General features: G+C 64.6%; 207 protein-coding genes, 3 pseudogenes and 1 riboswitch (1 of these 211 cut by a window edge). Of the genes and pseudogenes, 107 read left to right on the top strand and 103 right to left on the bottom strand.

Annotation, left to right across the window (positions count from 1 at the left end):
• Window positions 1–56: 56 nt before the first annotated feature.
• A complete protein-coding gene (locus G9E11_RS05480; protein ID WP_190603677.1) occupies window positions 57–590 on the bottom strand; it encodes a hypothetical protein in 534 nt (177 codons plus the stop codon).
• 166 nt (window positions 591–756) lie between these two features.
• Between G9E11_RS05480 and G9E11_RS05485 the strand changes: the two genes are divergently transcribed.
• The 3 genes from G9E11_RS05485 to G9E11_RS20985 are packed head-to-tail and all read left to right on the top strand — an operon-like array spanning window position 757 to window position 3,357.
• A complete protein-coding gene (locus G9E11_RS05485) occupies window positions 757–1,047 on the top strand; it encodes a hypothetical protein (protein ID WP_190603679.1) in 291 nt (96 codons plus the stop codon).
• A 52-nt stretch (window positions 1,048–1,099) separates the two neighbouring features.
• Complete coding sequence (locus tag G9E11_RS05490) at window positions 1,100–1,927, top strand: DUF1206 domain-containing protein (protein ID WP_190604202.1); 828 nt, start codon at window positions 1,100–1,102, stop codon at window positions 1,925–1,927.
• A 35-nt stretch (window positions 1,928–1,962) separates the two neighbouring features.
• Window positions 1,963–3,357, top strand: a complete 1,395-nt coding sequence (locus tag G9E11_RS20985; protein WP_246468755.1) for an SRPBCC family protein — start codon at window positions 1,963–1,965, stop codon at window positions 3,355–3,357.
• 102 nt (window positions 3,358–3,459) lie between these two features.
• On the opposite strand, the gene G9E11_RS05500 is transcribed toward G9E11_RS20985, so the two are convergent.
• Window positions 3,460–4,926: an FAD-dependent oxidoreductase gene (locus G9E11_RS05500; RefSeq protein WP_190603680.1), complete on the bottom strand. Its 1,467-nt coding sequence runs from the start codon at window positions 4,924–4,926 to the stop codon at window positions 3,460–3,462.
• 87 nt (window positions 4,927–5,013) lie between these two features.
• Window positions 5,014–6,285: a uroporphyrinogen-III C-methyltransferase gene (gene cobA / locus G9E11_RS05505; protein WP_190603682.1), complete on the bottom strand. Its 1,272-nt coding sequence runs from the start codon at window positions 6,283–6,285 to the stop codon at window positions 5,014–5,016.
• Window positions 6,286–6,485: 200 nt separating this feature from the next.
• Between cobA and G9E11_RS05510 the strand changes: the two genes are divergently transcribed.
• Complete coding sequence (locus G9E11_RS05510; RefSeq protein ID WP_246468757.1) at window positions 6,486–8,687, top strand: Rv1352/Rv1906c domain-containing protein; 2,202 nt, start codon at window positions 6,486–6,488, stop codon at window positions 8,685–8,687.
• Window positions 8,688–8,938: 251 nt separating this feature from the next.
• On the opposite strand, the gene G9E11_RS05515 is transcribed toward G9E11_RS05510, so the two are convergent.
• The 9 genes from G9E11_RS05515 to G9E11_RS05555 form a co-directional block, all read right to left on the bottom strand.
• Window positions 8,939–9,925: an ABC transporter permease gene (locus G9E11_RS05515; RefSeq protein WP_190603684.1), complete on the bottom strand. Its 987-nt coding sequence runs from the start codon at window positions 9,923–9,925 to the stop codon at window positions 8,939–8,941.
• Window positions 9,915–10,640 carry an ABC transporter ATP-binding protein gene (locus G9E11_RS05520; protein ID WP_190603686.1) on the bottom strand — a complete coding sequence of 242 codons (726 nt, stop codon included), beginning with the start codon at window positions 10,638–10,640 and terminating at the stop codon, window positions 9,915–9,917. Before G9E11_RS05520 ends, G9E11_RS05515 begins: the two co-directional genes overlap by 11 nt.
• 56 nt (window positions 10,641–10,696) lie before the next feature.
• The gene (locus G9E11_RS05525; protein ID WP_246468759.1) at window positions 10,697–11,851 is read right to left on the bottom strand and encodes an ABC transporter substrate-binding protein; all 1,155 of its coding nucleotides are present in this window, start codon (window positions 11,849–11,851) and stop codon (window positions 10,697–10,699) included.
• Between the two features lie 126 nt (window positions 11,852–11,977).
• On the bottom strand, window positions 11,978–13,144 hold the full coding sequence (locus tag G9E11_RS05530; protein WP_190603688.1) for an RtcB family protein: 1,167 nt from the start codon (window positions 13,142–13,144) through the stop codon (window positions 11,978–11,980).
• 280 nt (window positions 13,145–13,424) lie between these two features.
• Complete coding sequence (locus G9E11_RS05535) at window positions 13,425–14,846, bottom strand: sulfate adenylyltransferase subunit 1 (RefSeq protein ID WP_246468761.1); 1,422 nt, start codon at window positions 14,844–14,846, stop codon at window positions 13,425–13,427.
• Window positions 14,846–15,793 carry a sulfate adenylyltransferase subunit CysD gene (gene cysD, locus G9E11_RS05540; protein ID WP_102971351.1) on the bottom strand — a complete coding sequence of 316 codons (948 nt, stop codon included), beginning with the start codon at window positions 15,791–15,793 and terminating at the stop codon, window positions 14,846–14,848. Before cysD ends, G9E11_RS05535 begins: the two co-directional genes overlap by 1 nt.
• Entirely contained in the window at window positions 15,790–16,509 is a 720-nt protein-coding gene (locus G9E11_RS05545; protein ID WP_190603689.1) for a phosphoadenylyl-sulfate reductase, read from the bottom strand. The genes cysD and G9E11_RS05545 overlap by 4 nt, the downstream gene beginning before the upstream one ends.
• Complete coding sequence (locus G9E11_RS05550) at window positions 16,506–18,245, bottom strand: nitrite/sulfite reductase (protein ID WP_190603691.1); 1,740 nt, start codon at window positions 18,243–18,245, stop codon at window positions 16,506–16,508. The genes G9E11_RS05545 and G9E11_RS05550 overlap by 4 nt, the downstream gene beginning before the upstream one ends.
• A gap of 144 nt (window positions 18,246–18,389) precedes the next feature.
• Window positions 18,390–19,193: a sirohydrochlorin chelatase gene (locus G9E11_RS05555; protein ID WP_190603693.1), complete on the bottom strand. Its 804-nt coding sequence runs from the start codon at window positions 19,191–19,193 to the stop codon at window positions 18,390–18,392.
• A 60-nt stretch (window positions 19,194–19,253) separates the two neighbouring features.
• Between G9E11_RS05555 and G9E11_RS05560 the strand changes: the two genes are divergently transcribed.
• Together G9E11_RS05560 and G9E11_RS05565 are read left to right on the top strand one after the other, a co-directional pair.
• Entirely contained in the window at window positions 19,254–19,925 is a 672-nt protein-coding gene (locus tag G9E11_RS05560; protein ID WP_190603695.1) for a trimeric intracellular cation channel family protein, read from the top strand.
• A 14-nt stretch (window positions 19,926–19,939) separates the two neighbouring features.
• Window positions 19,940–20,362: a hypothetical protein gene (locus G9E11_RS05565; RefSeq protein WP_190603697.1), complete on the top strand. Its 423-nt coding sequence runs from the start codon at window positions 19,940–19,942 to the stop codon at window positions 20,360–20,362.
• 92 nt (window positions 20,363–20,454) lie between these two features.
• On the opposite strand, the gene G9E11_RS21585 is transcribed toward G9E11_RS05565, so the two are convergent.
• The 4 genes from G9E11_RS21585 to G9E11_RS05580 all read right to left on the bottom strand — a co-directional run bounded on the left by G9E11_RS21585 (window position 20,455) and on the right by G9E11_RS05580 (window position 24,952).
• The gene (locus tag G9E11_RS21585) at window positions 20,455–21,306 is read right to left on the bottom strand and encodes a type IV toxin-antitoxin system AbiEi family antitoxin domain-containing protein (protein WP_349769241.1); all 852 of its coding nucleotides are present in this window, start codon (window positions 21,304–21,306) and stop codon (window positions 20,455–20,457) included.
• Window positions 21,307–21,723: 417 nt separating this feature from the next.
• The gene (locus tag G9E11_RS05570) at window positions 21,724–22,824 is read right to left on the bottom strand and encodes a polyprenyl synthetase family protein (protein WP_190603699.1); all 1,101 of its coding nucleotides are present in this window, start codon (window positions 22,822–22,824) and stop codon (window positions 21,724–21,726) included.
• Window positions 22,825–22,833: 9 nt separating this feature from the next.
• On the bottom strand, window positions 22,834–24,168 hold the full coding sequence (locus G9E11_RS05575; RefSeq protein WP_190603701.1) for a geranylgeranyl reductase family protein: 1,335 nt from the start codon (window positions 24,166–24,168) through the stop codon (window positions 22,834–22,836).
• A gap of 4 nt (window positions 24,169–24,172) precedes the next feature.
• Window positions 24,173–24,952 (bottom strand): demethylmenaquinone methyltransferase, encoded by a 780-nt coding sequence (locus tag G9E11_RS05580; RefSeq protein WP_190603703.1) that lies wholly within the window; start codon window positions 24,950–24,952, stop codon window positions 24,173–24,175.
• A gap of 119 nt (window positions 24,953–25,071) precedes the next feature.
• Here G9E11_RS05580 and G9E11_RS05585 point away from each other — a divergent pair, with 119 nt between their 5' ends.
• From G9E11_RS05585 to G9E11_RS05600, 4 genes are all read left to right on the top strand, one after another.
• Window positions 25,072–26,394, top strand: coding sequence for an isochorismate synthase (locus G9E11_RS05585; protein ID WP_190603705.1), 1,323 nt, complete (start codon window positions 25,072–25,074; stop codon window positions 26,392–26,394).
• 204 nt (window positions 26,395–26,598) lie between these two features.
• A complete protein-coding gene (locus G9E11_RS05590) occupies window positions 26,599–27,405 on the top strand; it encodes an ABC transporter substrate-binding protein (RefSeq protein ID WP_190603706.1) in 807 nt (268 codons plus the stop codon).
• Window positions 27,406–27,502: 97 nt separating this feature from the next.
• Window positions 27,503–28,294, top strand: a complete 792-nt coding sequence (locus tag G9E11_RS05595) for an amino acid ABC transporter permease (protein WP_190603709.1) — start codon at window positions 27,503–27,505, stop codon at window positions 28,292–28,294.
• An 11-nt stretch (window positions 28,295–28,305) separates the two neighbouring features.
• Window positions 28,306–29,109 (top strand): amino acid ABC transporter ATP-binding protein, encoded by an 804-nt coding sequence (locus tag G9E11_RS05600; RefSeq protein WP_111905072.1) that lies wholly within the window; start codon window positions 28,306–28,308, stop codon window positions 29,107–29,109.
• Between the two features lie 121 nt (window positions 29,110–29,230).
• On the opposite strand, the gene G9E11_RS05605 is transcribed toward G9E11_RS05600, so the two are convergent.
• The 6 genes from G9E11_RS05605 to G9E11_RS05630 all read right to left on the bottom strand — a co-directional run bounded on the left by G9E11_RS05605 (window position 29,231) and on the right by G9E11_RS05630 (window position 38,727).
• Entirely contained in the window at window positions 29,231–30,184 is a 954-nt protein-coding gene (locus G9E11_RS05605; protein ID WP_190603711.1) for a hypothetical protein, read from the bottom strand.
• Window positions 30,185–30,389: 205 nt separating this feature from the next.
• A complete protein-coding gene (gene menD, locus G9E11_RS05610) occupies window positions 30,390–32,099 on the bottom strand; it encodes a 2-succinyl-5-enolpyruvyl-6-hydroxy-3-cyclohexene-1-carboxylic-acid synthase (protein WP_194717952.1) in 1,710 nt (569 codons plus the stop codon).
• 318 nt (window positions 32,100–32,417) lie between these two features.
• Window positions 32,418–34,502, bottom strand: coding sequence for a PhoX family protein (locus G9E11_RS05615; protein ID WP_190603716.1), 2,085 nt, complete (start codon window positions 34,500–34,502; stop codon window positions 32,418–32,420).
• A gap of 228 nt (window positions 34,503–34,730) precedes the next feature.
• Window positions 34,731–35,729: an o-succinylbenzoate synthase gene (locus tag G9E11_RS05620; RefSeq protein WP_190603717.1), complete on the bottom strand. Its 999-nt coding sequence runs from the start codon at window positions 35,727–35,729 to the stop codon at window positions 34,731–34,733.
• A 39-nt stretch (window positions 35,730–35,768) separates the two neighbouring features.
• Entirely contained in the window at window positions 35,769–37,160 is a 1,392-nt protein-coding gene (locus G9E11_RS05625) for a sensor histidine kinase (protein ID WP_190603719.1), read from the bottom strand.
• Window positions 37,153–38,727, bottom strand: a complete 1,575-nt coding sequence (locus tag G9E11_RS05630) for a BTAD domain-containing putative transcriptional regulator (protein ID WP_190603721.1) — start codon at window positions 38,725–38,727, stop codon at window positions 37,153–37,155. Before G9E11_RS05630 ends, G9E11_RS05625 begins: the two co-directional genes overlap by 8 nt.
• 483 nt (window positions 38,728–39,210) lie before the next feature.
• Between G9E11_RS05630 and G9E11_RS05635 the strand changes: the two genes are divergently transcribed.
• From G9E11_RS05635 to G9E11_RS05650, 4 genes are all read left to right on the top strand, one after another.
• Window positions 39,211–40,884: a sensor histidine kinase gene (locus G9E11_RS05635; protein ID WP_190603723.1), complete on the top strand. Its 1,674-nt coding sequence runs from the start codon at window positions 39,211–39,213 to the stop codon at window positions 40,882–40,884.
• Window positions 40,881–41,591 (top strand): response regulator transcription factor, encoded by a 711-nt coding sequence (locus G9E11_RS05640; RefSeq protein WP_190603725.1) that lies wholly within the window; start codon window positions 40,881–40,883, stop codon window positions 41,589–41,591. Before G9E11_RS05635 ends, G9E11_RS05640 begins: the two co-directional genes overlap by 4 nt.
• 107 nt (window positions 41,592–41,698) lie before the next feature.
• Window positions 41,699–42,100, top strand: a complete 402-nt coding sequence (locus tag G9E11_RS05645) for a hypothetical protein (protein ID WP_190603727.1) — start codon at window positions 41,699–41,701, stop codon at window positions 42,098–42,100.
• Window positions 42,101–42,155: 55 nt separating this feature from the next.
• Entirely contained in the window at window positions 42,156–42,473 is a 318-nt protein-coding gene (locus G9E11_RS05650; protein ID WP_190603729.1) for a hypothetical protein, read from the top strand.
• Window positions 42,474–42,576: 103 nt separating this feature from the next.
• On the opposite strand, the gene G9E11_RS05655 is transcribed toward G9E11_RS05650, so the two are convergent.
• Window positions 42,577–42,972 carry a hypothetical protein gene (locus tag G9E11_RS05655; protein ID WP_190603731.1) on the bottom strand — a complete coding sequence of 132 codons (396 nt, stop codon included), beginning with the start codon at window positions 42,970–42,972 and terminating at the stop codon, window positions 42,577–42,579.
• Window positions 42,973–43,035: 63 nt separating this feature from the next.
• On the bottom strand, window positions 43,036–43,209 hold the full coding sequence (locus G9E11_RS05660) for a hypothetical protein (protein WP_190603733.1): 174 nt from the start codon (window positions 43,207–43,209) through the stop codon (window positions 43,036–43,038).
• A 116-nt stretch (window positions 43,210–43,325) separates the two neighbouring features.
• Between G9E11_RS05660 and G9E11_RS05665 the strand changes: the two genes are divergently transcribed.
• From G9E11_RS05665 to G9E11_RS05675, 3 genes are all read left to right on the top strand, one after another.
• Entirely contained in the window at window positions 43,326–44,276 is a 951-nt protein-coding gene (locus G9E11_RS05665) for a phosphatase PAP2 family protein (protein ID WP_190603735.1), read from the top strand.
• A gap of 143 nt (window positions 44,277–44,419) precedes the next feature.
• Window positions 44,420–45,277, top strand: coding sequence for a class I SAM-dependent methyltransferase (locus G9E11_RS05670; protein ID WP_190603737.1), 858 nt, complete (start codon window positions 44,420–44,422; stop codon window positions 45,275–45,277).
• Complete coding sequence (locus G9E11_RS05675) at window positions 45,274–46,545, top strand: aminotransferase class I/II-fold pyridoxal phosphate-dependent enzyme (protein WP_190603739.1); 1,272 nt, start codon at window positions 45,274–45,276, stop codon at window positions 46,543–46,545. The genes G9E11_RS05670 and G9E11_RS05675 overlap by 4 nt, the downstream gene beginning before the upstream one ends.
• 391 nt (window positions 46,546–46,936) lie before the next feature.
• Here G9E11_RS05675 and G9E11_RS05680 read toward each other — a convergent pair whose 3' ends face one another.
• A complete protein-coding gene (locus G9E11_RS05680; RefSeq protein ID WP_190603741.1) occupies window positions 46,937–47,116 on the bottom strand; it encodes a hypothetical protein in 180 nt (59 codons plus the stop codon).
• A gap of 34 nt (window positions 47,117–47,150) precedes the next feature.
• Between G9E11_RS05680 and G9E11_RS21460 the strand changes: the two genes are divergently transcribed.
• The 4 genes from G9E11_RS21460 to G9E11_RS05700 all read left to right on the top strand — a co-directional run bounded on the left by G9E11_RS21460 (window position 47,151) and on the right by G9E11_RS05700 (window position 50,398).
• Complete coding sequence (locus G9E11_RS21460) at window positions 47,151–47,924, top strand: serine hydrolase (RefSeq protein WP_190603743.1); 774 nt, start codon at window positions 47,151–47,153, stop codon at window positions 47,922–47,924.
• Between the two features lie 449 nt (window positions 47,925–48,373).
• The gene (locus G9E11_RS05690) at window positions 48,374–48,688 is read left to right on the top strand and encodes a hypothetical protein (protein ID WP_190603745.1); all 315 of its coding nucleotides are present in this window, start codon (window positions 48,374–48,376) and stop codon (window positions 48,686–48,688) included.
• A gap of 59 nt (window positions 48,689–48,747) precedes the next feature.
• Window positions 48,748–49,338: a hypothetical protein gene (locus G9E11_RS05695; protein ID WP_190603747.1), complete on the top strand. Its 591-nt coding sequence runs from the start codon at window positions 48,748–48,750 to the stop codon at window positions 49,336–49,338.
• A gap of 373 nt (window positions 49,339–49,711) precedes the next feature.
• Complete coding sequence (locus tag G9E11_RS05700) at window positions 49,712–50,398, top strand: hypothetical protein (RefSeq protein WP_246468763.1); 687 nt, start codon at window positions 49,712–49,714, stop codon at window positions 50,396–50,398.
• Window positions 50,399–50,477: 79 nt separating this feature from the next.
• Here G9E11_RS05700 and G9E11_RS05705 read toward each other — a convergent pair whose 3' ends face one another.
• The 5 genes from G9E11_RS05705 to G9E11_RS05725 all read right to left on the bottom strand — a co-directional run bounded on the left by G9E11_RS05705 (window position 50,478) and on the right by G9E11_RS05725 (window position 56,950).
• Entirely contained in the window at window positions 50,478–52,223 is a 1,746-nt protein-coding gene (locus G9E11_RS05705; protein WP_190603749.1) for an ATP-binding cassette domain-containing protein, read from the bottom strand.
• Complete coding sequence (locus G9E11_RS05710; protein WP_190603751.1) at window positions 52,216–53,061, bottom strand: ABC transporter permease; 846 nt, start codon at window positions 53,059–53,061, stop codon at window positions 52,216–52,218. The genes G9E11_RS05705 and G9E11_RS05710 overlap by 8 nt, the downstream gene beginning before the upstream one ends.
• A complete protein-coding gene (locus G9E11_RS05715; protein ID WP_190603753.1) occupies window positions 53,054–53,995 on the bottom strand; it encodes an ABC transporter permease in 942 nt (313 codons plus the stop codon). The genes G9E11_RS05710 and G9E11_RS05715 overlap by 8 nt, the downstream gene beginning before the upstream one ends.
• 37 nt (window positions 53,996–54,032) lie before the next feature.
• Window positions 54,033–55,580: an ABC transporter substrate-binding protein gene (locus tag G9E11_RS05720; protein WP_190603755.1), complete on the bottom strand. Its 1,548-nt coding sequence runs from the start codon at window positions 55,578–55,580 to the stop codon at window positions 54,033–54,035.
• Window positions 55,581–55,735: 155 nt separating this feature from the next.
• Window positions 55,736–56,950 carry an MFS transporter gene (locus G9E11_RS05725; protein ID WP_190603757.1) on the bottom strand — a complete coding sequence of 405 codons (1,215 nt, stop codon included), beginning with the start codon at window positions 56,948–56,950 and terminating at the stop codon, window positions 55,736–55,738.
• Between the two features lie 214 nt (window positions 56,951–57,164).
• Between G9E11_RS05725 and glgX the strand changes: the two genes are divergently transcribed.
• From glgX to G9E11_RS05740, 3 genes are all read left to right on the top strand, one after another.
• Window positions 57,165–59,330, top strand: coding sequence for a glycogen debranching protein GlgX (gene glgX / locus G9E11_RS05730; protein WP_190603760.1), 2,166 nt, complete (start codon window positions 57,165–57,167; stop codon window positions 59,328–59,330).
• 332 nt (window positions 59,331–59,662) lie between these two features.
• Window positions 59,663–60,571: a hypothetical protein gene (locus tag G9E11_RS05735; protein ID WP_190603762.1), complete on the top strand. Its 909-nt coding sequence runs from the start codon at window positions 59,663–59,665 to the stop codon at window positions 60,569–60,571.
• 4 nt (window positions 60,572–60,575) lie between these two features.
• Window positions 60,576–61,253 carry a class F sortase gene (locus tag G9E11_RS05740; RefSeq protein ID WP_190603764.1) on the top strand — a complete coding sequence of 226 codons (678 nt, stop codon included), beginning with the start codon at window positions 60,576–60,578 and terminating at the stop codon, window positions 61,251–61,253.
• Window positions 61,254–61,575: 322 nt separating this feature from the next.
• Here G9E11_RS05740 and G9E11_RS05745 read toward each other — a convergent pair whose 3' ends face one another.
• Window positions 61,576–63,558, bottom strand: coding sequence for an APC family permease (locus tag G9E11_RS05745; protein WP_190603766.1), 1,983 nt, complete (start codon window positions 63,556–63,558; stop codon window positions 61,576–61,578).
• A 410-nt stretch (window positions 63,559–63,968) separates the two neighbouring features.
• Here G9E11_RS05745 and G9E11_RS05750 point away from each other — a divergent pair, with 410 nt between their 5' ends.
• Entirely contained in the window at window positions 63,969–65,402 is a 1,434-nt protein-coding gene (locus G9E11_RS05750) for a TrkH family potassium uptake protein (RefSeq protein ID WP_194717942.1), read from the top strand.
• Entirely contained in the window at window positions 65,395–66,087 is a 693-nt protein-coding gene (locus tag G9E11_RS05755) for a potassium channel family protein (RefSeq protein ID WP_111905044.1), read from the top strand. Before G9E11_RS05750 ends, G9E11_RS05755 begins: the two co-directional genes overlap by 8 nt.
• Window positions 66,088–66,090: 3 nt before the next feature.
• On the opposite strand, the gene G9E11_RS05760 is transcribed toward G9E11_RS05755, so the two are convergent.
• Window positions 66,091–66,465, bottom strand: a complete 375-nt coding sequence (locus tag G9E11_RS05760) for a hypothetical protein (protein WP_190603768.1) — start codon at window positions 66,463–66,465, stop codon at window positions 66,091–66,093.
• Window positions 66,466–66,709: 244 nt separating this feature from the next.
• Between G9E11_RS05760 and G9E11_RS05765 the strand changes: the two genes are divergently transcribed.
• The gene (locus G9E11_RS05765) at window positions 66,710–66,886 is read left to right on the top strand and encodes a CsbD family protein (RefSeq protein WP_190603770.1); all 177 of its coding nucleotides are present in this window, start codon (window positions 66,710–66,712) and stop codon (window positions 66,884–66,886) included.
• Between the two features lie 152 nt (window positions 66,887–67,038).
• Here G9E11_RS05765 and G9E11_RS05770 read toward each other — a convergent pair whose 3' ends face one another.
• Window positions 67,039–67,359, bottom strand: a complete 321-nt coding sequence (locus G9E11_RS05770; protein WP_190603772.1) for a carboxymuconolactone decarboxylase family protein — start codon at window positions 67,357–67,359, stop codon at window positions 67,039–67,041.
• Window positions 67,360–67,379: 20 nt separating this feature from the next.
• Window positions 67,380–67,793 carry a (R)-mandelonitrile lyase gene (locus G9E11_RS05775; RefSeq protein ID WP_190603773.1) on the bottom strand — a complete coding sequence of 138 codons (414 nt, stop codon included), beginning with the start codon at window positions 67,791–67,793 and terminating at the stop codon, window positions 67,380–67,382.
• Between the two features lie 129 nt (window positions 67,794–67,922).
• Here G9E11_RS05775 and G9E11_RS05780 point away from each other — a divergent pair, with 129 nt between their 5' ends.
• From G9E11_RS05780 to G9E11_RS05790, 3 genes are all read left to right on the top strand, one after another.
• Window positions 67,923–68,831 carry a helix-turn-helix transcriptional regulator gene (locus G9E11_RS05780; RefSeq protein ID WP_190603775.1) on the top strand — a complete coding sequence of 303 codons (909 nt, stop codon included), beginning with the start codon at window positions 67,923–67,925 and terminating at the stop codon, window positions 68,829–68,831.
• 111 nt (window positions 68,832–68,942) lie between these two features.
• The gene (locus G9E11_RS05785) at window positions 68,943–69,662 is read left to right on the top strand and encodes a VOC family protein (protein ID WP_311764311.1); all 720 of its coding nucleotides are present in this window, start codon (window positions 68,943–68,945) and stop codon (window positions 69,660–69,662) included.
• Window positions 69,663–70,024: 362 nt separating this feature from the next.
• Window positions 70,025–71,230 (top strand): glycoside hydrolase family 3 N-terminal domain-containing protein, encoded by a 1,206-nt coding sequence (locus G9E11_RS05790; RefSeq protein ID WP_246468765.1) that lies wholly within the window; start codon window positions 70,025–70,027, stop codon window positions 71,228–71,230.
• Between the two features lie 216 nt (window positions 71,231–71,446).
• Here the strand turns inward: G9E11_RS05790 and G9E11_RS05795 are convergent, their stop codons facing one another.
• Both G9E11_RS05795 and G9E11_RS05800 read right to left on the bottom strand, forming a co-directional pair.
• The gene (locus G9E11_RS05795; RefSeq protein WP_190603781.1) at window positions 71,447–72,412 is read right to left on the bottom strand and encodes a polysaccharide deacetylase family protein; all 966 of its coding nucleotides are present in this window, start codon (window positions 72,410–72,412) and stop codon (window positions 71,447–71,449) included.
• Between the two features lie 49 nt (window positions 72,413–72,461).
• Window positions 72,462–73,988: a purine-cytosine permease family protein gene (locus G9E11_RS05800; protein ID WP_190603782.1), complete on the bottom strand. Its 1,527-nt coding sequence runs from the start codon at window positions 73,986–73,988 to the stop codon at window positions 72,462–72,464.
• Window positions 73,989–74,115: 127 nt separating this feature from the next.
• Between G9E11_RS05800 and G9E11_RS05805 the strand changes: the two genes are divergently transcribed.
• The 4 genes from G9E11_RS05805 to G9E11_RS05820 all read left to right on the top strand — a co-directional run bounded on the left by G9E11_RS05805 (window position 74,116) and on the right by G9E11_RS05820 (window position 77,377).
• Window positions 74,116–75,669, top strand: a complete 1,554-nt coding sequence (locus tag G9E11_RS05805; RefSeq protein WP_190603788.1) for a PucR family transcriptional regulator — start codon at window positions 74,116–74,118, stop codon at window positions 75,667–75,669.
• A gap of 190 nt (window positions 75,670–75,859) precedes the next feature.
• Complete coding sequence (locus tag G9E11_RS05810) at window positions 75,860–76,198, top strand: PadR family transcriptional regulator (RefSeq protein WP_190603790.1); 339 nt, start codon at window positions 75,860–75,862, stop codon at window positions 76,196–76,198.
• Window positions 76,195–76,590 carry a DUF1129 domain-containing protein gene (locus G9E11_RS05815; protein ID WP_190603792.1) on the top strand — a complete coding sequence of 132 codons (396 nt, stop codon included), beginning with the start codon at window positions 76,195–76,197 and terminating at the stop codon, window positions 76,588–76,590. Before G9E11_RS05810 ends, G9E11_RS05815 begins: the two co-directional genes overlap by 4 nt.
• A 91-nt stretch (window positions 76,591–76,681) precedes the next feature.
• The gene (locus G9E11_RS05820) at window positions 76,682–77,377 is read left to right on the top strand and encodes a maleylpyruvate isomerase family mycothiol-dependent enzyme (protein WP_190603794.1); all 696 of its coding nucleotides are present in this window, start codon (window positions 76,682–76,684) and stop codon (window positions 77,375–77,377) included.
• A 241-nt stretch (window positions 77,378–77,618) separates the two neighbouring features.
• Here the strand turns inward: G9E11_RS05820 and G9E11_RS05825 are convergent, their stop codons facing one another.
• Window positions 77,619–78,428, bottom strand: a complete 810-nt coding sequence (locus G9E11_RS05825) for a response regulator transcription factor (RefSeq protein ID WP_190603796.1) — start codon at window positions 78,426–78,428, stop codon at window positions 77,619–77,621.
• A 24-nt stretch (window positions 78,429–78,452) separates the two neighbouring features.
• On the opposite strand from G9E11_RS05825, the gene G9E11_RS05830 reads away from it, so the two are divergent.
• The 3 genes from G9E11_RS05830 (at window position 78,453) to G9E11_RS05840 (ending at window position 80,472) form a co-directional block, all read left to right on the top strand.
• Window positions 78,453–78,959, top strand: a complete 507-nt coding sequence (locus G9E11_RS05830) for an Hpt domain-containing protein (protein ID WP_194717943.1) — start codon at window positions 78,453–78,455, stop codon at window positions 78,957–78,959.
• 285 nt (window positions 78,960–79,244) lie between these two features.
• Complete coding sequence (locus G9E11_RS05835) at window positions 79,245–80,291, top strand: glycosyltransferase family 2 protein (protein ID WP_311764301.1); 1,047 nt, start codon at window positions 79,245–79,247, stop codon at window positions 80,289–80,291.
• Between the two features lie 7 nt (window positions 80,292–80,298).
• Window positions 80,299–80,472 carry a hypothetical protein gene (locus tag G9E11_RS05840; RefSeq protein WP_190603801.1) on the top strand — a complete coding sequence of 58 codons (174 nt, stop codon included), beginning with the start codon at window positions 80,299–80,301 and terminating at the stop codon, window positions 80,470–80,472.
• 21 nt (window positions 80,473–80,493) lie between these two features.
• Here the strand turns inward: G9E11_RS05840 and G9E11_RS05845 are convergent, their stop codons facing one another.
• Complete coding sequence (locus G9E11_RS05845; RefSeq protein WP_190603803.1) at window positions 80,494–82,152, bottom strand: glycoside hydrolase family 16 protein; 1,659 nt, start codon at window positions 82,150–82,152, stop codon at window positions 80,494–80,496.
• A 16-nt stretch (window positions 82,153–82,168) separates the two neighbouring features.
• A riboswitch (cyclic di-GMP riboswitch) is annotated at window positions 82,169–82,243 on the bottom strand.
• Between the two features lie 294 nt (window positions 82,244–82,537).
• Here G9E11_RS05845 and G9E11_RS21000 point away from each other — a divergent pair.
• Window positions 82,538–82,680, top strand: a pseudogene (locus G9E11_RS21000) (transposase); the annotation flags it as partial.
• 159 nt (window positions 82,681–82,839) lie between these two features.
• On the opposite strand, the gene G9E11_RS05855 reads toward G9E11_RS21000, so the two are convergent.
• Window positions 82,840–83,730 carry a helix-turn-helix domain-containing protein gene (locus G9E11_RS05855; protein WP_190603805.1) on the bottom strand — a complete coding sequence of 297 codons (891 nt, stop codon included), beginning with the start codon at window positions 83,728–83,730 and terminating at the stop codon, window positions 82,840–82,842.
• Window positions 83,731–83,886: 156 nt separating this feature from the next.
• Between G9E11_RS05855 and G9E11_RS05860 the strand changes: the two genes are divergently transcribed.
• The 4 genes from G9E11_RS05860 to G9E11_RS05875 all read left to right on the top strand — a co-directional run bounded on the left by G9E11_RS05860 (window position 83,887) and on the right by G9E11_RS05875 (window position 86,504).
• Entirely contained in the window at window positions 83,887–84,729 is an 843-nt protein-coding gene (locus tag G9E11_RS05860; RefSeq protein WP_190603806.1) for an SDR family oxidoreductase, read from the top strand.
• Between the two features lie 10 nt (window positions 84,730–84,739).
• Entirely contained in the window at window positions 84,740–85,162 is a 423-nt protein-coding gene (locus G9E11_RS05865; RefSeq protein WP_190603807.1) for an oxidoreductase, read from the top strand.
• A 79-nt stretch (window positions 85,163–85,241) separates the two neighbouring features.
• A complete protein-coding gene (locus G9E11_RS05870) occupies window positions 85,242–85,487 on the top strand; it encodes a hypothetical protein (RefSeq protein WP_190603809.1) in 246 nt (81 codons plus the stop codon).
• Between the two features lie 36 nt (window positions 85,488–85,523).
• Complete coding sequence (locus G9E11_RS05875) at window positions 85,524–86,504, top strand: aldo/keto reductase (protein ID WP_190603812.1); 981 nt, start codon at window positions 85,524–85,526, stop codon at window positions 86,502–86,504.
• A 130-nt stretch (window positions 86,505–86,634) separates the two neighbouring features.
• Here the strand turns inward: G9E11_RS05875 and G9E11_RS05880 are convergent, their stop codons facing one another.
• Entirely contained in the window at window positions 86,635–86,961 is a 327-nt protein-coding gene (locus G9E11_RS05880) for a YciI family protein (protein WP_190604217.1), read from the bottom strand.
• A 409-nt stretch (window positions 86,962–87,370) separates the two neighbouring features.
• Entirely contained in the window at window positions 87,371–87,826 is a 456-nt protein-coding gene (locus tag G9E11_RS05885; protein ID WP_246468767.1) for a hypothetical protein, read from the bottom strand.
• A 331-nt stretch (window positions 87,827–88,157) separates the two neighbouring features.
• Here G9E11_RS05885 and G9E11_RS05890 point away from each other — a divergent pair, with 331 nt between their 5' ends.
• Together G9E11_RS05890 and G9E11_RS05895 are read left to right on the top strand one after the other, a co-directional pair.
• Window positions 88,158–90,137, top strand: a complete 1,980-nt coding sequence (locus G9E11_RS05890) for a multicopper oxidase family protein (RefSeq protein ID WP_246468769.1) — start codon at window positions 88,158–88,160, stop codon at window positions 90,135–90,137.
• Between the two features lie 108 nt (window positions 90,138–90,245).
• The gene (locus G9E11_RS05895) at window positions 90,246–90,797 is read left to right on the top strand and encodes a dihydrofolate reductase family protein (protein WP_190603816.1); all 552 of its coding nucleotides are present in this window, start codon (window positions 90,246–90,248) and stop codon (window positions 90,795–90,797) included.
• Window positions 90,798–90,931: 134 nt separating this feature from the next.
• Here the strand turns inward: G9E11_RS05895 and G9E11_RS05900 are convergent, their stop codons facing one another.
• The 3 genes from G9E11_RS05900 to G9E11_RS05910 are packed head-to-tail and all read right to left on the bottom strand — an operon-like array spanning window position 90,932 to window position 94,064.
• On the bottom strand, window positions 90,932–92,440 hold the full coding sequence (locus tag G9E11_RS05900; protein ID WP_190603826.1) for a tripartite tricarboxylate transporter permease: 1,509 nt from the start codon (window positions 92,438–92,440) through the stop codon (window positions 90,932–90,934).
• Entirely contained in the window at window positions 92,440–93,087 is a 648-nt protein-coding gene (locus G9E11_RS05905; RefSeq protein ID WP_190603827.1) for a tripartite tricarboxylate transporter TctB family protein, read from the bottom strand. The genes G9E11_RS05900 and G9E11_RS05905 overlap by 1 nt, the downstream gene beginning before the upstream one ends.
• Window positions 93,084–94,064, bottom strand: a complete 981-nt coding sequence (locus tag G9E11_RS05910) for a Bug family tripartite tricarboxylate transporter substrate binding protein (protein ID WP_190603829.1) — start codon at window positions 94,062–94,064, stop codon at window positions 93,084–93,086. The genes G9E11_RS05905 and G9E11_RS05910 overlap by 4 nt, the downstream gene beginning before the upstream one ends.
• 261 nt (window positions 94,065–94,325) lie before the next feature.
• Between G9E11_RS05910 and tcuA the strand changes: the two genes are divergently transcribed.
• Window positions 94,326–95,819 (top strand): FAD-dependent tricarballylate dehydrogenase TcuA, encoded by a 1,494-nt coding sequence (tcuA, locus tag G9E11_RS05915; RefSeq protein ID WP_190603831.1) that lies wholly within the window; start codon window positions 94,326–94,328, stop codon window positions 95,817–95,819.
• 60 nt (window positions 95,820–95,879) lie between these two features.
• Window positions 95,880–96,569 carry a GntR family transcriptional regulator gene (locus G9E11_RS05920; RefSeq protein WP_311764302.1) on the top strand — a complete coding sequence of 230 codons (690 nt, stop codon included), beginning with the start codon at window positions 95,880–95,882 and terminating at the stop codon, window positions 96,567–96,569.
• Between the two features lie 168 nt (window positions 96,570–96,737).
• On the opposite strand, the gene G9E11_RS05925 is transcribed toward G9E11_RS05920, so the two are convergent.
• Window positions 96,738–97,520, bottom strand: a complete 783-nt coding sequence (locus tag G9E11_RS05925) for a VanW family protein (protein WP_246468771.1) — start codon at window positions 97,518–97,520, stop codon at window positions 96,738–96,740.
• A 456-nt stretch (window positions 97,521–97,976) separates the two neighbouring features.
• On the opposite strand from G9E11_RS05925, the gene G9E11_RS05930 reads away from it, so the two are divergent.
• The 3 genes from G9E11_RS05930 (at window position 97,977) to G9E11_RS05940 (ending at window position 101,668) form a co-directional block, all read left to right on the top strand.
• The gene (locus tag G9E11_RS05930; protein WP_246468772.1) at window positions 97,977–99,347 is read left to right on the top strand and encodes an MFS transporter; all 1,371 of its coding nucleotides are present in this window, start codon (window positions 97,977–97,979) and stop codon (window positions 99,345–99,347) included.
• Between the two features lie 36 nt (window positions 99,348–99,383).
• On the top strand, window positions 99,384–100,640 hold the full coding sequence (locus tag G9E11_RS05935) for an aminopeptidase P family protein (protein WP_190603835.1): 1,257 nt from the start codon (window positions 99,384–99,386) through the stop codon (window positions 100,638–100,640).
• Between the two features lie 173 nt (window positions 100,641–100,813).
• Window positions 100,814–101,668: an IclR family transcriptional regulator gene (locus tag G9E11_RS05940; RefSeq protein WP_190603837.1), complete on the top strand. Its 855-nt coding sequence runs from the start codon at window positions 100,814–100,816 to the stop codon at window positions 101,666–101,668.
• A 70-nt stretch (window positions 101,669–101,738) separates the two neighbouring features.
• Here the strand turns inward: G9E11_RS05940 and G9E11_RS05945 are convergent, their stop codons facing one another.
• Window positions 101,739–102,041, bottom strand: a complete 303-nt coding sequence (locus G9E11_RS05945) for a helix-turn-helix domain-containing protein (RefSeq protein WP_190603839.1) — start codon at window positions 102,039–102,041, stop codon at window positions 101,739–101,741.
• A gap of 66 nt (window positions 102,042–102,107) precedes the next feature.
• Between G9E11_RS05945 and map the strand changes: the two genes are divergently transcribed.
• Window positions 102,108–102,884, top strand: a complete 777-nt coding sequence (gene map / locus G9E11_RS05950) for a type I methionyl aminopeptidase (protein ID WP_190604223.1) — start codon at window positions 102,108–102,110, stop codon at window positions 102,882–102,884.
• A gap of 47 nt (window positions 102,885–102,931) precedes the next feature.
• Here the strand turns inward: map and G9E11_RS05955 are convergent, their stop codons facing one another.
• Both G9E11_RS05955 and G9E11_RS05960 read right to left on the bottom strand, forming a co-directional pair.
• Window positions 102,932–103,390, bottom strand: coding sequence for a nucleoside deaminase (locus G9E11_RS05955; protein ID WP_190603841.1), 459 nt, complete (start codon window positions 103,388–103,390; stop codon window positions 102,932–102,934).
• Window positions 103,391–103,722: 332 nt separating this feature from the next.
• Window positions 103,723–105,180 (bottom strand): M23 family metallopeptidase, encoded by a 1,458-nt coding sequence (locus G9E11_RS05960; RefSeq protein ID WP_311764303.1) that lies wholly within the window; start codon window positions 105,178–105,180, stop codon window positions 103,723–103,725.
• A gap of 662 nt (window positions 105,181–105,842) precedes the next feature.
• Between G9E11_RS05960 and G9E11_RS05965 the strand changes: the two genes are divergently transcribed.
• Window positions 105,843–109,082, top strand: a complete 3,240-nt coding sequence (locus G9E11_RS05965) for a bifunctional cytochrome P450/NADPH--P450 reductase (RefSeq protein WP_190603851.1) — start codon at window positions 105,843–105,845, stop codon at window positions 109,080–109,082.
• Between the two features lie 173 nt (window positions 109,083–109,255).
• Here the strand turns inward: G9E11_RS05965 and G9E11_RS05970 are convergent, their stop codons facing one another.
• Genes G9E11_RS05970 through G9E11_RS05980 form a run of 3 tightly spaced genes read right to left on the bottom strand, consistent with a single transcriptional unit; the run spans window position 109,256 to window position 112,149 of the window.
• The gene (locus tag G9E11_RS05970) at window positions 109,256–110,251 is read right to left on the bottom strand and encodes a hypothetical protein (protein WP_190603853.1); all 996 of its coding nucleotides are present in this window, start codon (window positions 110,249–110,251) and stop codon (window positions 109,256–109,258) included.
• Window positions 110,244–111,473, bottom strand: a complete 1,230-nt coding sequence (locus tag G9E11_RS05975) for a sensor histidine kinase (protein WP_190603854.1) — start codon at window positions 111,471–111,473, stop codon at window positions 110,244–110,246. The genes G9E11_RS05970 and G9E11_RS05975 overlap by 8 nt, the downstream gene beginning before the upstream one ends.
• Before the next feature lie 13 nt (window positions 111,474–111,486).
• Window positions 111,487–112,149, bottom strand: coding sequence for a helix-turn-helix transcriptional regulator (locus tag G9E11_RS05980; RefSeq protein ID WP_190603856.1), 663 nt, complete (start codon window positions 112,147–112,149; stop codon window positions 111,487–111,489).
• A 233-nt stretch (window positions 112,150–112,382) separates the two neighbouring features.
• Here G9E11_RS05980 and G9E11_RS05985 point away from each other — a divergent pair, with 233 nt between their 5' ends.
• Window positions 112,383–112,625, top strand: a complete 243-nt coding sequence (locus tag G9E11_RS05985; protein WP_190603858.1) for a hypothetical protein — start codon at window positions 112,383–112,385, stop codon at window positions 112,623–112,625.
• A gap of 19 nt (window positions 112,626–112,644) precedes the next feature.
• On the opposite strand, the gene G9E11_RS05990 is transcribed toward G9E11_RS05985, so the two are convergent.
• From G9E11_RS05990 to G9E11_RS06010, 5 genes are read right to left on the bottom strand one after another with little or no spacing between them, the layout of a single operon-like run.
• Complete coding sequence (locus G9E11_RS05990; protein WP_190603859.1) at window positions 112,645–113,223, bottom strand: GNAT family N-acetyltransferase; 579 nt, start codon at window positions 113,221–113,223, stop codon at window positions 112,645–112,647.
• Window positions 113,224–113,258: 35 nt separating this feature from the next.
• On the bottom strand, window positions 113,259–114,506 hold the full coding sequence (locus G9E11_RS05995) for an ABC transporter permease (protein WP_190603861.1): 1,248 nt from the start codon (window positions 114,504–114,506) through the stop codon (window positions 113,259–113,261).
• 4 nt (window positions 114,507–114,510) lie between these two features.
• A complete protein-coding gene (locus G9E11_RS06000) occupies window positions 114,511–115,440 on the bottom strand; it encodes an ABC transporter ATP-binding protein (protein ID WP_190603863.1) in 930 nt (309 codons plus the stop codon).
• Between the two features lie 28 nt (window positions 115,441–115,468).
• Complete coding sequence (locus tag G9E11_RS06005; protein WP_190603865.1) at window positions 115,469–116,071, bottom strand: hypothetical protein; 603 nt, start codon at window positions 116,069–116,071, stop codon at window positions 115,469–115,471.
• Between the two features lie 3 nt (window positions 116,072–116,074).
• Window positions 116,075–116,275, bottom strand: coding sequence for a hypothetical protein (locus G9E11_RS06010; RefSeq protein ID WP_190603867.1), 201 nt, complete (start codon window positions 116,273–116,275; stop codon window positions 116,075–116,077).
• 178 nt (window positions 116,276–116,453) lie between these two features.
• On the opposite strand from G9E11_RS06010, the gene mpaB reads away from it, so the two are divergent.
• The 11 genes from mpaB to G9E11_RS06065 all read left to right on the top strand — a co-directional run bounded on the left by mpaB (window position 116,454) and on the right by G9E11_RS06065 (window position 124,873).
• Complete coding sequence (mpaB, locus tag G9E11_RS06015; protein WP_311764312.1) at window positions 116,454–117,251, top strand: daptide biosynthesis RiPP recognition protein; 798 nt, start codon at window positions 116,454–116,456, stop codon at window positions 117,249–117,251.
• Window positions 117,235–117,456, top strand: a complete 222-nt coding sequence (locus tag G9E11_RS06020; RefSeq protein WP_190603871.1) for a hypothetical protein — start codon at window positions 117,235–117,237, stop codon at window positions 117,454–117,456. Before mpaB ends, G9E11_RS06020 begins: the two co-directional genes overlap by 17 nt.
• The gene (mpaM, locus tag G9E11_RS06025) at window positions 117,456–118,277 is read left to right on the top strand and encodes a daptide-type RiPP biosynthesis methyltransferase (RefSeq protein WP_190603873.1); all 822 of its coding nucleotides are present in this window, start codon (window positions 117,456–117,458) and stop codon (window positions 118,275–118,277) included. The genes G9E11_RS06020 and mpaM overlap by 1 nt, the downstream gene beginning before the upstream one ends.
• Window positions 118,270–119,526 (top strand): daptide-type RiPP biosynthesis aminotransferase, encoded by a 1,257-nt coding sequence (gene mpaD, locus G9E11_RS06030; protein WP_311764304.1) that lies wholly within the window; start codon window positions 118,270–118,272, stop codon window positions 119,524–119,526. Before mpaM ends, mpaD begins: the two co-directional genes overlap by 8 nt.
• Entirely contained in the window at window positions 119,526–120,749 is a 1,224-nt protein-coding gene (gene mpaC, locus G9E11_RS06035; protein WP_190603875.1) for a daptide-type RiPP biosynthesis dehydogenase, read from the top strand. The genes mpaD and mpaC overlap by 1 nt, the downstream gene beginning before the upstream one ends.
• Window positions 120,750–120,787: 38 nt before the next feature.
• Complete coding sequence (locus G9E11_RS06040) at window positions 120,788–120,928, top strand: daptide-type RiPP (RefSeq protein WP_190603877.1); 141 nt, start codon at window positions 120,788–120,790, stop codon at window positions 120,926–120,928.
• A 24-nt stretch (window positions 120,929–120,952) separates the two neighbouring features.
• Window positions 120,953–121,123: a hypothetical protein gene (locus G9E11_RS06045; protein ID WP_190604254.1), complete on the top strand. Its 171-nt coding sequence runs from the start codon at window positions 120,953–120,955 to the stop codon at window positions 121,121–121,123.
• Window positions 121,124–121,232: 109 nt separating this feature from the next.
• Window positions 121,233–121,973, top strand: coding sequence for an ABC transporter ATP-binding protein (locus G9E11_RS06050; protein WP_190603879.1), 741 nt, complete (start codon window positions 121,233–121,235; stop codon window positions 121,971–121,973).
• The gene (locus tag G9E11_RS06055; RefSeq protein WP_190603881.1) at window positions 121,966–122,709 is read left to right on the top strand and encodes an ABC transporter permease; all 744 of its coding nucleotides are present in this window, start codon (window positions 121,966–121,968) and stop codon (window positions 122,707–122,709) included. The genes G9E11_RS06050 and G9E11_RS06055 overlap by 8 nt, the downstream gene beginning before the upstream one ends.
• A 1-nt stretch (window position 122,710) precedes the next feature.
• Window positions 122,711–124,378 (top strand): daptide biosynthesis intramembrane metalloprotease, encoded by a 1,668-nt coding sequence (gene mpaP, locus G9E11_RS06060; protein WP_311764305.1) that lies wholly within the window; start codon window positions 122,711–122,713, stop codon window positions 124,376–124,378.
• Between the two features lie 75 nt (window positions 124,379–124,453).
• Window positions 124,454–124,873, top strand: coding sequence for a hypothetical protein (locus G9E11_RS06065; RefSeq protein ID WP_190603885.1), 420 nt, complete (start codon window positions 124,454–124,456; stop codon window positions 124,871–124,873).
• Window positions 124,874–124,876: 3 nt separating this feature from the next.
• Here the strand turns inward: G9E11_RS06065 and G9E11_RS06070 are convergent, their stop codons facing one another.
• Together G9E11_RS06070 and G9E11_RS06075 are read right to left on the bottom strand one after the other, a co-directional pair.
• A complete protein-coding gene (locus G9E11_RS06070) occupies window positions 124,877–125,113 on the bottom strand; it encodes a helix-turn-helix domain-containing protein (protein ID WP_190603887.1) in 237 nt (78 codons plus the stop codon).
• Window positions 125,113–125,610 carry a DUF2975 domain-containing protein gene (locus G9E11_RS06075; protein WP_190603889.1) on the bottom strand — a complete coding sequence of 166 codons (498 nt, stop codon included), beginning with the start codon at window positions 125,608–125,610 and terminating at the stop codon, window positions 125,113–125,115. Before G9E11_RS06075 ends, G9E11_RS06070 begins: the two co-directional genes overlap by 1 nt.
• A 97-nt stretch (window positions 125,611–125,707) precedes the next feature.
• Between G9E11_RS06075 and G9E11_RS06080 the strand changes: the two genes are divergently transcribed.
• Together G9E11_RS06080 and rox are read left to right on the top strand one after the other, a co-directional pair.
• Window positions 125,708–126,025: a hypothetical protein gene (locus G9E11_RS06080; RefSeq protein ID WP_190603890.1), complete on the top strand. Its 318-nt coding sequence runs from the start codon at window positions 125,708–125,710 to the stop codon at window positions 126,023–126,025.
• 411 nt (window positions 126,026–126,436) lie between these two features.
• Window positions 126,437–127,879 carry a rifampin monooxygenase gene (gene rox, locus G9E11_RS06085; RefSeq protein ID WP_190603892.1) on the top strand — a complete coding sequence of 481 codons (1,443 nt, stop codon included), beginning with the start codon at window positions 126,437–126,439 and terminating at the stop codon, window positions 127,877–127,879.
• A 21-nt stretch (window positions 127,880–127,900) separates the two neighbouring features.
• Here rox and G9E11_RS06090 read toward each other — a convergent pair whose 3' ends face one another.
• A complete protein-coding gene (locus G9E11_RS06090; protein ID WP_190603894.1) occupies window positions 127,901–128,500 on the bottom strand; it encodes a dihydrofolate reductase family protein in 600 nt (199 codons plus the stop codon).
• 318 nt (window positions 128,501–128,818) lie between these two features.
• Between G9E11_RS06090 and G9E11_RS06095 the strand changes: the two genes are divergently transcribed.
• Window positions 128,819–129,292 (top strand): hypothetical protein, encoded by a 474-nt coding sequence (locus G9E11_RS06095; protein ID WP_190603896.1) that lies wholly within the window; start codon window positions 128,819–128,821, stop codon window positions 129,290–129,292.
• Between the two features lie 22 nt (window positions 129,293–129,314).
• Here the strand turns inward: G9E11_RS06095 and G9E11_RS06100 are convergent, their stop codons facing one another.
• The 4 genes from G9E11_RS06100 to G9E11_RS21715 form a co-directional block, all read right to left on the bottom strand.
• Window positions 129,315–129,800, bottom strand: coding sequence for an SRPBCC family protein (locus tag G9E11_RS06100; protein ID WP_190603898.1), 486 nt, complete (start codon window positions 129,798–129,800; stop codon window positions 129,315–129,317).
• Between the two features lie 108 nt (window positions 129,801–129,908).
• Window positions 129,909–131,243: a S1C family serine protease gene (locus tag G9E11_RS06105; RefSeq protein WP_190603900.1), complete on the bottom strand. Its 1,335-nt coding sequence runs from the start codon at window positions 131,241–131,243 to the stop codon at window positions 129,909–129,911.
• A gap of 166 nt (window positions 131,244–131,409) precedes the next feature.
• Window positions 131,410–131,820 (bottom strand): hypothetical protein, encoded by a 411-nt coding sequence (locus G9E11_RS06110; protein WP_190603902.1) that lies wholly within the window; start codon window positions 131,818–131,820, stop codon window positions 131,410–131,412.
• 715 nt (window positions 131,821–132,535) lie between these two features.
• Window positions 132,536–132,634: a sugar transferase gene (locus tag G9E11_RS21715; RefSeq protein ID WP_203219243.1), complete on the bottom strand. Its 99-nt coding sequence runs from the start codon at window positions 132,632–132,634 to the stop codon at window positions 132,536–132,538.
• A 105-nt stretch (window positions 132,635–132,739) separates the two neighbouring features.
• Between G9E11_RS21715 and G9E11_RS06120 the strand changes: the two genes are divergently transcribed.
• Entirely contained in the window at window positions 132,740–132,880 is a 141-nt protein-coding gene (locus G9E11_RS06120) for a hypothetical protein (RefSeq protein ID WP_190603904.1), read from the top strand.
• Between the two features lie 97 nt (window positions 132,881–132,977).
• Here G9E11_RS06120 and G9E11_RS06125 read toward each other — a convergent pair whose 3' ends face one another.
• Complete coding sequence (locus tag G9E11_RS06125) at window positions 132,978–133,208, bottom strand: hypothetical protein (protein WP_190603906.1); 231 nt, start codon at window positions 133,206–133,208, stop codon at window positions 132,978–132,980.
• A 554-nt stretch (window positions 133,209–133,762) separates the two neighbouring features.
• Between G9E11_RS06125 and G9E11_RS06130 the strand changes: the two genes are divergently transcribed.
• Complete coding sequence (locus G9E11_RS06130) at window positions 133,763–134,488, top strand: AfsR/SARP family transcriptional regulator (RefSeq protein ID WP_190603907.1); 726 nt, start codon at window positions 133,763–133,765, stop codon at window positions 134,486–134,488.
• Window positions 134,489–134,514: 26 nt separating this feature from the next.
• On the opposite strand, the gene G9E11_RS06135 is transcribed toward G9E11_RS06130, so the two are convergent.
• The 4 genes from G9E11_RS06135 to G9E11_RS06150 all read right to left on the bottom strand — a co-directional run bounded on the left by G9E11_RS06135 (window position 134,515) and on the right by G9E11_RS06150 (window position 141,189).
• Window positions 134,515–136,746, bottom strand: a complete 2,232-nt coding sequence (locus G9E11_RS06135; RefSeq protein WP_190603909.1) for a S8 family serine peptidase — start codon at window positions 136,744–136,746, stop codon at window positions 134,515–134,517.
• A 154-nt stretch (window positions 136,747–136,900) separates the two neighbouring features.
• Window positions 136,901–137,695: an SGNH/GDSL hydrolase family protein gene (locus G9E11_RS06140; RefSeq protein ID WP_190603911.1), complete on the bottom strand. Its 795-nt coding sequence runs from the start codon at window positions 137,693–137,695 to the stop codon at window positions 136,901–136,903.
• 94 nt (window positions 137,696–137,789) lie between these two features.
• Window positions 137,790–138,893, bottom strand: a complete 1,104-nt coding sequence (locus G9E11_RS06145) for an acyltransferase family protein (RefSeq protein ID WP_190603913.1) — start codon at window positions 138,891–138,893, stop codon at window positions 137,790–137,792.
• A 118-nt stretch (window positions 138,894–139,011) separates the two neighbouring features.
• A complete protein-coding gene (locus G9E11_RS06150; protein WP_190603915.1) occupies window positions 139,012–141,189 on the bottom strand; it encodes a CAP domain-containing protein in 2,178 nt (725 codons plus the stop codon).
• A gap of 240 nt (window positions 141,190–141,429) precedes the next feature.
• Here G9E11_RS06150 and G9E11_RS06155 point away from each other — a divergent pair, with 240 nt between their 5' ends.
• The 6 genes from G9E11_RS06155 (at window position 141,430) to G9E11_RS06180 (ending at window position 147,581) form a co-directional block, all read left to right on the top strand.
• Window positions 141,430–141,900, top strand: coding sequence for a hypothetical protein (locus G9E11_RS06155; protein WP_190603917.1), 471 nt, complete (start codon window positions 141,430–141,432; stop codon window positions 141,898–141,900).
• 94 nt (window positions 141,901–141,994) lie between these two features.
• A complete protein-coding gene (locus tag G9E11_RS06160) occupies window positions 141,995–143,749 on the top strand; it encodes a hypothetical protein (protein ID WP_190603919.1) in 1,755 nt (584 codons plus the stop codon).
• A 191-nt stretch (window positions 143,750–143,940) separates the two neighbouring features.
• Window positions 143,941–144,561 (top strand): carboxymuconolactone decarboxylase family protein, encoded by a 621-nt coding sequence (locus G9E11_RS06165; protein WP_190603921.1) that lies wholly within the window; start codon window positions 143,941–143,943, stop codon window positions 144,559–144,561.
• 506 nt (window positions 144,562–145,067) lie between these two features.
• On the top strand, window positions 145,068–145,370 hold the full coding sequence (locus tag G9E11_RS06170; protein ID WP_190603923.1) for a hypothetical protein: 303 nt from the start codon (window positions 145,068–145,070) through the stop codon (window positions 145,368–145,370).
• Between the two features lie 584 nt (window positions 145,371–145,954).
• A complete protein-coding gene (locus G9E11_RS06175) occupies window positions 145,955–146,104 on the top strand; it encodes a hypothetical protein (protein WP_190603925.1) in 150 nt (49 codons plus the stop codon).
• 67 nt (window positions 146,105–146,171) lie between these two features.
• Window positions 146,172–147,581: an SGNH/GDSL hydrolase family protein gene (locus G9E11_RS06180; protein ID WP_190603927.1), complete on the top strand. Its 1,410-nt coding sequence runs from the start codon at window positions 146,172–146,174 to the stop codon at window positions 147,579–147,581.
• 28 nt (window positions 147,582–147,609) lie between these two features.
• Here G9E11_RS06180 and G9E11_RS06185 read toward each other — a convergent pair whose 3' ends face one another.
• The 8 genes from G9E11_RS06185 to G9E11_RS06220 all read right to left on the bottom strand — a co-directional run bounded on the left by G9E11_RS06185 (window position 147,610) and on the right by G9E11_RS06220 (window position 156,044).
• Window positions 147,610–148,374: an SGNH/GDSL hydrolase family protein gene (locus G9E11_RS06185; protein WP_190603929.1), complete on the bottom strand. Its 765-nt coding sequence runs from the start codon at window positions 148,372–148,374 to the stop codon at window positions 147,610–147,612.
• Window positions 148,375–148,515: 141 nt separating this feature from the next.
• On the bottom strand, window positions 148,516–149,757 hold the full coding sequence (locus tag G9E11_RS06190) for a MinD/ParA family ATP-binding protein (protein WP_246468776.1): 1,242 nt from the start codon (window positions 149,755–149,757) through the stop codon (window positions 148,516–148,518).
• Window positions 149,758–150,021: 264 nt separating this feature from the next.
• The gene (locus G9E11_RS06195) at window positions 150,022–150,225 is read right to left on the bottom strand and encodes a hypothetical protein (protein ID WP_190603931.1); all 204 of its coding nucleotides are present in this window, start codon (window positions 150,223–150,225) and stop codon (window positions 150,022–150,024) included.
• Between the two features lie 376 nt (window positions 150,226–150,601).
• Entirely contained in the window at window positions 150,602–150,865 is a 264-nt protein-coding gene (locus G9E11_RS06200) for a hypothetical protein (RefSeq protein ID WP_190603933.1), read from the bottom strand.
• Between the two features lie 94 nt (window positions 150,866–150,959).
• Window positions 150,960–151,775, bottom strand: a complete 816-nt coding sequence (locus tag G9E11_RS06205) for an MBL fold metallo-hydrolase (RefSeq protein ID WP_190603935.1) — start codon at window positions 151,773–151,775, stop codon at window positions 150,960–150,962.
• Between the two features lie 363 nt (window positions 151,776–152,138).
• A complete protein-coding gene (locus G9E11_RS06210; RefSeq protein WP_190603937.1) occupies window positions 152,139–153,671 on the bottom strand; it encodes a dihydrolipoamide acetyltransferase family protein in 1,533 nt (510 codons plus the stop codon).
• A gap of 4 nt (window positions 153,672–153,675) precedes the next feature.
• Window positions 153,676–154,788 (bottom strand): alpha-ketoacid dehydrogenase subunit beta, encoded by a 1,113-nt coding sequence (locus tag G9E11_RS06215; protein WP_190603939.1) that lies wholly within the window; start codon window positions 154,786–154,788, stop codon window positions 153,676–153,678.
• A complete protein-coding gene (locus G9E11_RS06220) occupies window positions 154,785–156,044 on the bottom strand; it encodes a thiamine pyrophosphate-dependent enzyme (RefSeq protein WP_190603941.1) in 1,260 nt (419 codons plus the stop codon). Before G9E11_RS06220 ends, G9E11_RS06215 begins: the two co-directional genes overlap by 4 nt.
• A gap of 159 nt (window positions 156,045–156,203) precedes the next feature.
• Here G9E11_RS06220 and G9E11_RS06225 point away from each other — a divergent pair.
• Window positions 156,204–156,672, top strand: a pseudogene (locus G9E11_RS06225) (Lrp/AsnC family transcriptional regulator).
• A gap of 496 nt (window positions 156,673–157,168) precedes the next feature.
• The gene (locus G9E11_RS06230) at window positions 157,169–158,023 is read left to right on the top strand and encodes a LicD family protein (RefSeq protein WP_190603943.1); all 855 of its coding nucleotides are present in this window, start codon (window positions 157,169–157,171) and stop codon (window positions 158,021–158,023) included.
• Window positions 158,024–158,386: 363 nt separating this feature from the next.
• Here the strand turns inward: G9E11_RS06230 and G9E11_RS06235 are convergent, their stop codons facing one another.
• The 5 genes from G9E11_RS06235 to G9E11_RS06255 all read right to left on the bottom strand — a co-directional run bounded on the left by G9E11_RS06235 (window position 158,387) and on the right by G9E11_RS06255 (window position 165,681).
• On the bottom strand, window positions 158,387–159,757 hold the full coding sequence (locus tag G9E11_RS06235; RefSeq protein WP_311764313.1) for a Gfo/Idh/MocA family oxidoreductase: 1,371 nt from the start codon (window positions 159,755–159,757) through the stop codon (window positions 158,387–158,389).
• A 147-nt stretch (window positions 159,758–159,904) separates the two neighbouring features.
• The gene (locus G9E11_RS06240) at window positions 159,905–161,119 is read right to left on the bottom strand and encodes an MATE family efflux transporter (RefSeq protein WP_190603944.1); all 1,215 of its coding nucleotides are present in this window, start codon (window positions 161,117–161,119) and stop codon (window positions 159,905–159,907) included.
• 133 nt (window positions 161,120–161,252) lie between these two features.
• On the bottom strand, window positions 161,253–162,047 hold the full coding sequence (locus G9E11_RS06245) for a glycosyltransferase family 4 protein (RefSeq protein ID WP_190603946.1): 795 nt from the start codon (window positions 162,045–162,047) through the stop codon (window positions 161,253–161,255).
• A 499-nt stretch (window positions 162,048–162,546) separates the two neighbouring features.
• Window positions 162,547–163,965 carry an O-antigen polysaccharide polymerase Wzy gene (gene wzy, locus G9E11_RS06250; protein ID WP_190603947.1) on the bottom strand — a complete coding sequence of 473 codons (1,419 nt, stop codon included), beginning with the start codon at window positions 163,963–163,965 and terminating at the stop codon, window positions 162,547–162,549.
• 174 nt (window positions 163,966–164,139) lie between these two features.
• Window positions 164,140–165,681 carry a tyrosine-protein kinase domain-containing protein gene (locus G9E11_RS06255; protein WP_246468777.1) on the bottom strand — a complete coding sequence of 514 codons (1,542 nt, stop codon included), beginning with the start codon at window positions 165,679–165,681 and terminating at the stop codon, window positions 164,140–164,142.
• Window positions 165,682–166,179: 498 nt separating this feature from the next.
• Here G9E11_RS06255 and G9E11_RS21465 point away from each other — a divergent pair, with 498 nt between their 5' ends.
• The 9 genes from G9E11_RS21465 (at window position 166,180) to G9E11_RS06300 (ending at window position 176,794) form a co-directional block, all read left to right on the top strand.
• Window positions 166,180–167,310 carry a glycosyltransferase family 4 protein gene (locus G9E11_RS21465; RefSeq protein ID WP_190603949.1) on the top strand — a complete coding sequence of 377 codons (1,131 nt, stop codon included), beginning with the start codon at window positions 166,180–166,182 and terminating at the stop codon, window positions 167,308–167,310.
• Between the two features lie 108 nt (window positions 167,311–167,418).
• Complete coding sequence (locus G9E11_RS06265; protein WP_190603951.1) at window positions 167,419–167,964, top strand: LbetaH domain-containing protein; 546 nt, start codon at window positions 167,419–167,421, stop codon at window positions 167,962–167,964.
• Entirely contained in the window at window positions 167,961–169,079 is a 1,119-nt protein-coding gene (locus tag G9E11_RS06270; RefSeq protein ID WP_190603953.1) for a glycosyltransferase, read from the top strand. The genes G9E11_RS06265 and G9E11_RS06270 overlap by 4 nt, the downstream gene beginning before the upstream one ends.
• Before the next feature lie 100 nt (window positions 169,080–169,179).
• Window positions 169,180–170,421 (top strand): glycosyltransferase, encoded by a 1,242-nt coding sequence (locus G9E11_RS06275; RefSeq protein WP_190603955.1) that lies wholly within the window; start codon window positions 169,180–169,182, stop codon window positions 170,419–170,421.
• 39 nt (window positions 170,422–170,460) lie between these two features.
• Window positions 170,461–171,489 (top strand): GDP-mannose 4,6-dehydratase, encoded by a 1,029-nt coding sequence (gmd, locus tag G9E11_RS06280; RefSeq protein ID WP_190603957.1) that lies wholly within the window; start codon window positions 170,461–170,463, stop codon window positions 171,487–171,489.
• Entirely contained in the window at window positions 171,489–172,463 is a 975-nt protein-coding gene (locus G9E11_RS06285; protein ID WP_190603959.1) for a GDP-L-fucose synthase family protein, read from the top strand. Before gmd ends, G9E11_RS06285 begins: the two co-directional genes overlap by 1 nt.
• 51 nt (window positions 172,464–172,514) lie before the next feature.
• Window positions 172,515–173,951, top strand: a complete 1,437-nt coding sequence (locus G9E11_RS06290; RefSeq protein ID WP_190603961.1) for a sugar transferase — start codon at window positions 172,515–172,517, stop codon at window positions 173,949–173,951.
• A 180-nt stretch (window positions 173,952–174,131) separates the two neighbouring features.
• Window positions 174,132–175,991 (top strand): DUF4012 domain-containing protein, encoded by a 1,860-nt coding sequence (locus tag G9E11_RS06295; RefSeq protein ID WP_190603963.1) that lies wholly within the window; start codon window positions 174,132–174,134, stop codon window positions 175,989–175,991.
• A gap of 170 nt (window positions 175,992–176,161) precedes the next feature.
• Window positions 176,162–176,794, top strand: coding sequence for an LPXTG cell wall anchor domain-containing protein (locus G9E11_RS06300; RefSeq protein WP_190603965.1), 633 nt, complete (start codon window positions 176,162–176,164; stop codon window positions 176,792–176,794).
• 148 nt (window positions 176,795–176,942) lie between these two features.
• Here G9E11_RS06300 and galU read toward each other — a convergent pair whose 3' ends face one another.
• Window positions 176,943–177,833 (bottom strand): UTP--glucose-1-phosphate uridylyltransferase GalU, encoded by an 891-nt coding sequence (gene galU, locus G9E11_RS06305; protein ID WP_190603966.1) that lies wholly within the window; start codon window positions 177,831–177,833, stop codon window positions 176,943–176,945.
• Window positions 177,834–177,920: 87 nt separating this feature from the next.
• Between galU and G9E11_RS06310 the strand changes: the two genes are divergently transcribed.
• The gene (locus G9E11_RS06310; RefSeq protein WP_190603968.1) at window positions 177,921–178,379 is read left to right on the top strand and encodes a VanZ family protein; all 459 of its coding nucleotides are present in this window, start codon (window positions 177,921–177,923) and stop codon (window positions 178,377–178,379) included.
• Between the two features lie 15 nt (window positions 178,380–178,394).
• On the opposite strand, the gene G9E11_RS06315 is transcribed toward G9E11_RS06310, so the two are convergent.
• Genes G9E11_RS06315 through paaA form a run of 6 tightly spaced genes read right to left on the bottom strand, consistent with a single transcriptional unit; the run spans window position 178,395 to window position 183,312 of the window.
• Complete coding sequence (locus G9E11_RS06315; RefSeq protein ID WP_190603969.1) at window positions 178,395–179,174, bottom strand: enoyl-CoA hydratase/isomerase family protein; 780 nt, start codon at window positions 179,172–179,174, stop codon at window positions 178,395–178,397.
• Between the two features lie 35 nt (window positions 179,175–179,209).
• Window positions 179,210–180,436, bottom strand: a complete 1,227-nt coding sequence (gene paaE / locus G9E11_RS06320) for a 1,2-phenylacetyl-CoA epoxidase subunit PaaE (protein WP_190603971.1) — start codon at window positions 180,434–180,436, stop codon at window positions 179,210–179,212.
• An 11-nt stretch (window positions 180,437–180,447) separates the two neighbouring features.
• Complete coding sequence (paaD, locus tag G9E11_RS06325) at window positions 180,448–180,987, bottom strand: 1,2-phenylacetyl-CoA epoxidase subunit PaaD (RefSeq protein WP_414635177.1); 540 nt, start codon at window positions 180,985–180,987, stop codon at window positions 180,448–180,450.
• A 5-nt stretch (window positions 180,988–180,992) separates the two neighbouring features.
• Window positions 180,993–181,907 (bottom strand): 1,2-phenylacetyl-CoA epoxidase subunit PaaC, encoded by a 915-nt coding sequence (gene paaC / locus G9E11_RS06330; protein ID WP_190603974.1) that lies wholly within the window; start codon window positions 181,905–181,907, stop codon window positions 180,993–180,995.
• The gene (paaB, locus tag G9E11_RS06335) at window positions 181,904–182,290 is read right to left on the bottom strand and encodes a 1,2-phenylacetyl-CoA epoxidase subunit PaaB (RefSeq protein ID WP_190603976.1); all 387 of its coding nucleotides are present in this window, start codon (window positions 182,288–182,290) and stop codon (window positions 181,904–181,906) included. Before paaB ends, paaC begins: the two co-directional genes overlap by 4 nt.
• Window positions 182,287–183,312, bottom strand: a complete 1,026-nt coding sequence (gene paaA, locus G9E11_RS06340) for a 1,2-phenylacetyl-CoA epoxidase subunit PaaA (RefSeq protein ID WP_190603978.1) — start codon at window positions 183,310–183,312, stop codon at window positions 182,287–182,289. The genes paaB and paaA overlap by 4 nt, the downstream gene beginning before the upstream one ends.
• Window positions 183,313–183,612: 300 nt before the next feature.
• Between paaA and G9E11_RS06345 the strand changes: the two genes are divergently transcribed.
• The 3 genes from G9E11_RS06345 (at window position 183,613) to G9E11_RS06355 (ending at window position 188,575) form a co-directional block, all read left to right on the top strand.
• Window positions 183,613–185,499, top strand: a complete 1,887-nt coding sequence (locus tag G9E11_RS06345; RefSeq protein WP_190603980.1) for a protein kinase domain-containing protein — start codon at window positions 183,613–183,615, stop codon at window positions 185,497–185,499.
• Window positions 185,496–187,787, top strand: a complete 2,292-nt coding sequence (locus tag G9E11_RS06350; protein WP_190603982.1) for an ATP-binding cassette domain-containing protein — start codon at window positions 185,496–185,498, stop codon at window positions 187,785–187,787. Before G9E11_RS06345 ends, G9E11_RS06350 begins: the two co-directional genes overlap by 4 nt.
• A gap of 350 nt (window positions 187,788–188,137) precedes the next feature.
• Entirely contained in the window at window positions 188,138–188,575 is a 438-nt protein-coding gene (locus G9E11_RS06355; RefSeq protein ID WP_190603984.1) for a hypothetical protein, read from the top strand.
• Between the two features lie 16 nt (window positions 188,576–188,591).
• Here the strand turns inward: G9E11_RS06355 and G9E11_RS06360 are convergent, their stop codons facing one another.
• The 5 genes from G9E11_RS06360 to G9E11_RS06380 form a co-directional block, all read right to left on the bottom strand.
• Window positions 188,592–189,578, bottom strand: coding sequence for an SGNH/GDSL hydrolase family protein (locus G9E11_RS06360; RefSeq protein WP_190603985.1), 987 nt, complete (start codon window positions 189,576–189,578; stop codon window positions 188,592–188,594).
• Between the two features lie 29 nt (window positions 189,579–189,607).
• On the bottom strand, window positions 189,608–191,362 hold the full coding sequence (locus tag G9E11_RS06365) for a DUF7937 domain-containing protein (RefSeq protein ID WP_190603987.1): 1,755 nt from the start codon (window positions 191,360–191,362) through the stop codon (window positions 189,608–189,610).
• A gap of 54 nt (window positions 191,363–191,416) precedes the next feature.
• Window positions 191,417–193,096, bottom strand: coding sequence for a hypothetical protein (locus G9E11_RS06370; protein WP_190603989.1), 1,680 nt, complete (start codon window positions 193,094–193,096; stop codon window positions 191,417–191,419).
• Window positions 193,097–193,751: 655 nt separating this feature from the next.
• Window positions 193,752–194,483 (bottom strand): hypothetical protein, encoded by a 732-nt coding sequence (locus G9E11_RS06375; protein WP_190603991.1) that lies wholly within the window; start codon window positions 194,481–194,483, stop codon window positions 193,752–193,754.
• Between the two features lie 140 nt (window positions 194,484–194,623).
• On the bottom strand, window positions 194,624–194,980 hold the full coding sequence (locus tag G9E11_RS06380; protein WP_203219242.1) for a CocE/NonD family hydrolase C-terminal non-catalytic domain-containing protein: 357 nt from the start codon (window positions 194,978–194,980) through the stop codon (window positions 194,624–194,626).
• 100 nt (window positions 194,981–195,080) lie between these two features.
• Here G9E11_RS06380 and G9E11_RS06385 point away from each other — a divergent pair, with 100 nt between their 5' ends.
• The 3 genes and pseudogenes from G9E11_RS06385 (at window position 195,081) to G9E11_RS06395 (ending at window position 197,678) form a co-directional block, all read left to right on the top strand.
• On the top strand, window positions 195,081–196,142 hold the full coding sequence (locus G9E11_RS06385; protein WP_190603993.1) for an NADP-dependent oxidoreductase: 1,062 nt from the start codon (window positions 195,081–195,083) through the stop codon (window positions 196,140–196,142).
• 100 nt (window positions 196,143–196,242) lie between these two features.
• A pseudogene (locus G9E11_RS06390) lies at window positions 196,243–196,998 on the top strand (alpha/beta fold hydrolase); the annotation flags it as partial.
• A 77-nt stretch (window positions 196,999–197,075) separates the two neighbouring features.
• On the top strand, window positions 197,076–197,678 hold the full coding sequence (locus tag G9E11_RS06395) for a TetR/AcrR family transcriptional regulator (protein ID WP_190603995.1): 603 nt from the start codon (window positions 197,076–197,078) through the stop codon (window positions 197,676–197,678).
• Window positions 197,679–197,710: 32 nt separating this feature from the next.
• Here the strand turns inward: G9E11_RS06395 and G9E11_RS06400 are convergent, their stop codons facing one another.
• Window positions 197,711–198,346, bottom strand: a complete 636-nt coding sequence (locus tag G9E11_RS06400) for a hypothetical protein (protein ID WP_190603997.1) — start codon at window positions 198,344–198,346, stop codon at window positions 197,711–197,713.
• Window positions 198,347–198,823: 477 nt separating this feature from the next.
• Between G9E11_RS06400 and G9E11_RS06405 the strand changes: the two genes are divergently transcribed.
• Window positions 198,824–199,675 carry a metallophosphoesterase family protein gene (locus G9E11_RS06405; protein WP_246468779.1) on the top strand — a complete coding sequence of 284 codons (852 nt, stop codon included), beginning with the start codon at window positions 198,824–198,826 and terminating at the stop codon, window positions 199,673–199,675.
• Window positions 199,676–199,707: 32 nt separating this feature from the next.
• On the opposite strand, the gene G9E11_RS06410 is transcribed toward G9E11_RS06405, so the two are convergent.
• Window positions 199,708–200,496: a helix-turn-helix domain-containing protein gene (locus G9E11_RS06410; RefSeq protein ID WP_190604001.1), complete on the bottom strand. Its 789-nt coding sequence runs from the start codon at window positions 200,494–200,496 to the stop codon at window positions 199,708–199,710.
• Window positions 200,497–200,560: 64 nt separating this feature from the next.
• On the opposite strand from G9E11_RS06410, the gene G9E11_RS06415 reads away from it, so the two are divergent.
• Window positions 200,561–201,073 (top strand): VOC family protein, encoded by a 513-nt coding sequence (locus tag G9E11_RS06415; RefSeq protein WP_190604003.1) that lies wholly within the window; start codon window positions 200,561–200,563, stop codon window positions 201,071–201,073.
• Between the two features lie 57 nt (window positions 201,074–201,130).
• Here the strand turns inward: G9E11_RS06415 and G9E11_RS06420 are convergent, their stop codons facing one another.
• On the bottom strand, window positions 201,131–203,479 hold the full coding sequence (locus tag G9E11_RS06420) for a multicopper oxidase domain-containing protein (protein WP_190604005.1): 2,349 nt from the start codon (window positions 203,477–203,479) through the stop codon (window positions 201,131–201,133).
• A gap of 218 nt (window positions 203,480–203,697) precedes the next feature.
• Here G9E11_RS06420 and G9E11_RS06425 point away from each other — a divergent pair, with 218 nt between their 5' ends.
• The 3 genes from G9E11_RS06425 to G9E11_RS06435 all read left to right on the top strand — a co-directional run bounded on the left by G9E11_RS06425 (window position 203,698) and on the right by G9E11_RS06435 (window position 205,001).
• A complete protein-coding gene (locus G9E11_RS06425; RefSeq protein ID WP_190604007.1) occupies window positions 203,698–204,099 on the top strand; it encodes a YidH family protein in 402 nt (133 codons plus the stop codon).
• A gap of 3 nt (window positions 204,100–204,102) precedes the next feature.
• Window positions 204,103–204,456, top strand: a complete 354-nt coding sequence (locus G9E11_RS06430) for a DUF202 domain-containing protein (RefSeq protein ID WP_190604009.1) — start codon at window positions 204,103–204,105, stop codon at window positions 204,454–204,456.
• Window positions 204,457–204,605: 149 nt separating this feature from the next.
• Entirely contained in the window at window positions 204,606–205,001 is a 396-nt protein-coding gene (locus tag G9E11_RS06435) for a response regulator transcription factor (RefSeq protein WP_190604011.1), read from the top strand.
• Window positions 205,002–205,045: 44 nt separating this feature from the next.
• On the opposite strand, the gene G9E11_RS06440 is transcribed toward G9E11_RS06435, so the two are convergent.
• Both G9E11_RS06440 and G9E11_RS06445 read right to left on the bottom strand, forming a co-directional pair.
• A complete protein-coding gene (locus G9E11_RS06440; RefSeq protein WP_190604013.1) occupies window positions 205,046–206,143 on the bottom strand; it encodes an EAL domain-containing protein in 1,098 nt (365 codons plus the stop codon).
• Between the two features lie 226 nt (window positions 206,144–206,369).
• Complete coding sequence (locus G9E11_RS06445; protein ID WP_311764306.1) at window positions 206,370–207,566, bottom strand: MFS transporter; 1,197 nt, start codon at window positions 207,564–207,566, stop codon at window positions 206,370–206,372.
• Between the two features lie 117 nt (window positions 207,567–207,683).
• On the opposite strand from G9E11_RS06445, the gene G9E11_RS06450 reads away from it, so the two are divergent.
• From G9E11_RS06450 to G9E11_RS06460, 3 genes are all read left to right on the top strand, one after another.
• Window positions 207,684–208,586 carry a helix-turn-helix transcriptional regulator gene (locus G9E11_RS06450; RefSeq protein WP_190604017.1) on the top strand — a complete coding sequence of 301 codons (903 nt, stop codon included), beginning with the start codon at window positions 207,684–207,686 and terminating at the stop codon, window positions 208,584–208,586.
• Window positions 208,587–208,811: 225 nt separating this feature from the next.
• Window positions 208,812–210,242: an FAD-binding oxidoreductase gene (locus G9E11_RS06455; protein WP_190604018.1), complete on the top strand. Its 1,431-nt coding sequence runs from the start codon at window positions 208,812–208,814 to the stop codon at window positions 210,240–210,242.
• Window positions 210,243–210,426: 184 nt separating this feature from the next.
• Window positions 210,427–213,897, top strand: coding sequence for a chitobiase/beta-hexosaminidase C-terminal domain-containing protein (locus tag G9E11_RS06460; RefSeq protein ID WP_190604020.1), 3,471 nt, complete (start codon window positions 210,427–210,429; stop codon window positions 213,895–213,897).
• Between the two features lie 124 nt (window positions 213,898–214,021).
• Here the strand turns inward: G9E11_RS06460 and G9E11_RS06465 are convergent, their stop codons facing one another.
• Entirely contained in the window at window positions 214,022–214,699 is a 678-nt protein-coding gene (locus G9E11_RS06465; protein WP_190604022.1) for a class I SAM-dependent methyltransferase, read from the bottom strand.
• 409 nt (window positions 214,700–215,108) lie between these two features.
• On the opposite strand from G9E11_RS06465, the gene G9E11_RS06470 reads away from it, so the two are divergent.
• Both G9E11_RS06470 and G9E11_RS06475 read left to right on the top strand, forming a co-directional pair.
• The gene (locus tag G9E11_RS06470) at window positions 215,109–217,220 is read left to right on the top strand and encodes a copper-translocating P-type ATPase (RefSeq protein WP_190604023.1); all 2,112 of its coding nucleotides are present in this window, start codon (window positions 215,109–215,111) and stop codon (window positions 217,218–217,220) included.
• 72 nt (window positions 217,221–217,292) lie between these two features.
• Complete coding sequence (locus tag G9E11_RS06475; protein WP_190604025.1) at window positions 217,293–217,934, top strand: DUF305 domain-containing protein; 642 nt, start codon at window positions 217,293–217,295, stop codon at window positions 217,932–217,934.
• Here the strand turns inward: G9E11_RS06475 and G9E11_RS06480 are convergent.
• On the bottom strand, window positions 217,931–219,208 hold the full coding sequence (locus tag G9E11_RS06480) for a glycosyltransferase (protein ID WP_190604027.1): 1,278 nt from the start codon (window positions 219,206–219,208) through the stop codon (window positions 217,931–217,933). The two genes, G9E11_RS06475 and G9E11_RS06480, sit on opposite strands and share 4 nt — an antisense overlap.
• A 201-nt stretch (window positions 219,209–219,409) precedes the next feature.
• Between G9E11_RS06480 and G9E11_RS06485 the strand changes: the two genes are divergently transcribed.
• A complete protein-coding gene (locus G9E11_RS06485; RefSeq protein ID WP_190604028.1) occupies window positions 219,410–220,315 on the top strand; it encodes a trypsin-like serine protease in 906 nt (301 codons plus the stop codon).
• Window positions 220,316–220,634: 319 nt separating this feature from the next.
• On the opposite strand, the gene G9E11_RS06490 is transcribed toward G9E11_RS06485, so the two are convergent.
• The gene (locus tag G9E11_RS06490; RefSeq protein WP_311764307.1) at window positions 220,635–221,453 is read right to left on the bottom strand and encodes an SGNH/GDSL hydrolase family protein; all 819 of its coding nucleotides are present in this window, start codon (window positions 221,451–221,453) and stop codon (window positions 220,635–220,637) included.
• A gap of 313 nt (window positions 221,454–221,766) precedes the next feature.
• Between G9E11_RS06490 and G9E11_RS06495 the strand changes: the two genes are divergently transcribed.
• The gene (locus G9E11_RS06495) at window positions 221,767–222,237 is read left to right on the top strand and encodes a hypothetical protein (protein ID WP_190604030.1); all 471 of its coding nucleotides are present in this window, start codon (window positions 221,767–221,769) and stop codon (window positions 222,235–222,237) included.
• 433 nt (window positions 222,238–222,670) lie between these two features.
• On the opposite strand, the gene G9E11_RS06500 is transcribed toward G9E11_RS06495, so the two are convergent.
• The gene (locus G9E11_RS06500; protein WP_190604032.1) at window positions 222,671–223,198 is read right to left on the bottom strand and encodes a hypothetical protein; all 528 of its coding nucleotides are present in this window, start codon (window positions 223,196–223,198) and stop codon (window positions 222,671–222,673) included.
• A 28-nt stretch (window positions 223,199–223,226) separates the two neighbouring features.
• Entirely contained in the window at window positions 223,227–224,918 is a 1,692-nt protein-coding gene (locus G9E11_RS06505) for a hypothetical protein (protein WP_190604034.1), read from the bottom strand.
• A gap of 393 nt (window positions 224,919–225,311) precedes the next feature.
• Here G9E11_RS06505 and G9E11_RS06510 point away from each other — a divergent pair, with 393 nt between their 5' ends.
• The 3 genes from G9E11_RS06510 to G9E11_RS06520 form a co-directional block, all read left to right on the top strand.
• The gene (locus G9E11_RS06510) at window positions 225,312–226,565 is read left to right on the top strand and encodes a multicopper oxidase domain-containing protein (protein ID WP_190604036.1); all 1,254 of its coding nucleotides are present in this window, start codon (window positions 225,312–225,314) and stop codon (window positions 226,563–226,565) included.
• Window positions 226,566–226,757: 192 nt separating this feature from the next.
• Window positions 226,758–227,147, top strand: coding sequence for a DUF1622 domain-containing protein (locus G9E11_RS06515; protein WP_190604038.1), 390 nt, complete (start codon window positions 226,758–226,760; stop codon window positions 227,145–227,147).
• Window positions 227,148–227,217: 70 nt separating this feature from the next.
• A protein-coding gene (locus tag G9E11_RS06520; RefSeq protein WP_190604040.1) for a bifunctional lysylphosphatidylglycerol flippase/synthetase MprF crosses the window boundary here: on the top strand, window positions 227,218–227,866 show its 5' portion. 1,901 nt of this gene lie beyond the right edge of the window; only the first 649 of its 2,550 coding nucleotides appear in the window; it begins with the start codon at window positions 227,218–227,220; the stop codon falls past the right edge of the window.

The following is a 227,866-nucleotide window of genomic DNA, read 5'->3' on the forward strand; positions in this document are numbered from 1 at the left end:
CCGGGCACTTGGGTGCCCGGCCGCCGTCGTGCGTTTACTGCCTGAGGCGAACGCCGTCAGCGCAGCCCCTTGAAGACGTTCTTGGGCCTCTGCATCTCACCGTGCTTGGCGCCAAGGACGATGACAGAGGCGGCGAAGGCGGGGATGGTCCACTGCAGCAACTTCAGCTGCTTCTGCGCCGACTGCAGTTTCGCGGACGAGCCGGACCGCGGTTCGGTGGCACCTTCGGCACCCTCATCGGCCAGCTTGTCCACCTTCTTCCCCAGCACACCCGCGTACAGGGTGACCGCGGCCCCCGCCACCGTGACGGCCGTCTTGTAGATGGTGTCCCGGGCCACGCCCTCCTGGCTTGCAATCCTGTCCTTGTTTTCAAGCGCAATGAACAGGTCTGCAAGCAGGTGGGTTGCGAAGGCGGCCGTCTGGACCGGAGCCCATTTCATCCAGCCGCGGCTCGAGAGGCGCGTGCGCTCGGCGGGGTCATTCGCCTCAGCAGCGGCTCCGTTGAGGCCGACCGCCCCCATCAGGGAACCGCCAAACCAGGCCGCTGCCGTGAGGTCATGAACAGACCGTGCAAAAAGGTTTCCAGCCATGATGTCCTTCCTAATACGAGAGTTCAATCCGGAACAGTGGCTGTGACGGGCCCTGGGTCCAGGTGCCCGGCAGCCGAACCAATAACATGGTCCCCACATGGTAAGCACACTTACTAACGTTACGATAGCCCGTAATATCAATGGTTCTGTGCGTAAAATCAAGGCCATGGGATCAACAGGAACACTGTTCGGCTGGGCATTCGGGGACTCCGAACGCGAGGACGACCAGGCGTACGTGGACGGGCTGAAGGGCGAGGCGCTGGCGAACGCGACGCAGGCCGCCAAAAGCAAGGGCTTCGACGTCGAGGCAGGCTCGGAAGTATTCACCGTCCTCAGCGCCGGCGACGCCCTCGTCGACATCGACACCGCGCCCGACGACCTCGTGGTGCGCTGCACGGTGAAACTCGTGGGTGAGGGCGCCGAGCGCATCCACGCGGAAGGGCCGATGAACGGCTAAATGCCGTACGGCACAACGCAGGACGGCTAAGCGGGAACGGCTACCGGAGGGCATTACGGACAACGACTCGACCATCAGCGAGGCGGCCGACGCCGCGGAGGCTGCATCGAACACCAAGGCGCTCGATGTCGTCGCGCGTTCCGGTTTCGCTGTGATGGCTCTGCTGCACGTCGTTCTGGGTGCCATTGCGATTGCCCTGGCCTTCGGCCATCCCGGGGAGGCCGAGCCCACCGGCGCCATCGAACAGCTGGCCGCCAACCCCTGGGGCCCGGCAGTCATGTGGGCGTGCCTGATCGCGTGCTGGGGGCTCGCCCTCTGGCAGCTGAGCGAGGCCACGCTCCGGGCCCGCCATCTGCCGCGCAAGGAACGGATCGGGAAGCTGATCTCCTCCGGCTTCCTCGCGATCGCTTATGGCAGCGTTGGGCTCAGCTTCGGCGGTTTCGCGGTGGGTCTTCGCGGCGACTCAGGCGAATCAACACGGGACGTGAGCGCGGCTCTCCTCAGCAACCCCTTTGGCGGCGTGATCCTTAGCGCCCTCGGCCTGACCGTCATCGGCGTGGGCATCTACTTCGTGGCGAAGGGCTTCCGGCGCGGCTTCAAGGAGGAGCTCTTCCACTTCGACGGCACCCGCCGGGGCAAACTCATCGACACCCTGGGTGTGACCGGTCACGTGGCCAAAGGCATCGCGCTGTTCCTTACCGGGCTGCTCTTCGCCATCGCGGCCGCCAAACACACCCCCCAAGAATCCACCGGCCTCGACGGCAGCCTGAAGGCCTTGCGCGACCATGTGTACGGGCCCTACCTGCTGTTTGCCATCGGTGCCGGCTTCATTTGCTACGGAATCTTCGCCCTGGTCCGGTCAAAGTTCGGCAGGATGTAACCATGGGGAAGGGTCCAATCATGGGAAGGCTACGCATGAAAAGACGATTCAGCGGTGATCCGGGCGGGGCACCACGTCGGACGTCCAGCCGTGCCTCCAACCGGGCGGCAGACCTCGCCGGGCACGGTTTCGCTGCCGTGTTCCGGGCGATCAAGGCAGTGCGCCCCGTTCGCCCCATCCATCCGCGCGGCATTAGCCTGGTGGGGGAACTGAACCTCACGGGCGCCGCGGGCCGAGCAGCGGCAGGTCTTCCGGCGGCCAGCGGAATCGCCTGGCTCGACGACGCCGGGACCCGCCAGGTGCGCGGCCGGTTCTCCCGTTCGGTGGGCCTTCCCGAGTCGCTGCCGGACATACTGGGTTTGGCGCTGCGGACTTCGGCCGCTTCCGGTGACACCGGTGCTGCGGGCGCCGGCGACAGTGCCGACGTCGGGGATGTCCTGTTTGCTTCGACCGGCTGGGGCGTTCCTGGCCGCTTCATGCTGTTGCCCAAGCTGGATGTTGGGAGCGCAAGGTTCACCACGCTGATGCCGTACAGGGGTGCCAACGGCCCGGTCCTTTTGGGGCTACGCACAGTGTCGCTGCCCGGGCGCGCGACCGGCAGGGCGGACACCAGGGGAAACTTCAAGGAGTCGCTGGCCACCGGAGACTGGACCTTGGCCCTGCATTACGCCACCCCGGCAGGCCGGTGGGTGCAGGCCGGTCTGCTGCATCTGAGGGCCGCGGCGCACGACGCCGGGCACACGGACAGTACGGAAACGGACAGTACCAAGACAGAAGGTGCGGACACGGCCATCCGGTTCGATCCGCTGAAACATCCCCTGCCCGGCGCCGGGACATATCCCTGGGCCCGCCGGCTCCGGGAGCGCTCGTACCGGGCCGCCCGGCGCCCCTCTCCCCGCATTATTGGCGCCCCGGATCCCGCCGGGTTCACAGCCGCAGACCGGAACTCCGCCAACCGGCGCCATGGTTCGGCCGACGAAAGGAACACCATGTCAACCGTCACCCAGGTCTTCAATTCACCGGCATCGTCAGTATGGAAAGTTATCGCGGACGGCTGGCTCTACTCCGGCTGGGTGGTGGGCGCCTCGAGAATCCGCTCAGTGGACGCGCACTGGCCGGAGGTCGGCTCGCTGCTCCATCATTCCGTGGGCTCGTGGCCGCTGCTCATCAACGATTCAACCAAGGTGACGGCGGCCGACCCGGGGCGGCAGCTGGAACTGATCGCGCGCGGCTGGCCCATCGGCGAGGCCAAGGTGGTCATTACGCTCGAGGAACTCGGCGAGCAGTGCCGGGTCACGATGAGCGAGGACGCCGTCCGCGGCCCAGGCCTGGCGGTTCCCAAGGCGCTGCGGGATCCGATCATCACAGTGCGCAACCGGGAAACCCTGCAGCGCCTCGAGCTCATGGCCGCCGGCGGCGCGGGTAACTGACGCTGCGGGCTTAACAAACAAACGCGCGAACCGGCAGATAATGACGTCAAACCAGGGGTTTGGGGTCATTAGCTGCCAGTTCGCGCGCTGGAAAAGAGGACGTTAGACGCTGGCGGCAATCCCGTCACGGGAGATGGAGACCATGTCCTCGCGCGGCACCACCTTGATGCGCTCACGCACAACCTCAACACCGTGCGAGCCGCCAGCCGCAGTGGCCTCGGCGCCGAGGGCGAGCTCGTGGGCGTCCAGGGCCAGCCAGCCTTCCCAAGTGGTGAATTCCACGCCGCGGCTTTCAAGCAGGTCGACGACGGCGCTGGCAGCAGGTGCCTCGGCAACCGGCAGGTTTTCGCGGTCTTCCAGCAGGAAGGTCACGGTCTCCAGAGCGTCGCCCTTGGTGTGGCCGATCAGGCCGACCGGTCCGCGCTTGATCCAGCCGGTGGCGTAGATACCTGGGACGTGCTCGCCGGAGGCATCCAGGACGCGGCCGCCGGCGTTCGGGACAACGCCCTTCTTGTGGTCGAACTCGACCTCCGGCAGGGCGGAACCGAAGTAGCCGATGGCGCGGTAAACAGCTTGGACCGGGTAATCGATGAATTCGCCGGTGCCACGGGCATTGCCCGTTCCGTCCAGCTCGGTGCGTTCAAACTTCATGCCGCTGACGCGCCCGGGGTTCTCGGCGTCGTCGTAAATTTCCACCGGGCTGTGCAGGAAGTGCAGGTGCAGGCGGCGGGAGGCCTTAAGCTCGGAGACGTCCTCGGGCTGCTCGGCGATCCAGTTGGTGAGCGTTCCAACCATGGTCTTGATCTGGTTGTTGCTCTGGATCTGGCGGTCCGATTCCTCGTCGAACTCGAAGTCCTCCGGGTACAGGATGATGTCCACATCCTTGGAGTGGGACAGCTCGCGCAGCTCCAGCGGGGTGAACTTCACCTGGGCCGGGCCGCGGCGGCCGAAGACATGGACGTCCGTGACCGGCGACGCCTTCAGGCTGGCGTAGACGTTGTCCGGGATTTCGGAGACCAGCAGGTCGTCGGCGTGCTTGGAGAGGACGCGGGCCACGTCCAGGGCCACGTTGCCGTTGCCGATCACGGCGATTTCCTTGGCATCCAGCGGCCATTCGCGGGACACGTCCGGGTGGCCGTCGTACCAGGATACGAAGTCGGCGCCGCCGAAGGAGCCCTCGAGTTCGATGCCCGGGATGTTCAGGTCGGCGTCCTTGATGGCACCGGTGGCGAAGATGACGGCGTCGTAGTGCGTCTTCAGGTCCTCGATGGAGAGGTCCGTGCCGTAGTCCACGTTGCCGAAGAAGCGGATGTCGCCGCGGTCCAGGACCTTGTGCAGGGCGTTCACGATGCCCTTGATGCGCGGGTGGTCCGGGGCCACACCGTAGCGGATCAGGCCGTAGGGCGCCGGGTAGCGGTCAAAGAGGTCGATGCTCACTGTCAGCTCGCCGCTCTTGACGGCCTCGCTCTTGGTGAGGATGTCCGCTGCGTAGACGCCGGCCGGGCCGGATCCGATGACGGCCACGCGCAACGGGCGGGCGGCGGTTCCTACGGGAGTGCTGGTTGACACGGCTGTGTTCCTTTTCTTCTGCATCGATTGCTCCGTAGGCGCCCTTTTGAACCTTCATAAGGGCAGTTATGGAGCAATCGACGGGTTTCAGGGGGTGAGAACGCGGGTGGTGCTTGTGCGGGGCTTGTTGGGGCTGGTGGTGCTGTAGTCAGCGGTTTTGAAGTGCGACGGCGCGAAGGGGCTGACGCGGACAACGTCACCGATGACGATCACTGCAGGATTGGCGACGCCGGCGGCCTCGGCCTGGTCGGCGATGGTGCCGAGGGTGCCTATGGTGACGCGCTGGTCCGGCAGGTAGCCGTTTTCAACAATACCAACTGGTGTGTCACTGGGCAGGCCGGCTTTGCCGAGGGCGGACGCGGATTCGCGGAGCTGGCCCACGCCCATGAGGAGCACCACGGTGTGGTCGGCGCGGGCCGGGACCTCGGACAGTTCCTCGTGGCCGGTGACAACGCTGAAGCCCTTCGCCAGGCCGCGGTGCGTGACCGGGATGCCGGCGGCGGCGGGGACGGAGATCGCGGAGGTCACACCGGAAACGACTTCAACCTCGACGCCGTGCCGGCGGCAGAATTCTGCTTCCTCGCCGCCGCGGCCCAGGACGTACGGGTCGCCGCCTTTGAGGCGCACCACGCGGTGGCCCTGAAGTGCCTCTTCGACGAGGATCCGATTGATCTCGGCCTGCGGCACGGGGTGGTGGCCGGGGGTTTTGCCCACCTCAATGACGCGGACGTCCGGGGCAAGTTCGTTGAGCAGTTCACGGGGGCCGAGGCGGTCGGCGACGACGACGTCGGCCTGGCCGAGCAGCCGGCGGCCGCGGACGGTGATGAGGCCGGTGTCGCCGGGGCCGCCACCGACAAGGGCGACGGATCCACGGTGGGCGCGGCGGCGGCGCAGCGGCAGGTCACCGGATTCCAGGGCGGTGGCAACGGCATCGCGCAGGGCCATTGCACGGCGCGGGTCTCCCCCGGCGTTGACGGCGATCTTGACGTCGTCCACTTCGGCGACAGCGGGTGTCCAGGCAGCTGAGGATTCGTGGTCGGAAGCGTTGACGCACCAGACGCGCTGCGCCTCCGCGTCGGCCGCTACGCGGGTGTCGACGGCGGGATCGCCGGTGGCGGTCTGGACGAACCAGACGCCGTCGACGTCTTCGGAGCGGTAGGTGCGTGGCTCCCAGGTGAGAAGGCCGGCGTCGGCGAGTTCACGGAGCGCGGTGATGGCCTCGGGGGCAACGACGGTGACGCGGGCACCGGCGTCGAGCAGGCCCTTCGCGCGGCGCGCGGCAACGCGTCCGCCGCCCACCACCAGCACAGGGCGGCCGAGGAGGCGCAGCGCCGTGGGGTAAATGTCCTGAATTGCCATGAATCAACGGTAGGGCCGCGTCACATTCCCCAACAACGCAACGGAAACACCAGTTCACGCAAGGTAACGCAGCGTCACATTAGTTTCTCCCAAGGTTCAGGCCCGGCGCGTGCATGCGGGACGAAGAATGTCTGTGGCCAGCCCTACAATGACTGGGATCGGGATCGCCGATCGGTCTCAACATGGGGGAAGGACACTAGTTGTCTCTGCACGAAAACGTCCGTTCGCGGACGCGCCCTGGTCTTCTGACCAGGAGCATTGCCACAGCCGGCAGCATCGCGTTGCTCGCCGGACTCCTGATGGCTCCGGCAGCACAGGCGCTGCCGATGGACACAGGCACTGTCACGGAGCCCGCACCGGCTCCGGTTGAGCCGGCACCCGCGGATCTTTCTCCCGCAGACCCGGCTCCAGCTGATCCGGCTCCAGCTGACCCGGCACCTGCCGACCCAGTTCCGGCCGGCGAGCCGTCGGCGGACGTCACGCAGACGGAAACGGTGCCCGCCGAGGTGACACCGGCGGAAACAGCGCCTACGGAAACGGCGCCTGCCGAAGTGGCTCCGGCCGCTCCTGAAAACATCAGCCTTCCGGTTATTGAGGGGGACCCCGTCGTCGGCGGCACCCTCACATCCACTGGCGGGAAGTGGACGGGTGCCGCCTGGATCCAGTACAGCTGGATCGTCGACGGCGTTCCCGTCCAGACGGCCGGTCACGTGCTCGACGAAGCCGATGTCCTCAACATCCTCCCGTCCATGGCGGGCAAGAGCGTAGAGCTCACTGTCACGGCATCATCGGACGCACAGACCGCCGGAACCGAAGCGTCAGCCGTGGCCGTTAGTGTGCGACCGGCAGCCTTCACTGTTGCCTGGAGCAACGCGGTGACCGGCAGGCCAGCGGTCGGGCAGGAAGTGCGGTTGAACCCGCTCACCATTCAAGGAACCGTGACCTACCAGTGGTTCCGGGGTGCCGTGGCCATCACGTCGGCGACAGCCGCACGCTATGTAGTCACCCCTAGCGACGTGGGACAGAAGCTGTGGGCCAAACTAACCCTGTCAGCGCCGGGCTTCACCTCGATGCAACTCTCCTCCGCCCAGGTCACGGGCGTGGCTGCGACCTTCGTAACCGCACCGGTGCCCACCGTCAGCGGAACTGCGCGCGTGGGTCAGGTACAGACGGCGAACCCCGGAGTCTGGGCCCCCACCGGTGCGGCGTTGTCCTACCAGTGGTACCGCGGAACTGCGGCCATCGCTGGCGCTACCGGCCGTACATACACCACGTCCGCGGCCGACTACGGCAAGGCCCTCAAGATGCGTGTGCGGGCAACCAAGGCAGGCTTCGTCACCGTTGACCGTTTCTCCGCCACTCGCAGCATTGCGGCCGGATCGATTGTTGCCACCAAGTCCCCCGTGGTGACGGGTGTTCACCGGTTCGGCCAGACCCTGGGCATATCGCAGGGCTGGACACCTGGCGTCAGCTACAAGTACCAGTGGTACCGGAACGGCGTGGCCATCCGCGGCGGAACGGCTTCGTGGCTCTACCTCAGCCCTGGATACATCGGGTCCAAGGTCAACGTGAAGGTAACAGTATCCAAGGCCGGTTACACGGCCCGTTCGGTAACCACCAAGCAGGTCACGGTAGGCAAGGCGGTCATCACCGCGCGCACGGCGCCGAAGATCACCGGAGCTTTGTGGCTGGGGGCGACGCTCACGGCGACCCCCGGCACCTACTCCCCCGCGCCGTCGGCCTACGCGTACCAGTGGTATCGCAATGGCGTGACGATCTCGGGCGCACGTAACAGGACCTACCGGGTAACCGGTGCGGACAACGGGAAGTCTCTGTCCGTGCGGGTCTGGGCCAGCAGAACCTACTACGACACCCGGGTGGCAACCAGCCCGGCTGCGAAACTTCCCACCTGGGCAGTGACGGTTCTTCGCGGCGACGGCACGTACCGGGTGGGAACGCAGATCAAGCCGGGGCTGTACAAGGCCACGGGATCGGGCAGCGGCTGCTACTGGGCACGGCTGAGCGGCTTCGGAGATACTCTGGACGATATCAACGCCAACTACTTCGGACCGGCACGAACCTACGTCCAGATCTTTCCGGGTGACGTCGGGTTCGAGACTAAGGGTTGTGGCAACTGGACAACGGTTCCGTCCACCGGAGCCAAGGCAACAAGCATCACTAAAGATGGGACTTACAGGGTGGGTATCGACATACTGCCCGGAACGTACTATGGCTACGCTGCTGCCGGTGACGTCTGCTACTGGGCAACCTTGAGCGGGTTTACCGGCACCTTTTACGATATTTATGACAACGACCTGCCCTCCGGGTGGATCACTGTCACCATCCCCTCTTGGGCAAAGGGCTTTGAGGTGCACCGCTGCGGGACGCTCACCCGATTCTGAACTTCGGTTCGCGAAAGCCCGACGGTGGTTCTCCGCCGTCGGGCTTTCTTATGCCCTCAGGCTTGGCTGGGCCGATGCCGTAGTGGGGCACTTTGGCGGCCGACACGCCCTGACAGCACCCATTTCTCGGCGTGTCCGGGGCAATGTGCCCCACTTTGGCAGCAGGCGCCGGGGCAGCCGGCACCCAGCAGACAGCAGAAAGCCCGACGGCGGGAGTCGCCGTCGGGCTTTCGGGTTGAGTCTGGAGGTGCTTAGCGGGTGCTGCCTGCCAGGAGGCCTCGGCGCTGGAGCAGGCGCTTCTCGATCGGCGCGAACACCAGCAGCTCGATCAGGATACCCACGGCCAGGATCAGGAGGATCGCTGACATCACGATGGTCATGTCGGCAAGGTCGCGGCCCTGGTTCAGCATGGAGCCAAGGCCGAAGCCGATCGTGCCGCCCACCGCAATGATTTCCGCGGCCATGAGCGAACGCCAGGAGAATGCCCAGCCCTGCTTGAGGCCGCTGAGGTAGCCCGGAAGTGCCGCGGGAAGGATGATCTGCACGGCCATCTGCAGCCGCGACGCGCCCAGGACGGTGCCCACGCTGCGGTACTGCGGCGGGATCTGGTCAACTCCGGAGATCAGGCCGTTGATGATCGACGGGATGGCGCCCATGAACACCACGAAATACACCGTGGCGTCGGTAAGGCCGAACCAGATGATGGCGGCCGGCACCCAGGCCACCGACGGCAGAACCTGCAGGCCGGAAATCAGTGGCCCGAATGCCCTGCGCAGCGGCGCCACCTGGGCCAGGAGCAGCCCGACCGGTGTGGCGATCACAACGCTGATCAGGAACCCCAGAAGCCCGCGCTGCAGCGATGTCCAGACGGCCTCCTGCAGCGACCCCTCAGCCCACAGCGTGGCGAACTGCTCCAGCACGTCCATGGGGCCGGGCACCTGGTCGCGGCGCTTGATGCCCAGCGAGACGTAGAACTGCCAGATGATGATCAACACCGCGACGGCTGCGATCGGCAGCAGGATCCGGCTCCAGTCGATGCGCGCCTTGCGGACCGCGTCCGACTGCAAAGAGTCCAGCCCGGATTCGAGTTCGCGCAGGTCCGCCGAGCCAGTGGAGGACCGGGTCAGCGCGGCGTGCACCTTCTCTGCGGCGCCGGTTGAGATCGAGGTTTCGACGGGCGGGGTCTCAACAGGCTCGACCACTGGGGTCTCGGCCACGGGAGATGAGTTACTTGGCATGGCGGCGGATCTCCTCTCGCAGCCGGGCGGTGATGACCCCGGTCAGCTGTCCGGCAAGACCGGCGTCGGTACGGTGTTCTTCGGTGACTTCCCATTCCTGCACCACGCGGCCGGGCCGGGAGGACAGCAGCAAAACGCGTTGGCCCAGCCGCACCGCCTCGCGGACGTTGTGGGTCACAAAGACGATGGTGCGTCCGGTTTCCTTCCAGATGCGCTCAAGTTCGTCGTGCAGCAGGTCGCGGGTGATGGCGTCCAGCGCCGCGAACGGCTCATCCATGAGGAGCAGCTGGCGGTCCTGCGCGAGCGAGCGGGCCAGAGCCACGCGCTGGCGCATGCCGCCGGACAGCTCGTGCGGACGCCGGTCAGCGGCCTCGGCCAGGTGGACCAGTTCCAGCAGCTCGGCGGCTTTGACACGCCGCTCGGCCTTGCCGACGCCGCGCAGCTTAAGCGCCAGCTCCACGTTCTCGCGGGCGGTGAGCCACGGGAACAGGGCAGAGTCCTGGAACATAAAGGCGGCGCCGTCGCTGGGCACCTCAAGGGCGCCCGACGTCGGGAGCTCCAGCCCCGCCATGATGTTCAGCAGGGTGGACTTGCCACAGCCGGACGCACCCAGGAGTGCGACGAACTCGCCCCTGCCGATGGTGGCGTTGACGTCGTCCAGCACCGGGGCGCCTTCGCCGAAGCGCTTGCCCAGGTTCTCCAGTACGACTGGCATGGTTCCGTCCTTTGTTCGTGGTGCGTTAAATGCAGCGGCGCAGATGCGAGGCCGGGCTAATCCTGGCCCAGCCCTGCAGCTGTGATTTTTTCCGTGGCCACTGAATTCAGCGCCCGGAGATCGAAGAGGCCGTTGAGGTCGGCCTGCTTGGTGGTGCCGGCATCGACGCCGTCCTGCAGCAGCTTCTTGTACGTTCCCGCCAGCGGATCCACCGTGAACACGATGTTCTTCAGCGAGCGGTCAAGGACGTTCTGCGCCAGTGCCTTGCCTGCGTCCTGTTTAAGGGCGGCGTTGACGACGGCGGCCTTCTCGGCGGAGGGGGCGTCGTTAAGCCATTTCACGGCTTGGACGTGGCCCTTAAGCAACGCCTCCACGGTCCGCGGGTGCTCCGCGGCGAACTTCTTGTTCACGATCAGGATGGTGGTGGGGAACTCTCCTGGCTTGCCGCTCAACGACCCGTCCCACAGGTCCTTCTCGTCCACCAGGACCTTGGCCCCGGCCTGAAGCACCAGGCGGGAGGCCCACGGCTCAGGCACCCACGCGCCGTCGAGCTTGCCGTCCTGGAACAGCTTCAGGGTCTGGGCGTTCTCGGTCGGATTGATGGCAACGTCCCCGCCGCCGTCGGGAGTGGTCTTGTAACCCTGCTTGCCCAGCCAGGCGCGCAGCGCGACGTCCTGGGTGCCACCCAGCTGCGGGGAGGCCAGGGTCTTGCCCTTCAGATCAGCTGCGCTCTTGATTTCCGGCTTGACCACCAGTTGCGCGCCGCCGGAAGCCGCCCCGGCGATGACGCTGACGGACTCGCCCTTGCTCTTGACGAAAGAATTGATGGCCGGATTCGGACCGATGTAGGTGGCATCGATCGCGCCGGCGTTCAGGGCCTCGATAGCGGCGGGGCCGGCGTTAAATACCTGGGTGCTGAGCTTGGTGTCGCCCAGCTCCTTCGCGATGAAGCCCTTCTGGACGCCCACCAGTGCCGGGGCATGCGTGATGTTTCCGAAGTAGCCCAGCTTTAGCTCGGCCGCCGGGGTACCCGCCGCGTCAGGAGCCGCCGAGGCATTGGAATCCCGGGCCACTGCCGACGCAACCACCGCTCCAACACTGATCAGCAGGACCAGGCCGACAGCCAGCGCGACTTCCAAGGCGCGGCGGCGCTTGGGCGTCTGGCTTTCGCCGGCCACAATGCGGGTCATGCCCGGCCTGGAAGTACTCATGGATTCACCATAGGGACTGGCGTAAACACGGTTCAACGGAGCGGAAACCGGGGGTCACGCACGTTCATGCAACGTCACATTCGGCCACAAGATTGGCTTGCCCGTGCGCCCTTAATATTTCAGGGGTTAATCCCCCTTGACATTAACGAGCTGGCGCAGCCGGTGCCGAACCTTCACGAGGTCCGCGGCGTCGTGCATGACCTGGTCGATGGGCTTGTAGGCGGCCGGGATCTCGTCGATGAACGCCTCGGTGGCCCGGAACTCGATGCCGTGCATGGCCTCCTTCAGCTGGGCGAGCGAGAACGTCTTGCGCGCTGCGTTACGCGAATACTCCCGGCCTGCACCGTGCGGTGAGGAGTTCAGGGAGGCGGTGTTGCCGAGTCCCACCACGACGTAGGACGCCGTCCCCATGGACCCCGGAATCAGGCCGGGATCGCCGGCTTCGGCCCTGATGGCGCCCTTGCGCGACACCCAGACCGACTTGCCGTAATGCGTTTCCTGCTGGGTGAAGTTGTGGTGGCAGTTGATCCGCTCCGTCTCCTTGACCGTCCCGCCGACCCAATCACCGAACTGCCGGATCACGCGGTCCATCATCTCCTCGCGGTTCAGCAGGGCGAAGTGCTGGGCCCAGCGCAGCTCCTTGATGTACCGCGAGAACTCGGGCGTGCCCTCCTCCAGGTACGCGAGGTCCGGGTCCTCCAGGCTAATGCGCTTGTCGCGGGCCACGCCCTGCGCCACCCTGATGTGGTGCTGGGCAATCTTGTTGCCGATGCCGCGTGAACCGGAGTGCAGGAACAGCCAGACGGCGTCGGTCTCGTCGGTGCACACCTCGATGAAGTGGTTGCCGGACCCGAGCGAGCCGAGCTGCAGGTCCCATTTCGCCACATACTGCGCGGGGTTGAACCCGGCCTTTTCGGCGCGCCTGTGCAGCTCCGCGACGCGCGGCTCCGCGGTGGCCGTCACCTTGCGGTTGTTGTGGCCCGCGGACAGCGGAACGGCGCGCTCGATGTTCTCGCGCAGCGGCTTCCGGTCCCGCGGCAGGTCTTTGAGCGTGTACTGGGTACGGACCGCGATCATGCCGCAGCCGATGTCCACCCCGACGGCGGCGGGAATAATGGCGCCAAGCGTCGGGATGACGGATCCCACCGTTGCGCCCTTGCCCAGGTGCGCGTCGGGCATCAGTGCCAGGTGCGGGTAGATGAAGGGCAGGCGGGAGGTCGTCAGGGCCTGCTCGCGGGTCTTGTCGTCCAGGATGGATGCCCAGTTGATGAGCCGGCTGGTAATGGATTCCATGCTTCGCCTCCCACTGACTTAACGAGGACTAACGTAATTCCTAGGCTAGACCTCGCCCCGCAGCGGTACGACAATATCGACTCTTCACAGCGGCTGACGACCGGACCGATCGACGTCGGATCCAAGGTTGCCAATGATCCGCAGAGCAACGCGCAAGGACCTGCAGAAGCCGAAGTCGGTCCTCGAAGCCGGCGTCTAACGTCCGACACATAACGCGGGCTCGCCGGAACGGAGCGAGGCCGCCGTACGGATACGGCGGCCTCGTGCTCTTCCGGCGAAATCAGATGCTGTAGCGCTCGTCCTCGTGGTCGCCCGGGTGGTCCTTGACCAGGCCGGCGGCGAGGGTGTTGCCATCTAGCGGGTCGATCACCAGGAACGCGCCCGTGCGGCGGTGGTGCAGGTAGTTCTCGAGCGGCAGCGGGGCGGCGAGCCGGAGCTGCGCGTGGCCGATGTCGTTGAGCTCCAGGCTGGAGGCACCCTCGAGGTTGAAGGTGGCCAGGTCCAGCTTGCCGTTGACGCTGCGGACCAGGGCCTGCACGGTGCGGGTGCCGTGCTTGACCAGGACCTTGGCGCCCTCGCGGAGCGGTTTCGGGGACAGCCAGCACAGCTGGGCGTACAGGTCGGCGCTGCTTTCGCGGACAGTGCCGGCGGCGGCGATGGTGTCACCGCGGGCGACGTCGAACTCCTCGGCCAGCCGGATCGCCACCGACTGCGGGGCGGTGGCTTCCTCCAGCGAGGCGCCGGCGAAGTCGATGCCGGTGACTGTGGTGGTCCGCGGGTCCTGGCCGGGGGTCAGCACGCTGACCTTGTCCCCCACCTTCACGGAGCCCTCGGTGATCTGCCCGGCGTAGGCGCGGTAGTCGCGGTATTCCTCGACGTCGAGCCCGCCGGCAACAGCGTCCGGTGCAAGCGCACCCTGCGGCCGGATGACCAGCTGCACGGGGAAGCGGAAGCTCTCCAGGTGGCTTTCGAGTTCATCAGCAGCGGGCAGCGTCTCGAGCACCTCGAGCAGCGCCGGGCCGGTGTACCAGGGGGTGCGCGCCGAGCGCTCCACCACGTTGTCGCCGTCGAGCGCGGAAACGGGAACCACCAGCAGATCGGTGATGCCATCAGACCCGAGGCCCAGCTCACGGCCAACCTTTTGAACGTCGGCCTCGATCTCGCGGAACACGGTCTCGCTGAAGTCCACGAGGTCGATCTTGTTCACGGCCACGATCACGTGGGCCACGCGCAGCAGCTGCAGCACGGACAGGTGCCGGCGGGTCTGCTCCAGGACACCCTTGCGGGCGTCAATGAGTACGACGACGGCATCCGCGGTGGACGCGCCGGTCACCGTGTTCTTGGTGTACTGAACGTGCCCGGGGCAGTCCGCGAGGATGAAGCTGCGGCGGTCCGTGGCGAAGTAGCGGTAGGCGACGTCGATGGTGATGCCCTGCTCGCGCTCGGCACGCAGGCCGTCGGTCAGCAGGGCGAGGTCGATGCCGCCGGCCGCGCCGCCGAAGCCGCGGTCGGCCGAGGTGCGGGCAACGGCGTCGAGCTGGTCTGCCAGGATCGCCTTGGAGTCGTGCAGGAGGCGGCCCACCAAAGTGGACTTCCCGTCGTCGACCGATCCGGCGGTGGCGAAGCGGAACAGCGAGGCGGAAGCGAGCGGGGCCTCGTCAAGGAGCGCCGCGGCGCGGGCGGTGTCAATGTCGGTAGTCATTAGAAGTAGCCGTCCTTCTTGCGGTCTTCCATGGCGGCCTCGGAGATGCGGTCATCCGCACGGGTGGCGCCACGTTCAGTGATGGTGGAGGCGGCAACTTCGATCACGACGTCGCGCACTGTAGCGGCAGCCGACTCAACGGCGCCGGTGCAGGACATGTCACCGACGGTCCGGTAGCGGACGGTCTTGGTGATGACTTCCTCATGCGGCAGCGGCTGGGAAACCTCGCCCACCGCACGCCACATGCCGTCGCGGGCAAAGACCTCGCGGTCGTGGGCGTAGTACAGCCCCGGAAGTTCGATGTTTTCGCGCTCGATGTAGCGCCACACGTCCAGCTCGGTCCAGTTGCTGATGGGGAACGCACGGACGTGCTGGCCCACGGTGTGGCGGCCGTTGTAAAGGTTCCAAAGTTCGGGGCGCTGGTTGCGCGGGTCCCACTGGCCGAACTCGTCTCGCAGGCTCAGGATGCGCTCCTTGGCGCGGGCCTTGTCCTCGTCGCGGCGGCCGCCGCCGAAGACGGCGTCGAACTTGTTGGACTGGATGGCATCCAGGAGGGGGACGGTCTGCAGCGGGTTGCGGGTGCCGTCGGCACGCTCAGCCAGCTCGCCGCGGTCAATGAACTCCTGCACGGAGCCGACGACGAGCTTCAGGCCCAGCCGCTCCACGGTCCGGTCGCGGAAGTCGATGACCTCGGGGAAGTTGTGGCCGGTGTCCACGTGCAGCACGGGGAACGGGACCTTGCCAGGCCAGAACGCCTTGGTGGCCAGGTGCAGCATGACCACGGAGTCCTTGCCGCCGGAGAACAGCAGCGCCGGCTTCTCGAACTCGGCCACAACCTCGCGGATGATGTGGATCGCTTCGGATTCAAGGGTGTCCAGGCTGGAGAGGCGCGTGGATTCAGCGGCGTCGGTCACCAGGGTGGGCTCCTCAGTAATGAAAGTGCTCATACGTGTAGTCCGCATTCTGTCTTGTTGGTTCCTGCCCAGCGGCCGGCGCGGGGGTCCTCGCCGGCAGCCACCTTGCGCGTGCAGGGCTGGCAACCGATGGACGGGTAGCCCTGGGACAGGAGCGGGTTGACGGGCAGGAGGTTGTCGTCGGAGTACTGGACCAGCTGGTCGAATGTCCAGGCGGCCATCGGGTTGACCTTGACCAGGCCGTTGGCCTCGTCCCACGTCACCAGCGGCGTGTTGGTGCGGGTGGGGGCCTCGTCGCGGCGGACGCCGGTGAACCACAGTTCGTAGCCGGAGAGCGTGCGGCGGAGCGGGGCCACCTTGCGCAGGGCGCAGCACTGGGCGGCGTCGCGGGCGAACAGGTCCTTGCCCAGGAGCCGGTCCTGCTGCTCCACGGTGTTCTCCGGGAGCACTTCAACCACATTGACGCGAAGGTTTGCGGCCACCTCGTCGCGCGTGGCGTAGGTTTCCGGGAAGTGGTAGCCGGTCTCCAGGAACAGGACGTCGACGCCGGGAAGCTGGTCAGCGACCAGCGCCGGCAGGACGGCGTCGGCCATGGAGCAGGCGACGGCGACGGCGGGCATGTCGAAGTTGCGCTCGACCCAGGCGATGACGTCGCGGGCCGGGGCGTCCCAGCCGAGCTCGGCGGCGCCGGCCTCGGCGAGGGCCTTCAGCTCTTCGTGGGAGCGGAGTTTTGCTTCAACATCGGTCACTGGAGTGCCTCCTCGTCTGCTGCGTGGGCCCACTCGGCGAAGGTCTGTCCCTCGGCGCGGTCGGCTACGAACTTGCGGACAACCCGTTCAACGTAGTCGGGCAGGTCGGCGACGTAGACCTTCAGGCCGCGGACAGTACGTCCCAGGCCGGCCTCGTCGCGTTCAACGGAAGCCAGCCCGCCGCCCAGGTGAACCTGGAAACCCGGGGTGGGGTCGCCGTCGGGCGTGGGAAGCATCATGCCCTTGAGCCCGATGTCCGCGGTCTGGATTCGGGCGCAGGAGTTGGGGCAACCGTTGATGTGCAGCGACAGTGCCTGCGGGAGCTGGCCGCTGTCCGCGAGGTCGGCGAGGCGGCGTTCCAGCTCCGCGACGGCAGTGGCCGCGGTGACCTTGGTTTCCACGATGGCGAGCTTGCAGTATTCGATGCCGGTGCAGGCGATGGTGCCGCGGCGGAACACGGACGGGCGGGCGGACAGACCCAGGGCGTCGAGTTCGGCCACGAGCGGCTCCACCTCGTCCTTGGGAACGTCCAGCACCACGAGCTTCTGGTGCGGGGTGGTGCGCAGGCGGTACGAGCCGCGGGCCTCGAGGGTGTCGGCGAGCTTCACCAGCTGCGCGCCGGAGAGGCGGCCGGCAATGGGGGTGGCGCCGATGAAGAACTTGCCGTCCTTCTGCTCGTGCACTCCCACGTGGTCGCCCGGGGTGGAGGGCTTGGGTGCGGCGGGGCCGTCAGCCAGCTTGTAGCCGAGGTATTCGTCCTCAAGGATCTGGCGGAACTTCTCCGGACCCCAGTCGGCCATGAGGAACTTCAGTCGGGCCTTGGTGCGCATGCGGCGGTAGCCGTAGTCACGGAAGATGCTGGTGACGCCGAGCCACACGTCCGCGGCCTGCTCCGGCTTCACGAAGGCGCCGAGGCGCTTGCCGAGCATCGGGTTGGTGGAGAGGGCGCCGCCGGCCCATAGGTCGTAGCCGATGCCGAGTTCAGGGTGCCTGACGCCAACGAGGGCGAAGTCGTTGATCTCGTGCACCACGTCCTGGCTCGGGTGGCCGGTGATGGCGGTCTTGTACTTGCGCGGCAGGTTGGACAGCAGCGGGTTGCCGATGAACCGCTCGCCCAGCTCTTCGATGAGCGGGGTGGGGTCGATGATCTCGTCCTTGGCGATGCCGGCCACGGGCGAGCCGAGGATGACGCGCGGAACGTCGCCGCAGGCCTCGGTGGTGGACAGGCCGTTGCTCTCGAGGCGGCGCCAGATCTCCGGGATGTCTTCGACGCGGATCCAGTGCAGCTGGATGTTCTGGCGGTCCGTGAGGTCCGCGGAGTCGCGGGCGAAGTCCACGGAGATCTGGCCGATGACGCGCAGCTGCTCGGTGGTCAGGGCGCCGCCGTCGATCCGGACGCGGAGCATGAAGTACTTGTCCTCAAGCTGGTGCGGCTCCAGCGTGGCGGTCTTGCCGCCGTCGATCCCGGGCTTGCGCTGCGTGTAGAGGCCCCACCAGCGGAAGCGGCCGTGCAGGTCCTGGCCAGGGATAGCGTCGAAGCCTTCCTTGGCATAGATGGACTCGATACGCTCGCGGACGTTGAGGCCGTCGTCTTCCTGCTTCCAGGTTTCGTTGGCGTTCAGCGGGGTGGTTCCGTCCACCTTCCACTGGCCGTGAGGCTTGGCGGCGGGTCGGGAGGCACGGGCCGGGCGCGCGGGCTTGTCCGTGGCCGCTCCGGCTACAGCTGTATCAGTCATGCATCGACTGTAGGGCCGCCCCGAAACACGTCACAAAGGCCCGGAAATGCTAAGTCACCTAAGGAAACATTTCGTCATGACTCGCCGGGAGGCCTTGAACGGCGCCGCCGGCTGTGCATTCCGGGGCTTGCTTCGCGGTGCTTTTCAGGACCTGACCGCGTGCGCCGCCAGTGCGGCGTCGTACCGTTCCAGCGCTATCTCCGCGAGCACCGGCGAGGGCAGCAACGGCTCGGTCACGAGGTCCGCCCCGGCCTTGGCGAGCTGGTCGTGGAAGAAGCCCGGCGCCAGGAGGTACGAGGCCACCACCACGCGCCCGCCAAGGCTCACGCCCCCGGCCGACTCCCCCGCCCCGGCGCCGCCCGCGGCTTCCTCGCGGAGCATGGCCACGGCTTCGGGCACGGACGGCTTGGCCGAGGCACCGTATGCAGGGACGATCCGGTTGGAGCGCAGGGCCCTCAGCTGGTCTGCCAGTTCCTCAACGCTGACCGCGGCGTTCGGGTTGGACGAGCCCGCGGCGGCGAGCACGATCGCGTCGTTGTCCGTAACCCCGGCTTCCCGCAGCCGCTGGTCCAGCAGGGCGGCGAGGCGCGGGTCGGGTCCCAGCGGCGCCGCGGCCGTCGTGCCCGGCCGGCCCTTCACGGCCTTCGCGATGTCCACCTTCACGTGGTAGCCCACACTGAGCAGCAAGGGCACGACGACGGCGGACGTGCCGGCGGCGCCATGCCCACCGGCGGCAGCACCGCCGTCGGCCGTTGCTATGGAGCCGGGATCCGCGGGGAGCCCGGCCACGACGTCCACCAGATCGGGCTCCTGGACGTCCACATATGCTTCGCGGACGTCGAGCCCCGGACGCAGCGCGGCGATGGCGTCGCGGAGGGCGTTGACCTCGGCGGCTCCTTGCGCGTTGGAGGTCCCATGGGCACAGGCGATCAGGATCGGGCTATTCATAGGGGCTAGCGTAACGTTGGAGCTGCACTGTCCGCCCCTTGAAATATGCCGGGACGCTCCATGACATTCTCTTTTGACTTCGCCCTGGCATGGCTGGACCTGGCCGGCATCTTCTTTTTCGCGGTGTCCGGATCGCTGCTGGCCGCACGGAAGCAGTTCGACCTACTCGGGTCTCTCCTGCTCGCCTCCCTGGTCTCGCTCGGCGGGGGCGTAATCCGCGACATCATCCTCAACTCCGGCCCGCCCGCCGCGTTCAGCAACCCGGCCTACCTGGTGCCGCCGTTGCTGGCCGCCGGGCTGGTGTACTTCCTGTTCTCCAGCGTGCAGCGCTACACCTCACTCCTCATCCTGTTCGACGCCGCGGGCCTGGCCCTGTTCTGCATCACGGGGACGCTCAAGGCGCTGTCCCTTGGAATGAACCCCGTCGCCGCCGTGCTGCTCGGGGTCACGACGGCGGTGGGCGGCGGCCTGCTGCGCGACATCACCGCCAACGTGGTGCCCCAGCTGTTCGACGCCCGGGATCTCTACGCGCTGCCGGCCTTCCTGGGCGCCGGACTCACCACAGTCCTGTGGCTGCTGGGTGCGTTCAACGCCCTCTCGGCGTGCGCCGTGGCGGCCCTGGTCTTCGCGTTCCGGGTAGTGGCCTGGCGACGGTCATGGCGCATCCCGCTGGCGGTCCGCGGGTGGCACCGGCTGGGCTTGGAACCCGGCAATTCGAGGGGCCGGGATTAGCTAGGATAAGAGCCATGACTGACATGTTCCTCGAGAAGTTCCGTGCGCTTGTTCCGAAGTATCTCGAAGACGAATGGCAGGAAGAGGACGGGCTGTCCGCCGAGGAACTGGACGCCGAGCTCTCCGACCACAAATTCACCATCCCCCTGGTGCTGCGCGAGTTCTACCTGGCACTCGGCGGGTGCGAGGACCTCATGGAGGCCTACCACTACTTCTGGGACCCCGAGGAACTCGAGGTGGACGACGAAGGCTTCCTCATGTTCCTGGAGGACGAGGAAGAAAACTTCACTTGGGGCTTCCGCACCGGCGACCTGAGCGTCCCCGACCCTATCGTGTACCGCCGTAACAACGCCCGCGGCCAGTGGAAGAGCGAGGAAGGCACCTTCTCGGAGTTCGTCTTCGACATGTTTGACTGGGCCTTCACCGACGAGGACTAGTTTCTGCTGCCGTCCTGACCCTGTTTGGTCGCGTCCGGGCCGCGAGTCGCCGCTTTCCTCGGCGTGTCGCGGGACCCGCAGACCAAAGTAGGTCACGACGGCGTCACTCGGGAGCAAACCTGCCAAGTGTCCGCAGACGGAGCACCGCCAGGACCTCTTCCACCATGGCCTCGGAGTGATAGACCACGTCGTCGTAGTAATAGCGCAGCGTAAGAAACCCCCCCGCGCATGCCGGCGTTGTTTCTCCGCTGATCTTTCTTGACCTGCCGGGGTTCAAAGTGCGTGGACCCGTCCAGCTCCACCACGAGACATTCCTCAACCAGGCAGTCAACCTCGCCCACCCCTGGTAAGGGAACATGCATGCGGACAGTGAGTCCGGCCCGGACAAAGTGGGTATGGGCCAGGACCTCCAGGACGGAATCTGCCCGCGGTATAAGCAGCCCCAGTACCGCGCGGGCGCGGCCGTTCCTGTTCCCGATGAGTTTCTCCCTCAGGAAGTCGGCGGATATCTGGCCCCGACCGGTCGCTGACTGTACCAGCGCGAGCGCTTCAAGCTCCGGCAGGCACTTGAGTGCGTGCAGGAGCACGTCGGCCAAGCCCGCCACCGGATGGCCGGGTTCGGATGCGTGCATACATGGAGCGTGGTCAATCACGCCGACCTTTGGCACGCCGTTGCCGCAACTCAGGTGCACTTCCAGTGGGGGATGAAGGGCCCACAGGCTGTAAAAGCGGGCCGCCGACACGCATGTGAGCCGGCCGTTCGCTCTGAAGGCGGCCAGGACGCCGTCGTCCGCGGCGTGCAGTGCGTAGACCCCCCGCAGCGGCCGGTACAGTCGGCCGGAATCCACCGCAGCCTCAAGGGCGGGACGCCGGAACCCGGCGCGCAGCAGATCGCCCCTTTTGGCCGCTCCCCCGCGGCGAACCAGATATTTCTCAAGGTCCATCGCTCCACTGTCCGCGCACTCAGGCCTGTTGGGGAGCCGCGGGTTTGCTTATGTGCACAAAACAGACGCCGTCCGTCATGACCCGGTTTGACGGCCATCTCCTCAGAACGTGCCATGCCAACGGCGTGTCTTCCGGCTCGGGAGACCAAGCAGGGTCACGACGGCGCCGCCTCGCGAGATTGGACTGTGTGACACGCCGCTTAACAAGAGACTTCGCCGATGTGACAAAACTGTCATAGAGTGTTTCTCGGATCCACTGAATGCCTCCGGTGGATCTGATGCGAACGGAGAGACGGCCCCGGTTCCGCGCAGCGTTTGACTCGTAACGCTGCAGGGAAACGGGGCCGTTCCGTTTAAGCCGGTTAAGCCGGGAGGGCCCGGCACCTCACGGATACCGGGCCCAAAGATATGGCCAAGCTAGCTGGCGCGGTCCACCACGGCGTGCGCGAAGCTGGACAGCGAGGCCTTCACAACGCCCTCGGGCAGCGGGTCCAGCGCGGCGATGGCTTCGGCCGCCCAGGCACGGGCCACCACCCAGGATTCCGCCGTGACTGGGTGCTCGCGCAGCCCGGCGACGGCTTCGGCGAGGGCCTCATCCGAGGAGAGGTCGCCGTCGATAAGCTTGAGAAGTTCGACGGCGGACTGGTCACCGTCCGCCGCGGCCTTGCGGAGCAGCAGCACAGGCAAGGTGGGAACGCCTTCACGCAGGTCGGTGCCCGGGGATTTGCCGGACTTGACCTTGACACCCGTGACGTCAATGACGTCGTCGGCAAGCTGGAAAGCCACGCCCACCTTTTCGCCGTACTGCACCAGCACGTCCTCGTAGGCCTCGTCGGCGCCGGAGAATATGGCACCGAACTGGCCGGAGGCCGCCACCAGCGAGCCGGTCTTGTCCGCGATCACGGACAGGTAGTGCTCCACGGGATCCTCGTCCGGGCGCGGCCCGACGGTTTCGTGCAGCTGGCCGAGGCACAGCCGCTCGAAGGTCCGGGCCTGGATGCCTAGCGCGCGGCCGCCCAGCTCGGACACGAGGATGGAGGCGCGGGCAAAGATCAGGTCACCGGTGAGGACGGCCACTGAGTTGCCCCAGACCTCGTGGGCCGTTGGTGCGCCGCGGCGGAAGGGCGCGGAGTCCATCACGTCGTCGTGGTACAGCGTGGCCAGGTGGGTCAGCTCCACCACGACGGCGGCCTGCACCACGGAGGGCAGCGAGGCGTCACCCAGGTGGGCGCAGAGCAGTGTCAGCAGGGGGCGGATGCGCTTGCCGCCGGCCTCCACGAGGTGACGCGACGTTGCGTCAGCCAGGGGGTCGGAGTTGGCGATGGCTTCGCGGAGTTTCTTCTCCACCCGGGCCAGATTGGTGGTGAGGGCAGGACCCAGGTCCGGGTCTTCCGCAATGGCCGCGAAACCTGCCGGCAGCTGCAGTCCGGTGGCGATGGCAGTGGTGTTGAGGCTGGGTTCGGAGTCCGGCAGGCCATGCCCGGCGTGCGTCCAGCTGTGGTTCGCGGAGTTGGTCACGGGTTAACCCTAACTTTTTGTTGCGGAAACCGCTGATTTGGAGCCGGAGGGGGCAAGGGCGGAGGTGTTGGAGGTGGCCGGGACCAGCAGTTCCAGGAGGCGGATCACGCGGTCCTCGAAGCCCTTGGCCGACGGGTCGGTCAGGTTGGCCAGCAGCCGGACCACGAACCGCATCAGCACGGGAATGGGCATCCCGGTCCGCAGCGCGAGCTTCATGACAGCGGGCTTGCCGATCAGCGCGGCGAAGGCACGCCCCAGCGTGAAGTGGGATCCCCACTGTTCCCGCACATAGTCGGCGTACCCCGCGAGCCGGGTGTCGGCGTCGGACGCGTTCCAGCCCCCGGAGGCGGAACGGGAGCTGGCGTCAATGACGAACTCGGCCGCGAAGCGAGCGGACTCCATGGCGTAGGAGATGCCCTCGCCGTTGAACGGGGACACCATGCCGCCGGCGTCGCCGAGGAGCAGCAGGCCGGGCGAGTAATGCGGGGTGCGGTTGAAGCCCATGGGCAGGGCGGCGCCGCGGATCTCCCCCACCTGGTTTTCGGGTGTGAAGCCCCATTCGGAGGGCATGCCGGCGGTCCATTCGCGGAGCACCTGCTTGTAGTCCAGCTTGCCGAACTCCTTGGAGGAGTTGAGGATGCCCAGGCCCACGTTGGACGTGCCGTCACCGACGCCGAACACCCAGCCGTAGCCGGGCAGGAGTTTGCCGTCGCGGCCCGGAAGCTCGAGCCAGCCTTCCATCCAGTCGTCGTCGTGCCGCGGCGAGGTGAAGTAGGTGCGGACGGCGACGCCCAGGGGCCGGTCGTCGCGCTTCTGGATGCCGAGTGAGACGGCGGTGCGGGTGGAGTTGCCGTCGGCAGCAAGCACGACGTCGGCGCTGAAGTCCAGCGTCTCCCCCGTCTTCCGCCCGGACTCGTCCAGGACCGCTGCGCGCACACCGGTCACGCGGCCGTCACCGTTGCGGAGCGCCTCGGTCACGCTGTGGCGTTCCAGGACGGTGGCGCCGGCGGCCTGCGCGTGCCGGGCGAGTTCCTCATCGAAACCGAGGCGGGTACGGATCAGGCCGTACTGCGGAAAATCGGACACCTCGGGCCACGGCAGTTCGATGCTGCGGCCGCCGGCGAGCAGGCGCAGCCCCTTGTTCCGGCGCCAGCCGTCCTGTTCCGGGTGCGGCAGGCCGAGCTTCTGGATCTCGCGGACAGCCCGCGGAGTGAGGCCGTCGCCGCACACTTTTTCGCGCGGGAAGGTGGTCTTTTCCAGGACCGTGACGTCGATGCCGGCTTTGGCGAGGTAATACGCGGCGGTGGATCCGGCGGGACCCGCGCCAACAATCAGTACTTTCACAGTGTCAGCGTGCGGTCCGCGGGAGGTTGCGGCGCAGTTTGGCCACCGGGCCGGTGTGGGCTGCGATGGCTTCCGCCGAGCCGTTGCCCGTAAGGGGCTTGTGGGCGCGGTGGACGGCCACGATGCCGCCGCTCAGGTTGCGGTAGGTGACATCTTCCCAGCCGGCGTCCTGCAGCCATGCGGCGAGGTTGTCCTGGTCCGGCCAGGCCCGGATGGACTCGGCCAGGTAGACGTAGGCATCCGGGTTCGAGGACACCTTTGTGGCGATGGCCGGCAGGGCGCGCATGAGGTACTCGGTGTACATGGTGCGCCACAAGGGCACGACGGGCTGGGAGAACTCGGCGATGACCAGCTTGCCGCCCGGCTTGGTCACCCGGAGCATCTCGGCCAGGGCCTTCTTGGGCTCGTTGACGTTACGCAGGCCGAAGGAGATGGTGCTGGCGTCGAAGGTGTTGTCGGCGAAGGGCAGGTTGGTGGCGTCACCAGCGATGAAGTCGATGTCGGGGCGGCGGCGCTTGCCGACCTTGAGCATGCCGAGGGAGAAGTCACAGGCCACCACGTCTATGCCTGCATCGGCATATGGCTCGCTGGAGGTTCCCGTTCCGGCGGCCAGGTCCAGCACCCGCTGGCCGGCCCGCACGTCCATGGCTTCGACCACAACCTTGCGCCACCGGCGCGTCTGCCCCATCGAGAGGACATCGTTGACGACGTCGTATTTGGGTGCGACGTCGTCAAACATCGTGGCTACTTCGTCCGGACGCTTATCCAAGGATGCTCGGTTCACCATGTCATTGTCTCAAAAGTTCCGCAGCCTCCGTGACACAGCCGCCGCCGGGCGTGGTGCCCCGGCTGATCGGCGGGGAAACGCCCCCAACTTGCTGCGCGGAGTACTGTTGACCCATCATGACCAGCACGCTCCGCACCCTGACAGTCCCTTTGGATGGAGATTCGGCTCCCGAGGGGCTGCCGTCGTATCTGGTCCGCGATGACGTGCTGTGCTGGACCCGGCGTGAGGCCGGCCTGGTGGGCTTCGGCGAGGTGGCGCGCTTCACCGCGACAGGCCCCGAGCGTTTCCTCGAGGCGGACATTTGGTGGCGCCACTTGGTTATTGCGGCAGACATCACCGACCAGGTGGAGTGCCCCGGCACCGGCCCTGTGGCATTCGGTTCCTTCGCGTTCTCCAAGGCTTCTGACCACGAGTCCCGGCTGATCGTGCCGGAGATCGTGGTGGGCGTCCGGGACGGCCGCGCCTGGCTCACCCAGGTAACGGCCGACGATGGCGAACTCACCGAGGCGGGCGCGTTCGCCGCCCTGAAGGGGTGGCTGGAGTCGGACCCAACTGCCGCCGTCGTACTTCCAGACCCGGCCGAAGTTCCAGAGCCGGCGACGCTGCAGACCGGTTCCCTCAGCGAAGAGGATTGGATGGACGCCGTCACCGCCGGCGTCGCCGAGATCCGCACCGGGAAACTGGAGAAGCTGGTGCTGGCCCGGGACATCGTGGCGACGGTTCCCGAGGGCGTGAACGCGGCCGAGGTGCTGCGGCAGCTGGCAGGACGGTACCGGGAATGCTGGACCTACGGCGTGGACGGCCTCGTGGGCGCAACACCGGAAATGCTCATCCAGGTGGAGGGGCGCACCGCCCAGGCCCGGGTGCTCGCCGGGACGCTGGACCGGCGGGACGCCGTGGGCGAGGCCGGGCTGCCGCTGGACTATGCCGAGCGGGTTCTGGCCGGATCAGAGAAGCAGCGGCACGAGCACGAGATCGCCATCCAGTCGCTGACCACCCAGCTCGCGCCCTTCTCCGAGGCCATGAATGCTCACGACGAGCCGTTCATCCTGGAGCTGCCCAACGTGTGGCACCTCGCGTCCGACGTCAAGGCCGAGCTCGCCGAGGTGGAGGGCCACGTTCCCACCTGCCTTGCGCTGATCAATGCGCTGCACCCCACCGCCGCCGTGTGCGGCACGCCCACGCAGGTGGCGGGGGCACTGATCCGGAAACTCGAACACCTGGACCGGGGCCCATACGCCGGACCCGTCGGCTGGCTCGACGCGGCGGGCAACGGCGAGTGGGGCATCGCGCTGCGCGGTGCCGTCATCGAGTCCCCCACTACCGTCCGGCTGTATGCCGGATGCGGAATTGTGGAGGGCTCGCAGCCCGAGGCGGAGCTCGCGGAGACGTGGGCCAAGTTCCGGCCGATGCTGGAGTCGCTGGGGATCAGCAACTGATCTGACCCAGCCATCTGTGCACCTTACTGTCGAGGCCAGAGCACGTCCGGGATTCCGGACAGGCCTGGGATTAAAGCCCTTGAAAAACGCTGTGGTTTAGTTATCAAATAGTGAAACTTAGTTTTCTGTGATGCACATCTCCTCTTCGGCGATACACTATGAACCGATTTAGTTCCGCATACCCCTGCAACAAAAGGTAAAGAAATGCAGCTCAAGTCCCGTGCCACGGCCACATTCAGCGCCAAGGCAGCCGCAATCCTCGCCGTCGGGGCCATCAGCCTCACCGCTTGCGGCGGCGGCGGCTCCACCCCGGCTGCCACCAGCAGCAGCGGCGTGCAGCTCATCAATGCCGGAAAGCTCACCATCTGCTCCGACGTCCCCTACGAGCCCTTCGAATTCCAGAAGGATGGCAAGATCGTGGGCTTCGACATGGACATCGCCGGCGAACTGGCCAAGGACATGAAGGCCGAAGTCAACGTGGTGGACAGCTCCTTCGAGGCCATCGAGACCGGCACCGCACTCACGGGCTGCGACGTCTCCATCTCCTCCATTTCCATCACGGATACCCGCAAAGCCGTCATGGACTTCTCCGACCCCTACCTGAACGACGACCTGACCCTCGTGGCATCCGAGGCCTCCGGCATCACGAACATCGAAGGTGCCAAGGGCAAGAAGGTAGGCGTCCAGCAGGCCACCACGGGTGCCAAGTACGCGAAGGACAAGGGCATCGACGCACAGCAGTTCGAGGACACCGGCCTCCTGGTCCAGGCACTCAAGGCGGGCACCATCGAAGCCGCCCTGGGCAACCAGTCGGTGCTCGGCTACGCCATCAAGGATGACTCCAAGTTCAAGCGTGTCGAGAACTACGCCACCGGGGAAAAGCTCGGCATCGCGGTCAAGAAGGGCAACACCGCCATGCTCGACGAGGTCAACACGACGCTGAAGCGCCTGACCGACGACGGAAGCCTCAAGAAGTTCGAGACCAGCTGGTTCGGCGAAGCCACCAAGTAACCGGCGCGCCTGACACCTACGCGGCAGGGGCCTCGTCCGGGATCTGTTCAGCAGTCCGTGCGGGGCCTCCACTGCGCAAAACGAATGTGAGTACACCATGGCAATGACCGCACGACAGCGGGCCAGAGTAAGTCTGTACGTCCAGGCAGGGATTTTCGTTGTGGCCATGGCCGCACTGATCCTGGCCACCGACTGGAAGACCCTCACCACCAACGTCTTCAACTTCGGCAAGATCGGCCCGATGTTCCCGGACATCTTCTTCTCGGGCCTGAAAAACACCCTGATCTACACGTTCCTGGGGTTCATCGTGGGCCTGTCCGGGGGCCTGCTGCTGGCCCTCATGAAGCTCTCCAGCTTCCCGTTGTACCGCTGGATCGCCACCGGCTACATTGAATTCTTCCGCGGCATCCCGGCGCTGCTGGTCTTCATCGCCTTCGGCTACGGCGTTCCGCTGGCGTTCGGTGTCCAGTGGAACGTGGCCGTCGTGGTGATGGTTTCACTGGGCATGGTGGCGGCCGCCTACATCGCGGAAACGCTTCGTGCCGGACTGCAGGCCGTGCCCAGGGGCCAGATGGAAGCCGCGCGGTCGCTGGGCATGCCACAGTGGCGGGCCATGGTCACGATCGTCATCCCGCAGGCCTTCAGGATTGTCCTGCCGCCGCTGACCAACGAGGTCATCCTGCTGACCAAGGACTCCTCGCTGATCTACGTGCTGGGCCTGACGGCGGCGCAGTACGAACTCACCAAGTTTGGCCGCGACGGAATCTCCAGCCTCGGTGCCGGACTCACCCCGCTCCTCGTGGCAGGTGCGTTCTACCTCGTGGTCACCATCCCGCTGAGCCTCCTGGCCCGGAAGTTCGAAAGCCGCTCCGCGCGGACCAAGCGTTAGGCAGGGAAGTCATGAACGACGTCGAAATTCACTCCCGCACCCAAAGCGGGCGCGTCCACGCCGCCGGTGTGGCCATCAAGGACCTGCGCAAATCGTACGGCTCCAACGAGGTCCTCAAGGGCATCAGCCTGGACGTCGCACCGGGGGAAGTGGTGTGCCTGATCGGCCCGTCCGGTTCCGGCAAGTCAACCCTGCTGCGGTGCGTCAACCTGCTGGAGCAGCCTAATGAAGGCAGCATCCATGTGGGCGGCTTCGACGCCACGGATGCCGACGTGGACATCGACAAGATGCGCCGCAAGGTAGGCATGGTGTTCCAGCAGTTCAACCTGTTTCCGCACCTGAATGCGCTGCGCAACTGCACGATCGCCCAGACCAAGGTGCTGAAGCGCCCGCAGGCCGAAGCGGACAAGATCGCCCGGGCCAACCTCGAGCGGGTGGGGCTCGGCCACCTTGCCGACCGCTTCCCGGACCAGCTCTCCGGCGGCCAGCAGCAGCGTGTGGCGATCGCCCGCGCGCTGAGCATGGACCCCGAGCTGATGCTCTTTGACGAGCCCACCTCCGCCCTCGACCCCGAGACCGTCGGTGACGTGCTCTCGGTCATGCGGAACCTGGCCAAGGAAGGCATGACCATGCTGGTGGTCACGCACGAGATGGGCTTCGCCCGCGAAGTCGCGGACCGTGTGGTGTTCATGGACGGCGGCGTAGTGGTCGAGGAGGGCGTGGCCGAGCAGGTCATCGGCTCCCCCACCCAGGGCCGCACCAAGGAATTCCTCCGCCGCGTGCTGGACCCGACCCACATCGAGATCGCCGAGTAGGCCCTCTCAGGGACGCGGTTACACCCCGGCGAGGCGCAAATGCCCCGGCGCTACTGGAATTCCGGTAGCGCCGGGGCATTTCCGCATCACCGGGAATTTAGCGTGTCGCCGGAGCAGCGCGTCACCGTGCGGACCGGGCACGACGGCGGGGCACGCCTGCCGTCGCCAGCTTCCGTTCCAGCCGTCCCGGCGTCATCAGGTCGGCCCACACCCATCGCACCACTGTGCAGCCGGTGGCCCGGATCCTGTCCTCCCGGTATTTCTCGTCCACCACTGCCTGCGGCGGGGTCCGGCCCTTCAGGTATTCCGGCTTCATGTACTTTTCCACGCCATCGAATTCTCCGACGACACGGGCACCGTCCCAGTAGTAGTCCGAGTAGCCAATCAGCCCGGCCCCGTCCCGGATCTCGTGCTGGAGGGCAGGCGTCTCGAAGCCTGCCACATGCATGAGTGCCCGGCTGTACGACTCCCCAGCTGAGGCGGACAGCGGGTCGGCAAACTCGACCGCCACGGTAATCCGTTGTGCTGCCGCGGCCGTGTAGTTCCCCTCGATGTCGGCCAGCAGCTGTTCCTTGGACAGCGCCGGCAGGTTCCTGTCCACGTCCGGCCTCAGCACGTGGTCCAACGGAACGATCGCTTCGGCGAAGGGCGTGAACGCCGCAAGGTCCAGGGCAGTTCGCACGCGGCCGGTCACCAAAAGGCCGTCGTGCCGGAACACCCTCACGCCGTCCGGATCCGCATAGTGCCGGCGAACCCCCGCACGGGACCGGCCGCCGTCGTTCTGAAACGTCAGTGCATGCACCGGATGGCGGTGGCCGACAGTGGGGACGCCCCAGACATTGGCCGCCGAATGACAGGCGAACACCGTCGGCGCAGCGAAGGTTTCGGCGGCCGCCTGCACCCTCAGCCGGTACTGCTCCCACGGAGGGAGGGAGCCCCAGGCGTCGCCGTCCACGTACACTCCGTACCGCAGCCGGACGAGCGCGCCGGAACTACAGCGGCGGGCGCGCATGTTGGGCGTCAATCCTTGCTGAATGTGCTCGCGGGCGAGGACGAGCCGTGGCAGTTCCGTCATGGTTCGTACACTCGCAGGTCAAGGTGCAGCCCAACAGACGTGCGGGGTGACATGTGGATATCCCGGCGGGCTCTGGCGCGCGCAGCCGACGACGCGGAGATCGCCCGGCGACGCGCCCATCCACCGGCGCGCACGGAATTCCGCCCGCGTGAGGTATTTTGCGCGTCGCCAGGCGGGCAACGCGTCGCCGGACCGGTTCCAGCTCCTAGCCGGCAAGCACCCCGGCCACTGCCGAACCCACCGCGGCCTTGATCCTGCCGTGCAGGGCGCGGAGTTCATGCCTGTCGGTGTGCACCTCGATGATGGTGCGTCCCGTGAACGGTGCGGCCAGCGCCTCGGCGAGTCCCGCCGTCGTACTCACCGAACAATGCCCGACGCCGTACGCCGCGGCGAGTGCCGCGATGTCCACTGAGTGCGGGGTGCCGAAGAGGCGTTCGACGGCGTCTCCGTAGCCGCCGGACTCGGCGACAGCGCCGTGTTCCAGGAGGCTGAAGATGGCGCCGCCCGAGTCGTTGAGGACGACGATGTGCAGTTGCGGCTGCTCCTCGCCGGCGCCGAGGAAGAGGCCGCCGGCGTCGTGCAGGAACGTGACGTCCCCGAGCAGCAGGGTGGTTTCCTGGTGGCCGCCGAGGGCGATGCCGGTGGCGGTGGAAATGGTGCCGTCGATGCCGGCGAGTCCCCGGCTGGCGAAGACCGTGGCGGCCGGCTCGGGTGCGGGCTGGCCGGCGAGGTCGACGTCGCGGATTCCGTTGGACGAGCCCAGGACCAGCTGGCCGCGGGCGTTCTGCCAGACGAGGGAGCCGACGGCGGGACCGCTCGCAGACTCCGCCGTGGCAAGTATGCCGTCGACGGCATGCTGGGCCGCGGCGCCTGCGAGCAGCCAGGCGTCGAGCCAGGCGGACGAGCCCCGGCCGGCGAACTCCGCGAGTTCAGCCAGGCTGGCGATGGGCGTTTCCCGGCGCCGACCCGGCTCGTACCACGCGACCGGCACCGGTTCATACAGTGCTGCGGGGACGTCCGTCCGGGCCAGCAGCGCCGACACCGGCCGGGACAGCGTGGGGCGCCCGAACACCACAGCCCGCTCGATGGGCAGCGCCGATTCCGGGCCGAAGTGCTCCAGCAGCAGGCGGTACGGTCCCACGGCGTTGGGACCGAACCGGGAGTTGGACGACGGCTCGGCCAGCAGCGGCAGTCCGTGCGCACGGGCGAAGGCCTCGGCAACCGGACCGGCGTCGTGCCCGGCAAGGACCACGGTACGCCGTTCCGGAAGGTCAGCCGGGGCGGGATCGAGGTTCATGGTGAGCGGTTCGGTGCCGATCCGGAAGGTCCCGTGGCCGCGCTTTTCGGGCAGCCGCTCCCCCGGCTCAGGCACCAAAGGATCACGGAAGGCGAGGTTGAGCTGCACCGGTCCCGGCGGTGTGTCCTCGAAAGCACCCGTCGCGGCGGCAAGCGATGTTTCCACCGCACGCTGCGGGCTCTCGCCGGCGGGAACGTCGACGGCGAAGCGGACGTGCTCGCCGAAGAGGTCCAGCTGGACGGTGGTCTGGTTCGCACCCGTGCCGCGCAATTCTTCCGGGCGGTCTGCGGAGACCACCACCAGGGGTACGGCGGCGTGGTTGGCCTCCATCACGGCCGGGAGGAGATTCCCGACGGCGGTTCCCGACGTCGTCAGCACAGCTACCGGCGCGCCGGTGGCCAGGGCCAGGCCGAGTGCTGTGAAACCGGCCGAACGCTCGTCGATGCGCACCAGCAGTTCGACTTTCCCCGCCGCCGAGGCCTCGGCCAGCGCGTAGGCCATGGGGGCGGACCGCGAGCCCGGGGCTACAACGACGTTCCGCACGCCGCCGTCCAGCAGCGTAGCAACGGCAATCCGTGCGGAAGCCATGGACGTAAGGGCGGGCTCGGGCTTGGCCATGGAAGCTGGGGCTTGGGCAGTGCCAGCGGGGTCTGCAGGGGCGCCGATGGAGTAGGCGGACGGCTCAGGGGGTTCGTGCGAAGTCACCGAACCAGTCTGCCACCAACAGACCCTCCATCAGATCCTGCCGCCTAACCACCAACGCGTCCTCACATCCCGTCGCTTAACCACCAACGCGTCCTCACATCCCGTCGCCAAACGCCCAACGCGTCCTCACTTTCCCAGGGAAAGTGAGGACGCGTTGGGCTAAAAGCGGCGGGATCTGCTGGAGCGTCCGGAAAAAACCGACCAGAGGTGAGGAAGCGTTTGGTACGGAGCCTAGGAGCGGAACACCTGGATCACGGCCGGGCGGGGAGCCCGGACCTGGCCAGGGCGGGGAGTCGCGCCGGCGGCAACGTAGTCCGGGAAGTACGAGTTCGGCGCCTCGAAGGTGCCCTCCTCGCCCGGGTGCTGCACGGAGACGAAGACGCTGCGTTCGGTGTCGTGGACGATCGGTCCACAGGTTTCGGCGTCGCGGGGCACGGCCAGGAACTGCTCCACGCGGCCGCGCTCGGGGCCATCCAGGGTGACCTTGAACAGACCGTCGGCCTTGCCGATGCCGGAGGGGGCGCCGTCGGTGGAGATCCAGAGATTGCCCACGGAGTCAAAGGCCAGGTTGTCCGGGCAGGAAATCGGCGAGACCTGGTCGGCCGGGAAGCCGGAGAAGTAGGTAACGTCACCGGTGGAGGGATCGCCGCAGACCATCAGCAGGTTCCACGTGAACTTCCTGGAGGTCTGGTCGCCGGTCTCCGTAATTTCGACGATGTGGCCATCGCGGTTTTCGTTGCGCGGGTTGATCTCGGTGGCGCCTTCCTTGCCGGGTTTGCCGCGGTCCGAGTTGTTGGTGCAGGCCACGTAGACCTTGCCGGTGTGCAGGCTGGGCTGGACGTCCTCGCAGCGGTCCATCTTGGTGGGGCCCACCTTGTCCGCAGCCAGCCGCGTGTATACGAGGACTTCCTCGACGGACATGCCGGTGACCATGGACTTGCCGCCGACCACGAGGGGCAGCCATTCGCCGGTGCCGTCGAAGGAGCCGTCCACCGGAACGGAGCCCTTGCCGTCGATCTCAGAGGCCGGGGCGCTGCCCGTGAACTTGGCAACGTAGAGGTCGCCCTCGGAGAGGAGCGTCATGTTGTGCTTGCGGTCGCCCTCGCGGTACTTAGCCCTGGAAACGAACTTGTAGAGGTAATCGAACCGCTCGTCGTCGCCAGAGTAGGCAACCACGTGGCCGGACTTGGCCACGATCACGTTGGCGCCCTCGTGCTTGAAGCGGCCCAGCGATGAGTGCTTCTTCGGCGTGGACGTGGGGTCGAACGGGTCCACCTCCACGATCCAGCCGAAGCGGTTGGTTTCGTTTTCGTAGCCGGCGTTTTTCGCGTTGAAACGCGGATCGTCCAGCTCCCACTGCCGCGCCGTGGCCTTGTTGGTGAGGCCGTAACGCTTGTCCGAGGCGGACGTGCCCGGAGCGACGAAGTAACCGTTGAAGTTTTCCTCGCCCGAGAGGATGGTGCCCCACGGGGTGGTTCCGCCGGAGCAGTTGCCCAGCGTGCCGTTGATCCAGCGGCCCTCGGGGTCCGCCACGGTCTTGACCAGGTCCGAGCCGGCGACGGGCCCGGTCAGCTCGTAGCGGGTGCTGTTCAGGTAGCGGCGGTTCAGCGCGGCGCCCTGGACGTAGCTCCAGGGCTTGTTCTTGTTCTTGCGCTCCAGCTCGACGACGGTCAGGCCATGGGCGGCCGCACCCACCGCTCGCATCTGCTTCGCCGGCATGCTGGCCGGGAACATGATGTTCTCGTTCGTGTATTCGTGGTTCGCGAACAGCAGCGCGCGGCGGCCCTTGCTGCCGGGGATCTCGAGGATGTCCGAGTAGTCGTTGTTGTAGCCGAACTGCCGCTCCTGTGCTGCTGCGGTCTGGTTGCCCAGCTCGAACGCCGGGGCGTCCTTGAAGATCGGGTCACCCCAACGGATCACCGGCTGCCAGGTGAACCCAGCCGGCACCGTCACGGCGTCAACCTCCGACGCAACGGAAGGGATTGCGGTGAACTGCAGCTTGGACGCACCCGGGCCAAAACCGATGTTCGCGGCGGCGGACAGTCCCGTCCCGCCGTCGGCGACGGCCTTCTCGGTGGACGTCACGGCACCGCCGAGTACGACGGCGAGGGCACCGGCGGCGCCGAAGCCCAGGGCGGCGCGGCGGGACAGGGTGGTGGAGGCGATGTCGCGGAAGTAGCTGTTGGAGCTCGTGTTGCAGACGTCGCCCGCGCAGGCGTTGTCGCACTTGAGCGCGCAGGTGACAGGGCTGCGCCTGCCTTTGGTGTGGCCGAGCATGGGCAGCAGTGCGAACTTGCGTCCGGAGATTTCAGACATGGAGAGAGACCTTCCAAGGGTTTAGATGCGGCACCGCCACCCTGTCAGCGAAAGCCAACCGGAAGCCGACACTCAGATGAAGATACGGTGAACTCGGCACGTGGATGAGGACGCGTCAGGGAAAACCCGCAGGAGATGAGGACGCGTCAGGGAAAAACCCGCAGGAGATGAGGACGCGTCGCGGGAAAACCTGCAGGATCTGAGGACGCGTTTATTGGGGGGACGGTGCTAAGCCGGGGCGGGGAGTGCAGCGTACGCGCGGCGGAGCCGGGCGAGCCACCATTCCCGGCGCTCGAACGGGGCGGCGTACTGCTCAAGCAGCCCCTCGTCGGCGACGGCATCGCGCAAGCTGATGGCGCCGTCGTCGGCCACCAAAGGTTCGGTAATCACATCCGCGGCGAGCAGCGACACCGTTCCCAGCCCGCACGCATACGGCAGTTCCGGCAGCGCGGCCGCGAGCGCGAGCCCGGCCCGGATCCCCACCGACGTATCCAGGGCGGAACTCACGACGGCCGGCATCCCGGCCTGCGCGACCAGCTCCAGCGCCCGCCGGACACCCCCGAGCGGCGCCACCTTCACCACGAGGAGATCGGCGGCACCGGCACGCGCCACCTTGAGGGGATCGTCTTCCTTGCGGACACTTTCGTCGGCCGCGATCAGCACAGGCACGCCCGCCGCCCGGAGCCGGCTCCGCACCTCCGCCAGGCCATCGATCTCCGGCACGGGCTGCTCCGCGTATTCGAGCCCGACGTCGGCCAACCGGTTCAGTGCCTCCACCGCCGCCGGAACGTCCCAGCCGCCGTTGGCGTCCACGCGGATGGCAGCGTCCGGAAGGGCGGCGCGGACAGCAGCTACGCGGGCTGCGTCGTCGTCGAGCGTCTGGCCGCGTTCTGCCACCTTGACCTTGACGGCGTCCACGCGGCCGAACCGGGCCAGAATTTCCGGCACGGCGTCTGCGGAGATGGCGGGCACGGTGGCGTTGACGGGGATGCGGGTCCGCAGGGGCTCAGGGAAACCGTGCCAGCCGGCCTCGATGGCGGAGGCAAGCCACCGGGAGGCCTCGGCGTCGCCGTACTCGGGGAACGCGCAGAACTCGCCCCATCCCAGCGGGCCGCGGAGGAGCAGCGTTTCGCGTTCCAGGATCCCGCGAAACTTCACGCGCATGGGCAGAACCACCACACGGGCGCATTGCAGCAGATCCTCGAGGGGCGGGTACGGGAGAGGCATGAATTCACTGTACCGGCGCGCCCGGCACCATTCAGGGAGTCATGCTGAGGGAACCGGTGCCTGTTCGTGCTCGACGGCGGCCGGAAGCTTGGTGCCCCCGGCTCCGAAGCGGGCGATCACCGTGGTGCCCCGTCCGGGAGCGGACATCAGCTGGAGCGTACCGCCGGCCTCGCCGATGGTGTCCTTCATGATGCGCAGGCCGAAGTGTCCTTCCGGCGACCCCTGGCTCTGGTCGAAGCCGCAGCCGTCGTCCTGGATACGGATCTCCGAACCGTGGCCGTCCTGATGGAGGTGGAGCTCAGCCTTGGTCGCCCTGGAATGCTTGGCGGTGTTGGCCAGGGCCTCACGGGCAACCCGGTAGAACAGTGCCGCGCGGTCCCGGTCCAGCTCACACTGCTCCGGCAGGTCCAGCTCCAGGGTGATCCCGCGTTCCTCGAGCGGATCGCCGAGCCGGGCGAGCGCCCCGGAGAGGCCGAGGCGGTTCAGGTCCGGCGGGTACAACTCGCTGGTCATGGCCCGCAGGCTGCGGACGTTGTCCTGCAGAATCCGCCGGGCGTCGGAGAACAGCGCACGCTGGCCCACCGGGCTGTGCAGTTCCTCAGACTCCATCACGTAGGACAGCCCCGAGAGCTCCTGGATCACCTCGTCGTGCAGGTCCCGGGCAATGCGCTGGCGCTCGAGCTCGGAAGCCTCGATGGCCCGGCGCAGCAGGCGGCTCCGGCCCGCTTCGTAGGCCTGGATCCTGCGGGCGAGCTGGACTGCCGGGAACAGCTGAGCCAGCTGCAGGACGGCAAGTGAGAGCAGGAACGGCGGGGCCATGCCGAACAGAACGGAGGCCTGCTCCTGGCGGACGCCGTCGTCGTCGTAATAGCACTCAAACACCAGTTTCTGCCCGTCAGGAGCCACGACGGGCACGTAGACCTCCACGAGCTCGCCGTTCTCGACGTCGGGCGTGTTGACCTCGTCCTTCTGAGTCTCCAGGTTGGCGGGGACGTCCCCGCCGTCCAGGACCTCCTGTGCCTCGTGCGGCAGGTCGAAGGTCTTGCCGATCAGCTTCGGATCTTCCGAGTAGACAATGCGTCCCTCTTTGTCCCACAGCCTGATCTCGAACACCGAGGTCTCCCCCATCCAGGGGCGGAGGCGCTCGTCGAGCCGCTCAACGGCGGTGGGATCGCCGGACAGGACTTCCTTGTCCAGCAGCGGCCCCACCACGTTGTTGGCCAGGTGGTCGGTGGCCTCCTTGGAGTTCTCCAGCGCGTGGCGTTCCGCCTCGGACCAGATCCAGAAGGCCACCGGGGTGGTGACCACCACCAGGGCAACCAGCCCCATCAGCAGGAACCGCCGGACGGCCTTGAAAACCTCGGAATTGTGGTAGGCCGGCGATTCGAACGGGCGGAACAGAGCAGGTTTACGGAGCGACGGCCTAGCCATTTGACGGCTGCTCGAGCATGCCGCGCCGTGACGCTTCCATGACCGATTCGAGCTGCGAGTGGGTTCCAAGCTTGGCGAAGATGGCCTTCACGTAGCCGCGGCAGGTGTTGAGGGAGATGTCCAGCTTGCTGGCCACTTCCTTCGACCCGTGGCCACCGGCCATCAGCCGGAGCACATCCAGCTCCCGGGGCGTCAAGACGGGTCCGCCGGGCTCCACTTCGCGGACCACGGGGGCCGGAGCGGGGGTGGACATGCCCAGCTGGGCCACCAGCGAGGGATGCACCACCATGTTGCCGGCCCGCGCATAGCGGAGGGTATCCAGCAAGGTGGACAGCGATCCGCCCTTCGGCAGGAAGGCGCAGATGCCCATGGAGGCGGCGGTCCGCAGGGCTTCCGGCGTCGGGTCGCCGGTGAGCATGACGATCCGGGTATTGGGGGCGTCAGCCAGGATGCGGGCAGCGGCGGTGAGGCCGTCGCCGTCGGGCAGGTGGAAGTCCATGATCACGACGTCGGGCTTGAGGGCGATGCTCTGCTCCACGCCGCTCTTGGCGGTGGTGGCCGAAGCGACGCTCCGCAGGTCGGGCTCGCGGTCGAGGGCTGCCGTCAGCAGTTCCGTGAACGTGCTGTGGTCGTCGATGGTCAGGATGCTGATTTCCCGGGTGATCTGGGAAGTTGCCGGGGGCTGGGCACCCGAATCTGTGAGGTCCATGTCATCCTCGCTGGCGGCTGTTGCCTGGAGCAGCCGGGCGTGCGCTTCGCGGAGCGGCCGTCCGGGGAGGCAGCCGATCTCCTGGTCCATGACCCGGCGGCACCGCCCGTAGGCCCGCAGCGCTTCCATGTACTGCCCGGATTCTTCCAGGCCCAGGATCAAGGCGGTCCAGGCGCGCTCGTTGATGGGATCGTCCACGAGCAGTTCGCTGGCCAGGGCCACTGCGCGCTCCGGGTGTCCGACGGCGACGGCTGCTTCCGCGGCCCGTGCCTTGATGCTCGCAACGCGGGCTGAGTGGAGCGAACGCTCTTCCTCTGCCCAGCCGGCCAGCAGCTCATCGCCGAGCAGCGGCACGGAGGCGATGCCGAGGGCCTTCTCGAGCAGCCGGAAGGATTCCTCCGGTGAGGCGTGCCCCGCCTGCTTCAGAAGCTCATCGAACCGATCGAGGTCCAGGTCAACCATGGTGCGGTCGATCATGTAGCCTCCGGTGACTGTGCGGAGGGCTCCGCCCTTGCCGCTTCCGGGCTGAAGGTGGCGGCGCAGGACGCTGACGTAGCTTTCCAAAGTGGACAGTGCCTCAGACGGCGGCTGGCCATTCCACAAAACTTCGATCAGGTGGTTCTTGGAGACCGGGGTCCCCAGCTTGAGCAACAGGATTTCAAGGACCTGGCGGGGCTTGGGCCCGCCAAGCTCGTGGGATCCGATCTCCACGCCGCCGCGGCGGACACGGAGCGGCCCCAGGATGTTGATGGACAACTTCGTCGTTGTTCCACCGGCGTCTTCCGTTGAGTTCGGAAGGTACTCGTCGTCGTTGACTCTCCGGGACCAACGAGTATCTTCTGCAACAGTTTGTACCATTTTGTGCACCTATCCCCATGAACTGCATTCCCCATGAATGGCTTGGATTCATACTTGTCACTCGGGCAAGTGTGGGCACGAGTATCGAGTACTCGACTTTCGGCTGGGCCACTACTTGGTTGCTTTCGCATCAAGCGGGCCACCACCAGGTTTGGGTGGCCCGCGGCTCCCCTGGAACCTCTTGCCGGGAATACAGCCGCGCTTCAGACACCAAGTTTTTCCCAAGAACCCGGGGTTAGATTCGTATTACCGCAGTAACAACGGTGCTATTGCGATCCTCGTCCCCGGAGGACCGCCGAATCAGCGTGAAATGGGTGATCCAATGAGACAGACCATGGCCGGGCCGGGTACAACCAAGTATTCCGAGTACTCGGCGATGAGCGTCTTTGCCGGCGACCCCGGAAGCCCAAAAATTTTTGCGTGGCCGGTCCCGCCTCGCGTCGTGTTACGTGCGTCACACGACAACTTCGCCCGGGTAATCCCATGAACACGGCCGGCGCACTGCGCACGGAAGTACGTTCCGTCCGCTTCCGGCTGCTGGCCACGCTGCTCGTCTTCATGGCCGTGGGCCTCTTTGTCGCCGGCGCAGTCACCCATGCCGCCCAGCTGAACAGCCTCAATGACCGCGTCAATGCCGAGCTCCAGTTGCCACGCAAGAACCTGGACGAGCTGGCCAAGCGCGGCCAGCCCAATTCCGGTGCAGCTTACGCCTCCCTGCACAGCCTGTTTACAACTTATCTGCGCAGCGGGCCTCCCGGCGGCTACGTGTCGGTGATGACCGTGGTCCGCGGCCGCAGCGTCATCCTGCCCTTCGGGGAGCAGCCGACCAAGCTCAACACGGCCGCTGTCACCGACAACATGTGGGATTGGAGTGTGCCCCGTCAGACCGTGATGCGGGACATCGACGTCGACGGCCGGCAGGTCCGCCTGGCCATCACGTCGGTGTCACTGGCGGGCGCGCGGCCAGACCAGGGTCTTCTGATTGCCTCGAGCGAGATCGGAGCCCAGCGCGCGGAGGTTTTCGCTTCGATGTGGACCTTCGCCCTGGCGTCCACCGCGACGCTCGCAATGACCGGCCTGGTGGGTTATCTGGTCACCGGGCGGCTGCTGCGCCCCGTTCGGCGGCTCCGCGAGGCCACAGAGGCCACGACATTTGAGGACCTGACCAAGCGGGTGGAAGTGCCCGACAGCACCGACGACATCGCTCAGCTGGCCATGAACTTCAACCGAATGCTCGAACGGCTGGAATCCGGATCGGAAAACCAGCGCCGCTTCGTCCACGATGCCAGCCACGAACTGCGCACCCCCATGACGATCATTCGCGGCTACCTGGAGCTGCTCCACGCCGGGGACCCCGACGACGTCGACCAGACCCGCGAGCTGCTCCTGGACGAGCTTGACCGGATGCAGGTGCTGGTGGATGACCTGCTGCTGCTTGCCCGCAGCGGACGGCCCGACTTCGTGACGCCCGGCTGGGTGGAGGCGGATGACCTCTTGGAGGACGTCCTGAACCGCGTCCGGGTCCTCGGCGAGCGCCAGTGGCGGCTGGAGGCCAGGCCCGGCGGCCTGATCCGCGCTGACCGCCGCCGGCTGACGCAGGCGCTGGAGCAGCTCGCGGCCAACGCGGTCAACCACACCTCTGAGTCGGACCGGATTTCCGTTGGCGGCGCCTGGGTAGAGGACGACGGCGGCGCTCCCCAGGGCGGGCGGGCAGTAGTTGTGCGGGAGCCGGCAGCGCGGCATTCCCCCTCCAGGGAGCTGGAAATCTGGGTCTCGGACACCGGCACGGGGATTCCGGCGGACGAGCATGAGCGCATATTCGAACGCTTCGGCAAGGGCCGCAACTCGGCGGCCATGGAAGGCTCGGGCCTCGGCCTTTCCATCGTCAAAGCCATCGCCGAGGCACACGGCGGCACTGTGCTTCTGGAGTCGGAGGAGGGCAAAGGCAGCCGCTTCGCCCTGCGGATACCATCCGGCGGCACAGATGAGAGCGATGAAACCGATGGCTCCGTCGCGGCGGACACCGGCGGCGACACCGAGGGCTTCGACGCAAAGGATGGTGCACGGCCCAAAAAACGGCACCGCGGCGGGAAGCCGAAGCTGGCCGGACCGGAGTCGGGCATTGAACTGGCCATGCGGACGGGAGGTACGCCATGACACGGATCCTGATCGCCGACGACGAGCCCCGCATTGCTGCCTTCCTCGCCAAAGGCCTCACGGCGGCCGGCTACACCACCACCCAGGTCTTCGACGGGGTGAAGGCGCTGGATTACGCGACGTCAGGAGAGTTCGACCTCCTCATCCTGGACATCAGCATGCCGAGGATGGACGGGCTTACCGTCCTCAAGAACCTCCGGAACATGCACTCAACGATTCCGGTGATCGTGCTGACGGCGGCGGACAGCCTTGAGAGCACTGTGGCGGCGCTCGACGGCGGTGCGGATGACCACATGACCAAACCCTTCCGGTTCGAGGAACTGCTCTCCCGCATCAAGCTCCGGCTCCGCGGCGCGCAGGTGGTTGCGTCCGCCCCGACGTTCGTCTGCGGCGACCTGTCCCTCGACGTGAATCTCCGGACGGCAGAGATCCGCGGCCGCGTGATCGACCTGTCTGCCAGGGAGTTCGTCATGGCGCGGACATTCATGGAGAACGCCGGCAAGGTGCTCAGCCGCGAGCAGCTTCTGAGCCGGGTGTGGGGCTACCACTTCGAGGGGTCGTCCAACGTGGTGGACGTATACGTGCGGTACCTGCGGCACAAGCTGGGTGCGGACCGCATCCAAACCGTCCGGGGCGTGGGCTACCGGCTCGTATGCCTTGGCGCTGATGGCACGAACGGCCATGGCGGTCCGGTTCAAACCCCATAATTGCACTAAACCCACCCCGCCCGGCGATGAGAAGACTCTCATCCGCGTCTCATCCCTGCCTCACCTTCACGCTTCAAAGTGAAAGCACGAAGGAGGTGTGCCGGCTGATGAAGAAGTGGTCGTTGCTGAGCATTCCGCTGGTGGGTTTCGCCGGAATAACTGTCTGGGCGCAGGCTGTTGCCGGGGCTCCAACAGGTCTGGAACCGGGCGTGATTGTTACCGAGGTGGCCCCCCGCCACTCGGTCCAGGAGGTCGGGGGATCCACTGAAAATCGGCGGCTGTCGCCGGACACCGACCCCGCTGCCGCGCCCAAGACTACTTCTCCGGCGCTTAAATCGGCTCCGCTGAACGATGCCACCACCGAGGAGTCCGGCGTCGAGTTCGTGGAGCCGGCGCAGGTCACTTCCCCGGCACCGGCACCCACCGACAATTCAACGTCCTCGAGCCAGCTCGATGACAAAGGCGGTCTCTCCAGCAACAACGGCAGGAGTGGCAGCAGCAATGGCTAGGCACACCCGGAGGCAGTCCGCAGAAGCAGTTTCTCCAGGCAAGAAGGAGCCAGTGATGCACACGGAATTCCGCGACCTGTATGAACCCATCCCGCCGGAACGGTGGGGGGCGACGGTCGACGCTGCCTTTGGCGAACCGACGACTGTAATGGTGGACGACTCCGAGCTTCATCAACAGGTCCTGGATATTATCCACAACGTGCTCGCCACGGCTGACCCGCGGTCGGATGTACGGCGCCGGCTCCTGCGCCATCTGGCTGAGAACCCGGGGCATCCCGAACAGGCACTGCTCGACCACCTGCGGGACCGGAGCCGGCGCGGCGGACGTCCCGCACGCGGCGGCCGGGCCGCAACAGTGGATCCGCACGTCTAGCAGGCGAACAGCGCAGCATCGGCTGCCCCACAGACCGGGTACCCGCCGCGGCACGGGTACCCGACGTATGTTCGGCCCGGGTTGGTTCATCCGGGCCAGTCCCTCAGAAGAGCAGCAGGACGAAGCCCCCGACGGTGCTCAGGATGCCCACTCCGGTGAGGATCCAGCCGAGGACCAGGATGACGTTGTCGTGCTTGGGCGGTTTCAGGCCCCAGCGTGAAGGGTGGCAGAGATCGTAATGGAGCTCCACCTGGGTGCCGGCCACGAGGCCCCGGGCGACGTCGGATTCCACCAGGGTCTGGCGCGGGACGTTCTCCTGGTCGGTCCAGCGGAAGCCGGTGAAGCCACCGGCGGTGTAAACCTCACCCGTGGTCCTGGTCCAGGCGCAACGGCGCCGTTCGATAATGAGTCCCCATACGAGCAACGGCACGCCGGGGAGGAAGCCCACCCACGTCATCATTTCCAGGATGGGGCCAAGTACATCCGCGAGACCGCCCATGCACCAACTTTAGCCGTCAGCCGGCCTGCGTTTAGCCCCCGGGACAGCCCCCGGTTCAGGGCGTCAGCTGCCGGTCTCCTCCGGGTGCTCCCGGGCGCGCTTGGCCTCGGGGGTCTCGCCCTGCTGCGGGATGAAATCCGGGTCCAGCTTGGTGCTGAGGTCGGTTTCGTCGCGGTCGGATTCTGCGCGACCGGGCTCTTCGGAAACAGTGCGCGTCTCGTCTGGGTTTTCGGTCATGCCCCCAACGTAATCCCCCTGCCCCACGGAGTCGAGCATCCGGGAAGACCGGGCGAACAGGACGCGCTCACCGGCCGGACAGGCGCCTCCCAGCAAACTGTGACACCCTTGCTACGATGACTTTCCAGCTCAGGGACCCCCGCCGTAAGAAACAGGGCCGCCAGCAGCAGGGCCGTCAGAAGCCCCGCGGGCCTGCCGGACGGATGCGCCTCGCGGCGGGCACCGGCTTCCTCTTCGCCGTGGCCACCCTGGCGTGCGCCGCGGGGCTCGCGGCCACTTACTACTACTTCGTCCGCACCACGACGGGGCAGTTCATCGACGAGTCCGCCCTGGTGGAGGCCGTGGACATCCACGGGCCCGCGGGCAAGGTGACCACCCGGTTCCTGGACTGGCTGCCCACCATCTCCCTGGTGATGGCCGCCGTCGTCGTTCTTCTGGTAACGGTGATTCACCGCCGATGGCGGGCCGCGGGTATTGCCGTTGCGGCGTGCGTCGCGGCGAACATCGCAACGCAGGTGCTCAAGGACCTGCTGCCGGTGCGGCCGTACCGGGGCGTAGAGACGCTGGAGCTGAACTCGCTGCCGTCCGGTCACACCACGCTGGCGGCGTCCGCGGCGGCGGCCGTGTTCCTGATGTCGTCCCCGCGGTGGCGGCCGCTGGCCGGCTTTGTCGGCGGCACGTTTGCGATCGCCTCGGGCATGTCCACCCTCGTGAACCAGTGGCACAGGCCGGCGGATGTGGTGGCGGCATTCCTGGTGGTGGGCTGTTTCATGATTCCCGCGGGCTGGCTGATTCTCCGCAACGACGGCCATGAGTGGAACGTCTGGGACGGCTTCGGCGGCCACTGGGGCTCGGCGCGGCTGTGGATCGGGCTGCCTGTGGTGCTGGGGCTGGCCTCGGCAGCGGTGTCCGTGTACTCGCTGATCATGATTGCCCCGGGCATCGGCCACGAGGCCAGTACCACCAACTACTTCTGGGCGGGCATCTCACTGATCGTGATCGCCGGGTACCTCGCCACCGTGGCCACGACGTCGCTGTTCGCGTACGCCGTCCGACGCCGGAACTGACCGGGGGCTGGCCTCACCTTCCCCTGTCCACACCGCCCGCAACCTTTACAACCCCGGCCGGGGAGCACACAATAAGTCGCACCACAGCCTCCACTGACTCAACAGTGCGCTGAAACTGGACCTGCGAAAGCAGAGGTGCGGACATGAACGACCAGGCCGGAGCGGACAAGGCCCTGAAGGAAAAGCACCGGGCCATGTGGGCGCAGGGCGATTACCCGGCCCTCGCCAGCGAGCTCGTCGCGGATCTGGGTGCCATCCTGGTGGAAGCCTGCAACATTAAACCGCGCCAGCGCGTCCTCGATGTCGGCGCGGGCGCCGGCAATGCGGCCATCCCGGCGGCCATGATGGGTGCCCGGGTGGTAGCCATCGACCTCACCCCGGAGATGTTCGACGCCGGCCGGCGGCAGGCTGCCGAACGCGGCGTTGAGCTCGAGTGGGTGGAGGCCGACGCCGAGAATCTCCCCTTTGCGGACGGCGAGTTCGACGTCGTCATGTCCTGCCTCGGCGCCATGTTCGCTCCGCACCACCAGGCAAGCGCCGACGAACTGGTGCGTGTCTGCAGGCCGGGCGGGACCGTCGGGCTGCTGCACTGGACCCCGGAAGGCTTCATCGGCCAGATGTTCACCGCCATGAAGCCCTTCGCGCCGCCCCCTCCGCCCGGCGCGCAGCCGCCGCCGCTGTGGGGCAGTGAGGACCACGTCCGCGAGCTGTTCGGCGGCCGGCTGGGCGACATCCGGGCGCAGAAGCGGACCGTTGCCATCACGAGCTTCCGGCAGCCCGAAGACTTCCTGCACTATTTCAAGTCGCACTACGGCCCCACCATCTCCGCGTACAAGTCGCTGTCCGGCGACGACGGGAAAGCCAAGGCCCTGGACGATGCCCTGACGGAGCTTGCCAGCACGTACATCGAAGCCCACGGCGATACGCCTGCGCAGATGGAATGGGAGTATCTGCTGCTCACGGCGAAGGCCAATGCCAAGCCTCAGGAAACCGGACTGTGACGGACTCCCCCGCCTCGCGCCGCGCCCTTGAGGTGGCCTCCATTCCGTCCTTCCAGAGGATCTCCGAGCACCTCAACCATTCCACCTACGCCCGCCGCAAACATCTTCCCGGCATCTGCGACTTCACCCTGGGCAATCCTCACCAGATGCCGCAGGACTCCTACGTGGACGCCCTCAGGGACGCGCTCCATCCGCATGACGACCAGTGGTTCGCGTACAAAACCAATGAGGCGGATGCCCGGGAGGCGGCCGCGGACTCGCTGAGCCGGCTGCTCGATGTTCCGTTCGAAGCCGAGGACCTGTACCTGACCACCGGCGGCTTCACCGCAATCGCCCTCGCGCTGAAGGCGGTTGCCGATCCTGGCGACGAGGTCATCTACAGCCTGCCGCCCTGGTTCCTCTACGAACCGGTCGCTGTCGAGGCCGGACTGGTCCCGGTCAAGGTCCGAATCGACCTCGAGACCTTCGACCTCGATCTGGCGGCCATTGAAGCGGCCATCACGGAGCGGACCCGCGTGGTGATCATCAATTCGCCGAACAACCCCACCGGCAGGATCTACCCGCCCGAGCTCCTCCGGCAGCTGGCAACCCTCCTCGACGAGGCATCGGCGCGGGTAGGGCGGCGTATCTATCTGGTGTCCGACGAGCCCTACAACAGGATCGTCTTCGACGGCGCCCGCTTCCACAGCCCCGCGGAGTTCTATCCCTACACCCTTCTCGCTTATTCGTATGGCAAGACGCATCTGGCACCCGGCGAACGGATCGGGTACCTGGCGCTGCCGCCGAGCATGCCCGACCGCAAGGAGCTCGGCACCGCCATCGAGGCGATGCAGCTGGCCATGGGCTGGATCTACCCCAACGCGGTGCTGCAGTACGCGCTTCCGCGGCTGGAGACGTTCACCATCGACGTCGGCCAGCTGCAGCAGAAGCGGGACCGGCTGGTCCAGGAGCTGGGCGGGATGGGATACCGGCTCCGGCCGCCCGAAGGCACCTTTTACCTGTTCATCCATTCCCCCATTCAAGATGACGAGGCCTTCACCGAGGCGCTCGGCCAGGAGGACGTCTTTGTGCTTCCGGGCGTCCTGTTCGAGACACCTGGGTTTTTCCGGATGTCCCTCACGGCCAGCGAGGACATGGTGGAGCGCAGCCTGCCCCACTTCCGGGCAGCCATCGAACGGGCAGGGCAGGACCGCCCGGAGGACGCCGAAATCAAGCTCCCCACCGGCCTCATTCCCGTCATTCCCGCGAGCCCACGAAAACTGACCTGACCGGGTTACCCCGCAAATTGGTGGCCTAAGGCAACTTTCGCCACCTGGCCGCCCCGCCTATTCCCAACCTCCGAGTGCCACCGTGGCCCGTAAGCCGCTCCCGTCGGGGGCTGGCAGACGAGGCGGGGGTGAGTGGGGTTGCATAGGTTGCGCATGTTCGGTCCGGGGTACGCGGCCTCTGCAGTCGGGTCCGGTGCAATGTGTTCCGGTGCAGTGGAGTCCGGTGCAATGGGTTCCGGGCGATGAGCAGGGTTTCTGGCCGGCATCGTGCCGCCCGCACCGGGCGCCACACGCCCTGTGCAGGCGCCACGGAGGTGGGCAATTGGCGGGCAGAGCCCCGCCGGCGTCTCCTGATTGCCTGCGCTGCCATGGCCCTGACCGCAGCCACTGCCTACGTGTCAGCCCAGGCCCCGCCGTCCGCATCTGCAAAGATGGTGCCGGCGGCCGCGCCGTCGCCAACCACGACGCCGTCGCCCAAAACCACGCCGTCGCCACCAACCACGCAGGCCCGGCAATCGAAGGCCCCGTCTCCCAGCCGCGCACCACAGCCCAGTCCCAAGGCGACGGCCACCGGGAGGCCGGCACCATCCCCGCCCGCCGCCGTCGTGCACCCCGCCCCTTCACCGGCGACGGCAGCGCAAGAGGCGCCGGCTCCTAAGGCCGCCGCACAACCGGCGCCGCCGGCGGCACGCGCCGACGCAATCCTCGAGGAGCAGCTCAACGCCATCATTGCGAGCAACAGCCGCTACCAACTGGGGGTCGCCCTCGTTGACATGTCCGACGGCGTCGTCCGCCAGTACGGCGTCCGGGAGAAGTTCGTGGCGGCCAGCACGGGCAAAATCCTTGCCGCCGCCGCGTATTACCACCTGGCCGAGGCGGGCATCGTTTCCCTTGCGGCGCCTATTGGCCGCAGCACCGCGGCGTTCCAGCTCCGGCAGATGATCCAGCAAAGCAACAACACGTCCTGGGCCCTGCTCCTTAACACCATCGGCTACCAGGGGATCCACGAATATGCGGCGTCGCTCGGCATTCCGTACGACAGAACGTCCAACACGCTGTCCGCCGCGGAGACAGCCAGGATCCTGGTCATGCTCTACAACGGGCGCCTGCTCAACCCGGCCCACACCGCCGAACTGCTGTCCTACATGCAAAACACCAACTACGAGACACTCATCCCCGCAGCGGTGCCGCCGGCGATCACCGTTTTCCATAAGTACGGGCTGCTCAACGGGAATCTGCACGACGCGAGCATCCTGGTCCGGGGGCAGCGCGCCTACGCCTTCGTGGTGTATTCCCGCGGCCCCGGCATTGCCGATATCCCTGTTCAATCAAGCATCATCCACCAGCTCACACAGACAGTTGTGCAACAGCTGTTCTGACCGACGACGACGGGTTCCCGGCACTGCCTTGCCCGTCATGCAAGGGGGGGTCGCTCCCGGGACTTTGGGGGGTTGCCGGCCCGGCATGTCAGGGGGGTGCAATGCCGGGCCGGCTAACTGGCTGAACGACCACTCGCGGCTGTGGCTTCGGACCAGATGGAAAAAGAGTGCCAGCGGTTCCTAGGAAATTCCCAGTCAACCTTGGAGAACCCAGACCCCCCACCCAAACGGCGGCCGCATGCCGTCCCGCACTGCCGGCGCGTTCTCCGGTTTGGGGGGACCTGACCCTCTTCGGCGGTCCAAGGTTCACCGGTAAATCCACCATGACCTGCAGCAACAATTACGGCAGACGGCACTTTCCCTTCACACCGGGATTTTGCCGGCAACGCCGCCGGTCTCAGCGCATGCCGGAAGGGCCCGCGGGGCGGCGAAGGTGGAAGGTGAATAAGATGATGACCCCGGACCCGCACTCACCCGGTGACAGCCACTGGCAGTCCCACACGTCGGAGAGGCTGCCTGCTCATCAGGCTGCAGGCAGCCCAGCAGTTCCTGACCCGGCGTGGGTCAGCCACCGGCCAGCGCAGCGCGCTCCCCAGGGCGGCATACTGCAGCGCCAACTGATGCGGCTCATCGGCGAAATCCTCGGCGACGAAGGTCTCAGATCGGACCTCCGGCTGTCGCTGCTCAGGCACATCGCCGAGCATCCCGGACATCCCGAACAGGCAATGCTCGCGCATCTGCACGAGATCCAGGACGAAGGCTGACGGCCGCCGGTTCCTGACTTCCAAAGAGCAATTTTTCCGCCGAACCCCTTGGAGGATCCATGAAAACCAGAGCAGCCCTCGCGCTTTCCGTGGCCGGGATCCTCGTGACTGGGTCCGCCGCCCTCGCCGTGAACACGCAGGTACTGAGCACTACGCCCTCCGGTACCGGCAACGCGAACAGCGTCCTCCTGCCGAACAACTCCAGCAGGACGGCGGCACCGACCGCCGCGGTCGGGGCAAAAACCACGCCGAACGTGGCGTCCGTGGTCGGCGGCGGCAGCACAGTTAACGCCCCCGCGAAGACTACCGGGGCACCGGAATCCGGTGACCGCAAGGGCGGCCGGCGGACGGCGCCGTCACGGTCGCCGTCATCCCCGCCATCGCCGTCGCCTGGTGACGATCTGGATGATAAGAACGGCACGGCGACGGGCAAGTCCGACGCCGGCCCTGCCGTGTCCCAGCCCGGCGGCACCTTCGGTTCCCCGTCCTTGGGCACCGGCGTCGCCGGGGATCCCGCCGTCGTCGCCGTCCAGCCGGGCGACGACAAAGGCGGCCTTCGGACCGTCCCGGAACCGGGCGATGACAAGGGCGGGCAGCGCAAGGCTTCCGGCCCCAAAGAAGACAGCGGCGCCCACGGTTCGGACGACTGAAGCGGGCGACCAAATCCGGGGCGAAAACCCTCATTGGCGGACCTTCTGCCCTCACGCGGGAGGCCCGCCCGCATGACACGGCACTACCAGAAATGAGTCGCAAATCAGGACCGCCCCGCCGGGGAATAGGGAACTCTTCCTTTGGTCGATCCACAAATCAACCTGTATCGTATTCATTTAGGTAGGCCGAAACTCCTCTGTAGCCGCAGAGCTCCAGGGGTTTCGCCCCGCGTCTCGAGCGCGCCAGCCACTCCCGGCCCCCAAAAGATCCCCCAGACAAGCCCAGCAATGCCCTGCTGTCCGGAACGCCCCGGTCAGCCCAGCTCCCGGCACCATTCTCAGGGGAGCACAACAGTGATGAAAGGCCGGCATTATGTTCGCCGACACCCGCACCACCTTGACCCGCCCTGAAACCCGTACCGCCACAAACTCCGCATCCAGGCATCAACCCGAGCGCCGACCAGTTCCGGCCCGCCGCAACCGCGCCGCGCTGAGGACTCCCGCGTCCCGCAAGCAGACCGTCCGGCTGTTGCTGCTGGGCGTCCTCTGCACAGCAGGCTGGCTCGCCTCCCTGCTGGTGGGGCACTTTGTGGAGTTCGGTCCGCTCCTGCACTGCATCGGGCTTGCCGGCCACATCCTCGCCCTCGTGCTGGCCTTCGGCACCATCCTTGTGGTGGACTGGCTGGGCCTGCTGTGGCTCATGGGCAAGGTGCACATGCATGCCTCTCCCAAGCTTGAACGCGCAACAAAGCCGCTGATTTGGGGCGGCCTGGCGCTGCTGCTGGCATCGGGAGCGCTCATCAAGCCCGACATCACCAACCCAGTGACCGCGGTGAAGCTCGGCTGTGTGCTCATTCTGATGCTGAACGGCTTGGGCATCGCGCCGGCCATGCACAAGATGTTCGCGCTTCCGCGGGAAACACGCTTCAGCGAACTGGGCCGCCGGTTGCGCACGCGCCTGCTGATCGCACTCAGCATCTCGCAGGCGTGCTGGTGGACGGCTGTGCTGATCGGCCTCGTTAACAGCACGCTCCGCCGCTGGACGGGGATCCCCAACTGACTCGCAGTTGTTGTCGTTTTCAGCCTCGAAAACGACAACAACTGCGAGTCACTTGGCAGGACTTCAAAAGCAGGCGTCCCTAGGCGTCCGGGGCGCTGACGAGCTCCAGGGGACGCGAAGTCCCGGGCCGGCCGCCCGCCACATTCGCGCCGAGCACCCGATGGGCGCAGGCCGCCAAGTCACTGCAGGCCGCCGGATGCGCGCGGGCCGCCGCCACCAGATCCTTGCTGTGCCCGTGCTGCGGGTTGGCAAAGAACTCGGAGGTGCCGGCCAGCTCCACCAGGGCGCCCTGGTACAGCACGGCCACCCTGTGGCTCATGTACCGGATGACATTCATGTCGTGGGAAATCATGATCAGCGAAAGACGGCGGTCCCGGTGCAGGCGCAGCAGCAGATCCAAGACCTTGCGCTGCGTGACGGCATCCAGCGCCGACGTCGCCTCGTCGCAGATCAGCACCGCCGGGTCCAGCAGCAGCGCGCGGGCGATCGTCAGCCGCTGCAGCTGGCCGCCCGAGCACTGGCTTGGGTACCTGTCCAGCAGGTCGGGGTCCAGCTCAACGTCCCGGACGGCCTGGCGGATCCACTCCCGGCGCCCGTCCGCCGCGCCCGTCCCTTGGCGGAGCAGCGGCGCTTCCAGACTGGCGAACAGTTTCATCCGGGGATCGAAGGCGTCGTGCGGTTCCTGGAAGACGAGCTGCACCGCGGTGCCGGGAACACCGCGACTGGCACTGCCGCCGTCGTTCTTGCTGTCCCCTGCCGGCAGTGTCCGGGAAATGCTGCCGCGGTCCGGTGCCTCAACCCCCACCAGCAGCCGGGCCAGGGTGCTCTTCCCGGAGCCTGACTGGCCCAGGACGCCGAGGATCTCGCCTTCGCGAAGGCTCAGCGAGACGTCCTCCAAAGCCGGCCGGGCGCCGCGCCCCTTGGCGAACCGCTTGGTGACGCCGTCCAGCGCCAGGATGTCACGGGACGGAGCGAGGCCGAGGGCCTCCCCGGCCACCGCAATACGGCGGCGGGTGAGGGCGCACGCCTCCAGCAGCTCCCTGGCACAAGCAGTCTGGGGTGCGCCAAGGACGGACCTGGCGGGGCCTTCCTCCTGGACGCGGCCGGCATCCATCACTACCACGCGGTCAGCGAAAGCCGAGACGGTGGCCAGGTCGTGCGTGATGTAGAGGACGCCGAGCCCGTGCTGGCGCCGCTGGGTGTCGATCAGTTCCAGGATCTGCCGCTCCAGCACCTTATCCAGCGCGGACGTCGGCTCGTCGGCGAGCAGCAGCTCCGGCTGTCCGGCCATGGCCACGGCCAGCATGGCCCGCTGCGCCATGCCGCCGGACAGCTGGTGCGGATATGCCCGGGCGACCCGCTCCGGGTCCTCGAACCCGGCGTTGCTGAGCAGCTCCACCGCCTGCGCCCTGGCCTCGCGTCCGCGCAGACCGCGGTGCAGCTTCAGCGGCTCGGCCAGGTGGCTGCCAATGATCATGCGCGGGTTGAACATCCGCTTGGGCTGCTGGTACAGCATCCCGATCCGGCCGCCCCGCAGGCGGTTCAGCTCCGCGCCGCTGGCGGCAAGCAGGTCGGTTCCGCCCAGGGTGATGGCCCCCGATGCGGCCCGGATCTGCGGCGGCAGCAGTCCCAGGACGGACAGCGCGGTCATCGTCTTGCCGCTTCCGGACGCCCCAACCAGGGCGACAAACTCGCCCGGTGCCACGGTGAGGCCGACGCCGGAAAGCACCGGACGGGCGGACGGGCCGGAGGAACTGCCGGGAGAACCACCGGCTGGAGCCCGCAGGCTGAGGTGCAGGTCCTCGATGATCAGGCCCTCACGCATGGGTGATCTCCGGGGCAGGGGCGGAAGCCAGAAGCAGCCGGCTGCTGGACATGCGCGCCAGGTGTTGGCCAATGAGCGTGACGCACAGCGCCACGGTGAAAATCACCAGGCCGGGTGCAAGGATGGTCAGCGGCGACCTCACGGCGTACGGCTGGGCGGCGGCGAGCATCGAGCCCCAGTCGGACTGCGGGGGCTGCACGCCGAGGCCCAGGTAGGACAGGGCGCCGACGCTGATCAGGAACTGCCCGAACCGTAGCGTGGCCTGCCCCAGCAGCGGACCGGCCAGGTGCGGCAGGATGTGCCGCCGCACCGTGAACCAGGGAGTGCAGCCCAGCACGCGGGCCGCCTCGATGAAGCCGCGGGCGGAAACGTCGTAGGCCAGTGCCCGGGCCAGCCGCGCGAAGGGTGTCCAGCCGGTGACGGTCAGGGCCAGCAGCAGGGACGGGTAGCCTGCTCCCAGCGCGGCCACCAGGAACAGTGCCACCACCATCTCCGGCATGGCCAGCAGGATGTCGTTGGTGCGGGTGAAGAACTCGTCCAGCCACCCCCGCCGGCGCGCGCTGAGGACGCCGATCGCCGTGCCGATGACCGCGGTGAGCACCGTGGCCAGGGCGGCGATGGTCAGGGAGAAGCGGCCGCCGTCGAGCAGCCTGCTCAGGGTGTCGCGGCCCAGGTGGTCGGTGCCCAGCCAGTGGGCTCCGGTGGGCGCGGACAGCCGGGAGGCGAGGTCCTGTTGGGCGGACGGATAGGGCGCGATCCAGCCGGCAAGGGCCACGGACAGCACCACGACGGCCAGCATGCAGGCGGCCAGCCGGACGTGCAGGGGAAGTTTACGCATGCCGCATCCTGACCTGGGGGTTGAGGAGCCCGTGGACCAGGTCCGCCGCCGTGGTCAGCAGGACAGCCAGCCCGACGACCACCACCACTGCCCCCTGCGCCAGCGGAATGTCGCTGTTCAGGACCCCGTCGAACAGCAGCCGCCCCATCCCGGGGATCGCGAAGATGACCTCAACGATGACCGATCCGCCCAGCAGGCCCGCGAACCACACGGCCGCGAGCGTGGTGAGCGGCAGCAGGCCGTTGGGGATCACGTGCTTCCGCACAGTATGGAAGTAGCTCAGTCCCCTGCCCCGTGCGGCGGTGACGTGGTCGGCGCCCAGCGCATCGAGCATTCCCTCGCGCACCGCGGACGTGAAATGGCTTGCCGGACGCAAGGCGAGGACCGCCACGGGCAGCACGGCCGACGTCGGGCCTTCCCACCCGGCGGACGGCAGCACGGACAGTTCGAGCGCGAAGACCAGCACCAGCATGGGCGCCAGCCAGTATTCCGGCATGGCAATGAACGCCTGGGAGACTGCGGTGATGGCCTTGTCCGCCGTCCGCCCCTCGTTCAGCGCTGCGGCAATGCCGAGGATCACCGCTATCAAGGCCGCCATGGCGAGCGTCATGACCACCAGGCTGAGCGTGACCCAGAGCGCCGGCAGCACCTGGTCCACCACGGGCGTGCGGCTGGTGTAGGACAGGCCCATATCGCCGCTCGCGAAGCGCCACAGCCACCGCAGGTACTGGGTCCACAGGGGGTCCTGGAGACCCAGCTGGGCCGTCAATGCCTGGACGGCGGAATCATCGACGGCGTCCCCGGCCACCCGCGAGCGGATGATCTTGCGCACCGGGTCGCCCGGGGTGACGTACGGGATGAGGAACACCACGAAAGACGCCAGGAGAACGGCGACCACCAGGGCCGCCGTTCTCCTGGCGAGGAACAGCATCATGCCGGACCCTGCGCTCGGGGCCCGCGGTACGGGGACGTCACGATCCGGACTTGGCCGTTTCGGCCCGGAGCACGTAACGGGCCAGCGGGTCCTGGACGTGGGCCTGGAGGTCGGTGCGGACGGCGTCGGTGGCCTGCTCGTTGACCAGCCACACGTTCACGGCCTGCTCCTGAAGGATCCGGCCGGCCTCGGCGTACAGCTTGTACCGCTCCTGGGCGTCGGCCGTCGTGGCTGCCTGGGCGATCTTCTTGTCGTACTCCGCGTTGCAGAAGTGGCTGAGGTTGTACGTGCCGTCGCAGGTGTAGTCCGCGGTGAGAAAGCCGATGGGGTCGGCGATGTCGATCAGCCGGTTGCGCTGGCTCAGCACCATGTCGTAGTTGCCGGACAGCAGGTCCGGTTCCACGGCGGCGTACTCCTTGGTGGTGATTTTCACCGGAACGCCCACGGCCTTCAGGTTCTCCTGAATGACGGTGGCCACGTCAGCGAACTCCGCACGCTCCACGATCGCGATGATCTCCAGCGGCCGGCCGGCGGTATAGCCGGCGGAGGCGAGCAGCTTCTTGGCGGCGTCGAGGTCCTGCTTCGGCGTCTGGGCACCCTCGATGGCCCACGGCTCCGACGGCGCGAACGGACCGGTGGCCGGAATCGCAGCGCCCTCATACACGCTGGCGGCCAAGGCGTCCAGATCGACAGCCGAGCGGACCGCCTTGCGGAAGTCGACGTCGTCGAACGGGGCCTTGCCGTTGTTCATGTACAGCGTGGCGGTGCGCGGCGAATCCGCCTTCAGGACCTTGACGTTGGAGTCCGACTCCAGCGCGGCCAGGCCGGAGACGGGGATGGACAGGGACACGTCCGCTTCGCCGGTCTGGACCTGCGCGGTGCGGGTGGCGCCGTCGGTGATGAACCGGATCTCTGCGCCGGCAAGCTGCACCTGCCCGCCCCAGTAGTTTTCGTTGCGGTTCAGGGTCAGGGACTGCTTCGGCTTCTCGGACACCGGTTTGAAGGGGCCGGTGCAGTGGCCGAACGGATCGACGGTCTCGCCCTTGAAGGCGGCCGGCGACAGCACGCCGGTGTTGACGCTCGCCACCCGGTAAGGAACCAGCGGGCTCTCGGACGGAGTGGTCACGCGGACCGTGTTCTCGTCGACCGCCTTGACCGCCTTGACCGCCTTCGGGCTGAACGCGCGGGCGGGGACTTCGGCGTCAAGGACGTTCTGCAGGGAGGTCACCACCGCTTTGGCATCCAGCGCGGCGCCGTCCTGGAACTTGACGCCCTCGCGGATCTTGAAGTCCCACTCGAGGTCGGAAACCTGCTTCCACTCCGTGGCGAGCGACGGCACGATCTTCCCCTGCGCCTCGTCGTAGCGCGTCAGGGTCTCAAGGCAACCGGACAGGGAAAGGATGTAGGCGGCGTCGCTCTCCAGAGCCCAGTCCGCCACGGGTGCTCGGAAGTTGTCGACGACGATCCGCTGGTCAGGATCGGCCGCCTGGCTGGACTTGCCGGACTCGCCGCTGAAGCCGCAGGCGGACAGTGAGAGAAGCGCCACGAGCCCCACGGACACGGACAGCGGGAAGGAAGAGCGCAATGAAACCACCTAGATTCATGTCTGCGGAAAGGGCAGACGCACAGCGAACGGCCGAAAGGGCCAAGCTGAGTGTAGGCTAACCTAACTTCTTCGGCCAAAGCGGTCGCGTCATATGGCCGGACTCCGCTGGTTGAGCCTGCCGCATCCGCACACCTTCAGTAGTTGCGCCGGTGCCTAAGCCTGGGGAGCACGACGGCGAACACACCTGCCGCTGCGAACCCCAGTACCCCGGTGGCCGTCACCCCGGCGCCGAGGGAGGCCACGGCCGTCACCGCGGAGAGCAGCACCGGCCCGCCGGTGGAGCCGGCGTCAGCCATGAACCGCCAGAGGCCCAGGAACTGCCCGCGGCCGCGGTCGGGCGAGAAGTCGGCACCCAGCGTCATCACCAGGCCCGAGCTGATCCCGTTGCCGAAGCCGATCAGCAGGGCCGCCAGCAGCAGGCTGGTGAACCCGGCGGTGAGCGGGATCAGCACCAGCGCCACGCCCATGATCAGCGTGGACGGGATGGCCACCCACTGCCGCCCGCGCCGGTCCATCACCTTGCCCGCCGGATAGAAGACCAGCATGTCGATCGCTCCGGAGAGCCCGTACACCAGCGAAGCGTGCGTGGGGTCGAGGCCCAGGTGGTCGGCCCACAGCGGGATCACCACCTGGCGGGAGGCGCGCAGGGCGCTGAGCAGCAGGATGCCCATTCCGGCAGTCAGGAAAATGCCCGCATGCGAGACGGCCACGCCGCGCAGGGTGGGCTCCGGTCCGGTCCTGCCGTCAGATCCGTGCACCGCCACCAGGTCGGGGACGGCCACGGCGAGGACGGCGGCCGCCGCCATGCCGGCCACGCCCACCCAGTACGCGCCGCTGATGCCAACGAATGCCATGGCTGCGGCGCCGATGAACGGGCCGATAAAAGTTCCGATGCGGCTCACGCCGCCCAGCGTGGACAGGGCACGGGCGCGGAACTCCACCGGAACCGCTTCGGTGAGGTACTTCTGCCGGGCCAGGCTGAAGACGGCGGCGGACATCCCGACGACGGCCATCGCCGCCGCGAGCAGCCAGAGCCCGTCGCTGATCACCAGCGACAGCCCGGCGGCCAGCAGCGCGAGCGCCCCCGCGGCGGCCGCACCCACAATGGACCACCGTTCGCCGAACTTCAGGGTGATCATCGACGCCGGCAGGTTGAAGAACCACGAGCCCAGCCCCATGAGCGTGACGATCAGGGCGGCCACGGCAACGGATGCGCCCAGTTCACGGGCGGACAGCGCCACAACAGGCAGGATGGCGCCCTGGCCAACGCTGAACAGGAGGGCAGGGCCGAACGCCGGAACAGCGATGCCGCGAAGGGTGAAGGGCGGCGGGCTGTTCGGCGGAGTCATTCCCTTTATCGTAGGCGGGGGCCGGGGCGGCACGGCGGAAACCCGGGCTCCACGAGGCCAGAATCACAACGATTTGATTTACATCGCTCCGGAACCTGAATCGAGCTTGGCGAAAGTACTAAGCGTGCTTAGCCTTGGATCAGGGCGAGGCGCGCGGACCCCAACTGGACATCGAGCATGGTTCCGAAACAACTGAACAGCCGCAGGAGTGATCATGGAAGTCTGGCCGGGCAGCGCGTATCCACTGGGTGCGACCTTTGACGGGATGGGGACAAACTTCGCGCTCTTCAGCGAGGCGGCCACCGCCGTCGAACTGTGTTTGATAGCCGGCGACGGCACGGAAACCCGCGTCGAGCTGCTCGAAGCGGACGGGTATGTGTGGCACTGCTACCTGCCCCAGATCCAGCCCGGGCAGAAGTACGGATACCGGGTCCACGGGCCCTATGACCCCGCCAGGGGCCAGCGCTGCAACCCCAACAAGCTGCTCCTGGACCCCTACGCCAAGGCCGTTGCCGGGCAGGTGCACTGGCACCCGGCCATGTTCTCCCACAACTTCGGCGACCCGTCCTCCCGCAACGACCAGGACTCGGCGCCGCACACCATGCTGGGCGTGGTCATTAACCCGTTCTTCGACTGGGCCGGGGACCGGCCGCCCCGGATCCCCTACCACCGCTCCGTCATCTACGAGGCGCACGTCAAGGGTCTCACCGAGCTGCACCCCGAGGTGCCCAATGAGCAGCGCGGCACCTATGCCGGCGTCGCCCATCCTGCCGTCATCGCCCACCTGCAGCGGCTGGGCATCACGGCCATCGAGCTCATGCCGGTGCACCAATTCGTCAATGACGGGACGCTGCAGGAGAAGGGGCTGAGCAACTACTGGGGCTACAACACCATCGGCTTCTTCGCCCCGCAGAACACGTACAGCTCGATCGGCCAGATGGGCCAGCAGGTCCAGGACTTCAAGGCGATGGTCCGCTCGCTGCACCGTGCGGGGATCGAGGTGATTCTCGACGTCGTCTATAACCACACGGCGGAAGGGAACCATCTGGGACCCACCCTGAGCTTCAAGGGGATCGACAACGCCGCGTATTACCGCCTGCTGGACAACGACAAGCAGTACTACGTCGACTACACGGGCACCGGAAATACCCTCAACGTGCGGCAGCCCCACTCCCTGCAGCTGCTGATGGACTCGCTGCGGTACTGGGTCACCGAGATGCATGTGGACGGGTTCCGTTTCGATCTCGCCGCCGCTTTGGCCAGGGAGTTTTACGACGTCGACCGGCTCTCCACGTTCTTTGAACTCGTGCAGCAGGACCCCATCGTGTCGCAGGTGAAGCTGATCGCGGAGCCGTGGGACGTTGGCCCGGGCGGGTACCAGGTGGGCAATTTCCCGCCGCAGTGGACGGAGTGGAACGGCAAGTACCGCGACACCGTGCGCGACTTCTGGCGGGGCGAGCCGGCCACGCTGGGCGAGTTCGCGTCGCGGTTGACCGGCTCCGCGGACCTGTACGAGCGGTCGGGGCGGCGGCCGGTGGCGTCCATTAACTTCGTCACGGCGCACGACGGCTTCACCCTGCGGGACCTGGTCTCGTACAACCAGAAGCACAACGACGCCAACGGCGAGGGCAACCGCGACGGCGAATCGCACAACCGCTCCTGGAACTGCGGCGCGGAGGGCCCGACGACGGAGCCGACCGTGCTGGCGCTCAGGGCGCGGCAGCAGCGGAACTTCATCGCGACCATGCTGCTGTCGCAGGGCGTGCCGATGATCGCGCACGGCGACGAGATGGGCCGGACGCAGCAGGGCAACAACAACGTCTATTGCCAGGATTCCAAGCTCAGCTGGGTGGACTGGGACGCCGTCGACATGCCGCTCATGGACTTCACGTCCGCCGTGAACCGGCTGCGCGCCCAGCACCCCACGTTCCGGCGCAGCACGTTCTTCGACGGCCGGCCGGTCCGGCGCGGCAAGGGCGAGAAGCTGCCGGACATCGTGTGGCTGAACGAGGACGGCATGGAGATGCTTCCGGAGGACTGGGGCCGCGGCTTCGGCCGGACCATCGGCGTGTTCCTCAACGGGGACGGCATCCAGGGCCGGGACGACCGCGGCCGCCGGATCACCGACGTGAACTTTCTGCTGTACTTCAACGCGCACGACGACGACATCAAGTTCACGCTACCGGCCGTTGAGTTTGCCGAGGCCTGGGACATGGTGATCAACACGGCGGGCACCGGCGTGGAGCTCGGTCCGATCGGCGCCGGCTCGGTGCTGAAGGTGGCCGCCAAGTCCATGGCGGTCCTGCGCGCCCGGGACCTGACCCAGCCCCAACCCAACCTCTCCATCGCCCCCGGCCTGCAGTCCCCCGGCCCCGCGTAATTCCCTTCCTGCCCCAAAACCCTTCCTCACCTCCTGCCGCCCAACCCCCCCCCAACCCTTCCTCACCTCCTGCCGCCCAACCCCCAACCCTTCCGCAGTGACGTTTGCCACGGTCGGCATTGATGGGTATTTTTGCTCTCACAGCGGTCTTCCGGGCGGCATTCAGGTAAAACTGAGGTCTCGCCGTCGTACTTTCGGACGATTAGCAGCACGAGCGTCTCTCCCGCCTGGTCCAGCGGATTCTTAGGAGCAACGGTGGTGAGTTGTTCTGCCGCGTGCTGAAGCGCCGGGGCTGGGCCCGGCGGCCATTTCGTGTTTGGGGGACGCAGACCATGACCGCAGCATCCAAATGGGCAGCCGCCGGTTCGTCGGCAGCCGTGTTGGCGGGCGAGCTCCTCTTCGGAGCCCCTACGGCCGGCGCAGCACCGGGTGATCCCGCCTGCGTGCAGGCTTCAACGCAGTTTGAGGCCGCCCTCTCAGCCGCCGGCATCACTGAGGCCACAGTTGCCGATCTTGAATCCAAGGCCGCGGTTGCGGCGGACGCCGAGGCGCTTTACCGTGCGCTGGAGGAAGCGGCCGGAGCGATTCCCGCGGCCCAACTCGGGGCCGCACAGACGGCGCTGGACGAGGCCGTCGCAGCAACTGCGGCCGCCGAGGCCGCCGAGGAGGAGGCCGAGGATTCGGGCGATCCGGCCGCCATCACTGCTGCCCAGGAAGCCACTGAAGCAGCCGAGGAGACCGAGGACGCAGCCCGTCAGACGGTGGCGGACCTGACAGCGGTGTACAACGCAGCCATCAACACGCCGGAGGTCATCGCAGCCCGGGACGCCTTTGAGGCGGCGGCCGCCGACTTCGATACCGCACTGGCCACCTACTCGCTGGATGAATCTTCCGCCGCCGACCTCGCGGGCCTCTTCGAGGCCTTCCTGACAGCCTGCAACCCGGACGCCCCCGGCGTCGATCCGGTGGTCACGCCGTCGGTGACCCCACCGGCCGCTGCCCCCGTCACCACCCCGGGAAGCACGACGCCGGACGTCGCCAATGCGGCCAATCTGGCCGACGCCGGGGGCGGCACCGCGGCAGTCGCCAGGAACAAGGGCCTCAACGTGCAGACGGGAGCAGAAGCCGAGCCGGGTGCCCACCCCGGCCTAGCGCTCCTCGCCGGGCTGCTCGCGGCAGGCATCGCTGTGCCCGCGACGGTGGCGATGAGGATGCGCCGACTGGAGCGCACCCATAAGTAAACACTTGGCTCCGCAAACCGCCGCCGGCCAGCGCGGTTCCTTCCGCCGGCGCTGGCTTGCCGTTCCGGTCGTTGCCGCCGCTGGCCTCGCGGCGGCTCTCATCCTGGCGCCGTCGAACGCTGTACCGCCAAACGACGGCGGCAGCACCGCCGTCGCACCTTCAGCCGCGCACTCAACACGTGTCCCCTCCGCGGTGGGTTCCCCGGCCACGCCCAGCCCGAAGCCGATCCGGCCGCTGGCTGCGCCGCCGACGGCGGTATCCATCGGCGCGGCCAACCTCAGCGTGCGGGTCCTGCCGCTGACGCCGAGTGCCGACGACCTCGCTTCCGAATCGCTCGTGCCGCCACTGACTCTTGACGCGTATTGGCTGACGGGCTACGGCGTTCCGGGCGCGGGTTCGGCCAACACGACGTACATTGTGGGGCACAGCTGGGACGGTCGGGATGCCCCGTTCAACCGGCTCAGTGACAGCTCGCTCGTGGGCAAGGCACTGACGGTCACCACTGCGAAGGGCGTGCTGGAGTATGTCGTGGATTCGGTGACGACGCACGACAAGAACACGCTCAAGGACAGCGACATCTGGAACGTCGTGCCCAACCGGGTTGTCCTGATCAGCTGCTACACCGAGGACCCGTGGGGCAAGAACGTGGTGGTCACAGCTTCGCCGGCGCCGTCCTCCTGAGCCCGACGCTTCCTCACCTCCCGTCGCTTCTTGCCGAACGCGTCCTCACTTCCGGCACCGCCCGAGAAAAACGAATTACCCGCTGGACCCCCCGAACGCGGAAAGGTCATCCGTGTTGATGTGGTCGACACCGGACGCGGTAACCGAGCGGGCCGGAGCCGTGATCTCTACAAGCTCGATCAGCGGTGAGGAAGCGTGCGGGAACAACCGACGAGACGTGAGGAAGGGTCCGGGAGAAGGCGACGAGACGTGAGGAAGGGTCCGGGAGAAGGCGACGGAAGGTGAGGGAGGGTTTGGACAGGTAGGGAGGGACCGCGCCGGGCTAGCCTACGTGGATGCCGGGGCGGCGGGCGGGGTCGGGCTCGTTTTCGCGGATGATTTCGCGGACCACAGGGGCGGTGTCGCCGCGGCCCAGCAGGAGGTAGCGCATGAGGTGGGCCAGCGGGTTGCCCTCGGCCCATTCGAAGTAGGCGTGCGGCCGGACTCCGGTGGCGTCGTGCAGGGCCAGCAGGATCGCGGCGATGGCGTTGGGCGCGGCCGGGCTGTTGGCGCGAAGGACACGGTGGCCGGCCACCTCGACGCCGCGCACCGTGAGCACCTCACTGAACCCCGACGGGTCCGTGACGTCGATCTCCAGGAACATCACATCGGCAGTGCCCGGCACGGGGTTGTTCTCCCGCTGCGCCGCCTCCTTCTCCGCGTACTCCTTGGCGTCCCTGGCCTGCGGGCGGTTGGCGATGATGTTGATGCGCCCGTCGTAGTCAATCGTGTCCGTCACGAAGCGGCGCGCGGCCTCGTCGAACTCGATCCGGTCCACCCGCAGCTCGGTGGTCCGCGAGACACGGGACACCAGCGACACCACCACGATGCCCAGGATGAAGAACCCGGAGATCGCCAGTCCGTCCGGCTTCTCGATCACGTTTTCCACGAGGGCGTAGAGCATCACGAGGGTCAGGACGGTGAAGCCGACGGCGGCCCCGCGCTTCTTCTTGCGCGCGGCGGAGATGCTCACGGCCACCGCGCCGGAGACCATCATGAACAGGATCCCGGTGGCGTACGCACCTGCCTGGGCGTTGACGTCGGCCTTGAAGCCGATGGTGATGAGGATGCTGATGGCCGTGTACACCAGGACCACGGGCCGCACCGCGCGGGACCAGTCGGGGGCCATGCCGTAGGACGGCAGGTACCGGGGCACGATGTTGATGAGCCCTGCCATCGCGGAGGCGCCGGCGAACCACAGGATCAGGACGCTGCTGACGTCGTACACGGACCCGAAGCCGTTGCCGAGCCGCTCGTGCGCCAGGTATGCGAGCGCACGGCCGTTGGCCGGCCCGCCCTCCTGGAACGCCTCGGCCGGGATCAGCACGGTGGTCACGAAGCTGCTGCCGATCAGGTACACGCTCATCACCACGGCCGCCGTCGTGAGGAGCTTGCGGGTATTGCGGATCCGGCTCTGCAGCGTCTCTTCCGGCGTGGACCCGGAAGCCTTCACCAGGGGCATCATGCTGACGCCGGTTTCGAAGCCGGAGAGGCCCAGCACCAGCAGCGGGAACGCCAGGATCGCGGGCCCGGCGATGTTGCCAAAACCGCCGCCAAAGGAGGTGAGCTGCGCCATCCAGGCGGCGACGGCACCCGGCTGGGTGACGGCGTCGTAAATTCCGGTGCCGATGATGACGGCGTTCAGGAGCAGAAAGACGCCCACCAGCGGAATGGCCACCGCCACCGCCTCGGAGAAGCCCAGCAGGAACACCCCGCCCAGGATCAGCAGCATCACCACGGTGATGGGGACGGCCTGGCCCTCCAGGAACGGCGGCAGGTACGGGTTCTCCAGCATGTGCACGGTGGCGTCGGCGGCGGACAGGGTGATGGTGATGATCCACGACGTCGCCACGAACCCGAGCAGCACCAGCACGAACACCTTGCCGCGCCAGAACGGCAGCAGGTTCTCGAGCATGGCCACGGATCCCTGGCCGTGCGGGCTCTCGTGCGCCACCCGCCGGTACATCGGCAGCATGCCCAGCAGCGTCAACGCCACAATGAGCAGCGTGGCCAGCGGCGACAGCGCACCGGCGGCGAGTGCGGCAATGCCCGGCAGGTAGGACAGCGTGGAGAAGTAGTCCACGCCGGTCAGGCACATGACCTTCCACCAGCTCTGCTGGTGTCCGGTGCCCTCCGCGGATTCCGGCCCCACCGGCTGGTGCACCTTGTGCTCCAGCAGCCAGCGTGTGAACGCGCCGCCGGGGCCGTTCTCCCGCTCGGGGTTGGGCACACTGGCCGGAACGGAGTACTGGGCTGGTGCGGTCATGGAGTGTCTTTCTGGATTTTGGGGAAGCTCTCGCCGCCGGGCCGCTGGAGAGCGGCGGGAGGTTCGACGGTCAGCGGCTCGAGGGTTGCGCCGTCGGACGGCGGGACGGTGTCCGACGGCGGGGGCTACTTCGTTGCTCTGATGAGCCGGTAGATCATGTAGCCGGTTGCGCCGATCCCGAGGATCAGCCACAGCAACGGGGCGCTTTGGGTCAGCATGGCAGGACACGGCCTTGCGTGCTTGAGGTGGCCACAGGGTCCTTCGATTCACATGGGCAGTTTGCTGATGACCACGGGAGCCTAGCACCGGCCGGAATCCGCAAAGCGCCAAAACCGGGGATCTTAACGCTTTCTTAACGCCTCCTTCTTCATACCGGCTGCAGGGAACACCGCGGTGGTAGCGTGACGCGTATGCGCGACGTTCCTGCCCCGAAGGCCCCGCCTGCGGCCGGAACGGACCGCAGGTTCAGCGGGTTGTGGGCCGGAGGCTCCAAAGTTTTCCCGCGCATCCTCAACGTCTTCGCCCCCCAGCACCCGGCCCAGGTGATCGTGCTCGGGTTCGCCGCCGCCGTCGCCGTCGGAACTGGCCTGCTCATGCTGCCCGTCTCGCGGAACGGCCCCGAGGGTGCGCCCTTCCTCGACGCCCTGTTCACGTCCACATCCTCGGTGTGCGTCACCGGGCTGGTTACCGTTGACACGCCGGTGTACTGGAGCGGCTTCGGCAAGGTGGTGATCATGGCACTGATCCAAATCGGCGGGTTCGGGGTCATGTCCTTCGGCACCCTGCTGGGGGTGCTCATGGCCCGCCGGCTGGGCTTGCGATCACGGCTGTCGGCGGCGGCGGAGACCAAGAGCACGGGCTTCGGTGACGTCCGCCGTGTGCTGCTCGGCGTGCTGGCCATCAGCCTCACCGTGGAAATTGTCCTCGCCGGCATCCTTGCCGCGAGGCTCGTCGCGGGCTACGGCTACGAGCCCGGGCGTGCGCTATGGCACGGCGTCTTCCACTCGGTGTCCTCGTTCAACAACGCGGGCTTCGCACTGTATACGGACAACCTCATCGGCTTCGCCGGGGACCCGTGGATCTGCCTGCCCATCGCGGCGGCGGTGATCATCGGAGGCCTCGGCTTCCCGGTGCTGTTCGAGCTGCGCCGGCAGTACCAGCGGCCCGTCCACTGGAGCATGAACACCAAGCTGGTCCTGGTAGGCACAGTGGTGCTCCTGGTCAGCGGGACCGTCTTCCTCACCGCCGTCGAATGGTCCAACCCGGCCACCCTCGGCCGACTGAACCCCGGTGAGCGCATTCTGGCCGGGTTTTTCCAGTCCGTCATTACCCGTACCGCCGGGTTTAACAGCGTGGACATCAGGCAGATGCACGAGGTGTCCTGGCTGGGCATGGACATCCTGATGTTCATCGGCGGCGGCCCGGCCGGCACCGCGGGCGGCCTGAAGATAACCACCTTCAGCGTGCTGTTCTTCATCCTGCTGACGGAACTGCAGGGCGGCACCGCCGTGAACATCTTCGGCAAGCGCCTGTCCCGCGCCGTGCACCGGCAGGCGATCACCGTGGTGCTGCTGGCCATCGGCCTGGTGATGGGCTCAACGATGTTCCTCATGATCATCACCGACTTCGGCCAGGAGCGGATCCTGTTCGAGGTGATCTCCGCGTTCGCCACAGTAGGTCTGTCCACCGGCATCACCGCCGCCATGCCGCCGGCCGGGCAGGTGGTGCTGATCCTGTTGATGTTCGTCGGCCGCCTCGGCCCGGTGACGCTGGGCGCCGCATTGGCGCTCCGGGAACGCCCGCTCCTCTACGAATACCCGAAGGAAAGGCCCCTCATTGGCTAAGAACTTCTTCTCCCGTTCCCCCGAATCGACGGCACAGGCGGACTCGGTGGTGGTCATCGGCCTGGGCCGCTTCGGCGGGTCGCTGGCGCTGGAGCTTGAGGCTCAGGGCACCGAGGTCCTGGGCATCGACTCCAACGAGGACACCGTCCAGTCCTACAACGGCCGGCTCACCCACGTGGTCCGGGCGGACTCCACCAAGGAGGAGGTGCTGCGCCAGCTCTCCGTCCACGAGTTCGACCGCGCCGTGGTGGGCATCGGCAGCGACATCGAGGCGAGCATCCTGACGACGTCGCGGCTGCTCACCTTTAAGAAGCCGCAGATCTGGGCCAAGGCCATCAGCGAACCGCACGCCGAGATCCTCAACCAGCTCGGCGTGGACCACGTGATCCGGCCCGAGCACGACATGGGCAAGCGGGTGGCCCACCTGGTCCGCGGCTCGCTGCTGGACTACGTCGAGTTCGAGGACGACTTCGTGATGATCCGCACCAGCCCGCCCACCGAGGCCCGCGACCGTCCGCTCGGCGTGCTGGGCCTGCGCGACAAGTACGGCATCACCATCGTGGCGGTCAAGCGGCCCGGCGGCATCTGGGGCCACACCACGGCGCAGACCGTCCTGTACGACGACGACCAGATCATCGTGCAGGGCAGCAAGACCCAGGCGGAACGGTTCAGCAACCTGCCCTGACGCTTACCGAGTGGCCGGCGCCTCAATAAAGACCACCTGGCTCAGGCTTCTGACAGGCCCTCGCCTCCGGGCGGCAGGTTTGCCGACGGCGTTAGCCGGTATCCCGGCGTCGGCCGCCCTGGGCTTGCCGGTACCGCTGGAATGCACGACGGCGCTGGCCACCTTTCCCGTTTGGACCCGCCGCACGCTGAGCTGCTCAAGGTCCAGCAGCCGGCGCGTGCCGGTCCGGGCGTCGATGATCCAGAACAGGTCGATGTCCCGGAACGTGCTGCTCACGGTCCCCCGGTGAGCCAGCCGCCCCCGGTGCCAGGCCTCGATCTCGTCGCCTACAGCCAGCTCCGCGCCGGACCGCACTTCAAGCTCCACAACTTCGTTCACAGCCGGTCCCCCTCCATTGGAATGTTGATGGGACCAGCCTGCACCAGGATGTTTTCTAAAACGTTTCGAGTTAGTGCTGGGAGTGTGTCCGCGCTGTTTCCGGCTCCGCCTGCGAGCGCACTAAGCCGGCACGGCCGCCGGGATCTATACGGGACGGCAGGAGCGTTGCGGCCCGGTCGCCGATAAACTAAGAGTGGCCGCCGCGGCAGCAGGCCGCCCCGGCTTTCCCGTACAGGAGGTCACGATGGGTTTGGGTGACAAGATCCACAATGCCGCCGAAAAACTCCACGGCAGAAGCAAAGAAGCAGCCGGACGCGCCACCGGTGACAAGCGGCTCAGGGCTGAGGGCAGGGAGCGCCACATCAGGGCTGACCTCAAGCAGGCTGGCGAAAAGGTGAAGGACGCCTTCAGGAAGCACTGACCAAGGTCCCGCTTCAATGCTCGAGGCCCTGTCCGGTAAGAGCGGACAGGGCCTCGTCGCGATCGGCACTCGCTCACACCGGCACGACCCCACGACCGGCACGCCCCCACGACCGGCACCGCGAGGACGCGGCCCACCCGGGGCGCAGGGGCTCAGTCGGTGAAGGTGTCCTTGGCGATCATGATCGCTGTGATGGCTTTCGGCCAGCCGGTGTAGAACGCGAGGTGGATGATCGCCTCTTTGATCTCGTCTTCGGTCAGGCCGTTCGTCCGGCCGAGGGAGATGTGATAGCCGAGCTGCTCGCTGTTGCCGCCTGCAACCAGGGCAGTGATGGTCATCAGGCTGCGGTCGCGGGGCGACAGCTCGGGGCGTTCCCACAGGTCGCCGAAAAGCACGTCGTCGGTGAGCTGCGCGAGCTTCGGGGCAAACTCGCCGAACATCTTCTGGGCGCCGGACGGTTCGTTCTCAGTCATGAGTTTTTCTCCTGCCTTTCCTACTTCGCCGCCGTGCGGGGGCCGTTGTATTCCTCGTCGGTGACGTGCTCGAACCAGCCGCCGTCAGCCGGGTCACCGCCGCTTTCCAGCATGGCCAGGTGCTCCATGTAGCTGTCCGGGGCGGCTCCATGCCAGTGCAGTTCTCCGGGTGGCGTGTAGATGGTCTGGCCGGGGTGAACCTCGAAGAGCTCCCCGCCCCGGGACTGCACCAGCCCGGTCCCCTCGGTGATGTGCAGGGTCTGGCCGTTGGAGTGGCTGTGCCAGGCAGTGCGTGCACCGGGGGCGAAGCGCACCTTGGCCACCACCATGCGCTGGCCGTCGTTCTGCGGGCTGGCGATCATGTCCAGCCACACGTCGCCGGTGAACTGCTCGGGCGGGTTCTTGACGGTGGGCGGCTTGGGCGTAATTTCCACGGTGAGTCTCCTTCTTGTTCGTCTTCAAGCACCAGACAACCGCAGACAGGACAGGTAAGGGAGTCACTGTTCTTAGGGGTACCGGCAGGGACTCCCTCACCTGGCCGGAATGCCCCTAGCGTTATAGGCATGGACAACCGCACCGAAATCCGCGACTTCCTTGCCTCCCGCAGGGCGAGGATCACCCCGGACCAGGCCGGCCTGCCAGACTACGGCGGCAACCGGCGCGTGCCTGGCCTGCGCCGCGGGGAAGTTGCCTCCCTGGCCGGGGTCAGCATTGAGTACTACACCCGCCTCGAACGCGGGAACCTCGCCGGAGCCTCCGATGACGTGCTGGAGGCGGTTGCCAGGGCACTGCAGCTGGACGAGGCCGAACGAGAGCATCTGTTCGACCTTGCCCGCGCGGCCAGCGCGGGAGGCAAGGCCCGCCGTCGACCTGCCCGGAAGCAGACGGTCCGCCCCAGCCTGCACGCGATCCTTCACGGGATGACCGGCTCTCCGGCCTTCGTGCGCAACGGGCGGCTGGACATCCTGGCCATCAACAACCTGGGGCGGGCCCTGTATTCGGAGGCGTTCGGCCGCTCGGAGCAGCAGGTCAACCTGGCCCGGTTCTGCTTCCTCGACCCGCGCGCCCTCACGTTCTATCCAACGTGGGAAGACTCAGCCAACACCACCGTGGCCCTGCTGCGCACCGAAGCCGGCAGGGACCCGTACGACAAGGCCCTGCAGGACCTCATCGGGGAACTGTCCACCCGCAGCGATGAGTTCCCCATCCGGTGGGCAGCCCACAACGTCCGCCTGCACCGGACCGGCTTCAAACACTTCCGCCACCCGGTGGTGGGCAACCTCGACTTGGCCTTCGACGCCATGGACCTGCCGGCCGACCCCGGACTGACGCTGACCGCTTACAGCGCGCAGCCAGGCTCGGCCGAAGAAGACGCCCTCAAACTGCTGGCCAGCTGGGCCGCGAGCCAGGAGCAACCCGCGGCTGGCTTGTCACGGCAGGCCACCCTGGAGCCTAGGCCCGCCAACGGATAACATCCCCTACACAGGCGAGATTAGCTGTACGGGATTGACGGATCGGTCACCGAACGAAAGTGCATTCCATTGGCAACGCGAGACACATATTCAATAGGCGCGCCGTGCCGGGTGGACACGTTCCAGCCGGATCCGCGGGCCGCCATGGACTTTTACGGCCCACTCTTTGGCTGGAGTTTCGATGATCCAACATCGATGCCAGCCCAGCTCGAGGGCGAGTACTTCGCTGCGCGCCTCGGCGGGCGGCTGGTTGCCGGGATCGGCCAGGCCCCTCCGCTGTCACCGCCGGTGTGGAACACCTACGTACGCGTCGACGACGTCGCGCAGACACTCGCTCGTGCGGAGCAGGCGGGAGGCACCCTGCTGGCAGGGTCGTTTGGTGCCTGCTCGGATGGCCGCCTTGCTGTGGTCGCCGACGCCACCGGCGTCCCGTTCAGCCTGTTGCAGGCTGGCGACAGTGACGGCGCTCGGGTCTTCGATGAGCCCAATTCTTGGGCGATGAGCTCGCTGCACACAACTGATGCCGATCGAGCGCGGGACTTCTACGGCGCCTTGTTCGACTGGGAACTCGGGCCGGTGCCGGGGGCCGCCTTCTCCCTGTGGCGGCGCTCAGGCGAAGTCGTGGCGGTCATGACGGCGACCGACGGGGCCGTTGTCCCGCCGCACTGGAGTGTGAACTTTGCTGTCCGCGACGCCGACTCTACCGCCGAGCACGCGATGGCCTTGGGCGGCACCGTTCTGATGGCGCCGATGAACACGCCTGGATTTCGCAATGCTGTCATTGGCGACCCGCAAGGTGGCTTCATCGCAGTCAGCGCAGCCGTCAGCTGAGCGGGTCGCGCCCTTCGGCATATCAAACGCAGGAGGCGTTAAAAAACCGTTAAGATTCCGCCGCGCCTGGTGGAAATGCTGTTGGACGAAGTGCTGCACAGTACCCTTGATCCATGCCGTCCTGCGATGGCCCCCAACACCGCAGGGCGGCATTTCCATGCCTTCAGGGCGAGGGCATGCCGTGGCGCCCAAAAGGGCCGCTCGATGTGGCTTCCAAGCGGCCGTACTTGGCCAAAACGATATGCAGTGGGGTGGATCCGGCAAGGCGGAAACGGCGTACGCTCATTGATATATGAGTGCCCCAGCAAAGCCGTGTGAACATGCATCATCTAAGTAAATTGGCTGTAATAGGAGCCTCGCTTTTGCTCGCTCTGTCTGCAGCGGGCGGCCCGCCCCAAGCCGCAACAAACAAGTCCCTTTCAGCAGCAAGGGCCGAGTTCCTGCCCGCAACAAGCCAACCTCCAACAAGCCAGCCCGCAGCTGTCCCCCGTGCCGTCCCCGAGCCCGCCGCCCGCCATACTGCCGCTGCGGCACCCACTCCGGCGCAGCAGCTCGCCCGGCTCAGCTTGGCGCAGCGCGTCGGCCAGCTGTTCATGGTGGCGGCCACTGCCACCGGAGCGGACGCCAACACCATGTCCGGCCTCACCAGGTTTCACGTCGGCAATGTGTATCTCGCAGGGCGCAGCCGCGCGGGCACTGGGGCGACGGCCGCCGTCGTTCGCCGGATGACGGCAACCGTGTCTGCGGCCACCACCGGCGGCATCCGCCTTGCCGTGGCCACCGACCAGGAGGGCGGCTTCGTCCAGGTCCTCGGCGGCCCGGGTTTCTCGACCATTCCGACAGCACTTTCCCAGGGGACGCAGACGACGGCGGCCCTCCAGGCTAACGCGCGTGTGTGGGGAAGCCAGCTGCGCGCGGCCGGGCTCACCATGAACCTGGCGCCGGTTTTGGATACGGTGCCGAGCAGGCAATTCGCCCCGCGCAACGCGCCCATCGGGTTCTTTGCTCGCGAATACGGGTTCACGCCGCAGGCGGTCTCAACCCACGGCGGCGCCTTCGCAGCCGGCATGCGACAGGCCGGCATCGCCCCCGTCGTCAAGCATTTCCCCGGCCTGGGCCGGGTTACCCTGAACACGGACACCACCCGGAACGTGAAGGACACCGTCACCACACGCACCGACCCGTACCTGCTGCCCTTCAGAACAGCAATCCAGGCGGGCACCCGGTGGGTGATGGTCTCGAGCGCCTACTACACGCGCATCGATGCCGGCCACATCGCGCCGTTCTCACCGCTGATCATGCGGACGATGTTGCGCTCGGACCTGCACTTCACCGGCGTCGTCCTGTCTGACGACCTGTGCAACGCGGCGCAGCTGGCGCCGTGGGCCCAGGGCACCCGGGCCACGAGCTTCATCCATGCCGGCGGAACCATGCTGCTGTGCGCCAACCCCCGCGCCATTCCCGCCATGTACACCGCGGTGCTTCAGCTCGCCCAGCACAACCCTGCCTTCGCCGCGGAGGTCAACGCCGCCGCGCTGAAAGTGCTCACGGTGAAGGCCGGGCATTAGGGGAGAGTAGTAGGTCGGGTGACGGTGTGGCCCGCCTCTGGCTGCACGTTGGTGGATTCAACAAAATGGGCCGCTTGAGGCGGCTTCGAAGCGGCCCTTTTTGGTAATTCGACGCAGGGCGCAGAACGCAGGAAGCGCGAACGGACACTTGGCGCCCTCGTCTTAAGGGGCTCAAGTGTCCGTTCGCGCTCAGCTGTTGTCTCTGTCGAAGCCGCGCTAGCTGAGCGCGGGCACCTGCACCTGGCCCGGCTTGAAGCGTGCGCCGAAACCGGGGGCGGCAGGCACCTCGATCCTCGCGTGCGTGTGCACCTCGGAAACCGTCGCCTTCGTGTGCTCGGCGATCTGCTCCAGGGTGGTCACCCACATGCCGTCCATGCCCTTGACCCGCTCGATCAGCCGCTCCAGGGCCACGGCTTTCGACGGCCGGCCCGAGATGAACGGGTGGTTCGTGAGCACGAAGCAGCTTCCCTGCGAGTGGTGCGCCTCGGCCTCCAGGGTCCACATCTCCAGCACCTTCGCGGGGCTTTCGATCACGCCGCTGCCGGTGACGCCGGGGTAGAACGCGTACTGCTCCCAGTCGTCCAGGGTCCAGTCCACGGGGATCTCCACGATGTCGCGGTTGTCGCCGGCACCGGAGGGAGAACCCGAGGCGACAGACATCCGGTACGGTGCGTCGCCGTCGAGCAGGCTCGAGTCGTAGAGGAAGCCGCGGTCCGCGAGGAGCGCCGGCGAGTGCCAGTTCAGTTCCCACCACGGAGCCCGGTAACCCACCGGACGGATTCCGGCGACCTTCTCCAGCGCTTCCAGTCCCCGGTCCATGTAGCTCGCCTCGGTGGTGGCGTCGATCCCCTGCATCGGTTCGTGCAGGTAGCCGTGGTGGGCAACCTCGTGGCCGCCGTCGACGATCTGACGCACCACGTCGGGGTAGCTTTCGGCGGTGAACCCGGGGATGAAGAACGTTCCGCGGACCTCCTGCCGCGCCAGGATCTGCAGGAGCCGCGGCACCGCCACCTTGGGCCCGTACGACTGATGGCTCATGAGCGACATCCGCCGGGTGCTGGTGGGGTCGTGCGCGATGACGCAGGATTCGGCGTCGACATCGAAGGTGAAGGACGCTGCGGCGGTGAAGCCGGCCGGCCAGGTGATGGGGTGCTGGGAATCCGCGAAGGCGCTGGGGCTCATGCCGGGGTTCCTTTCGTCAGAGGGCGAAGTGGAGAGGTACAGGAAGGGTTTAGAGTTCGACGGCGGGAACCGGCTGGGGTGCCTCGGCGGCAGGTGCGTTGACACCGGAGGCGGTGCCGCCGTCGGACGTCACGGTTAGGTATGGCCGGTGCAGCCGCGGGCCGAGAACCGCGTAGACGGCGGCGCTGGTGAGGCCGCCGGCCAGCCAGGAGAGATCCCAGCCGCCCAGGGCAACAGCGATGGGGCCCTGCATCACCGGAACCAGACCGTACATGAACAGCCAGGTGGCAAAGATGCCGGCGAGCAGCGACGTTACGCCGGCCCAGTTGACCACGGGCAGTCGGCGGGTGCCGACGCCGTCGAACAGCCGTTCCACGTTGCCGGGCCAGCGCTTCTCCAGCCAGAAGAAGTGCACCAGCATCACGCCGCCCCAGGCAGCCACCCAGGCCACCAGTCCGATCAGCCAGGCGTCCAGCACCGAGGCGAAGTCCTCCTGGAAGATGAAGAAAACGACGGCGATGAGCGAGAAGACGCCGACGAACAGGTTGAGCTTGCGGCGGCTGATGGTGATGTCGAGCGCCTGCGTGGCCACCGAGAAGGTGTAGATGTTCAGGATGTTCGTGGCGATGGGCCCGTGCAGCACCATCAGGAGGACGGGCAGCGCCATGGCACCGAAGTTCTGCACGATGAGCTTGCCGGGGTCAACCTCGCCGCTGTTGGTGGCCAGGCTGGCGCCGAGGACGCCGAGCCAGACGACGGGGATGAACTGGCCCAGGACCGAGGCCAGGTAGACCTTCTTCTTGGGCACGGTGGTGCTGACGAAGCGTGAGTAGTCGGCGGCGTAGGTGAACCAGGTGATGCCCCAGCCGATGCCGATGGCAGTCATCACGGCGCTCATGGCGGCGATCCGCTCCGAGCCTTCCAGGATGTTGCCCGCGGGGCCGGCGTAGGTCCAGTCGATCTTGAGGCCGAACCACGCGACGGCGGACATGACCACGAGGATGATGATGGTGGGCGGCACGGTCCATTTTTCGAAGGCGGCGATCGCCTTGTAGCCGAACCACGCGATGGCAACCTGGGCGGCCATGATGAACGTGGCGACGCCGATCTTCCAGGCGTAGTTGTGGGCAGCAGGATCCACCCAGCCCAGCGTGCCGAACAGCGCCATGACCAGGTCGAGGATGATCCAGGTGTTCACGGCGCACCAGCCCACCACCAGCAGTGCCTGGATGGCGGCCGGCAGGTAGTTGCCGCGGCGGCCGAACGCGGCGCGGGCCAGGACCATGCCGGTGGCGCCGGTCTTTTGGCCGAGCAGGACGAAGCAGCCGAAGAGCAGCATGCCGATCAGGTTGCCCAGGACCAGGACGGTAACGGTGTCGGCGAACCCAAGGCCGAGGTTGATGCCCAGGGCGCCGAGGACCCAGTTGATCGGGGCGAGGTTTGCGCCGGCCCAGATCCAGAACTGGCCGGACACCTTGCGGGTGCGCGCGGATTCGGGAATGGGCTGGAGCCAGGCTTCGACGTCCTCGGCCTGCTCCATTGCGGGCCCGGACTGCGGTGTTGAGGAGTTGTGCATCGGAAAAGCCTCCGTGTGAGGAAGAAGAGCCTCCGTGAAGAAGGGATGGATTAAGCCTATGTGCGCCACATCACAGCAACAAGGTACGATCCGTCTAAGAGAATCCCCTTTCTTATGACGGAGTGTCATGTACCTCGACGAAGTCCTGAAGCAGCGCAGCGTCACGGCGGCCGACCCGGTCCTGCGCGCCGGCGCCTCCGCCGTGGAAGGCAGGCAGGTGCGCTGGGTCCACTCCAGCGAGGTCCTGGACATCGCTCCCCTGCTGCGCGGCGGCGAGTTGCTCCTCAGCGGCGGGCAGGCCCTGGCCACGGCCACCGATGAACGGCGGGTGGACTACATCCGCGAGCTGGCGGGCCGCGGCGTGGCTGCCCTGGCCATTGAGACCGGGCCTTCGCTGCCGGACATTCCCGAGTCCATGCTGGTTGCTGCCGAGTCCAACGGCCTGCCGCTGTTCGAGCTCCGCAAGGTGGCCCCCTTCGTCGGCATGATGCAGGAGATCAACTCGATCCTGGTTGGCCAGTCCGTGGAACTGCTGCAGCGCGGGGACGAGATCAGCCACGCCATGGCCGCCGAACTCGCCCACGGCGGCGGGCTGGATGAGGTGCTCGCCGTGCTCGCCGGGAAGACCGGGACCGGCGTCCGGCTGGTGTCGCCGGCGGGGCTGACGCTGGGGAGTGCGGGAGCGGCCGACGGCGGCGGTTCCGCCGGCGGTCCGGAAACCGGCGGTTCGGGGACAGTCAGTTCCGGGACCGTCAGTTCCGGGACTTTGAGCACGACGGCGGTCGACGTTCCGGTCCGCGGTGTGCTGGCAGCGCGGCTGGAGCTGGAACTGCCCGAAGGTATCGACCCGACGTTTATCCGGGTGGCGGGCGAACGGTCCGTCGATATTCTCGGCTTGGCGCTGCTGCAACGTATGCCGCCGGGCCTGAAGGAACTGGCTGGCGCGGAACTGATGCGCGCCGTGCATTCCGGCTCCCAGCCGTGGCGGCTGGAGCAGCTGGGGGCGGCGGCGGGCTTCGCCGTCGACGGTCCGGTGGCCGCCGTCATGATCCGTTCCGCCGCATCCGGCAGGCTCCGCCCGGCGCTGGACTCGGTCCTGGCAGGGGCGGTTCCGCATGCCGCGAGCTATGCGGACAAGCTGGAGCTCATTGCGCTGGCCGGCCTCCCCCGCGAGGGAACCCGGGCCGCGCGGTCGTTGCTGATCGAGGCTCTGGGCAGTTTGGAAGTCCCGGAAGGTTCCGCGATCGCCGTCGGACCGCTGGGGCAGGGCATCGGCGAGGCTGCGTGGTCCATGGCCGAGGCCCGACGGACGCTGGACCTGGCACCGCGGACAGGCCGTGCCAGCGGTCCCGCCCGGCAGGTGCGGGATGCGGATGCCTTTGCTGCCGAGCGACTGGCTGCCGAGAGTATCGATGCCGGCGCCCGCCGCGACTTCGTCCGCCGGACGCTGGGGCCGGTACTCGAGCACGACGAGCAGCGGAACTCGCAGCTACTGCAGACACTGACCGTGTGGCTCGACTCCGGCTGCAACACGGCGCAGGCAGCACGCGAGCTGCACCTGGAACGTCAGTCGATGTACCACCGGCTGCAGCGGATCTTCGACCTCTGCGGCGGCGACCCCCGGGGAACCGGCCGGCTGGTCGGCCTGCATCTGGCAACCCGCCTGGCCCCGCTCCCCTAGCGGCCACCCAACGCTTCCTCACATCCCGCCGCCTCCCACCCACCCCTTCCTCACATCCCGCCGCCTCCCACCCAACGCCTCCTCACATCCCGTCGCCTCCCACCCACCCCTTCCTCACTTTCCCGCCGGTCCAGACGCGATGCGGACGATGAAGCTTGCCATGCAATCTAAGTAGTGAGACTATCTAACTGTGCAAATCGACTGGCAACAGGAGCTGACCAGGGCAGCTCTGCCACATGCGGTACTCGCGGTGCTGACCAACGGGGAGATGCACGGCTACGCCATGCTCGAAGTGCTGAGCTCCGGGTTCCCAAAGATTAAGGGCGGCACCTTGTATCCGCTGTTGAAACGGCTAGAAGACCAAGGTTTGGTCATCCATGAATGGCAGCACGACACAGCAGGGCCAGGACGCAAACAGTTCGCCATCACAGAACAGGGCCGCCGTGAGTTGGCAAGAGCGGCGAATGCGTGGTCTCAGATGGATGAGGTGCTGAAGAATTTTCGGGCAGACAGACAGGAAACTCCATGAAATACGAGCGTGACCTTGCCTTCAACCTCCGGATACGCGGATTCACGGAACGTGAAATCGCTGAATCGCTGGAAGATATTCGGTCTCATGAAGCGGCTACAGGAGTGCCGGCGAGAAATGACTTTGGCACTGCCGCAGAGTATGCCAAGCAGTTTCCGAAGAAGAGCCGCTGGTCACGGGGGAAGGTCGTCGGCGCCGTCGCTACGCTGCTGGCTCTCGCGTACGTGCTGGTAACAGTCCTCCTGATGTTCGTCGGCGTTGATGTCCGGACATACGTGGGTCCCATGTCGCTCATGCCGGCATTGGCGTTGGTCCTCGGCGGGAACCTCATCGGATTTTTTGTCGACTACCTGAGACCGGCCCCGCGGCTCACTCAAGGTGTGCCGGCGTAGACCCTGCCCTGACATATGTCCGGCGGCCAAGTTAGTGCAGGAGTCCCTACAGCGCGACAACAGCTCTGCGCGTGAGCGTTATGCTCGACCCATGCTGCCCGATCGCTACCTTGCCGAACTCACCAGCAACCTCGGCGCCCTCGAAGCACTGGCGCGCCAGCCGGAGAACACGCTAAAAAGCCCAGTTCCGGCCTGTCCGGCATGGACTCTGGACGCGCTTTTCGGGCATCTCGGCTCGATAGAACGGTGGGCTGCCGCAGTGGTTCGTGCCGGCAAGTACGTCGAGGAGCCTGCCCCACCTGCGGAAAAAGCAGCAACATGGTTCCTCGATGGGGCGCCTGACTTTCTGGCCACGATGGCTTCCCTGGACCCCGCTGCGCCGTGTTGGAACTTTGGCCCTCCTCCGCGGACGGCCGGTTTCTGGCTTCGCCGGCAGGCACACGAACACGCCATCCACCTCGTCGACGCCCACCAGGCGTCCGGTTTGGCGGCACCGGAATTCGCCGAGGACTTCATGCTCGACGGGATCGACGAGGCGCTGGCTATGTTTGCCCCGCGGCAGCTCCGGTTGCAGCGAATGACAGACCCGGGAAAGGCCGTGACATTCCGCGTACCCGGCGGCACGGCGTGGACTCTCGGAGCGGGAGACGTCGCGGCGTCGGTCACAGCACGGCCCCAGGAAATGTACCTGGGCCTCTGGGGCCGCACCAGCCTTTCCGAAACGGCTGTGCTCGACGGCGACGTCGACCTCGCGTTGCGCGTCATCCGAGGTCCGCTGACGCCGTAAACGATCCGCCTTCATTCCAAGGTCCGGTGGAGTTCCACACCTTTTACCCGCGGGGAGAGGGCCACGCATTTGAAGGGTTCCTGGCACGACCGCTCCTAACGGCCGGGGTGAGGTGGAGTTGCACCAGCTGGGCTACCGGAATTATCGGTCAGGGCGCCGACGAACACGGTCGGACAAATAGAAGCACTTAGATACCGTCACTTCGCCCTGATCTCTGGGCGGGGCGGGCAGGGATTGCTCCTCAGTCGGGCGTCATCCTGTATCCGAAACCTCGCACGGTTTCGATCCAGCGCGGGCTGGTAGTGGAGTCCCCAAGTTTCCTGCGCAGGTTGGCGATGTGGTTGGGAACTATGCGTAAGGCTGCATCATCCCTGTAGGTCCTGGTTTTGGTAGTGATGTGTCCCTGGAGTATTCCGGTGAGGTCAGCGGTGGTTCGCACGGCTCGTCCGCCCTCCATTAGGGCACGCAAAAGGTCAAATTCTGATGGCGTCAAGGTTATCTCGACGCCATCAGCTTCCACTCTTCTGTCCTGTGCGCTGAGACGAAGCCCGCGGTGTTCGACTGCGGCCGGGCCACCAGTGCGGCTGCTGGCCTCCGGCCGGGACGTATTGTTGTCGGGTTTGCGGGGCCTGCGCATCAGCGCCTTCACCCGGTGGGTCAGTTCACGAGGCCGGAAGGGCTTGACGACATACTCATCGGCGCCCGATTCCAGGCCCATGAGGGTGTCGACCTCCCGGGAACTTGCCGTCAGCATGAGAATGCGGGTGTCGCTGAACTCTCGGATTCGGCGTGCAACTTCGAAGCCGTCAATGTCGGGCAAAGCGAGGTCGAGCGTCACGAGTTCCGGGCGCAAAGCACGGACCGCTTCGACGGCGTCCGTCCCGCGTTCGCAGGCGTGGACTACGAACCCGCTTTGGCTGAGGAGCAGGGTGATGATGCCGCGGGTCTGGGCTTCGTCCTCAATGATCACCGCCGTCTGCACGTGGATTAGCTGCCCTTCCCTGTGAGTTGCCTCGAGCACGCTAGCACCGGTCCCGGCGGAGAGGGGCATTAAACAACGCGCCTTGATTCAATCTTGAGTGAAAATAAAACCGTTCTTGATTTGCGCGGGGAAACGTTGCCTTGTACCACTTCCGCCTCCTTCAAATGGATTCAGTGCCCGAATGATGCCACATCCGCATCTGCGGGTCCGCATCATGGGAAAGAACAAATAATGAGTGACGAGTTGTTAGCCGTACTGGACCCAAATCCGCTGTTGTTCCTTGTAGAAGATGCCGGAGCGGAAGTAGCCGGGGACTTCTTCCGCACCTATTTGCAGATGCTTCCACTGCGCACCGCTAAGATCGCCCGCGCGCTTCAAGCGGAGGACCAGGAGGTCGCACTGGATGCCGTGCTGAGCTTGCAATCCACGTCTCGGATGGTCGGGGCGCTGAGGCTTGCAGCTTTATGTGCTGAGCTTGAGGCTCAGATGCGGGACGGGACCGTCAGATGCTGGACGGCGGAAGTCCGGCTGGTAGAGCAGGAACTGCTGATTTTGGAATACGCGGGTACTCGCGCTTCCCGGTCCGCAGCAATTCATTAAAGCCATTTATTGACCGCCTGAGGTGACAGTTATCACCGGAACGTGAGATTTTTCGCACATGCGGCGGGTTATGAACTGCTAAATCCTTGATCATTTCTTGAGCGTTTCCGTAACTCTTCCTGCGTTTTGCGCTGAAAGAGTCTCTTGCGTGAAACCGACAAGCCGCAGTCAACGAGAAAAGTCTTTTCTAATCGCCTTCGCCCATGAAGCGTGTGTTCTTCCGGAAACCAGCCTGCGGGTTGTTCAATGACGCCCCGGATGCGGCGCCGGGCGGAAGGGGGCGTGGTGACCGTACTGGTTCCGGCCCACAATGAAGCGGCTGGAATAGCGGAGACGCTGAGGTCGCTGCGGGTCCAAAGCTACCGCCCTGACCGGGTCATTGTCATTGCTGATAACTGCACGGACGGGACTGCGGACATCGCCTTCGCTGAAGGAGCCGAGGTCCTGAGGACAGCGGGCAACCAGGACAAAAAGGCGGGCGCGTTGAATTTCGCGCTAGAGCGCATCCTGCCGGAAACCGCAGCGGAGGACCTGATCCTCGTTCAGGACGCAGACTCCCAGCTCTCCCACAACTTTATTGAACGAGCCGTGGCACATCTGAAGGCCGATGACCTCCTTGGCGCGGTGGGAGGCATATTTCAGGGTGCGCCAGGATCCGGGTTCGTCGGCCACCTGCAGCGCAACGAGTACGCCCGCTACGCGCGGGACGTTGAGCGGCTCCACGGCAAATGCCTGGTGGTTACAGGAACAGCGGCCCTGTTCAAAGCCCGGACCCTGACCGATGTAATGAATGCCCGTCTGGCCGGGTCACTGCCCCCAGGCAATGGGCGCGGCGGGGTGTACGACACCTCAGTGCTGACCGAAGATAACGAACTCTCCTTCGCCCTGCTGACCCTTGGCTACAGGATCAAGTCACCGGCCGACTGCACGCTCGTCACCGAAGTTATGCCCACATGGCGTGAACTGTGGGCCCAGCGGCTGAGGTGGAAACGCGGGGCGGTGGAGAACTGCGTTCAGTACGGCTGGACAACGGTGACCAAACCCTACTGGGGGCGCCAGGCCCTTTCCATGACAGGGGTACTAATCACGGCCCTCTACTTTGGCACGATCGCCTTTGCACTGGCCACGGGAAGCGGGCTGCACATACATCCCTTCTGGCTCGCCGTGACCGGTGTCTTCGTGATCGAGCGCGTCGTGACCGTGCGCTACCGGGGATGGAAATACATGCTCGCCGCCGCCACGATGTACGAGATGGTGATCGACCTGTTCCTGCAGGCGGTCCACGCGAAGGCCTACAGTGATGCACTCTTCAACAAAAAGAAAGTTTGGTAACACACCTATGTACAACAATTTCACCGCACCGGCTGCAGCAGGCATCGGCGGCAGCGCCCTGGCATTCACCGGCGCCGGCGACGCGCTTTGGCTGGGACTGGCCGCCTTCGCCATGGTGGCACTGGGAACCGCGATCAAGCGGATTGTCCCGGTCCGGCGCGAAGTCGGCCAGGACGCCTGACCCTCCCCCAGTCAGGGGCCACTACCGCACCCGGGTTGTGGACGCCGAGAACCGCACCGAGGGGCCGTAGCCGGCAAGCGAGCCAGACACCCGGACCTTGAGGCTGTCTGCCCTGTCAGCGGTCACGAGGCGGTAGGTCCTGGCGGTGGCGCCAGGGATGGCCACGCCGCTGCGGAACCACTGGAACCGTAACGCCGTTCCCGGGGTCCACGCCCCGGTATTCGCCGTCAGGACATAACCGGTCCGCAGGATGCCGCTCACAGCCGGCACCGGTGCCACTAGGGTGCCAGCTGCCACCGCGGCGGTAGCAGCGGAGGTCTTCGCTGCCGCCCGGTAGCCGGGCTTGGTTCCCGTGACGCGGACGCTCATTCTCTTCCCCGCATCCGCGGCAGCCAGCCGGTAGGTGGCCGAGACGGCCCCCGCAACGGGGGTGCCGGCCCGGTACCACTGGTATCTGAAGACCGTCCCGGTGGTCCACGGGCCAGGGCGGACGCGTAGGACCGAGCCCACCTTCACCGTTCCGGTCACGGAGGGTGCCGGCGCTGTGAGCGTGCCGGGGCCAACGGGGGCCGTCGGGTCCGAGTGCCGCGACACCACCTGCCCGCCCGCGGCCGCGCCCGTGGCGCGGACGGCGATCGCCTTCCCCAGGTCCGCCGCCGTCAGCGCGTAAGTCCGGGTCGTCGCCCCGGCAACAGGGGTTCCGGCCCGGTACCAGCGGTAGGAGGTGCCGGGATCGGGGAGCCCGGTGGCGGTGGCCGTCATTGTCGCGCCGACGCTCGGTGTGCCAGCTATCACGGGAACGGGCGCAGCGGCGGTATACGACTCAAGGGCGGCCGCGGGTGCCGCGGGCGTGAAGCTGAAATCGCGGACAGTAACGGTTTCCGGTTTTACATGTGCGGGGTCCCCGCCGCCGCTGCCGACGACCCACAGATTGAAATGGACCCGTTCGCGTGCCGGGACAGGGACGGTGGTACCCTCCTGCACTGTTCGCTTAAGGAGGGTACCGGAGTAGCCCTCCCCGGCGTACGTCTCAAAGGTCAGCTTTCCGGGCGCCCAGGTCATCCTGTGAGTGAGGACGGGGTCGGCCGTGACGGGAAAATCGACGGTGTTGTTGCCTTCACCCGGTGGTTTGCCAGCATCGAACCAGTATCCGTGGCCTTGGCTCACCGGCCACGACTGGCCATAGGCAGCCCCGCCTCCCCACGCCGATGCCTCACACAGATCGATCTCGTTGTATCCCGGCCCGGCCTCCGGATCGTAGGTGAACAGGCACCCCCAGACCACCTCCTTCTGAAGGCTGCTGATATCCTTCTCGACGGTGGTGCTGTAGGTCCCGTACCCGAATCCCTGGCGCGTTGACTGGAACTCGGCTCCTGAAGGGGCGCTTCCGCTAGGGTTCGAGATGCCCAACGTGACGAACCCGTTGCTGTCCGGGCCGCTCACGTTCGCCGGGTCAAATGACTTGTTGAACTGCGGCGCTCCATTCCAGGAGCGCTTTTCCCAGTTCTGGCCTTTCCAGCTGAAATCTCCCTGCGGCCCGGGATCAACGGCCGGAGAGACGGCAGCAGCCTCAGCGGCGGAGGACACACCCGGTCCGGAAATCACCAGAAGAGCGGCTCCGAGGCTGCCAAGGACCGCCCGCGCTTTTCCTGACCGCTGACGGATTCCTGTGTAGTCCATACTTCAGCCCCTGGCATTCGGTAGCCCGGCTAACCCCAAGGGTCCCGTGGCTTTGCGTCACCGGCTCGCGCCGGTTTTGCCCTTATCGATGAGCGGTTGCCCACACGGTGAATCATGCCGAAACCATCCTCCGGTCCGACACAGGTTGATTATCGAACGGCCCCTCTTCAGAAACACGCAATCTCAGCGCAGTAAACGCGCAGGATTGCCGCTGCGTCCCGGGACGGGGAGTGGCAACGGAAGGTTCTGTTCGGCCGCCCGCCCGGAGCCCTTGCGGGCGTTGGTCATCGAAAGGAGATTGCCGGTGTGCAGCCGGAGGAACTTCCGGGCCCGAAGCTACGCGCTGATGCTCTGTGACCTTCCAGGTGTTGGAACAGAAGTAGCCAGCCAGCTCCTGGTCACCGTCGGAGACAATCCCGACCGCACAGGAAACGAGGCCCAGTTCGCTGCCCTCGTTGGGTTGCGCCCATACCGGCATCCTCGGGCAAAACCACCCGCCACCGGCTCAGCAGAGGCGGTGACCGCAAACGCCCCAAGATTTCCCTCCCGGAACGGGACCTGTTCCGCAACGACGACCTCGCCACTGTCTACCGTCAGTGGCTGACCGAGCAAATAGCTAAAGTAAAGCTGATGGCCTAAGCAGCGGCAGGTTCTTTAATTCCAAGGCTGTATCAAGTGGGCGCCCCTCTATTGGGGGCTTTCCTGCCTTTCGAGCCTGATTTCCTCGGGGTGGCGTGCCGCGAGACTTCCGAGCAGGCGGAGAGCGTGGTCAGTGGAGGATCCCGGTTCGGCTGTGAAGCCAACGAATTGGAGCCCCGGATCGGTCATGAGCTGCATGGCTTCGTAACTGAGATCGAGGTCGCCCACGTCCGGGTGACGGAAGAGTTTCTTGCCGGCGAGGTGGATCCGCACGTCATGGGCTTCCCAGAGGGCCGCGAACTCGCTGCTGCCGTTTGAGAGCTCGTCGATGAGGTTCCGGAGGGCACGATCGGAGGGCACGCGCCCTGATTCGGCGCGGAGCAGAGCGACAATTTGCTCGGCCGAGTCGTTCCATTCGCGGTAGGCAACCCTGCCCCGGGGATCGAGGAAAAGGAAACGGGCGAAGTTCACAGGCTCATGAGGCTCCACAAACATCTCAGAGAAGAGCGCACGCCCGAGTGTGTTGGTGGCAACGACGTCCATCCTCCCGTTCTGTACGATCGCGGGAAACGTCATCGCGTCCAGGATCTGCCGGGTGCCGGGACGGATCGTCTGAGTGCGGGAGGCCGGCTTTCGTTGCGGTGTCCTCGTGCCCCGGTTCGCGGCCCGCACCAGGTCGTACAGGTGGGCGTGCTCGGCGTCGTCGAGCTTGAGAGCGCGGCTGATGCCGTCGAGGATGACGTCCGAGATACCTGACGCGTTGCCCCGTTCCAGGCGCACGTAGTACTCAACGCTCATTCCAGCGAGCAGGGCCACCTCTTCGCGGCGCAGGCCTGGCACCCGGCGGCGTCCTCCAAAGTCGGGGAGCCCGGCCTCTGCAGGGGTCAGCCGCGACCGGCGCGTAATGAGGAACTCACGGACGTTGGCGGCGACGGTCATGCTCTAAATCTACGCCGGGCAGCGACTTCCAGGGGGGCCCGCTTATTAACCCTATAGAGCAGGTCTGCCTCCGGCCTGTCAGTTCTCCTTTACTGGATCTATCAGGTCAATGGATGGGCAACGGGCCGGATCCGCAGAGCAGAAGGACATGCAGTCATGGCAGAACAGAACGTTTGGTTCATCACCGGGGCAAGCCGCGGGATGGGCGTCGACATCGCCCGGTCCGCTCTGGCCGCAGGGCACTCGGTCGTCGCCACCGGCCGCGACGCGGCCCGGGTCGCGTCAGCAGTTGGAGCTCATGAGGACCTGCTCACTCTCACGCTGGACGTCACTGATCCAGCCGCGGCAGAAGCCGCCGTCAAGGCTGCGGTGGACCGCTTCGGCTCCATCGACGTGCTGGTCAACAACGCCGGGAACTTCTACGCCGGGTTCTTCGAGACCCTTAGCCCCGAGCAGATCCGGGCACAGATGGAGACGAACTTCTTCGGTCCCCTGAACGTGACCCGCGCCGTCCTGCCAGTCCTGCGCGGTCAACGCTCAGGCCAAATCCTCACGGTAACCTCGACCGCGGGGTTTGTCGGCGGTTCGTTCACATCGGCCTATGCAGCGTCGAAATTCGCACTCGAAGGCTGGATGGAGTCGCTGAGCGCGGAGGTTGCGCCGTTCGGCATTGAAACGATGGCCGTCCAGCCCGGTTTCTTCCGCACCGAACTGCTGGTCGAAGGCTCCTCGACGATCTGGCCGGAAGTACAGATCGAGGACTATGCCGAGGAAGCAGCTTCCACCATCGCGGATTGGAAGAGCATGAACGGACAGCAGGGCGGCGACCCGGCAAAACTGGCCGACGCGCTGGTCATGCTCTCCGACCGAGGCAGCCTGCCCGCGCGCTTTGTCGCGGGCGCCGACGCCATGGGCGCCATCGAGCAGAAGCAAGCCGCCGTCCAGGAACAGATCGAAACGAACCGTGCGCTCTCCGCGGCACTGTCCTACGACTCCTAAGGAAACACCTATGACGATACTGACCGACCCACTGACTCTCGCCACGGGTTCCGTGCTGCAGAACCGGTTCGCTCTCGCCCCACTGACCAACCAGCAGAGCTACGAAGACGGCACTGCTTCAGAGCATGGCCTCCACTGGTGCGAGCAACTCGCCGCTGGCGGATATTCAATGCTCACCACTGCCGCTGCCAACGTGCAGCCAAACGGCAAGTCATTCGCCGGCCAACTTGGCATATTCAACGACCACCACATCCCCGGCCTCTCAGCCATGGCAGAAATCGCGCACCGCCACGGAGCACTCGCGTCCGTCCAGCTGCACCACGGCGGTGCATTCGCCCGCCAGGACCTCATCGGATCCGGGACGCTCCTTGGACCCTCCGAGGACGAGCGCATCAGTGGTGGACTACCTCGACCTGGTCGTCCGCAGCCTTGACACTCGGGTTGAGGTCGGTCTGAACACCGGCGAGCTGCTTGTCGATCTCTTCACAGATCTACCAAGAGGCACAACCCTGGTGGGTGTTTCCAGGGACCTCATGAGCTCCGCCGCCGCCCAACGGGCCCTCGATCACGGCAGTGACTTCGTCTTTGTCGCCAGCGGCGCTGTAGTGCACCACGACTTCCCACAGCGAGCCCTGGCGGACCAAGCCTACGAGACCCCCCGCCCGCCGCTCCCGGCTTCATTCTTCCGGGACCAGGGACGAAGCCCGGCCTTCGTCGACTATCTCGAAGAATCCCTGGCCTTCGTTGAAGCCCAGTAGCAACACCGCACACCTCTTATCGAAAGGGAACACCCAATGAAGACCGCACGCCTTGGAGACCTTGAAGTCTCCGCCATCGGACTCGGTGCCATGACTATGGCCGGCACCTACACCAGCGAGGGCACCCTGGATAACGCGGAGTCGATCCGTACGATCCACCGCGCCCTCGATCTCGGAGTCACCCACATCGACACGGCCGAGATCTATGGACCGTTCCTCAGCGAAGAGATCGTGCGCCAGGCGATCAAGGGACGCCGGGAACAGGTCAAAATCGCCACTAAGTTCGGCCTGGTCTCCCACTTCAACGGCGGCCCCGGCGTGATCGATAGCAGCGCCGCGAACGTCAAAGCCGCCGTAGAAGGCTCCCTCAAGCGCCTCGGCACCGATCACATCGACCTTTACTACCAGCACCGGGTCGACAAGAAAACGCCGATCGAAGAAACTGCAGGGGCCGTTGCGGACCTGATCGCTGAGGGCAAGGTGCTGCACTTCGGGCTGTCAGAAGCCTCTCCGGAGACCATTAGCCGGGCACACGCCGTCCAGCCGGTCACGGCATTGCAGACGGAGTACTCCCTGTGGACCCGCGACGTGGAGGAAACGATCCTGCCGCTGCTGCGCGAACTCGGCATCGGCTTTGTCCCATATTCACCGCTCGGTCATGGCCTGCTGACCGGTCAAATCCGCTCCGTGGATGACTTTCCCGACGACGACTGGCGCAAGACCAACCCACGCTTCACCGGCGAGAACTTCCACCGGAACCTCGCGATAGTCGACGAGGTGAAGGCTATCGGCGCCGAGGTCGGAGCAACCCCCGCACAGACTGCTCTCGCCTGGCTGCTGACGCGCGGCAACGACATCGCCCCCATCCCGGGCACGCGCCGGGTCTCACGCCTCGAGGAGAATACCGCGGCGGACAGCATCGAACTCACCGCCGACCAGCTGAACCGGCTGAACATGCTCCGGCCGGCCGCCGGAGAACGTCACGACGAGACCAACATGGCGTCGATCGACCGCTGATCCGAAGAGTCAGGGCACGACCCCCACTTGATTTTTGGGGCCGAACGTCAGCCCTCGAAGTGCAAGGCCTAGGGGACGGGCGGAGCGGACGACGGCGGCACTCACCCTAAGGGCGGAGCGGAGCTGAGAACTACTCCCCGAGTGGCCACACCGGCCTGATCTCGATTTTTCCGAATTTGGCCATGGGGTGCTTGGACGCCACTTCGATCGCCTCGTCGAGATCGGCACATTTGATGATGTCGTAGCCCGCGATCCACCCCTGCGTCTCCGCAAACGGCCCGTCCGAGACCACTACTTCTCCCCCGCGAACCGTCACAGTGGTCGCCTCCTCAACAGGACGCAGCCTGTCCCCGTGCAGGGCCACACCGCGGCTTTCCATCTCGGCCCCCCATTCCTCAATATTGTCCTCGGCGGCCACATACTTCGGCGCTGTGGGATCGGTACAGATGAAAAGCATGTATTCCACGGGTGACTCCTTCTAACTGACTTCGATCGGATACCCGCAAGATACCCCAGCCGGGGAAGTTCGACGGCGGTACTCGCCAGAACTTGTCCGCCCAGGAAACAGCCGGGTGAGGACGCGTTGGAAAAAACCCGACAGGAAGTGAGGACGCGTCGATGGCGGATTCCAGTGGTCGTTGCAACACGCGTCCTATGCTGCTGATTCTTCCAGAATTTGCTGGAGGGCTTGTGCGGGGGTTTTCCAGCCGAGTGCACCCGCACAACCTCACGCAACACCTCAGGCCGACCAAAACGTCCCACAACAACACCAATCACTCAGGTGTTGCAACGACCCCTTGAACCTGCCGATAAATAACCGGCGAAAAGTGAGGAAGCGTTGATGACGCGGGGTTCTGAATGAAGAGCTATGGGTTGACGGTGGCTCTCACGACTGAGAAGAGCCTGAAGTAGTTCGGGCACACGCTCAATTTCTCATCAGCCGGAACACGCGCACCGTCCAGGGCCACGTTGTTCCCAGCGGACAGGGGTGAACCATCCGGCAGAGCAAGTGATTCGCCCTTGAAAATGGTGCCTTCCGGGAAGACCAGCGTTGTTGTTTCTCCGTCACGGGTGCGTACCACGATGCATCCGGCCCCATCCGCAGCAAGGCTGCCGATGAGCTGGCCGCTCTCCTCGGGAGCGGACGACACCCCTGCATGCACCACGGCCTTCTTACCTCCCGCACTTTGCACCACCGCCGTCGGCATTTCCTGCTGTGACGGCGGCGCAGCCGACGTGGCTTCGGGTTCCGCGCGCGGCGCCGAACATGCTGCAAGCGATAGTGCGATCGCGGTAACTCCGCCGAAGGCAGCCCGGTGCATCATCGTGGCCCCCTAACATCTCGACGCCGATCCCTGGCCTCAGCTTAGGGCAGCGTGAGGAACGTGGTTGGTACTGCCAACGGTGACATCAGCCTTTTTCCAAGGTCCGTTATACAAAGTAGTTGCCTTGGGGAACCACCGCAGAAGCTAACCCACGGGGACAGGGAGGTTCCCGCGTCTGGATCTGGTCTCGGAATCCGTATTGGGGTTGACAGGGGCGGTGGCTGACTTGGCTTGCGCCCCATGCCGGGCGGGCCCGTTGCTGGCCCAAAGAGGACTCCTCTCGCCCGACGGCGCATTCGCGGCGACATCTACGGCGCTTGGTGAAGGTTTGTTTTACATTGAGAAGTTCCCCACGAGCCCGCTGATCCTCTCGCCGTTCAATGACCCGTTGCCGATCCTGAAGGCGCTGGCCCCGGTGCCGAAGTCGGTGTACAGCGCCTGGCGGAATCCGCCCGGGCCGGGACCTGGCCAGCAGAACTCCCTGCGCAACGAGCGGCACCAGATCTGGCCGAGCCAGATCGTCTATCCAGACCCGATCGTCTACAAGGTCGACCTGCTGCTCCGGACCCACGCGTTCACCACGTCCCAGGTGCTGCCGATCGACGCAAACGGCCGCCCTACGATCTCGTTTGACGCAAGGCGCAGGACGTACCCCGCGGGCACCAAACGGACATTGCCTCCCAGCGCGATCTACGGCTTCAACGGCGGCTTTCCGGGGGCAAGGATCAACGCGGAGTACGGCAAGCCCGTCCTGGTCCGGTTCGAGAACCATCTCAACGAGAACCCGCTGAACCTCGACCGTCAGGACTTCGGCTCCCCCGACCTGTCCTTCCTGACCCACCTGCACAACGGCCACACCGCGCCCGAGAGCGACGGCAACCCGCACTACTCGATGGTCGCCGGGCCCAGGCACCGGGGCTACAGGCCGGGAATGTTCGTCGACAACCTGTACCTGAACCTGCCCTCCGGCGGGGACGACCGCGAGAAGCAGAGCTTCTACTGGTTCCACGACCACACGATGGACCACACCGGCGCCAACGTGTACAAGGGCATGGTGGGCGTGTACCCGCTCTATGACCCAAAGAACGGGCTGGACATGGGAGATGAGCGGCGGGGACTGCGACTGCCAGGGGTCCGCACCAACAACCCGGACGGATCATTTGACGTCAAATACGACATCCCGCTGGCGTTCTTCGACTGCAACCTGGACGACGGCGTTACCGTCCATAAAGATTTCCACGACGGGCTGGGCGAGTACCCGGCCGCCAAGAACCCTGCGACCCACCCCGAATGGTGGGGGAAGACCTTCTACAAGCACTTCCCCAACCACGGCTTCGTCGGCGACCTCTTCACCGTCAACGGCACGGCCTTCCCGGTGCTGGAGGTCAAGCGGCGCAAATACCGCTTTCGGTTCCTGGATTGCTCGGTGGCCCGCATCTACGATTTCAAACTGATGACCTCCACCCGGGGACCCAGGTCCTCGGCGTCGCTTGGCTACAACGGCGACGAACTCCAGGGCCAGTACCGGATCGAGGACGGCCAGCAGTGCATGCAGTTCACCCAAATCACCGCCGACGGCGGCCTCCTGCCGTTCCCGCTCAAACTGGACTCGTTCGAACTGTGGCCCGCGAAGCGCCGCGAGGTGATCGTTGATTTCACCCGGTACCAGGACGGCACGCCCACCACCAAGGGCGACGTCATCTACGTCACTAATGTCATGAAGATGCCCGATGGCCGGATGTGGTCCAAGTCGTCCCGGTTCTCGCCTGACCCGAGGTACAAGGTGCCGGTCCTCAAGTTCGTCATCGGCGATACCGCGCCGGATGACAGCCAGATCCCCATCGCCGGCCTCCGTCGGCTTCCGCCGCTGCCCAGCAACTGGCAGAGCATGCTGGACGACCGCCTGATTTTCGAGGTGGAGCGCGGCAGCGCCGGAGGTGAGACCGAGTGGCTGATCAACGGCAAGCCTTTCGACCCGCAACACGTGCTGGCAAGTCTGAAAAACCCTGCCGGCCGAACACCCCTGGCCCAGCAAAAGAAGCGAAGCTTCAACCTCTGGGAGATCCGCAACGGTGGCGGCGGCTGGGTTCACCCGGTACACCTGCACCAGGAGGAACACCGGACCGTGATGCGCAATGGCAAGGACGTGACCAGCACACCCGATCCCGGGCATCCTGATGACGCCTCGAAAGAAGATACGGTCGCGCTTGACCCGGGCGAGTCAGTAATCGTCTACCGGGGGTTCCGGGACTTCACCGGGCCCTACGTGGGGCACTGCCACAACCTGCACACGAGGACCACGCCATGATGTTCGCCTGGGAAATCACCTGACCTATGCCGTCCGGTGACGCAATGCCTTCCCCCGGCGGCCGCCGCCGAATACCGTAATGCCTGACGACCCTATTTGGAGGATGAGATGCGCAAAGTGACCGCCGGACTGTTCCACTCCGTGGACGGCGTGGTGCAGGACCCGTTCAAGTTCCAGTTCGACAGCTTCGATGAGGACCTGGGCAAGGGACTGACCAAGATGATCAACACCGTGGACACAGTCGTCCTCGGGCGGGTCAGCTATCAGGAATGGGCGGGCTACTGGCCGGACGCTTCCCGGGACGAGGACTTCGCCGCCTTCATCAACCCGGTGGAAAAGTTCGTCGTATCGCGCACCCTGTCGGAGCCGCTGGAGTGGGAAAACTCGCACCTGGTCGAGGCGCCGCTGGAGGAGTTCGTAGCAGATCTTAAGAAGCGCGACGGCGGCGAGATCGCCGTATGCGGCAGCATTTCAGTCACGCGGCAATTGCTGTTCGCCGGCCTCCTCGATGAGCTGACGCTCATGACCCATCCCGTCGTGGCCGGCAGCGGGCGGCGGCTCTTCGAGGACGGCGACCCGCTGACCAGGCTGGAACTAAAGGACCAGTACAGGACCAGCAAGGGCAACGTCGTCAGCACCTACAGCGTGCGCAACGACTGAACGCTTCGACTTCAGAAGGGCAGCGGGAGCCTTGCGGTCCCGCACTCAGCCGAGATGAAGGAAACCCCTGACCTCTCCATTGCCTATCCAGGCAATCGAGAGATCAGGGGCCCTTGATGGTTTTGCTCAGGTAGCTAGCGTTTACGGCTGGCTCGGTGGCGGAGGTGCTGGACGGCGCTGAGGGTGAGTGCGGCCGCTAGGACCAGGTAGAGAGTGGTGGTGATAGGGCTGTCCACGAGGATGCCAAGATCCCCTTCCGAGACGGCAAGCGCGCGGCGGAGCTCGGTTTCGGCCATCGGGCCCAAGATCACTGCGATAAGTACTGGTGCCAGCGGGATGTTGTAGCGGCGCATCAGGAATCCGATAAGGCCGATGCCGATCAACAGCCACAGGTCGAGCACCGCCGAGCTTACCGCGTACACGCCGAGCATCGAGAAGACGGTGATGCCGGCATAAAGGTAGTGCTTAGGGATGCTCAGCAGTTTCGCCCAGACGGAGGCGAACGGGATGTTGATCATTACCAAAATCACCAGACCGATGAACAAGGATGCCAGCAGCGCCCAGACCAGATTGCCACTTCGTTCGAAGAGCAGGGGGCCAGGCTGCATGCCGTACTGCTGGAATGCGGCCAGCATGATCGCGGCGGTCGCCGAAGTCGGCAGCCCGAGCGCGAGGAGGGCGCCCATAGCGGTGCCGGCGGTAGCGTTGGCAGCTGCTTCGGGGGCAGCGAGGCCGCGGATGGAGCCAGTGGTGCCGAACTCCGGGTCGTTTCGCCGCTTGGCCAGTTGCTTCTCTGTGCCGTAGGCCAGGAAGGTGGGAACCTCTGCGCCACCGGCGGGGATCAGGCCGAACGGGGCGCCGAAGGCGGTGCCGCGGAGCCAGGCCGGGAGGGCTTTCCTGAAGTCGGTGAGGTTGAGTCGGGCCCGGCCCTTCGTTTCGATCCTGCTGACCACGGGGTCGCGGTGGATGCGGGAGGCGACGTGGAATACCTCGCCGAGTGCGAGGAGCCCCACGGTGATGACGATGACGGAGATCCCATCGAAGAGCTGGGGCATGCCGAGGGTGAACCGGGCTGTGCCGCTGGGTCCGTCAATGCCGACCAGGGCCAGGGCAAGGCCGAGTCCCAGGGCTGCGATGCCGCGGATCACGGATTCGGAGACGACGGCGGAGATGGCCATAAATGCGAATACGGCCAGGGCGAAGTACTCGGCCGGGCCGAAGACGGTGGCCATTTTGACCAGGGTTGGCGCGAAGAACACCACCAGGGTGGTGGCGATCAGGCCACCGATGAACGCGCCGATGGCGCAGGTGGCCAGGGCCTTGGCGGCCTGGCCGCTTTTGGCCATGCGGTGGCCCTCGAACGTGGATGCGATGGCGGACGAGTGGCCCGGGGTGTTGAGCAGGATCCCGGAGGTGGAATCGCCGAAGAGTCCGCCGAAGTAGATGCCGGCGAACATGATGAACGCAGCCGTCGGTTCCAGTGAAAACGTCACGGGCAGCAATAACGCCACCGCCATGGCGGAGCCTAGTCCGGGAACGACGCCGACGGCGGTGCCCAGGAGCGCGCCGATCAGCACCCAGAGGAGGTTAATGGGGGTCAGGGCGCTGGCGAACCCGCCCATGAGAAGTTCGAGCTGTTCCATCAGAGGATTCCTCCCACGAAGCCGGAGGGCAAGCTGAGGCCCAGTGCGGCGCCAAAGGCAAGTTGAATGACTGACGAAAATAACAACCCCACCCCGATGTCGAAGATGGTGCGGCGGCTGCCGAGGGCGTAGGCGACAAGCCAGAACAGCGCTGCCGCGCTGATGATCCACCCCAGCGGTTCGAGCAGCAGGACAAAGGCGACGACGCCTCCGAGCATCAGGCCGACTGTCCGCCAGTCGGAGTAGGTCTTCCATGTTTTGACTGGGGTTTGGGGTGGCGCATCGTCAAACGTCCCGTCTTCTTCCCGCCCAAGGTGCCCCAGGTCGTGCAGCATGTCCGCGGAGAACTGCCCGCTTCCGGGGTGTATGGAGTTGTCCGGGACCTTCGGTGTGCGAAGGATCTGGATGGCGAGCAGGGTGGCGACCAGGTACAGGACGATGCATACGATGACGGGGAAGAACTGCGGGCCGGGGGCTGATTTGCCCTGCACGTTCATGGTTACGGTGCCGATGGTGAGGAAGATGGCGACTGTGTAGAGTACGGCGACGACAACGAATTCGCTGCGGCCTGTGCCGAAGCCGGGCTTATGTTTGCCTTGCGGTTCCGTTCCGGCTTCTGCGTCTGCTTGGTTCTGGGTGATGCTCATAGGCCGAGGTCCTTTACGATTTCTTGGGCCGTTGTGACTTCGTTGGTGATGAACTGCTCGAATTCTTCGCCGGTTGAGAAGGTGTCCGTCCAGCTGTTGCGCTTGAGGGCTTCCTGCCAGTGCGCGCTGCTCCGCATCTCGGTGACGATTTTGATGAATTCCGCTTTCGTTTCGTCCGTGGTGCCGGGTGCTGCCACAAAGCCGCGCCAGTTGGACATAACCGCGTCGACACCTTGTTCCTTGAAGGTGGGGACGTCCACGCCCTCCAGCCGTTCCTCGGAAGAGATGGCCAGTGCGCGCAGGGTGCCCGCTTCGATCTGGTCGCTGACTTCGTTGTAGCCGGACATACCGGCTGCCGTGGTGTGGGACAGCAGGGACGTCAACGCCTCGCCGCCGCCGGAGTAGGCGATGTAGTTCACGTCCTTGGGATCCATCCCGACGGTCTTGGCTACCTTGGCGCTGAGGAGGTGGTCGATGGAGCCAAGGGAACCGCCGCCTATCGACGTTCCCCCGGGGTCTTTCTTCCAGGCTTCCAGGAAGTCAGCCAGCGTCTTGAACTTGGAGTCGGCCGGGACGACCAGCGCGGCATAGTCATCGGCCAGGCGGGCGATGGGAACCACATCGGCCATGGATTCGGGGTTGTCGCCCAGTTCGATGGCCCCCACCATCACGCCTCCGGTCACCAGGAAGGCATCTTCGCGCCCGGGGGTCTGCACGAACTGGCTCAGACCGATCGTTCCGCCGGCTCCGGGCACGTTGACCACCTGCGGGTTGTTGACGACGCCGCCGCTTTTGAGTGCCTGCTGTCCTTCGCGGGCAAATCCGTCCCATCCGCCGCCCGGAGCGGCCGGGGCGATCAGGGTGAGCTTGTTCCTGGCTGTGCTCGTTCCGCCGGCGGTGCCGGCATTGAGGAACGCAAGCGCGGCGACGACAGCCACGACCAGTCCGAAGACGGCATTGCGTAGGGGATTTTTCATGGTTCTCGTTCCGTAACGACGTTGTTGGGCGGTGCGAAAGTACGTTGCTGAGGCGGATCCCAGCCGTGATAGGGGTGCTGAAGTCTCTGGCATCGGTCGGGATACCTTTGTATACAATGAAATACAGTTATACCCGCGATGCCCATCACCGGCAAGTTTTCCCGACTCCGGCAACTCCATTTTGTTAGACATCAACCACCTTGCGGTCCCTGCATACGTTTGTATACAGTGGGATTCACCAACCCAATGAAAGGACCACGGATGTCTATCGGTAATGGAGCCGGAACCCAGAGTGCGGACAGCTTTGACGTGATCGTGGTGGGCGGCGGGAATGCAGGCTTCACGGCGGCCCACGCTGCGGCGCAACGCGGAAGGCGTGTTGTATTGCTGGAAAAGGGCGAGCAGGACATGGCCGGAGGCAACAGCTTCTACACCGCCGGCGCCACACGGATCGTGCACAGCGGTCTGGATGACTTGCAGGGCTTAGTGGAACCCGATGAACGGCACGTCCGGACGGTTGTTCCCCCGTACAGCGGTGAAGAATATGCAGCGGACCTGGAAAAGGTGACCGAAGGCCGCAACGACCCGGAACTGACGCAGGTCCTCATCGCCGAAAGCCAGTCAACCCTTCGCTGGCTCAACGGTCTGGGCCTGAAATACCGCCTGATGTACGAGCGTCAGGCCTTTGAGCGCGCGGACGGGTCCTATCTCTTCTGGGGCGGCCTGCACGTGGGCAATGTGGGAGGTGGCGAAGGCCTGATTAAGGATCACACCCGGGTCGCTGCCGAACTGGGCATCGATGTCCGGTACGGCCACGCAGCGCAAAGCCTGATTGTCGAGAACGGGCGCCTTGCCGGCGTCGTCGTCAACACCACGGAAGGTGAACTGCGCCTGACGGCAGAATCAGTGATCCTCACCGCCGGCGGCTTCGAGTCCAATACCCAATGGCGACGGGACTACCTGGGCGAAGGCTGGGAGAACGCCAAGGTCAGGGGTACTCCGTACAACACCGGCGACATGATCGCAGCAGCATTGGAGATCGGCGCCACCAAGGGCGGCGACTGGAGCACCTGCCATAGCGTCCAGTGGGACGCCTTCACCCCCACCAATGAAAGCAACCGCGAACTTACCAACCGCTTGACCAGACAGAGTTACCCGTTTGGCATCATCGTGAACACGGAAGGCAAACGCTTCCTGGACGAGGGCGCGGACTTCAGGAATTACACCTACGCCAAATACGGAAAGGAAATTCTGAAGCAGCCTGGATCAGTGGCCTACCAGATCTTCGATGCAACCCTTCGCCCGATGCTGCGCAGCGAAGAATACGACATGCCCGGCATCTCGGTAGAGGTCGCGGACACGCTCGAGGACTTGGCCGTCAAGATCGGCCTGGATCCGGAGTCGTTGTCCAAGACTGTGACGGACTTCAACAACTCTATCGACCGCTCGATCCCGTTCGACCCGAACATCAAAGATGGCCGCATGGCCGCTACCGAACCGGTCAAGAGCAACTGGGCCGCGCCCATCGAAACGGGCCCCTTCTACGCTTATGGCGTCACCTGCGGGATCACCTTCACCTTCGGCGGCATCAAATCCGACACCCACGGCCGCGTCCTGGACGCGGACGGCAAGCACATCCAAGGCCTCTTCGTGGCCGGTGAAATGCTCGGCGGACTGTTCAGCACCAACTACCCAGGCGGCACCGGACTTGCTGCCGGTTGCGTCTTCGGACGGCGGGCCGGCGTTCTGGCGTAAAGTTCCTATCGAACGAGCGCCGCCCGCGGTAACCACTCCAATGCCTCAAGGACCAGACTAGTGACGGATACAGCAGCCCCCCGCATGGACGGAGAGACCATCTTCCGGACCCTGCGCAGCGAAATCCTGTCCGGAGTGCATCAACCCGGCACTGCCATTCGAGAAACTTCACTCGCTGAACGCTTCGGCGTCTCCCGGACCCCCGTCCGGGAGGCGCTGTCCCGACTTCAACAGGAACGGCTCCTGGAGCGGGTAGCAAGGAATCTCCAGGTGCCCCAAGTCGACCCGCAGCAGGTCATCCAAATCTATGACATGCGCATCCTCCTTGAGGAAGAAGCCGCCCGCCAGGCAGCCCGGTCTCGGCAGTTCGCGGACCTGATGCGTCTTGACGCGTTACTGCAGCGCGACCGGCAACTCAAAGAACCTGATGACCACACCAGGATCACCACGAACCTGGAGTTCCACGCAGCCATCTGGAACTGCGCCCATAACCCTGTTCTGAAGGACCTGCTGGACCGGCTGTCAACTCACCTCATCCACGCACCCCGGTCCACCCTTTCGACAGGAAACCGCTGGACCGAATCCCTCGACGAGCACGAGGCCTTGGCGCGTGCCATCGAACAGCAGGATAGCGACGCCGCCGGAAAGATTGCGCGGCAACACATGGAAACAGCGCGGACCCTGCGTCTGCAGCTCCTCCGGGAAACAGCTCTGCAACATCCGCTGACCAACAACAGTTCCCGCCGTTAGATCCACTGCCGCGGGGCGGCTCGAACGCCACCCCGCTTGCTCCAATTCGTTCCCGGGTTCAATGGGCGCGGCCAGCACACCCGATACTCAAGGAATGGCATGACAACCTACGTGCCAGGCCAACTCCAAATTTGTCGCTATTCAGACACGCCCTCTGGGGAGCCCCAGCTAAGCGCCTGACGCTGAGACTGTTTTCTGGTCGGCATGCTGCCGGTCCGGAAGGATAGGTGCGTTAATCAGTCCGCGGTCGTACGTGACCAGAGCATTGTTTTCGATGATCTTTTCAGTGGACGTCACCAGGCCGGTTCGCTTGTCCCGGGTCAGCCGCATGACCTGGTTGTGCCGGTAGACCTGCCCCCGTGCCTCGTAGAAGTAGGCGTCTTCCTCGCGGATATGGAACTTGACCCCGGATACACGTTCAGCCCGAAGCTCGCCGCACAGGTAATCGTCATTCGTGCTCACCACGAACTGGAAGGACTGGTCCGTGTCGTTGCGGACGCGGTAGTCCAGGTAGTTGTAGATGATCGACGTTCCCGACCCGAAAGGGATCTGCCTGTTAAAGTCCGGGAACAGGTCCAGGTCCCCGTGGTGGTGATGCTCCACAACAGTCAGCTCGCTGTGAAGGACCATCCAGTGCAGCAAGTTGGTGAACTGACATAAGCCACCGCCGATGCCTGAGTCCGCCCGACCACGGTTGATGACGAGGCCTTCCTGGTAGCCCTTGGCCTCTGTACAGCTTCCGACCAACCGCCAGAAGGAAAAGGTTTCACCGGGGCGAATCACCACGAGGTTCACCATCGGCGCGGCGATCCCAAGGCTGACTGCTTTGTTTTCCTGCAGGCGCAAGTCAACGTTTCCCAGCTTCCGGCGTATCAACGAATTGTGCCGGTAGACCAGCACAGGCAGGGCGTCCTCCCCGCGGTTCCGGGCGAACGAAGTCCGCGACAACATATCGCGCAACCTCCGGGCGAGGATCATGCGCTGGACCGAAATTTTATAGGTCAGCGGAGACAGCTCGCAAAACAGCTTTCGTGGCAACTTCCCCCCAATAATACGGCCCGATTCAACGGGACACGCAGAAGGCCGGAGACCCGGCTGGCAACATCTTTCCAGACGCTGGAGGAAACCGGGAAATCAGCAGCTACTTCCGTGAGGACGCGTGAGGGAAGAGGCGACCAAAGCTGAGGAAGCGTTGCATCTCCACACGCCCACATCGCGGCGTGCCTCACAACAATGTTGCAGCAAAAGCAACTCCACCGCGCATGCTCAACAACGCCATCCGGCGCGCCTCCTAACGGTGGGGGCCAGAAACGACAACCAAATACCCATTGACGGGTGAGCTGAGTCACGCCTATTCTGGTGCAACAGTGTTGCAACAGAAGCAACCCCAAGTTTATTGGTGGACACATGGAACACCCGATAACCCAATCGGCCGGAACAGCAGAGCCGCTGACCAGCCAGCCCGGCCAGCCCGGCACCAAGCAACCCCACACCGGCGACGAGGTCAGCAAGGACACCCGACGCCGGGTCATCACCGCGAGCTTCATCGGCAACTTTGTCGAATGGTTCGACTACGCCGTTTACGGCTACCTGGCCGGGATCATCTCCACGGTCTTCTTCCCTGAAGCCGACCGCCAGACAGCACTCCTGGCAACCTTCGGCGTCTTCGCCGTCTCCTTCTTCGTCCGTCCCCTGGGCGGCTTCTTCTGGGGCCACATCGGCGACCGCCTCGGCCGGCGGAAAGCACTGTCGCTTTCGATCGTCATCATGTCCGTGGCCACGTTCTGCATCGCCCTGATCCCCGGCTACGGGACCATCGGCCTTCTGGCGCCGGTCCTGCTCCTGCTGGTCCGCGTCGTCCAGGGATTCTCCGCCTCCGGCGAGTACGCCGGTGCCTCCGCCTTCCTGGTGGAGTACGCTCCGGCACATCGCCGCGGACTCTATGCCGCCGTCGTACCCGCAAGCACCGCGGCGGGCCTGCTCCTCGGCAGCCTGCTGGCTGCGCTCCTCACGAGCGTCCTCAGCGAATCCCAACTGCACGACTGGGGATGGCGCCTGCCGTTCCTGCTCGCCGCCCCCATGGGACTGATCGGCCGGTACATCCGCACCAAGCTCGAGGACACCCCCGCCTTCCGCGCCCTCTCCCAGGAGGACCACGGGACCAACAAACCCGCCCGGGACATGTTCCGGAATAACCGGAGGCAGCTCATCATCGCCACCGGTGCGGTGTTGCTGAACGCAGTCGGCTTCTACGTGATCCTCAGCTACATGCCCACCTACCTTTCCGAGGAACTGGGCTTCGGCGCTGGCGAATCATTCCTGGCCACTACCATCGCCCTGGCCAGCTACATCGGCTTCATCTTCCTCACCGGCATCGCGTCGGACAGGTTCGGCCGCAAGCGGATGCTGATCACCGCGTCCGTGCTCTTCATGCTGCTGACGGTGCCGGCGTTCATGCTCCTGGATACGGGCAACTTCCTGGTGATCGTGCTGGTCCAGATCCTCCTGGGCGGCATGCTCACCCTGAATGACGGCACGCTCCCCAGCTTCCTGGCCGAGCTCTTCCCCACGAAGACCCGCTACAGCGGCTTCGCCGTCAGCTTCAACCTCTCCAACGCCCTGTTCGGCGGCACCGCCCCGTTCATGGCCACGCTCCTCATCGGCCTCACGCACAACAAGCTGGCCCCCGGCTGGTACCTCGTGGCCGCCTCACTGGTTTCCCTCATCGCAGTCCTGTTCGCCGTGGAGACTTCCAAGAAGCCCCTGCAGCAGCACTGACAAACACCCACCCAAGAAAGAAAAGGAAAGAACAGAATGACCATCACCGAGAATGAAGCTGTCAACGACGTCGCCAAGCTCGAGCGCCTCAAGGTCCTGAACAACGGCGAAAAGGTCTCCCTGACTTTCTCGAATGAAGAGTTCGAGCGCCGCCTCACAGGCCTCCGCAGCATCATGGCCGAGAAGGACCTGGACGCCGTCGTCCTGACCAGCTACCACTCGATCAAGTACTACTCCGACTTCCTGTTCACCTACTTCGGCCGCTCGTACGCCATGGTGGTCACCAAGGAGGACACGGTCACCGTCACCGCAAATATCGACGCCGGAATGCCCTGGCGCCGCAGCTACGGCGAAAACCTGGTGTACACGGACTGGCGCCGGGACAACTACGTCCACGCCATCCAGGAAATCCTGCGCACCCGCGGCATCAGCGTCCGCCGGCTCGGCGTGGAGGACGACTCCCTGCCGCTGGACAACCGCAACAAGATCCAGGCCGCCTTCGCATCCGCCACCCTGGTGGACGTGGCCCAGGCCGCCATGCGCCAGCGCATGATCAAGTCCGCCGAGGAAATCGAGGTCATCAAGCACGGCGCCCGGATCGGCGACCTGGGCGGCGAAGCCATCCGCAATGCCATCACCGCCGGCATCACCGAGTACGAGGTGGCCCTCATCGGCACCGAGGCCATGGTGCACGAGATCGCCCGCACCTTCCCCAACTCGGAGATCCGCGACACCTGGGTCTGGTTCCAGTCCGGCATCAACACCGACGGCGCACACAACTGGGCCACCACCCGGAAGATCCAGGAACACGACATCCTGTCCCTGAACTGCTTCCCCATGACCTCCGGCTACTACACGGCCCTGGAGCGGACGCTGTTCTTCGGCGAACCGGATGCCCGTTCCCTCGAACTGTGGAACATCAACGTCGAGGTCCACCGGCGCGGCCTGGAACTCATCAAGCCCGGCGCCGTCTGCAAGGACATCGCCGCCGAACTCAACGAGATCTACGTGTCCCACGGCCTGCTCGCCAACCGCACCTTCGGCTACGGCCACTCCTTCGGCGTCCTCAGCCACTACTACGGCCGCGAGGCCGGACTCGAGCTCCGCGAGGACATCGACACCGTGCTCGAGCCGGGCATGGTGGTCTCCATGGAACCGATGATCACCGTCCTCGACGGCCAGCCCGGCGCCGGCGGCTACCGCGAGCACGACATCCTGGTGGTGGGCGAGGACGGCGCCGAGAACATCACCAAGTTCCCGTTCGGCCCTGAGCACAACATCATCAGCGCCTGACACCTGGGTAACCGGGGCATGCCCTCCCCCGCCTTCCGTTGTCAGCCAGGCTCTTGTTTAGCAGCCTTGGGTTAAGTACGACGACGGCGGGCGGCCGGGAGGGCATGCCCGCCCCCCGCTTCCGCGTGGCAAATGGGCCGGAAGCACGACAGCGAAGAAATATAGTGAACACCATGACTCCCCCGGCAACACCCGCGAACCCCGCCCCTGCAGGCGGCGGCCCCGAAGGCAAAGACGCAGGCAACGGCGACGCGCGCGGCGCCTCGGTAATCGTAAACGCCATCGCCGTGCTGCGCAGCTTCACGGCCGACGAGCCCATGCTGGGCGTCACCGAGATCGCCAGCCGGGTGGGCCTCCACAAGAGCACGGTGTCCCGGATCCTCGCCACGTTCGAGCAGGAGCACCTGGTGGAGCGGGACCCGGACACACGGCGCTTCCGCCTGGGGCTGGGCCTCATCGCGGTGGCCGGGCCGCTGCTGGCCGAGCTCGAGGAGCGCCGCGTGGCCTACCCCGTGCTGCGCGAGCTGACCGAACGCACCGGCGAAACCAGCGCGCTCATGGTGTGGAACGGCAACGAGTCCATGTGCGTGGAACAGATCTCCAGCCGGCAGCAGGTAAAGCACACGGCCCCGCTCGGTGCCCGCTACAACACCGCGCTCAGCGCCTCGGTCCAGATCTTCCTCGCCGCCGAACAGCCCGAGCGTGTGAGTGCCCTGCTCCGGAGCGGCACCATCACCCTGCCCGGGCTGGACGACCACTCCGTGAAGGCGTACGTGCAGCGGTTGCAGGAAGTGAGCAAGCGCGGCTGGGCCATCAACTACGGCGAGACGTCCATCGAGGAAGTCGGCATCGCAGCTCCGGTCTATGACCACCGGGGCGACATCGTGGCCTCCGTCCTCATCCCCGCACCCAAGTTCCGAGTCTCCCCCGACACTCTGGAAAGCCTCGGCGAGGCCTGCGCCAGCGCCGCAAAGGAAGTCACTCAGCGCCTGGGCGGCGTGGCGCCGAAGGAGCGCCGGAGCGCGTAGGCAGCGGACCGCCTGCGAGGCTGAGTCAGCACCTTGTCGAGTGCTGCAACGGAATTGCGGGATTGCTGGCCTATGAGGCCAAACGCTCACGGGCGTTGCGCCCGGAACCGGCCGGTTCAACACCACGTTCGGGTTGGGTGATTTCGGCCCAGACTACGTCGAGCGAAAGGCCCAGGACATCGGCAATCGCAGCGATGGTCGGGAAGGCAGGGGTCGCTACGCGGCCGGACTCGATCTTTCGGAGGGTCTCCGGTGAGACGCGGGCGTCGAGCGCGGTCTCGAGCATCGAGCGGCTTCCCCTGGCGCGACGCAACAGGGCACCGAGACGCTCTCCGCGTTCGACCTCTGCTGATGTAAGCGGCAACCTGACCATGGCTCCAATACTAATACCGGGATAATATGGCCGGTATAGTTATTGGCAGACGAGAAGGGCCGCCGCATGATCGAGATCCTGAACCCCGCCGAACTGGCCCGAGCAAAAGAGTCCGGCGCCTTGGTCGCTGACATCCTGCACACGCTGAAGAGCCGCAGCGCGGTGGGCACGAACCTCCTGGAGATCGACCGCTGGACCCAGGACATGATCCGCGAAGCTGGAGCGGAGTCCTGTTACGTCGACTACGCGCCTTCCTTCGGACGGGGGCCGTTTGGCCACTACATCTGCACAGGTGTCAACGACGCCGTGCTCCACGGGCTGCCACGCGACTACACGCTTGCGGACGGCGATTTACTGACGCTCGACCTCGCCGTCTCCAAACGCGGAGTCGCTGCAGACGCCGCGATCAGCTTCATCGTGCGTGAATCAAAGCCCGCGGAGAGCGTCGCGATGATCGAGGCGACCGAACGCGCACTGGGCGCAGGGATAGCAGCCGCCGGACCCGGCGCCCGCATCGGCGACATTTCCTATGCCATCGGCTCGGTCCTCAGCGAGGCGGGGTACCCCATCAACACCGAGTTCGGCGGCCATGGCATTGGATCAACCATGCACCAGGACCCGCACGTTCCAAACACCGGGCGGCCCGGCCGGGGGTACAAACTGCGGCCGGGCCTTCTGCTCGCACTGGAGCCGTGGGTCATGGCGGACACGGCACAGCTCGTCACTGATGCCGACGGGTGGACGCTCCGAAGTGCGACAGGCTGCCGGACGGCTCACAGCGAGCACACGATCGCCATCACGGACGACGGAGCCGAAATCCTCACCTTGCCGAACCACAACTAGACACTTTGAAGGGGCCGGAGGCCTCAGGCCCCTTCATGTTGCCTGCTCTACTCGACGCTGTCCTCGGCGATGTCCTCTGCCCACAGGTCCGGGTTGTTGTCCTGAAAGGTGCGCATCATGTCCACGCAGCGCTGATCATCCAGGACCACCACCTCAACGCCACGTGATCGCAGAAGCTCGAATTCGCCGTCGAACGTGCGCCCTTCACCTACCACCACGCGGGGAATCTTGAACTGAATGATGGTTCCGGTGCACATGGCACAGGGGGCGAGGGTGGTGTACAGCGTGGTGTCCCGGTAGCTCGACTGCCGGCCGGCCGCGCGAAGTGCGGACATCTCGCCATGCGCGATCGGATCCCCGTTTTGGACGCGTTCGTTGTGGCCGCTCGCAATGACCACGCCGTCACGGGCGAGCGCCGCCCCGATGGGGATGCCGCCTTCGCGGAGGCTTTTTTGGGCGGCTTGGTAGGCGGCTTCGAAGGCGGTGTGGTGCTGTTCGTGGGTCATGCGGTCATTTTCTCAGGAGCAACACCGGCTGCAAGTGTCCGACCCACTGATAGCTCGGCTTCATCGGGTCAATATTCTTGGCGCGGTCTTGCGACGCACCACGACAAGCTCTCACTCACCAACCGTGCCGGAGCCGTTCCACAAGCCATCATCATCTGACCAACAGCTCCAAGAGACAGCTCCAGGAGTCCTTGCTACGCGCTTCCGTCTCAGCGTCAGTCGGCACCAGCAGCCGGTGCAGCTGCTGGTGCCGACGCCGCTTCCTGCGGAGACTCCTGCGTTACCTGTTGAGCAGGAACCGGTGTGGAGCTCGGAGCGGCACTGGGTTTGGGCTAAGGTGCCGGAGCCGGTGCGACAGCCGGTGCCGGAACAGCCACGGGAACCGGTGCGACCACCGGAGCCGGTGCGACCACCGGAGCCGGAGCCGGCTCAACCACAGGAACCGGCACAACAATCGGAGCCGGAGCCGGAGCAGCCACGGGAGCCGGTGCGACAACCGGAGCCGGAGCCGGTGCGACAACCGGAGCCGATTCTGGCGCTGGTGTAACCGCGGGTTCCGGCACGACAACCGGAGTCGGCGTAACCACAGGCGCCGGAGCCTCTACAGGAGCCGGCACAACAACTGGGGCCGGAGCCGGCGTAACAACAGGAGCCGGCACGACGACCGGTGCCGGAGCCGGCGTAACAACAGGAGCCGGAGCTGGCGTTGCCGGCTTGGGCTTGGGCGCGACGACCGGTGTCGGCTTGGGCTTGGGCGCGACGACCGGCGTCGGCTTGGGCTTGGGCGCGGCCACCTTCGGAGCGGGAACCGGCTTTGCCGGCTTGGGCTTAGGTGTGGCCACCTTCGGAGCGGGAACCAGCTTTGCCGGCTTGGACTTGGGCGCGGCCAACTTCGATGCCGGAGCCGGCGTTACCGGCATAGGCGAGGCCACCCACTGCGCCGGAGCTGCGGCCCACCAGTACGAAGGCTGCGCTGCGGAAACAGACGCGGCGGCAGCCGAGGAAGACCTGGCCGCTGTAACAACAACGGCAGGCGACTCATGCCCTTCGTCCGACGCTGCATGGCGGGTGCTGGCCTCCACCGGAACAGCCCAGGATGTGGTCTCCGTAGCGGTGCCGGCCTTCCCGTAGTCGGTCATCTTGATGTTGGCAACGGGCCCCGAGTGACGCAGCCGCAGCAGAGTCCAGTTGTCGGGATCCGTGTGTTTCCCGTTCAGAATGGTTTCAAAGTGGAGGTGGCATCCGGTTGATGACCCCGTGGTCCCGACCTTGGCGATGAGTTGCCCCACCTGGACCGACTGGCCCTTCTTCACGCCGATGCCCTCAAGGTGGTTGTAGGTGGTGATCAGGCCGTTGCCGTGGTCTATTTCCACTCGGTTGCCGCCGCCCCACGGATGCCATCCGACGGTCCGGACGACGCCGGAATCCGCCGCATACACGCGGGTTCCGCAGGCGGCGGAGAAGTCCTGGCCCCAGTGAAACTCACCTGCCGAGCCGGTGATGGGACTCGTCCGCAGCCCAAAATGCGACGTGGGGGTTAGGACGTCCAACGGTGCCATCAGGGTTCCTGCCGCGGGACGCTTCACCTTGCTTGAAGCCGCATGGAGTTTTTGGCTCACCGGCTTTGCCGCGGTGAAGACCAGGGTACGGCTGTAGGACACGTACGCGTCCGCCGAGGCCGAGACGGCACCGGCGTTTGAAGCGAAGGCGCCTGAAACGGAGGCCGAGGCCAGCGTGGCCGATCCGAGAGCCACGTTGGCTGAGGTGTCACCACGGGACTCAGCCGGCACGTGCCCGGAGGATAGACCGGACGAAAGTACTGGGCCAGCGCCCTGGAATCCAAAAGCATAGACCGCCAGGAAAGCCGCGCCTGCGCCTACCCGAACGGCACGGCTCAAAACGGGACGGCCCAGAACGGCATGACGCAGGTCCTGAGGCGTGCGCCGCACAGCGGCAGGTGCCAGATGCTTTGACATTAGATCTCCCCATAAAAGGCCGCCGGATGCTTGTGGATGGCGGCATGCTCCTAACATGGGAGCATGCCGGGCAGGCCAGCGAAACCGATTCGCCCGCATATGTGGATAAGCTGAGAAAATCTTGACCGGGCCTTTCCTGAACTGCGCAAATCTTCAGCTGACGTTGAGGATCCCGGCTGCCCCCCAGCCACCGAAACCGGCCCCGAGCCGCAGGACCCATTTTCATGTTTGCGCAGCAGCGACAGCCGCGGCCGGGCCGGTCCACAGAGCGCAAGACCAGCACGGACCGGGGCAAGAAAATACCCGTGGTCCCCGGCATTCAACGGGAGTATCCTAGGTCGAGCCCGGCCCGTGACGCCCGGCCAGCCCCGCCGAAAGCTCCAGCCAAGAGACAGCAAGCACCGGCGCCCCTCCCGGCAACAGGAACCAACAAAACTAGCGCACAAGTGTCAATGCAGACCGCCTAGGAGGGCCCCATGCCTGCGCCCGGCAACCCCAGCAACACCACTCACAGTGCCCAACCCAGCGGCAGCCCCAACAAAACCGGCAACACCACCCCCATCCCCCAGCCGCCGCCAAAGCCCCTGGTAGGCAACCTGCCCGATATCGACACCAGCCAAGGGGTCATGGGCCTGGTGGAAGTGGCCGAGGAGTACGGGCCCATCGTCCGCATCCAGGTGTTCAACCGCGGCATGGTGGCGCTCTCCTCCCAGGAGCTCGTCAACGAGGTCTGCGACGAGTCCCGCTTCGGCAAGGTGCTCGGCGTCTCCCTCCGCGAGGTCCGCGACTTCGTAGGCGACGGCCTGTTCACCGCGGAAACCGAGGAGCCAAACTGGCAGAAGGCGCACCGCATCCTGATGCCGGCCTTCGGTCCAAAGGCATTAACCAGGATGTTCGCCGGCATGGACGACATCCTGGAGCAGCTGCTGCTCAAGTGGGAGCGGCTCGGCCCCGCGGCGAGAATCGACGTTGCCGACAGCACCACCCGGCTGACCCTGGACACCATTGCCCTGTGCTCGTTCAGCTACCGGTTCAACAGCCTCTACCGCGACGAGATGCACCCCTTCATCGGGGCAATGGTCCGCGCCCTGGTGGAGTCCAAGGACCGGTCCACGCGGCTTCCGGTGCAGAACAAGCTCATGATCCGCAAGCGCCACCAGCTCGACGAGGACAACGCGCTCATGCTGGAGGTGGCCGAGCAGCTCATCAGTGACCGGCGCCGCCACCCCAGCCCGGAGGGCAGCGAGGACATCCTGGACACCATGCTGAACGCGGCGGACCCCGTGACCGGCGAGCGCCTGCCGGAGGACAACGTCCGCAACCAGATGGTCACCTTCCTGGTGGCCGGGCACGAGACCACCAGCGGGCTGCTCACCTTCACCATGTACGAGCTGCTCCGCCACCCTGACGTGATGAGAAAGGCCCGCGCCGTGGTGGACGAGGTCCTCGGCGCCGAAGCTGCAAGATTCGAGCACCTGCCAAGGCTCGGTTACCTGGACCAGATCCTCAAGGAGACGCTCCGGCTTTGGCCCACCGCCCCGGCCTTCAACGTGGCGCCGTACGAGGACACTGTGATCGGTGGCCAATACGAGGTCGCCAAGGGCACGCCCCTCATGGTCCTGATCCCGCAGCTGCACCGGGACAAGGCGGCGTGGGGCGAGGACGCCGCGCTCTTCAACCCGGACCGCTTCTCCCCCGAGCGCGCCGAGTCCATCCCGGCCAACGCGTGGAAGCCGTTCGGCAACGGCCAGCGCTCCTGCATCGGACGCGGGTTTGCCCTGCAGGAGGCCATGCTGTTCCTGGCCAAGGCCCTGCAGCGCTTCGACATCACGCCCGCGGACCCGAGCTATGAGCTGCACATCAAGCACACCCTCACCATGAAGCCGGAAGGGCTTTACATCCATGTCCGACGGCGGGACGTCCGGATCGGCGCAGCGGCGACTGCCGCCGTCGTACAGGAAAAAACGGCGGAAGCGCCGGCGGCGGCTGCCGCCAACGGCGTTCCGGTGCGCGTGCTGTACGGGTCCAATGCGGGCACGTCCCGGGACTTTGCGCAGCGGATAGCGAACGACGCCGGGCGGCGGGGCTACAGCCCCACCATCACTGCGCTGGACGAGGCGGCCGGCGGGCTGCCGACGGTGGGGCTGGTGGCCGTCGTCGCCTCCTCCTATGAGGGGATGCCGCCGGACAATGCCAAGAAGTTTATGACCTGGACCGAGGGCCTGCAGCCGGGCAGCCTCGCCGGGGTGCGGTTCACGGTGTTCGGCAACGGCAACAGGGACTGGGCGCGGACCTACCAGGAGGTGCCCAAGGCGATCGACAGCAGGCTGGAGGCGGCCGGCGCCGAGCGGATCTACGGGCGCGGCGAGGCCAACGCCCGCGGTGATTTCTTCGGCGATTTCGAGGAGTGGTACGCGGGATTCTGGCCCGCGGTGGACGGCGCCCTCGGGCAGCGGACCAGTGCGCCCACCGGGGAACCGCAGCTGGAGGTCCAGTTTGTGGGCAACGTCCGGGACACGCTGCTGCGCCAGAACGATCTGGCGGTGGGGACCGTCGTCGTCAACCGCGAACTGGTGGACCTGACCAAACCCAACGCCCGGTCCAAACGGCACGTGGAGATCGCGCTGCCGGAGGGCATGGGCTACCGGACCGGCGACTACCTGGCGGTGCTGCCGCTGAATCCCAGCGACCTGGTGCAGCGGGCGCTCACGCGGCTCACCCTGGACTACGACTCCCACGTGGTGCTGGCCATGGAGCACGGGGACACGTTCCTGCCCACCGGAACGCCCGTGGCCGTGGGCGAGCTGCTGAGCAGCTACGTGGAACTTGCGGTGCCGGCCACCCGGCCGCAGCTGGAGCAGCTGGCCGAGGTGGCGGCGGACCCGGCGGAGCGCGCGGAACTGGAGGCCCTGGCGCAGGACCGGGGGCGGCACGCGGCGGAGATCGTGGACAGGCGGGTTTCGCTGCTGGACCTGCTGGAGATGTACCCGTCGTGCCAGCTGCCGTTCACGACGTTCCTGCAGCTGCTCACCCAGCTGACCCCGCGGCGGTACTCGATCTCGTCGTCGCCGCTGTGGAGCCCTGACCACGCCACCCTGACGTTCGCCGTCGTCCAGGCCCCGGCGTGGTCCGGCCGCGGCACGTTCGAAGGGGCGGCGTCCACGTACCTGGCGCAGGCGCGGCCGGGGTCCCGGGTGGCGGTCCAGGTGAGGCCGTCGAACGCGGCCTTCCACCCGCCGGAGTCCCTGGCCATGCCGGTCATCATGGTGTGCGCCGGGACCGGGCTGGCGCCGTTCCGCGGGTTCGTGCAGGACCGGGCGCTGCGGGCCCAGGCCGAGGGAATCCGGCCCGCGCCTTCGCTGCTGTTCTTCGGCTGCCGGGCACGGGACACCGACTTCCTCTACGCGGCGGAGCTGGCATCGTGGGCAGAGCAGGCCAACCTGGACCTGCGGCCGGTCTTCTCCAAGGCGCCGACCGACGGCCAGAAGTACGTCCAGCACCGGCTGTGGGCGGACCGCGCGGACGTCAAGGAGCTGGTGAAGCAGGGCGCCAGGGTGTACGTCTGCGGCGACGGGAAGAACATGGCGCCGGAGGTCCGCGAGACCTGCGAGCGCATCTACCAGGAGGCCACCGGCGCTTCCGAAGCGGATGCCGATGCCTGGATGGACGAGGTGGAGCGCACGCACGGCAGGTACGTGGCGGACATCTTCACCTAGGAAGTGTCCCCTCACGTTCAGGGCTGCTGCGACGATCCCCCAAACAGCCGTCGCAGCAGGCCCTGCCCAAACGTTATCGATATTCCGGGTAGCGTTGCGCCGCTGCGACGCCCGATCCAATGAATTGTCACCAAAACTGGTGACGCCCGGTGCGCTTCGCCGAAGCAATCACCCTATTCCTTGGGTTGCCGCTCCCTAATCTCCACGTAGACCTCATCCCGATCCGCCGACTCATCGTAGGCGAGGATGGTCACGGCCGTCTTCGACCCGGAAGGGAGGGCCCGTCCCCTTACGAATCCTCCGTCAGCATTCTCCAGTGATGTGCTCAGCAGCGCAGATGCCTCACTCAGTACAGCAGTGGAAAGTTCTGTCTCCCGGTCATCCAGGATGTCCACCTTGACCCCCCTCGCCCGGGCCCTCCGCGCAGCTCGAAGCACTTCCGGTGTTGCGAGAGCGCGGCCCCTGATCTGGTCGCGGAGCTGGGCTTCCAAGAGGACGCAGTCCTGGCGATCCTGCTCCGACAGGGGACCACTTGCGATGAGTTCCAGGGAGGGACGGGTGAGACGGTCAAGCTCACGGGTCCAGTGGGTTTGCGCCAGCCGCCGCGCTTCTTCCCGGGCCAAACGGACCGCCGCTTCAGTCTCCTGACTGGTGTAGGCCCGGGCCTGATCCACGCAGCGGCGCAACACCTTGCTCACCGCGGTTGCAATGCCGATCCACATCAGCGGGGTGACCACCAGGGCGAGCCCGTCCACAACACTCAGCCGGTGAAGCATCGAGCCACTGAAGTCCAAAATGGCGAACAGGCTTATGCCCACCCATGCCAGTGCCACCCTGTTTCTCATGGCGACGGTCACCATCAGCATCTCGATGGCCCCGCAATGCCATGCAGCGTAACCGGGATGGACGTCCGAGGGAAGCACCGTCATGACCAGCAGGTCCATCAGAACAACGCCGAAAACGGCCATCCCCGCATGAAACCGTGGCAGGGTCCTGCCCTTGCCTGGCCACGTAACGACGGCCATGAGAACGAGGCAGATACCCATCGCGGCCAGTGCATTCCACATGGACGTCACCGTGCCCAGGTTGGCCAGGCCGAGCAGAATGTGGGCCGCCGGGAATGGCAGGCCGAGGGCCAGAATGAGCGGCCGTGTAATGGCGTTATCCATAATCCGCGGGCATCCTCCATGTCAGGCGGACATGGGTTCCGCCGGTGGGGCTCGACGTGATCCGGGCGTCGCCGCCTGCCTCGCGCATCCTTTGGATAATGGACACCCGGACGCCCAGCCGCTCCTGTGGGATCGTGGTCGTGTCGAATCCCGGTCCGCCGTCGGTGATGTCAATTGCCACTTCCGGGCCCGCGGCAGCCGACCCCATCCGGCATGCGATATTCAGTTCCGCCGGAGAAGCGGGCGCGTGGAGGAAGCTGTTTCTCACGGCTTCGGTGGCTGCCTGGATGAGCGCACGCGCCGCACCCAACGGGATGGCCCACTGGGTTACCGGTTCCGCAAGATCTGAATGAGAGCTGATGCCGGGCCCGTACCGGGCTGTGGCTGCGCGCAGTCGATTGACGAGTTCGTCCTCACCGACAAACGCACCGTCTGCGTTCGGCTCCCCGCCCAGGTTTGCCAAGTCGGAAAGGGCGCTTACGGCGGCTTTCTGCGCTGCATCCACCACCTCGGGAGAACGGGCTTGCCCCGCCACAATGAGCGTCGCCATCACCGTATCGTGGATCAGCGCGTCCAGCCTGGATCTTTCAACCCTGATGGCCTCCGCGCGGGCAGCGGCAGCGAAGCTCGCAACGGCCGCAACCGATGCCCGGTCCGAAGCTGAGGCTGCTCTGCGCAGCGCCGTGATCGGCGCGATGATCACCACCGCCAAAGCAGCGGTCAGGAGCGCGTCTTGAACGGCAGCGGTCCCCACCGGCGTGTCACCGGCCGCCATCAGCGGCACCAACACAATCAGGACGCAAAACACGGTTCCATAGACGACTGCCGCCCCGACGCTTGAAGCAATGGCGGCCATGGCGATGCCAACACCGGCTACGCCCCATGACCAGGGCCTTGACCCAATCTGACTGCCGTCGCCGGCTAACCCCAGAAACCACGTGAGGTAGCTTGAGATCATCAAAGTAGCGGCAACTCCGGCACCGATCCGAAGCCACACGAGCGATTTCCGAACGAGCATCGTCCACAGTATTGCGGCCGGGATCCCCGCCATGAAGACCAGATCCCACCAGAAGTTGTGCAAAGGCATCTGGGCCAGGACCTCGGGCAGCGACAGGGCGTAGAGCACGAGCGCGAAGATGCTGGTGGAGCGGCCAAGGACGAAATCGATGCTTGCCCGGGAAATGGGCCCTGCACTACCACCCGTTCGGGCGTTTATCCGCACCGTGACTCCATGCTCACAACTGCTCCGGGGGAAGGACGCCGTCCTCCACAGCCCTGTGGTAGAGCTCCAGCTTGGTGGCGGCAGGCCTCTCCGCAGCCGCGTATTTCTCGCGGATCCGCTTGATATTCGTTCCTACCGTATTGGAAGAAACGTTCATTCTTGCCGCAATCTGCGTCCGCGTGAATCCAGCGGCGTACAACCCCAACGTCTCGCGTTCCCTGTCACTTAAGGCCACGACAAATTCGGCATCCCCGTCGATGGCTGCCGCCAATTCCTGGTTGTCGATAGTTGCCCCGTCCGCCACTTGGCGAACGAGGTTCAGAGTGTCACGGATGTCATCGGATTTCCTGGATACACCGGAGGCACCGGCCGCGAGTGCCTCCCTGAGAGCCTCCGCCCGGTCACCGACGCTGAAGACCAAAACGGGGTACCCGGCCTGCACAATCCTGCGAACGTTGTCGCCTGGACGGGACCCGTCGGCGAGCGACATATCCAGCGCCACCACATCGAACATCCCGTTGGAGCCAGCGAGCAGCGAGCTGACTGTGTCCGCGAGCCTCACTGCTACAACCGGAACCTCCGCGGTTTTAGCCTCCACCGATGCTGCGGCCGCGAACCCAATGCGGACAGCTTCGTGATCGTCAACCACCCCGACCCTGACAACACGACGATCCATCCATTCCCCCCAGGTCAATTCCGAACCATCTTCGCCACGCGAATAGGCGGTTTTCAGAACAACCTATACGCAATTCAACGGATCATTCCTGATGATGTCGCGAACGGAATTGCAGATGACGCCTTGCAGAAAGCATGACCGTTATACGGGGACCGCGGGCTCGCGGGGACACGGATGTACAGTTGTGCTGGCGGGCAGGTTCCACAGCGTCAAATACCGAGAAGATCCGGGGTATGAGTGTGAACGAGTACGAGGCTTCACTAATCGTCAGGGCCGGAGCGGAGCTGCTGCGCGTGGCTTCGTCTGATCCCCGCTCGGAGGAAGGCTACGAGGCCGTCAAAGCCAATATCTCGGAGGCTTTGGAGGGCATAGCGGAAGCCCTTGCGAATTTTGAGGCCAGTTCGGGAGCACCCAGCCGTTCAACCGGTTGGGTTCAGGACCTTCGCCGCGTGGCGGATGACATAGTGCAAAGGTAGTTCGGCCCGCGCCTGCGGATCACCGGCCAACGACGCCGGCCGGACTGAGTTCCCATTCACTCCGGGCGATCGCGTACTCGACGTCGCCGTGTTCATCGCCCGGGATCGACACCGGCCAGTCAGCGACGAAGTTACGCACGAGACGCATCCCGGCCTTCTCCATCACCCTCCGCGAGGCGGCGTTCACTGCCATGGTCTGGGCAACAACACGCTGCACGCCGAATTCGGCAAACCCCTTGGCGATCAGCGCACGGGAACCCTCGGTGGCGTACCCCTTCCCCCAGGCCTCGCAGCGCAGCCGGTAGCCCAGCTCCGGCTGGTCGGGCGGATCGCCGGGGCCGGGCCGGTAGTGGAACCAGCCGAGGAAGTCCCCCGTTGATCTCTCCACCGCGGCCCAGAAGCCGTAGCCGGGAAATCTCTTGTAGTAGCCAAGGAACGCCGGAAGGTAGTCGCCTTCAATCTCTTCCCGGGGTGTCGGGGCACCGCCCGTGATGTACCGCATCACGCGCGGATCGCCGTCGAGCTCCACGAGCAGGTCCGCGTCGCGGGCAGTGAACTGCCGCAGCAGAAGCCGCTCGGTCTCCAGGAATATCTGCATGCGGACATTCTTGCACCGGGACGGCAGCAAACCAGCTACTTGGCCGTCAGTTCCTTCCGGCGGAACGTCCCGGCGATGGAGAGCTTGCGGCCGTATTCGATGGAGCCGTAGCGGAACAGGTGCACGGCCAGGCGCAGGATGAGGATCCCCACGATGAACACCTCGGCGATCACGATGGCCGATTCGACGGCGCCCAGGGTTCCGAAGCCGTTGCGGAGCAGCGCGGTGACGGGGGCGGTGAGCGGGAAGTAGGTGAAGACCTGCACGATCAGGGCTTCGGGGTCGCTGATGATGAGGCTGACCGCGTAGAAGGGCACGAAGATCAGGGCCATCAGCGGGCCGAAGATGGTGCCGGCCTCCTTGGCCGTGGGCATGATCGCGCCGATGGCCACGAGCACGCCGGTGAACAGGGTGAACCCGCCCAACAGCAGCAGCGCCCCGGTGATCATCGGCACGGGCTCGAACACCAGGGAGGACAGGTCAAGATCGGGCAGGGCCACTGAATCGCGGAAGAGTAAGTAGGCGGCGGCGATCGGGGCGAGGAACACCGTTATCTGGAGGAGCCCGACGGCGAACAGGGAGATGATCTTGCCGGTCACCAGGGTGGTGGGATTCAGCGTGGTCAGGATCATCTCCGTGACCCGGTTTTCCTTTTCTTCCAACGTGCTGTTGAGCATCTGGTTGGACAGCAAAATCATGCTGACGTAGAAAATGACCAGGAACACCAGCGGCGGAATCACTGAGCCGATGCCTCCGGCGACCCGGCCGTCCCGGTACGTTTCGGCGTCGAACTTCACCTCGCCGCTCAGGGCGGCGGTGACTTCCGGTGCATTGACCCGGGACTGGGCCGCGGTGACCAGCAGCTGTTTGGCCACGGCCTCATACTTGCCGTTCTCGAACATGCCCTTGTCCGCGCCGTACACCTTGACCGGCTCGGTGGCGGGATTTACCGGGTAGGCGAAGTAGGCCTCGCTGCTGCCGTTCTTCACCGCCTCGAGCGCGGCACCGGGGTCCGACGTCGGGGTTCCGCCGGCGGCCTGCGCCAGCGGTGTGGGGATGAGGCCGGAGGCGTCGGTGTAGTTGAAGGTCAACGCCGAGTTCTTCTGCGCGTCAGCGTTTGCCGAGGTGCTGGAGTTGCTGGCGTAGACGAGGGCAAAGATGATCGCGAAGACCACAGGGATGGCCAGGGTGGCGATCACGAACCCGCGCTTCTTGATGGTCCGCATGAATTCGAACCCGACGACGGTGCCCAGGTTGTGCTGCCTGAATGCTGTGCGTGCCATGGTCCTAGACCTCCGCCATTTCGTGCTGTTCCCCGTACACCTGAATGAAGATCTCCTCCAGCGACGCCCGTGCGGTGGCGAAGCTGCGCACCGCGACGCCGGCTCCGATCAGTTCCCGCAGCACCGCTGTTTCGTCGGCCCCGACGGCGGGGGCCAGCTCCGCGTGCCCGTCGCCGTCGCGCACCACGCTGTACAGGGCGGAGGCGGGGAGGATGCCCTCGTAGCCCAGCCGGTACACGGTGCCCCCGAACTGGTCCTGGACTTCGGTGACCGTCCCGTACGCCCGGGCCGTGCCGTCCTTGAGGAGGATGACCCGGTCGCAGAGCCGTTCCACTTCCTCCATCTGGTGGGTGACCATGATGACCGTGGCGCCGGCGAGCTTCTGCTCCTCGATGATGTCCATCAGCAGCCGCCGGTTCACGGGGTCGAAGCCCTTCGTGGGCTCGTCGAGGATGAGCAGGTCGGGGTCGTTCATGATGGTGACGCCGAGCTGGACCTTCTGCTGCTGGCCGCCGGAGAGCTTGTCCAGCCGGACGGCGGCCTTGTCCGCGAGGCCCACCCGCTCCAGGTAGGTCTGGGACCAGGCGCGCGCTCCGTGTTTGCTCAGGCCCTTGAGCCGGCCGAAGTAGACCATCACGTCCAGGACGGCTTCCTTCTTGTACAGGCCCCGCTCCTCCGGCAGGTAGCCCAGCCGCGCCCCGTCCCGGGGTTCGAAGACCTTCCCGCCGATGTGCAGTGTCCCGGCGGTGGGCTGGTAGATGCCCAGCAGCGCCCGCAGGGTGGTGGTCTTCCCGGACCCGTTGCTGCCCAGGAACCCGAAGGTTTCACCGGCCCGGACATCGAAGGACAGGTCCCTGACGACGGTCGTCTCCCCGAAGTCCATCCGAAAGTTTTTGATGTGCACAAGCGGTTCCACCGCGTCCCCCAACGTCATCAAGCCAGCCTAGCCGAAGCGATTCCCCCTATCGGATGGAACCCGTGTCATCCCTGATCAGCCGGAGAACGTCCGACGGCGGGCCCCCCTCCCGGCAGGGAATGTGCAGCGGACGGCTGAAATAGGCCCAGGGAAAGGATTGCTCCCCGATCCGTTGCCAGCCCTGCACTTCCAAGTCATGAATGGCCTTTGGGTTTGCAATGATCCGGGTATGTTCCCATTGCTCCGCTGACAGCTCGATACGGTGGAACCGCACACCGAACCCCACGGAATGCCATCCGAATTGCCCAATCTCCCGGAGCACGGTCATTTCGTTGAAGGCATTGACCGGGTAGAGACGCTTCACCGCCGCGACGTCATCATCAGCCGGTTGCTGCCGGTGCCCGAACCTCTGCTGGGCTGCCTGCTTGGAAACCCCCAGGATGCGGCCGATTGCTTCCCAGCTGTGGCCGGCGCGGCGGGCCGAGTCAACTGCGGACTGAAGGATGCTCCGCGTCTCTTCATGCGCACGGGCAGCCACTTCCAGGACCTCCCCGTACACATCCTCGCCACCGTCCAGCCGCTTGGAGAGCTCCGGGTTCGCATTCGCTACCGCCTGGGCGATGGCAGCCGACAAGGAGGCCGGATCCATGGCCTAGTTGTCCGCCTTGCGAATCCCCACAATGGCGGCCGACACCAGCAAAGCGCCACACACGAGCGCAATGACGGCCACAACCAGAACCAGGGCATTCACGCCCCCACTGGCCGTGAGAGCGAAATAGCCCGCCACCATGCCGAGCAGGGCGAGCAGTGAACCGCAGTAGGCAGCGAAACCGTTTTTCTGTCGAGTAGTCATGCCACCCATTACAGTCACACTCGCCATCACGCGTCAAGATTTCGTTGACGTCACCCATTTTGTTTCGCAGTCGTGAGTATTTAAGCAAAACGTTAGCCTAACGATTGGATTTATGCTGGCAGGCCGTGTTAGCTTCATGCCTGTGAATGGGGACACGCGGTCAATAGCCGCCAATTTGATGTCATGGGCTCGCGGCGTGGATGCGTCGAGTGGAGCGTGCAAAGTCGTGGTGATTGAGGATGCGTCATTGCTTCCAGACGTGGGAAGGCATGAATTCCTAACGCCAGCGGCGGCGGTCTTCGTGCCGGGCGGCGCACAGACTCCGGGTTCCGGCCAGCCATTGGCTGAGAGCAACGGCGGGCAGGTGTTCTCCTATGTCGGTGAGTTCCGGGATCCCGACGCCGATATTCAAATAGGTGAGGACTTCTACGTCCAGCAACAGTCCTACGCGGTTTCCGAGTTTGTTCCCGTCGGCGGCCCCACGATCCTGCGGGCATCCAGTGACATCGACGCGGCTGCGTTCTACCGGGATGCAGACAAGGCCCGTTCGGCGGGAAAGTTTCCTGCCGCGCTGCTCCATCCGCAGTCCCTCCTCGGAGACATGCCGTCCTTGGGCTTCATTCCCGGCTCGGCCGAGGTGAGCCACATCTATGTCGCCGGCTCGGGGGAAGTATTCACCTCGCCCTCGGGGATCCGCCTGGGGACCCTGGTTGACTCTGAACGAGGCTGGTCCCGAAGCTGGGTTTCGGGAATTACCGAGGTCGGGCTGCGGCCGGAAGTCGCCGATCGCCCGTGGATCAGCCACTACATGCTGGCGGCGGAATGCCCTCCGGCATGCCGCTGTCCGAGGGCTCCAGGACATGCGGGTGTCAGGTTTCGGCGGACATCTGGTACCGGCTCTAGACGGGACCGAAGTCCGTGTACCGGGGCAGTCATCGCTGCTCCTCTTCAACAGCAGCGTGGCCCATCTCCATGACGGTGCGACGTCGAAGACCTACAGGCTGGGTTCGGACGCTGCCAAGTTCGTTGACGTCATGCTGGCTATCGGTTCCGACGCAGCTGAGGCGGCCCGGATATTGGGCTGCCCGGAGTCGGTGGCTGAAGAATCCATCCGTCAGATCGAGAATTCGTTCAATGCCAAGGGCATCCGGTTCGGTTCCGTCCAAGCCGCGGGCCTCTGATGGCAACGCTTCTGGAAAACATCAACGGCCGGGCAGCCACGGTCCTAAGAGAGCTCACCGACGTTGCTGTCCACGACATCTACGATCCTCTCGGCGCAAGGCTGTATGACGCCGTCGCCCTGCAGGACGGCCACGAACTGCGCGAAATGATCGCCATTGCCCGCCGTACCACCGGGCCGATCCTGGAGTTGGCGTGCGGTGCCGGGCGCTTCACGTTGCCCCTCCTGGCTTTGGGCAGGGAAGTTACGGCGGTTGATCTGTCACCGTCGATGCTGGCCATATTGTCCGAACGGCTGGACGCCGGCTACGCGCATTTGCGGAACAAGCTGACACTGGTTGAGGGCGACATCTGCAACTTCGATCCGGGACTGAAGTTCAGCACGGTCATCTTCGGTTGTGTGACGGTGTCGCTCCTTGACTTCGGTGCCCGCAGCCGGCTGTTCCGGAACATGGCGTCCGTCCTGGCACCGGAAGGCCGGTTCTTCCTCTCCACCACCGTCCCTGAGGGCGACGCCAGCCTCGCCGCCCCCGGAACCCCCGTCGAGAACGTGCAACTGGTCAAGGACTCGGCCGGAATGCCTTATCGCCTTCACGAATACATCGTGCCGGACAGGAGCATCCGTGAAATCACCCTCATTCCGGAGGACACCGACACCAGCAGCCCGGTGAACGTTTTCACTACCGCCGTCCGGGTTCTGCCTCCGCACCAGCTGGCCACGGAGCTGCAAGCAAACAACCTGGCAGTCCTGGCCACGCATTCGGTGAAAACGCCCGGGTCAGCGCATCAGATCGTCATTCTGGAGGTGGGGCACCGTGTCTAGCGCGCTCTGGCCGTCACTACAGCCGTTGATGGAAACGAACCTGCCTTCAGCCGGGGTGGTGTCTGCTTCCGGTCACAGAGTCAGGTTCGGGAACGGCGATGAAGTCCTCTGCGCAACCAGCGGCCTTTGGAACGTAAACCTGGGTTATGGCAATGCGGCTATCGCGGCCGCCGTTCACAAGGCGCTCCTTCACTGCTCCTACTCCACTCTGTTCCGGCAATGGAACATGGCCGCGGAGGAAGCAGCGACTGCCCTGCTGGATGCTGCCGGCCAGGACCGCTTCGGTAGGGTGATTTACTCCACCTCTGGGAGCGCGGCCAATGACCTGGTCATGAAACTGGCCAGACAAACGCAGGACCTCCGGGGGTTTCCCCAGAAACAACTGGTTGTGGCGTTGCGGGGCAGCTATCACGGCCTAACCTACGGCAGTTTCTCGCTCACCGGCGAAGACCTGGGCCAGCGACTCTACGGGGTAGATCAAAAGCTTATCCGCCACATCGGCCATGACTCCATCGAGGAACTTTCCACCCTGATGTCCCTGCAGGGCAACCGTATCGCCGCGGTCGTGGTTGAGCCGGTCCTGGGCACCGGCGCCTACCCGGTGCCGGACGATTTCCTCAAGGCACTGTTTGGCTTCCGGGAGGAGTATGGGTTCCTCGTCGTGGCAGACGAGGTAGCCACCGGTTTCGGCAGGACCGGGGCGATGTTCGCCTCCGAGGCCTGGCCTCAGGGACCGGATGTCCTGATCACGTCGAAGGGCCTCACCAACGGCGCCTGCGCCGCAGCGGCAGTCCTGACGTCACAGGACATAGCCGGGCTTTTCGTGACCTCCGGCAGCGTTTTCACCCACGGTGAGACGCAGGCGGGAACACCGGCCACGGCTGCTGCGATCGTCGCCACGCTGTCCGAGTTCGAACGCCTCGACGCCCTTAACAGCGGCGTGAAAGTATCACGGCAACTCGACACTGCGATCCACGACCTGATGGCCAGCAACCCATCGGTCACGGCCCACCGCGGGCGGGGATGTTTCCGGGCGTTGGAGGTGGCGGGACCAGACGGCTCGCCGGTCGCCGGCCCGGGCATAGCCTCCCTCCTCGGGAGCATTCGTCGGGCCGGGGCCCGCGTGTATCCGGGACCGCGGGGCATTCAGCTGATCCCGTCGCTGACGTACTCCGAGGAGGAAATCAGGGAGCTCTTCGAATCGATTGCTGCGGGCCTGGCAGAATTCGCTGTCTCGGGGAAAAGCTGATGAGTAGCACAGTGCGCACGGTGCCCGCTGGGCCCTGGATGTTCACCTCCATGCCCGACTTCGTCCACTGGGTGAGCGGCTCGGTCCGGGGATGGCCGGACCTTCCTGTCCTGACGGTCATCGACCCGGCAATCCCGTCATCCCCCGGGGGGCAACAACTGTTGCAGCAGCTGCAGGGTGCGGCGGATCTGTTCTGCGTTCCGCCCGCGTTGGACGAAGCCGCCTTGCTGCGTACGGCGGAACGGGCCCCCCGGGCGAAAGTAGTCGTGGGAATAGGCGGCGGCGCCGCGATGGACACGGCCAAGCTGATGGCAGCCATCTGGCATCCGGGACACAGGATGGCCATAACATCCCGGTCCCGGTCCGGCCATGTAGTCCTCCCGGACGGACCATCACGCGGGAACGCCCTTGGACTGGTACCTACAACCGTGGGCACCGGCTCGGAGTCCTCAATGAGCGCCTGCCTTACCCAGGGCGCCCGCAAGCGGCTCATCTCAGGTTCGGGGCTCCGGGCGGACGCCGTGCTCCTGGACTCCGGCTTGACCGCGACACTGCCCGTCGGCATGCTCCTGGCCGGGGCCCTCGAGGCGATTTTCCGGCTTTCTACACCATTCGTCATGACTGCCACACCGCGGCGTTCGGCCGATTCCCTCGCCCTGGCATCGATCCGCGCCCTCGTCGAGGCCGGCAACGAGGCCAGGACATTGGACCCGGGAAAAGAGACCGCACGCGCGAACCAGGTGCGCCGGGACATTGCCGAACTCAGTTCTTTCTCCCAAACGGGGTGGAGCAGCCTCGGCCGCCATTCCTATGGAACACTCCCCTGGATCATCGCAACCGAGCTATCCATGGCCTATGGCATGTCAAAGATGGACGTGGTGGCAGCGATACTCCCGACCTACTGGCAAAGGATCGACACCGGAGATGCACGGTTCGGCTCCTCGGACCGCCTCAGGGACGTGGGCCAAGCACTGGCGGCTTCAGCCGGGACACCCGCCAGGAGCCCGGTCGGAGCCCTCGAAGATGTTCTGTCGCAATGGGGGCTGACCCGGCCCTTGCCGCTACAGCTCTCTGACATTCATCACATCGCACAGCAGATTTCGCGCGCCTGGGGAGGTGGCCTTCCAATGTTGCAGGGCCTGACCTCCGCTGATGTCGCGGCTTTCCTCGCGGAAGCCGCCGGCGCGCACACGATGGGGGGACGTGCAACCGGTGCGGCCTAGAGGACCATTCGAAAGGGGGGAAAAGAATGAACACGGAGATGACTAACCTGCCGCTGGATCTGGATGTCGCAGAGCTGGAAACGATGGAAGCACCCGATTTCTGGGGCGGCTTCGTCGTAGGCGTCGGTGCTGGCATCGCAGCACTCGGCACCGCAGCGGCCATCGTTGCACTGACCTAACCACCGCAAGAACAAAAGAAACGGATGTCGAACATGCTTGAACTGATGGATGCGTCGGCCACTCCCCTGGACCTCGCGATCGACGAGCTGGAACAGCTCGAAGCTCCGGGATTCTGGGACACGGCAGCCGGCTTCGGCGCAGGAGTGCTCGTCGGCGCCGCATTGGTTGGCGGCGGCGTGCTGATCCTGACCTGATCTGACGCTGCAGCAGGCGACGTGGAGCCGGCCACCGGCTCGGTTCCACGTCGTCTGCAGGCTGCGACTCAGGAAAACCGATTAAACCGCAAAGAAAGCCTCAACATCCGTGGTCAACATTCTGGAATTCGATAACTTCTCCAAGACGTTCAACGGCCGGGAAGTCGTAAAGAACCTCAGCTTCACCGTCCAACAGGGCCGCATCGTTGGCCTGCTGGGAAAAAATGGAGCCGGAAAATCAACTTCCCTTCGGGGGGCGCTGGGACTAATCCGCCCAACATCGGGGCACGCCCGGATCCTGGGAGGCTCCTTTGCCGAACTCGGAACGCAGGCCAGGCGGATCGGGGTGAGCATCGAAGGCGTTGGCCACACACCCGATGCCACTGTCGCCCGGGACCTTCGGGTCTGCACCCAACTCCTGGGTCTGCCTGCATCCCGCGCGGACGAAGTACTGGATCTAACCGGGCTCGATCATGCCCGCAATTTTCCGGTCAAGAAGCTTTCCACCGGAATGCGGCAACGGCATTCACTCGCGGTGGCCATGCTCGCCAACCCGGATGTGCTGATTCTGGACGAACCAACCAATGGGCTGGACCCTGAAGGCATCCACTGGTTGCGGACCTTCCTGCGCAGACGGGCAGAGGGAGGCAGCACAGTCCTGCTTTCGAGTCACATGCTTGCAGAAGTGGAACAGACCGTGGACGACGTGGTCATCCTTCAACAAACGCTCCGCTATTCCGGGTCCCTGCATGACCTGACTTCCAGCGGCACGCGACGGCTCGAGGAATGCTTCTTCGAGCTGGTTCCCCCCACCGACTCTTCACTCGCGGAAGCGGCAAAAAATGCTTAACGGAATCGCATCCGAACTGACCAAACTCCGCACCGGCTACACCTTCCTGGCCTTCATGATGGCCGGCATAGTTTTCGTCGTCATCGCCAGCTGGGGCATTCTCACATCCGCCCATGAGGCGGCAGCAGGAACTGCCCTCGATGCGACCTGGGCAACCATCGAAGTTATTCGCGGCTGGTTTGCCTTGTCCCTGGTAATCGCTATGTTCGGCGCGTACTTCGTGGCCCGCGACTTCGCCCAGGGCACGGCGGCTCGCTCAATCGTTATGGGCGGCGGGAGACGGGCGTATGTCACCAGCAAGCTAGCGGCGGGTGCGGTGATCGGCGCCATCGGTGCCGGAATCGGGGCCGCCTTGTCCCTGCCCTCAGCCTGGCTGCTCCTCCTGACCGAAGGCCTGCATCCATCCGTTACGCACACAGGATGGATGGTGCTCATCGGCTGTGCAGCAGTCAACTTCGCCGCGGGCATCTGGGGCGTCTGCCTTGGCCTGCTGGTGCGGAACACTATCGCCAGCCTGGTGACGGTCTTCGGACTCTGCCTTGTGGTGGAGCCAGGCGTCCAGGCGATCGCACCGGCCGCCGGACGGCTCCTGATGACCAACGCCATGGGATCCCTGTATCTGGATCCCCGTTCAGGACTGCTCGAGGTCCCCCAGGCCAGCATCACAGTGCTCGTGTGGCTTCTGGTCCTTGGCTTGGGCGGGTACTTCGTCACCATGAAGAAGGACCTGACGTAGGTTGGCATCGACGCAATCGCCGGCGCCGTCCGGGCCCCGCATTCCGCAACTACGAAGTGGCCTGGATATAACGGCCTCGGGACAAGACTGGACTGTATCCGATGCCGGGGGGCGGATTTTTCGAGTTTCCGCAGACGTTGCCGCGCTCCTGAAATCCGTCGACGGCGTCCGGACACCCCCGGAACTGGCAGGACACCTGCTTCGGCAGACAGGGCGGCAATGGACGTCCGAAGCAGTTGCCCAGGCACTCGAGGCGTTCTCCGCCAAAGGCTGGATCGAAGACGGCACCACACAACTCGGGAAACCACGGCGGATCCGCTTTGTCCCACCCTTGACGCTCCAGATCGCATTCTTCAGCCCCGCACCGTTCCTAAGCCGTATCAAGCCATCACTCGACAAGCTAATCGGGACGAGGATGGTCGTCATCTACGCCCTGATCATGTTTGCGGGTGCGGTGGTGCTGGCCGCCTCCTCGCGAGACGTCTGGCACGCCCTGACCACACCGCTGCCACTGTCCACCTACCTTGCAGTCATCGTGGCCGTGATGCTCTCAACGATGCTGCACGAGATGGGACATGGGGCAGCCCTGACAGCCTTCGGCGGCAAGCCCCGCCAAATAGGTTTCATGCTCTTCTACCTCACCCCGGCGTTTTTCTGTGACGTCTCCGACGGCTGGCGGCTGGATTCGAAGTGGAAAAGGGTGTCAATCGCGCTGGCAGGCATTGCCACCCAGGGCGTCCTTGCCGGGACGGCGAGTCTTCTATCCCTCGCAGCGGGCTCACCGGAGATCAGGTCGGGACTCCTCGTCTATGCCGTTCTCGGATACACCTCCGGGATCATCAACCTCGTTCCTTTCGTCAAACTGGACGGGTACATAGCCCTGATGTCATACCTGAACGTCAGCCACCTGCGTGACAAATCGCTGCGGGACGCACGCCGCATGATCTCCCGTGGACTTTTCGGCCATGCGACCCCCTATGAACTGCCTCCGCTTCGACGGTTCAAGGCATACGGGGTGCTGTGCATGCTTTTCCCCGCCTATCTGATCATCGCGGCTTTGTCCCTTTGGCTCGATGTGATCGCCAAGTTCGGCGGCTGGGGAGCGGTGATAGCCCTCCTCATCGTGGCCCTCGTCCTTGGACGGGCCGTTGCCGGGTACGTCAACGTTGTCAAAGAAGGCTGGGACCGGCAGCGATCGAAACTGCGAATAGTGACCGTGACTGTTCTGCTGACGGCGGCAACCGCAGTCTCCGCCGCCTACGTGCAGGTACCTGCCACCATCGAGGCCGGCTTCGTCAACGACGCCTCCGGGCCGGGAGTTGTCTTCGACGACGCAGACTCAGTTCCCGCCCTCCGCGCCGGGCAGGTGGTTGAGATCTACGGCTCCGGCCTGATCAGCGCCCGTCAGATCGGTACCCTCAGCGTGGAGAACGCCCAGGCCGGCACACGATTGGTGCCCCTGGACGCCATTGCGCCCGTCACCATCGACGGCGCCCGGCTCAACGCAGTAGTGATCCCCCTTAAAGGCCAGGAGGCCAGCCTCCTACCGTCGTCCGGAACCACGCGCATCCATCTCGGCAACAAGAATCCCTACCAGTGGTTCAGTGAAAAATACATCCGCCCGGCCATGGCCGCCATCTTGGGAGGGCCCACGACCGGCCAATCCTGAGTTTGGTTTGGGAAGCCCGTAGGCCGCCCCGGGAGGGGTCTCGTCAGCGCCCGGCCGCGCGAGTACCTTTGTGCCATGACGGAAGACTTTGACCTATACGCGGACGAGTCGCAGGAAATGGCCGATGATCCGCGCCGAATCGGGTACTGGTTTTTCAGGGCGCTGCATGACAGGGCAATGAACCTGGACGACCTGCACCTGATCGTCACGCCGGAGTCCCGCCCGTTGTGGGGAGGCTTCGAAATCGCCGCCGCCCTGCTGGACTCCATGGAGGATCCCGGCATGCTCCCGGAAGCCGTCTACGCCCACGGGGACCTCGAGGTCTGCTACATGCGAGTTATCCGGGAAGCAAAGGAACATACGTTCATCACACCGGTCACCAACCTGGACGACCCGCTGTTGATCACGCTCGTGTGGCGGCCCGACCACGGCCGGTGGATGGTCCACGGCTTCGGTGACATGGTGCACCCGGACAGGGTGCCCCGCGGGGCCTAGGCCTTACGGCTTCTCCATCGAGCCGTCGGCAGCGTCATCGTCCACCCATTCGAGCAGGTCGCCCGCCTGGCAACCGAGGACCCGGCACATCGCGTCCAGCGTGCTGAAGCGGACCGCCTTGGCCCGGCCGTTCTTCAGCACCGCCACGTTGGCCGGGGTGATCCCGACCCGCTCGGCGAACTCCCCCACGCTCATCTTGCGTTTGGCCAGCTCCACGTCGATGCGCACCACAATGGCCATCAGATCACCCCTTCCATGTCCGTCCGCAATGACGTCGCCTGCCGCAGCAGGTCCCGCATCACCACGATCAGCAGAACCAGCACCGCACCGATCAGCGTGGTGCCGATCAACACTGCCGGCAGCCCGGGATCGCGCAGCTCGGGGGTGAAATAGATGTACGCGACGAGGGAACCGGCCATGGACGCCAGCACCAGCCACGCCACGACGAATGCCCACATGATCACGTCCACCCACCGCAGCGAGGCCGCCGTGAAGATCCGGTCACGCTGGACCAGGGTCAGCAACCGCCAGATGCACACGATCACAACCTGCAGGCAGACGGCTTCCAGTTCCCAGAACAGCAGCATCGGCCACCGCCAGGGATCCGCCCCCGGCCCTTCCTCGGCTGTGGAGAGAAACTGGCCCGGGAACGACATGACCTGAGTCACCAGCAGCCCAAGGAACACCATTACCAGCAGGACCCTGAGCGGAAGGACCAATCGACTAACGATAGACATGGCCCAATACTCTGATTATTTCTATCGAAAGTCAATATGACGTGCCCTTGTCAGCCGTCCGCGCTCCTGAAGGCCTTCGAAGCTAGACTGGCAGCCGATGAAGACTGGGGATAATCTTTCAGGCCGATTGAACGCGCCGCTGCTGCACCGGGCAGCCACCTGTTGCCTGCTGCTCGCTGCCGTGACAGCGTTGGCAAATCTGGGCGGCTTGGTACTGGTAATTGCGAGAGGCGTGCTGCCGGGCTGGGCTGTCAGCGCCATGCTGCTCGTAGCCTCACTGGCCCTGCTCCTGATCAGCCGCCGCGCGGCTGGAGGAGTGAGCAGGACCCGCCGAAACGCGCTCATTAGTTTGTTGCACCGGCTGGCGGTCTTCGGCGTGGGAGTGAGCAGCCTGACGGGGCGCTGGGTGACCTGAGCGCCACCTACCACGTGCTCGAACCAGTGGGCCCGAACGGCTGCCGGGCCGTTGCGCGCGAGTACTCTTTCCTCTTCGCGGGCAGCGGTCAAGTGTATGCGGTGGATCCCATCGGAATCGGGACACGGGTGGGCTCCTGGACTACGGACGCCGGCTACGAACCAATCGCTGACGGCTCCTATACGCTGCGCTGGGACTCTGGCGGCGGCATCCTGAGACTCATGGGCGGGATCGATCCTGTACGGCCGGCGCTGCACGCGGTCACATGCGGTTGAACACCCACACGCGAAAGGCAAGGAGAACCAATCCCCTTGCCACTTTCAGGATATAGCCCGCCAGGGGACTTGCCGCAAGGCCCCTACCCTCAACCAGAATGGTTGGCCGCAGCTAAATTTTGGATTGGGGTTTCACATGTTTGACGTGATCATTAGCGGCGGCGGGCCGACGGGGATGATGCTGGCCAGCGAGTTGCGGCTGCACGGCGTGGACGTGCTCGTGCTGGAGAAGGACGCTGAGCCGACGAACGCGGTCCGTTCGCTCGGCCTGCACCCGCGCAGCATCGAGATCATGGACCAGCGCGGCCTGCTGGACCGGTTCCTCGCACAGGGGCAGCAGTACCCGGGGGTCGGCCGTTTCGCCGGGATCGACAAACCCCTGCCGGCGGACCTGGACACTGCACACGGCTACATCCTCGGCATCCAGCAGCCGGTCACCGACCGTCTGCTGGCGGAGCGCGCCGTCGAACTTGGTGCGCAGGTCCGCCGGGGCTGCGAGGTGAAGGGCTTCGAGCAGGACGACGACGGCGTGACCGTCGAACTCGCCGACGGCACACAAGAACGCTCCCGCTGGCTGGTCGGCTGCGACGGCGGACGCAGCCTTGTGCGCAGGCAGCTCGGCATCGGTTTCCCCGGCGACCCTGCCACGAACGAGTGGATCCACAGCGAGATGGAGGTGACCACGCCGCCGGACGAGCTTGCCAAAGTGGTGGACGAGGTCCGCAAGACGCACAGGGGGTTCGGCGTCGGCCCGGCCGGGAACGGGCTGTTCCGCGCCGTGGTGCCTGCGGCAACCGTGGCCGAGGACCGCTCGGTCCCGCCGACCCTGGAGGAGCTCCGGACCCAGCTGCGGGCCCATGCCGGGACCGACTTCGGCGTCCATTCACCGCGCTGGATAACGCGCTTCAGCGACGCCACCCGGCTGGCCGAGCAGTACCGCGCGGGCCGGGTGTTCCTCGCCGGCGACGCGGCGCACGTCCACCCGCCGCTGGGAGGGCAGGGGTTGAACCTCGGCATCCAGGACTCCTTCAACCTCGGCTGGAAGCTGGCCGCCGAAATCAACGGCTGGGCGCCGCCAGGGCTGCTGGACACTTACTTCGCCGAGCGCCAGCCGGTCGCCGAAGGCGTGCTGACCATCACCCGCGCCCAAAGCGAACTGATCTCCCCCGAGCCCGGCCCGCAGGCCGTGCGCCGCCTGCTGGCCGAGCTGATGGACTTCGAGGACGTCAGCCGGTTCCTGGCCGAAAGGATCGCCTCGATCGGGGTCCGGTATGACTTCGGCGAAGGGCCCGGGCTGCTCGGCAGACGGCTGCGCGACATCCCCCTCTCGCGGGGCCGGCTCTACGAGCTCACCCGCGAAGGCCGCGGACTCCTGCTCGACCAGACCGGCAGACTCTCCGTGACGGGCTGGACGGACCGGGTCAGCCACGTCGCGGACACAAGCGGGGAACTGGACGCGGCCGCGGTCCTGCTCCGGCCGGACGGCCACGTCGCCTGGATCGGCGAAGACCAGGACGGGCTGCTCCCCCACCTTAAGAGATGGTTCGGGGCCGCTTCCGGGGACAGCGAAGACGGTTAAGTCCGACGACGGCGGCTGGCTTTAGGCCGACGCCGGGCGGTACCGCAACAGGGCATTGCCGGATCCCGGGAACGCCCGAACGTCCAACAGGGAAAGGTCTGCAGGCCGGAGGAACAGGGGCAAGCCTGCAGCGAGGGCACCCGGACTGACGGTCAGATGCAGTTCGTCGATGAGCCCTTGGGCCAGCAGGCCGTTCCACATAATGCGGCTGCCGAAGATCAGGATGTCTCCGGTCCCGTTGAGTTTTTCCTGTTCCAGCCACGCGCCGGCTTCGTCCCGTCGGATGACGGTGGTGGTGGCCGCCCAGGGGTGGTCCGCCGGGAGAGTCAGGGAGTCCGACACCACTACCTTGGCGACGCGATCGTAGAGGCGGCTGATTTCCCGGTTGTCCGGACTCAACGCGCGGTTGCTGGGGTCCTCGTCAGCGTCAGCGATGGATGGCCAGTAGGCGCCGAACCCTTCAAAGGATGTTCGGCCCAGCAGCACCGTTCCCGCCGACCGCAGCCGTTCAAGGTTGTAGGCGTCGAAAGTCTCGTCCATGTTCAGCACCGTCGGGTTCCCGCTTTCGTCAGCGTAGAAACCGTCCAGGGAGACGATGTTGTTCACAACAGTCCGGCGCATACACGAATCCTAGACGACTCCGAGGTATGGCGGCCGACAGTGGACACCTAGGCAGTACTATCCGCTGCCGACCGGTTCAAGTCTTTGCCAACGTCCTTGGAAGAAAGATGGAGTTCCTTGGAACGTCCCAGGAAACAGTGGTACGCACCCCGAGAGCAGGCTCGGGATCTCCCTGTCTGGCGTTCTGGCCGCCAGGGCGCACCGCGAGTAGCATCGGTTCAGGCGCACCAACAGACCCGGTGTCCGGGAAAATTGCCCTGCTTTGTGTGAGCTCGAACCACGGTCGCAGAAGATTCACCGACCCTTGAGGGTGACCTGATGGACACTGAAGTCAAGATACAGTTTTTTCAAGCGGCCGCGACAGCTCTGCCGACGATCTTTATAGCCTTCGCCGTGACGAGCCACATTCTGGATCCCGCCGCCCAGCAGAACTTGAAGATTCAGTTCTTTGTTCTGGGCGGCACTACCGGCATAATCACGCTGGCCGCCGTGATCACCGGCTTCATCACCGCCGAACTGCTGACACTAATAGTTCTTGCCACAGGAAACCCCACGTTTCCGGTTTTCATCGGGGTTGGTTTCTACATCTTTTTGTTCGCCTGGTTTGTGGGGGTCAAATCGTTGAACCCGCTGTTTCAGCATGCCGCCACCGTCGCTGAGGAAAATGCACGCGGCGAGGAGGCGAAGGCCAATGTTATGAGCAGATACCGGCGTCTTGGGAATGCGATCATCACTGGCTCCTTCGTCATCCCCGTGGCCGCGGCCATCGTTTTCTACTTCGTGGGAGGATGAACGCACAGCAACTACCCGGACATCATTTCCCCACGTGGACGCGGATAGCACGCAGGGCCCGGCGTTGCACGAGCCTAATGACCGGGCTGCTCACCCACATCAATGGGGTGACCAGTGGGTGTGCCGCAAGGGCCAGCGTCCAGGTGAGGCGGGAGCCGGAAGGCATGGGTTCGATGCGCCAGTCCTCCCCGGCGTGCCGGAGCCCGGGAAGGGATGCTTGCACAGCGGTGAACGTATACCGCTGCCCCTCCTCCCAGCGGAAGAACCTCTCACGGATTGTGAACACCCACGCCAGAGTGACATCCCGAACCGTCCCCGCGCCCAACGGCCGCGGGCCCCAGCGCAGGCCTGTGAATACCGGTATCCACATAAGCAGTTCGTTCCCGGTCAGGACCTCCCAGATCCGGCTGGTGGGCGCAGTGGTCTCCACCGAGAACACGTAGCGGAAGGGCGCGGAAGTCAGGAAAGCGTCATCGCTCTCAGCGAGCGGATACGAATGCCGTGCCATGGGGACCATTCTTCTCCCGCCTGAGAGCGGCTGTAAATGCGGGAGATATTCGGAATCCGAATCCATCCCCGCGGACGGACCGTTTAACCTGGCAATTTTAAGGCCAAGCTACGACGCCGCATCCAGCGTGATGTCCGCGGTCTGTTCCTGGCCGTCGCGCTGGAAGGTGATCTTCACGGTGGACCCTGCGGCCTGCTCGCGCGCCGCGGCCGTCAGCTCGGAGGCGTCGGTCACCGTCCGGCCGGCCAGTCCGGTTACCACGTCGCCGGCCTTCAGCCCGGCCTTGTCCGCGGCGGACCCCGAGGTCACCGAGGCCACCTCGGCGCCGGCAGTGAAGTCCGACGACGACCCGGACGTTTTGTCCTGAACGGACAGTCCCAGCTGGCCATGGGTCGCCTTGCCCGTGGAGATGATCTCCTCCGCCACCCGCTTCGCCGTGTTGATCGGGATGGAGAACCCGACGCCGATGTTGCCGCTCTGGGTTGACGCGGACGACGACGATCCCGCGGACGCGATGGCCACGTTGACGCCGATGATTTCGCCCTGCGCGTTCACCAGGGCGCCGCCGGAGTTGCCGGGGTTGATGGCCGCGTCCGTCTGGATGACGTTGATGCTGATGGAATCCTGCGCCGAGGCCGAGATACCGGACTGGGAACCGAACGGATTCTGCGACGAGCTTCCGCCCTGGGACGAGGACCCCTCGGAGGTCGCGGAGGACTCCGTCTCGATGGTGCGGTTCACTGCGGACACGATCCCGTCCGTGACGGTGCCGCTGAGTCCCAGGGGCGCACCTATCGCTACGGCGGTGTCACCGACGTTGACAGCAGAAGAGTCACCGAGCGAAGCCGGGGTCAGCCTTTGGGCATTGATCTTGATGACGGCCAGGTCGGAAAGCGGGTCCGTGCCCACGATGGTCGCTTTGTAGACCTGCCCGTCGTTGGTGCGGACCTCGACGGCGGCATCCGCCGCCGCCCCGTCCAGGGTCACCACGTGCGTGTTGGTGAGGATGTGGCCCTCCGTGTCCAGGATGATGCCCGAGCCGGTGCCCCCTGAACTGCCGGAGCTGACGCTGATGGTCACCACGCTGGGTGTGGCCTTTTGCGCCGCGGCCGTGACGGCGTTGACGCTCTCCGTGTTGTTGACGATGACCGGGCTGATCGCTGCCTGCGCCGCGGTTGCCGTCGCGGCCGGCGCGTCCGGCCACAGTGCGGAAACCCCGGAAGCCACCCCGCCGCCCAGGAGACCCGCCGCCACGAGGCACGTGACGAAGACCGCGGGGCCAACCCGCTTCTTGTCCCGCGGCCTCACCGGCGGAACAGGCGGCGCAGGGGGCACGGGACCAAAAGCCGAAGGGGAAGTGGCAGGAGGAACGGTGCGTAGAGGGGCCGTCCCTTCCGGAACATCGGCGTGAAGGACAGGATCGTGGCTGGTCTCCGTGTGCATGTGTGGCTCCTCAGGGGTATACCGCTCCGATGGTTCCCGGAGCTTTCTCCCTAATCCTGTCCACCGGGCCTTTGGCCCTTCTGTCGCGCTGCTGTGATGAGGCTGTGAGAGCTACCCGTCACTTCGGCGAGGACGCGTTGGCGTCACCCCGGCGGTCTGAGGGACTTCAGTCCATGCTGGAACGGCGGGTGGGTGGCTGAAGGTCCTTACCCGCAGCCTTGCGGAGGCGCTCTGCCTTACGCTCCTTGAAAAACTGCCGCCAGGCAACAGTCGGGAGCACGGCCACAATGATGACCGGAAGGATCACTCCTGGCACAGTGGCGGGTTCTGTTACGTACACCAGTCCCGCGGCGCTAAGGAACAGGTACACGAACATCGTTGCGGAGATGAATGTGATCAGGATGGCAAGAAAGCGGATGCCTCGGGCAGAAGTGTAGGGTTTTGGACCGGAGTAGGCCGGGCCCTTGTACACGCCGTACTCCTCGACAGTGAGACCCTGACTCTCCGCCTCGATTTCGATCTGCCGGGCGTAGTAACCTTTGCGGCGCCGTGAGGGCTGCTGGGGTTGATCTTCCATCGGGTAAGTCTCTCTTCACTGTGCCGGCGGAGTGGGATGCCTGGATGACTGCTTCTCAACCCTATCTAAGAGGCAGCGGGAGACCGCCCGTGGGATCGCTCCGCTCTGCTTGAAGCGTCGACCGAATGTCCTGAGCACGGCGGAAGCGGTCTCCGCAGGCGCGCAAGAGACCGCTCCCTTTATTTCGATTCCGGGGAACGGTGGTGAGAACGCCCCGTGGAATCAAACCTTTTGTGCCGCAAATAGGTCGTCTTCGACCCGGTGTCTGCAGAGGCAGCTCCGGCAGTGAGTGCCGCGCCGCCAGGGTCAAGCATGCTTTGATTTTGACTGCACCTCACAGTGCAGCGTATGTACGAAGAATGGCGCAGATTCTATTACTGTTCTCTCCGCGCAGAGGCTCTCCTCTGGCCTTACCGCGATTGTGCCCCTGTGACTAGAGGACTTTCGGAATACCTACCCTAGGCGAGGCGCAACTAGAGCGCACCCACAATGTGTACTCGTCTTTCGGCGTCGCCCGCTACTTGTTGCCTCAGGCACGCGGTGACCAGCAGATATGCCGCCACGTGCCTATAACCAGGCGGGCAAATGCATCGAAACATGAACAGACCGTAAGTAATACACCCGCCCCGGGCGCTGTCCGCCAGGCCTTTGGGCCCTTCTGTCCCGTCGCTGTGCGGAGCCTTTGAGAGCTAAGCCCTTCCGCTGCCGTCAATTGTCAATAGGCGCCCTCGTGTCGAAACACCGCCCGGATCGTCTTAGCGATGATGACGAGGTCTTCGCTCATAGACCAGTTGTCCACGTAGGAGAGGTCCAGACGGACCGGTCCTGGGGCCGCGGTGGATACTGCCTCGCCTTACGCCGAGTACAACGACACGCCCTTGGCTGCGATCAAGCGGTATTACTCCACAGGGTGCAGTGGGTGGACCTAACAACTCCGAGGGCGACCATCCAGGGCTGGATCGACACGGCAGAGTCAGAAAAATCCTGGCTCGTCATCGCTTACCAAGCGATCGGCATGAACATCGGCCAAATCGAGTTCAACACCGCAACGGCGGATTAAGACGCAGCAATGAAAGCAATTGCAAATAGCACCCTTGGCGTCGTCACCGTAAGGGAAGCCGCCAAGGAAATCACCGGACAGCTGAGATAACGGACTGTTAGGCTTCAGCCAGTCCGTCGAGCCATCTGTTCACCTCGGCGAGGATCGCTTCTCGGCTCCCGGCATACGTCATTGTCGCTTCGGGCGTGGTTTCAGACTTGGCGGTAATGCGTGCCCGCAGAGGATCCGTGTGCTCCTCTTCGTGCCATACGTTGATCACCAACGTGGCCAGGCTTCTCGGAACTTCCTTGCCGCCGTCCGTGTCTTCAGAGGCAAATTGCTCTATCAAAGACCGCTCCTGTTCGTAATCACTACGGGGGATCAGTCCCGAAGCGTCCTAATTCGGATGAACGCGCTTCATTCAAGTCTTACCACCGGAACCGGAACCTTACTCGCCGGGACCTCGCATAGGGCAAGGCAGGAAGGGAACCTGCCCTAATCATAAGCATTTACCCCATGAGACACACCAGTACCCTCCGGCACAGCGGGATCCGCACGTGGACGGGCACCGTTCACGCTCTTGCTCGCCGGGTCCACTACCCCTCTTGTCGCAACGCATTCATTCTGTGACAAATCCAGTAAACAAGCTCAAAGGCTTTGAAATGTTTTGCCGTTTCCGTTTCCTTTCTTGGGACGGTGCGATAATTTATCTGGAAAGCTCAAAACAGAAGAAGAGGAAGCGTCACTGGCCTGCTGAACGCGGCAGTACGACTGGCGCAGAACTGATGAGCAATTCGTCTATGCTCAATCGGCGCCGGCGTCTATGGGGGAGCCGCAGCAACTTGCGGACTCGTGATCTTCTGATGATCCCATGGACGTGATCAGCCCTGTTTGGGGGACGTTATGGCGCAGGATAATAACGGCCGATTCCAGCTGAACCTTATTCAATACTGGCAGTTGTGGCAGGGACAAACCGAAATTCATGTTGCCTGGCGGCAGCAGCGGTTGATTGCCGCGCTGGCCATATACGGTCCCCGTCAGCGCGGGTACCTGAGCGGGCTTTTATGGCCGGAGAGTCCGGAAGCGCGTGCAAAGGAAAGTCTCCGGACAACCGTCCATCTGATCTCCAGACAGGTTCCAGACCTTCTGAAAAGCGAGGGCCAGATGCTGTCTCTGGCGGATAACGTAAGCGTGGATCTCCACCAGTTGCTCAAAGAGATCAAGAACTTTGAGCAGCCGGACGCCCAAATGGATGAAGACCACCTGTCCCATCTCCGGTCCGGGGACCTGCTGCCCGGCTGGTATGACGACTGGGTCCTCATAGAGCAGCAGCGGTTGCGAAATATTCGCCTGCGCGCCTTTCTCCTGCTGGCCCGCCGGTGGCTCGGCCGGGGGGACATCCAAAAAGCCCTTGAGGCTGCGGAGAGTGCCCTGGAAATCGAGCCACTGCACGAGAGCTGCGTCGAACTTTTGATGAGCGCCGAGGTCAGGGCTGGTAACCGTGCCCGCGCCCTTCGGACATTCGAAGCGTTCAGCACGAGTCTGGACATCGAGCTGGGTATAGCTCCCTCAAAGAACCTCATGAGACTGGCCGAAGACATTCATTCAAGCAATGGCGGGTTCCACTAAGGGCCGCTACTCGATGGAGCGAAGAACTAGCCCCAGCCGACCCCCACGCCGGTCCAGCCGGGGAACCCGCCCAGCCCGTTGCCCCGGTAGAGCCGCAGTGTGCCGTTGGTGTCCACGGCCAGGATGTCGGTCTTGGCATCGCCGTTGTAGTCACCACGCCCGGTGATGGCGGTCATGGCGTTCCAGCCCGTGCCCACCTGGCTCCTGGCGCCGAAGCCGCCGCGGCCGTTGCCCGGGTAGCGCCACAGGACGCCGGAGGCGTCCCGCCCCAGCAGGTCCGCCTTGCGGTCGCCGGTCAGGTCGCCGGGGCCGACGACGGCGGTCATGGCGTTCCAGCCGGAGCCCGCCTTGGTCCGGGCGAGCCAGCCGCCGCGCCCGTTCCCGGGGTACAGCCAGAGGGCGCCGGTGGTATCGCGTGCCAGGACGTCGGCTTTCCCGTCGCCGTTGATGTCGCCGGGACCGATCAGAGCAGTGAACCCGCTCCAGCCGGAGCCCACCTTGACGCGCGTCAGAAAGCCGCCGCTGCCGTTGCCCGGGTACAGCCAAAGGGCGCCGGAGGCGTCCCGGGCCAGGACGTCCGCGCGCCGGTCACCGTTGAAGTCGCCGGGCGCAACCAGCGAGGTGAAGCCGTTCCAGCCGGCACCCACCTGCCTGCGGGCCAGCCAGCCGCCGCTGCCGTTGCCCGGATACAGCCACAGGAAGCCGGAGTTCTCCCGCGCCAGGACATCGGCCTTGCCGTCGCCGGTAAAGTCGCCGGCGGCGAGCACGGTGCTGAAGTGCAGCACCGCGTTGGCGGCGTCCAGCCGGCCGGCGCCACAGCCCTGCGGGCAGCCGCCGGTAATGGGCCGTGCGGTGCGCTTAAGGCGGGCTTCGACGGCGGCCGGTGTCGCCGTCGGGCCCATCTGGGCCACGAGCAGCGCGGCGGCTGCGGACACATGGGGCGCCGCGAAGGAGGTGCCTTCGGACCAGTAGTAATTTGTGCCTGCGCCCTCCGTTGCCGTTGTCTCGCCGTCGTTCTCCGTGGAGAGAATGCCGTTCGGGAAGCCACTGCCGGGGTCTTCGTCGGTGGTCGGGGTCATGTCACCGCCCGGGGCGGTGATGTCGACGCCGGGCCCGAAGTTTGAATAGGGGGCCAGGGCGCCGCTGCGGCCGCTCGCAGCGACGCTGATGACGTTCGGGCAGTTGGCGGGGGTGGACTTGGAGGCCTGTGCCATTTCATTGCCGGCTGCCGCCACCACGACCGATCCCCTGGCCGTCGCGGTGGCGATGGCATCTTGAAAGGTCTGGGAGCATGGTTCCGTGGCGCCAAGGCTCAGGTTGATGACGCGGGCAGGATGAAGGTTAATCGGCGTCCCGGGGACCGGCGCTCCGGACGCCCAGAGGATCGCATCGGCAGTATCCGACTCCTGGCCGCCGCACGGCCCGAGAACCCGCACCGGGAGGATTTTGGCTCCGGGTGCTGCACCTGCCATGCCCACGCGGTTGTTGGTGACTGCCGCAATGATGCCGGCCACGTGGGTGCCATGCCAGGAGGAGAACGGGTCACCCGGTACGTCGTCGCCGCACTGGTTATCGGCTGACCGGTCGCCCGGGTCCGTGGCGTCGGCGTCGCGGCCATCGTTGTCGCCGGATGTAGCTTGGTCTGCGATCATGTCGTAGCCCGCCAGCACGTTCGCGTCCAGATCAACGTGGCTGGTTATGCCGGTGTCGACGACGGCCACCACCTGCCCGGCGCCCCGGGTGACGTCCCACGCCCGGGTGGCCCGGATGCCGCCTGTCTCGGCGGACAGATTCCACTGGTCCAGGAACGCCGGGTCGTTGGGGTTGGCCACTTTGGCCTGCAGTTTGAAGTCAGGCTCGGCATAGGCGACTGCCGGGTCGGCCCGGAGTGAGGCGAGCAGCTTGTCGGCGTCGCCGTCGCCGAATTCCTTGCTGGTGCGCACCACACGGGCTCCGGTGGCCGTGGCGCGCACCTCCCTGGCGGTGGCCCCGAGCTTGGCGGCGGCGCGGCTGACCGACTGGGCGCGGAGCGCTGAGCCCGCCCGGGCAGGGTCCTTGAACTTCACGATGAACTGGTCCGTGGGCGGCGTGGCCACCGACGGCCGGCGCGGGACGGACTGAAACGATTGGGCCGGCGTCGGGGTTGTCTGGTCGTCATTGGCCGAGGCGGCGGGCGCGATGAGCGCGCCGGCCACCAGCGCGGCGGCGCCTGCGGACGTAAGGACAGCATGGAGGCGTGCGCGGCGCGTATGAGACATCGAGACCATCCTGTACGGCGCCCTCCAACACCCTCGTGCCGGGACGCGGTTGTATCGCGCGGCCCCCGCCGCGTTCAGGGATGAGTCTAGCGGCAGTACCTCCGGCACGGTATCAGGGGCAGGCATCATGACGGCGTGGCGGTGTCAGCAGCTCCTAGCCGAGCTTCACCTTCGCCGCTGTGAGCCCCGCGATGACGGCGCCGGCCAGCACCTTGTGGCCGGCGGTATTCGGGTGGATCTTGTCCCCCGTGGTGAGTTCGGGGTGACCGGCCAACGGCTCGCCCAGGTCAACGTATATCCCGCCGACGCTGATCACGGCCGCCTTCACGGCCTCCTGCATCTGCGCGGCCGCGGGCGGCATGTCGGCGACACCCCATACGGGGCTCGTGGCGATGATCCTGGCCTGCGGCAGGCCGGCGCGGAGCGTCTTGAAAAGCTGGTTCGCTGCCTCCGTGAACGCCGCAACGTTGGTGGGGTCATTCCTGCCACCCGACACGATCACAATGGCGGGCGCGCTCTTGATGACCTTCGGCGCCATCTCGTTGTAGTTGGGACATACGTCCTTTCCACACGCCCCGGTCCCGCGGGACGCCCGGCGCTTGATGTACCCGGTGCCGCCCTGCGCGAAGTTTTTCATCTTCAACTTGTACTTCGCCGCCACGATGTCAACGAACCCGGAACCCTTCGCCGCCCCGGTCCCGGCAGAATACGAATCGCCGATGAACGCCACCGTGTCCGTGGCCGGCGCGGATGCCGGGGCGGACGCGGCGGCCGACGCGGTGACCGACGGCGGGGCGGACGCCGCGGCCGACGGCGTGACCGCCGGCTTCTCGGTACTCTGCACGACGTAGTACGAAGGGGCATCGCCGGACGCCGGCCCCGGCTCAGCCGGGGCGCAGCCGCTCAGTGCAAGAAGGCCGGCGGCGGCAGCAAAGGCAAGGCGTTTCACGAAGGTCCCCCAGAAAGCAGTTGACCAAATAATACGGCAGAAAAATCCGGTGATGCGTCCCGCCCGACCGCTGTTGTTACCGGTTACCGCAGTACTACTTGGCCGCCAGAGCCTTCTCGGGGTCGGGCGTATCCGCCACCGGCCCGCTACCGGATCCCCTGTTCCGGAGCCTGGCCTCTACGGGACGCTCAAAGAAGGTGTAGGCGGCGCCGGCAAGCGGGGTGGACACCGCAATGCCGACGACGGCGAACGTGACACGCTCAGCCAGGCTCTCCGGGCCGAGTTCCAGGGCGGTCCGCAGCACCAGCTCGTGGACCAGGTAAAGCGCGAAGGACCACTCCCCCAGTTTCACCATGGCCGCGGAACTCGCGAACGTGGGGCGCCCTCCGCAGCGGTCACGGTCCGCATAGGCCGCAATCAGAAGGGCGAAGCCCGGAATGCAGAGCGCGCCCGCCAGCGGCCCGGCAGTATGCCAGGGTGCGATGCCGTCGACGACTTCGAGAATCAGGAAGGAACCGAGAGCGGCGGCAGCGCCAACGCCCACACCGAACCTGGGCTTCCAGCCTTTTTTCATGGCGATGGCCAGGCACACGCCCACAATGAACTCCGCGACCCGGAACGCAGGGAACGTGTAGAACAGGGCTCCCCAGTCGAAACCGGGCACGAGGGCCAGCAGCACCGACACCAGAGCAACCGCGGCAGCGAAAACCGCGGCGCCGACGCGGAAGAGCTTCCCCGGCTCTAGACGCGAAAGCCGCACCGCCAGAAACGGGAACACCGCATAGAAGAACGCTTCGCAGGACAGCGACCAGGACACCCCGTTATAGGCGTAGACCCACTGCTTGTCGCCGAGCCAGCCCTGTACAAGGAAAAGCGAGGCCAGGAGTTGGGGAACAGACTGGTCCCCTTGGGTGGCGAAAACAAGGACGACGGCGGCCAGTGCCGTGAGCGCGTGCAGCGGCCAGATCCGGGCGAACCGGCGCCAGTAGAACTGCCGCTTGGAGGTGCCCGGTTTCATGGACCACGCGAGCACGAACCCGGACAGCAGGAAGAAGAACGTCACACCTGTCTGCCCCATGGACACCAGCGGATACGTCTCGGGCACCAGCGTCACGGACGCGTGATACAGGACCACGAGAATGGCGGCTATGAACCGCAGTCCTGTTAGTGAATCCAGCCGGGTGCGCGAAACGTTCATCCTTTACTCCAAGTACGACGGCGATGAACAGACCAGTTTACCGGGTGGGGCAAACCGGCTGCCTGGGCCTGCCGCGCGGTTCCTCCACGGCAGGCCCATGCAAAGAACCCGGGCCCGATCAGTGGCTGCCGATGACGTACGTTCCCCAGCCCCCGGCGCCGAGAGTCCTTGCGGGAGCCCAGGCAGACTTGTTCGCCTGGTAGTACAGCAACGCCCCGGCCTTGTTGCGTGCCAGCAGACCCTGGGTGCCAACTCCGCCAAGCCCGCGGGCTACGGTCAGGGACGTGAAGCCCTGCCAGCCGGCTCCAATGACCAGCCGCTTCTCGGCGATGAAGGCGCCCCTGCCGTTGGTGCGGTAAAGCACCATCTGGCCGCTGGTGTTGCGCGCCACGATGTCCACGGCTCCGTCCCGGTTCCAGTCGAGCAGGCTGATGTCCAGCTTCTGCCAGCCTGCACCGATCAGCGTGCCCGCGCTTGGCGTCTTTCCGGAGAGGTTGGCGTAGTGGTACAGCTTGCCAGTGGCACCGTGCTTGGCCACGATGGACGGGAACCTGTCGGCGGCCTTCCAGGTCCCGACGTCGATGGTGTAGTTCTGCCAGCCGTCCGTGCCGATCGTCTCCCGAACAAAGCCGCCGCCGCGCAGGGCCCGGTACAGGTAAAGTTGCCCGGCCTTGGCCTTGCCAAGGATGTCGAAGTAGCCGTCCCGGTTCCAGTCCGTCACGTGAATCTCGCTGAAACTGCCCCATCCGGTACCGATCTTGACGCGGGCAGCCTTCAGGTTCCCGTAATTCCACAGGGTGCCTGCCGAATCAATGGCTACGACGCTGTCCTGCGACTTGATCGTGGGCGCAGCGGGAGGGGTGGCAGGCGGGTCCTGTGCAGGCACAAAGGTGTGCGTCCACGCCAGGGTCCCGGTGACCTGATAGCCCGGAAGAGCCTCGGCGTACACGTCGACCGTTCCCGATGCGGGATAAGTGCCTGGAAGCTTCGGCTGGCCCGCCACGATATACCGGACCCCAGGTTCTGAAGGAATAGTGAACGAGGACGGGCCGAAGATGGGTGCGGGTGGTTCAACTTCAATAATAGGAACCGGCCGGAGGTCCTTGGACCAGGACGTCGTGCCCTCCAGGACGTAGCCGTACTTGGCCTCAGCGGTAACGGTAATGACTTCCTGCACAAAGTAGGTTCCCGCGTCGCGGACAATCCCCCCAACCAGGTAACGGACCCCCGGCACGGAAGGAACTATGTACCACCATCCGCCGAAAGTCGGAGCGACGGCCGTGACAGCGATATTCTCCGGGGCCTGTGGCGGCGTCGGGTCCGGTGTGCTTGGTCCGGTAACTGTGCCGTCGATGAGCTTCACCGTGTACGTGTGGTCGACCCACATTCCGTCCCGCACCATTCCCGTGACCTTGACCGTGTAGTTCGATTCCCCAGGCCCCTGCGGTAGCTGCAATTGCGGAACGTCAAAAACCAGGGTGTTCGGTCCGTAGCCGTTCATCGCATGGTAGGTGGTCGCGTGCATGTCTTCCCCGGCAGCATTCGTGACAATAACGCTGGACTGGGAGAAATCGACGTCGTGCCCGGACGACAGTGACCAGCGGCCGGGCGGCAGCAGCTGCGTCGGGAAGTACCCGGCATTCGGGAAGGCGATGAAGTCGGGGTTGGCCCGGCCGGCGCTGGTCCCGCCGCCAAAGACGTTGACGGCATTGAACATGCTGGTGGTTCCGATGCCCATGGTGGTCGTCTCCGGATTCAGGAGCCAGCGCCGGTGCCCTACGTCGGCGTTGTTGTATCCGTCGTCGTCCATGTATCCCCTGAGCGCTACGGACATGGAGGAGATCTCCGGGTAGCTGTAGTGCAGGTTCGAGGTGTTGGCACCGGCCTGCCCCATCGTTGTGAAGCACTGCCAGTCGCTCGTGGGATAGTGGCTCAACCCGCCTCGCGCATGCATCATCAGCGCCGCGGCTTGAGCCTTGGCATTCTGCTCGTCGGTGAGGACAATGCTGTCCAGTCCCGAGAGGCCGCGGAAGAAGTTGATCGCCGCCGTTCCGCTGGCCAGCGAACTCGCCGACTGCGTCCCCGGATTGCACCCTGCCACTGACCCTGTCCAGTTGATGTCCTCCGCCTCCGAGGGCAGATAGCGGGCCTTATAGGCCGCCACCACTGCATCACGTGACTGCGTGTTGATGGCGTTGTCTGTCTCCGCCGCCTGTGAAGGCGAGGCCAGTCCGCCAGAGACAAGGGCTGCCAGGAGCAGCACCGAGGCGAGCCGAGGCATCACCGTCTTATTCATTTGTTTCCCCCCAATTAAAATCCTGATCAAAACCTAACACCGGATTTCGCGTGACCATGGGAATCGCGTTAATCCTTCGGCAATGTTGGGGTTGGGTTCCGGAGCAGTTTACTGATTCTTGATGGAACCTTGAGCGCCTCTTGGCTGGCACTTGATGTTGAAACGACAAGCTCTTTCCATCAGAGGCCGGACGGGCGCCGCGGAAGCGAGCGACAGAGCCGCAACTACTTAGGGGAGACCATGGCAAACATCGCAGGACGCAAGAAGCGCATCATCGTTACCACCGCAGTACTGGCCGCCATCGGCGGCGGCGCCGCCTTCGCATACTGGAGTGCAACCGGCACCGGCGCGGGGCAGGCAACAGCTGCCGCCGCCAGTGTGCCGTTTACCTTTGTGAGTCAGGCAGCCACGGGCGGTCCCCTTTCTCCCGGCGGCCCTCAGCAGACCGTTGCCTTCACGGTGACCAACCCGGGCACAGGCGTACAAAACCTGGCCGATGTCGCAGTGACCGTCGACGAAGCTTGGTCCGTGGGTACCACCCTCCCGTGCACGGCCGCGGATTTCACAGTCGGCCCAGTCGTTGTCACCAAGGGGTCCATCAATGCAGGCGCGAGTGTTAACGGCACCGTGAAGGTCACCATGATCAACTCCGCCACCAACCAGGACAACTGCAAGGGAGTGACGGTACCCCTGGTCTTTTCCGCGAGCTGAAGGCGAAACGGACTGACGTACCTGGTCAGTAGCCCAGTTTTCGGTCTCCGCTGGTAGACCAGCTCTCCGCCCACTTCCTGTTCAGAAGGTAGACATGCCAGCCAACCGCACCAGCTCCACCAAGGCCCCCCGGGTGCCTATGGCGGGGCTGGTGCTGCTTGAGCGCTCGGCTATTCGTTGCACAGCTATCGTCGCTTCGCTTCTGATGGCTGCGTTGGTGGGCGCTCCCTGCGCATCGGCCTTCTGGAGGTCCGTCGGACTCGGAACCGGAAGCGCCGTGACCACGTTGCTGGCCGCACCGACCGCCGTAACAGTTCCCTCCACCAGCCTGGGTGCCGTGCCCGTGAGCTGGACGGCGTCCGCCGGATCAATAACGCCAACCGGGTACTACGTCACCCGGATCACGGGCAGCACCACGGCCGCGGCCTGCGGCAGCAGCCCGGCAGCCTTGCTGGCCAGCACTTCCTGCACGGACAACGCTGTGCCCATCGGCACCCACAGCTACATAGTCACAGCTGTCTACCGGTCCTGGACAGCCGTCAGCGCAGCCAGCGGCAACATCACAGTGGTGCTGCCGGCAAGCAACCAGCTCGCGTTCGCACAGGGCCCGAGCAACGCAATCGCCGGGGCGGCGATGAGTCCTGCAGTCACCGTGACAGTACAGTCCGTGGGGCTTGTTCCGGTCGCGAATGTTCCAGTAACGCTTACGCTCGGGAACAATGCGGGCGCGGGCACGCTCTCCGGTACGGTGACGGCTTCCACCAATCTGCTCGGAGTCGCCACGTTTTCGAACCTGTCCATCGACAAAGCCGGAAGCGGATACACGCTCACTGCGTCCTCCCCCGGCCTGACGACTGTAAGCAGTGCTGCCTTCAACGTCACACCAGCAGCCGCGAAGACGCTACAGATCACTACCGTTCCCGTCTCGGGGGCTGCCTCTGCCACGGCAAACCTCGGCCCTATCACCGTTCAGCGGGTGGATGCCTACGGCAACCTCGTTACGGCAGGTAATCTCGCCGTCGGGCTCTCATCCAGCGCAGCCGGAACCGGCACGTTTGCCGCAACGGCCGGCGGTCCGGCAGTCACCGCCGTGACCATCCCTAACGGGTCGTCGGCTGCGTCCTTCCACTATGGGGACACCAAAGCCGGGACACCTACCCTCACTGCCAGCAGCACGGGTCTGACCGGCGCCTCCCAGGCGGCAACCATCACCGCCGGCGCAGCCACGAAGCTCGTTGTGATCAGCGCGCCCGTGACGGGGGCAGCGTCTGCATCCGCCACTCTGGGACCGGTCACGGTGCAGCGGCAGGATGCGTTTGGAAACCCGACGACGGCGGGCTCCACCACGCTGCTTCTCTCCTCCAGTTCCGGGACGACAATCTTCGCCGCCACCTCAGGAGGCACAGCCATGACCCAGGCGACGATCGCCGCCGGTTCCTCGGTGGCGTCCTTCCACTACGGGGACACCAAGGCAGGGTCCCCCACGTTGACCTTCAGCGCCACCGGCCTCACCTCCGCGACGCAAACAACGACCGTGACCGCCGCGCCGATGTCCCGGCTCAAGTTCGTTGGACAGCCCGTTACTCCAGTCGACAAGAATTTCCCGTTCAGTCCCTCGATTTCCGTCGAGGTCGTAGACCAGTTCGACAACCGTGTCGACAGCACGGCATCCATCACAATCACGACAGTCGCGCCCTGCCAGATCAAGGGGACAGCAGTCCATACGGCCGTCGCAGGCCTGGCGACCTTTGCGGACCTGCAGCCTCAGGGCGCCAGCTCAAACTGCACGCTTACGGCAACCAGCGGAACGCTTGCAGCAGCCAACAGCTCGGTGTATTCGACCAAGTAGAACGTGTTCCGGTGCGGCCAGCACCATCAAGGCGCATCCTCGACCGCTCAGGCATGCTGGATGGGTCAGTGCGCGTCGTTTACAAACAGCGGGCCGGAGGCCACAATTGGTCGGATCACGGCCCCCACAGGGTGGCTGTGCGCGGCGTGGCGACCGCAGGGGCTGCCCGCAGCCGATCCCAAGGAGCGTTCATGACCATCCTGAGAATGACGCCGGAAGACGAGGCGTCCGGGCTGACGGCTGATATTTACGATGATGACCGCCGGTCGCTCGGCTATGTACCGAGCCATACGAAGGCCATGAGTCTGAATCCGGAGGCCTACATGGCGTGGGAGTCTCTTATCAAGGCAATCAGCTCCTCTTTGGGCCACCGCCGGTACGAACTGGTTACCCTGGCGGCTGCCCAGGGCATCGGCTCGACGCATTGCCGGTTGGCCCACGGGAAGAAGATGCTCAGCATCCTCGGCGAAGATGAATTGATAGCCATCGCCAGAGACTTCCACAATGCCGGACTTACACAGGCTGAGGTGGCCATGATGGACTACGCGCTGAGACTCAGCACTGACGCGGCGAGCATGACCGACAACGATGCGCAGAAACTCCGCGATTTTGGATTCAGCGACCGGGAAATCGCGGATATTACGTTCGCTGCCGCCGCACGGAACTACATCAGTCGGTCGGTGTTGGCCATGGGCGTCGACCTGGATGTTCCCGAAGGTGTTAGCGACGAGCTGCAGAACGCGTTGCTCGCCCCGCTGCCTCAGATGCAGCCTAAGCGGGCAGCGCCCCCAGAAAGTTCCGCCGGCGAATAAGCCGGGATCCACAGTCCAGGTGGTTGCCGCGAGGGACTGCCAGCGCCCCAGAGGGAACAGACGCGTCTTCCGCGCGAGACGGCGAGCAGGCAGGGGGCGTGCTTGCCAAGGGCCTGCTTAGCGTTTGGCCCTTGTCCGGATGACCACAGCAGAAAGACCGCTTGCTGCAGCCAAGAATCCGAGCATTATCGCCAGTGCTGAGACGTATTCAGAGATAGTCATCGCGGCCACACCTTCCAGTTGTGATGCGGCGACACTATCGGGGAGAGTCGGCGGCCTTTGAGAAGGAATGCAGCGTGTCGAATCAAGATTTGGACACGAGGTCCTCCCACGGCAGCAAGGAGCCCAACGGCCCCCGATAAAGCCCGCTGGAATCCTTGCGCCTTCTGAGAGGCTAGCCATTCGCGCCCGGCGCCGTCACCGGTTTCATCAGACGGCGGCGTAAATTGTCACCGGAAGTGGGGACACGAGTGACGCTTGTGAGGAAGCCCTGGGCAATTTGACGGATGCCCGCCGCGGCCGAGGACGCCGTCACCCGCTACCGGGAGGCGGCCGAGGCATGGGCGCTCGGCAGCGAGAGGCTACGGCTGGACGGGCTGCTGCATGACAGTGTGATGACCGCTGTGCTCACTGCCGGTCGTGCCGGGTCGCCGCAGGAGCGGACGGCAAGCGCCGCCCTGGCCCGCAGCGCACTGGAGCGGCTGGACCAGCAGGGAACCGGATACTCTGAGGCCGCGCCGGCCACAGTCATCGAGGTGGCGGCCCGATCCGTATTGCGGCCGACGGCGGCACTCATGTTCCGGACGTGACGGGTCACCTCCGATTCGGCTGAGCACCTTCTCCTGCCGGTCGACGTCGTCCGTGCCGTTGTAGAGGCAGCCTCCTAGACGGTCACCAACTCCCGCCGTCATGCGGGACGGGCCGCTGCAACGTCCACGTGACGGCCGCCGCAGCGGCGGACCGCACGTGCCACGGTCATCACCGTCCGCAACGCCGGGAACGGCATTGACCACGGACTGGTTTCCGACCGGCGGCTGGGGATCCAGTTGCTCTTGAAAACGGTCAAGATTTTAGTACGCAGGCCCCGACGTTAGGGGGCGAATCCCGAGGATTTTCTTTGGGCCGAAAGGGCAGCCGGTAATAGCCAGTGCAGTTGGCATGGCGGCGATGAACGATCCGGTCCCTCGCGCCCGTTCGTCCACGCGCCGACCTCTTGGGCGGGTTTTTGTATGGGCCATCCTTCGGGTCCGACCTGTCAGTTACTGCCACTTATGCGGGACTCATTCAGCTTGCAAAGAACCCGGATACGCTCATTGCCAGCGCGGTCACGGTGGACGGTAACAGCCTTGTCACCTCGGCTGCTGTGCTGTGGCCGGACGGATCTCCGGGAACGATGACGATCACCAGCCGGGACGCGAACAATGCGGTTCTCGGCTACGACATCACGTACGGTTCGCCGGTCACGAAGACCTTCACTCAGCCGACCATCACCCGGAACGCCGCTGGTGCGGCGACCAACGTACCCCAGATTGTGGTGAGCTAATTGGGTATCCTCGACGCCCCTGTTATCCCAAAGGACTCGACCGGGCGCAGGCTCGATTCGTTCCAGGGTGGCAGACACCCGGCTCCAGAAGCGCAGCATCCCCGGCCTCGCTGCGATCCCCGGCGTGATGACCTCCCCTCCGACCATCTCAGCGGCGGCGGCCACGCAGCTCACCAGCGCTGCCACCATCCCGCCGTGGCAGCCGGGCGCCTACACCTTCAGCGGTGGCAAGCCATCGAGGGGTGCGTCCTTCCCGGACGACACCAGCTTCGGCGTGGCAGGGATGTACACGAACACGTCAGCCACCCCGTGGGTTGCCGAGTGTGACCTCGACTTGGCCGAAGCGACGGGCCGCTTCGAAGTCCAGGTGAAGCCCAACGCATCCGCAGGTGTCCGTATCGGCATCTCGATCAACGGCGCACCCATGCAGTACATGGCGAACGGACCGTCGATCATGGACGGAACCAACCAGTTCCACCTCGTGACAATGGGAGCGCCGGGCCGGTACAGGATGCGACTTGAACTGGACGGCAACGCACGGTTCTACGGCATCTCCGTGGCCCTGACTGACACTGTTCGAAGCGTCCGCCAGGCAGGCAAGCGCATGGTTGTCGTGGGCGACTCCTACACCGAGCCGACCATCGTGGACTCAAACCCCCGCGTGGGCAACATGGGCTGGGTGCAGCGGCTCGGCATGATGCTCGGCGTGTCCGCCATCTCGTGCGGCTCGGGCGGCACCGGCTACGTCAACCCCGGCGCGGGCGGGCGTGTGAAGTTCCGTGACCGTTCCGCTGACTGGCTGGGGCAGTTGTCCACCGGGGACATTCTGGTCTTCGCGGGCGGCATCAACGACACTTCATACACAGCGGCGCAGGTTGGTACGGAAGCGGCGGCGTGCTTCGCACTCTGCCCGCCCGGCGTCGAACTCGTGGTCCTGTCCCCCTTCTGGCCGCGAGGCTTCCAGTCATACTCCGCGAACTTGCTGGCCGTCAGGGACGCGATCAAGACGGCGGCGGTGGCTGCCGGGGCGAAGTACATCGACCTCCTGCAAATCCCGGCCGTGGAGACGCTGCCCGCAGCAACCACGCTTGCGGCGGCGACCACCGGCACGCCCTCACAAATATCCACCGTGGCGAACATCCCGAACGGCACCTACATCCAGATCGGGACTGACACGAACGCCGAGATTAGGATGACGACCGGCCGCTCGGGGTCCGGGCCGTACACGCTCAGCTTCGGCGGATCCTACAACGGGCTCACGGGCGGCGGTAACCTCGCACGCACGCACGCTCTGGGCGATCCCGTGATCCCGTCCGGCCCCGGCTACATGACAGGCACCGGAAAGCAGGGTACGACCGTGGGCGACGGGAACGCCGACCGCTACACAGGGTCGGATGCCACCCACCCGTCCGGGCCGGGGCACTTCAACATCGCCACCTACGTCCTGCGCTACTACACCGAAACCCTCGAAGGGTAGAGGCGGAGCGGCCCCTTCGGGGGCCGCTTTACTTGTTGGCGGCAGCGGACTTAGCCACGGCGTCAAGGATGGGCTTGCTGAGCTTCTTCGCCATGTAAGCATGGCCTGCGTCTGTCGGGTGGGTGTTGTCCCTGCCGATCAGCTTCGTGTCTTCCCCGGTGAACCAGCCCTCAGCGATCGGATCAATGAACGTCGCGCCAGCATGCAGGGCGGCGGCCTTGATGGCATCCCGCACGTCGAACATGTTCGGGATTGGGGTATCGTTCGGCCACGCCGGGCCAACCACGATGAGCTTCGCATTCGGGGAGTTCTTCAGCATCGCAGCGTAGAGCTGTCCCGCTGCGGTGCCTACGGTGTCAGCCGGCGCGGAAGCGTCGTTGAGCCCGCCGAAGACCACGACCACGTCCTGATCCTCGAAGGCGTTCCCGGCGTAGGACTGACCGAACGTCTCGTGAATGATTCCCTTCGTGACGTACCCGGCACCACCACGCCCAAGCAGGTTCAACTGAAGGCGCGCACCGTCCTTGGTGTAGCCCGACTGGACCAGCGCAGGCCAACCATCGTCCTTGAACCCGCCCATGTCGCTGCCACCCGTGAACGAGTCACCAAGTACCAGCAGCTGCGGGACGAAAGCGGCCTTGATCGGCTTCCCCGTAGGGATCACTTTGGACGCCGCAACCGGCGCAGGCTGGCGCGTCAGGACGAACCCCGTGAACGCCAGGACAAGAACGGCGGCCAGCGCCATGCCAGCGATAATCAGCCGGCGCGTGGCGCGGCTACGGGTGTGCCCCATATATCCCCCATGAAGATTGTGCAAGTCAAGCTGAAGCATAAGGCCTGAAGCTTCAACTAATGAAATCGCGCATCTAAGGGGTCAGATAAATCCGGTTATGCCCTACCCGTGTTACGGCGACATGTGGCTCGTGGGAACGAACTAGCGGTACCCGTCCACAATGGCAGCAGCGATCTCCTTGTAAGCCCGCCGAGTCTCGGGCTTCAGGTGGTCGAGGGTCACCAGGTCGCCGTCAGCCACTCCTCTGTCGTGCGGCACGGCGATGAGCTCGCGGCACATTCCGGCGAGGTGCTCCTCGATCGCGTCCTTGTCCACTCGGTTGGACACCTCGTCCTTGTCCGTGATCACCACGATGGCGTTGCGGGCCAGGTCCTCGTAGCCGTGGCCAGCCAGCCACTGCAGCGTGCTGCGGGCGCGCTTGGCGCCGCTCACCGCGTAGCCGGCGGCGATGATCAGGTTGTCCGCGGACTGCAGGATCCCACTCATCGCGTTGTGAGTCACTCCCGTGCCGCAGTCGGTCAACGCCACGGAGTAGTAGCTGGAGATAAGCTTGCGGATCCGCAAATACTCCTCGGCGGTGAGTGAATCGGACACCTCGGGGTCCTGCTCGCCAGCGATGAGGTGCAGCCGGCCGGAGTGGTGCATGTAGCGGGAGAGCTCGGTGAGCGAGTCGACGGAGTCGATGTTCCGGAGCAGATCTGTAATCGTCCGCGGGGTTGCCTTCTGGTAGATGCCTTCCCCCAGCGCGCGCTCCACGAGGTCACCGGAGTCGGGGTTCGCGTCGATGGCGCACGGCGGGTCGCCACGGAACTCGGCCAAAGTGAGGCCGACCCCAACGGTGGTGGAGGTCTTGCCGATCCCACCTTTCAGGCTGAGCACTGCGGTGTTATAACTACCCTGCAGCTGGCGTGCGATCCGGCGGGCCACCTCATCTTCCTCGCGTTCCAGAGCGCTCGGACCGAGGTTCCAGGCGCCGCCTGTGGCCCGGTACAGGAAGCCTCGGAAGCCCTTCTTCGGGCGCGGCTTCTGCTCGCGGACAAACGACGTCGGCAATGCGGTGGCGTCCGCAATCGGCACCTCAGGCTCCGGAAGGCTTTCCGGTGCGTTCGACGCCGGTGCTCCCGCGGGCTGGCGGGACGGCGTCGGCGGAGCCGCGGCGGCGGGAGAGGCGTCAGAGAGAGCGTCGGCTACCGCGGCAGCTTCCGCCCAGGAGGAACTGCGGACAGGACGGGGTGGTGCGGTGGGCTCAGGTGTCACGGCGGGAAAGGTTCCTGTCCAGGCGTCGGAGCCGTCGTCATTGCGGCGGCGGAAGCGGCGGCGGAGCTCGGGCTGCTCCTCGTCGGGGCTGGCCTCGGCTAATCGGTTGTCCGCTGGCTTGGGCATGGTCGTTCCCCCCGGGCTCGCAGCGGCGTCCCGCTGCGGTGGTCGATTGGTCTCGTTCAAATAGCCATTCTAGGCGCTACCGAACTACCTATTGGTCAGCGGCATAGCTTGCGCTCCTAGCGACGCCCGAAGACAAGCTTTCTCAGCTGTGAGTTAGAGCTGCCGTAACAACAGCGGCAGTGATCACCAGCAGAATGCCCAGTGCCACGTAGCCCCACCATTTAGGCCGACTCCGGTGCGGGTTGATGTCGACGTACGGCACGGCTATTTCTGCCCGCCCGGAGCGGAAGAGGCTGTCGCCGGGGCAACGGCAACGGCCCTGCGCTTGAGCCGGAGCATCCAGTAGAGCCCGGCGAACGGAATCAACAGGCTGCCCAGCAGGACAGACAGTGCGAGAACAAAATCGGTGACGGCCACGGTTGAGACCTCCGTAAGCGGCAGCTCCTTCGACGCAACCAGAGCGACCATGCTCAGGGTTCGACAAAGGGGCTGGGAATGGACCCCCCATTTTTGGGTCATTCGCCAGCCTACTTAGCACTTAAGGGCGCTGTCCAATTGGACACGCCCGTTAGTGCAACCACTATTCATCTATTGCGCTTCATGCCTTTGCCCCTAGTGCCGGAGGGCCAGCGTCACCACCACCGCAGTCGCCACTGCCAGAACCGCTAGCCCGACGAACGACAGCGCGCGAAGCTGACGGCGGCGTACTTCGCGCTGCGATTCCCGACCGTACCGGCCTCCCCCACGGAATCCCATGGCGGAAACGCTACGGATGGAAACTCAAGGAATGCGCAAGCAAACCTCAAGGTTTGATCAAGATGTAGAGCTTCCCACTCATACAGGCCTAGATGCCGTCGCCGTGATTCGTGGCTGCGTTGTGGTGGTGCAGCATCCGCCGCAGCCGCTGCGGGTGCTGACCGCGCCCCGCGTGACGAGAGGGAAGCGGCGACAGCGGCTCCACGGCCAAACCCGCAACGGCGGCCCTGGCACGATCTTCCACACCCGGCATGTCCTGCAGGTCAAGCCAGGAACGCTCGGGAAAAGGGTCATCGGCAACGATGTGCTGCTCGAAGAAGCGGCGGAGGGCTGGACTGATTCCGGTGTTCATATCCCAAACGTAGAATGGCACCTTCCCCGCGCCCAGAGTAGTCAATACGTGTCTTTCGCACAGCCGGGTACCCGGCTGTGCGAAAGTACTCGGCTCAGTGCTGCGGGCGGGTCTCCTGCAGCCGCTTGATGAACCAGCGCGACTGCTCCGGCCCGTAAGGCAGCACGGGGATGGCCTTTGTGGCGTCAGCGGGGGTGTCCCGGATCGACTGCCGGGCCTGCCGGACGGCCGTTGTCATGGTGTCTGCCATGGTCTTGACGAAGCGGTCGCTGCACGGTTCGCCATGCCCGGGAACCAGGAACTCGTAGCGGCGGCGGAGAGCGGAGAGATGCCGCAGTGCGTCTGCCCATTCTTCCGGGTAGGAGTCCTCAAAGGAGGGATGCGAGCCCTGTTCCACGAGGTCGCCGGCGAACAGGGTGGTGGTGGTACCTACTAGGAGGTCACCGTCGGTATGCCCGCGGCCCAGGTGGAACAGCGTTACAGTCTGACCACCAAGGTCCACCAGTACGGGCTGGTCTCGAACAATCGCGTTGGGGACCACGATCTCCACGTTCTCACCGACGCCGGCGGCCATTTCCGGTTCGGCATCGGTGACCTCGCTGCGTTGGGCGTCGCCGTCTTCAGCGATCTCCTCCGCACAGTTCTCGTGCGACCAGAACTCTTCAGCGCCGGCCTCGGCGAAGACCGCGTTGCCGAAGAAGTGGTCGTAGTGTGCGTGGGTGTTCACCACCACAAGCGGCAGCGGGGTCTTCGCCCGCACGGCGCCCAGGATCTCCTTGCCTTGCCTCGGTCCACATCCAGTGTCGATCACCATAGCCCGTTCGGTTCCTACAATCAGGCCAGTGTTGAGCTTTGAACCTTCAGTCACCAGCACATAGTTGTCCGCGCCGACGTCGAGCCATCGTGACATTGTTTCTCCATAAATCTGGGGAGCATCTGCGATCTTCTGGCCTCGATTGTACTCATCTAGCTTGGGATTATCAGGGAAGCGCTATAGCGCCAGACCAAAGGGAAGCCAGCGCGTGACCGCAAATTCACTCATTCGAAACACCGCGCTGGGTATGATCTGGCCATGGGGACTAAACAACAGAAGCACTTCTGCGAAACCTGCAACACGATCACCAACCACGTCACGTCATACAAGGATGACGGAAGGGGCCTCGAGGCTCTCGTAAGGTGCAGCGACCACTCAGACACAACACTGTAGGACCTGTCCTTCGCCGCCGAAAAACGGCGGCGAAGGACCGATCACCTGAATGCCAATACTTACGTTTTACAAATCGGCCAAAAGCGAGGTCGGGGCCTCGATCGCATCCGCGACATAACGCAGGAATCCGGCGGCCGTACCGCCATCGCAGACCCGGTGGTCAAAGGTCAGCGTCAGCTCAGTGACTTTCCGGACGGCAAGTTCGCCTTCGACGACCCACGGCTTGTCGATAATCCTGCCAATGCCGAGGATGGCCACCTCCGGATAATTAATGATTGCCGCAGAACCATCGACGCCAAACACGCCATAGTTATTAAGCGTGAAGGTTCCGCTGCCCAGTTCCGTTGGGGTCGCCCTGCCATCGCGCACGACGGCGGTCAGCCGCTTAATTTCTTCGTCGAGTTTGTTGGCACTCAGTTTCTCAGCGTTGCGGATAGAAGGGACCACCAGCCCCCGGTCGGTTTGCGCGGCGAACCCTAGGTTCACCCCATCGAACGCCAGGATCTCCTGGGACTCCGCGCCGGAGGCGTCCTCCCTGCTGACAAAGCGCGTGTTCAGCTCCGGATACTTCTTCAACCCTGCTGTAACAAAGCGAGCGAAGAAGGCGAGCAACCCCGGGGTGTGGTGAGGGTCGGCCTTATCGAGTCCGGCCCGCAGGTCGACCAGTGCCGTGGCGTCGACGTCTACCCAGACCGTAGCTTCTGGGATCTCGGAGCGACTGCGGGACATGTTCGCCGCCACCGCTTTGCGGAGACCCCGGACGGGCGTCCGGCTGATGATCCCCAGTCCAGTGCGGGGATCGACGTTCGCGCTGGTCGAGCTTGTCGAGACCGTTCGGACGGGCTCAACCAGCGCACGCAGTTCGGTCTCAGCGGGCTGGGTTTCGAAAGGCTCAACCGCCGGCGCATTGATTGCAGCCTCGACGTCACGTCGCAGGATCAGGCCACTCTCCCCTGAGCCGTGCATGTGTCCGAGGTCCACACCGTGCTCCTTGGCCATCCGGCGGACGAGCGGAGAAATAACAGCACCGAGCTTGCCGGGGACGCGAGTGCGCAGCAGTAAAGCATCGTCTGCGAGGGTTGTCAGCTTGGCGTCGCTGTCCCGGCTGGTTTCAACGCCTTTGGCTTCGACAGGCTGGGTCTCGACAAGCTCGACCGGCGAAGTGGACCGCCGCGGACGTGTCCGGCGGACCGTTGCAGTGCCCCCGGGCGTTCCGTAGCCAATAAGGACGTTGCCCGAGCCCGCTCTTTCTTCTGTTCGGTAAGCTTCGGCTGCCGTCTCTTGGGTTTCGAGGGGCTCAACCAGCGTGGTTTCGGTTTCGGCAGCCTCGGTTTCGACAGGCTCAACCTGCGATTCCGTCGGGGTCACTGAAATGAGCGGTTTGCCCACATCCAGAGTCTGGCCCGGTTCGCCGTGCAACTCGGCTACAATGCCGGCGTACGGTGACGGTACCTCCACAACGGACTTGGCAGTTTCCACTTCAGCTATGGGCTGGTCCACGCGGATCTCGTCGCCCACGGCCACCAGCCAGTTCACGAGCTCGGCTTCAGTCAGCCCTTCACCCAGGTCGGGCAGGAGGAACACTTTCCGTTCGGTCATCTGATCAGTCTTCCCACTGGAGGTCGTCAACGGCGTCGAGGATGCGATCCACGCCTGGCAAATAGAAGTGCTCGAGCTTCGGCGCCGGGTACGGCACATCGAAGCCGGTGACGCGCCGGATCGGTGCAGCGAGGTGGTGGAAGCACCGCTCCTGAATCCGGGCCACTATCTCGGAGGACACAGAGGCAAAGCCGTGAGCCTCCGCGACCACCACCGCCCGGCCGGTCTTCCGGACGGAAGCGGCCACCGTCGCGTCGTCGAACGGCACGATGGTGCGAATGTCGATGACCTCGAGCGAGCGCCCTTCTTCGGCGGCTGCGGCGGCCGCGGCAAGTGCTGTCGGGACAGAGGGACCATAGGCGATGAGCGTCGCATCGGTGCCGGAGCGGGCGATGGCGGCACGGCCCTCGGTGACCTCACGGCCGTCGGCTTTCCGCTCGTACTCCTCACGGAGTGCGTCCAGGTCCACCAAGTCCTTGGACCAGTAAAGCTTCTTGGGCTCCATGAACATCACGGGGTCGTCGGAGTCGATGGCTTCCCGGAGCATGTGGTAGGCGTCGGCCACGGTCGCCGGTGTGTAGACCTTCAGTCCTGCGGTATGTGCGTAGTAGGACTCGGAGGAGTCACAGTGGTGCTCCACTCCCCCGATGCCGCCGGCGTAGGGGACGCGGATGACCATGGGCAGCTTGACCCGGCCCTTGGTGCGGTTGTGCATCTTGGCCACGTGGCTGACGATCTGCTCGAAGGCCGGGTAGGCGAACGCGTCGAACTGCATTTCGATGACCGGCCGCATGCCGTTGATGGCCATACCCACGGCCATGCCGACGATGCCTGACTCAGCCAAGGGCGTGTCGAAGCAGCGCTGTTCACCGAAGGTTTTCATGAGTCCGTCGGTTATGCGAAAGACACCGCCCAGCATGCCAACATCCTCGCCGAAGACAAGGACGGAGTCGTCCGCGTGCATGGCATCCGCCATCGCGGTGTTCAGCGCTTTGGCCATGGTGACGGGCTGCGGTCCGGCCTCCTCGGCGCTTGCCGCAGCGGAGGCAGCAGCACGGGCGGTGGCCAAGCTGACGTTGCCGTCGGCTTCGGCGGAAGTGGTGACAGTGGGGCTCATTTGTAGGCCTCCTCTTCGGAAAATGCGCCGGCAGCATCACGGGCGAGCTCGTCGGCGAGCAGAGCCGACTGTTGATCGAGCTGCAGTGTCCGCGTTGCGAAGACATATTTGAACAGGTCCTGCGGGTCGACAGACACGTCCTCGCCGAGGCCGGTACGGAGCTGTGCGGCAACTGTCTCTGCCTTTTCGGCAATCCGGGCGTCACTGCCGTCGTCCAGCAGCCCTTTGTCTGTGAGGTATCTCTTCATCCGTGTGAGCGGATCTCGGGCAACCCACTGCGCAACCTCACTGTCCTGACGGTAGCGGGTGGCGTCGTCGGCGTTGGTATGGGCCTGCATGCGGTAGGTGTGTGCCTCGACCAGGAGCGGGCCCGAGCCTTCGCGGGCGAGCTTGACCGCGCGGTCCAGCACAGCGAGCAGCGCAACGGCGTCGTTGCCGTCCACCCGTTCACCCGCCATGCCATATCCCACAGCCTTGTGCGCTAGCGAAGGAGCCACTGACTGATGAGCCAGCGGCACGGAGATGGCGTACTGGTTGTTCTGCACGAAGAAGATGACGGGCAGGTGGAACACCGCGGCGAAGTTCAGGGCCTCATGGAAGTCGCCCTCGCTGGTGGCGCCATCACCGCACATGGCAAGAACCACCGTGTCCTCGCCGCGCAGCTTGGCGGCGTGCGCCACACCAACGGCGTGAAGCAGCTGCGTGGTGAGCGGCGTGCACTGGATGCCGACTTTGTGCTTCAGCGGGTCGTAGCCCCCGTGCCAGTCTCCTCGGAATATGGTCATGGCTTCGATGGGGTCCACGCCGCGTGCCATGACGGCGACTGCGTCGCGGTACGTGGGGAACATCCAGTCGCCATCGGCGAGACAGAGGGCCGCAGCGACCTGGCAGGCCTCCTGGCCGTGGCTGGAGGGATAGACTGCCATGCGGCCTTGACGGACCAGGGCGGAATTCTGGTCGTTGACCCGCCGGCCAACGACGAGCTGCTCATACGCGGCGAGGAGTTCGTCGTTGCCGGGCAGCGGGTACTCGTGGCCAGGCTCAGCCCCCTGCTCGGAGTGATGCTTCAGGTTGCCGTCCTGGTCCACCATCTGGATCTGGTGGCGGGCCGGCAGCATGTAGTCCTCGGTGGTGATGCCGAACTTGCGCACGGCCTCGGCGGCGGGGCCGGGCAGGCGAGCGTCCTCGGCCACTTCCAGCGTCGGCCGGCCCTGGCCCGTTGCGCCAAGGGAAGCGTGGTCTGCGGAGATCGTCATTGGTCCGTCCTTCTGTAGCCACTATTTGCTTTCAGTATGGTCCCGGACGATGTTTCGTATCCAGCCTCGCCGCAAATCATGGAGAAGTACGTTCCTATGCCCTACGCTGAAAGACAAATCGCCATTGTGACCCGCGTAACAGGTGGAAGTTGTAGACGAATGGTTGCACCAGCCGATGAGGATCAAGCCGCGGTTCCTCTTGACGACGTCGACCGCAACATCATTGCCGAGTTAACGCGCGACGGCCGGATGTCTGTGACGCAAGTGGCCGAGAACGTCCATATTTCCCGCGCTCACGCCTACACGCGAATTGCCCGGCTAACGAGCCAGGGCGTCTTGACTAAATTCACCGCGCTGGTGGATCCCGTTAAGGCGGGGGCTCAAGTCATCGGCGTATGTGACACTCAAGGTGCAGCAGCACTCGTGGCGGCAGTTGCGGGAGCAGTTGCGAGCGATTCCCGAGATACACCATATAGCCCTCGTGAGTGGGGACTTCGACGTCATTTTGCTCGTACGGGCCGTCGACAACGTACACCTGCGACGGGTGATCTTCGACCATCTCCAGTCCGTGCCGGGAGTGTTGGACACTCAGACGTTCTTAGTTTTCGAAGATGTGGACACGCGCTAGAGGTATGAAGTGGAGCGGGTCATCTGCCAGATCCGGGGCGGGCATCATCGCCGGTTTCGGGCGGAAAGCGCGAGCTTGTTGCGGTTCGGTCGCCGCCCGAGAGGAAGTGGCGCCGCCCGGCCTACGCCCGGCGGAAATGTCCTTTGTCCCGGAAGGGCAGGTTTTAACCAGGAGCAAGGGCCAGGGCCTTCTGTTTGACTGGGTCCGTGGGCTGCCGTCGGCGGCGCTCGTTGGCCCGCGAGGCGCCTGGACAACCTGATCTACATACCAGCAAGCGGGTTCATCGACGCAGCGACGTTCGTATGCCCGCACGCAGTGAGTGAAGTGCGGACCTACATCGAGGCGGACGCCGGCATGCGGCAATAGAGAGTGACGCGCGTGTCGAAAAGCCTCGTCCCAGCTGCGCCAGCAGATTGGCGAATTAGGCATACGAATACTGCGGCCCACTAAGGTGGTACGTGCAGTAGGGACATAAAGCGTCAATTGGAGGGGGAACATGATGTATCAGGACGACGAAGCGGAGTCGAGGGGCTACCCAGCCTCTCGACTTCATCACCTTCAACTTGAAATAGCTGGTGAGATTCGCAAGATTTGCATCGCCAACAATATCAAGTACTTCATCATAGCCGGCACGCTCTTGGGCGCCGTACGGCACAAGGGATTCATTCCTTGGGACGATGACATGGATATCGGCATGCTACGTCCTGATTATGACCGATTCCTATCGGTTGCCGCTGGGGAGCTGCCCTCGAACCTGTTCTTACAAACATGGCACAGCGACAAGGGCTACGGCCTTCCGATAGCAAAGGTACGAAAGCAGGGGACACGAATAGTCGAGAACATTTCCCTAAACGCAAGCCATCACAAGGGGATCTTTATAGATATTTTTCCCTTCGACGAGAAGCCTGCATCGGCCCTACATCAAGCGAAGCAGAATGCAATAACTTACATTTATAAGAGAATCGTGCTTTCCCGCCTGAACTATACGGTTGGAGCCGAGAAGTCATCTCTGAAGAATCTGCTGCTGCTCAGCCTCACGAGATCTACAGCGTTCTTGAAAGTAGACCGCCTAATACAACTTCTCGAGCGAGAAATGCGCAGATACAACACATCGGGAACCGGTGATGTTGTGGCCATCGGTGGATCTTACGGATACAAGCGGGAGACACTTAAAAGAAAATGGGTGGACAGTCTTACGGAAGTAGAATTCGAGGGCGAGCGCTGGCCCGCATTTGAATTGTGGCCGGAGTACCTCGAGCACATGTACGGGGATTACATGCAACTTCCTCCAGTGGAACAACGAGGAAAACGCCACGGCGTCATTGAAATCGATCTCGGAGAGCGTAGTTAGCCACCAGAGGCGCGGGATCGGGACCCGTGCCTGTGCGCCAGGAGGCCGAATATGCGTACTCGGGGTGACAAGTCGCCCTGGGTCCGCGGACCGGCAAGCGCTCCGCCGTAGACCGGCTGAGCTCTGGACATTCGCACACCTTCGGCGGCCGTCTTATTTGCATCAATCGAATATGTTCCTCACCGCAACCCGGCGGAGGACCTAATGGCTCGGGGTCGGAGGCTCGAATGCTTCCACTGCAGATAACTGCGAGGACGTTGCGCTCCTGCCGCTGGATACAACGGATCATGGCGAATACTGCCGCCGCCACTCACCGGCTTCGCAGGAACCCGCCGAGCGAGTATTAAGCTCCCGACTCAGTCGCTAGACGAATACGACCGCCTCTTGACGGGCAGTTTCGATTATTCTAGCAATAGCAATAGATTCAGAAGCGCGCATCTTGTAGGTCTCGATCTGCCCACCATTTATAAGCGAAATAAACTCGGCTATTTCATACCGCAGCCCGTCGCCATCGAACTTATAATAGTAACGCTTATTCCGCGTAGGGTCCTCAAATCGAGCCTCGAAGTATTCCGTTTTCCACCAAGGTGCCGGCACGTAGATATATCCCTCTGTGCCTCCGACAACTAGATCACCCTCACACTTCACGCCCAGTCCAACACGAGCAGACGCAAGAGCATGAGGGTACAACAAATCAATACGTGAAAAAAGATCTACTTCTGAAGTGCGTGGAATGTGCGAGTAGCACGTCAGGCTCCGGTAGGAACCGCCCAGGAGTTTCACTATCGCAAGCACCGGGTAGCTCGCCAGTTCCGAGATACTCCCTCCAGCACCGCCTTGCAACTCCCTCAAGTCCCCTTTTTCGAGCTTGGTAAATGTTGCATCGACAGATCGGATGTCACCGATGGAACCGCTTCGAGCTACCGCCACCATTCTTTGGAATCCGGGGGAAAACGCGGTCTTTAGCGCCTCGACCAGCACGACATTCATCTCACGGGCGAGATCGAACAGTGCCACAGCCTCAGCAGCAGTAAGGGTCAGCGGCTTCTCGCACAGGACATGGATCCCGCGCCGAATAGCGGCCTCTGCGTACTCAAAATGAGTCTCGTGCGGACTAGCCAAATATACGGCATCTACGTTTTCTAGAAGGTCGGCATAATTTGTAGTAGCGTACTTCAGTTGGTGCTTGTTTTTGAAGCTGGATGCGCTCTCATGCGTACGACTACAAACGCCTTCGATGTGAACTCCGCTGACAAACAGGGATTCAGTCATGAATCGGTTGGCAATACGCCCAGCTCCCACAATCCCTAGACGAACAACACCTAGGTTCTCCTTTCGAAGGAGCGTACTGGAGATGCCCTCTGTCCGATCGAGGTAGATAACCTGGCAATAATCTTGTAGGTAATCGAAAGACCCCCTCCAGTCCGATCCAATGGCGAAAATGTCAACTCCATACTTCTGCATGTCATGAATCTTCTGGCCCTCGTACTCTTCAATTATCACTTGGTCCGCAAGCCCGCTGGCCTGTACGTTTTGGATCCGCTCCATCAAGCTTTGTTGAACGTTAAGCTTTCCGCGTGCATCATCAAAGTTTTCGGTCGTCACTCCGACGATAAGATGACTTCCCAACGACTTCGCACGTTCTAGCAGCTTCCTATGACCCTCGTGAAATAGATCGAAAGTGCCGTATGTTATAACCCGCATCTGTCTCCTCAGTAAGCTCCTGAGGTCCATCCTAACGTCCGGGAACGCAGCGAATAACTCGACATGAACCCTCGGTGAACAACAAACGCTGTATGCTCCCGCAAATATCCACTCGTCCTCCACGGATCGGGGAGGCGTAGCACGCAAAGTACCAGGGCGAGGTTTGGACGTCTAAGGTCAATCATGCATGCGTGAAGACTGTTCGAAAGTATGGCTCTCATCACGGAGCGCCTGCCCAGCAAGTCGCCGCTCTTTCTCCAAGGCGCGTCGATATGAGATCCCCCAACCGACAAGTCCAGCGCTAGCTGCAAAAAGTGTAACTGCACCGATCGGATCATTCCAGGGCAGTGGCAACCCGAGGCCGGCGCCAAAGGAAACAGCGATGGAAAACGTTACAATTACGGCGCGCAAAATGGCCCCATGTTTTTGATATCCCAACGCAAGTGAAGCGGCGTTAACTGGAGATGTGGCTGCGCCCAAGACTCCAACGATTCCGACGATTATCGATATGCGAAGTAGTTCGGATGATCGAAGGCCCGAGATACTGATGATGACGATCTCAGCAAGAGCCACATAACTAACCGCAAATAGGATCATCAGGCCAACGCTTCGCCTAACCTTTCGGGCCAATCTCCTCAACCCTATCGCTGAGACGAACCGCCAGGAATCCAGACCGAACAGAGTGAGGAGGGACGTGCTAAGGATATTGAGAGGCCCGAGCGCGCTTTGCAGTACGCGATACGTGCCGGCAAACTCCGAACCAAGAACCAAGGCGGTTAGGAGCATCGGCAGTAGATTAGCAGTGGCACTCATTAGGGCGTCAATGCCCGACCACTTCCCCAGCCGCCATGCTCGGCCAAGGTCAGCAAGCGGAAGCTCGTCTGATGGCCGACGCAAGAGCCACACTAAGGCTGCCACCATGGCCACAATCCCGCTCAGGGCCCAGTACAGAGCCAGAGATTCTGCGGTAACGAGAACCCCACTTGCTATTGCAACTCCGACAACCAATGACAGCCAGACCGCGTCACTTACAACCGCTCCATGTACCGCGTTACGAGACAAGAGACAAAAACGCAGACTGTCTTGAGCTAACACGACCACCCCGCAAAGGACGCCCAGCGAGGTCCACGCTAAGAAGTTTTGGTCATCTAGCCCTACCGTGAGCCCTATAAGAAGTCCGCCCAGTACGGCCATCGGCAATGAGATCGTCAGTACCCACTGCTTAGGAATTACCGCCCTGCCGCCCGTTCTCTGCGCCGACAGAGCTGGGGACAAGAAGAACGCGCGCTGGAGCATCACCATCGTCATTGCAATCAACTGAACAAGCGAGAAATCGGACAATTCCTCAGCGTTCACGGAGCGGGCAGCTCCAAGTAAGAGGATGACGTTCATACCAGCAGCGATGGCAGTGTCAACGATAACGAGAATGTTTCGATGCTTGAGCTTCAGCCAAAGGGCCCCCATTAGACCTCTCGTCTCCCAACCACGACGACCGCGCACGCCAGGAGCACCAGGAGCCCCACCACTATTGTCGGTCCCGTCGTTCAGCGACGACACTCAGGACCCAGCGTGCAACTCCGGCGCCGAACCTGTCCCAAGAATACTCGCGGGCAGTCTGCGCCGCCGCGGCCCCAATCCTTTCGAGTGATTCTGGGTCCCCGCCAATTTTGGTGATGAGACTCTGAATAGCTTCGATTGACACATCGTCGAGTATGAATCCATTGCGGCCGTCGTCTACAACATCGGCGGCAAACGTATTTCGGCTTAAGATGCAAGGCGTCCCGTTGGCCATGGCCTCCAACGCCACCAAACCAAACCCCTCCGCAAGGCTCGGTAGCGCAAGGACATCAGCTTTCTGCAGAAGTTGATAGAGATTGCGTCGAGGCTGGCTCTCTATGTATTCAACATTGTCGTAAGCCGAGAGTGCGGTTCTGGCCTGTACCCCGGCCGTTCCAACCACTTGAAGTTGCACGCCTTCAAGCCCCGCTATCGCTTCCAGGAGATAGCCGATGCCCTTCCGTTGCGTGACCTGGCCCGCGTAAATGACCCTGAGTGCTCTCTTCTCACGGACAGCAGACTCGATGTCCGACACCGAGAATTCATCCGGCGAGGCACAGCCCAGGGGAAACATCACCAGCTTCTCCGGCGGGACGCCGGATTCTAGAAACGTCCGAACCGCAAATGAACTCGGGACCAAGATGTGGTCAGCAAGTTCAATCTCCCTGTCCAAAGCCTCCAATTGCTCCGGCGAAAAGTCATGCCCTTGGAGCAAATGGCTCCACTTAGGATTTCGCACCGCTTCTTCTTGCATGGCTGTCATGAGCCATCGATGGTGCGCAATGGGGTAATTCAGGACTTTGGTAACTCGCGGTCCGAGACTCTCAAAGATTTCACGTGAGGCAGTGTACTGTCCGACGACACACTCCAAGTTTTTAGCCCGTGCCGTATAGCGAACGGAGTCGCTCTGGAACTGCCTATTTCGGGCGGCCAGTGCCGGCTGAAGGCGAGGTCGGTCGCCTCTCATTTTCAGCTGCACCTGCACTTCCTTACGACGGGCCAAGCCAACGACGTTTCGCGGGCGAATGAGCTCGGGAAGAGCGCGCCGTCGAAGATTTCCTGCAAAAGCCGAGTTGGCTAGGATGTCAAGACGGGCAGTTCGTTGAGTCACGGAATCCCTGGCCCAACTTGAACTCGTTAGATACCGGACATCGGCACCCTCGGCTATGAGGGACGAAGCGATTCTCATCATTTCAGGATGAGTGCCCGGGTTAGCAACAATAATCACGGTACTTCGAATTCCTTCACTTAGCTCTGATTAGTCACGCCGCACCGGCAGGTCGGCGAATCTTGAGAAATTTGGCTCGACGGTCAGGCAGGAAGTCACCATTCTCGGCGTCACGATGAAAGAGAAGAAGAACAATGAGAACCGGGGCCAAAGAAATCAGCAGGCGTTGCGAATCGAACGAAATACTCCCCCGCATGATAGGAAACACGTACGACGTCACCATCAATAGAACGAAGGAAGGAACAATATAATTGGAAGCTTTAACGCGGTTGGTCAATGCGCCCAACGCCAATCCCACGAGTAATGGGATAAAAATGACACCTAGCAGCCCGAAGTTCAAAGTGGGTTCGCTATAGACGCCAAACGCGAAGCCAATATTTTTTGCGTCTGTAGCAGGAAAAAGGACCGCATTAAGCAGTTCGTCCACTGAAACTGGCTTACCTGGCCACAAAGCTCTGGGGATTACGCTTGAAAACAAGCCCAAGTACGTCGACCCCAACTGGTAACTAATCTCACCCTGCTGCTGCGCTGCAATTTGCAGGGCATAAGAATCGATCATTGCAGTGTCTAAGCCGCCAAAAAAGTTATCAAAGAGATTCTCTGGCTCAACTGCCACACGGAGAGAGTCGACTATCGAACCGCCGGTAGCCAAATTGTCACGCCAGATACGTGGAGCAACGAACCCGAGGACAAAAGCCACCGGTCCCCAGAGCGCAACCCTGGACATTTTCATTACGGAAGGTTTCACTGAATGAAGAATGAACAACAAACCTACGCCCACTGGTATGAACACGGATCTGCTCCCCGACGCAATCTGGGGAAAAACCGACAAGACAAGCATCGCGACGAGCACAAGTGCCTTAACTTTCTGCCCTTTGAGGGCAGCCTGATAGACGACGAGCATCAACGCCCCAGTTGCAAACTGTAGGCCCGAGTATAAATAGCCGGAATTCGAGTTCAGCGCGGAACGCAATTCGGGAGACCGCCCTGACAGTGTGGCGGCCCAATACGCAGACCAGCCCACCTGCAGTACGTAGAGGGTATACAGTCCATAGCCAACCGCGACAACGACATAAATCGGGACGACGAGCCGACTCCAGGTCTCGTCAGTAAACGCGCGAATGGGTTTAGAAGTGGCATCACCTCCACGCACCGGCTTAGATTTTATTGCATAACCAACACACAATGCGATGTAACCCAAGCCCGCGTAAATTTGGGCATGAAGCACAAAATCATCATAGGGATTGAGCGTGAAGATGTTGCGTGAGTCTTGATAGACGATGGCGAACGCCGGGCGGGCCACAAATATCAGGATCTGACAATACGTTATTAGCGCAATCGAAGAGAGTGGCCCTACCGGGCCACGGCTTAAGCGAACTAGAAGTAGGCCGAAGGCCACGGCCGCGAGGGCAGCTAATAGGCCAAGGCGCGCGGGCTCCAGATTCTGTTCCAAATAGCAGGCTAGCGCGACGACAGAAACGACTCCGACAACAATGAGGGCCGTGTAGGCCGCAGACGTCCAACTAATTCGGCTCACCGAGAAGTTCCGTTCCAATGCCTTGAAGGGAACACCATAAGCGCCTTTCGGAATGCCCCTGACGGCAGTGCCACCAGCTTCTTTTTCACTTCAAGAAGGGATGTTTGACGGAGGATACTTGCTGGGGCGCCGCATACCATTTTCCGACAAGACTGCGGTGGGCTTCCCCTGCAAGTTCCGGCGTGTGCTAAGCACTTCTGATACCTCGCTGGCACCTTCTGCCGGCGCGTTGGAATAGTACGTGTATGCGTACGCGTCCGGCCCTTTGACCGGCAGACGGTTCATAACAACGCCAAGAACCGAGGCACCCACCATTTCTAGGGCACCGAACGATTTCTCCAGATCATGGGTTCGAATCTTCTGCGATCCGACAACAATCACAACGCCACCGACGTGCTGAGATAGTACGGCTGCGTCCGTGACCGGCAAGAGTGGCGGTGCATCGATGATAACAATGTCAAAGGTCGACTCGAGTGTCGCTATTAGGCTGCGCATCTCCTCGGAACCTAGGAGTTCGCTCGGGTTTGGTGGTATCCGCCCTGAAGTAAGAACATGTAGATTGTCTTCGCCCCAGGGCTGAAGGAGATCGTCAACCGATGCAGAGCGGATCAGAGCCGTCGTTAGCCCTGCATTCCTGTCAAGCCCCAGATAATCATTGACCATGGGTCGTCGCAGGTCAGCGTCCACGAGGCAAACCGAATGACCCGCTTGGGCGAGCGATATGGCCAAATTCGTGGCGGTAGTGCTTTTCCCCTCCCCAGGAAGCGAAGATGTAATCAAGACGGAGCGCGCTCGACCACTCACATTGGCGAACTGCAAGTTCGTTCGCAACTGACGGAAGGACTCAGCTCGGGGGCTTTGCGGACCGGTCTGAGTCAGCAGCGGTTTGCGAGTAGCATCCTGATCGAAAGCGATCCCGCCAAGCAACGGAGAATCGGTTACTCTACGCAGATCCGCCTCTCCACGAATCCGGCTATCCATGGTCGTCCGCAGCACTGCGGCGGCCACACCGAGAATGAGCCCGACAAAAAGCCCTAAAACAAGATTAGTTCGTGTGTTAGGTGCAGAAGGTGCTGCAGGAGCCGCTGCCGGCTTGATCACTGAGAGTGCGACTGGAGACGTTCCCCCTCCCTTCGGCTTTTCTAGGGAATCCACTGCAGCCACAAGGCTGTCCGCCACCCCATGCGCAATCGCCGCAGCCATTGTCGGCGACTTGTCCTCCACCGCGATGTCGATCAATACAGTGTTGACATCAGTCGTGGCCTTCACTTGCGTTGCCAACTGATCTGCAGACTGCGAGAGACCGAGACTTTCTATGACGGGTTGAAGGACGACGGGAGAGTCGACGGTCTTGACGTAAGACTGGACCCTGGCCTGGCTGAAGGTGTTTCCCTGCTGCAGCTCTTGGATTGATCCCGAACTTTGTATCGCGACAAAGAGCTGCGTCTCTGCAGTGTAAGTCGGGGGCGTCAAGACGGATGCCAGCCCACCGGTAAGCACACCGGACAAGGCTGCTGCAACGATCAAAATCCAGTTGCGGCGCAGAATGCGCGCGTAGTCGCTCAACTCCAAAGCGGGGTCCCCCTGATTAGTTCCCGGGGGCGCCAGATGGGCTGCCACCAGAACGGCCATAGTCGTGGTCACCATCATTCTAGCGGCTAAACTTCGCACGCCGTTTTCAGGTGGACATAATCCGTCCCAGCATGAGTTGACTGCCGAAGAATAACGCAGGTACCTGAAACTCCGTAGCGTCCGGTTCTGCGGCGTCATGCCCTTCGCCGCTCCGAAGTCTGCGAATCCACTAGACATTGCTGTGGGCAGCGCGTGGGGTGGTCAGCGAGTCGCGGCTGGCGCGGCCGTCACCACCTGCGGACTCTTACGTAGCGATGCTCTCCACGGACTGGTACGCCGTGCCTTGAATGTCCGTCTCGACAGGCCCCGGGGGACATTTCTTGCATAACTAGCAACAAGGTAGTATCAACCGGGCCACAAGAGATGACCGCCCTACCCAAAGGCGGCAACGAATGGACGAGCCGTTGGGACGACTGGCGCTGGGGTTAACCTGCACCACAACCTCAACCCGCTCAGTCCTGTCACCTTCTAAGCATGGATGGATTAGGACCAAACCACGTGGACAACGAAAGAACGCGCCAGACGGATTCCCTTAGAGTTTTGTGGCTAACCAATTTGGCTGCCCCTTATAGAGTGCCTGTATGGGAGTGGCTGGCCGGACAACATGACTTGCATGTCGGTTTGTTGGAATCCAACAAATCACTTCTTCGTGACCGCAAGTCGAATCGTGGACGTGACTGGATTCATGGTGAGGCTAGAGGAGTTGCCTATCATGAGGTCCCGACCGTCAAGTGGCGGCGTGGTGAAGCGAAGTACTATTTTCTCGCAGGTATAAGGCCAATAACAAGCTTGAAAAAGTACGACGCTGTCGTCTTTGGAGGATGGGAATCACCAGCCTACTGGGTGCTTCTCGTGTTCGCTCGCCTGTTCAACATTAAATGCATTGCTTTCTATGAAAGTACCCAAGAGACAATGCAATTTCAGAATGGGCCTGTGGCATGGATCCGCTCCAAGTTTTTTCGATCAATGCACGCGCTGGTAACACCCGGAAGCGCTGCGACAGCGGCACTTATTTCTATCGGAGTTAGCAGATCGAAGGTCCACGAAGGCTTTAACGCTGTTCACGTCGACTCCTTCCGAAGGGCAGCACTCGCCGCCTCAGCCAAGGCTGACGCAGCGCCGATTTGCGGACATCGCTTTCTATACGTGGGTCAACTCATATACCGCAAGCGGGTGGATGCAATCATCGATGCGTTTATGGATGTGGCACAGAGCGAAGACAGTCTGACCATCATCGGAGCAGGGCCGTTGGAGAATGAGCTGTCTCAAAAGGCACTTTCGCTTGCTGGACACATACTGTTGCTTCCTCAAGTGCCCTATTCCGACCTGCCGGCCATCATGGCGGACCACGATAGCCTTGTTCTGGCGTCTTCCACAGAGGTTTGGGGTCTCGTGGTGAACGAGGCACTAGCGGCAGGCATGCATGCGGTGGTCACCACAAATTGCGGTGTGGCGCACTCAGTAGCATCCATGAAGGGGGTCTTCTTGGCCGGGCCGGACCTTGAAGACTTGGCAGAGCAAATGCGTAGGTCGCGCGATTCCTGGCAGGGGAAAATACCACAGCCAGAGATTCTGCAATACACCCCGTCCCACTTTGCTCAGGTTTTCAACAGAGCACTGCTGGCCTGATAAACGTTTCACCGCTTCGCGTGGTTTGGTGTTAAGAAATCGAACCCTGGCCGGATTCACAATTTATTGCGGCCCCACTCCCTCGAATACTGCAGAAAAGAAATGATCATGGGAAGACAACTAGCAAAGTTCTCCGGACGCGGATATGACAAAGGGAGGAATCGCGTCTTTCAGGCGCTCTGGGTCCTCACTTCCTTTGCCATATTCGAGCGCTTGTGGTGTCCCCCGAAGTTTAGAGTTTTCATTCTCCGCGGGTTCGGCGCCAAGGTTGGCAGCGGGGTGCTGATTCGGCATGGCGTACGAATTCACTGGCCTTGGAAATTGCGCATAGGTAACGATGTATGGATTGGGGTCGATGCCTGGCTACTGAACCTTGAGCCCATAACTATAGGTTCCGACGTCTGCATATCCCAGGCAGCGCTCCTCTGCACGGGCAGTCATGATGCTGCTTCGGATAGCTTCGAATTCGACAACGCCCCCATAACAGTTGGCGACGGGGCCTGGATCGCTACACAGGCCACAATACTTCGGGGGGTAGCTATCGGTGCGCATTCGGTTATCGGGGCTAGGGCACTTGTAACCGGTGACGTACCGGTTGGAGCCCGCGTCTTGGCCCCCAAAGCCCTCGTTGTCACGAACGGAAATGCCTCGTGAAAATCATACAGATCGCAACCCTAGTTACACCCGACGGGGCATACGGGGGCCCTTTACGGGTTGCCATCAATCAGACCAGAGCCTTGCTCGAAGCAAATCATGAAGTGACATTGGTTGCTGGTGCCATGGGTTACACGGGCAAATTACCGGAACAATTCGACGGAGTTCCGGTCAGGCTATTCCGCGCTCATCGGCCGGTTCCGAAATTAGGGTTCGCAGGCGTTTTTGCCCCTCAGCTGCAAGGCTGGCTTCGCTCGGCTCTCAAAGCCACCGACATCGTTCATATCCACATGGGTCGGGATCTCGTGACTTTACCAAGCGCCTGGATGACAGCCCATCACCGAGTTCCTTACGTCCTGCAGACGCACGGCATGATTGACGCCTCGGACAGGCTGCTGTCCAAGCCCCTCGACCGATTCTTGACACTTCCCGCATTGACCGCAGCCAATAGCGTCCTCTTCCTAACAGAGCATGAACGTCAGGCGCTAAAGGAGATCGCTCCAGGACTATCCAACCTTCAGGAACTTCACAATGGTGTACCTCAGGCACGACCGACCCGGAGTTCAGAGAATGGCGCGATAGAAGTCCTCTTTCTCGCCCGACTTCAGGAACGCAAGCGGCCGCTCCTTTTCGTCGAGATGGCCAAACAGTTGCACACCAAGTTTCCCGCAGTGCGGTTTGTTCTGGTCGGCCCCGATGAGGGCGAAGGAGGCGCGGTGGCAGCCGCAATCGCAGAAGCAGGCATGAAGGACGCGCTCAGCTGGGAAGGTGCCGTATCGCCAGAAAAGGCAGCGGATAGGATCTCTAGATGCTCGATTTACGTCCTGCCATCCGTCGATGAACCTTTCCCCATGTCGGTCTTAGAAGCAATGTCCCTCGGTAAACCAGTAGTTGTTACAGACACTTGTGGCTTGGCCTCATCTATATCCGGCGCTAAAGCTGGTGTAGTTGTCGGTCCCGGACTCCCAGAACTCACGGCAGCAGTTGAAAGCCTGCTTGCAAATCCGACAGTATTGGCAGAGATGGGAAATAGTGCTCTCGAATTATCCCGGCGTGATTACAGCATGGATCAGGTGGTAGGTCAATTGTGCCGGACCTATACGAAGGCCATATAGGCTGCCCGCACTGTTCCGAGCGCTCCCTCGCATAGCTAGTGCCTGACTGGCGAACTACTGCACTTTTAGCCCTGCCCTTGCTTTCAGAAAAGAGTCGACCATGCCACGAAAACTGCGAATTACAATCTTGGGGCTAAATTACAGCCCGGAACCCACAGGAAATGCACCCTATACTGCCAGCCTGGCCGAGGGACTACTGGCGGCAGGCCACCAGGTCACTGTGATTACAGGCTATCCCCATTACCCGGAATGGCGGCTGAAGGATGGTTACGCTGGCTGGCAGATGAAGGAAGACATCAACGGCGTAGACGTAAAGCGTCTGAGACATTTCATCCCTGTGCGTCCAAGCGGTCTTTCTCGATTGCTCATGGAGGTCACCTTCGGCTTGCGTACTGTTTTTGCCCGCTGGAATAAGCCGGACGTCGTCCTGGTTATCAGTCCTGCACTCTTTTCATCGGGCATGGCTATTCTTCGGTGTCGGATCGGCTGGGGCCGCCCGGCCGTCGGAATCTGGGTACAAGACCTTTACAGCCGTGGTGTGGTGGAAACTCGTTCCGGCTCTAGCCGCCTAGCTTTTCTAATGCGACTCGCGGAGTCATCAATCCTTCGGTCGTCACACGGCGTGGTGGCAATCCATGACCGTTTTAGAGAATTCATATCCAGTTCACTCGGCGTGGATCCCGATCGTATAAAGGTAATACGCAATTGGACACATCTTCCCGAATCTCCACGGACAGACCGGCAAGAGTTCAGGCGTAGCCTCGGCTGGGCAAACGATGACGTGGTCGTCTTACATGCCGGAAACATGGGAATGAAGCAAGGGCTAGAGAACGTCGTCGAAGCGGCTCGCATTGCAGACTCCTCCAAGAGTCCAGTGCGATTCGTGCTGATGGGTGATGGGAACCAGCGCCAACGCTTAGAGGAATTGGCACAGGGCGTGGCCCGATTGGACTTTTTGGACCCATTGCCGGGGTCAGAATTCCAGAGATCACTCGTATCCGCCGACGTACTGTTGGTCAACGAGTTGCCAGGTGTGAGTGACATGGCAGTACCAAGCAAACTCACGTCATACTTCAACGCCGGCGTGCCCGTGATCGCCGCAACGGATCCCCGCAGCGTCACATCAGGGGAGATCGAGGCATCTGAAGGGGGAATTAGGGTCGACGCCGCCAACCCCGAAGCTCTAGTTAGAGCTGCTGAGCAACTGGGACGCGATTCCCAGTTGGCCGCCGAACTTGGGAAGAAGGGGCTGCGCTTTCGAAACGAAACATTGTCTCGAGAGGCCGCCATTGCCAAGTATGATGTCTTCATATCAAGCTTGGCATCGACGCGCGGCCGTTAGGGTTGCGCGTTTCTTAACTTTCGCACTATTGGGGGCAACGTGACCAAACGCGCGCTGATTACCGGCATCACTGGACAAGACGGCTCATACTTGGCCGAACTCCTTCTTGGCAAAGGGTATGAAGTTCATGGACTGATCCGCCGGGCTTCAACATTCAACACGGTGAGGATCGACCACCTCTACGTTGATCCCCATGACCCCAAAGCTAAGCTCTTTCTGCACTACGGCGACCTCAGCGACGGCGCAAGACTGGTGACTCTTCTGGCTGAAATTAAACCGGATGAAGTTTACAATCTAGCTGCCCAGTCTCATGTCAGGGTTTCCTTTGACGAGCCCGAACATACGGCGGACACGACAGGCGTGGGCTCAATCAGGCTTCTGGAAGCCGTACGCATGTCTGGCATCGAAACCAAGTTCTACCAAGCTTCTTCCTCTGAGATGTTTGGTGCGACTCCGCCGCCGCAGAATGAAGACACTCCTTTCTATCCCCGTTCTCCCTACGGTGCTGCGAAAGTGTACAGCTACTGGATTACCAAGAATTACCGTGAAGCCTACGGAATGTTCGCGGTTAACGGCATCCTGTTCAACCATGAATCCCCACGCCGAGGGGAAACCTTCGTTACGCGCAAAATCACCCGTGCCGTCGCGGCTATCAAGGCTGGCAAGCAGGACCTTCTGTATATGGGTAATCTGGACGCCGTCCGCGACTGGGGATACGCGGCAGAGTATGTTGAAGGCATGTGGCGAATGCTGCAGGTGGAAGAACCTGAAGACTTCGTACTGGCCACCGGCGGAAACTACACAGTCCGGGATTTCCTCCAAATTGCATTTGACCACGCGGGTTTGAACTGGGAAAACCATGTTCGTTTCGATGAGCGTTATCTAAGGCCCACTGAAGTTGATGCGCTCGTAGGCGATTCTTCGAAGGCCCAGGAAAAATTGGGCTGGAAGGCGTCCGTCCACACGCCTGAGCTCGCCAGGATCATGGTGGACGCTGACATCGAAGCTTTGAAGCATGCCGGCAATCACTGGATCGACACCGTGCACCTCGATAGCTGGAAGAATTAATGGGATCAGATCTAGAATTCGTCCCCGCACCACTCGACCGTTCTGCCACGTTCTACGTTGCCGGCCATCGAGGATTGGTTGGTTCGGCGATTTGGCGAAAGCTGCAGGCTTCCGGTTTTGGCCATGTCATGGGACGAACCTCTGACGAACTCGATCTCAAGAACCGCGACGACGTGTTCGCCTTCTTCGCCGAGAACAAACCGCGATACGTTATCCTGGCCGCTGCGAAAGTGGGCGGAATTCTAGCGAACAGCACGTACCCAGTGGACTTCCTGAGCGAAAATCTTCGCATTCAGGTTAACGTCCTTGATGCTGCCCGGGAATACGGCGTGGAACGACTTCTGTTTCTGGGCTCCTCGTGCATCTATCCTAAGTTCGCGGAGCAGCCAATACGTGAAGATGCCCTGCTCACGGGGCACCTTGAGCCCACCAACGACGCATACGCTATAGCCAAGATCGCGGGAATAATGCAGATTCAGGCTGTTCGTCGACAGTATGGTCTTTCCTGGATTTCCGCCATGCCAACAAATCTTTATGGCCCAGGGGACAACTTTTCGCCTCACGGCTCACACGTTCTTCCTGCGCTCATCCGGAGATACGATGAGGCCGCAAGAGCCGGGAGGGAATCCGTCGCCAACTGGGGAACGGGTTCCCCACGCCGAGAATTCTTGCACGTGGACGACATGGCTGCTGCGTGCCTTCATCTGCTGGAGAACTATGATGGGCCTTCGCAAGTGAATGTCGGTACCGGTACCGACATCACCATCAAGGAACTCGCTTCGATAGTTGCGGACGCCGTTGGCTACCAGGGAATCATAGAGTGGGATTCTTCGAAGCCTGATGGAACCCCGCAGAAGCTGTTGGATGTGTCCAAGCTGGCTGAAGCTGGCTGGTCTGCTTCAATTGGGCTTCCGGAAGGCGTTCGGTCAACTGTTGAATGGTACCGGGAGAATCTGGCAGCCCTCCGTGCTTAGCCGCGGTATCGGCGCCTAGATGTGTGAGGTTTCGTAGTGGGGGAATTTCTCATGCCAGCGGACACTGACTGGCGCCGTCGATCGGCGCGTCTCTTGGGTATCGTTGATGCCTTCATCGTTGTTTGGGCGGTGGTAGGAGCTTTCATCATCCGCTTCGGAATTGATCCCGATTTTGTCGTGGCCGGTCAGGAAGTTGCCTACGCTTGGATTTCAGTTGCTCTGGTATTGGTCTGGTGGTTCATGCTCGGAGCTTGGAACAGCAGACAAAGCCGCATCTTGGGTTCCGGCCCGGACGAATACAAACGAGTCGCGGCTGCGTCGCTTTGGTTGTTCGGTCTCGTGGCGATTGTCTCGTACGTGTTCCGGGTGGACACCGCCCGGGGCTACGTAGGCGTTGCACTGCCCGTTGGGCTGCTCGGCCTGCTTATGGGCCGTTGGCTAATTAGGCAGCACCTAAACGTGAACCGTCAGCGTGGCAATAGCATGTCCCGGCTGCTTCTCCTTGGTGGCCCGAGCGCTGTGGCGCACCTCGCAGCTTCACTGGACCGCGCAAAGCATGCTGGCTACCTGCCGATTGCGGCCTACATTCCCGGGTCGCATGGAGGACCGGCGTTCGAACCGGAATCTGGGCTCCCGGTCCTGGGACATAAGCCCGATGCGCGTTCAATCATTGAAGCGATTGAAGCGTGTGGCGCTGACGCTGTTGCGGTTTCGGCTGGCGTCCAATTGCATCCGCAGACTTTGCGGCACCTAGGTTGGGACTTGGCGTCACGGAACGTTGGGCTCATCATGGCGCCTGCGCTGACGGACATCGCCGGCCCGAGAATTCATACGCAGCAGGTTGCAGGTTTACCCCTTATTCATGTGACAACGCCCACCTTGGAGGGTGGGCAGCGCGTCGCCAAGCGCCTTTTTGACGTTGTGATCTCTGGATTCCTCCTTCTGGCAGCATCACCTGTGATGGCCGTCGTAGCGGTTCTGGTCAAGCTGGACAGCAAAGGGCCTGTGCTGTTCGTACAAGAGCGCGTGGGCATCGAGGGCAAGCCTTTTGGGATGCTCAAATTCCGCTCAATGGTCGTGGATGCCGAAGAGCGTTTAGCCGAACTCACCCATCGGAATGAGGGAAACGGGGTCCTGTTCAAATTGAAGAATGATCCAAGAGTTACCCGCATAGGTGGCGTCCTCCGCAAGTACAGCCTTGACGAATTGCCCCAACTCTTTAATATTTTCGCTGGTTCCATGAGTCTTGTAGGGCCCCGACCACCACTGCCGCGGGAGGTCGAAGCCTACGAACATGACGTGCGTCGAAGGTTGCTAGTAAAGCCGGGCCTTACAGGTCTTTGGCAGGTAAGTGGCCGCTCCAACCTTTCGTGGCAGGACTCCGTTCGGCTCGACTTGTACTACGTTGAGAACTGGTCCCTGGCCGGCGATCTGCTCATCATCCTCCGGACGGTCCGCGCTGTCTTTCACAGCACCGGCGCCTACTAAGCCGTACGACCCTTTTGGGGAAGGAACTACTGCAATGTGCACCACAGCAAGTCGCGGCGGACATATTGGCGCTCTGCACTCTCCCTGCATAGCGAAGCTCGGACATGAAGTAGACGGAATTGATGCTGGGGAGTGGCGCCCAGCCGGTTTGACCGTACGCGGCCCGGGACGACTGTCGCAATGACTAATCTGGAGGAAACTACGCCACTAAGCCCGTCCGCACTAGGACGCCGGCGTGCTTCAACCCGCCGATTGCTTAAATTTGCAGTGGGTGTCGGAGCATTACTGTTTCTAGCAGCCGGAGGCACCGCCTGGCTAGCCCTCAAAGGCCACACAATCAGCACTGAGCTAGGTGCCGCGAGTGCCTTAGTTTCAGCTCTCAAAGACAATGTCGTCGATAACGACGCACCGGCAGCAGCAGAGAACGTCAGTGCGCTAAAGGCGCATACTAAGCGGGCGCGAGAGGCAGCTGCTGACCCGCTCTGGACAATTGCAGGGGAACTGCCGTGGATCGGGGCCAATTTCCAAGCTACGACGATCGTCGCCACATCTGCCGACGACGTAGCCCAACTGGGGGCTGCCCCTTTGGTGTCTGTGTTCGAAACCCTGGACATTAAGTCCACGAGAACAGAGGGTGAAGGCATAAAGCTGACGCCATTGGTCGAAGCAGAACCAAGCCTTAAAGCAGCCGCTCACGCCGTACGGCAGTCGTCGAATAGGCTGAGCAGCATCGACGCAGAGGCGTTGATACCCCAAATAGCCTCGCCTTTAATTGAAGCCCGTGATCAATTGACCACGCTGCGTGACGGACTAGACTCGGCAGCTGACATTGCAAGCATCTTGCCCGCAATGATGGGCGAGCAGGCTCCCCGCAGCTACCTCCTGCTTATCCAAAATAATGCGGAAGCACGGGCCACGGGCGGCATCCCAGGTGCTCTAGCAGTTTTGTCTGTGGACCGGGGTAAGTTGTCCCTCGGGTCACAGTCCAGTGCATCGGCGGTAGGTACGTTCACACCAGTAGTCAGTGTCGATGCAGAACAGGAAGGCATCTATTCCGTGCGGCTCGGCAAGTTCATGCAGGATGTCAACCTAACGCCTGACTACCCAACTGCTGCTCGGACAGCTCAAGAGATGTGGGAAAGGAAGACTGGAAACAAAGTCGACGGCGTTCTTTCCATCGACCCAGTTGCGCTCGGTTATGTGCTTGAGGCGGCAGGATCAGTCTCGGTCGACCCGGCGATTGACGTTGCCATAGCCGGACGCTTGCCCACTGAACTCACAGCTAAAAACGTAGTGCGGACGCTACTTTCAGACGTCTATTTGCAAATCGACGAACCGGAGCTGCAGGATGTCTACTTCGCGGGCGTTGCCAAGGAAGTATTCGAAAAATTGTCCGCAGGCGCCGGGGACACGGAAAAGGTTATTGCCAGCCTCACCCGCGGTGCTGGGGAGCACAGGGTGCAATTGTGGTCCACAAACGCAGGTGAGCAAGCCGTACTGGCAAAGTACCCATTGAGTGGCTCCGTCACCGGAGACAGCATCTCCCCCGCACAGTTCGGCGTGTACTTCAACGATGGCACCGGCGCTAAAATGGACTACCACGTCAAGAGAACTGTGCAGCTCATTGAAGAGTGTCCTGCTAACGGTTACGCCGCAGTCAAGGTGCGAATTACGAGCACCAATACGGCGCCAAAAGACGCGGCGACATCTCTTCCGCCCTATGTAACGGGAGGCGGTGCGTTCGGCGTACCGGCAGGGAGCGTACAGACGAACGTCATCGCGTATGGACCTGTTCAGTCGAACGTGGAAACAGCGTTTGTGGGGGGCAAGAAAACTGGCTTTGCCTCTCAGCGGCACGGTGGCCGGCCCGTAGGTGTGGTCACAGTCCGCCTTGCTCCAGGCGAGAGCAGCACCGTTGACTTCACATTCGGCAAAATAGTGCAGCACACCGAACCAAAACTGTCCGTAACGCCAACAGTTCAAGCCCTGAAGGACGTGCTCTTGGACACGGCTCTGACAAAATGTGCGCCGGCTTCGTAGCCAGCTCATTAACTGTATGTAAAGTGTTTGGATTGACTTTGGAAGCAAGGCCCAGCGAGTGCTAACCTCTACTTGGGTAAAACCACGAGATTCGCCCCACGGTCACATGGGGATGGGGAATCTCCACAAATATGTGACATCCGTGTTGAAAAGGTCTCAGGGGGGACAAATTGAAGAAGTCTATCGCTGCGCTTGCGCTCGCAGGATTCATGGCACTGGCCGGCACCGCGCCTGCCATGGCCGTTAACAACAACAACTACCCGGCCCCGCCCGCTAACTCCGCCGTTTCAGACGGCGTCGTAGGACCCGGCGAAACTTTCACATTCTCTGGCAGGGGCTTCCTGGCTGGCGAACGACTCATCATCCGTGTAACGCCTGGCGCCCGTCCGGCATCCACCGGAGCAAGCATCGCCGGCGGTGCCAGCCGCTCGGTGCCGAGCAAGATCGACGTCGTGGCGGCCGTCGCCCAGGAATTCAGCACCACAGCTGACTCCAACGGCTCATTCGCTTTTCCGCTGACCATCAGCGAATCCGGCGTCTACACGCTGACTGCAACCGGCGTTACTTCCGGCAAGGTGGCAACGCAGACCATCACCGTCGAAGGGGCAGCTGCTGACCTTTCTAACACGGGCGATGACTCCGGCGCTGGCCTTGGCAACACTGGCAACGGCACAGGCCTGGCCAACACCGGTGCTGACTCCAGCCTGGTTCTGTGGTCGCTGGTTGGTGGCGGTGCACTCGTCGCCGGCGCCGCCTCGGTGGTAGTCGTGCGCCGCCGTGCCAACGCTGAGGCATCTGCCTAAGCACTCAGCTCCACGTTCGAAGATATGGGTCGTTCCGGAATTCTGGAGCGGCCCATTTCGCTGTCTCGAATCCACCTGCGCATCGTCTTAAGTAAGTAAGCCCCGACCAGCGTCGGGGCTTACTTTGTTAATGTGAGCGTTGGGCCACCTACCCGTTGAAGTCCTTCATCCAGGCCTTCAGATCCTCGCCAAACTCGGGGCGCTCGGATGCCAGCGTGATCACGGCCTTCAAGTAGCTCAGTTTGTCGCCAGTGTCGTAGCGGCGCCCCCGGAAGACGACGCCGTACACGCCTGACCCCTCGCCCTCGCCTGCGGCAAGAGTCTGCAGGGCGTCCGTCAACTGGATCTCCCCGCCACGGCCGGGCTCGGTCTTCTCAAGAACGTCGAATACAGCAGGGTGCAGCACATACCTGCCGATGACCGCGAGGTTGGACGGCGCTTCGTCCACCGACGGCTTCTCGACTAGGCTGTTCACGCGAACGTAGTCCTCACCCTCAACCGCTAAGATGTCCGCGCAGCCGTAGGCGCTGATCTGAGCAGGTTCCACCTCGATTAGGGCAATAACGGATCCACCCGTCTTCGCCTGAACGTCAATCATGGCGGTCAGAAGCTCGTCCCGCTCGTCAATCAGGTCGTCGCCCAACAGAACCGCGAAGGGCTCGTCGCCCACGTGCTGGCGCCCGCACAGCACGGCATGCCCTAGGCCCTTGGGCTCGCCCTGCCGCACATAATGAATGGGTCCCAGTCCTGACGCGTGCTGGACGGAGTCCAGGCGTGCCTGATCACCCTTAAGTTCGAGTGTGCGCTCCAACGCGGGGGCACTGTCGAAGTGGTCCTCCAGCGCCCTCTTGCTGCGGCCCGTGATCATCAGTACATCATCCAGGCCAGCACTGACGGCCTCCTCCACTACATACTGGATAGCCGGCGCATCAACCACCGGCAGCATCTCCTTCGGCATCGCCTTGGTGGCCGGCAGGAAGCGCGTGCCCAAACCGGCTGCAGGAATAACTGCTTTTCGAACTGATTTCCCCATAGTCATGATCGAACTTTACAAATTGACTTGCACAAAGTGAAATTTCACCGCGCAGATTTCGGCTCCCGCCATGGCTCCCGTAGCGTTTTCCGTATGGGGAAATGGAGTGGAGCCGACGCGGCAGGACCTGCACGCCTGCTGCTGGCACTCTATGTGGGGGCTCTTGCCTTCGTAGCCTTCTGGCCTACGCCCGTCGACCGTCCTGTCGCCGGGCGCATGCAGACGGCACTGTTTGCCCTCCACCACGTCGGGTTGCCCGAGCTGATCAACTACAACTTCGTGGAGTTCTCGTCCAACATCCTGCTGTTTGCGCCCATTGGAGTGCTCGCCGCACTCGCCTTCCCTGCGTTTCATCGGGGGCGGATGGTGCTGAGCGCGTTCCTGGCCTCCTGCTGCATGGAACTCGGCCAGAAGCTATTTCTGCACGACCGTTTTCCAAGCGCCATGGATATCGTGGCGAATACCGCCGGGGCGATGCTGGGGGTTTGGGTGCTGGGGGTAGTTGAGGATTGGGTGCGGAGCGGCGGTTTCGACAGGGTCATGCGACGGTGATTTCGACAGGCTCAATCAGCCTTTGAACTGAGGCTCCCGCTTTTCCTGGAACGCCTTGAAGCCTTCGGCGTAGTCTTCCGTCTTGCAGAGGCGTGCCTGCTCGGCGTTCTCCTCCTGCATTGAGGTCCACAGACCAAGGCGCTGGTCCCGGATGTGGGCCACCAGCTCCTTGCTGGCCTTGAACGCTCCGGTCGCACCGGTGGCCACCTTCGCCACAATCGAGCGCGTCGAGTCGAGCAGCTCGTCCGCGGGCAGTGCCCGGCTGAACATCCCCTTTGCCACGGCTTCCGTGCCGGAGATCAGCTCCGCGGTGTAGATCAGATCCAGCGTGCGGTGCATGCCCAGGCGCTCGGTGAAGTACCAGTGCCCGCCCGAGTCCAGCGTCGCGCCAAGCTTGGCGAACGGCGAGCCGAACTTCGCGTTCTCCCCCACATACACTACGTCCGTCGCCAGCAGCAGGCCCAGGCCCACGCCGAGGCAGGCCCCTTGGGCTGCCGCGAACGTCGGCGCGGGGAACGAGCTCATCTTCTGCAGCAGCGGCTGCACCAGCCCGCCCAGGTACGCATCGGCGTCGTCGTTCTCTGGGGCGACGCCGGAGATGTCCCGGCCCGCGCAGAAGGCTCGTCCCTCTCCCCTGAGGAGCAGCGCCCGCACCTCACCGCGCGAGGCAGCGGCAGCGGCGTCGTCGTACGCCTGTGACAATTCCGCCAGCGCCCGCTCGTCCAGCGAGTTCAGCTTCTGCGGGGCGTTGAGGACAACTTCGGCGACGCCGTCGGCAATGGACAGGGAAATCATGGCTGCTCCTTTGAGACCGGGAAGGGGTGGCGGGACTAAACGTCGAAGTCGACAGTGACTTCCTTGCTGGTGGGGTGGGACTGGCAGGTCAGGACGTAACCCTTGTCCAGCTCATCCTGCTCCAGCGCGTAGTTTTCGTCCATGGTCACGGTGCCGGTGACCACCTTGGCCCGGCACGTGCCGCACACTCCCCCCGCGCACGCGAACGGCACGTCCGGGCGTACCCGCAGCGCCGCGTTGAGGATGGACTCGCGGGCATGCGTGGGGCTGGCCACCTCGCCCTGCAGTCCGTCCAGCTTGAACGTGATCTTGTACGTCTCCTGGGACTCGTCCTCGATGACGGGACGGCCGGCGTTGCCCTCGGGCCGGTCCGGCTTGCCGGAGGTGAACAGCTCGAACCGGACGTGCTCCGGCTTCACGCCGCGCTCGGCCAGGGTGTCCCGGCACAGCTGCACCAGCTCGAACGGCCCGCACAGGAACCATTCGTCCACGTCGTCCGCGTGGATGGCGGTGCCCAGCAGCTTCTGCAGCTTTTCGGCGTCGATCCGGCCGCTCAGCAGCGGCGCGATCCGCTGCTCGCGGGACAGCACATGGTGCAGCGCCAGCCGCTGCGGGTACTTGTCCTTCAGGTCGGCGAGCTCCTCCAGGAACATCACGTCCATGGCGGCCTTGTTGGCGTAGATCAGGTCGAAGCGGGTGTCCGGGTTCGCGGCCAGCAGCGTCCGGGCGATCGCGATCACCGGCGTGATGCCCGAACCCGCGGCAATGGCCACGAAGCTCCCCGGCTCCCCCGCCAGGTCCTCCGGATGGTTCATCGAGTTCATGACGTTCTGGTCCACGGCCTGCCCGTCCCGGCCGTGCTTGGAGACGAACGCGCCCATGGGGCTCATCACCTCCAGAGTGTCCCCCGCTTTGAGCTCGGCGTTGGCCCACGTGGAGAACAGCCCGCCCAGGTCCTTCTTGATGGCCACCCGGATCTCGCTGCTGCCGTCCGCGAAGCTGCGCGGCTCGGCGCAGATGGAGTAGCTGCGGCGGATCTCCTTGGGCTCGCCGGCCTCGTCCGGGAGCGTGGTGCGAAGGGCCACGTACTGGCCCGGCAGGTAGTCGAACTGACCCGCGAGCTCGGCCGGCACCGCGAAGGTCACCTCGATGGCGTCCTCCGTCAGCCGGCGCACCTCCGCGACGGTGAGGGAATGGAAGGACGGACGACGGCGGCCTGCGGCCTGCGCTGATTCGGCTGCGGTCTGGCGGACAACGGGCATGGGCTTTTTCCTTACAGGACTTTGAAGTAGTCGAACGGTTCCCTGCAGTCCTGGCACACGTACAGGGCCTTGCAGGAGGTGGAACCGAAGCGGGTGAGTTCCTTGGTGTTCAGCGACGAGCACTGCGGGCACTTCACGGCCAGGCTCAGGCGGACCGGACCGTTGTGGCCCAGGGCTGCCCGGCCGGTGGGAGGCGCTATGCCGTACTCCCGCAGCTTGGCCTTGCCGGACTCGGTCATCCAGTCCGTCGTCCACGCCGGCGCGAGCACCAGCTCCACGTGCACGCTGGGGTAGCCCTCCTGGTGAAAGGCCGTTTTCAGGTCGTCGCGGATGGCGTCCATCGCCGGGCAGCCCGAGTAGGTGGGCGTGATGGTGACCTGGACAGCGGGAACTGCCCCGCCGTCGTCGAACAGCTGCACGCTGCGGAGGATGCCGAGGTCCTCGATGGTGAGCACCGGGATCTCCGGATCGCACACCGTGGCGGCGACTTTCCAGGCCTTCTGGTCGGCGGTGGTGTCCCCGGTCCGCGTCTCGAAGTCCGATATGTACACGGCAGTCACCAGCTTGCTCCGGGATGCTCGCGGGCCAGCACCTGCATCTCGGCGAGGACGTAGCCCAGGTGTTCCGAGTGCTGGCCGCGGCGGCCGCCGCCCGGCGCTGCCGGGACGTCCGGGACCTCGAGCTCCGCCTCCTGGAAGACCTCGCCGGTGAGGCGGTCAAAGTCCGCCCGCAGGCTGGAAGGCTCGACGGCGGCACCGGCTTGCGTTAGGCGGGTGGTCAGCTCGTCATCCACGAAGAGCTCCCCCACGTACGGCCAGATGAGCTTGAAGCCGTGGATCATGCGGCGGCGGGACTCGTCCGTGCCGCCGGCCAGGCGCAGGACCCACTGGGTGCTGTGGTCGCGGTGGTAGTCCACTTCCTTCACGGCCTTGGCGGCGATGGCGGCAAGTGTGGCGTCCGTGGACTGGGTGAGCCGGCGGTAGAGCTCGAACTGGTAGTAGCTCACCACGAACTGCCGGGCGATGGTGACGGCGAAGTCCCCGTTGGGCTGCTCGAACAGGTGCGCGGAGCGGAACTCGTGCTCGCGGCGGAAGTAGGCGAGGTCGTCCTCTGTCTTGTCCCATGCGCCGGCGGCGTAGCTGAGGAAGCTCCGGGCGTGGCCCAGCTGGTCCAGGGCGATGTTGCCCAGGGCCACGTCCTCCTCCAGCTCCGGGGCGCGGGAGATCCAGTGGCCCAGGCGCTGGGCGAGGATCAGGGCGTCGTCGCCCAGGCGCAGCGCGTACTCGGCCACATCCTCGGTGGGCCGGGCCAGGCCGGTACGGACCTCCAGCGCAATGTCCTCCGGGCGGAGCGCGTTACCCGGCGTGATGCGGGTGGCGCTGGCCGAGCCGTCGCCGCTGGCACCCGCCCCGGCGACGCCGACGGAGATGTCGCCGTGGCCTGTGATTTCTTGTGTCTCGGGAGTGCTCACAGGTGCTTCACGCCTTCGCTCTTGGTGTAGTACGTGGCGTGCCGGTAGTCCTTGCCCTGCGGTGACTCGAAGAACGAGCCCTTGGCGTCCGGGTCGCTCGAGGCGATGGCGTCCGCCGGAACCACCCAGATGGACACGCCCTCGTTGCGGCGGGTGTACAGGTCGCGGGCATTGCGCAGCGCCATTGCGGCGTCCGGCGCGTGCAGGCTGCCGGCGTGCACGTGGGAGAGCCCGCGGCTGGAGCGGACGAAGACCTCCCAGAGGCCCCAGGCGTTCCTGTCATGGTGATTTTCGGGTGCGGGTGCCGGGCTGGCCTTGGGCGCTTCGCGCTTGATTTCTGCGGCCGCGCTTGCCGGCTCTTCCGGGTTGCCGTGGGGACTCATGCTGCGTATTCCTTCTGCTTGTTAACCTGCTTGGCCGCGTAACTGGCGGCCGCCTCGCGGACCCAGGCGCCGTCGTCGTGCGCCTGCCGGCGGCGCTCAAGCCGCTGCGAGTTGCAGGGGCCGCGGCCGGCCAGGACTTCCTTGAATTCGTTCCAGTCGAGCGGGCCGTGTTCCCACTTCTTGGTGTCCTCGTTGAAGCGGACCTCGCTGTCCGGGAGGGTGAGGCCCAGGACCCTGACCTGCTCCACCATCATGCCGACGAACCGCGAGCGCAGCTCATCGTTGCTGAAGCGCTTGATGTTCCAGGCCATGGACTGCTTGGAGTTGGGGGAATCGTCGTCCGGCGGGCCGAACATCATCAGGGCCGGGGCGTACCAGCGGTTCACGGCATCCTGTGCCATCTGCTTCTGCGCGGGCGTTCCATTGGAGAGTTCCAGCAGGATCTCGAAGCCCTGGCGCTGGTGGAAGGACTCCTCCTTGCAGATGCGCACCATGGCCCGGCCGTAGGGCCCGTACGACGCGCGGCACAGCGGCACCTGGTTGCAGATGGCGGCGCCGTCCACCAGCCAGCCGATGGCACCCATGTCCGCCCAGGTCAGGGCCGGGTAGTTGAAGATCGAGGAGTAGCGGGCCTTGCCGGCGATGAGGTCGTCCATCATCTGGTCGCGGGACTGGCCCAACGTCTCGGCGGCCGAGTAGAGGTAAAGCCCGTGGCCGGCCTCGTCCTGCACCTTGGCCATGAGGATGGCCTTGCGCTTCAGGCTGGGGGCCCGGCTGATCCAGTTGGCCTCGGGCTGCATGCCGATGATCTCCGAGTGCGCGTGCTGCGAGATCTGGCGCAGGAGGGTCTTGCGGTAGGCGGCAGGCATCCAGTCCTTGGGCTCAATGCGGGAGTCGTCTGCCATGACGCGGTCAAAATACGCCTGGCCGTCGGCTTCCAGCTGGTCCTGACCCTCATTTGGCTTGGGTTCCTGGGTGGCTCCCGGCTGGTCAGGCACTGACTGCAGATTCTGCGCTGCCATGGTTGCTCCTATGCATTCACGTCCGTACTCGGATTATTTACCGACCGTTCGTTCAGGATATGCGGAAGCGGCGAAGGGCGTCAAGCAACCGGGAGTACGGCACCGCCTGTCACGTTCAAGACACAAAGGAAGGCCGTAAGCCAATTCAATCCGCCCGGCCGTAGACTGAGCCTGCTCGCCAATCATTGGCTCGAGCATGAATCGCGGACGTAAAGCGTCTGCGATTCATTCGTATAGGCATAGCTGTGGGGGCGCCGAATGCCCGCCACATCTGTCTGATGAGCAGGTAATGGGGGCACGTTGAACCGTCAGCTTGGAAGTAAATACACCCTTGAGGACAGCATTGGCCGCGGTGCCATGGGTGAGGTCTTCCGCGGCCTGGACCAGCAAGGCAAAGAACTGGCCTTCAAGGTCCTCCACGCGGACCTCGCCGGCGACGCGGAGGTGGTAGGCCGGTTCGTCAAAGAACGCGGAATCCTGGAAGCTGTGCAAAGTCCGAACCTCGTGCGTGTTGTGGACCTCGTGGTAGAAGGCGGGACGCTCGCCATCGTCATGGAACTGGTCAACGGCCCGGATCTCCGGTCCCACCTCGGGCAGCGGGGCACGCTGTCCCCCACCGAAATCTGCCGCATTGGGTCAGGCGTCGCCGCAGGGCTTGCTGCCGTCCACGCCGCTGGCATAGTGCACCGTGACGTCAAGCCCGAAAACGTTCTCATGCAGGACGTCGACGGCGTCTTGGTGCCCAAGCTGACCGACTTCGGCATCTCATCCCTCGTTGATACCGAACGCGCCCGCAGTACCATGCTGGTTGGGACCCCGCAGTACATTGCCCCGGAGGTCAGCGAGGGGCAAGAAGTCACGGCCGCTTCAGACCTATACGCCCTCGGCATCATGCTCTACGAGCTTTCCTGCGGAGTCACACCATTTGCCGGCGGTTCCATCATGGCCGTCCTGCGCAGGCACAGCGACGTGGCCCCCGGCCGTCCCGAGTCGATCCCCGGCGAACTTTGGGAACTCATATCCTGGCTCCTGAGCAAGCAGCCCGGACAGCGGCCGCCTACCGCCATGCAGGTGGCAACTCTCCTGGAGGCCCTGGGACCGACCTTGGCCAACTACCCGCCCGGCAGGGTTCTTTCCGAGCCGCCCGCACCCGTGACCGGCCTGCAGTCCCAGCCCACAGTGCACGTGCCATTCTCCACGCCGTCGGCCACCACGCCCCTTCCGAATCTCTCTCCAGCTGCAACAGGTGAAGCCCCGCACTCCGCAGTTCAAAGCGGCGAGCCCGCGCCTGAATCGCAGGAACCCGCGCCGAAGAGCAAGCGCAAGCGCAAAGGCGTGCTCATCGCCGGCGTTGCAGCTGCCGTGATAGCAGTGGGAGCGGGCGGCTTCACTGCGGTCAACGCCTTGACCTCCGGAAAGGAGCCTGCGGCCAGCAGCGAGTCCGTCACGGCTCAGCCCGCCAGTACGCCGTCTGAAACCCCTTCCTCGGTCACCCCTTCACCGACCGCTTCCTCCTCCACGCCGTCGCCCGAGGCAACCGAGACCTCGACTTCGCCGGCATCCCTGGCTGGCATGCCGGACGTCGTTGGCCAACTGCTTCCCGACGCCCAGAGAATGCTGGGCAGTGCAGTGACGGTGCAGCTTGTGGATAAGTTCGATTCCTCAAAGCCCGACGGTACCGTTCTCGGCCAGACACCGGTCGACGGCGCCTCGAACCGTGTGGAGCTGACAGTGGCCCGGTCAGAAGTGGTTGCCTACTTGGCCGATGAGACCCCGGTTAGCGGACAGTGGCAGAGCAACGAGTCCGCGGTGAAGATCTCCGGAAACACTTTCGCCCACAGCGTCTCAACAGATGTTTGCTACTACAACGACGGCTCAACCATCGAATACAACCTTGGCCGCAACTACCAGACCTTTGAGGCCAGCGCCGGTCTGGAGGACTCGTCCGAGAACAGCGATGCCGTTGTTCTGGTGGAGGTCTTTGCCGACGGTCGCAAGGTGTCCAGCCAGTCGGTCGTCTATGGAAAAGCCATCGCCATTAAGGCGGACATGACGGATGTCCTGCGCATGAAGATCCAGTGGCAGAATACAAGCTGCGGCGATAAGGGCCGTGCTTCCCTTGCGCTGGGTGGGGCCAAGCTCCTGGGCCTGCCTGGTCGCGTTCCCGTTACTACACCGTCGCCATGACACTGGCATCGGAAGCCGAATTGGAGATCCGCTTTGGTGTCCGCTCCTGGACTCTGGCACCTGGCGAGTCTGCCCGTATTGGGCGCGGTACTGAAACCGAGATTGCTGTCGCGGAGCCCTCAGTTTCCCGGGTCCATGCCCTGGTTCATTTCGACGACGGCTGGTGGATCCGGGATCAAGACAGTGCCGCCGGGCTTTGGGTCGCCGGGCAGCAACAGCAGCGGTCAAAAATAGAGGCGAGCACTTCTGCTCACCTGGGCGATCCCAGCACCGGCGCTCCCCAGCTGCTGCTAACGCTGCGTGCACCCTCGAACGGCGTGCACAAGGCACCTCTCCACCTCGATCTCTCTTCGCTTCCGGCAGGTACGGTGCGGCTGGGGCGCGGGGACGGCAATGACGTGACGGTCCCCGATGTCCTCGCCTCGAGGAACCACGCCGTTGTGCGGCGGGTAGACAACCAAATCACTGTTGAGGACCTCGGCAGCCTGAATGGCACCTTCCTCAACGGCCAGCGTGTAGCAGGTATTGCCAAGGCCTCACCCGGTGACCGGCTGACGATTGGCAACACAGATTACACCGTGGCGTCGTCAAACACAGGTTTGGCCGTGGACAAGGCGCCTCGCGGCGAGGGCCTGCGCCTGGACTCGGTCCACTTCCACGTCAACGTGGGGCGGGAAAGCAAGTTCCTGCTGCGCGACGTCGATTTTGCTTCGGACCACGGCCGGTTGCTGGCCGTCATCGGGCCATCGGGGGCGGGCAAGTCGACTCTCATGAGCGTCATGACCGGAGCCAACAAGCCCTCCAAGGGCTCCGTTCGTTTTGATGCCCATGACGTCTACAACAACTACGACGCCCTCCGCACAAGAATCGGCTTCGTGCCGCAGGAGGACATCCTGCACAGGACCCTCACGGTTCGGCAGGCACTCGAGTTCGCTGCGCGGCTTCGACTGCCTGCCGATACCACCGACACAGAACGCCGGGCCCAAATAGACAGCGTCCTGGGCCAGTTGGGACTCCTGGAGCACGCGGGCACTAAGGTCAGCAACCTCTCCGGCGGCCAGCGCAAACGGGCGTCGGTGGCTTTGGAGCTGCTTACCGAGCCCTCCCTACTGATCCTCGATGAGCCCACGTCAGGGCTGGACCCAGCCATGGACGAGCAGGTCATGGACACGCTCAGGAAGCTCGCCAACGCCGGAAGGGTCGTCGTCGTGGTGACCCACAACATCGCCAACCTGGGCGTATGCGACCAGGTGATCCTTCTGGCCAGGGGAGGTCTGGTGGCTTATGCGGGCCACCCGGACAGAATACTTTCCCATTTCAAGGCGACCAAGTGGTCCGAGGTCTTCAGACAGGCCACGGAAAGTCCCGACGAGCTCTACGGCAGGTTCCGCACTTTAAACCCCGTCGACGCCGCTCCAGACCTCCAGGCGGAGACTGGGGTTTCCGCTCCCCCGCCGGTAGCCGTTCCCTCAACTTCACGGGGGCGGCAACTCAGCGCCATCATGACCAGGCAGCTCTACCTGCTATGGGCTGACAAGGGGTATTTCATCTTCTTGTCCCTACTGCCGCTTGTCCTGGGTGGACTTGCGCTGGTGGTCCCGGGCAGCAAGGGTTTCGGCACTCCCGCACTGAAGGAAGTCGGGGAACCCAGCCAGCTCCTGGTGCTTCTGATCTTCGGGTCAGCCTTTATGGGCATGGCCCTTTCTGCACGCGATCTGGTCAGCGAACGTGCAATCTTCAGGCGGGAGAACGCCGTCGGACTGCGACCCGGCCCCTACCTGCTGGCCAAATCCATAGTCTTCACTGCCGTCTGTATCGTCCAGGCTGCAGTGATGACGGGGATCGTCCTGCTTGGCAAACCTTCACCGGAGCACCATCTGGTGGCGGATGTTCCTGGACTGGAGATATTTGTCGCCGTGGCGCTGACCGCGTGCGTGTGCAGTTTCGTCGGACTGGCGATGTCTGCATGGGTCCAGTCGTCGGAGCAAGTTATGCCCCTGCTGGTTGTGACCGCCATGGCCATGCTCGTGTTGGCCGGCGGACTGATACCGGTGACCGGCAGGGCAGGACTGGACCAGATCTCGTGGCTCTCGCCCACCCGCTGGGGCTACGCCCTGGGGGCCCAGTCGATCGATTTGAAGGCTCTGGTTCCGACGACCGAAGATGACTGGCTGTGGGACCATTCACTCCAGAGGGCCGGCGTGGCGTTGGGCGCCCTGTTCGCGCTCGGCCTTACGGCCTGGCTGCTGGCGTGGACGCGTTTGGTAAAGCTGCCCAGGAACAGGTGACTAGGGCGAAGAAAGGGCTGTCCCCGAGGGGACAGCCCTTTCTTCGTTCCGGTCAGCTGCAGTCCACTGTCGGGTCCAGATCATTGGCCGGTCGAAGGTGTGTGACATAGCCACCCGGGTATTCCCGCTGGTTCTGGCAGGCTTCCTCTGCCGTTGCAAATGGTCCGCTGTACACGGCATAGATCCTGGTGTTCTGCTTTGACGCTTGGTTGAGTGCGTCGCAGCTGCCTTCCGTCAGGAGATAGCGGCTTCCGGGATAGTTGTCCAGGGAGTCACTGATATCGCTCGCGTAGCTCGATGGGTCAATGGCGGAGAAGTGGAATGAAACGTACTCACCGGTACACGGCAGGATGTCGACCCTTTGGTCAAGTCCCAGGTCCGTCGACGACTCGGACGACGACGACGCCGACGGCTCGTCAGATGCCGACAAGCTCGGCTGCTGGGTCGGCTCCGGGCTGCTTGTCGGTGAGGCTGTGATCTCACGGGCGATCCGGAACGTCGAGGTTGGTGACGCCGTCGCCGTCGGGCTCGGTGCCTGCGCACTCGTTTGCGCTGCCGTGGGCTTGCTGGTTTGGGTTGACGACGGCCCCGCAGTCGGGCTTGCCGCGGCAGACAGGCCAACCAGCTGGGATACAGAGGGCACAAATGCCACAGCGGCTCCGGCTGCAGCCAGCAGCAGCACCACGGCACCAGCTACCCACGCGAAGGCGCGTCCGCGCGATCGCGTACGGGACCGTGCAGCGGGCTGGGGAGCGCTCGGCGGCGGTGGAGGTGGCGGCTCTATGTAGGACATGGTGGAACTCCTTATTCTGTTGCTTTTTTGGCAGCTGGATGTGTGTCCAGCCATTGTGTTAATGCCTTGGTGAGATCCCTGTAGCCCGTGGCCGTAGGGTGCAGCAGCTCCTGGGCCTTGCCGGGATTTTGCGCCGTACCCATGAGCGCCGTCGGGCGGACAGTGTGTACGAAGGGTTGGGGGTCGCAAGCACCGTGCCCGGCCAAGGATCCTGCGGTATCCGGTATGAAGTGGACGGTCCTGCCCCCTGCTGAGGCGGACCGTGCCGCCTCGCGAATCGAACTGTTGAGCGCTACTGTGAGGTTCCGGGCGAAGACCGCCTCACTGGAGCTGATTCGGCCGCAACCGGAAGTTTCATTGCCCAGAAGTTGGGGGTACGCCGGAACCAGGACGACGCTCCCGGGCGAGGCAGAAGCGACCTGACGATAGGCCTCCGCCAGCTTGCCTGGAAGAGCCTTCGCAGCTGCCAGAGCGCGGCTGACGAATCCCGGGGCAGAGGTACAGTCGGCTTCCGCCAGAACGCACTCATTGAATATCTCGGCAAAACGGATGTCATTTCCACCCACCATGATCACAGTTATGTCTGCGACCTCTGTGCCAAGGACGGATAGCTGCGGTGGCTCAGGCTGGACGTTATAAACCTCGTCCTCCTGAGGTGCAGTGAGGTGCGCGGCGATGGCCCGCGAACAGGCCGCGTTCGTCACCACGGCGCCCGTTCCTGAAAAGAGAGCCGCTGAGCTTCGGTGGCAGCGTCGGCCGGGCACGTCCGTGCCGGTCAAGTAAGCCCCGGCGCCTTCTCCGGCGGCGAGCGAATCCCCGAGAAGCACTACGCTGCGCCCTGCTGCAGAGGCGTGCGAAGGTGCCGGCGAATCCGCAGTGCTTGGGGCTTCACTCGTGATCCGCTTGGTGGGAAGCGAACTTATGGCCGCATCGGGTTTTGGCCCACCGCCCTCGGCCAAGCCAGTAACGGTGATGACAGCAACAGCCGCGGCGATCATCGCGGCGGCTGTTGCTGTCAGTTGTCGGTTCACCGGCCCCTGAGGGACAGCGCCTTCATGATTTCGGGATCCTGAAGTTCAGCCAGCCAATCCAGCAAAGAGGGATAGGTAGCTGGGTTTCCCGCGATGAGAGCACGAAGGTTGGGGTGCTGTGCCGCGAGCTCGTACAGCCGTTCCGGCGCGGTGGCGGGATCCGACGCCTCGCGGGCAAGCGGATTTTCCACATTAGTGGCGGGTTGATCCATCACCAGCACCTGCGGGGCGCTGTCTTGGGCCGCCGTCGGAAAACCTGCTTCGGCACTGTCACGCTCGAAGGCTCCGGGCTGTGCAGGAAACGCCCCGGTGACCTGCGCTGACGGACGTGCCGGACCTTCAAAGGTAAATCCGGAGTTGTGGCTCTCCTGCGCGAGGCTACGATACGCCTCCCGTTGGGCGGAGGTCCCGAAAATTGCGAGAAGCAGTCCTGCCGGGAAGGCGAACGCCACCAGGAGTCCCAGTTGTCCATTCGTCGTCATGCCTGTGTTCGCAGCCATGATGACCACAACAAGGCCCAGCACAAGCAGGAGTCCCGAATAGCCCGCGGTGAAAAGGTATGCCTGCCTCGTCTGGTGCCGAAGCGTCGCCCGGACCACCACTCCGGCGATCACTCCAACCGCCGCAAGGAATATGGTCACCACCCAGGTAACGGGGTTGAAGAACGACGCATAGGCGGCGTATGCCGAGCTTCCTATGAGGACGAACGCAGAAACGAAGAGCAGCAGCGCCATGGCGGCGATGCTCAAAAAGACGAGAGTGCGCGCCAAGTTGTGTGAGCCGGACGATTCGGCCGCCCTGCTTGCGGAGCAGACGCGGCCCACGGACGGAGAAGCAGCCAGGGCCCCCGCGGCCATCCAGAAGAAGAGGCTCATCCCGGGAACGACCGCGGAGAACGTGGTTGACACAAGAGTCATCGAGGGGATGAGAGACAGCAATCCCAGGAGTGCCCCGACGATGCCAGCGCCAATTCCGATGAGGCGGGCGTTGTTGCGACCCTTTGAAGCGCCCATGCCGAACCAGATCAGGAAGGCGGAGTTGGCTGCAGCCAGGACCACCGAGATCAGGCCACCTGCCCAGTCGCCCGAGGGGAAGATGGTGAAGCGTTCAATGACCTGGATAAGGGAGAGAAGCCCCACGAACACCGTGAAACCGGCAAGGGCAAGGGACCAGCGGCGATCTACTTCGGCGTCGGCAGGCCCCGAACCCAGTTCGGCACTTCGCGGCTGGGCGGCAAGGATGGCACCGGCCAGGCCAAAGGCCATTGCGGGTCCGACTGCGTTGCGGTTGGTGAGTTCCAGGATCAGGTAGACGATCACGAGGATGAAGTAAGGAGCGTTGGCAAGGAGGCGAGTCAACTGCGTCTTGCGGTAGCCCCACTGGGGCCCGAACACGCCTGCACGCCACAGATAGGGAATGCTGAGGGAGAGAAGACTCACCAGCGAGATGAGGATGACGTCCACGCGGGTGGCGGCAACGCTGGCCCCGGACGAAGACCCGTAGGTCCACACCATGAACATGGAGAAGGTCAGTAGCAGCGCCGCGATCCCGTCACGGACATAGTCAGAATAAGGAACGGCAGCGAAGGCGCCTGCCGCCGGCCGGCGGACGGGGCCAGACTGCTCAGGTGGCGAAAACTGCTGTTCTGCGGGCGCTGCCGCAGGCTCGGTGGGCTGGTGCGGCGTGCCGCATGAGGTGCAGAAGCGCGCCCCTGCGGGCAGCGCATTTCCGCAATTAGTGCAGTAGTTCATAACTGCCTTTCATGTTTTGCCCGGCGTCGGCCAGGGCCTGAGTGCGAGGGGCTTCTACTGCTTTTCGAAGGAGAGATCCACGTTCGTGGAGGAATAGAACGAGGAATTCTCGGTGCTGAGCGTCAGCGTGTAACTGCCCTTACCGACAGGGATCCCCGTAGTTGAGCCTTCAGCGGTGTCGACGTTGTAAGATTTCCCGCCAATGGTCGCGATGATTTTGCTGTCGGAATCAGCAGAATTCACTTTCACGAGAAGCGCTCCGGCCGCATCGTTGGGGACTTCAATCTGGAAGCTCGACCCGAAAGAACTGATACTGCGCCCGGTTGACGTCTCGCTGCCGTCGATGGTGGCCGGGTCAATATACTCCGTGACAGTCAACGCGCTGGAAACCTTGGCCGAATTGCCGTCTTTGGAAAATGCTTCCTGGAAATTACTGCCGGCCCAGGCAACTGCTTTATATTCCCCCGCCGGGATGATGCTGTTCGTGCCTTGGTACGACGTGACAGTACCGCGGTCCGTCTTCCCGTCCGGGCTGTAGAGAGCAAGGCGACCGATTGTTGAGTCTTGATTCAGCTGGAGCTTGACCGGCTTGTCCACTTTCAAAGTAGTCACCGCATAGCCGGCGTTGTTGTAGGCCAGTTCTTGGGACTTGTTCAAGGTGAGGGTACCGGCGGGATCATCGGCGCGTGCCAGCTGCATCAATGCAAACGCCTGCTCCCGAGTAAAGCTGTTGGCCGCGCTGGCCAGATGGTCAGCCACTGTGTCGAGGACACTCAACTTCCACTTGCCATCCTCGCTGACCGTCGTCAGGGCGAATTTTCCCTCATGCGACAGAGCTGCGCTCATCCAGTTGATAGTGCCGGACGAGTATCCGTCGCTCTGATAGGCGGAGCCGTTGAGGCAATTGTTGTCCGCGCTTGAGGAGTTATCGCGGAGGCACTTGTCTGTCATGGTGAAATGATCGCCGCCGGCGTTGACATTGATCTGGTTCACGTAAGCCTGCGCCCGGTTACCCTCGTGCGGCCCCTCCGTGAAATCGATGTTCCCGAACGAGAATGACCACCCGCTCGTGTTCACCCGGTTCCACAAGTGACCGTACAGGTACATGGCCGCGGCTTCGTCCTTGGCCAGGAAGGGTGCCAGTTCCGTGGGCGACTGGCGCTCCGTTGCCTGCAGTGCGGCCTTGGCTGCAGCTTGGGGGGTGTCGCTTCCCGCAGGGAACGATGCGGGAATCGTGCCCCGTGGTGAGCCTTCATAACTGTTGATCGCTTCAAGCACGGACATGGAAAGGTTGACGTACCAGCGGCCGTCCGTCTTTGATGCCATGACTGTCAGCCCCGACCCGGATGGACCCATCTCATTGATGTCCCAAGTCTGGTCAGTGGGCTGGGGGTCATTCACGTTGTCGTAGATGGAGCGGAGGGCCCCTCTTGTCTCAGAAGGCTCAACGTGCAGCTTGACTTGCCCACTGCTTATATGGACAACCGCTACGTTTTCCGAAACCTGGCTCACAGACGGCTCAGCACCGGTGATCGAAATGTCGACCCCGTCAAAGGAGAGCTCAGAGCCGGCCTGATCGCTGCTCGCTGGGGCTACCTTCTTCGCAGCATCTGCGATGTTCAGGTCTGCTGCCTTCTTGGTGATCGCGTCCTGCACGCGGACAAGCGCATCGCGCTCATGCGGCGAGACCATGGTAAAAAGCCCTACCAGATCCTTTTTGGTGATAGCGTCCATAGTTTTTGTGATCGCGCTCTCGGGGCTGTCTGCCCCACCGCGAAATATGTTCTGGACCACAAGGGCAGCCGCTGACCCGGCAACAAGCAACCCGCCCGCTACAGATAGAAGGACGATTGCCCTGCGGGACATCTTCTTTCGAGGCTTGCGGGGCGGAGTAGGTAGCAGCGGCTGGGTTTGGCCGAGCTGAGGGCCCGGAACCGAATCGCTGGCTGCGGCGCTTCCGCAACCGCTACAAAATTTGGCAAACGGTGCGATGCTGCTGCCGCATTGCGCACAGAACGAGCCGGCACGCTGGTGCGTCTCAGGCCCGTTCTGCGTGGCCTCAGTTAAACTTGATTGGTCCACGACTTTCCCCCAATAAATATGTGTCCCCCCGCCAAAAGTTCGAGGGAATTTATAAATCTTGCTCAGAGTAAATGTCCCATCAAAATTGGGCAAGTTTGTGCCGATGCATGACACAGCTCCGCTGTTAGTGGCGGATTCACTCGCGCACGTATTTCGGACGTCATGAGCAGGAGCGCGACACGGCCAGCCCGGTAGGCGTACCGATGGCCCAGTCCAGTAAATTATTAGCGTGTGAGGTGCGCGCAGGTCGGAGACCAGGCGGTAGTTAGTTTCTCCGCAGCCGGAATTTATTGTGCAAATCTTGAGCTTATTGTGCAAATCTTGAGCTTAAATTGTCCTCCAGCTCCGCATCGGCACCGACGGGCGCGGGCTTTCCGGCCCAGTAGCCGGTGAGATGGACAGTAGGAGGCCAGTCGTGAGGCCGGGGCAGCAGCTGGGGACTCACCGGGATGGTTGACACACGTTGTCCTGCCCGCCGATTCGGTCCGGCCGGCAGACCTTGAAGGCATCGTCCAGCTCGCTCCTGAACATGATCGCAGCGAGGAGCGCCGTCAGATAGGTGGCACGGTTCAAGGGCCCCAAGTTGACGGGGGTGTCCGCGGTCAGCGATGACGCTGTCGTCGTACGGGCGCATGAAGAACGAGCACACGTAGTCGCCGAGGGTTTCGACGATGTTGACGTTACTGCCGGGTTCAGCGTGGATCGAGTAGTGTTCCGGGTGCCCGGCGAGCATGACGTCTTCGCGGGCGAAGCCGCGGCCGAGCCAGCCCCTGAACTGCGCCGCGGTGATGCCATGGGCGAGGAGGGCCGTGGTACCGGTTGTCTCCTCGCCACGGGACCGGTCGAGGGGGTCTCGGAGTAAGGCGTCGCCGGCGGAGATCTCGTCACCGAGGAGTTCCAGGAGCGCCTCCCGGCCGAGCTTGCCCTTCAGGAGCCGTAGTGCGCGCCGGGCAGAGAACAGCTCGAATCCGTCGATGCTTGTGTCTGTGCCCTGTCCTGCCAGATGTACCGACGGTGCGGTCGTGGTTTCCGTGTTCATGACCCCTCAGTTCTTTTGGACGGGCAGCTGGAGGTAGGACGCGTGCTCGCCTCCGTTGTGGATGACGTGTGTGCCGGTGTTCTCGCCGATGTACTCGCGGATCCCCGGCACGAGTGTTCCGAGCAGATTCCGGGAGCTGATCAGGGAGCGCAACTCTCACCCGGGTGGAATGCAAGCCCCACGGGGAGCAGGTCGATCTCGATCTCGACGATTTCACCTTGGCCTAGCTTTTCGATCCGGTCGAAGCTGTGCGGGGGCACGTCGTCGGTCGTGAGGGTCTCGTCCAGGTGCCGCGCGGAGACACGGAGCCGGCCGTCCGAGCCCTTGTAACGAAGAATCGTCGCCCCATGGTCAGTGAGGTCGTGCGCCATGGGGCTGGTGTTGGGAACGGTGAACGCCTGCAGCGGAGTGCCGTTCGCGTCGAGCTTCTCGATCAGGACGAACTGGTCGGAATCCTGGCGCCAGCCATCCAGCAGACTCCCCCGCCTCCCGCACATCCTCCCTCCACCTCGCGGATCCCCCTTGACAATGCACATGAGTGAACTCAATATTGAGTATACTCAGTTTTATTCAGGCACCCAGAAGGAGCACCACGCAATGAGAGCGTTCGTCGTCACCAAGTACAAGGAGCCGCTGCGGGAGGCCGAGATCCCCGAACCCGAGGTCGGAGAGCAGGACGTGCTCGTCCAAGTGCAGGCCGCGGGACTTAACCAGCTCGACGAGAAGATTCGCGCGGGTGAGTTCAAGCAGATCCTGCCCTACAAACTTCCGCTGACCCTGGGGAACGATCTCGCCGGCACTGTCATCCGGGTCGGTGCCAGGGTTCGCGCTTTCAAGCCGGGCGATGACGTGTATGCCCGGCCAGACAAAGTCCGCACCGGCACATTCGCGGAGCGCATCGCCGTCGCCGAAGCCGATCTGGCCCTCAAGCCTGCCTCGATCAGCTTTGAGGAGGCTGCCTCGCTGCCGCTGGTCGCACTGACTGCATGGCAGGCGCTCGTGGAGCGCGGGAATGTTCAGCCGGGGCAAAAGGTCCTCATCCACGCCGGTGCCGGCGGGGTCGGGTCCATCGCGATCCAGCTTGCCAAGCACCTCGGCGCGACCGTGGCCACCACGGCCAGCGCAGCAAATGCCGAATTCGTCCGCGCGCTCGGCGCGGACACCGTCGTCGACTACCGCACCCAGGACTTCGAGCAGCTCCTTCAAGGCTATGACCTGGCGCTCGACAGCCTCGGCGGCAAAAACCTCGAGAAGTCCCTCCGCGTGCTTCGCCCCGGCGGCAAGGCCATCGGGATCTCCGGGCCGCCGGACCCCGCCTTCGCGCGGGAAATCGGCCTCAACCCGGTGCTGCGTCTCGCGATCACCGGCCTCAGCGCCGGCATCCGCCGCCAGGCCCGGAAGCTCGGTGTGAGCTACGAATTCCTCTTCATGCGCGCCAGCGGTGAACAGCTCACCCGGATCGCAGGGATGGTCGACGACGGCGTGCTGCGTCCCGTCGTCGGACGCGTCTTCCCGTTTGACCAGACCCCTCAGGCACTTCACGCCCTGGAAAAGGGCGGTATCCGCGGCAAGGCCGTCATCAGCAACCCCCTGAGCGCCGCCCCCGGAACCGCCATCAGCGACCTCGTCACCAACCACACCCCGGGAGAATCAGCATGAGCACCACCAGCAACCACCCGGCCATCACGTCCTACGCAAAGGCGCCGGCCCGCACCATCGATGCTGGCGGGGTCAGCTACGCTTACCGCGAGCTGGGGCCGAGGGCGGGGTCCCCGTCGTCTTCTTCGTGCACCTTGCCGCGACCTTGGACAACTGGGATCCCCGCATCGTCGACGCCATCGCGAAGGAGCGCCACGTCATCACCTTCGACAACCGCGGCGTCGGCGCCTCCACCGGGACCGTCCCCGACAGCGTCGAGGAGATGGCCGATGACGCCTACAGGTTCATCAAGGCGCTCGGCTTCGACACGATTGACGTGTTCTCCTTCTCGCTCGGTGGCATGATTGCCCAGGCCCTCGTGCTCAAGCGCCCCGAACTTGTCCGCAAGCTCATCCTCACCGGCACCGGCCCGAAGGGCGGGAAGGATATGGACAAGATCTCCAGGGTCACGTACTACGACATCCTGCGTGCCACCCTGACCCGGTCGGATCCGAAGGAGTTCCTGTTCTTCAACCGCAACGCCACCGGCAAGCGGGCCGGGAAGGCGTTCGTGCAGCGTCTCGAGGAGCGAACGGCGGACCGCGATGCGCCGATCACGGTGAAGGCGTTCCGGACGCAGCTAAAGGCGATCAAGAGATGGGGACGAGGGGCATCCGCTGACCTGTCGACGATCACCCAGCCCACTCTCATCGCCAACGGCGACAACGACCGCATGGTGCCCTCCGTCCTCTCCGAAGACCTGCACCGGTGCATCACCGGGTCCGAGCTGATCATCTACCCCGACTCCGGTCACGGCGGAATCTTCCAGTTCCACGACCGGTTCGCTCCCCTGGCTGTGGCGTTCCTCGCTCGTTGACCGGCGCCCGAGCCCACGGTAATGACTACAATCATCACTGACCGTGGTCAGAGATCTAATTCCGGAGGACTCCTGTTATGCCCCGCGCCCCACAAGCTCCCGGCCGGCGCGAGCGGAACAAACAGCAGAAGCTCGACCGCATCACGGCCGCCGCCCGCGAGCTGTTCTCTGAGCACGGCGTCGATGAAGTCACCACGCAGCAAATCGCCGACAAAGCCGACATCGGCACGGGTACCTTGTTCCTCTACGCCAAGACCAAGGGTGAGCTCCTCCTGCTCGTGCAGAACTCCAGCTACGCCGACGCGCTCGAGCGAGGCAGGACAGCCGCAGAGGGCACCTCGGACATACTCGAAGCGGTGATGGCGATCATCCGCCCCGTCGTGGAGTGCAACCGAATCCAAATAGACAACGGGCGCACTTACCTGCGCGAAATGGTCTTCGGCGACCCCGAGGAGCCCCACCACCGCGACGCTCTTGCCCTCACCGTACAGACCGAGGCCGCTATCGCTGCAGTGCTGCGACAGGACCAGCGCATTGGCCCCAGCGACGCAGCAACGCTGGCACGAATCGCCTCAGCAATCATGTTCCTCGCCATGGCAGCCCCCAACCACGTCGCCAGCACGGTCAACGACATCGTCCAGGACATCAAAAACCAGGTCCGCGTCCTACTGCCGCGCTGACCATCCGCCGAGGAGCGCCCAAGAGCGCTACTTCACGGGACGGTTACTGTCTTCTCCTTGCTGCGCACCGAGCCGACCGTCCCGGAGATCGATGAAGTGTCCGGCGAAAGAATATTTTGAGCCCCAAGGGTCACCGTGCCGGCAACAGAGACGGGCCGGCTCCTGGTACCTTCCGACGATACAAAGCGGGTGCCATCGGACCGGAATTTGGACTCTTCAAATGTCTTCGTCGCCTGAGCCGTAGCCTTGAAGGACACGTCGGCCGTGAGTGGCGAGACTACCGGGTTCCCGGCGTCGGCATAGTTCGTGAATTCCATGGACATCCTCAGATGCCCTCTAGACAGCCCGTTCGGAGCCGTCAGGTTCAGCGTAGTCGCATCCCCGGACCCGTTTATCAGTGTCACGAGGGTGCAGGTGTTAACCTGTGTAACCGACACGAAGCCAACGTTCTCGGGCGGAGCCGATCCACGTGCCGTGAAGACGCTGCCGAACACGCTGACGCTGGTCTGTATGCACCCATCCGTGCGGACGAATTCCGCGGTCACTCCCTCGCCTCTCATCTCGGTTTTCGTAGTGAGGCGGTCCGCCGCGGTGCTCGGTCCGGCGCCACCGAGTTGAACGACGAGTGTTCCGGCCAAGGCCAGTACTCCGAGTGCTGTCTTTTTCATGGCGCCTCTCTCTTTCGCAGGGCCGCGAGTCCGCAGGGTCATCGGATCATATGAGCATGCGGTTGGAAAAACAGTGGAAGGCTACCGGACTCCAGCGCCCGGTAGCCCCTTTGATTTCCAAGGTGCTCCATGCTGATTCCAAGGACGCGGACTGACACTTCGACTGGGACGGCGGTAACCTTAGGTTCACCCTCCGGGTCTGGCTACCCAACCCCAGTCCGGCGCGGTCCCGCCAGGAGTGCACACGGCACCAGGAAGGAGGCGCTAGCCCCCATGCGCCGCAATCGTGTTATGGCCGGAACCTCCGCTTTCCTCCTTGGCCTCACTGGCCTTTGGGCCGCGTCCCTCGCCTTCGGCAGTGGGAACACCCCTGAAGGGGTGCCGCAACCAACCACTACTCTGGTTGTGCCACCCCCACCGTTACCCCGCAAGCCCAGGACCCCGGCGCCGGATGTTCGGATCGCCGCTGTCGGTGACATGAACGGCGTCAGGACCATTGACCGTGATAGCCCGTCCGGTCTGAACGGGGCGGCGATCACCCGGCTCGTGCAGAAGAACCAGATTGACGCGTTCCTGGGGCTCGGGGACTTCCAGTACGCCACCCCGCACTGCGCCGACTACGTGAAGTACTGGACTCCGCTGTGGGGTGGCACCAAGCCCAAGTTGTACTGGGTGTCCGCCCCCAACCACGACTGGGAACCCGGCCGCAACGAAGACCTCGACAACTTCATGAATGGCCAATGCCCGGGTGCCCCCGCAAAGGCCGCAATCAACCAGCAGCGCGGGTTCATCGGGAACGGGGATCCGTATTCGAAGGACTTCGGGAACTGGCACTTCGTGTTCCTGTCCTCCGCGTTCTGGCGGTACGACCCCGAACACGCTGAAGCGCTGACGACCTGGCTGGACGACAACCTCACTGCTGCCCAGGCGGCGGGTAAGTACCTGGCAGTCGTGTACCACGAACCGTACTTCACATCGGACACGGACGAACACGAGCGGGCCTTGGACCACAAGCCGTGGATCGACGTGATGTATAAGCACCGGGTACGCCTGACCCTGTCAGGCTCACAGCACAACTACGAACGCTCATGTCCGGTGAACAACGAGGACCAGTGCGTCAGTGACGGGATGACAGCGTTCCAGGTATCCACGGGAGGGATCGGCCTCCGCGAGTTCACTAACAGTCCACCCTTCATCGTAAAGCGGTTCGACAAAACCCACGGGTTCCTTCGGATGACCCTCAAAGATGACGGGTCTTTCAGCTGGAAGTTCGTTCGAACGTCGGGCTCGGGCTCGGGCACGGACGCAGGTACGCGTCCGGCACCGTAGAGTTCGACAAGCTCAATCAGCGGGTCCCGGGCTCAATCAGCGGCAACCGCCCGCCGGTATGTGCTCGGGGTGAAGCCCAGGTACTTCTGAAAGTCATTCGTCAGGTGCGCGTGGTCGGCGTACCCATGCTCGGCAGCTATTGCTGCCAAATCCGCTGAAGGATCCAGCCGCGTCTGCTCGGCAGCGTCCTGAAGACGCCGACGGCGGATCAGCGCGGCAGGGCTGAGGCCGATGTACTTCTTGGCCACGCGCTGCAAGGTCCGCTGCGAAACCGCCAACACAGATGCCGCGTCCTCCACCCGGACTACAGAGGCGTCGGAGCCGATGACGTCCATCAGCCGGTTGGCCAGCAGCGCCTCCTCGGACACAGGCCCAGCCAAGCAAGCCAGCCACCGAACAAAGGCATCCACTGCCCGCGCCCGGCGGGTATCGCCGTCGTGCGTCTCCATGATCTCCGAGACGGAAAGATGCAGTTGTTCCGCAGCCACCGACAGTTCCGTGTCCCGCAGGCTGGCGGGATCATCGGTGAACAGCGGCACCGCCGCCGGCCGCAGCAGCGCACCAACCGCCCAGCCCCGTCCAGCCAAATCCCGATGGGCCGCCTTGGTGGCAGGGCCGGAACAGGCCACGCCATCCGGCTGCACCACGAGGTTGGAGCCGGGGTACGCGATCAGGTGCTGGCGGGAGGTGCGGCCGGGCTCGATGTCCCACTCGGGAATCCAAAACCACTGGACCAGGTCCGCCACGGGGGCCGGCGCCGGAAGGCGGTGAAAACTGGGCAGCCGGGCCGGGTAAAGGATCCCCCTGAACGAACTCTCCATAGCTCCTCCAGACTGTCGCGAATCTCCAAGCGCCGCCGCTGGCCAGGCACGTAGCGTCTTAGACATGACAGATACTACAAGCACCGAATCCACAACAGCCGCCCACGGAGAGCACACCACGCACGGAATTCCGAACGGCCTGACGAGCCTCACGCCGTTCCTTGCCGTGACCAACGCCAGGGAAGCGATCGCCTTTTACCAGGACGTGTTCGGCGCCCGCGTAGTCGGCGCCACGGAGATGGGCGGAGTAGTGGTCCACGCGGAACTCGACTTTGGGAACGGCCACCTCCAGCTCGGCGAACCCAACCCCGAATACCACCTGGTTCCGGCCCCGGAAGGTGAAAATGACTGCTACTCCCTTGGCCTCTACTGCCCGGACGCCGACTCCCTGGTGCAGCGCGCAGCACAGGCCGGAGCCACCATCCGAGAGCCACTGGCCACCTTTGTTTCCGGCGACCGTTACGCCAGCATCCGGGATCCCTTCGGCGTGCGCTGGTCCATCATGACCCGTGTGGAGGACCTCTCCGAAGAGGAAAGCAACCGCCGGGTCGAAGAATGGGCGGCGCAGCAGGGCTGACGCCGGGGACCCGCATCCGGGCTGGCGGATGCGGGTCCGGCAGTCTGATCCGCTCGATCAGGCAGCGTTGACTGTGACGGTTCGGGTGGCGAGCACCTCCGACGTGAGCCAGTGCAGGAAGCTGATGCTGATGGTGTACTTCCCGGAAGAGGGCGGGCGCAGCAGGAAGTCGAACTTCTCCGCGGCCCCGGACCTGATGACGTCGGTCAGGAGCGGCTGGCCGGCCATCGAGGGCTGCACCGCGGGGCCCGTGGGGTTGGGGGTGTTCCAGAAAGGCCGGCCGTCATGGGCGATCAGTTCGGCGATCCTGGCTGGCCTTCCCGCTGCGTCCGTAATGCGTGTCAGCGTGGGGAAGTAGTCGACGTTCAACATCCGCACAAGAGTTGGATACCTGCCGTTCCGCACCACGTTGGCCCGCATCTGGGAGATGGCCCAGACGACGTCGTCGCCCCGCGGCCGGTTGGGGATGTTGCCGCCGATGAGGAAGAAGTGTTTGGGCTCGAAGCGGTTCAGTCCAGCATCCTCGCCGTTGAGCCCCGCGGCATGGTTCAGTTCGTGCCACCGGGGATCAAGGGAATAGGGCGCGATCAGGGTTTCCGTGGCGGCGTCATACAGCGCACCTTCAAACGAGTGACGGCGGGCCCCAGCGGGCACCGGCATGGCCGGGTTGGGCCGGGGATCGATGACGATCGGGCCGAACATGCCCATCTGGACGTGGAGCGGGGTGTTGACGTGGCAGTGGTAGAAGTATGTGCCCGCCGCACCGCGGTGGGGGTTGCCGCGTTCGGCAACATCCGGCCTCCACTGGTAGGTGTAATGGCCCGAAACCTCGAAGGAGGTGTGGCCAACACCGTCATTGCGCGGGTCCGGCTCGATCCCGTGCCAGTGGATGGTGTGAACCCGCTTGTTTGGCTTGAGGGTGGCCTGGAAGAGCTGGCCCTCCTGCACCCGCACGGTGGTTCCGGGGATTTGGCGGCCGAATTTGTTCCCCTCGAAGCTCCACATCTCGTGCTCGGTGCCGCTAGGAAAGACGAACTTTCTGTTGAAGAAGTCCATCTCGAGGAAGACGTCGGGCTTCTGCGGAAACTCGGTCTCCGGGCTGCCTTCGTGGGGCTGGTCCGATGAGAAGTCCACCTGGCTCCTGAAGGTGTGGTGTGGGTCCGCAGCGGTCGGCGGACTGCCTTCACTCGGGACTGGCTGGCCGGCCAGCACCCAGTCCGCCACCAGTCCCCCGGGGTACATGCCGCCGCGCGCCGTCTGGGAGGGTTCCGCGTGGCAGTGCATGGGGTAGGTCCAGTCCTCGTTCCGTGCGTTCCACACCTGCTCAACCGTGTCCGGCGGCCGCCGGACCGGCAGGATGGATTCTTTGCGTTCCAGCGGCTGCAGCTGGACGGTGTCCTCCCACTGCTGGAGTTGCACGTCGCCTTGGGGCGATACCCGGCCGTGTGACCGTGGGAAATCGATGCCGTTGGCGCGGACGGTCCACACGTGGTTGCCGTGGTAGTGGAGCTGGTGGTCAACTATCCCGGCGTTGAGCATCCGCATGAGGTGTCCCGCGCGTACGGCCCCCGCCGCCGGGGAGGCGCTGAAGTTGCGCACATCGGTCTCGCGCGGATGGCCCGAGGGCAGCGTGTCCTCGTGCCTCCGGTCGTTGAACGCCAGGTCAGTGGTGACTGCCAGCGATTGGAATCCTGAGAACCCGTTTATGGTGAAGTAGTTGGGCACCGCCGGGGTGGCGAGCGGATCGACCGTCTGGCCCCTCGAGGCGATGCGCGCCCAGTTCGAATCCACGTCGTGGCACAGCCATAGCCACTGGCGTTCGAACTCGGCAGCGCCCGGGGCAAGCCGCCACGCATTGCGGGGATCGATTACCACCAGGCCGCCGTACAGGCCAAGGGTCCGTTCGACGGGCTGGTTGCCCGGATCGGTATAGATGTAGGTCCCGGGCCGGGGTGCAGGAAACCGCACGAGCTTCGATGCGCCCGGCGCGACCCGGCCAGAGCTTATATCGGCCCCGCCCGGCCCGGCACGGTGGAACCGCATCTCGTGCGGCTGCGCCAGGTTGTTGTGCACCATGATCTCGATGGTGCTCCCGGTCTCGGCAATCAGCGTCCGGGGCGGAAAGAAGCTGGCCCAGTAGCCCTTCCGGGCAAGGAACTGCCGGGGGAATGCCGGGTCCGGCCGCAGCGGCGCGGGCCTCCCATGCGGAGGCACAGGAGCGCCCAGAGGGTACGTCCTGCTGGCCACCACCCTTCCGTTCGCGGTGATGACCCGTTGCGTCATCGCCAGCGCCGGGTTCGGATCGTTTAATGCCGTCCGGCGGTCCCCGAATCCCCGGTGATAAACCAGTGAGCCGTCCACCATCGGAACGAACCCGTCGTTGATATGCACATCTAGCACTGCCATAGCCGACCTCCTGTGTAGTGGAGACCGGGATTAAACGAGATACACAGGTCCATGTCGCCCCCAATTGCGATAACAGAGAGCTTCATGTTGCCCGGGGCAACCTAGGGAAAACTTGCGGCACCTTCGGGACGGGCCATGTCCTGACATACGACAGCCTTTACTCCCCGGAGGGTGGTAGGTCCAGGGGGCGGCCGCACAGCAATGGCTAGACTGTGACCGTGCCGTCCACTTCTACTCCCCCGCCCGGCTCCGTCCCCCGCAGGAGCCGGTTCGCCGAAAAGATCCTGCCCGGCGGCACCGAACCGGACCCGCGTTTCACCCTCGCCAATGAGCGGACGTTCCTGGCGTGGATCCGCACTTCGCTGGCGCTCCTCGCCGGTGGCATAGCGGTGGAGGCGTTCACCACCGACGTCTTCCCCGAGCCCGTCCGCCGCGGACTGTCAGTGCTGCTTCTCCTGCTGGGCATGCTGCTAAGTGCCGGGTCTGCCATTCGCTGGCTGCGGGTCGAGTCGAGTCTGCGCTCGAACCGGCCGCTGCCCCTGCCGCTGATCGGTCCGCTGCTTGCCGCCGGCTGCGCCGTCGCAGCGGCGGTGGTGATCGCCGTCGTCGTTCTTGGCTGAACCATGGACGAAAACCCGGCCACCGCTCCCCTCCCAGCTAACGGCCCGCTCGACGGCGACCCGGGGCTGCAGCCCGAGCGCACCGCGCTCGCCTGGGGCCGGACCCTCCTGACGCTGATTGCCGCGAGCGCGATGAGCCTTCGCTGGCTCCCGGACCAGGGGCCGTTCGTGCTGGCGATGTTCGGCCTCACCATCGCCGCCGGCAGCGGGATCTACCTGACCCAGCGGCGGCGCTACCGGCGCAGCGTCGAAGGGATCAGGGCGGGACGCCTGGCACCCGATGCCGCGGCGGTCTTCTGGACCGCGGGCGCCTGCGTTGCCCTCGGAGCGGTTGGCGTCTGGCTGGTGCTGTCCTGACCGGATGAGCGGCGCTTCATGAAAGCGCAATTTCAAAGCCGACAAATTTAATGCTGAAAAAAGACTGCCACGCTTGTACGGTGAGGTGTGGGGCGAACTTAGTGCTGGTGCTGGGCCGGTTCAAGGATTCGCCGGACGTGGAGTTGACCATGACCAGCTTGGGAGTGGCAGTCGTTGTTGAGGACGACGCGGATATGCGGAACCTTCTTCGGGCAGTCCTCGAGCAGACGGGATTTGCCGTTTACACTGCGGCCAGCGGGCTTGAGGGGGTCGATCTGGTGCGGCGCCGGCACCCCCGCGTTGTTACTGTCGACGTCGGCCTTCCTGACGTCGATGGTTTCGAAGTCCTGCGGCGCATCCGGCGGTTCAGCTCCGCCCGGGTGGTGATGCTCACGGGCCGCGCCGACGAATCGGATATCGATGAAGCGCTGCACTGCGGGGCGGACGAGTACGTCACGAAGCCGTTCCGGCCCAGGGAACTGCGAACCAGGATCGAGGCGCTGCTTGCCGCCGGGACCGCGGGCCCGGTCCACCATGCGGTATAGCTGAAACCTTGCCGCTTCGCCGATAACCCGCCACCGACGCCGGGCTAATCCGCGGGCGGCCTTCCGGCCCGGCGCCGGCCATGACGGCCAGGAGCCCCGGATGCGGTGGCCGGACCCGCCCAGGCAGCCCATTCCTGCGCGTCAACCGTGGGCCGGCCCAGGAAGTGGCCCTGGCCCACGGCAACTGCCAACCGGGTCAGGACTGTCAGCTCATCGGCGGTTTCGATGCCCACCGCAGCCAGTTCCGCGCCGGTCTGCCGTCCGAATTCGACCATGTCGGCCACCAGGTACTGACGGCTTGGGTCCCGGTGGATCTCCTCGACCAGATCACGGCCTATTTTGATGACATCCGGCCGGAGGGAGCGGATGTGGCGCATGGACGCAGCGTCCGTGCCGGCCTCATCAACTGCCAGACGCAGGCCGGAACGGCGCATCGGCGCCAGGACGTCCAGAAGCGGGCCCAACTGGCCGCCCTGAAGCGGTTCGGTGAGTTCCAGGACGATGCGGGAAAGCTCCAGAGGTGCATGATGGAGGAATCCGGGAAGCCGGGGATCGAGGCATACCGCCGGGGAGACGTTCAATGCGACGGCCAGTTGGGGCGGAAGTTCCTGGGCCGCGGCCACGGCCGACTGCAGCGCCGAGAACTCCAGATCCGCTCCCAACCCGGCCGCGGTGGCATTCTTGAACCAGGACCCTGCACTGCCGCCACCTTCCCACACAAAGCGCGTCAGGGCCTCGGCGCCGATCACACCCTTGCTGGCTAAATCGTGGACCGGCTGGAAAGCCGTGACCAGCATGCCCCCGTGCAGGACCGCTTCAATCGCCGCCCGGTCCCGGGCGGCGACGTCCATAGGATCACCGTCCTGCAGAACACTTGCATCCCGTTTGTCCGGCTTGGTCCGGCCGCTGGCCCGCCTGGCAAGGGAGCGGCTAAAGATCAGGTGCTCGTGCAGTGCGGCCTCCGGATGTCCCGGGTGCGCTGCGACGTGCTCACGCAACCGCTCACGGACCTCAGCCCCTTCCGGATCCGTACCGGCCAGGACCGCCTCGATGATCTCACGCGCCTGCGCCCGCACCAGAGGGACCTCATCGGCGGTCTCCCCCACCCAGCCGTCATCCTCGGGGAACGGACTATCAACCAATGGGCACTCCTCAAGTTCCGGCTCATGTGCCGCTGGCCGCGCCTTCCTGCTGCGCAGCGGGATCCCTCCCCCGTGCTGGGCACTGAATGCATCATAAAGGCACCCGCTAAAATTAGTCAGTCCTGCGGACTCAGACTCCGCGATCTGGGTACATGCAGGGCCAGCTAGATGCAGCCAGGATGACGGTCGAAGCCGGAAGTGCCGGGGACAATTTCCCTTGTCCGGGTCACGCCACAGCGGCGAGACGTGTGCGGCTGGCGGACCAGACGGCCAGTGCCACAAGAGTAAGGACGAGGGCGGCGAATATGACGGCGGTCCAGCCGCCCGCACTCCACAGCGGCCCGGACATGGCCGACCCGGCCGCGCCGCCGATGAAGTTACTCACCACCACAGCGGTGTTGAGTCTGCTGCGCGCCGACCCCGGGAGGGTCAGGAGCCGGGTCTGGCTGAGGACCAGGTTCGCCTGCGCGGCGACATCAAGCAGGATCACAATGACGATCAGTCCGATGATCGAGCCGCTGGCGAGCCAGGCACCGGCCAGGCTCAGGGCGAGCAGTGCCAGCGCGGCGCCCGTGGCAGGAACGGACCAGCCCCGGTCGTGGATGGCGCCGGCCCTCCTGGCGGCGAGGGCGCCGGCCAGCCCGGCCAGCCCGAGCAGCCCGATCTGCCCCACGGAGTACGAGAACGGCGGCGCGGCGAGCAGGAACGTCAGCGATGTCCAGAACAGGGAGAAGACTGTGAAGCCGAGCCCGCTGATCAGCAGGGTGGGCGGCACGGCGCGGTATTGCGCCACGGTGGTGAACACGGAGCCGAGCAGCCGCGCATAGCGGATCGGCTCCCGCGGTTCCAGACGCGGGATGAGTGCGTACAGCACCACCGCGAGGGCCACGGCGAGGACGGCGGCGATGACGTAAATGGCCCGCCAGCCGAACGCTTCCGCTACGAGGCCGCTCACGGTGCGGGAGAGAAGGATGCCGATCAGAGCTCCGGAGGCGATCGTTCCGACGACCCGGCCGCGCTGCTCCGGTGCCGCAAGCTCGCTCGCCAAGGGCGAGAGGAGCTGCGCCGACACGGTGGTGAGTCCCACGCCGCCCAAGGCGCCGAGGAGGAGCGAGAAACTCGGTGCCGCCGCCCCGAGGAGCATGAGCGACGACACCGCGAGCACCGCAGGGATGAGCTTGCGCCGGTTCAGGACATCACCGAGTGGAACCACGAGGAAGATGCCGAGCGCATAACCGATCTGGGTGACGGTGACGAGCGTGGCCGCACTCGAGGAGGCCACGCCGAGCGACCCGGCGATCTCTTCGATCAGTGGCTGGGCCCAGTAAAGATTTCCAACGGCGAGCCCGCCGGCGATGGCGAAGACGATGGTCCGGGTCCGGGTCATGCCGGCGGCAGGAGTAGTGACAGTAGTAGTAGACACGCATTCCATTTCACCGCCTGGCAGGGGGCTGTGGCAGTGCGGCTTTGTCATGGGTCCGGCGTGCCTAGTCACGGCAGACCCTCCCGCCGGTGTGCCGCCGGGAGTAGCGTGGTTGGCATGGACTATCAGGCGGAGCTACAGGGATTCCTCACGTCGCGCCGCCACCGGCTCACCCCCGGGCAGGCCGGCTTGCCGCCGTATCCGGGGATCCGCCGGGTCCCCGGGCTGCGCCGCGAGGAGGTCGCCCAGCTCGCGGCAATCAGCACCGACTACTACACCCGCCTCGAGCGCGGAAAGATCACCGGGGTCTCGGACGAGGTGCTCGAGGCGATAGCACGCGCCCTCCAGCTCGGTGACGTGGAACGCGACCACCTCATGTCCCTGGCGCGCGCGATCCGCCCCTCGCCTGCGGCACGTCGGCCCCGGAAGGCCAAACCACGCGTCCGGCCCCAGCTCCAGCGGGTACTCGACACGTTCGCGGCGCCGGCTTACATCCAGAACAGCCGCCTGGACCTCGTGGCCGCGAACTCGACCGGCTGGTCGCTGTTCCCCCACGCCCAGGAGGCCGGGCCCGGGCAGTTCAACCACCTGCGCTTCCTGTTCCTCGATCCCCGGGCCCGCGACTTTTACCGGGACTGGAACATGGGGACAAGCAACTCCGTCTCCCTGCTGCGCGCTGCCGTGGCCCATGACCCCGACGACGAGGAGAGCATGAAACTCGTGGGCGAGCTCTCCATGAAGAGCGACAGGTTCCGGAGCCTGTGGGCAGCCCATGACGTGCTTCGGTTCCGGCACGGGGCGAAAAAGTATCACCACCCGCTCGTCGGTGACCTCGATTTCGACTTCGAATCCTTCGAGGTCAGCGGCGAACCGGACCTGCTCATGGTCGTCTACGTCATCGAGCCCCACTCACCAACTGCCGAGGCTATGCAACTCCTCGCCAACTGGACAGGCACCGGTCAAGGCAATGCGGTTGAACACTCCCGCAGTGATGCAGGCGCGGATCCGCGAGCGCGCTGACGGGTGCCCCCACCCGCTGTCCGTTGTCCGGTGCTGCTGGCGACTCTATACTGTGGACACCGCGAGCCGTTCCGGTGCATTGGCGGCCTGATCGTATCCCCCGGACGGCGACACCCGCCGGCTGCCTACTGGGACGGGTATCGCCCTGCAGCGCCGACCCCGGCGGGAACCATTCCACTACTGGACCAGGGGTACCAGCCCCCTTGGCACGGAAGCAGCAGACCGATGAGCACAAGGCACCAGACGGAGCAGAACGGCGAAACGGACGGCGCCCTGCAGGAGTTGCGCAGGCACCTGGCGGGGCGGGTGATCGAACCGCAGGACCCGTTGTACGACGAAGCCCGGGCGGTCTGGAACGGCATGATCGACGTCCGTCCGCGGGCCGTCATCCGGGCCGGAGCCGTCGGAGACATCGATGCCGTCCTGCAGACGGCACGCAGCACCGGCTTGCCGCTTGCCGTACGCGGGGGCGGGCACAACATTGCCGGGCATGGGACTGTCGACGGCGGTCTGGTGCTGGATCTGGGCCAGTTGCGCAACGTGGAGGTCGACGTCGAACTCCGGCTCGTAACCGTGGAGCCCGGGGCGACACTGGCAGACGTGGACCGGGCCACCGCCGTGCACGGACTGGCCGTGCCGCTGGGGGTGATCAGTGCCACCGGGGTTTCGGGGCTGACCCTCGGCGGCGGGGTGGGCTGGCTGACCCGGTCCAACGGCCTGAGCCTCGACAACCTGGACAGCGCCGACGTCGTTACGGCCACCGGAGAGCACCTGCACGCCAGCGAACAGCAGAACCCCGAGCTGTTCTGGGGATTGCGCGGCGGGGGCGGCAACTTTGGGGTGGTCGCGTCCTTCACCTTCCGCGCCCGGCCGCTGCCGGCTGCCGTGCTGGGTGGAAACTTCTTCTACCACCCCACGCGCTGGAAGAGCGCGCTGAGCGCCTTCGACCGGTGGACGCGGGACCTGCCCGCGGAGATGAACCCGATCGTCTCCTTCCTGGTGCTCCCGCCCGACTTCGGGATGGGCGAGGAGCCGTGGATGATCATCGGCTTCGCCTGGACTTCGGAGGATCACCAGCCCGGGCTCGAGCTGATCGGGCAGCTGCGCGGGGCCGCGCCACCGGACGCGGAGGAAGTGGGGCCGGCCGCCTGGCTGGAGTGGCAGACTGCCATGGACAGCCTTTTTCCCAAGGGCTCCCGCGGGTACTGGAAGAACGTGTCCTTCTCCCGGCTGGACGATGTGGCCATCGACGTTCTGACAGGTTTCGCCTCAGAGGTGACATGGTCCGGGACCGGGATCGATATCCACCACATGGAGGGGGCTTTCGGGCGGGTGCCCGAGGGGGCCACAGCGTTTCCCAACCGCTCGGCGAAGTACTGGCTGAACATCTACGGCTTCTGGCAGGACGCCGCGGAGGACGAGCGGCTGAGCGCCTTCGCCCGGAAGGCCTACGCCCTCATGCAGCCGTTCGGCGAGCACGGCCAGTACGTCAACTTCCTCGGCGCAGAAATCGGGCAGGACCCCATCGAGGCCGCACGCCAGGCCTACGGGGCGGACACCTATGACCGGCTGGTGGAGCTGAAGAACCGCTTCGACCCCCACAACCTTTTCCGCCTCAACCACAACATTGTGCCGACGTCGGCCGCGGAGGCCTAAGCCGGGGCGCTCCCCCCAAATAGGTGGAGTTCCACGCAAGAAGGCAGCAGGGCCTAGGAAAATCGCAATGTCCCCTTAGCAAAGTGAGTGCGGGGGCTCAATTACACATGATTTTTCACTGCCCCCGTCAGCAAATATGCCAACAGGGGGGCACACCATGAGAGTTGGGCATCAAGACAAAATCGTGCGGTCCAAAAACCGCACCGCAAAACGCCGCAGCGCACTGGGCGCGGCAGTCGTGGGCGCCGTCATGCTGTCTGGGCTGAGCGTCCTGCCGCCGGCCGTCGCGGCACTGCCGGCCGGAGGTTCGGGACTGTCGCTCGCGGCGGTGGCGGGAATTCTGCCGGCGGCCCTACCCGCGGGTCCCGCTGGTGTGGGCCCGCTCGATCCGACCAACGGCTATCCGTACTGGTACGCCGACGGCGGAGATGCGGCCAAGGGGCTGGACCCCGTCCGGCTGGAACTGTGTCTTGACGCCCAGGACTGCCCGGTTATCGGCATCGACTACGATCCGAGCCAGCCGCTGGCAATTCCCGGGAACTTCCCGGAAGAATCCTTCTGGTGGTCTGCCGAATCATCGCTGACAATGCCTGGCGGCGAATCAGCGCGTCTGATCATGGCCCAGGAAGCGGCTTTTGCCAGCCTTGGGTCCGTGGCCCAAGGCCAGCAGAACGGGTTTGCCCGGCTACGGCTACGGCTCGACGACGGGGTGCCGGGCCAGCAGTACACCTTCACCCACCCGTACGGGGTTGAAGTCCTGACCGCAGACGACAGAGGCCGGATCCGCTTCACCGAAGACATCGGCTGTATGCAGCAACCGTGCACCTGGAACGAGCCGTCGAACGGACGCCTCGGCCCCTACCTGCGCTGGGACCCGGCCGTGGCACCGGCCGCGCCGGAAGGCTTCATCGGCGACCCGAACGTTGAACATGCGGTGGTGGGCAGCCCCAAGGGCACAGACTACTTCCAGGTGTCGGGCCCGAACGGGGCCGGCAACGCCGCGAGCGCCCGGACGGACCTGTTTGCCGTGCAGGGCAAAATCGCCACCTTGAAAGCCGGGGTAGACAAGCCTGGAGGCGTCTATAACTCCAAGCAGACGGTCAAGATCCAGGCTTCCCTGCCCGACAAGGCGAAGATCATCTACACGACGGACGGCACCGATCCTGGCTTCAACGAAGACGGCACCGTCAGAGGTACGGAATTCGTGCCTGCCGCGGGCGACATAGCTGCGGCAGCCGCCGTCGAGCTGGCCACACCGGGCCTGACAACCCTGAAGTACATGGCAGTGGACCTTGAGAACAACGAGAAGGCCACCGCCGTCTACACCGAAGAATACGAACTCGACGCTACCCGGCCCTGGCTCGAGGCCAGTCCGAACGCGGCCGCAGGACCCCTTGCGGGACCGCAGACCGTAACCTTCACGGGGACCACGAACAACCCGTCCGTCGCACCGGACATCTACTACACGACTGACGGTACGGTCCCAGGCCTGACGGAGGAAGGTGAACCGGCCGGCTCCACCCGCGAGTACACCGGTCCGATCCCCCTGGCCATGTCGACCACCATCCGGGCGGTCGCCATCGACCCGGCCACCGGAACCGCGGGCGAGGTACGTTCGTTCCCGTTCAAGGTCCGCAACCTGTCCGAGGTCGGCCCGCTTGGCGAGCACGGTTTCCCCCTGTGGCTGAAGGACAACGGCGGGGTAGGCCAGGACCCGATCCAGCTGGACCTGTGTCTTAATGACCCGCTGTGCCCAGTGGTCGATGTCCTGCCCGATCCGGCGCAGCCGACATCCTGGCCTGACAACTTCCCGGGAGAGGCGTTCTGGTTCTCGTCCGACGCCGAAGTAACGGTGGGCGCCGAGGACATCCGGCTGACTCTGGCCTCGGAGGCGGCCTTCGGGGCGGACGCCGTTCAGGACAAAGCACAGATCGGCTTCGGCCGGGTCCGCGTCACCGGCGACGCAGTCTTCGAACCCGGCGCCACCTACCGGTTCACGCACCCCTACGGCGTCCTCGAACTGACGGCGGACATCGACGGCAACATCAACTACACGGAAGACCTGGGCGCCCTGAACTCCACCGGCGACTTCTCCGGGATGCTGGAGACCAGGATCGGACCGTTCCTCCGTTGGACCGAAGGTGCGCCTGAAGGCTACCTCGGCGACGGCACCACGCCGCACGCCGTGACCGGCAGCCCCTATGCCACGAATGTCTTCAAGATCGAGAAGATTGTCTCAGCCGGGGGCGAGGTACTGGCCGACCCGGAGGTCCTCGGCGAGACCGACCAGTTCGTGGTCCAGGGCCGCAAGACTGGTGCGACCGCACCCGTGGCGCCCACTCCCACGGCAACCACGACGGGCGGCGTGTTTGCCACCGACCAGCTCGTGGCGCTGACGGCCACTCCGGCGAATGCGCAGATCTTCTTCACCACCGACGGCACGGACCCGACGACGGCCAGCACGCTGTACACGGAACCGATTCCCATCACCACTGAGGGCGTGACCACTCTGAAGTTCATCGCCGTGACCTTTGGAATCGCTTCCGAAGTGAAGACGGAAACGTTCACCGTGGACAAGACAGCACCGGCCCTCACCGCCAATGTCGAGGGTAGCGAGGTCCCGGCCGGCACCGCCGTGACACTGTCGGCCAATGAGGATGCATCCATCTTCTTCACCCTGGACGGCTCGGAGCCGACAGCCGACATCACCCGCTACTCGGCACCGGTGCAACTCGCGGCTGGCCAGACCCTGCGGGCCATGGCCATCGATACCGCCGGCAACGCCAGCAGCATCGGCAGCTGGACCGCGGCCGCAGGAACCGGTGGCGGCACCCCCGGCGGCGAAACCCCCGGTGGTGGCACACCGGTTGTTCCGCCGGTCGAAGAACCTGTAACGACGGACGCCACCGGCCAGGATTTCAACGGCGACTCCAAGGCCGATCTCATCTCGACGGACACGTCCGGCAGGCTGTGGCTGTACCCCGGCAACGGCAAGGGCGGCTTCTTGCCCAAGAAGCAGGCCGGCCAGGGCTGGAACAGCATGACCAGCGTGGTCAGCGCCGGCGACACCAACAGCGATGGCAAGGCTGACCTGGTGGCACGCGACGCGGGCGGCAAACTGTGGGTTTACGCAGGTTCCGGCACCGGCCGGTTCGCAGCGAAAAAGCAGATCAGTGGGGGCTGGAACATCATGACCAGCATTGTTGCCCCCGGCGACCTCAGCGGTGACCGCAAACCCGACCTGGTGGCCCGTGACAAGGCCGGCGCCCTCTGGCTCTACGCCGGTGATGACAGTGGCAAGTATGCGCCCAAAAAGAAGATCGGCTCGGGCTGGAACAGCATGACGATTGTCGGAGTCGGCGACACCACCAGCGACGGCAAGGCTGACCTGGTTGCCCGCGACAAGGCCGGCAACCTGTGGCTTTACGCCGGCAAGGGCAACGGCTTCGTGATGCCAAAGAAGAACATCGGCGTGGGCTGGAACAGCATGAGCCTGCTGATGGGACCCGGCGACTTCAGCGGCGACGGCAAGAAGGATCTGATCGCCCGGGACAAGACCGGCAACCTGTGGCTCTATGCCGGCAAGGGCAACGGACATGTGCAGCCGAAGAAGAAGGTCGGCTGGGGCTGGAACATCATGAAGGACATCTTCTGATCCCTTCCTGACCACCCACATCCGAACAAGCACAGCGGCCCCCTGCCGGTAATCCGGCCGGGGGCCGCTGTCCGCTTTAACGGGTAGGCCGCCTGATCGGCCCGCATACGCTATGCCAGCGCGGTCACTCAGGCGGTCCCGAACTGGTGGCCTGACCCAGAATGTGGGCCACCGGAGGGGTCAGCGACTGGACGGCGAAGCCGAAGCGCTGGCTGTCCCGGATGGTGAATCCGGCCGCGGTGATGGCGGCGAGCGTGTCCCGGTTGGGGTGGCACCCGCCGGCCAGGCGCTGCCATGCCGGCGTGAGCAGATCTTCGACGGCGGCCAGGACAGGGCGGTCAGAGCGGACGTGTTCGTAGTAGGCCAGGGTCCCGCCGGGGCGCAGGACGCGCCGGACTTCCGCGAGGACGGCTGCCTGGTCCGCGACGCTGCACAGCACAAGGCTGGCGACGACGGCATCCGCACTGCCGTCGTCGGCCGGGATCCGCTCGGCTGCAGCCGGTTTCACCGTCACTTTGACGGGGGCGGTAACGGCGCGGTTCAGGGCGAGGCTTCGGAGGTAATCGTCGGGCTCCAGCGCCAGGACGTGCGTGACTGCGGGCGGGTAGAGCGCAAAGGCGGATCCGTCCCCCGCACCGATCTCAATCACTGTCCCGTGCAGGCCGGCCAGCATGCGGCGGCGGTGTTCGGTGGCTCCGCGGCGGTTCATCCGCTCGACGGCGCGCGCGTAGGCGCGGGCGAACCGCGGATGCTGCAGGTGCTTCAGCGCACCGCCGCGGGTCAGGTCCCCTTCGTTGTCCATGCCGTTGTCTCCTCATAGCGCTGTCTCTGAGCTTCGAGCTTTTCCGCGTCATACGACCTGAGGCCGTGCTTAACCCCTAAGCGGATGATCCAGTACCGCCGTTGCGATGAGCATCGCCGGCGCCGCGAACCAGAGAACGGCCGCGGCTATTCCAAGCATGTTTCCCCCTGCGAGCATTTGGTGCTGGGCACAGCTTCTCACGGGAAAGTCGAGCGCGTCACCGACATCCCGACTCGCCACCTCTCGCGCGGCCGCCCCCGAACAACGACAAGCCAACCCCTTGACGAATATACCCCCGGGGGGTATATTTCTTTATGTTGTCAGTGAAGTGGTATGTCCAGGGGTTTCCCTCCCCGTCACAGCCGTTCAACCCCAGCGCACCCATCCGTCTTCGTGGAATGGAACTGACATGCGTGAACCAAACAAGAGCCTTGATCTGCCGTTGCAAGACCACACCTCACATCCGTCCCCGCGGACGGCAATGGCTGAACACGCGGAACACGGCGCCCATGACGACCACATGGTCCACGCCCACGGCCAGCATGCCGGGCACAGCACGGCGATGTTCAAGAACCGGTTCTGGCTGACACTGGCCCTGGCAGTTCCGGTGGTGTACTTCAGCCCGATGTTCGCGCACCTTCTCGGCTACATGCCGCCCGAATTCCCCGGGGCGGCGTGGATCCCGCCCGTCCTGGGCACGGTCATCTTCGTCTACGGCGGTATGCCGTTCCTGAAGGGCGGACTGAACGAGCTGAAGTCCCGGCAGCCCGGGATGATGCTGCTGATCGGGATGGCCATCAGCGTCGCCTTCGTGGCATCCTGGGTGACCAGTCTCGGCATTGGCGGTTTCGATCTGGACTTCTGGTGGGAGCTGGCCCTGCTGGTGGCCATCATGCTGCTCGGCCACTGGATCGAAATGCGCGCCCTGGGCTCGGCGCAGGGCGCCCTGGATGCGTTGGCGGCACTGCTGCCCGACGAAGCCGAACGCATTACTGATGCGGGCACCGAAACCGTCAGCGTCGCAGAGCTCCGCGCCGGGGACCTGGTCCTGGTCCGCTCCGGCGCCCGGATGCCGGCCGACGGCACCGTGACCGACGGCACGGCCGAATTCGACGAATCAATGATCACGGGCGAGTCCAAGACCGTCACCCGTTCCGCCGGCGACCCGGTTGTCGCCGGGACGGTCGCGACGGATAACACGGTCCGGGTCCGGGTTACCGCCGTCGGGGACGACACTGCCCTGGCCGGCATTCAGCGCCTCGTCGCCGAGGCCCAGGCCTCCTCGTCCCGGGCGCAGGCCCTGGCCGACCGCGCCGCGGCCTTCCTGTTCTACTTCGCCGCCGGCGCCGGCGTCATCACCTTCATTGTCTGGACCCTGCTGGGCAGCGTTCCTGATGCCGTGACCCGCACGGTCACCGTGCTGGTGATCGCCTGCCCGCATGCCCTGGGCCTTGCCATCCCCCTGGTGATCGCAATTTCCACCGAGCAGGCCGCCCGTGCGGGGGTGCTGATCAAGAACCGGATGGCCCTGGAACGGATGCGGACCATCGACGTCGTCCTGTTCGACAAGACCGGCACCCTCACCAAAGGCGAACCCGAACTCAAGGACGCAAGCGCAGTTGAAGGCACGAGCCGGGACGAACTCCTGGCCCTGGCGGCAGCCGTCGAGTCCGACAGCGAACACCCCGTTGCGCGGGCGATCGTCCGTGCAGCACGGCACCAGGGACTCCGCGTTCCCCGTGCCACTGGCTTCACGTCCATGACGGGCCGAGGTGTCCGCGCAACCGTTGAGGGCAGGACGCTGGCGGTGGGCGGACCGGCACTGCTTCGGGAATCCGGAATCACCGAGCCGGCGGACCTGGCAGCCTCCACGCGGGGCTGGATGGACCGCGGCGCTGCGGTGCTGCACGTCATCGACGGCGACCGGATCCTCGGTGCGGTGAGCCTGGAGGACGCCGTCCGTGACGAATCACGCCAGGCCGTGGCCGCCCTGCAGAGCCGCGGCATCAAGGTGGCAATGGTCACCGGCGACGCCCGGCAGGTCGCAGCGTCAGTGGCCGCCGAGCTGGACATTGACGAGGTCTTCGCCGAAGTCCTGCCTGCGGACAAGGATAGGAAGGTCGCCGAGCTTCAGGCCCGCGGGCTGAAGGTTGCCATGGTCGGCGACGGCGTGAACGACTCCCCGGCACTGGCCCGCGCGGAGGTCGGCATCGCGATCGGTGCCGGGACCGACGTCGCGATGGAATCGGCAGGCGTGGTGCTGGCTGGCAACGATCCGCGGGCGGTGCTGTCCATGGTGGACCTGTCCCGGGCCAGCTACCGGAAGATGTGGCAGAACCTGGTCTGGGCCACCGGCTACAACGTGCTCTCGGTGCCGCTGGCCGCCGGGGTGCTGGCATTCGCCGGGGTCGTCCTGTCACCGGCCGCCGGGGCGGTGCTGATGTCGGCCTCCACGATCGTCGTGGCCCTGAACGCCCAGCTGCTGCGCCGGGTGAAACTGAACCCGTCCCAGGCTCGGTGAGCCCGGGGACACATAGCGCCGCCGCACTCTGACCATGCAGCGCCCTGACGATAAATAAAGGACCTGATTTCCATGACCACGAAGTTTCTGACCCTATCCGCCACTGCCCTCGCCGCGACCCTTGCCCTCGCCGGATGCTCCACCGGAACAGGGCCCGGCTCCACGGGCACCTCAACAACCGGCGCCGAAAGCAGCTCTACCTCCGGGCCGGCCAGCAGTTCCGCCGCTGCCGCCGCTGAGCACAACGCCGCCGACGTCATGTTCGCCCAGATGATGATCCCCCACCACGCGCAGGCGGTGGAGATGAGCGACATGATGCTGGCCAAGAAGGACATCCCCGCGGAGGTGACCGCGCTGGCCACCAAGATCAAGGCCGCGCAGGGACCGGAAATCGAAACAATGACCGGGTGGCTCACCAGCTGGAACGAGCCCACCCAGGCCCCCACCGGGCACGCCATGTCCACCCACGGCACGGGCGGCATGGCTGGCATGATGAGCGACGCGGACATGAAAAAGCTCGACGCCGCCCAGGGCACCGAAGCGGCAAAGCTCTTCCTCACCCAGATGATCGCCCACCACGAAGGCGCGATCATGATGGCCAAAACCGAAACCGCCGGCGGGAAGAACTCCAACGCCGTGAGCCTCAGCAAGGCCATCGTCACCGCGCAGGAGGCCGAAATACAGGAAATGCAGGCGCTGTTGGCCAAGCTCTAATCTGGCACCTTCCGCAGCATCGCTTCCATCTCGTCGATGAGCCCGTCCACCCCGGGGGAAGCGGCAATCGCCGCCCCGATCCGCTGGCTTCCCGCCCGGTAGCGGCCATCGCCAAGAACCTCCCGCACGGCCTCGCGGACGGCCTCCGGCTTGGGCCGGCCGGTCTTGAGGTTAATCCCGACGCCGGCCCAGGCCACACGGGCGGCCCCTTCCGGTTTGTCCTCGGTATCTCCGGCGACCACGATGGGCACCCCGTTTTCCATGGCGTAATGCAGGCCGCCGTAGCCGCCGTTCGTGACGTAGACGTCGACCTTCGGCAGGAGCTCCGCGTCCGGGAGGAATTCGGCGGCGCGGGCATTGGCCGGGAGTGGCGGAAGGGAGCCGAGCGGGCGGCGGCCGGTGCTGACGACCACGGTCACGTCCTCCCCGGCCAGCCCCTCGAGCGTGGGACCCACCAAGGCCGTGAAGTCCTCGTTGGAGACGGTCCCCTGCGTCACGTAAACCACCGGGCGGGAGCCATCGAGCTCGCCCCACCAGCCCGGCTTGGGTGTCACGGAGGCGGAGGCGGCATGGCGGGACATCGGCCCGAAGAAGCGCAGGTTGCCCGGCGCGTCCGAACGCGGGTACTCGAACTCCTCCACCGTGAACTGGGCGATGAGTTCAGTGCGGCGGGCCCAGTCCAGGATGAACAGCCCGTCCAGCCCCACTCCCACCAGTTCGCGGGTCAGGGCGTCCACCTGCCGCTGGCTGTCCTTCAGCACCACATTGGAGACCAGCCAGTTCATTGCCCGGTTCCTCAGCCGGGCGCCCGCTCCCTTGCCGGGCGCCAGGCCGGAGCCGTAGGGGGCACAATCCTGGCTGGACAGCGTCAGCGGCAGGATGCCGCAGGCGATGATCGGGGGCCGCTTGTTGCGCGGAAGCCTGGACAGCGTGGCCGCGCCCACGAAGGTGACCTCCGCCAGGACCGCGTCCGTCGGTTCCGCCGCGACCGCCGCCTCCAGCGGCAGATACTGGCCGCGGGCAGGCTCAATCACCAGCCCGCGGATGCCATCGCGGATCGCCTGGACGCCGGTGGCCGCGCTGGATTCAGTGGCGTATTGGGCGCCCGGTCCCAGCGGCAGGAACTCGGCACCGATGGCCTTGACGGCGTCCTCGTAGGCGGGGCCGGTCAGGAACCGCACCCTGTGGCCGCGGTCAATCAGGCGGCGTGCGACTCCGAGCATGGGCGAAACGTGGCCGTCGTGGGGGCCGCTGCAAACGATGACTGATGGCATGGCTGGAGCATATGGCCTGCGGCGCCCGGAAAATAGCCCTAGCCGCGGCGCCGGCGCCGCGACATCCACGCGCCGCGGTACCGCCCCCGGGTGGTACTTTAAGTCACCGCCACATTTGGGCGGTGACTCACCTGTTTGGCGCCTGCAGCGCACTCCGACGTGCGCTGCCGGCCGTCCGTGCATTAGGAAGCTGGGGCTTGTATGCGCATTTGGAAGAAACTACGCGCGCGCGGCGGTGCTGCCGTCGTGCTGGCCGTTGCTGCGGTGCTGGCTCTGACCATGGCCGTCCCGGCCGGTGCGGTCACCGGCGATTATGCCAAGGACACGGAGCACCCCTTCGTGGGGCTGGTTGTTTTCTACGGTCCGGGCGGCGAGTTCCACCACAGGTGCTCGGGCTCCCTGCTGACGCCCACCGTGTTCCTGACCGCAGGGCACTGCACCGCCGTCGGTTCCTCGGCGCGGGTCTACTTCCAGCAGGACGCCGGCGCGGACTGGAGCCCTGAAACCGGAACGGATCCGGACACCGGCTACCCGGGCCCCTGCACGGACGGAACGCTGGGAACGGAGTGCGCGGAGTCGCACAAACTGTACAACTACGGCTACACCAGCATGGCCGAGGTCCCCGAAACGAAGGACGTCGGCCTGGTGATCCTGGAGCAGCCCATCGTGCTCGAGGAGTACGCGCGCCTCGCGGCACCGGGGACCCTGGACGCCCTCGCCACCAGGCGCGGTCAGCAGGAAACAACCTTCACCGTGAGCGGCTACGGAATTTCCGAGGTCAACCCGGTTTCCGATACCTCCTTCCGGGAGCGGCTCATGGCCGAGTCCAAGCTGACGAACCTCACCAGCGCGAGCGCCGACGGCTACAACGTCCAGACCAACGGCAACGGCAAGGGTTTCGGCGGCACCTGCACCGCCGACTCCGGCGGGCCGCTGTTCTATGGCACGGCCGAGTCCAACATCATCACGGGCATCACCTCGTTCAACCACAACAGGTACTGCAAGGGAACGAACTTCTCCTACCGCACGGACCGGCAGGACGTGATCGACTGGATCACCGCCACCGCCAAGATCGAGGCCGCGGATATCGTCGTCGCGGCGCTGTAGGCCGGGCCGTGCTCGCCACAGACAATTACACATTTGGAACACTGGTTACCGTAGGGTAACTTTTGCGGGGGCGGCCTCCGATTCCCCAGGTCGGTAGCCGCCCACGGACAAGCCCCACACCGCCTCTTCACGAGTGGTGCGGGGCTTTTTCGCGTCAGTCCTCGAAGTGGGCGGCCGGATCCTGCGTCGCCGAGTAGCCGGCGATGATCTCCTCGGCGACGGAGCGAAGCTTCCGCACCACCCGCCGCCGGACACGTACGACGGCGGCCGGCCAGCCGCCGTCGTACGCTCACCAAAACCGCCGCCCGGCCTCAGGGCGCTACGCCAGGAACTCAGCCACGGCCTTCACCGCAACGGTCCGCACGGCATAAACCGGCGCAAACACCGGCCGCTTCGGCAGCAGGGGCGCGGGCGCCGGATGGTCGTGGACACCCGGCAGGGGAATGCGCGGGGGCGTGATGCGCTGCCACGCCCAGGGCAGGAAGTAGGTGCGGGCCCAGGCCAGGTCCCCGGCCCTGGCGTCGCGCCAGTTGCTGTGCGGCAGGGCCTTTGGCTCCAGCGGCTGGAGCGAATGATGCACCTGCAGGGTGTCCAGCACCTGCATGGCGATGGTGTGGTGGCCCAGCGGCGAGAAGTGCAGCCGGTCCGGATCCCACATCCGCGGATCCCTGAGCCCGGGCAGCGTCCACAGGTCCACCAGCAGACAGTCGTGCGCGGCGGCGACGATCCGGATGTTCTCGTTGAAGATGGCGATCCGGGAGCGGCTCCGCCCCAGGATGGGCGTGCGCCGCCAGTCCGGCCCGGCGAACAGCATGATGGTGGCACCGGTGGCACTCAGCCGTTCAACACCGGCCTCCAGCTTGGCCGCCAGCTTGTCCGGGTCGGTGCGGTGGAAAATCATGTCGTTCCCGCCGGCCGACAGCGTGATCAGGTCCGGCTTCAGCTCCATTGCGGGCTCGGTCTGCCGGTCAAGAATCTGGTCCAGCAGCAGGCCACGGATGGCGAGATTGGCGTAGGCAAAGTCTTTCCGCTCAGCGCTGAGCTCCTCTGCCACCCGGTCCGCCCAGCCCCGGAGCCCTCCGGCGCAGCGTTCCTCGGGGTCGCCGACACCCTCGGTAAACGAATCTCCGATTGCCACATACCGGCTCCATGGGTGTGGGGCCGTCGCATCCGCAGCGAAGTTCCGGGGTCCAAAGTGGCCGATGTTTTTCATCGCCTCGTCCTCTCCCTTGCGCCCCTGGCGCGGTACGCCTGTGGCGTTATCCAAGGAACGTTCGAGCCCCGCGGGAAATTCCTGAAAAGTTCCTCCTTTGTGAAATATTTCCGCCGGGCCTATGAGTCGGCAGGCGGGATGGCCTCGCAAACAGGTTGACCACACCCCATAGGTCATCGACTCCCCCGATGTTAGATTCAAGGCACCTGCGCCCCTCTGACCTGCAAGGAGTCTCCAAATGCTGATCGGCGGCCTTCCGGCTCACATTCTCCTGATCCACGGCGTCGTCGTCTTCGGGCCGCTCGCCGGCCTGGGCGCCGTCGTCTACGGACTGGCCGGCCGGACCCGCCGATATCTCGCCTGGCCGCTCGGCGTGCTGGCACTGATCCTTGCCCCGATGGCGCTCATCACCGCGCAGGCGGGTGAGCAGCTGCAGGAGACCCGGGGCGCCACCGATGCCATCCAGGCGCACGCCCGGCAGGGCGACATCCTGAAGATCGCCGCCGTCGTCTTCTTCTTTGTTGTGGTGCTGATGGTGGCCGCCACCTTCGCGCCGCTGGCCGAGCGGACCCCCGCGCTCGCCGGGCTCCAGCGCGCCCGCCCGGCCCGGCTCGCTGCCCTTACCCTGGGCGTGCTCGCCGGCCTCTTCGTCATCTACCAGAGCGTCATCACCGGGCATTCCGGCTCGTTCTCCGTGTGGGGCGGCTAGCCGGACGGCATTCAGCGACCGTCCGGCGGCTCCCCAAGCTGCCCCCAGCTTTCCCCAAGCCAGGCAGGACAGAGTTGTCTCACTCGCAAAGGCCGGCTATCACGGGGCAAGTGATGGCAGGTTCAGGCGCCGGGCCCGCAATGTCCCCCATGCATTTCCGGGCCCGGCGGAAAGGCTGTTTCGTCCTCGCTGTTCGCCTTTTCGCCAAAACGTGCCGCTTGAAGTGGCTTCTCAGCGGCCCTTATTGGCAAATCGACGAGTCAAGGAGGCTTCGAAGCGGCCCTTTTTGGTAAAACGGCGGTGCGAGAACGCGGAGGCGGCCTTTTTGGCAAAACGGCTGGCAAAACGGCGCAGCCGAGGAATCTTCAGCAGACGCCGCCTGTTCATAGCTCTGCCCGCATAACCCGGGCCCAGCCCTTCGTGATGCCTGCTTCTACTCGGCTCTGCCCAGCGAGACCGTCAGGTCCGTCTGCGCCGCCGAGTGGTCCCTGTTCCGCGCCACCATCACGATTGCGTACGGGCTCTTGCGCAACTGCCCGCTGCCGGCCCGGGTAAAGCCGTTCGACTCGTAAAACACCTCGGCCGCCGTGAGCGCCTGGTCCGCGCCGCCGGACACCGTCAGCAGCGCGGTCCATGCTCCGGCGGTGCCGCCCGAGCCCTGCAGCCGGCCGGGCGGAACAGGAACGTCAGCCGGCCAGCCGGCGGGTAAGGACGGTACGGCGCGGGCACTGTCTCCGCCTTCACCGTCACCGCCTGAACCCCGGCGTCGGCCGCCGGCCTGAGCAGGCGCCGCGCCCGCCGTCGTACTCCCGTTTATGGAGGGCGACGGCGGGACCGGAGCCGACGGCTGCTCCGTCACCGGCGGCGGCGTTACCTGCGACGCCGGGCTGCAGCCGCCTAGCGCGGCAGTGGCGAGGACCGCCGAAGCGAGCCCCCGCCACAGAAGTAGCGAGCGGTTCATGGGAGCCGGCCGCCGACCACGGTGAGGGTCACCACGGCGACGGCACCAGGGCCGCAGCGTTGCCAGCGCCCTCGCCGTTCACCAGGAACGGCAGGTGCCAGAGGTCGTTCGGCACGATCGGATCGCCCGGCATTACGTTCTCCGGGAAGATGTACTCGAACACCGGCGCAATGTACTGCCCCGGCTGGAGCCCGTTGGCGCGGGTGGGCGCGTTCTTGAAGCACATGTCCAGCGCGGCCTGGTTGATGGTGGTGGTGGCGACGTTCACCGGGGTGGGCAGGCACAGGCTGCGCACCCCCACCCGGACGGTCCGGTCCGGCTGGCTCAACAGTCCGTTCGGCGCCTTGGTGGCACGCAGCCGGGCCCGCTGCGGCTGGGCCCCAGTGTTCTGCGTGGTGATGCCGCCGGTGGGGCCGCTGATCGGAACGCCGTTCTCGCCGGTCATCTCAAACGGCGTGATCCAGCGGTTGCGTACCGAGCCGTCGGTGTTGCGGTCCTCGTAGTAGATGTCGACGGCGGTCTTGACGTCCGTGGTCTCGGCCTCGAGGAACATCCGGTCCTGGGTTTCCTGGGCTGCGCCGTTGACTGCCGTCGCCAACGGATCCGCGGTGCCGACGCCGAACTCGCCAATGGCCAGGTAGCTGGGCTGGGTGCCGGGCTGGGTGTAGATGCCCAGGTTGGCCTCCACGGTGTGTGCCGAGATGTAGTCCTCGGTGCCGTGGATTAGGGTGCCCGAGTAGTCCACGGTGTCCCCCACCTCGAACGGCGCCTGCTGCGACGCGTCCTGGCCCGTCGTCGGAAGTCCGGTGAAGGCCGGCATCACATACTGCGAGCAGTACTTCTGGCCGGCCGCGGGTGCGCTGAGTTCGCCGCTGGCCGGCAGGGCAACGCCGGCGATGCTGAAGTTGCGGCAGCCCGGGGCGAGCGGCCGGTTCTTCTGGGGGCAGAGCGGATCGTCCTTCACGCTGGGATCCGTGCGCGGGACGCACATGGGGTAGCCGGTGCCGGCGTGGATTGTGGGATTGTCCTGGTCCACACTGAAGCGGTTGTCGGGCGACTGTCCGCTGCTGAACCGGCCGGTGTCCGCCCCGGCGCTGTCATGCAGGCCGGCAATCTTGGGGTCGTTCAGCTGCACAGTGACGGTGCCGCCGGCCGCGTTGGCGATTTTCAGGGCACCATTCGCGTAGTCGATCCCCGTGATTACGCCGCGGCCGGTGTTGGCCGACTGCTGCGAGACGAAGGCCAGGCCGGCGATGTGCTTCGTTCCGACGGTGTTGCCCACGGCCCTCAGTTCCAGGCCGTCGATGCCCAGTGGTGCACTGCCGCCGGTGCCGTGCACGAAGTCGGCCCAGCTCAGCGTGTTGGCCGGCATCTGGACGATGAGGTTGCAGGGGATGGTGATGACGACGCCGTTGACGGTGACGGTGCCGCCGAAATCAGCCGGGTCCGCCGTGGGGCAGGCCGCGCCGTCCACGGTGGCGTTGCGGGCAAGGCCGGTGTCGTCGAAGCCGTGCAGCTGCGCCGCGGGGACGGAGAAGGCAGGGGTGGCCAGCGTGGGAACCACCCATGGGGAGACGATCCCCTTGGGCGGCTTGGCTGTTCCGCCACCGCCGCCCTTGGCCAGGGCCGTGCCCACGCCGCCGGTGGCGATCAGGCCGGCGGCGGCGCAGAGAATAGTAACTTTTCGAAGCGTGCTGGGCCGAACGTTGGTGGTCCTCATGGCTGGTCCTTTCGGAGGTGCCGTTGTTCCTGGGCGGAACTGTTCCTGGGCGGAACTGTTCCTGGATGGGGCGTGCAGGAGCGGGTTTCCTGCGCTCATGAGGGTGCGTCGCAATGCGGTGATGACATGCTCTGGCGCGTGGACCGCACGTGGTGCGGGCCGACGTCGGACGTTGTGTTTGCCGGGGCAGCAAAGGCAACATTTGGTTGCCGAAGCCAACCATCTTCCTGGACGCTTGGAAAAACCCTGCGCCGGACTTCGCCGCTTCCCCCAGCTGGGTGGTGGTCCACCCACTAGCCTGAGGGCCCCAAGAATTTCCCAACTGGGCGGCCCTACGTTGCTGCCATTCGAGCCAACCGTTGTGGTGGGCAACCAATTCAGGGGAGGAACGCCATGGACAACCATGGGCTATTCACGGAGCGGCCACGGTCTCAAGCGGCGCCGTCGGCATGGGTCATCGGCACCATTCTGCTGGGCATCCTGGCCGCGCTGGCACCGCTGCTGTTTTCATCGGGTCCGGCCACCGCGAAGGTGAGCGCCGCCGTTACCTACGTGCCGCAGACCCGCACGTACTACATCGCGGCGAACGAGGTTGAGTGGAACTACGCTCCCTCGGGCAAGAACCAGATCACCGGCGAACCCTTCGACGAGGACGCCTCGGTGTTCACCAAACAGGGGCCGGACCGGATCGGCAGCACGTACATCAAGTCCCTCTACCAGGCCTACACCGACACAACGTTCAAGACGCTTAAGAAGCGGACCCCCGCCGAGGAGCACCTGGGCTACCAGGGCCCGGTGATCCGCGGCGTCGTCGGGGACACCATCAAGGTGGTCTTCAAGAACAACCTGGACCGGCCGGCGTCGGTCCACGTCCACGGCGTGTTCTACGACAAGAGCAGCGAGGGCGCCCCCTACGCGGACGGCACGTCCGGCGCTGCGAAGAACGACGACGGCGTGGCCCCCGGTGCCACGTACACCTACAGCTACGAGGTACCCGAGCGCGCCGGCCCGGGACCCATGGACGGCAGCTCCGTGATGTGGATGTACCACTCCCACACCGACGAGGTGGCCGACGACTACTCGGGACTCGTGGGACCCATGGTGATCACCAAGGCCAGCGCGGCCCGCGCGGACGGCACCCCGAACGACGTCGACCGCGAGTTCTTCCTGCAGTTCAAGGTCAGCGATGAGAACGCCAGCCCCTACCTGGAGCGCAACATCGCCAAGTTCACGGGCAAGCCGGCCACCGTGAACGTTGATGACGAGGAGTTCGGCGAGAGCAACCTCATGCACTCCATCAACGGCTACGTCTACGGCAACGAACCGGTGGAAGCCCTGACCATGAAGAAGGGCGAGCGGGTGCGCTGGTACCTGATGGGAATGGGCACGGAAGTGGATCTGCACACGCCGCACTGGCACGGCAACACGGTGACGGCGCTAGGCATGCGCACCGACGTGGTCAACCTCCTGCCGGCCAGCATGGTGGTGGCGGACATGGTCCCGGACGACGTGGGAACCTGGCTCTTCCACTGCCACGTCAACGACCACATCAGCGCCGGCATGATCACCCGATACCGGGTCCTCAACGCCGACGGCACCGAGGGCGGGGTGACCCAGGCGGCTCCTGACCACACCGCGACCCATTAGCCTCCTTTCCCTCCCGGCCCAACTGACTCGCAATTAATGTCGTTTTGAACGCCCATAACGACAACAACTGCGAGTCAGTTGGGCTTTGGCGTGTACCCGCACCGAGATGGTTCCCCGGAAGTGAGGTAGCAGGCCGATAAGGTTACTGTCGATTAGGAAGTCGCGGTTCGATATGGAAGCAGTGGAAACTGAATGGATTTCAGGCAAATCATTGAGACCGCCGGGCAGTACCTCGACTTCGCGGGAGTGGCCGTCATGGTCATCGGCGCCGTCATTTCGGTGCCCTTGGCGGCGCGGGGACGGAACTTTCCCCGGAGCGTTGACAGGCGGAAAGGCATATCCGTGTACCGGCAGTACCGGCAGCTTCTGGGCCGGTCCATACTCCTTGGCCTCGAGCTCCTGGTCGCTGCCGACATCATCCGCACGGTGGCTGTGACACCAACTTTCGAGAGCGTGGGGGTCCTGGCCGTGATTGTCCTGATACGCACCTTCCTGAGCTTTTCGTTGGAGCTGGAGATCACTGGGAGATGGCCCTGGCAGAAAGAGCCTTCCAGCGCATCTGCCGTCAGCGGAAGCGCTTGAGGAAGCCCTGGGCCCTATTCCTTCTTCTTGTGGAACAATCGAATAGCCCTTCGAAAGGAGCCCTCCACCCATGCGGCAGCCGGACCAGGGACGACGGGTACCCTTCGGCCACCGGTCGCCTGCGGGGTGGGCCCGGGTACTGCGGGGCTCCCCCGCCACCCTCACCTTCGTTGTCCTCTTCTGGGCCGCCGGCGCTTTGTCCGCCAGCATCCGCTCCGGGCCGCCGCCGTTCCTTCTGCCCCACGTTGCTGTCACCTCGCGTTCGGTGCCGGACCACTGGTGGGCCCTGTTGCTCTCCGCCTTCTGGGAGCGGGACCTGGCCGGGTACGTCGTGGGCACACTCGTGGTGCTTCTTGCCGGGCTGCCGCTGGAGCGACGTCTGGGATCCCTGAAATTCACGTTGGCCGCGATCGGCGGTCACGTGCTGGGCATCGTCGCAACGCTGGGGTTTCTCGCGGCCGCCCGCGGCCTGATGGGGAGCTGGATCCGCGACCTGAGCGGGCACTTCTTTGTGGGGCCGAGCGCACTGGCCTGCGCGGCCGCGATGGCTGCCACGGCTTCTCTCACCACCCTGTGGCGGCGCCGGATCCGAGTGGTTCTCCTCGCCGTGCTGCTGCTGTTTGCGATGTACGCCGGCGGCTTCGAGGACCTGGTCCGGCTCGGGGCGGCGGCGGCGGGAGGGCTGCTCGGCCCGGTGCTGCAGGGCCGCCGGCCGCGCT

The sequence above is a fragment of the Arthrobacter ipis genome, assembly GCF_014694315.1.
Taxonomy (GTDB): Bacteria; Actinomycetota; Actinomycetes; order Actinomycetales; family Micrococcaceae; genus Arthrobacter; species Arthrobacter ipis.

Excerpts from the sequence above, each read along its gene's own strand:
- glgX (WP_190603760.1), top strand. The coding sequence starts at position 57,165 with ATGGAAGTCTGGCCGGGCAGCGCGTATCCACTGGGTGCGACCTTTGAC.
- G9E11_RS06360 (WP_190603985.1), bottom strand. The coding sequence starts at position 189,578 with ATGATCGCCGCGGCTGTTGCTGTCATCACCGTTACTGGCTTGGCCGAG.
- G9E11_RS05600 (WP_111905072.1), top strand. The coding sequence starts at position 28,306 with ATGAACGACGTCGAAATTCACTCCCGCACCCAAAGCGGGCGCGTCCAC.
- G9E11_RS06420 (WP_190604005.1), bottom strand. The coding sequence starts at position 203,479 with ATGGCAGTGCTAGATGTGCATATCAACGACGGGTTCGTTCCGATGGTG.
- G9E11_RS06230 (WP_190603943.1), top strand. The coding sequence starts at position 157,169 with ATGATGTATCAGGACGACGAAGCGGAGTCGAGGGGCTACCCAGCCTCT.
- G9E11_RS06485 (WP_190604028.1), top strand. The coding sequence starts at position 219,410 with ATGCGCATTTGGAAGAAACTACGCGCGCGCGGCGGTGCTGCCGTCGTG.
- G9E11_RS05525 (WP_246468759.1), bottom strand. The coding sequence starts at position 11,851 with ATGAGTACTTCCAGGCCGGGCATGACCCGCATTGTGGCCGGCGAAAGC.
- G9E11_RS05645 (WP_190603727.1), top strand. The coding sequence starts at position 41,699 with ATGAAGAAGTGGTCGTTGCTGAGCATTCCGCTGGTGGGTTTCGCCGGA.
- G9E11_RS05990 (WP_190603859.1), bottom strand. The coding sequence starts at position 113,223 with ATGCAGATATTCCTGGAGACCGAGCGGCTTCTGCTGCGGCAGTTCACT.
- G9E11_RS05650 (WP_190603729.1), top strand. The coding sequence starts at position 42,156 with ATGCACACGGAATTCCGCGACCTGTATGAACCCATCCCGCCGGAACGG.
- G9E11_RS05995 (WP_190603861.1), bottom strand. The coding sequence starts at position 114,506 with ATGGCACGCACAGCATTCAGGCAGCACAACCTGGGCACCGTCGTCGGG.
- paaA (WP_190603978.1), bottom strand. The coding sequence starts at position 183,312 with ATGGCAGCGCAGAATCTGCAGTCAGTGCCTGACCAGCCGGGAGCCACC.
- G9E11_RS05550 (WP_190603691.1), bottom strand. The coding sequence starts at position 18,245 with ATGACTGATACAGCTGTAGCCGGAGCGGCCACGGACAAGCCCGCGCGC.
- G9E11_RS05695 (WP_190603747.1), top strand. The coding sequence starts at position 48,748 with ATGAAAACCAGAGCAGCCCTCGCGCTTTCCGTGGCCGGGATCCTCGTG.
- G9E11_RS05590 (WP_190603706.1), top strand. The coding sequence starts at position 26,599 with ATGCAGCTCAAGTCCCGTGCCACGGCCACATTCAGCGCCAAGGCAGCC.
- G9E11_RS05845 (WP_190603803.1), bottom strand. The coding sequence starts at position 82,152 with ATGGACTACACAGGAATCCGTCAGCGGTCAGGAAAAGCGCGGGCGGTC.
- G9E11_RS05555 (WP_190603693.1), bottom strand. The coding sequence starts at position 19,193 with ATGAATAGCCCGATCCTGATCGCCTGTGCCCATGGGACCTCCAACGCG.
- G9E11_RS05865 (WP_190603807.1), top strand. The coding sequence starts at position 84,740 with ATGACGATACTGACCGACCCACTGACTCTCGCCACGGGTTCCGTGCTG.
- G9E11_RS05800 (WP_190603782.1), bottom strand. The coding sequence starts at position 73,988 with ATGCACAACTCCTCAACACCGCAGTCCGGGCCCGCAATGGAGCAGGCC.
- G9E11_RS05480 (WP_190603677.1), bottom strand. The coding sequence starts at position 590 with ATGGCTGGAAACCTTTTTGCACGGTCTGTTCATGACCTCACGGCAGCG.
- G9E11_RS05765 (WP_190603770.1), top strand. The coding sequence starts at position 66,710 with ATGGGTTTGGGTGACAAGATCCACAATGCCGCCGAAAAACTCCACGGC.
- G9E11_RS05520 (WP_190603686.1), bottom strand. The coding sequence starts at position 10,640 with ATGCCAGTCGTACTGGAGAACCTGGGCAAGCGCTTCGGCGAAGGCGCC.
- G9E11_RS05670 (WP_190603737.1), top strand. The coding sequence starts at position 44,420 with ATGAACGACCAGGCCGGAGCGGACAAGGCCCTGAAGGAAAAGCACCGG.
- G9E11_RS05710 (WP_190603751.1), bottom strand. The coding sequence starts at position 53,061 with ATGCGTAAACTTCCCCTGCACGTCCGGCTGGCCGCCTGCATGCTGGCC.
- G9E11_RS06215 (WP_190603939.1), bottom strand. The coding sequence starts at position 154,788 with ATGAGCCCCACTGTCACCACTTCCGCCGAAGCCGACGGCAACGTCAGC.
- G9E11_RS06080 (WP_190603890.1), top strand. The coding sequence starts at position 125,708 with ATGAAGACTGGGGATAATCTTTCAGGCCGATTGAACGCGCCGCTGCTG.
- G9E11_RS05985 (WP_190603858.1), top strand. The coding sequence starts at position 112,383 with ATGAGTGTGAACGAGTACGAGGCTTCACTAATCGTCAGGGCCGGAGCG.
- G9E11_RS06185 (WP_190603929.1), bottom strand. The coding sequence starts at position 148,374 with ATGGGGCACACCCGTAGCCGCGCCACGCGCCGGCTGATTATCGCTGGC.
- G9E11_RS06315 (WP_190603969.1), bottom strand. The coding sequence starts at position 179,174 with ATGATTTCCCTGTCCATTGCCGACGGCGTCGCCGAAGTTGTCCTCAAC.
- G9E11_RS05955 (WP_190603841.1), bottom strand. The coding sequence starts at position 103,390 with ATGACCCACGAACAGCACCACACCGCCTTCGAAGCCGCCTACCAAGCC.
- G9E11_RS06105 (WP_190603900.1), bottom strand. The coding sequence starts at position 131,243 with ATGCACACGGAGACCAGCCACGATCCTGTCCTTCACGCCGATGTTCCG.
- G9E11_RS06380 (WP_203219242.1), bottom strand. The coding sequence starts at position 194,980 with ATGTGCGGGAGGCGGGGGAGTCTGCTGGATGGCTGGCGCCAGGATTCC.
- G9E11_RS05705 (WP_190603749.1), bottom strand. The coding sequence starts at position 52,223 with ATGCGTGAGGGCCTGATCATCGAGGACCTGCACCTCAGCCTGCGGGCT.
- G9E11_RS05805 (WP_190603788.1), top strand. The coding sequence starts at position 74,116 with ATGTACCTCGACGAAGTCCTGAAGCAGCGCAGCGTCACGGCGGCCGAC.
- G9E11_RS05635 (WP_190603723.1), top strand. The coding sequence starts at position 39,211 with ATGAACACGGCCGGCGCACTGCGCACGGAAGTACGTTCCGTCCGCTTC.
- G9E11_RS06100 (WP_190603898.1), bottom strand. The coding sequence starts at position 129,800 with ATGGCACGGCATTCGTATCCGCTCGCTGAGAGCGATGACGCTTTCCTG.
- G9E11_RS06130 (WP_190603907.1), top strand. The coding sequence starts at position 133,763 with ATGGCGCAGGATAATAACGGCCGATTCCAGCTGAACCTTATTCAATAC.
- G9E11_RS06370 (WP_190603989.1), bottom strand. The coding sequence starts at position 193,096 with ATGGACGCTATCACCAAAAAGGATCTGGTAGGGCTTTTTACCATGGTC.
- G9E11_RS05885 (WP_246468767.1), bottom strand. The coding sequence starts at position 87,826 with ATGCACCGGGCTGCCTTCGGCGGAGTTACCGCGATCGCACTATCGCTT.
- G9E11_RS06290 (WP_190603961.1), top strand. The coding sequence starts at position 172,515 with ATGCCAGCGGACACTGACTGGCGCCGTCGATCGGCGCGTCTCTTGGGT.
- G9E11_RS06190 (WP_246468776.1), bottom strand. The coding sequence starts at position 149,757 with ATGCCCAAGCCAGCGGACAACCGATTAGCCGAGGCCAGCCCCGACGAG.
- mpaC (WP_190603875.1), top strand. The coding sequence starts at position 119,526 with ATGAGTAGCACAGTGCGCACGGTGCCCGCTGGGCCCTGGATGTTCACC.
- G9E11_RS05900 (WP_190603826.1), bottom strand. The coding sequence starts at position 92,440 with ATGGAACAGCTCGAACTTCTCATGGGCGGGTTCGCCAGCGCCCTGACC.
- G9E11_RS06295 (WP_190603963.1), top strand. The coding sequence starts at position 174,132 with ATGACTAATCTGGAGGAAACTACGCCACTAAGCCCGTCCGCACTAGGA.
- G9E11_RS05530 (WP_190603688.1), bottom strand. The coding sequence starts at position 13,144 with ATGGAATCCATTACCAGCCGGCTCATCAACTGGGCATCCATCCTGGAC.
- G9E11_RS06010 (WP_190603867.1), bottom strand. The coding sequence starts at position 116,275 with ATGACTACTCGACAGAAAAACGGTTTCGCTGCCTACTGCGGTTCACTG.
- G9E11_RS06110 (WP_190603902.1), bottom strand. The coding sequence starts at position 131,820 with ATGGAAGATCAACCCCAGCAGCCCTCACGGCGCCGCAAAGGTTACTAC.
- G9E11_RS06365 (WP_190603987.1), bottom strand. The coding sequence starts at position 191,362 with ATGAACTACTGCACTAATTGCGGAAATGCGCTGCCCGCAGGGGCGCGC.
- G9E11_RS06235 (WP_311764313.1), bottom strand. The coding sequence starts at position 159,757 with ATGGACCTCAGGAGCTTACTGAGGAGACAGATGCGGGTTATAACATAC.
- G9E11_RS06355 (WP_190603984.1), top strand. The coding sequence starts at position 188,138 with ATGTCGACCCTTTGGTCAAGTCCCAGGTCCGTCGACGACTCGGACGAC.
- G9E11_RS06245 (WP_190603946.1), bottom strand. The coding sequence starts at position 162,047 with ATGACAGCCATGCAAGAAGAAGCGGTGCGAAATCCTAAGTGGAGCCAT.
- G9E11_RS05715 (WP_190603753.1), bottom strand. The coding sequence starts at position 53,995 with ATGATGCTGTTCCTCGCCAGGAGAACGGCGGCCCTGGTGGTCGCCGTT.
- G9E11_RS06160 (WP_190603919.1), top strand. The coding sequence starts at position 141,995 with ATGCCAGCCAACCGCACCAGCTCCACCAAGGCCCCCCGGGTGCCTATG.
- G9E11_RS06170 (WP_190603923.1), top strand. The coding sequence starts at position 145,068 with ATGCCCGCCGCGGCCGAGGACGCCGTCACCCGCTACCGGGAGGCGGCC.
- G9E11_RS06455 (WP_190604018.1), top strand. The coding sequence starts at position 208,812 with ATGAGCACAAGGCACCAGACGGAGCAGAACGGCGAAACGGACGGCGCC.
- G9E11_RS06510 (WP_190604036.1), top strand. The coding sequence starts at position 225,312 with ATGGACAACCATGGGCTATTCACGGAGCGGCCACGGTCTCAAGCGGCG.
- mpaB (WP_311764312.1), top strand. The coding sequence starts at position 116,454 with ATGTCATGGGCTCGCGGCGTGGATGCGTCGAGTGGAGCGTGCAAAGTC.
- G9E11_RS05700 (WP_246468763.1), top strand. The coding sequence starts at position 49,712 with ATGTTCGCCGACACCCGCACCACCTTGACCCGCCCTGAAACCCGTACC.
- G9E11_RS05565 (WP_190603697.1), top strand. The coding sequence starts at position 19,940 with ATGACTGACATGTTCCTCGAGAAGTTCCGTGCGCTTGTTCCGAAGTAT.
- paaB (WP_190603976.1), bottom strand. The coding sequence starts at position 182,290 with ATGAGTCCCCACGGCAACCCGGAAGAGCCGGCAAGCGCGGCCGCAGAA.
- G9E11_RS05750 (WP_194717942.1), top strand. The coding sequence starts at position 63,969 with ATGCGCGACGTTCCTGCCCCGAAGGCCCCGCCTGCGGCCGGAACGGAC.
- G9E11_RS05595 (WP_190603709.1), top strand. The coding sequence starts at position 27,503 with ATGGCAATGACCGCACGACAGCGGGCCAGAGTAAGTCTGTACGTCCAG.
- G9E11_RS05640 (WP_190603725.1), top strand. The coding sequence starts at position 40,881 with ATGACACGGATCCTGATCGCCGACGACGAGCCCCGCATTGCTGCCTTC.
- G9E11_RS05630 (WP_190603721.1), bottom strand. The coding sequence starts at position 38,727 with ATGGTACAAACTGTTGCAGAAGATACTCGTTGGTCCCGGAGAGTCAAC.
- G9E11_RS06195 (WP_190603931.1), bottom strand. The coding sequence starts at position 150,225 with ATGGTCGCTCTGGTTGCGTCGAAGGAGCTGCCGCTTACGGAGGTCTCA.
- G9E11_RS06430 (WP_190604009.1), top strand. The coding sequence starts at position 204,103 with ATGGACGAAAACCCGGCCACCGCTCCCCTCCCAGCTAACGGCCCGCTC.
- G9E11_RS06415 (WP_190604003.1), top strand. The coding sequence starts at position 200,561 with ATGACAGATACTACAAGCACCGAATCCACAACAGCCGCCCACGGAGAG.
- G9E11_RS06505 (WP_190604034.1), bottom strand. The coding sequence starts at position 224,918 with ATGAGGACCACCAACGTTCGGCCCAGCACGCTTCGAAAAGTTACTATT.
- G9E11_RS05970 (WP_190603853.1), bottom strand. The coding sequence starts at position 110,251 with ATGGATAACGCCATTACACGGCCGCTCATTCTGGCCCTCGGCCTGCCA.
- G9E11_RS06285 (WP_190603959.1), top strand. The coding sequence starts at position 171,489 with ATGGGATCAGATCTAGAATTCGTCCCCGCACCACTCGACCGTTCTGCC.
- G9E11_RS05840 (WP_190603801.1), top strand. The coding sequence starts at position 80,299 with ATGTACAACAATTTCACCGCACCGGCTGCAGCAGGCATCGGCGGCAGC.
- G9E11_RS05735 (WP_190603762.1), top strand. The coding sequence starts at position 59,663 with ATGACCGCAGCATCCAAATGGGCAGCCGCCGGTTCGTCGGCAGCCGTG.
- G9E11_RS05825 (WP_190603796.1), bottom strand. The coding sequence starts at position 78,428 with ATGCCCCTCTCCGCCGGGACCGGTGCTAGCGTGCTCGAGGCAACTCAC.
- G9E11_RS05780 (WP_190603775.1), top strand. The coding sequence starts at position 67,923 with ATGGACAACCGCACCGAAATCCGCGACTTCCTTGCCTCCCGCAGGGCG.
- G9E11_RS06205 (WP_190603935.1), bottom strand. The coding sequence starts at position 151,775 with ATGTCACGATGGCTCGACGTCGGCGCGGACAACTATGTGCTGGTGACT.
- G9E11_RS05925 (WP_246468771.1), bottom strand. The coding sequence starts at position 97,520 with ATGTTGTCGCGGACTTCGTTCGCCCGGAACCGCGGGGAGGACGCCCTG.
- G9E11_RS06055 (WP_190603881.1), top strand. The coding sequence starts at position 121,966 with ATGCTTAACGGAATCGCATCCGAACTGACCAAACTCCGCACCGGCTAC.
- G9E11_RS06480 (WP_190604027.1), bottom strand. The coding sequence starts at position 219,208 with ATGCCATCAGTCATCGTTTGCAGCGGCCCCCACGACGGCCACGTTTCG.
- G9E11_RS06275 (WP_190603955.1), top strand. The coding sequence starts at position 169,180 with ATGCCACGAAAACTGCGAATTACAATCTTGGGGCTAAATTACAGCCCG.
- G9E11_RS05605 (WP_190603711.1), bottom strand. The coding sequence starts at position 30,184 with ATGACGGAACTGCCACGGCTCGTCCTCGCCCGCGAGCACATTCAGCAA.
- G9E11_RS05725 (WP_190603757.1), bottom strand. The coding sequence starts at position 56,950 with ATGACTCCGCCGAACAGCCCGCCGCCCTTCACCCTTCGCGGCATCGCT.
- G9E11_RS05940 (WP_190603837.1), top strand. The coding sequence starts at position 100,814 with ATGACTCCCCCGGCAACACCCGCGAACCCCGCCCCTGCAGGCGGCGGC.
- G9E11_RS06220 (WP_190603941.1), bottom strand. The coding sequence starts at position 156,044 with ATGACGATCTCCGCAGACCACGCTTCCCTTGGCGCAACGGGCCAGGGC.
- G9E11_RS06150 (WP_190603915.1), bottom strand. The coding sequence starts at position 141,189 with ATGAATAAGACGGTGATGCCTCGGCTCGCCTCGGTGCTGCTCCTGGCA.
- G9E11_RS06385 (WP_190603993.1), top strand. The coding sequence starts at position 195,081 with ATGAGAGCGTTCGTCGTCACCAAGTACAAGGAGCCGCTGCGGGAGGCC.
- G9E11_RS05795 (WP_190603781.1), bottom strand. The coding sequence starts at position 72,412 with ATGAGCCCCAGCGCCTTCGCGGATTCCCAGCACCCCATCACCTGGCCG.
- mpaM (WP_190603873.1), top strand. The coding sequence starts at position 117,456 with ATGGCAACGCTTCTGGAAAACATCAACGGCCGGGCAGCCACGGTCCTA.
- G9E11_RS05535 (WP_246468761.1), bottom strand. The coding sequence starts at position 14,846 with ATGACTACCGACATTGACACCGCCCGCGCCGCGGCGCTCCTTGACGAG.
- G9E11_RS05945 (WP_190603839.1), bottom strand. The coding sequence starts at position 102,041 with ATGGTCAGGTTGCCGCTTACATCAGCAGAGGTCGAACGCGGAGAGCGT.
- G9E11_RS05905 (WP_190603827.1), bottom strand. The coding sequence starts at position 93,087 with ATGAGCATCACCCAGAACCAAGCAGACGCAGAAGCCGGAACGGAACCG.
- G9E11_RS05745 (WP_190603766.1), bottom strand. The coding sequence starts at position 63,558 with ATGACCGCACCAGCCCAGTACTCCGTTCCGGCCAGTGTGCCCAACCCC.
- G9E11_RS06145 (WP_190603913.1), bottom strand. The coding sequence starts at position 138,893 with ATGAACGTTTCGCGCACCCGGCTGGATTCACTAACAGGACTGCGGTTC.
- G9E11_RS06435 (WP_190604011.1), top strand. The coding sequence starts at position 204,606 with ATGACCAGCTTGGGAGTGGCAGTCGTTGTTGAGGACGACGCGGATATG.
- G9E11_RS06135 (WP_190603909.1), bottom strand. The coding sequence starts at position 136,746 with ATGTCTCATACGCGCCGCGCACGCCTCCATGCTGTCCTTACGTCCGCA.
- G9E11_RS05935 (WP_190603835.1), top strand. The coding sequence starts at position 99,384 with ATGACCATCACCGAGAATGAAGCTGTCAACGACGTCGCCAAGCTCGAG.
- G9E11_RS06040 (WP_190603877.1), top strand. The coding sequence starts at position 120,788 with ATGACTAACCTGCCGCTGGATCTGGATGTCGCAGAGCTGGAAACGATG.
- rox (WP_190603892.1), top strand. The coding sequence starts at position 126,437 with ATGTTTGACGTGATCATTAGCGGCGGCGGGCCGACGGGGATGATGCTG.
- G9E11_RS05690 (WP_190603745.1), top strand. The coding sequence starts at position 48,374 with ATGATGACCCCGGACCCGCACTCACCCGGTGACAGCCACTGGCAGTCC.
- G9E11_RS06255 (WP_246468777.1), bottom strand. The coding sequence starts at position 165,681 with ATGGCCGTTCTGGTGGCAGCCCATCTGGCGCCCCCGGGAACTAATCAG.
- G9E11_RS06395 (WP_190603995.1), top strand. The coding sequence starts at position 197,076 with ATGCCCCGCGCCCCACAAGCTCCCGGCCGGCGCGAGCGGAACAAACAG.
- G9E11_RS05815 (WP_190603792.1), top strand. The coding sequence starts at position 76,195 with ATGAAATACGAGCGTGACCTTGCCTTCAACCTCCGGATACGCGGATTC.
- G9E11_RS05660 (WP_190603733.1), bottom strand. The coding sequence starts at position 43,209 with ATGACCGAAAACCCAGACGAGACGCGCACTGTTTCCGAAGAGCCCGGT.
- G9E11_RS21585 (WP_349769241.1), bottom strand. The coding sequence starts at position 21,306 with ATGGACCTTGAGAAATATCTGGTTCGCCGCGGGGGAGCGGCCAAAAGG.
- G9E11_RS05930 (WP_246468772.1), top strand. The coding sequence starts at position 97,977 with ATGGAACACCCGATAACCCAATCGGCCGGAACAGCAGAGCCGCTGACC.
- G9E11_RS06070 (WP_190603887.1), bottom strand. The coding sequence starts at position 125,113 with ATGGCCATTGTGGTGCGCATCGACGTGGAGCTGGCCAAACGCAAGATG.
- tcuA (WP_190603831.1), top strand. The coding sequence starts at position 94,326 with ATGTCTATCGGTAATGGAGCCGGAACCCAGAGTGCGGACAGCTTTGAC.
- G9E11_RS05485 (WP_190603679.1), top strand. The coding sequence starts at position 757 with ATGGGATCAACAGGAACACTGTTCGGCTGGGCATTCGGGGACTCCGAA.
- G9E11_RS05980 (WP_190603856.1), bottom strand. The coding sequence starts at position 112,149 with ATGGATCGTCGTGTTGTCAGGGTCGGGGTGGTTGACGATCACGAAGCT.
- G9E11_RS05620 (WP_190603717.1), bottom strand. The coding sequence starts at position 35,729 with ATGCCTCTCCCGTACCCGCCCCTCGAGGATCTGCTGCAATGCGCCCGT.
- G9E11_RS06005 (WP_190603865.1), bottom strand. The coding sequence starts at position 116,071 with ATGGATCCGGCCTCCTTGTCGGCTGCCATCGCCCAGGCGGTAGCGAAT.
- G9E11_RS05515 (WP_190603684.1), bottom strand. The coding sequence starts at position 9,925 with ATGCCAAGTAACTCATCTCCCGTGGCCGAGACCCCAGTGGTCGAGCCT.
- G9E11_RS05910 (WP_190603829.1), bottom strand. The coding sequence starts at position 94,064 with ATGAAAAATCCCCTACGCAATGCCGTCTTCGGACTGGTCGTGGCTGTC.
- G9E11_RS06375 (WP_190603991.1), bottom strand. The coding sequence starts at position 194,483 with ATGAACACGGAAACCACGACCGCACCGTCGGTACATCTGGCAGGACAG.
- G9E11_RS06065 (WP_190603885.1), top strand. The coding sequence starts at position 124,454 with ATGACGGAAGACTTTGACCTATACGCGGACGAGTCGCAGGAAATGGCC.
- G9E11_RS06165 (WP_190603921.1), top strand. The coding sequence starts at position 143,941 with ATGACCATCCTGAGAATGACGCCGGAAGACGAGGCGTCCGGGCTGACG.
- G9E11_RS05770 (WP_190603772.1), bottom strand. The coding sequence starts at position 67,359 with ATGACTGAGAACGAACCGTCCGGCGCCCAGAAGATGTTCGGCGAGTTT.
- G9E11_RS06350 (WP_190603982.1), top strand. The coding sequence starts at position 185,496 with ATGACACTGGCATCGGAAGCCGAATTGGAGATCCGCTTTGGTGTCCGC.
- cysD (WP_102971351.1), bottom strand. The coding sequence starts at position 15,793 with ATGAGCACTTTCATTACTGAGGAGCCCACCCTGGTGACCGACGCCGCT.
- G9E11_RS05665 (WP_190603735.1), top strand. The coding sequence starts at position 43,326 with ATGACTTTCCAGCTCAGGGACCCCCGCCGTAAGAAACAGGGCCGCCAG.
- G9E11_RS05560 (WP_190603695.1), top strand. The coding sequence starts at position 19,254 with ATGACATTCTCTTTTGACTTCGCCCTGGCATGGCTGGACCTGGCCGGC.
- G9E11_RS06410 (WP_190604001.1), bottom strand. The coding sequence starts at position 200,496 with ATGGAGAGTTCGTTCAGGGGGATCCTTTACCCGGCCCGGCTGCCCAGT.
- G9E11_RS06210 (WP_190603937.1), bottom strand. The coding sequence starts at position 153,671 with ATGACCGAACGGAAAGTGTTCCTCCTGCCCGACCTGGGTGAAGGGCTG.
- G9E11_RS06175 (WP_190603925.1), top strand. The coding sequence starts at position 145,955 with ATGACGATCACCAGCCGGGACGCGAACAATGCGGTTCTCGGCTACGAC.
- G9E11_RS06090 (WP_190603894.1), bottom strand. The coding sequence starts at position 128,500 with ATGCGCCGGACTGTTGTGAACAACATCGTCTCCCTGGACGGTTTCTAC.
- G9E11_RS20985 (WP_246468755.1), top strand. The coding sequence starts at position 1,963 with ATGAAAAGACGATTCAGCGGTGATCCGGGCGGGGCACCACGTCGGACG.
- map (WP_190604223.1), top strand. The coding sequence starts at position 102,108 with ATGATCGAGATCCTGAACCCCGCCGAACTGGCCCGAGCAAAAGAGTCC.
- G9E11_RS06465 (WP_190604022.1), bottom strand. The coding sequence starts at position 214,699 with ATGGACAACGAAGGGGACCTGACCCGCGGCGGTGCGCTGAAGCACCTG.
- G9E11_RS05895 (WP_190603816.1), top strand. The coding sequence starts at position 90,246 with ATGCGCAAAGTGACCGCCGGACTGTTCCACTCCGTGGACGGCGTGGTG.
- G9E11_RS06475 (WP_190604025.1), top strand. The coding sequence starts at position 217,293 with ATGACCACGAAGTTTCTGACCCTATCCGCCACTGCCCTCGCCGCGACC.
- G9E11_RS06155 (WP_190603917.1), top strand. The coding sequence starts at position 141,430 with ATGGCAAACATCGCAGGACGCAAGAAGCGCATCATCGTTACCACCGCA.
- G9E11_RS05625 (WP_190603719.1), bottom strand. The coding sequence starts at position 37,160 with ATGGCTAGGCCGTCGCTCCGTAAACCTGCTCTGTTCCGCCCGTTCGAA.
- menD (WP_194717952.1), bottom strand. The coding sequence starts at position 32,099 with ATGGCCAAGCCCGAGCCCGCCCTTACGTCCATGGCTTCCGCACGGATT.
- G9E11_RS06495 (WP_190604030.1), top strand. The coding sequence starts at position 221,767 with ATGCTGATCGGCGGCCTTCCGGCTCACATTCTCCTGATCCACGGCGTC.
- G9E11_RS05820 (WP_190603794.1), top strand. The coding sequence starts at position 76,682 with ATGCTGCCCGATCGCTACCTTGCCGAACTCACCAGCAACCTCGGCGCC.
- G9E11_RS05855 (WP_190603805.1), bottom strand. The coding sequence starts at position 83,730 with ATGACCGTCGCCGCCAACGTCCGTGAGTTCCTCATTACGCGCCGGTCG.
- G9E11_RS06000 (WP_190603863.1), bottom strand. The coding sequence starts at position 115,440 with ATGACGTTGGGGGACGCGGTGGAACCGCTTGTGCACATCAAAAACTTT.
- G9E11_RS05585 (WP_190603705.1), top strand. The coding sequence starts at position 25,072 with ATGACCAGCACGCTCCGCACCCTGACAGTCCCTTTGGATGGAGATTCG.
- galU (WP_190603966.1), bottom strand. The coding sequence starts at position 177,833 with ATGACTATGGGGAAATCAGTTCGAAAAGCAGTTATTCCTGCAGCCGGT.
- G9E11_RS05615 (WP_190603716.1), bottom strand. The coding sequence starts at position 34,502 with ATGTCTGAAATCTCCGGACGCAAGTTCGCACTGCTGCCCATGCTCGGC.
- G9E11_RS06075 (WP_190603889.1), bottom strand. The coding sequence starts at position 125,610 with ATGTCTATCGTTAGTCGATTGGTCCTTCCGCTCAGGGTCCTGCTGGTA.
- cobA (WP_190603682.1), bottom strand. The coding sequence starts at position 6,285 with ATGGCAATTCAGGACATTTACCCCACGGCGCTGCGCCTCCTCGGCCGC.
- G9E11_RS06045 (WP_190604254.1), top strand. The coding sequence starts at position 120,953 with ATGTCGAACATGCTTGAACTGATGGATGCGTCGGCCACTCCCCTGGAC.
- G9E11_RS05655 (WP_190603731.1), bottom strand. The coding sequence starts at position 42,972 with ATGGGCGGTCTCGCGGATGTACTTGGCCCCATCCTGGAAATGATGACG.
- G9E11_RS05965 (WP_190603851.1), top strand. The coding sequence starts at position 105,843 with ATGCCTGCGCCCGGCAACCCCAGCAACACCACTCACAGTGCCCAACCC.
- G9E11_RS06400 (WP_190603997.1), bottom strand. The coding sequence starts at position 198,346 with ATGAAAAAGACAGCACTCGGAGTACTGGCCTTGGCCGGAACACTCGTC.
- G9E11_RS06515 (WP_190604038.1), top strand. The coding sequence starts at position 226,758 with ATGGATTTCAGGCAAATCATTGAGACCGCCGGGCAGTACCTCGACTTC.
- G9E11_RS05880 (WP_190604217.1), bottom strand. The coding sequence starts at position 86,961 with ATGCTTTTCATCTGTACCGATCCCACAGCGCCGAAGTATGTGGCCGCC.
- G9E11_RS05875 (WP_190603812.1), top strand. The coding sequence starts at position 85,524 with ATGAAGACCGCACGCCTTGGAGACCTTGAAGTCTCCGCCATCGGACTC.
- paaE (WP_190603971.1), bottom strand. The coding sequence starts at position 180,436 with ATGCCCGTTGTCCGCCAGACCGCAGCCGAATCAGCGCAGGCCGCAGGC.
- G9E11_RS06240 (WP_190603944.1), bottom strand. The coding sequence starts at position 161,119 with ATGAACGTCATCCTCTTACTTGGAGCTGCCCGCTCCGTGAACGCTGAG.
- G9E11_RS06200 (WP_190603933.1), bottom strand. The coding sequence starts at position 150,865 with ATGAACACCGGAATCAGTCCAGCCCTCCGCCGCTTCTTCGAGCAGCAC.
- G9E11_RS06450 (WP_190604017.1), top strand. The coding sequence starts at position 207,684 with ATGGACTATCAGGCGGAGCTACAGGGATTCCTCACGTCGCGCCGCCAC.
- G9E11_RS05860 (WP_190603806.1), top strand. The coding sequence starts at position 83,887 with ATGGCAGAACAGAACGTTTGGTTCATCACCGGGGCAAGCCGCGGGATG.
- G9E11_RS06265 (WP_190603951.1), top strand. The coding sequence starts at position 167,419 with ATGGGAAGACAACTAGCAAAGTTCTCCGGACGCGGATATGACAAAGGG.
- G9E11_RS06095 (WP_190603896.1), top strand. The coding sequence starts at position 128,819 with ATGGACACTGAAGTCAAGATACAGTTTTTTCAAGCGGCCGCGACAGCT.
- G9E11_RS06470 (WP_190604023.1), top strand. The coding sequence starts at position 215,109 with ATGCGTGAACCAAACAAGAGCCTTGATCTGCCGTTGCAAGACCACACC.
- G9E11_RS06500 (WP_190604032.1), bottom strand. The coding sequence starts at position 223,198 with ATGAACCGCTCGCTACTTCTGTGGCGGGGGCTCGCTTCGGCGGTCCTC.
- G9E11_RS06310 (WP_190603968.1), top strand. The coding sequence starts at position 177,921 with ATGGGGAAATGGAGTGGAGCCGACGCGGCAGGACCTGCACGCCTGCTG.
- G9E11_RS06405 (WP_246468779.1), top strand. The coding sequence starts at position 198,824 with ATGAACGGCGTCAGGACCATTGACCGTGATAGCCCGTCCGGTCTGAAC.